This window comes from Haloarcula onubensis (genome assembly GCF_031624605.1).
In the GTDB taxonomy this organism is placed as follows: domain Archaea; phylum Halobacteriota; class Halobacteria; order Halobacteriales; family Haloarculaceae; genus Haloarcula; species Haloarcula onubensis.
In genome coordinates, this window is record NZ_JAMQOS010000003.1 from 1 (window position 1) to 222304 (window position 222304).

General features: G+C 68.6%; 222 protein-coding genes, 4 tRNA genes, 2 rRNA genes and 1 pseudogene (1 of these 229 cut by a window edge). 100 read left to right on the forward strand and 129 right to left on the reverse strand.

Annotation, left to right across the window (positions count from 1 at the left end; genetic code table 11):
• From NDI86_RS09420 to NDI86_RS09435, 4 genes are all read right to left on the reverse strand, one after another.
• Positions 1-385 (reverse strand): 23S ribosomal RNA (locus NDI86_RS09420); the annotation flags it as partial.
• 203 nt (positions 386-588) lie between these two features.
• Positions 589-660 (reverse strand) — tRNA-Ala (locus NDI86_RS09425).
• A gap of 105 nt (positions 661-765) precedes the next feature.
• Positions 766-2236, reverse strand: a 16S ribosomal RNA gene (locus NDI86_RS09430).
• Positions 2237-2962: 726 nt separating this feature from the next.
• Entirely contained in the window at positions 2963-3271 is a 309-nt protein-coding gene (locus NDI86_RS09435; RefSeq protein WP_220588064.1) for a non-histone chromosomal MC1 family protein, read from the reverse strand.
• 229 nt (positions 3272-3500) lie between these two features.
• Here NDI86_RS09435 and NDI86_RS09440 point away from each other — a divergent pair, with 229 nt between their 5' ends.
• Positions 3501-3698 carry a hypothetical protein gene (locus NDI86_RS09440; protein WP_004516407.1) on the forward strand — a complete coding sequence of 66 codons (198 nt, stop codon included), beginning with the start codon at positions 3501-3503 and terminating at the stop codon, positions 3696-3698.
• 51 nt (positions 3699-3749) lie between these two features.
• The gene (locus NDI86_RS09445) at positions 3750-4802 is read left to right on the forward strand and encodes a quinone-dependent dihydroorotate dehydrogenase (RefSeq protein WP_310900175.1); all 1053 of its coding nucleotides are present in this window, start codon (positions 3750-3752) and stop codon (positions 4800-4802) included.
• Here NDI86_RS09445 and NDI86_RS09450 read toward each other — a convergent pair whose 3' ends face one another.
• Positions 4803-5006, reverse strand: coding sequence for a hypothetical protein (locus NDI86_RS09450; RefSeq protein WP_310900176.1), 204 nt, complete (start codon positions 5004-5006; stop codon positions 4803-4805).
• Between the two features lie 144 nt (positions 5007-5150).
• On the opposite strand from NDI86_RS09450, the gene NDI86_RS09455 reads away from it, so the two are divergent.
• The gene (locus NDI86_RS09455) at positions 5151-5627 is read left to right on the forward strand and encodes an RDD family protein (protein ID WP_310900177.1); all 477 of its coding nucleotides are present in this window, start codon (positions 5151-5153) and stop codon (positions 5625-5627) included.
• An 18-nt stretch (positions 5628-5645) separates the two neighbouring features.
• On the opposite strand, the gene pheT is transcribed toward NDI86_RS09455, so the two are convergent.
• Together pheT and pheS are read right to left on the reverse strand one after the other, a co-directional pair.
• Complete coding sequence (gene pheT / locus NDI86_RS09460; protein ID WP_310900178.1) at positions 5646-7397, reverse strand: phenylalanine--tRNA ligase subunit beta; 1752 nt, start codon at positions 7395-7397, stop codon at positions 5646-5648.
• Positions 7397-8908 carry a phenylalanine--tRNA ligase subunit alpha gene (pheS, locus tag NDI86_RS09465; RefSeq protein ID WP_310900179.1) on the reverse strand — a complete coding sequence of 504 codons (1512 nt, stop codon included), beginning with the start codon at positions 8906-8908 and terminating at the stop codon, positions 7397-7399. The genes pheT and pheS overlap by 1 nt, the downstream gene beginning before the upstream one ends.
• 329 nt (positions 8909-9237) lie before the next feature.
• On the opposite strand from pheS, the gene NDI86_RS09470 reads away from it, so the two are divergent.
• Positions 9238-10101, forward strand: coding sequence for a sugar phosphate isomerase/epimerase family protein (locus NDI86_RS09470; RefSeq protein ID WP_310900180.1), 864 nt, complete (start codon positions 9238-9240; stop codon positions 10099-10101).
• Between the two features lie 25 nt (positions 10102-10126).
• Here the strand turns inward: NDI86_RS09470 and NDI86_RS09475 are convergent, their stop codons facing one another.
• The 3 genes and pseudogenes from NDI86_RS09475 to NDI86_RS09485 all read right to left on the reverse strand — a co-directional run bounded on the left by NDI86_RS09475 (position 10127) and on the right by NDI86_RS09485 (position 14033).
• The gene (locus NDI86_RS09475; protein WP_310900181.1) at positions 10127-11746 is read right to left on the reverse strand and encodes a tryptophan--tRNA ligase; all 1620 of its coding nucleotides are present in this window, start codon (positions 11744-11746) and stop codon (positions 10127-10129) included.
• Positions 11747-12203: 457 nt separating this feature from the next.
• The gene (endA, locus tag NDI86_RS09480) at positions 12204-13250 is read right to left on the reverse strand and encodes a tRNA-intron lyase (protein ID WP_310900182.1); all 1047 of its coding nucleotides are present in this window, start codon (positions 13248-13250) and stop codon (positions 12204-12206) included.
• Positions 13251-13310: 60 nt separating this feature from the next.
• Positions 13311-14033: pseudogene (locus NDI86_RS09485) on the reverse strand (PDDEXK family nuclease).
• 96 nt (positions 14034-14129) lie between these two features.
• Between NDI86_RS09485 and NDI86_RS09490 the strand changes: the two are divergent.
• Positions 14130-14780 carry an HAD family hydrolase gene (locus NDI86_RS09490; protein WP_310900183.1) on the forward strand — a complete coding sequence of 217 codons (651 nt, stop codon included), beginning with the start codon at positions 14130-14132 and terminating at the stop codon, positions 14778-14780.
• Positions 14781-14815: 35 nt separating this feature from the next.
• On the opposite strand, the gene NDI86_RS09495 is transcribed toward NDI86_RS09490, so the two are convergent.
• On the reverse strand, positions 14816-15073 hold the full coding sequence (locus NDI86_RS09495; RefSeq protein ID WP_310900184.1) for a DUF8028 family protein: 258 nt from the start codon (positions 15071-15073) through the stop codon (positions 14816-14818).
• A gap of 227 nt (positions 15074-15300) precedes the next feature.
• Positions 15301-17670, reverse strand: a complete 2370-nt coding sequence (locus NDI86_RS09500; RefSeq protein WP_310900661.1) for a DEAD/DEAH box helicase — start codon at positions 17668-17670, stop codon at positions 15301-15303.
• Positions 17671-17827: 157 nt separating this feature from the next.
• Between NDI86_RS09500 and NDI86_RS09505 the strand changes: the two genes are divergently transcribed.
• From NDI86_RS09505 to NDI86_RS09535, 7 genes are all read left to right on the forward strand, one after another.
• Entirely contained in the window at positions 17828-17980 is a 153-nt protein-coding gene (locus tag NDI86_RS09505) for an FmdB family zinc ribbon protein (protein ID WP_310900185.1), read from the forward strand.
• Positions 17981-18151: 171 nt separating this feature from the next.
• Complete coding sequence (locus NDI86_RS09510; protein ID WP_310900186.1) at positions 18152-19252, forward strand: M48 family metalloprotease; 1101 nt, start codon at positions 18152-18154, stop codon at positions 19250-19252.
• Between the two features lie 70 nt (positions 19253-19322).
• Complete coding sequence (gene lipA / locus NDI86_RS09515; RefSeq protein WP_310900187.1) at positions 19323-20255, forward strand: lipoyl synthase; 933 nt, start codon at positions 19323-19325, stop codon at positions 20253-20255.
• Positions 20256-20463: 208 nt separating this feature from the next.
• Positions 20464-21582: a pyruvate dehydrogenase (acetyl-transferring) E1 component subunit alpha gene (gene pdhA, locus NDI86_RS09520; RefSeq protein ID WP_310900188.1), complete on the forward strand. Its 1119-nt coding sequence runs from the start codon at positions 20464-20466 to the stop codon at positions 21580-21582.
• A complete protein-coding gene (locus NDI86_RS09525) occupies positions 21579-22571 on the forward strand; it encodes an alpha-ketoacid dehydrogenase subunit beta (protein WP_310900189.1) in 993 nt (330 codons plus the stop codon). Before pdhA ends, NDI86_RS09525 begins: the two co-directional genes overlap by 4 nt.
• Positions 22572-22573: 2 nt before the next feature.
• A complete protein-coding gene (locus NDI86_RS09530) occupies positions 22574-24196 on the forward strand; it encodes a 2-oxo acid dehydrogenase subunit E2 (RefSeq protein ID WP_310900190.1) in 1623 nt (540 codons plus the stop codon).
• A gap of 227 nt (positions 24197-24423) precedes the next feature.
• Positions 24424-25038, forward strand: a complete 615-nt coding sequence (locus NDI86_RS09535; protein WP_310900191.1) for a hypothetical protein — start codon at positions 24424-24426, stop codon at positions 25036-25038.
• Positions 25039-25055: 17 nt separating this feature from the next.
• On the opposite strand, the gene NDI86_RS09540 is transcribed toward NDI86_RS09535, so the two are convergent.
• The 4 genes from NDI86_RS09540 to NDI86_RS09555 all read right to left on the reverse strand — a co-directional run bounded on the left by NDI86_RS09540 (position 25056) and on the right by NDI86_RS09555 (position 29782).
• Entirely contained in the window at positions 25056-26306 is a 1251-nt protein-coding gene (locus NDI86_RS09540; RefSeq protein ID WP_310900192.1) for an MFS transporter, read from the reverse strand.
• A 39-nt stretch (positions 26307-26345) separates the two neighbouring features.
• Positions 26346-27758 carry an FAD-binding oxidoreductase gene (locus NDI86_RS09545; protein WP_310900193.1) on the reverse strand — a complete coding sequence of 471 codons (1413 nt, stop codon included), beginning with the start codon at positions 27756-27758 and terminating at the stop codon, positions 26346-26348.
• Positions 27759-27760: 2 nt separating this feature from the next.
• Positions 27761-29176: an FAD-binding oxidoreductase gene (locus tag NDI86_RS09550; RefSeq protein ID WP_310900194.1), complete on the reverse strand. Its 1416-nt coding sequence runs from the start codon at positions 29174-29176 to the stop codon at positions 27761-27763.
• A 276-nt stretch (positions 29177-29452) separates the two neighbouring features.
• Positions 29453-29782, reverse strand: coding sequence for a carboxymuconolactone decarboxylase family protein (locus tag NDI86_RS09555; protein WP_310900195.1), 330 nt, complete (start codon positions 29780-29782; stop codon positions 29453-29455).
• A 91-nt stretch (positions 29783-29873) separates the two neighbouring features.
• Between NDI86_RS09555 and NDI86_RS09560 the strand changes: the two genes are divergently transcribed.
• The 5 genes from NDI86_RS09560 to NDI86_RS09580 all read left to right on the forward strand — a co-directional run bounded on the left by NDI86_RS09560 (position 29874) and on the right by NDI86_RS09580 (position 36370).
• Positions 29874-30851: a replication factor C small subunit gene (locus NDI86_RS09560; RefSeq protein ID WP_310900196.1), complete on the forward strand. Its 978-nt coding sequence runs from the start codon at positions 29874-29876 to the stop codon at positions 30849-30851.
• A 91-nt stretch (positions 30852-30942) separates the two neighbouring features.
• A complete protein-coding gene (locus NDI86_RS09565) occupies positions 30943-31569 on the forward strand; it encodes an archaellin/type IV pilin N-terminal domain-containing protein (RefSeq protein WP_310900197.1) in 627 nt (208 codons plus the stop codon).
• Positions 31570-31631: 62 nt separating this feature from the next.
• Positions 31632-34418: an alanine--tRNA ligase gene (gene alaS / locus NDI86_RS09570; RefSeq protein ID WP_310900198.1), complete on the forward strand. Its 2787-nt coding sequence runs from the start codon at positions 31632-31634 to the stop codon at positions 34416-34418.
• 383 nt (positions 34419-34801) lie between these two features.
• Positions 34802-35572: an alpha/beta fold hydrolase gene (locus tag NDI86_RS09575; protein WP_310900199.1), complete on the forward strand. Its 771-nt coding sequence runs from the start codon at positions 34802-34804 to the stop codon at positions 35570-35572.
• 84 nt (positions 35573-35656) lie between these two features.
• A complete protein-coding gene (locus NDI86_RS09580; RefSeq protein WP_310900200.1) occupies positions 35657-36370 on the forward strand; it encodes a type 1 glutamine amidotransferase in 714 nt (237 codons plus the stop codon).
• 46 nt (positions 36371-36416) lie between these two features.
• On the opposite strand, the gene NDI86_RS09585 is transcribed toward NDI86_RS09580, so the two are convergent.
• The 3 genes from NDI86_RS09585 to NDI86_RS09595 form a co-directional block, all read right to left on the reverse strand.
• Positions 36417-36917 (reverse strand): HPP family protein, encoded by a 501-nt coding sequence (locus tag NDI86_RS09585; protein WP_310900201.1) that lies wholly within the window; start codon positions 36915-36917, stop codon positions 36417-36419.
• A 115-nt stretch (positions 36918-37032) separates the two neighbouring features.
• Positions 37033-37197: a DUF6757 family protein gene (locus NDI86_RS09590; protein WP_310900202.1), complete on the reverse strand. Its 165-nt coding sequence runs from the start codon at positions 37195-37197 to the stop codon at positions 37033-37035.
• A 54-nt stretch (positions 37198-37251) separates the two neighbouring features.
• Entirely contained in the window at positions 37252-38055 is an 804-nt protein-coding gene (locus NDI86_RS09595; RefSeq protein ID WP_310900203.1) for a PHP domain-containing protein, read from the reverse strand.
• 132 nt (positions 38056-38187) lie between these two features.
• Between NDI86_RS09595 and NDI86_RS09600 the strand changes: the two genes are divergently transcribed.
• The gene (locus NDI86_RS09600; RefSeq protein WP_310900204.1) at positions 38188-38475 is read left to right on the forward strand and encodes a DUF5789 family protein; all 288 of its coding nucleotides are present in this window, start codon (positions 38188-38190) and stop codon (positions 38473-38475) included.
• 54 nt (positions 38476-38529) lie between these two features.
• On the opposite strand, the gene NDI86_RS09605 is transcribed toward NDI86_RS09600, so the two are convergent.
• The 6 genes from NDI86_RS09605 to NDI86_RS09630 all read right to left on the reverse strand — a co-directional run bounded on the left by NDI86_RS09605 (position 38530) and on the right by NDI86_RS09630 (position 41964).
• On the reverse strand, positions 38530-38766 hold the full coding sequence (locus NDI86_RS09605) for a ribbon-helix-helix domain-containing protein (RefSeq protein ID WP_310900205.1): 237 nt from the start codon (positions 38764-38766) through the stop codon (positions 38530-38532).
• 51 nt (positions 38767-38817) lie between these two features.
• Positions 38818-39225 (reverse strand): DUF8057 family protein, encoded by a 408-nt coding sequence (locus tag NDI86_RS09610; protein WP_310900206.1) that lies wholly within the window; start codon positions 39223-39225, stop codon positions 38818-38820.
• Entirely contained in the window at positions 39222-39908 is a 687-nt protein-coding gene (locus tag NDI86_RS09615; RefSeq protein ID WP_310900207.1) for an RAD55 family ATPase, read from the reverse strand. Before NDI86_RS09615 ends, NDI86_RS09610 begins: the two co-directional genes overlap by 4 nt.
• Positions 39909-39995: 87 nt before the next feature.
• Positions 39996-40700 carry an Nmad3 family putative nucleotide modification protein gene (locus tag NDI86_RS09620; RefSeq protein ID WP_310900208.1) on the reverse strand — a complete coding sequence of 235 codons (705 nt, stop codon included), beginning with the start codon at positions 40698-40700 and terminating at the stop codon, positions 39996-39998.
• Between the two features lie 30 nt (positions 40701-40730).
• Complete coding sequence (locus NDI86_RS09625) at positions 40731-40979, reverse strand: DUF7577 domain-containing protein (RefSeq protein WP_310900209.1); 249 nt, start codon at positions 40977-40979, stop codon at positions 40731-40733.
• 82 nt (positions 40980-41061) lie between these two features.
• On the reverse strand, positions 41062-41964 hold the full coding sequence (locus tag NDI86_RS09630) for an acyltransferase (RefSeq protein WP_310900210.1): 903 nt from the start codon (positions 41962-41964) through the stop codon (positions 41062-41064).
• Between the two features lie 143 nt (positions 41965-42107).
• Between NDI86_RS09630 and NDI86_RS09635 the strand changes: the two genes are divergently transcribed.
• Both NDI86_RS09635 and NDI86_RS09640 read left to right on the forward strand, forming a co-directional pair.
• Positions 42108-43118 carry a CPBP family intramembrane glutamic endopeptidase gene (locus NDI86_RS09635; protein ID WP_310900211.1) on the forward strand — a complete coding sequence of 337 codons (1011 nt, stop codon included), beginning with the start codon at positions 42108-42110 and terminating at the stop codon, positions 43116-43118.
• Positions 43119-43189: 71 nt separating this feature from the next.
• Positions 43190-44242, forward strand: coding sequence for an aldo/keto reductase (locus tag NDI86_RS09640; protein ID WP_310900212.1), 1053 nt, complete (start codon positions 43190-43192; stop codon positions 44240-44242).
• 329 nt (positions 44243-44571) lie between these two features.
• On the opposite strand, the gene radA is transcribed toward NDI86_RS09640, so the two are convergent.
• Complete coding sequence (gene radA, locus NDI86_RS09645) at positions 44572-45621, reverse strand: DNA repair and recombination protein RadA (RefSeq protein ID WP_310900213.1); 1050 nt, start codon at positions 45619-45621, stop codon at positions 44572-44574.
• 566 nt (positions 45622-46187) lie between these two features.
• On the opposite strand from radA, the gene NDI86_RS09650 reads away from it, so the two are divergent.
• On the forward strand, positions 46188-48920 hold the full coding sequence (locus NDI86_RS09650; RefSeq protein WP_310900214.1) for an integrin alpha: 2733 nt from the start codon (positions 46188-46190) through the stop codon (positions 48918-48920).
• Positions 48921-48990: 70 nt separating this feature from the next.
• On the opposite strand, the gene NDI86_RS09655 is transcribed toward NDI86_RS09650, so the two are convergent.
• From NDI86_RS09655 to htpX, 3 genes are all read right to left on the reverse strand, one after another.
• Positions 48991-49407 (reverse strand): hypothetical protein, encoded by a 417-nt coding sequence (locus NDI86_RS09655; RefSeq protein ID WP_310900215.1) that lies wholly within the window; start codon positions 49405-49407, stop codon positions 48991-48993.
• A gap of 2 nt (positions 49408-49409) precedes the next feature.
• On the reverse strand, positions 49410-50027 hold the full coding sequence (pspAB, locus tag NDI86_RS09660) for a PspA-associated protein PspAB (protein WP_310900216.1): 618 nt from the start codon (positions 50025-50027) through the stop codon (positions 49410-49412).
• A gap of 462 nt (positions 50028-50489) precedes the next feature.
• Positions 50490-51365 carry a zinc metalloprotease HtpX gene (gene htpX, locus NDI86_RS09665; protein ID WP_310900217.1) on the reverse strand — a complete coding sequence of 292 codons (876 nt, stop codon included), beginning with the start codon at positions 51363-51365 and terminating at the stop codon, positions 50490-50492.
• Between the two features lie 102 nt (positions 51366-51467).
• On the opposite strand from htpX, the gene NDI86_RS09670 reads away from it, so the two are divergent.
• A complete protein-coding gene (locus tag NDI86_RS09670; protein ID WP_310900218.1) occupies positions 51468-52361 on the forward strand; it encodes an NAD-dependent epimerase/dehydratase family protein in 894 nt (297 codons plus the stop codon).
• A 63-nt stretch (positions 52362-52424) separates the two neighbouring features.
• Here NDI86_RS09670 and NDI86_RS09675 read toward each other — a convergent pair whose 3' ends face one another.
• On the reverse strand, positions 52425-52637 hold the full coding sequence (locus NDI86_RS09675; protein ID WP_310900219.1) for a hypothetical protein: 213 nt from the start codon (positions 52635-52637) through the stop codon (positions 52425-52427).
• Positions 52638-52765: 128 nt separating this feature from the next.
• Here NDI86_RS09675 and NDI86_RS09680 point away from each other — a divergent pair, with 128 nt between their 5' ends.
• The 3 genes from NDI86_RS09680 (at position 52766) to NDI86_RS09690 (ending at position 55297) form a co-directional block, all read left to right on the forward strand.
• A complete protein-coding gene (locus tag NDI86_RS09680) occupies positions 52766-53893 on the forward strand; it encodes a 60S ribosomal export protein NMD3 (protein WP_310900220.1) in 1128 nt (375 codons plus the stop codon).
• Positions 53886-54968: a class I SAM-dependent methyltransferase gene (locus tag NDI86_RS09685; RefSeq protein WP_310900221.1), complete on the forward strand. Its 1083-nt coding sequence runs from the start codon at positions 53886-53888 to the stop codon at positions 54966-54968. Before NDI86_RS09680 ends, NDI86_RS09685 begins: the two co-directional genes overlap by 8 nt.
• A 77-nt stretch (positions 54969-55045) precedes the next feature.
• Complete coding sequence (locus NDI86_RS09690) at positions 55046-55297, forward strand: hypothetical protein (protein WP_310900222.1); 252 nt, start codon at positions 55046-55048, stop codon at positions 55295-55297.
• On the opposite strand, the gene NDI86_RS09695 is transcribed toward NDI86_RS09690, so the two are convergent.
• Entirely contained in the window at positions 55294-56445 is a 1152-nt protein-coding gene (locus tag NDI86_RS09695) for a tubulin/FtsZ family protein (protein WP_310900223.1), read from the reverse strand. The genes NDI86_RS09690 and NDI86_RS09695 overlap by 4 nt on opposite strands.
• Positions 56446-56648: 203 nt before the next feature.
• The gene (locus NDI86_RS09700) at positions 56649-58367 is read right to left on the reverse strand and encodes a helicase C-terminal domain-containing protein (protein WP_310900224.1); all 1719 of its coding nucleotides are present in this window, start codon (positions 58365-58367) and stop codon (positions 56649-56651) included.
• A gap of 176 nt (positions 58368-58543) precedes the next feature.
• Here NDI86_RS09700 and NDI86_RS09705 point away from each other — a divergent pair, with 176 nt between their 5' ends.
• From NDI86_RS09705 to NDI86_RS09715, 3 genes are all read left to right on the forward strand, one after another.
• A complete protein-coding gene (locus NDI86_RS09705; protein ID WP_166967680.1) occupies positions 58544-58738 on the forward strand; it encodes a cold-shock protein in 195 nt (64 codons plus the stop codon).
• Positions 58739-59071: 333 nt separating this feature from the next.
• Positions 59072-59374 (forward strand): amphi-Trp domain-containing protein, encoded by a 303-nt coding sequence (locus NDI86_RS09710; protein ID WP_310900225.1) that lies wholly within the window; start codon positions 59072-59074, stop codon positions 59372-59374.
• Entirely contained in the window at positions 59374-59781 is a 408-nt protein-coding gene (locus NDI86_RS09715; RefSeq protein WP_310900226.1) for a hypothetical protein, read from the forward strand. The genes NDI86_RS09710 and NDI86_RS09715 overlap by 1 nt, the downstream gene beginning before the upstream one ends.
• 1 nt (position 59782) lies before the next feature.
• Here NDI86_RS09715 and NDI86_RS09720 read toward each other — a convergent pair whose 3' ends face one another.
• From NDI86_RS09720 to NDI86_RS09730, 3 genes are read right to left on the reverse strand one after another with little or no spacing between them, the layout of a single operon-like run.
• Positions 59783-60088 (reverse strand): DUF7521 family protein, encoded by a 306-nt coding sequence (locus NDI86_RS09720; protein WP_310900227.1) that lies wholly within the window; start codon positions 60086-60088, stop codon positions 59783-59785.
• The gene (locus tag NDI86_RS09725) at positions 60085-60414 is read right to left on the reverse strand and encodes a hypothetical protein (protein WP_310900228.1); all 330 of its coding nucleotides are present in this window, start codon (positions 60412-60414) and stop codon (positions 60085-60087) included. Before NDI86_RS09725 ends, NDI86_RS09720 begins: the two co-directional genes overlap by 4 nt.
• Position 60415: 1 nt before the next feature.
• Positions 60416-60760, reverse strand: a complete 345-nt coding sequence (locus NDI86_RS09730; RefSeq protein ID WP_310900229.1) for an ArsR/SmtB family transcription factor — start codon at positions 60758-60760, stop codon at positions 60416-60418.
• 100 nt (positions 60761-60860) lie between these two features.
• On the opposite strand from NDI86_RS09730, the gene NDI86_RS09735 reads away from it, so the two are divergent.
• Entirely contained in the window at positions 60861-61844 is a 984-nt protein-coding gene (locus tag NDI86_RS09735) for a CPBP family intramembrane glutamic endopeptidase (protein ID WP_310900230.1), read from the forward strand.
• Here NDI86_RS09735 and NDI86_RS09740 read toward each other — a convergent pair whose 3' ends face one another.
• Positions 61845-62051: a DUF7561 family protein gene (locus NDI86_RS09740; protein ID WP_310900231.1), complete on the reverse strand. Its 207-nt coding sequence runs from the start codon at positions 62049-62051 to the stop codon at positions 61845-61847.
• 64 nt (positions 62052-62115) lie between these two features.
• On the opposite strand from NDI86_RS09740, the gene NDI86_RS09745 reads away from it, so the two are divergent.
• Positions 62116-62973 (forward strand): YkgJ family cysteine cluster protein, encoded by an 858-nt coding sequence (locus tag NDI86_RS09745; protein WP_310900232.1) that lies wholly within the window; start codon positions 62116-62118, stop codon positions 62971-62973.
• 76 nt (positions 62974-63049) lie between these two features.
• Positions 63050-63781, forward strand: a complete 732-nt coding sequence (locus NDI86_RS09750) for a DUF7530 family protein (protein ID WP_310900233.1) — start codon at positions 63050-63052, stop codon at positions 63779-63781.
• Here NDI86_RS09750 and NDI86_RS09755 read toward each other — a convergent pair.
• Complete coding sequence (locus tag NDI86_RS09755) at positions 63768-63941, reverse strand: DUF5786 family protein (RefSeq protein WP_310900234.1); 174 nt, start codon at positions 63939-63941, stop codon at positions 63768-63770. The genes NDI86_RS09750 and NDI86_RS09755 overlap by 14 nt on opposite strands.
• A gap of 281 nt (positions 63942-64222) precedes the next feature.
• On the opposite strand from NDI86_RS09755, the gene NDI86_RS09760 reads away from it, so the two are divergent.
• The 4 genes from NDI86_RS09760 (at position 64223) to NDI86_RS09775 (ending at position 66950) form a co-directional block, all read left to right on the forward strand.
• Positions 64223-64561: a hypothetical protein gene (locus NDI86_RS09760; protein ID WP_310900235.1), complete on the forward strand. Its 339-nt coding sequence runs from the start codon at positions 64223-64225 to the stop codon at positions 64559-64561.
• A 120-nt stretch (positions 64562-64681) separates the two neighbouring features.
• A complete protein-coding gene (locus NDI86_RS09765; RefSeq protein ID WP_310900236.1) occupies positions 64682-65656 on the forward strand; it encodes a DUF5784 family protein in 975 nt (324 codons plus the stop codon).
• A 134-nt stretch (positions 65657-65790) separates the two neighbouring features.
• Positions 65791-66459: an AIM24 family protein gene (locus NDI86_RS09770; protein WP_310900237.1), complete on the forward strand. Its 669-nt coding sequence runs from the start codon at positions 65791-65793 to the stop codon at positions 66457-66459.
• Positions 66460-66503: 44 nt separating this feature from the next.
• Positions 66504-66950: an acyl-CoA thioesterase gene (locus NDI86_RS09775; RefSeq protein ID WP_310900238.1), complete on the forward strand. Its 447-nt coding sequence runs from the start codon at positions 66504-66506 to the stop codon at positions 66948-66950.
• Positions 66951-66964: 14 nt separating this feature from the next.
• Here NDI86_RS09775 and NDI86_RS09780 read toward each other — a convergent pair whose 3' ends face one another.
• The 3 genes from NDI86_RS09780 to NDI86_RS09790 form a co-directional block, all read right to left on the reverse strand.
• Entirely contained in the window at positions 66965-67426 is a 462-nt protein-coding gene (locus tag NDI86_RS09780) for a hypothetical protein (protein ID WP_310900239.1), read from the reverse strand.
• 239 nt (positions 67427-67665) lie between these two features.
• Positions 67666-67737, reverse strand: a tRNA-Thr gene (locus tag NDI86_RS09785).
• 76 nt (positions 67738-67813) lie between these two features.
• Positions 67814-68434, reverse strand: coding sequence for a DUF7114 family protein (locus NDI86_RS09790; RefSeq protein ID WP_310900240.1), 621 nt, complete (start codon positions 68432-68434; stop codon positions 67814-67816).
• A gap of 60 nt (positions 68435-68494) precedes the next feature.
• Here NDI86_RS09790 and NDI86_RS09795 point away from each other — a divergent pair, with 60 nt between their 5' ends.
• The 4 genes from NDI86_RS09795 (at position 68495) to NDI86_RS09810 (ending at position 73422) form a co-directional block, all read left to right on the forward strand.
• Positions 68495-69172 (forward strand): enoyl-CoA hydratase/isomerase family protein, encoded by a 678-nt coding sequence (locus NDI86_RS09795; RefSeq protein WP_310900241.1) that lies wholly within the window; start codon positions 68495-68497, stop codon positions 69170-69172.
• Positions 69173-69215: 43 nt separating this feature from the next.
• Positions 69216-69929 (forward strand): DUF3105 domain-containing protein, encoded by a 714-nt coding sequence (locus NDI86_RS09800; RefSeq protein ID WP_310900242.1) that lies wholly within the window; start codon positions 69216-69218, stop codon positions 69927-69929.
• Positions 69930-70345: 416 nt separating this feature from the next.
• Positions 70346-72316, forward strand: a complete 1971-nt coding sequence (locus NDI86_RS09805) for a DUF460 domain-containing protein (RefSeq protein ID WP_310900243.1) — start codon at positions 70346-70348, stop codon at positions 72314-72316.
• A 98-nt stretch (positions 72317-72414) separates the two neighbouring features.
• Positions 72415-73422 (forward strand): AAA family ATPase, encoded by a 1008-nt coding sequence (locus NDI86_RS09810; RefSeq protein ID WP_310900244.1) that lies wholly within the window; start codon positions 72415-72417, stop codon positions 73420-73422.
• Between the two features lie 180 nt (positions 73423-73602).
• Here NDI86_RS09810 and NDI86_RS09815 read toward each other — a convergent pair whose 3' ends face one another.
• Positions 73603-74064, reverse strand: coding sequence for a hypothetical protein (locus tag NDI86_RS09815; protein WP_310900245.1), 462 nt, complete (start codon positions 74062-74064; stop codon positions 73603-73605).
• A 151-nt stretch (positions 74065-74215) separates the two neighbouring features.
• Between NDI86_RS09815 and NDI86_RS09820 the strand changes: the two genes are divergently transcribed.
• The 8 genes from NDI86_RS09820 to NDI86_RS09855 all read left to right on the forward strand — a co-directional run bounded on the left by NDI86_RS09820 (position 74216) and on the right by NDI86_RS09855 (position 80848).
• Positions 74216-74524 (forward strand): 30S ribosomal protein S24e, encoded by a 309-nt coding sequence (locus tag NDI86_RS09820; protein WP_310900246.1) that lies wholly within the window; start codon positions 74216-74218, stop codon positions 74522-74524.
• Positions 74525-74656, forward strand: coding sequence for a 30S ribosomal protein S27ae (locus NDI86_RS09825; RefSeq protein ID WP_310900247.1), 132 nt, complete (start codon positions 74525-74527; stop codon positions 74654-74656).
• A gap of 6 nt (positions 74657-74662) precedes the next feature.
• Positions 74663-76420 carry a bifunctional N(6)-L-threonylcarbamoyladenine synthase/serine/threonine protein kinase gene (locus NDI86_RS09830; RefSeq protein ID WP_310900248.1) on the forward strand — a complete coding sequence of 586 codons (1758 nt, stop codon included), beginning with the start codon at positions 74663-74665 and terminating at the stop codon, positions 76418-76420.
• A gap of 65 nt (positions 76421-76485) precedes the next feature.
• Entirely contained in the window at positions 76486-76902 is a 417-nt protein-coding gene (locus NDI86_RS09835) for an EamA family transporter (RefSeq protein WP_310900249.1), read from the forward strand.
• Positions 76903-77181: 279 nt separating this feature from the next.
• Positions 77182-77457, forward strand: a complete 276-nt coding sequence (locus NDI86_RS09840; protein WP_310900250.1) for a DUF5808 domain-containing protein — start codon at positions 77182-77184, stop codon at positions 77455-77457.
• A gap of 67 nt (positions 77458-77524) precedes the next feature.
• Entirely contained in the window at positions 77525-78175 is a 651-nt protein-coding gene (locus tag NDI86_RS09845; RefSeq protein ID WP_310900251.1) for a non-canonical purine NTP pyrophosphatase, read from the forward strand.
• 109 nt (positions 78176-78284) lie between these two features.
• Positions 78285-79055: an SDR family NAD(P)-dependent oxidoreductase gene (locus NDI86_RS09850; protein ID WP_310900252.1), complete on the forward strand. Its 771-nt coding sequence runs from the start codon at positions 78285-78287 to the stop codon at positions 79053-79055.
• 92 nt (positions 79056-79147) lie between these two features.
• Positions 79148-80848 (forward strand): methyl-accepting chemotaxis protein, encoded by a 1701-nt coding sequence (locus NDI86_RS09855; protein WP_310900253.1) that lies wholly within the window; start codon positions 79148-79150, stop codon positions 80846-80848.
• On the opposite strand, the gene NDI86_RS09860 is transcribed toward NDI86_RS09855, so the two are convergent.
• The 3 genes from NDI86_RS09860 to NDI86_RS09870 form a co-directional block, all read right to left on the reverse strand.
• Positions 80845-81315: a DUF7384 family protein gene (locus tag NDI86_RS09860; RefSeq protein WP_310900254.1), complete on the reverse strand. Its 471-nt coding sequence runs from the start codon at positions 81313-81315 to the stop codon at positions 80845-80847. The genes NDI86_RS09855 and NDI86_RS09860 overlap by 4 nt on opposite strands.
• A 356-nt stretch (positions 81316-81671) precedes the next feature.
• Entirely contained in the window at positions 81672-82331 is a 660-nt protein-coding gene (locus NDI86_RS09865; RefSeq protein ID WP_310900255.1) for a potassium channel family protein, read from the reverse strand.
• Between the two features lie 173 nt (positions 82332-82504).
• Positions 82505-83704 (reverse strand): DUF7282 domain-containing protein, encoded by a 1200-nt coding sequence (locus NDI86_RS09870; RefSeq protein WP_310900256.1) that lies wholly within the window; start codon positions 83702-83704, stop codon positions 82505-82507.
• Positions 83705-83872: 168 nt separating this feature from the next.
• Between NDI86_RS09870 and rnz the strand changes: the two genes are divergently transcribed.
• Together rnz and NDI86_RS09880 are read left to right on the forward strand one after the other, a co-directional pair.
• The gene (gene rnz / locus NDI86_RS09875) at positions 83873-84790 is read left to right on the forward strand and encodes a ribonuclease Z (protein WP_310900257.1); all 918 of its coding nucleotides are present in this window, start codon (positions 83873-83875) and stop codon (positions 84788-84790) included.
• A gap of 314 nt (positions 84791-85104) precedes the next feature.
• Entirely contained in the window at positions 85105-86181 is a 1077-nt protein-coding gene (locus NDI86_RS09880) for a Gfo/Idh/MocA family protein (RefSeq protein ID WP_310900258.1), read from the forward strand.
• Positions 86182-86202: 21 nt separating this feature from the next.
• On the opposite strand, the gene NDI86_RS09885 is transcribed toward NDI86_RS09880, so the two are convergent.
• The gene (locus NDI86_RS09885) at positions 86203-86598 is read right to left on the reverse strand and encodes a DUF2178 domain-containing protein (protein WP_310900259.1); all 396 of its coding nucleotides are present in this window, start codon (positions 86596-86598) and stop codon (positions 86203-86205) included.
• A gap of 198 nt (positions 86599-86796) precedes the next feature.
• Here NDI86_RS09885 and NDI86_RS09890 point away from each other — a divergent pair, with 198 nt between their 5' ends.
• Positions 86797-87966: a tubulin/FtsZ family protein gene (locus tag NDI86_RS09890; RefSeq protein ID WP_310900260.1), complete on the forward strand. Its 1170-nt coding sequence runs from the start codon at positions 86797-86799 to the stop codon at positions 87964-87966.
• Positions 87967-88054: 88 nt separating this feature from the next.
• Entirely contained in the window at positions 88055-88234 is a 180-nt protein-coding gene (locus NDI86_RS09895) for a PhzF family phenazine biosynthesis protein (RefSeq protein ID WP_310900261.1), read from the forward strand.
• 214 nt (positions 88235-88448) lie between these two features.
• Here NDI86_RS09895 and NDI86_RS09900 read toward each other — a convergent pair whose 3' ends face one another.
• Positions 88449-89423: an aldo/keto reductase gene (locus tag NDI86_RS09900; RefSeq protein WP_310900262.1), complete on the reverse strand. Its 975-nt coding sequence runs from the start codon at positions 89421-89423 to the stop codon at positions 88449-88451.
• A 75-nt stretch (positions 89424-89498) separates the two neighbouring features.
• On the opposite strand from NDI86_RS09900, the gene NDI86_RS09905 reads away from it, so the two are divergent.
• Both NDI86_RS09905 and NDI86_RS09910 read left to right on the forward strand, forming a co-directional pair.
• Entirely contained in the window at positions 89499-89873 is a 375-nt protein-coding gene (locus tag NDI86_RS09905; RefSeq protein ID WP_310900263.1) for a VOC family protein, read from the forward strand.
• A 39-nt stretch (positions 89874-89912) separates the two neighbouring features.
• A complete protein-coding gene (locus NDI86_RS09910) occupies positions 89913-90152 on the forward strand; it encodes a hypothetical protein (RefSeq protein ID WP_310900264.1) in 240 nt (79 codons plus the stop codon).
• Positions 90153-90246: 94 nt separating this feature from the next.
• Here the strand turns inward: NDI86_RS09910 and NDI86_RS09915 are convergent.
• From NDI86_RS09915 to ilvA, 4 genes are all read right to left on the reverse strand, one after another.
• Positions 90247-90328 (reverse strand) — tRNA-Ser (locus NDI86_RS09915).
• A 26-nt stretch (positions 90329-90354) separates the two neighbouring features.
• Positions 90355-90558, reverse strand: coding sequence for a DUF7981 family protein (locus NDI86_RS09920; protein ID WP_310900265.1), 204 nt, complete (start codon positions 90556-90558; stop codon positions 90355-90357).
• Positions 90558-90704 carry a Rid family hydrolase gene (locus tag NDI86_RS09925; RefSeq protein ID WP_310900266.1) on the reverse strand — a complete coding sequence of 49 codons (147 nt, stop codon included), beginning with the start codon at positions 90702-90704 and terminating at the stop codon, positions 90558-90560. The genes NDI86_RS09920 and NDI86_RS09925 overlap by 1 nt, the downstream gene beginning before the upstream one ends.
• Before the next feature lie 54 nt (positions 90705-90758).
• Complete coding sequence (gene ilvA, locus NDI86_RS09930; RefSeq protein WP_310900267.1) at positions 90759-91970, reverse strand: threonine ammonia-lyase; 1212 nt, start codon at positions 91968-91970, stop codon at positions 90759-90761.
• A gap of 256 nt (positions 91971-92226) precedes the next feature.
• Here ilvA and NDI86_RS09935 point away from each other — a divergent pair, with 256 nt between their 5' ends.
• From NDI86_RS09935 to NDI86_RS09945, 3 genes are all read left to right on the forward strand, one after another.
• A complete protein-coding gene (locus NDI86_RS09935; RefSeq protein ID WP_310900268.1) occupies positions 92227-93858 on the forward strand; it encodes a potassium channel family protein in 1632 nt (543 codons plus the stop codon).
• A 295-nt stretch (positions 93859-94153) separates the two neighbouring features.
• A complete protein-coding gene (locus tag NDI86_RS09940) occupies positions 94154-94324 on the forward strand; it encodes a hypothetical protein (protein WP_310900269.1) in 171 nt (56 codons plus the stop codon).
• 182 nt (positions 94325-94506) lie between these two features.
• Positions 94507-96213: a glycoside hydrolase family 13 protein gene (locus NDI86_RS09945; protein WP_310900270.1), complete on the forward strand. Its 1707-nt coding sequence runs from the start codon at positions 94507-94509 to the stop codon at positions 96211-96213.
• A gap of 229 nt (positions 96214-96442) precedes the next feature.
• Here the strand turns inward: NDI86_RS09945 and citZ are convergent, their stop codons facing one another.
• Positions 96443-97588, reverse strand: coding sequence for a citrate synthase (gene citZ / locus NDI86_RS09950; RefSeq protein ID WP_310900271.1), 1146 nt, complete (start codon positions 97586-97588; stop codon positions 96443-96445).
• Positions 97589-97819: 231 nt separating this feature from the next.
• On the opposite strand from citZ, the gene NDI86_RS09955 reads away from it, so the two are divergent.
• Positions 97820-99052, forward strand: coding sequence for a potassium channel family protein (locus NDI86_RS09955; RefSeq protein ID WP_310900272.1), 1233 nt, complete (start codon positions 97820-97822; stop codon positions 99050-99052).
• Here the strand turns inward: NDI86_RS09955 and NDI86_RS09960 are convergent.
• Positions 99027-99284 carry a DUF7536 family protein gene (locus tag NDI86_RS09960; protein ID WP_417936258.1) on the reverse strand — a complete coding sequence of 86 codons (258 nt, stop codon included), beginning with the start codon at positions 99282-99284 and terminating at the stop codon, positions 99027-99029. The two genes, NDI86_RS09955 and NDI86_RS09960, sit on opposite strands and share 26 nt — an antisense overlap.
• A gap of 178 nt (positions 99285-99462) precedes the next feature.
• Between NDI86_RS09960 and NDI86_RS09965 the strand changes: the two genes are divergently transcribed.
• Positions 99463-100350 carry a hypothetical protein gene (locus NDI86_RS09965; protein ID WP_310900273.1) on the forward strand — a complete coding sequence of 296 codons (888 nt, stop codon included), beginning with the start codon at positions 99463-99465 and terminating at the stop codon, positions 100348-100350.
• A 40-nt stretch (positions 100351-100390) separates the two neighbouring features.
• The gene (locus NDI86_RS09970; protein WP_310900274.1) at positions 100391-101347 is read left to right on the forward strand and encodes a succinylglutamate desuccinylase/aspartoacylase family protein; all 957 of its coding nucleotides are present in this window, start codon (positions 100391-100393) and stop codon (positions 101345-101347) included.
• Here NDI86_RS09970 and NDI86_RS09975 read toward each other — a convergent pair.
• From NDI86_RS09975 to NDI86_RS09985, 3 genes are all read right to left on the reverse strand, one after another.
• Positions 101344-101547, reverse strand: a complete 204-nt coding sequence (locus tag NDI86_RS09975; RefSeq protein WP_310900275.1) for a hypothetical protein — start codon at positions 101545-101547, stop codon at positions 101344-101346. The genes NDI86_RS09970 and NDI86_RS09975 overlap by 4 nt on opposite strands.
• Positions 101548-101604: 57 nt before the next feature.
• Positions 101605-101820 carry a DUF7511 domain-containing protein gene (locus tag NDI86_RS09980; RefSeq protein ID WP_310900276.1) on the reverse strand — a complete coding sequence of 72 codons (216 nt, stop codon included), beginning with the start codon at positions 101818-101820 and terminating at the stop codon, positions 101605-101607.
• Positions 101821-102166: 346 nt separating this feature from the next.
• A complete protein-coding gene (locus NDI86_RS09985; protein WP_310900277.1) occupies positions 102167-103432 on the reverse strand; it encodes a TiaS agmantine-binding domain-containing protein in 1266 nt (421 codons plus the stop codon).
• Positions 103433-103651: 219 nt separating this feature from the next.
• On the opposite strand from NDI86_RS09985, the gene NDI86_RS09990 reads away from it, so the two are divergent.
• On the forward strand, positions 103652-104623 hold the full coding sequence (locus NDI86_RS09990) for a transcriptional regulator (protein ID WP_310900278.1): 972 nt from the start codon (positions 103652-103654) through the stop codon (positions 104621-104623).
• Positions 104624-104935: 312 nt separating this feature from the next.
• Here NDI86_RS09990 and NDI86_RS09995 read toward each other — a convergent pair whose 3' ends face one another.
• The 3 genes from NDI86_RS09995 to pyrE all read right to left on the reverse strand — a co-directional run bounded on the left by NDI86_RS09995 (position 104936) and on the right by pyrE (position 107317).
• Entirely contained in the window at positions 104936-105184 is a 249-nt protein-coding gene (locus NDI86_RS09995) for a glutathione S-transferase N-terminal domain-containing protein (protein WP_310900279.1), read from the reverse strand.
• 59 nt (positions 105185-105243) lie between these two features.
• Positions 105244-106674, reverse strand: a complete 1431-nt coding sequence (locus tag NDI86_RS10000) for an NCS2 family permease (protein ID WP_310900280.1) — start codon at positions 106672-106674, stop codon at positions 105244-105246.
• Positions 106675-106777: 103 nt separating this feature from the next.
• The gene (gene pyrE / locus NDI86_RS10005; protein ID WP_310900281.1) at positions 106778-107317 is read right to left on the reverse strand and encodes an orotate phosphoribosyltransferase; all 540 of its coding nucleotides are present in this window, start codon (positions 107315-107317) and stop codon (positions 106778-106780) included.
• 116 nt (positions 107318-107433) lie between these two features.
• On the opposite strand from pyrE, the gene glmM reads away from it, so the two are divergent.
• The gene (gene glmM / locus NDI86_RS10010; RefSeq protein ID WP_310900282.1) at positions 107434-108792 is read left to right on the forward strand and encodes a phosphoglucosamine mutase; all 1359 of its coding nucleotides are present in this window, start codon (positions 107434-107436) and stop codon (positions 108790-108792) included.
• 10 nt (positions 108793-108802) lie between these two features.
• Here glmM and NDI86_RS10015 read toward each other — a convergent pair whose 3' ends face one another.
• Genes NDI86_RS10015 through NDI86_RS10025 form a run of 3 tightly spaced genes read right to left on the reverse strand, consistent with a single transcriptional unit; the run spans position 108803 to position 111331 of the window.
• The gene (locus tag NDI86_RS10015; RefSeq protein WP_310900283.1) at positions 108803-109915 is read right to left on the reverse strand and encodes a DUF7118 family protein; all 1113 of its coding nucleotides are present in this window, start codon (positions 109913-109915) and stop codon (positions 108803-108805) included.
• Entirely contained in the window at positions 109915-110277 is a 363-nt protein-coding gene (gene hisI / locus NDI86_RS10020; protein ID WP_310900284.1) for a phosphoribosyl-AMP cyclohydrolase, read from the reverse strand. The genes NDI86_RS10015 and hisI overlap by 1 nt, the downstream gene beginning before the upstream one ends.
• A 52-nt stretch (positions 110278-110329) precedes the next feature.
• Positions 110330-111331 (reverse strand): A24 family peptidase, encoded by a 1002-nt coding sequence (locus NDI86_RS10025; protein ID WP_310900663.1) that lies wholly within the window; start codon positions 111329-111331, stop codon positions 110330-110332.
• A 305-nt stretch (positions 111332-111636) separates the two neighbouring features.
• Here NDI86_RS10025 and NDI86_RS10030 point away from each other — a divergent pair, with 305 nt between their 5' ends.
• A complete protein-coding gene (locus tag NDI86_RS10030; RefSeq protein ID WP_310900285.1) occupies positions 111637-112386 on the forward strand; it encodes a hypothetical protein in 750 nt (249 codons plus the stop codon).
• An 84-nt stretch (positions 112387-112470) separates the two neighbouring features.
• Here the strand turns inward: NDI86_RS10030 and fer are convergent, their stop codons facing one another.
• The 4 genes from fer to NDI86_RS10050 all read right to left on the reverse strand — a co-directional run bounded on the left by fer (position 112471) and on the right by NDI86_RS10050 (position 116069).
• Positions 112471-112860 carry a ferredoxin Fer gene (gene fer / locus NDI86_RS10035; protein WP_310900286.1) on the reverse strand — a complete coding sequence of 130 codons (390 nt, stop codon included), beginning with the start codon at positions 112858-112860 and terminating at the stop codon, positions 112471-112473.
• A gap of 81 nt (positions 112861-112941) precedes the next feature.
• Positions 112942-114147, reverse strand: a complete 1206-nt coding sequence (locus NDI86_RS10040) for an inorganic phosphate transporter (protein WP_310900287.1) — start codon at positions 114145-114147, stop codon at positions 112942-112944.
• 53 nt (positions 114148-114200) lie between these two features.
• Positions 114201-115358 carry an inorganic phosphate transporter gene (locus tag NDI86_RS10045; protein WP_310900288.1) on the reverse strand — a complete coding sequence of 386 codons (1158 nt, stop codon included), beginning with the start codon at positions 115356-115358 and terminating at the stop codon, positions 114201-114203.
• Positions 115359-115430: 72 nt separating this feature from the next.
• Positions 115431-116069: a hypothetical protein gene (locus NDI86_RS10050; protein WP_310900289.1), complete on the reverse strand. Its 639-nt coding sequence runs from the start codon at positions 116067-116069 to the stop codon at positions 115431-115433.
• Positions 116070-116174: 105 nt separating this feature from the next.
• On the opposite strand from NDI86_RS10050, the gene hisA reads away from it, so the two are divergent.
• Complete coding sequence (gene hisA, locus NDI86_RS10055; RefSeq protein WP_310900290.1) at positions 116175-116906, forward strand: 1-(5-phosphoribosyl)-5-[(5-phosphoribosylamino)methylideneamino]imidazole-4-carboxamide isomerase; 732 nt, start codon at positions 116175-116177, stop codon at positions 116904-116906.
• Between the two features lie 95 nt (positions 116907-117001).
• Here hisA and NDI86_RS10060 read toward each other — a convergent pair whose 3' ends face one another.
• Both NDI86_RS10060 and NDI86_RS10065 read right to left on the reverse strand, forming a co-directional pair.
• The gene (locus NDI86_RS10060; protein ID WP_310900291.1) at positions 117002-120142 is read right to left on the reverse strand and encodes a glycoside hydrolase family 97 N-terminal domain-containing protein; all 3141 of its coding nucleotides are present in this window, start codon (positions 120140-120142) and stop codon (positions 117002-117004) included.
• Between the two features lie 166 nt (positions 120143-120308).
• Positions 120309-121373, reverse strand: coding sequence for a TrmB family transcriptional regulator (locus tag NDI86_RS10065; RefSeq protein WP_310900292.1), 1065 nt, complete (start codon positions 121371-121373; stop codon positions 120309-120311).
• A gap of 63 nt (positions 121374-121436) precedes the next feature.
• On the opposite strand from NDI86_RS10065, the gene NDI86_RS10070 reads away from it, so the two are divergent.
• Positions 121437-122645: an MFS transporter gene (locus NDI86_RS10070; protein ID WP_310900293.1), complete on the forward strand. Its 1209-nt coding sequence runs from the start codon at positions 121437-121439 to the stop codon at positions 122643-122645.
• Between the two features lie 288 nt (positions 122646-122933).
• Here the strand turns inward: NDI86_RS10070 and NDI86_RS10075 are convergent, their stop codons facing one another.
• The gene (locus tag NDI86_RS10075) at positions 122934-123362 is read right to left on the reverse strand and encodes a GIY-YIG nuclease family protein (RefSeq protein WP_310900294.1); all 429 of its coding nucleotides are present in this window, start codon (positions 123360-123362) and stop codon (positions 122934-122936) included.
• Between the two features lie 7 nt (positions 123363-123369).
• Entirely contained in the window at positions 123370-123660 is a 291-nt protein-coding gene (locus NDI86_RS10080; protein WP_310900295.1) for a hypothetical protein, read from the reverse strand.
• A gap of 88 nt (positions 123661-123748) precedes the next feature.
• On the opposite strand from NDI86_RS10080, the gene NDI86_RS10085 reads away from it, so the two are divergent.
• Positions 123749-124378, forward strand: coding sequence for a rhomboid family intramembrane serine protease (locus NDI86_RS10085; protein WP_310900296.1), 630 nt, complete (start codon positions 123749-123751; stop codon positions 124376-124378).
• A gap of 102 nt (positions 124379-124480) precedes the next feature.
• On the opposite strand, the gene NDI86_RS10090 is transcribed toward NDI86_RS10085, so the two are convergent.
• Positions 124481-125215 carry a ribonuclease H-like domain-containing protein gene (locus NDI86_RS10090; protein ID WP_310900297.1) on the reverse strand — a complete coding sequence of 245 codons (735 nt, stop codon included), beginning with the start codon at positions 125213-125215 and terminating at the stop codon, positions 124481-124483.
• A gap of 222 nt (positions 125216-125437) precedes the next feature.
• Here NDI86_RS10090 and NDI86_RS10095 point away from each other — a divergent pair, with 222 nt between their 5' ends.
• Positions 125438-125815, forward strand: a complete 378-nt coding sequence (locus NDI86_RS10095) for a universal stress protein (RefSeq protein ID WP_310900298.1) — start codon at positions 125438-125440, stop codon at positions 125813-125815.
• Between the two features lie 7 nt (positions 125816-125822).
• Here the strand turns inward: NDI86_RS10095 and NDI86_RS10100 are convergent, their stop codons facing one another.
• A complete protein-coding gene (locus tag NDI86_RS10100) occupies positions 125823-126551 on the reverse strand; it encodes a MinD/ParA family ATP-binding protein (RefSeq protein WP_310900299.1) in 729 nt (242 codons plus the stop codon).
• Positions 126552-126676: 125 nt separating this feature from the next.
• On the opposite strand from NDI86_RS10100, the gene NDI86_RS10105 reads away from it, so the two are divergent.
• Positions 126677-128671, forward strand: coding sequence for a DUF6517 family protein (locus NDI86_RS10105; protein ID WP_310900300.1), 1995 nt, complete (start codon positions 126677-126679; stop codon positions 128669-128671).
• A 75-nt stretch (positions 128672-128746) separates the two neighbouring features.
• Here the strand turns inward: NDI86_RS10105 and NDI86_RS10110 are convergent, their stop codons facing one another.
• Together NDI86_RS10110 and NDI86_RS10115 are read right to left on the reverse strand one after the other, a co-directional pair.
• On the reverse strand, positions 128747-129163 hold the full coding sequence (locus NDI86_RS10110) for an HIT family protein (protein WP_310900301.1): 417 nt from the start codon (positions 129161-129163) through the stop codon (positions 128747-128749).
• Between the two features lie 47 nt (positions 129164-129210).
• A complete protein-coding gene (locus NDI86_RS10115; RefSeq protein WP_310900664.1) occupies positions 129211-129849 on the reverse strand; it encodes a uracil-DNA glycosylase in 639 nt (212 codons plus the stop codon).
• A 125-nt stretch (positions 129850-129974) separates the two neighbouring features.
• On the opposite strand from NDI86_RS10115, the gene NDI86_RS10120 reads away from it, so the two are divergent.
• Both NDI86_RS10120 and NDI86_RS10125 read left to right on the forward strand, forming a co-directional pair.
• Positions 129975-130262, forward strand: a complete 288-nt coding sequence (locus NDI86_RS10120) for a GYD domain-containing protein (protein ID WP_310900302.1) — start codon at positions 129975-129977, stop codon at positions 130260-130262.
• A 72-nt stretch (positions 130263-130334) separates the two neighbouring features.
• Positions 130335-130955, forward strand: a complete 621-nt coding sequence (locus NDI86_RS10125; protein ID WP_310900303.1) for a hypothetical protein — start codon at positions 130335-130337, stop codon at positions 130953-130955.
• Between the two features lie 11 nt (positions 130956-130966).
• Here NDI86_RS10125 and NDI86_RS10130 read toward each other — a convergent pair whose 3' ends face one another.
• From NDI86_RS10130 to NDI86_RS10150, 5 genes are all read right to left on the reverse strand, one after another.
• Entirely contained in the window at positions 130967-132298 is a 1332-nt protein-coding gene (locus NDI86_RS10130; RefSeq protein WP_310900304.1) for a glutamate-5-semialdehyde dehydrogenase, read from the reverse strand.
• A complete protein-coding gene (gene proB / locus NDI86_RS10135) occupies positions 132291-133124 on the reverse strand; it encodes a glutamate 5-kinase (protein WP_310900305.1) in 834 nt (277 codons plus the stop codon). The genes NDI86_RS10130 and proB overlap by 8 nt, the downstream gene beginning before the upstream one ends.
• Positions 133117-133890: a pyrroline-5-carboxylate reductase gene (proC, locus tag NDI86_RS10140; RefSeq protein WP_310900306.1), complete on the reverse strand. Its 774-nt coding sequence runs from the start codon at positions 133888-133890 to the stop codon at positions 133117-133119. Before proC ends, proB begins: the two co-directional genes overlap by 8 nt.
• 149 nt (positions 133891-134039) lie before the next feature.
• Positions 134040-134408, reverse strand: coding sequence for a DUF7344 domain-containing protein (locus NDI86_RS10145; protein ID WP_310900307.1), 369 nt, complete (start codon positions 134406-134408; stop codon positions 134040-134042).
• A 76-nt stretch (positions 134409-134484) separates the two neighbouring features.
• A complete protein-coding gene (locus NDI86_RS10150) occupies positions 134485-137538 on the reverse strand; it encodes a PAS domain-containing protein (RefSeq protein WP_310900308.1) in 3054 nt (1017 codons plus the stop codon).
• 163 nt (positions 137539-137701) lie between these two features.
• Here NDI86_RS10150 and ileS point away from each other — a divergent pair, with 163 nt between their 5' ends.
• Positions 137702-140905 carry an isoleucine--tRNA ligase gene (gene ileS, locus NDI86_RS10155; protein WP_310900309.1) on the forward strand — a complete coding sequence of 1068 codons (3204 nt, stop codon included), beginning with the start codon at positions 137702-137704 and terminating at the stop codon, positions 140903-140905.
• 125 nt (positions 140906-141030) lie between these two features.
• Here ileS and NDI86_RS10160 read toward each other — a convergent pair whose 3' ends face one another.
• The 4 genes from NDI86_RS10160 to hemL all read right to left on the reverse strand — a co-directional run bounded on the left by NDI86_RS10160 (position 141031) and on the right by hemL (position 144736).
• Positions 141031-141249, reverse strand: coding sequence for a hypothetical protein (locus NDI86_RS10160; RefSeq protein ID WP_310900310.1), 219 nt, complete (start codon positions 141247-141249; stop codon positions 141031-141033).
• A 125-nt stretch (positions 141250-141374) separates the two neighbouring features.
• On the reverse strand, positions 141375-142229 hold the full coding sequence (gene prs, locus NDI86_RS10165; protein ID WP_310900311.1) for a ribose-phosphate diphosphokinase: 855 nt from the start codon (positions 142227-142229) through the stop codon (positions 141375-141377).
• A 327-nt stretch (positions 142230-142556) separates the two neighbouring features.
• Positions 142557-143402, reverse strand: a complete 846-nt coding sequence (locus tag NDI86_RS10170; protein ID WP_310900312.1) for an HVO_0234 family beta-propeller protein — start codon at positions 143400-143402, stop codon at positions 142557-142559.
• On the reverse strand, positions 143399-144736 hold the full coding sequence (gene hemL, locus NDI86_RS10175; protein ID WP_310900313.1) for a glutamate-1-semialdehyde 2,1-aminomutase: 1338 nt from the start codon (positions 144734-144736) through the stop codon (positions 143399-143401). Before hemL ends, NDI86_RS10170 begins: the two co-directional genes overlap by 4 nt.
• Before the next feature lie 299 nt (positions 144737-145035).
• Between hemL and nasA (NDI86_RS10180) the strand changes: the two genes are divergently transcribed.
• Positions 145036-147105, forward strand: a complete 2070-nt coding sequence (gene nasA, locus NDI86_RS10180) for an assimilatory nitrate reductase NasA (protein WP_310900314.1) — start codon at positions 145036-145038, stop codon at positions 147103-147105.
• 48 nt (positions 147106-147153) lie between these two features.
• Here the strand turns inward: nasA (NDI86_RS10180) and nasA (NDI86_RS10185) are convergent, their stop codons facing one another.
• Positions 147154-149262: an assimilatory nitrate reductase NasA gene (gene nasA, locus NDI86_RS10185; protein ID WP_310900315.1), complete on the reverse strand. Its 2109-nt coding sequence runs from the start codon at positions 149260-149262 to the stop codon at positions 147154-147156.
• Positions 149263-149822: 560 nt separating this feature from the next.
• On the opposite strand from nasA (NDI86_RS10185), the gene NDI86_RS10190 reads away from it, so the two are divergent.
• Together NDI86_RS10190 and NDI86_RS10195 are read left to right on the forward strand one after the other, a co-directional pair.
• Positions 149823-151145, forward strand: a complete 1323-nt coding sequence (locus tag NDI86_RS10190) for an MFS transporter (protein WP_310900316.1) — start codon at positions 149823-149825, stop codon at positions 151143-151145.
• Between the two features lie 323 nt (positions 151146-151468).
• A complete protein-coding gene (locus NDI86_RS10195) occupies positions 151469-153235 on the forward strand; it encodes a nitrite/sulfite reductase (RefSeq protein WP_310900317.1) in 1767 nt (588 codons plus the stop codon).
• 262 nt (positions 153236-153497) lie between these two features.
• Here the strand turns inward: NDI86_RS10195 and NDI86_RS10200 are convergent, their stop codons facing one another.
• The 5 genes from NDI86_RS10200 to hemB form a co-directional block, all read right to left on the reverse strand.
• Positions 153498-154139: a chemotaxis protein CheC gene (locus NDI86_RS10200; protein ID WP_310900318.1), complete on the reverse strand. Its 642-nt coding sequence runs from the start codon at positions 154137-154139 to the stop codon at positions 153498-153500.
• A gap of 238 nt (positions 154140-154377) precedes the next feature.
• Positions 154378-154836 (reverse strand): HTH-type transcriptional regulator Lrp, encoded by a 459-nt coding sequence (gene lrp, locus NDI86_RS10205; RefSeq protein ID WP_310900319.1) that lies wholly within the window; start codon positions 154834-154836, stop codon positions 154378-154380.
• Positions 154837-154846: 10 nt separating this feature from the next.
• Positions 154847-155203 carry a P-II family nitrogen regulator gene (locus tag NDI86_RS10210; RefSeq protein WP_310900320.1) on the reverse strand — a complete coding sequence of 119 codons (357 nt, stop codon included), beginning with the start codon at positions 155201-155203 and terminating at the stop codon, positions 154847-154849.
• Complete coding sequence (locus NDI86_RS10215) at positions 155196-156530, reverse strand: ammonium transporter (protein ID WP_310900321.1); 1335 nt, start codon at positions 156528-156530, stop codon at positions 155196-155198. The genes NDI86_RS10210 and NDI86_RS10215 overlap by 8 nt, the downstream gene beginning before the upstream one ends.
• Positions 156531-156984: 454 nt before the next feature.
• Positions 156985-157965, reverse strand: a complete 981-nt coding sequence (gene hemB / locus NDI86_RS10220; protein WP_310900665.1) for a porphobilinogen synthase — start codon at positions 157963-157965, stop codon at positions 156985-156987.
• 84 nt (positions 157966-158049) lie between these two features.
• Here hemB and NDI86_RS10225 point away from each other — a divergent pair, with 84 nt between their 5' ends.
• On the forward strand, positions 158050-158685 hold the full coding sequence (locus NDI86_RS10225) for a DedA family protein (RefSeq protein ID WP_310900322.1): 636 nt from the start codon (positions 158050-158052) through the stop codon (positions 158683-158685).
• On the opposite strand, the gene NDI86_RS10230 is transcribed toward NDI86_RS10225, so the two are convergent.
• Both NDI86_RS10230 and NDI86_RS10235 read right to left on the reverse strand, forming a co-directional pair.
• Positions 158682-159599 carry a hypothetical protein gene (locus NDI86_RS10230; protein WP_310900323.1) on the reverse strand — a complete coding sequence of 306 codons (918 nt, stop codon included), beginning with the start codon at positions 159597-159599 and terminating at the stop codon, positions 158682-158684. The two genes, NDI86_RS10225 and NDI86_RS10230, sit on opposite strands and share 4 nt — an antisense overlap.
• 65 nt (positions 159600-159664) lie before the next feature.
• A complete protein-coding gene (locus NDI86_RS10235; RefSeq protein ID WP_310900324.1) occupies positions 159665-160606 on the reverse strand; it encodes a hypothetical protein in 942 nt (313 codons plus the stop codon).
• 247 nt (positions 160607-160853) lie between these two features.
• Here NDI86_RS10235 and NDI86_RS10240 point away from each other — a divergent pair, with 247 nt between their 5' ends.
• The 3 genes from NDI86_RS10240 to NDI86_RS10250 all read left to right on the forward strand — a co-directional run bounded on the left by NDI86_RS10240 (position 160854) and on the right by NDI86_RS10250 (position 162765).
• Positions 160854-161474, forward strand: a complete 621-nt coding sequence (locus tag NDI86_RS10240; protein ID WP_310900325.1) for a conditioned medium-induced protein 4 — start codon at positions 160854-160856, stop codon at positions 161472-161474.
• Positions 161475-161535: 61 nt separating this feature from the next.
• Complete coding sequence (locus NDI86_RS10245; protein WP_310900326.1) at positions 161536-162195, forward strand: CRISPR-associated protein Cas4; 660 nt, start codon at positions 161536-161538, stop codon at positions 162193-162195.
• 111 nt (positions 162196-162306) lie between these two features.
• On the forward strand, positions 162307-162765 hold the full coding sequence (locus tag NDI86_RS10250; RefSeq protein WP_310900327.1) for a HalOD1 output domain-containing protein: 459 nt from the start codon (positions 162307-162309) through the stop codon (positions 162763-162765).
• A 4-nt stretch (positions 162766-162769) separates the two neighbouring features.
• Here NDI86_RS10250 and NDI86_RS10255 read toward each other — a convergent pair whose 3' ends face one another.
• The 3 genes from NDI86_RS10255 to NDI86_RS10265 are packed head-to-tail and all read right to left on the reverse strand — an operon-like array spanning position 162770 to position 164183.
• Positions 162770-163399, reverse strand: a complete 630-nt coding sequence (locus NDI86_RS10255) for an L-threonylcarbamoyladenylate synthase (RefSeq protein WP_417936260.1) — start codon at positions 163397-163399, stop codon at positions 162770-162772.
• Positions 163396-163911, reverse strand: a complete 516-nt coding sequence (locus NDI86_RS10260) for a redoxin domain-containing protein (protein WP_310900328.1) — start codon at positions 163909-163911, stop codon at positions 163396-163398. The genes NDI86_RS10255 and NDI86_RS10260 overlap by 4 nt, the downstream gene beginning before the upstream one ends.
• Positions 163911-164183, reverse strand: a complete 273-nt coding sequence (locus NDI86_RS10265; protein WP_310900329.1) for a glutaredoxin family protein — start codon at positions 164181-164183, stop codon at positions 163911-163913. The genes NDI86_RS10260 and NDI86_RS10265 overlap by 1 nt, the downstream gene beginning before the upstream one ends.
• 91 nt (positions 164184-164274) lie before the next feature.
• Here NDI86_RS10265 and NDI86_RS10270 point away from each other — a divergent pair, with 91 nt between their 5' ends.
• Positions 164275-165651: a hemolysin family protein gene (locus NDI86_RS10270; RefSeq protein WP_310900330.1), complete on the forward strand. Its 1377-nt coding sequence runs from the start codon at positions 164275-164277 to the stop codon at positions 165649-165651.
• 241 nt (positions 165652-165892) lie between these two features.
• Here NDI86_RS10270 and NDI86_RS10275 read toward each other — a convergent pair whose 3' ends face one another.
• A complete protein-coding gene (locus tag NDI86_RS10275) occupies positions 165893-166297 on the reverse strand; it encodes a universal stress protein (RefSeq protein ID WP_310900331.1) in 405 nt (134 codons plus the stop codon).
• A 260-nt stretch (positions 166298-166557) separates the two neighbouring features.
• Positions 166558-167757: an inorganic phosphate transporter gene (locus NDI86_RS10280; RefSeq protein ID WP_310900332.1), complete on the reverse strand. Its 1200-nt coding sequence runs from the start codon at positions 167755-167757 to the stop codon at positions 166558-166560.
• 161 nt (positions 167758-167918) lie between these two features.
• Here NDI86_RS10280 and NDI86_RS10285 point away from each other — a divergent pair, with 161 nt between their 5' ends.
• The 3 genes from NDI86_RS10285 to NDI86_RS10295 are packed head-to-tail and all read left to right on the forward strand — an operon-like array spanning position 167919 to position 169352.
• Positions 167919-168371 (forward strand): hypothetical protein, encoded by a 453-nt coding sequence (locus NDI86_RS10285; RefSeq protein ID WP_310900333.1) that lies wholly within the window; start codon positions 167919-167921, stop codon positions 168369-168371.
• Positions 168368-169114, forward strand: a complete 747-nt coding sequence (locus NDI86_RS10290; protein WP_310900334.1) for a helix-turn-helix domain-containing protein — start codon at positions 168368-168370, stop codon at positions 169112-169114. The genes NDI86_RS10285 and NDI86_RS10290 overlap by 4 nt, the downstream gene beginning before the upstream one ends.
• Before the next feature lie 40 nt (positions 169115-169154).
• Positions 169155-169352, forward strand: coding sequence for a hypothetical protein (locus NDI86_RS10295; RefSeq protein WP_310900335.1), 198 nt, complete (start codon positions 169155-169157; stop codon positions 169350-169352).
• A 6-nt stretch (positions 169353-169358) separates the two neighbouring features.
• Here the strand turns inward: NDI86_RS10295 and NDI86_RS10300 are convergent, their stop codons facing one another.
• Positions 169359-170069 carry a DUF5828 family protein gene (locus NDI86_RS10300; protein ID WP_310900336.1) on the reverse strand — a complete coding sequence of 237 codons (711 nt, stop codon included), beginning with the start codon at positions 170067-170069 and terminating at the stop codon, positions 169359-169361.
• Between the two features lie 165 nt (positions 170070-170234).
• Between NDI86_RS10300 and NDI86_RS10305 the strand changes: the two genes are divergently transcribed.
• From NDI86_RS10305 to upp, 5 genes are all read left to right on the forward strand, one after another.
• On the forward strand, positions 170235-170927 hold the full coding sequence (locus tag NDI86_RS10305) for a DJ-1/PfpI family protein (protein WP_310900337.1): 693 nt from the start codon (positions 170235-170237) through the stop codon (positions 170925-170927).
• A gap of 134 nt (positions 170928-171061) precedes the next feature.
• Entirely contained in the window at positions 171062-172054 is a 993-nt protein-coding gene (locus NDI86_RS10310) for a TAXI family TRAP transporter solute-binding subunit (RefSeq protein WP_310900338.1), read from the forward strand.
• 13 nt (positions 172055-172067) lie between these two features.
• Positions 172068-172550: a DUF1850 domain-containing protein gene (locus NDI86_RS10315; protein WP_310900339.1), complete on the forward strand. Its 483-nt coding sequence runs from the start codon at positions 172068-172070 to the stop codon at positions 172548-172550.
• On the forward strand, positions 172547-175258 hold the full coding sequence (locus NDI86_RS10320; RefSeq protein ID WP_310900340.1) for a TRAP transporter permease: 2712 nt from the start codon (positions 172547-172549) through the stop codon (positions 175256-175258). Before NDI86_RS10315 ends, NDI86_RS10320 begins: the two co-directional genes overlap by 4 nt.
• Positions 175259-175303: 45 nt before the next feature.
• On the forward strand, positions 175304-175981 hold the full coding sequence (gene upp, locus NDI86_RS10325; RefSeq protein ID WP_310900341.1) for a uracil phosphoribosyltransferase: 678 nt from the start codon (positions 175304-175306) through the stop codon (positions 175979-175981).
• Between the two features lie 233 nt (positions 175982-176214).
• On the opposite strand, the gene NDI86_RS10330 is transcribed toward upp, so the two are convergent.
• On the reverse strand, positions 176215-176820 hold the full coding sequence (locus tag NDI86_RS10330) for an IMPACT family protein (RefSeq protein WP_310900342.1): 606 nt from the start codon (positions 176818-176820) through the stop codon (positions 176215-176217).
• A gap of 98 nt (positions 176821-176918) precedes the next feature.
• On the opposite strand from NDI86_RS10330, the gene NDI86_RS10335 reads away from it, so the two are divergent.
• Positions 176919-178736, forward strand: a complete 1818-nt coding sequence (locus NDI86_RS10335) for a methyl-accepting chemotaxis protein (protein ID WP_310900343.1) — start codon at positions 176919-176921, stop codon at positions 178734-178736.
• A 47-nt stretch (positions 178737-178783) separates the two neighbouring features.
• Here the strand turns inward: NDI86_RS10335 and NDI86_RS10340 are convergent, their stop codons facing one another.
• From NDI86_RS10340 to hisB, 3 genes are all read right to left on the reverse strand, one after another.
• Positions 178784-179119: a 2Fe-2S iron-sulfur cluster-binding protein gene (locus NDI86_RS10340; RefSeq protein ID WP_310900344.1), complete on the reverse strand. Its 336-nt coding sequence runs from the start codon at positions 179117-179119 to the stop codon at positions 178784-178786.
• On the reverse strand, positions 179119-179622 hold the full coding sequence (locus NDI86_RS10345) for an ACT domain-containing protein (RefSeq protein ID WP_310900345.1): 504 nt from the start codon (positions 179620-179622) through the stop codon (positions 179119-179121). The genes NDI86_RS10340 and NDI86_RS10345 overlap by 1 nt, the downstream gene beginning before the upstream one ends.
• 191 nt (positions 179623-179813) lie before the next feature.
• Positions 179814-180401 carry an imidazoleglycerol-phosphate dehydratase HisB gene (gene hisB, locus NDI86_RS10350; RefSeq protein WP_310900346.1) on the reverse strand — a complete coding sequence of 196 codons (588 nt, stop codon included), beginning with the start codon at positions 180399-180401 and terminating at the stop codon, positions 179814-179816.
• A 163-nt stretch (positions 180402-180564) separates the two neighbouring features.
• Here hisB and NDI86_RS10355 point away from each other — a divergent pair, with 163 nt between their 5' ends.
• Positions 180565-181671: a peptide chain release factor 1 gene (locus NDI86_RS10355; RefSeq protein WP_310900347.1), complete on the forward strand. Its 1107-nt coding sequence runs from the start codon at positions 180565-180567 to the stop codon at positions 181669-181671.
• Between the two features lie 94 nt (positions 181672-181765).
• Here the strand turns inward: NDI86_RS10355 and leuS are convergent, their stop codons facing one another.
• The 3 genes from leuS to NDI86_RS10370 form a co-directional block, all read right to left on the reverse strand.
• Complete coding sequence (gene leuS, locus NDI86_RS10360) at positions 181766-184441, reverse strand: leucine--tRNA ligase (RefSeq protein ID WP_310900348.1); 2676 nt, start codon at positions 184439-184441, stop codon at positions 181766-181768.
• Positions 184442-184508: 67 nt separating this feature from the next.
• On the reverse strand, positions 184509-185351 hold the full coding sequence (arsM, locus tag NDI86_RS10365) for an arsenite methyltransferase (RefSeq protein WP_310900349.1): 843 nt from the start codon (positions 185349-185351) through the stop codon (positions 184509-184511).
• The gene (locus NDI86_RS10370; RefSeq protein WP_310900350.1) at positions 185344-185688 is read right to left on the reverse strand and encodes an ArsR/SmtB family transcription factor; all 345 of its coding nucleotides are present in this window, start codon (positions 185686-185688) and stop codon (positions 185344-185346) included. Before NDI86_RS10370 ends, arsM begins: the two co-directional genes overlap by 8 nt.
• Before the next feature lie 120 nt (positions 185689-185808).
• Here NDI86_RS10370 and NDI86_RS10375 point away from each other — a divergent pair, with 120 nt between their 5' ends.
• Together NDI86_RS10375 and NDI86_RS10380 are read left to right on the forward strand one after the other, a co-directional pair.
• Positions 185809-186465 carry a lactate utilization protein gene (locus NDI86_RS10375; RefSeq protein WP_310900351.1) on the forward strand — a complete coding sequence of 219 codons (657 nt, stop codon included), beginning with the start codon at positions 185809-185811 and terminating at the stop codon, positions 186463-186465.
• A 351-nt stretch (positions 186466-186816) separates the two neighbouring features.
• A complete protein-coding gene (locus tag NDI86_RS10380; protein WP_310900352.1) occupies positions 186817-188001 on the forward strand; it encodes an inorganic phosphate transporter in 1185 nt (394 codons plus the stop codon).
• Here the strand turns inward: NDI86_RS10380 and NDI86_RS10385 are convergent.
• From NDI86_RS10385 to NDI86_RS10395, 3 genes are all read right to left on the reverse strand, one after another.
• On the reverse strand, positions 187998-188438 hold the full coding sequence (locus NDI86_RS10385) for a universal stress protein (RefSeq protein ID WP_310900353.1): 441 nt from the start codon (positions 188436-188438) through the stop codon (positions 187998-188000). The genes NDI86_RS10380 and NDI86_RS10385 overlap by 4 nt on opposite strands.
• 83 nt (positions 188439-188521) lie before the next feature.
• A tRNA-Gln gene (locus NDI86_RS10390) sits at positions 188522-188594 on the reverse strand.
• 105 nt (positions 188595-188699) lie between these two features.
• Positions 188700-189275: a homing endonuclease associated repeat-containing protein gene (locus NDI86_RS10395; protein WP_310900354.1), complete on the reverse strand. Its 576-nt coding sequence runs from the start codon at positions 189273-189275 to the stop codon at positions 188700-188702.
• 66 nt (positions 189276-189341) lie between these two features.
• Between NDI86_RS10395 and NDI86_RS10400 the strand changes: the two genes are divergently transcribed.
• Positions 189342-189950: an IMP cyclohydrolase gene (locus tag NDI86_RS10400; protein ID WP_310900355.1), complete on the forward strand. Its 609-nt coding sequence runs from the start codon at positions 189342-189344 to the stop codon at positions 189948-189950.
• Between the two features lie 74 nt (positions 189951-190024).
• Positions 190025-190720 carry a metallophosphoesterase family protein gene (locus tag NDI86_RS10405; protein ID WP_310900356.1) on the forward strand — a complete coding sequence of 232 codons (696 nt, stop codon included), beginning with the start codon at positions 190025-190027 and terminating at the stop codon, positions 190718-190720.
• Positions 190721-190743: 23 nt separating this feature from the next.
• Here the strand turns inward: NDI86_RS10405 and NDI86_RS10410 are convergent, their stop codons facing one another.
• A complete protein-coding gene (locus NDI86_RS10410; protein ID WP_310900357.1) occupies positions 190744-191142 on the reverse strand; it encodes a DCC1-like thiol-disulfide oxidoreductase family protein in 399 nt (132 codons plus the stop codon).
• Between the two features lie 179 nt (positions 191143-191321).
• A complete protein-coding gene (locus tag NDI86_RS10415) occupies positions 191322-192497 on the reverse strand; it encodes an aspartate kinase (RefSeq protein WP_310900358.1) in 1176 nt (391 codons plus the stop codon).
• 141 nt (positions 192498-192638) lie between these two features.
• On the opposite strand from NDI86_RS10415, the gene NDI86_RS10420 reads away from it, so the two are divergent.
• Complete coding sequence (locus NDI86_RS10420; protein ID WP_310900359.1) at positions 192639-193037, forward strand: hypothetical protein; 399 nt, start codon at positions 192639-192641, stop codon at positions 193035-193037.
• 210 nt (positions 193038-193247) lie between these two features.
• Here NDI86_RS10420 and NDI86_RS10425 read toward each other — a convergent pair whose 3' ends face one another.
• From NDI86_RS10425 to NDI86_RS10455, 7 genes are all read right to left on the reverse strand, one after another.
• Complete coding sequence (locus tag NDI86_RS10425) at positions 193248-194210, reverse strand: YndJ family protein (RefSeq protein ID WP_310900360.1); 963 nt, start codon at positions 194208-194210, stop codon at positions 193248-193250.
• Positions 194207-194878 carry a DUF4166 domain-containing protein gene (locus NDI86_RS10430; RefSeq protein WP_310900361.1) on the reverse strand — a complete coding sequence of 224 codons (672 nt, stop codon included), beginning with the start codon at positions 194876-194878 and terminating at the stop codon, positions 194207-194209. Before NDI86_RS10430 ends, NDI86_RS10425 begins: the two co-directional genes overlap by 4 nt.
• A 132-nt stretch (positions 194879-195010) precedes the next feature.
• Entirely contained in the window at positions 195011-195250 is a 240-nt protein-coding gene (locus NDI86_RS10435) for a hypothetical protein (RefSeq protein WP_310900362.1), read from the reverse strand.
• A gap of 81 nt (positions 195251-195331) precedes the next feature.
• Positions 195332-196714 (reverse strand): threonine synthase, encoded by a 1383-nt coding sequence (thrC, locus tag NDI86_RS10440; protein WP_310900363.1) that lies wholly within the window; start codon positions 196712-196714, stop codon positions 195332-195334.
• A 492-nt stretch (positions 196715-197206) separates the two neighbouring features.
• On the reverse strand, positions 197207-198190 hold the full coding sequence (locus NDI86_RS10445) for a CapA family protein (protein ID WP_310900364.1): 984 nt from the start codon (positions 198188-198190) through the stop codon (positions 197207-197209).
• Positions 198191-198262: 72 nt separating this feature from the next.
• Positions 198263-198664: a helix-turn-helix domain-containing protein gene (locus NDI86_RS10450; protein ID WP_310900365.1), complete on the reverse strand. Its 402-nt coding sequence runs from the start codon at positions 198662-198664 to the stop codon at positions 198263-198265.
• Positions 198665-198714: 50 nt separating this feature from the next.
• Positions 198715-198951 (reverse strand): DUF8001 family protein, encoded by a 237-nt coding sequence (locus tag NDI86_RS10455; RefSeq protein ID WP_310900366.1) that lies wholly within the window; start codon positions 198949-198951, stop codon positions 198715-198717.
• 285 nt (positions 198952-199236) lie between these two features.
• Between NDI86_RS10455 and NDI86_RS10460 the strand changes: the two genes are divergently transcribed.
• Positions 199237-199965, forward strand: coding sequence for an SDR family oxidoreductase (locus NDI86_RS10460; protein WP_310900367.1), 729 nt, complete (start codon positions 199237-199239; stop codon positions 199963-199965).
• Between the two features lie 29 nt (positions 199966-199994).
• Here NDI86_RS10460 and NDI86_RS10465 read toward each other — a convergent pair whose 3' ends face one another.
• The 13 genes from NDI86_RS10465 to NDI86_RS10525 form a co-directional block, all read right to left on the reverse strand.
• Complete coding sequence (locus NDI86_RS10465) at positions 199995-201140, reverse strand: outer membrane protein assembly factor BamB family protein (RefSeq protein ID WP_310900368.1); 1146 nt, start codon at positions 201138-201140, stop codon at positions 199995-199997.
• A gap of 215 nt (positions 201141-201355) precedes the next feature.
• Positions 201356-202246, reverse strand: a complete 891-nt coding sequence (gene argF / locus NDI86_RS10470; RefSeq protein WP_310900369.1) for an ornithine carbamoyltransferase — start codon at positions 202244-202246, stop codon at positions 201356-201358.
• 2 nt (positions 202247-202248) lie between these two features.
• A complete protein-coding gene (locus NDI86_RS10475; RefSeq protein WP_310900370.1) occupies positions 202249-203304 on the reverse strand; it encodes a [LysW]-lysine hydrolase in 1056 nt (351 codons plus the stop codon).
• Complete coding sequence (locus tag NDI86_RS10480) at positions 203301-204428, reverse strand: aspartate aminotransferase family protein (RefSeq protein ID WP_310900371.1); 1128 nt, start codon at positions 204426-204428, stop codon at positions 203301-203303. The genes NDI86_RS10475 and NDI86_RS10480 overlap by 4 nt, the downstream gene beginning before the upstream one ends.
• Positions 204429-204465: 37 nt before the next feature.
• Positions 204466-205302, reverse strand: a complete 837-nt coding sequence (locus tag NDI86_RS10485) for an acetylglutamate/acetylaminoadipate kinase (protein ID WP_310900372.1) — start codon at positions 205300-205302, stop codon at positions 204466-204468.
• Positions 205303-205314: 12 nt separating this feature from the next.
• Positions 205315-206352 carry an N-acetyl-gamma-glutamyl-phosphate reductase gene (gene argC, locus NDI86_RS10490; RefSeq protein ID WP_310900373.1) on the reverse strand — a complete coding sequence of 346 codons (1038 nt, stop codon included), beginning with the start codon at positions 206350-206352 and terminating at the stop codon, positions 205315-205317.
• Positions 206349-207245, reverse strand: coding sequence for a lysine biosynthesis protein LysX (gene lysX, locus NDI86_RS10495; protein ID WP_310900374.1), 897 nt, complete (start codon positions 207243-207245; stop codon positions 206349-206351). The genes argC and lysX overlap by 4 nt, the downstream gene beginning before the upstream one ends.
• Positions 207246-207296: 51 nt before the next feature.
• Positions 207297-207461 (reverse strand): lysine biosynthesis protein LysW, encoded by a 165-nt coding sequence (lysW, locus tag NDI86_RS10500; protein WP_310900375.1) that lies wholly within the window; start codon positions 207459-207461, stop codon positions 207297-207299.
• Positions 207462-207623: 162 nt separating this feature from the next.
• Positions 207624-209117: an argininosuccinate lyase gene (argH, locus tag NDI86_RS10505; protein WP_310900376.1), complete on the reverse strand. Its 1494-nt coding sequence runs from the start codon at positions 209115-209117 to the stop codon at positions 207624-207626.
• 4 nt (positions 209118-209121) lie between these two features.
• Positions 209122-210330, reverse strand: coding sequence for an argininosuccinate synthase (locus NDI86_RS10510; protein WP_310900377.1), 1209 nt, complete (start codon positions 210328-210330; stop codon positions 209122-209124).
• 279 nt (positions 210331-210609) lie between these two features.
• On the reverse strand, positions 210610-211341 hold the full coding sequence (locus NDI86_RS10515; RefSeq protein WP_310900378.1) for a DUF7345 domain-containing protein: 732 nt from the start codon (positions 211339-211341) through the stop codon (positions 210610-210612).
• A 3-nt stretch (positions 211342-211344) separates the two neighbouring features.
• Complete coding sequence (locus tag NDI86_RS10520; RefSeq protein ID WP_310900379.1) at positions 211345-212115, reverse strand: DUF7096 domain-containing protein; 771 nt, start codon at positions 212113-212115, stop codon at positions 211345-211347.
• 123 nt (positions 212116-212238) lie between these two features.
• Complete coding sequence (locus NDI86_RS10525; protein WP_310900380.1) at positions 212239-213315, reverse strand: helix-turn-helix transcriptional regulator; 1077 nt, start codon at positions 213313-213315, stop codon at positions 212239-212241.
• 89 nt (positions 213316-213404) lie between these two features.
• Between NDI86_RS10525 and NDI86_RS10530 the strand changes: the two genes are divergently transcribed.
• The 6 genes from NDI86_RS10530 (at position 213405) to NDI86_RS10555 (ending at position 221309) form a co-directional block, all read left to right on the forward strand.
• Positions 213405-213593 carry a DUF7554 family protein gene (locus tag NDI86_RS10530; protein ID WP_310900381.1) on the forward strand — a complete coding sequence of 63 codons (189 nt, stop codon included), beginning with the start codon at positions 213405-213407 and terminating at the stop codon, positions 213591-213593.
• 38 nt (positions 213594-213631) lie between these two features.
• Positions 213632-214141 (forward strand): 2'-5' RNA ligase family protein, encoded by a 510-nt coding sequence (locus NDI86_RS10535; RefSeq protein WP_310900382.1) that lies wholly within the window; start codon positions 213632-213634, stop codon positions 214139-214141.
• A gap of 174 nt (positions 214142-214315) precedes the next feature.
• Positions 214316-214738 (forward strand): PPC domain-containing DNA-binding protein, encoded by a 423-nt coding sequence (locus NDI86_RS10540; protein WP_310900383.1) that lies wholly within the window; start codon positions 214316-214318, stop codon positions 214736-214738.
• Positions 214739-219910 carry a DNA polymerase II large subunit gene (polC, locus tag NDI86_RS10545; RefSeq protein WP_310900384.1) on the forward strand — a complete coding sequence of 1724 codons (5172 nt, stop codon included), beginning with the start codon at positions 214739-214741 and terminating at the stop codon, positions 219908-219910.
• A 56-nt stretch (positions 219911-219966) separates the two neighbouring features.
• Positions 219967-220998, forward strand: coding sequence for a hypothetical protein (locus NDI86_RS10550; RefSeq protein WP_310900385.1), 1032 nt, complete (start codon positions 219967-219969; stop codon positions 220996-220998).
• A 101-nt stretch (positions 220999-221099) separates the two neighbouring features.
• The gene (locus NDI86_RS10555; protein ID WP_310900386.1) at positions 221100-221309 is read left to right on the forward strand and encodes a hypothetical protein; all 210 of its coding nucleotides are present in this window, start codon (positions 221100-221102) and stop codon (positions 221307-221309) included.
• Positions 221310-221332: 23 nt separating this feature from the next.
• Here NDI86_RS10555 and serA read toward each other — a convergent pair whose 3' ends face one another.
• Positions 221333-222304: the 3' portion of a phosphoglycerate dehydrogenase gene (gene serA / locus NDI86_RS10560; protein ID WP_310900387.1), read on the reverse strand. It continues 615 nt past the right edge of the window; the window shows 972 of its 1587 coding nt (coding positions 616-1587); its start codon lies beyond the right edge, outside the window — the gene reads right to left on this strand; the stop codon is at positions 221333-221335.

A 222304-nucleotide genomic window follows, 5' to 3' on the forward strand; every position in this document is an offset into this window, starting at 1 on the left:
CTCTGGAACAGATGCACAGCGTACTGACCTCACGTACGGGGTTGTCACCCTGTATCACGCCCTGTTCCAAGGGACTTCTGTGAGATGGTCCGCTGCTGAGAATCTGCCCGAACACCACATTGGTCGTGGGACCTTCGGTTTGGGCTGTATCGCGTTCACTCGCGGTTACTGACGACATCACGTTGCGTTTTCTTTTCCACCCGATACTGAGATGTTTCAGTTCTCGGGGTTACTCATTGCGCGAAGCAATTGCTGTGGGGATTCCCATTCGGAGATCCTGAGTTCTTAGCCTCCGTGCGGCTCCCTCAGGCTTTTCGCAGCTTGGCACGTCCTTCTTCAGCTCTCGAGCCGAGCAATCCACCAGCTGGCATAGTAGCCAACGTCGTTGTGACTCGCTAAACTGAACGAGTCCAGTGGACGCCTGGATCGCACGTACACACGGTTTCATACTCGCCCCCAAGGTGGTAGATGGTGGGCGAATCGACCCTTCCCACCCTCGGTTTGACCCGGGATGGTGCATCTGTCGTCGTACCAGATTCGAACGCCGTCCCACACTTAAGGGGCACGGTTCGGGGCTGGCACGTCGTATGGACCCACTGGGATTTGAACCCAGGGCTTCCTCCTTGCAAAGGAGGTGCTCTGCCGCTGAGCTATGGGCCCGGCAGATCCGCAGGTGTGAGCCCTGATAGTTCATAGGTGCCCGGTCGGTGAGTAGTTCTCGAACACCCATAGGTGGGTTGGGGCAGAGCCCCAATCCCGATCAGTAGGAGGTGATCCAGCCACAGATTCCTCTACGGCTACCTTGTTACGACTTAAGCCCCCTTGCGGAGCCCAGATTCGACCATCGCATGATGGCCTCATCCGGACCCCACTCGGGTGCTTTGACGGGCGGTGTGTGCAAGGAGCAGGGACGTATTCACCGCGCGCTTCTGACACGCGATTACTACCGAATCCAGCTTCATGCGGGCGAGTTTCAGCCCGCAATCCGAACTACGACCGCGTTTAGAGATTAGCTTCGCCTCTCGGCGTGGCATCCCTCTGTCACGGCCATTGTAGCCCGCGTGTTGCCCGGTCCATTCGGGGCATACTGACCTACCGTTGCCCGTTCCTTCCTCCATTTTAGCAATGGCAGTCCTCCTAGTGTACCCAACTACCTCAAGGGTATTGCTGGCAACTAGAAGTGCGGGTCTCGCTCGTTGCCTGACTTAACAGGACGCCTCACGGTACGAGCTGACGGCGGCCATGCACCTCCTCTCAGCAGCTCGAGTAAGCTCGTCAAGCTGACTGTCGTTACTGCTGTCGGGACCGGTGAGATGTCCGGCGTTGAGTCCAATTAAACCGCAGGCTCCTCCGGTTGTGGTGCTCCCCCGCCAATTCCTTTAAGTTTCATCCTTGCGGACGTACTTCCCAGGCGGCTCGCTTCTCGGCTTCCCTATGGCGCAGCGCAGGCTCGTAGCCTACGGCACACCTAGCGAGCATCGTTTACAGCTAGGACTACCCGGGTATCTAATCCGGTTCGAGACCCTAGCTTTCGTCCCTCACTGTCGGGTCCATCCTCCTGAGGTGGTTTCCCCATTGGTGGTCCGTCCAGGATTACGGGATTTCACTCCTACCCCGGACGTACCCCTCAGGTCTTCTGGCCCCAAGCCGAACAGTTTCCACCGGACGCCCACGCGTTGAGCGCGTGGATTTCCCAATGGACTTGCCCGGCCAGCTACGGACGCTTTAGGCCCAATAATATCGGTCATCACTCGTGCTGCCGGTATTACCGCGGCGGCTGGCACCGGTCTTGCCCAGCACTTGTTCCTGTACCTCCCTACGGTACAGAAAAGCGAGGACTATATGCCCTCGCACTCGGAGTCCCCTTATCGCACTGTCGTGCAGTGTAAAGGTTTCGCGCCTGCTGCGCCCCGTAGGGCCCGGTATCTTGTCTCAGATACCGTCTCCAGGCTCTTGCTCTCACAACCTGTACCGATTATTGGCATGGTGGGCCGTTACCCCACCATCTACCTAATCGGCCGCAGCCACATCCTATGGCGCCGGGGCGTTTCTCACTCTCGGCACTCCAGCGTGAGAGTGGTATCAGGGATTAGCCTCAGTTTCCCGAGGTTGTCCCTGTCCATAGGGTAGTTTGGCCACGTGTTACTGAGCTATATGCCGCGGGTCTAAACCCGCGCGACTAGCATGGCTAAATCGGACTCCAATAGCAATGACCTCCGGCAGGATCAACCGGAATGTTCCCCGACGAAGTCGGGGGGTTAGGCGGGTCACACTCGGATGAGTGTGGTCGCTATCGAAGGGTGTTCGAGGACACTCGCCGACCGAGTGTCACCGAACTATCAGGGCTCACATCAGATCCCATCTTGACGGCGGACCGCAGGGGTGGAATCCTCATTTCTCCGGACCTGCATGTTATCCCGAAGCCATCTTAAAGGCTTCGAGTTCCGTTGGCGAGTTGCCTCGCCGCAGTGTGTTGGTCGGGTTTCGTTGGCCCCGACCGGGCCTCGTTCGCGTTCAATCCGAGTGCCCTGTTACACTTAAGGGCATCGGAGTTCGTTCGCGTCGAACCGCACGACGCGAGCGACCTTCGCGTTCCATCCGAACACCCTGTTACACTTAAGGGCGTCGGTTGGGATGAGGCCCGACCGGGGGAGCGTCGCCCCGACCTCGTTCGCATTAGACTCGATGGGAGTGGCATACTTAACCCCGTCGGACCACGGACGCTTCGGCAGGCGATTACACGGGGCAGTGACTCTCATACGATAGACAGAGACACGGTATGTGACACAGGTATCTGGAGTGGTTGGGGGCCAACCGGTTCACGATTCCCGTGTGCGCGCGCTCACGCGCGGAACCGAAAATCGAGCGGGCAGTAGATGGTCCGGCAGGTGAGCGAGCGAAAACCCGGCGAGCAGGCTCACGTCCGGAACGGACTGGCCCCAAAAAGTTCGTGCCGAGGGAACTAGATGTCGTCGAGGTGTTCGACACCCTCTTTCGAGACGTTCCCCTTCGTGATGTCGCCCGGCATCCAGTCCGGCTTGTCGTCGGGCGCTGTTTCGACCCAGGCCCACGCCTCGTAGATGTGGACTTTGTGGGTGCCTTTCTCCCGGAGCCGTATCTCCTGTCGGTCGGCCTCGTCCTCGCTGTCGGCCGGGTCGAGCCGCCGGGCGGCCTTCAACGCAGCCTGCCGGGGTGTTCCGCCTGAGAAGACGCTCGATTCGTCACCATCCTCACGGAGCGCAAAGTTGCGCTTGTCGCTGTCGCGTGCCATGGTTTTCTCCGCTCCATGTCAATGCAAAACATGGCACAACATAAATATACCCCCCGATTTAGGGGGTCTGACGGCGTATCTTTATATACCCCGAGTGGAGACAGGCTGTATTCAGCAGAAATCCGGCGGGAAGCGATGCCCCGACATCGCGTGCGCACTCGGCCCACCGGAATCGCCGCACGGTAGACTTAAGTGCATCCTACGGCGATGCACGGAATAGGATAGCGCGATGGTGCGAAAGAAGAAGCTTAGCCCGAGTGGCGCCAAAGATGAGGACGGCGAGTACCACAACGTACATATCAACATCCACGAAGACGAGCTCGCCGTCGCCGGCATGGAGATCGGCGACGAGGTGTTCGTTCGGGTGCGTGACAACAAGATCATTATTCAAAAAGCCGACCCCGAAGAGGTCGAACACGATTTCTGACGTGCTGTCGCATGCTCCCGGCGGCCGCCGGGGGAGGATTCGAAGCCCCGCATGAGACTCTACGATATCGCAAGACCGGTGCTGTTCTCGCTCCCGGCCGAGACGGCCCACGGGAGCGTCCACACACTTCTGGAGACGGTACAGGGGACGCCGATAGCGGCCGCGATGGCCCGCCGATACACCGTCTCCGACGACCGCCTCGCCACCGAGGCGTTCGGTCAGGACTTTTCCAACCCCGTCGGCGTCGCCGCGGGCTTTGACAAGAACGGGACGGTACCGAACGCCTTAGCCGCGCTGGGCTTTGGCTTCGCCGAGGTCGGCGGCGTCACGGCCGAGCCCCAGGCCGGCAACGCCCGCCCCAGGATGTTCCGCCTGCGCGAGGACGGCGGCCTCGTCAACCGGATGGGGCTGAACAACGAGGGCGGGGCCGCCGTCGGCGAGCGACTATCGAGTACGGACGCCCCGTTCCCGCTGGGCGTCAACATCGCCAAGAGCGAACACGTCGGCACCGACGCGGCGCCGGCCGACTACCGCGAGACCTACGAACAGGTCGCCGCGGGCGGTGACTTCTTCGTCGTCAACGTCTCCTGTCCCAACTCACAGGGGTTCGAGGAACTCCAGAACCGGGCGGCGATGACGGCCATCTTCGAGGAACTGCAGGCCGCCGGCGCCGCCCCGCTCTTAGTCAAGCTCTCGCCGGACCTCCCCGACCCCGCCGTCGAGGACGCGCTGGAACTCGTGACCGAACTCGACCTCGACGGTGTCGTCGCCACCAATACGACGACGGAGCGTCCCGAGGGGCTGCGCTCGCCAAACGCCAGCGAGACGGGCGGGCTCTCGGGCAGGCCAATCGAGGGCAGGGCGACGGAGATGGTCCGGTTCGTGGCCGAGCGCGTCGACGTCCCCGTCGTCGGCGTCGGCGGCGTCGCCTCGGCCGAGAGCGCCTACCGGAAGATACGGGCCGGCGCCTCGCTCGTCCAACTCTACACCGGCCTGGTCTACGAGGGCCCCTCGCTCGCCCGCGACATCAACGCTGGGCTGTGTGACCTGCTGGAGCGGGACGGCTTCGACAGTATCGACGAGGCCGTCGGCGCGGACCTGTAGCTACCGACACTCTTCTATCGGAATCGCGGCCCGGATGTCCGCCGAGAGCCACGCCGTCGGGCTGGGGCCCGTGATAGTGAGCACCGAGGGCGCGTCGGGGTAGTCGACGACCCAGTCCAGGTCGAACCACGGATACGTCTCACAGGCCGGGTTGCCGTAGCGGTCCGGGTTGCCACAGTCGGAGTGTCTATCGCTGACTGCCATTGTCCCTCTGTGTGCTAGTACGTGTCACAGGCGGAAGAACACCACGTAACGGGCCGGTAAGTCGGTTACTGCGACGTTACGCCGACCGGTTTCGATGTCACACGCGCAGCGAACGTTGAAGGAAGCGCTCCGAGAACGGGTGGTATGGCCGACGCGCCCCGAACCCTCTACATCGCCGCCTGGGACGACCGCTTTCTCGCGTGGCTCGTCGACGTCGTCCTCGTCGGTGCGATAGTCGCCAGCATCGCCACGGCCACCGGCCTGCGCTCGGCGGTTTTCGACCCCATCACGTACGCGCCGCCGACCGTCGGCGGCAACGGACTCGCGCTGTTCGTCTACTGGACCGCACTGGAGGGGTATCAGGGCCAGTCTGCGGGCAAACTCGTCGTTGACGTCGCCGTCACGGACGAACGCGGCGACCCCATCGGCTACGGGACCGCCGCCGTCGAGAGCTTCGGCAAGGCGTTCCTGCTGCCACTCGACGTCATCATCGGCGTCTTGGCCTACGAGGAAGAGGGACTGCGGCTGTTCAACAAGCTCTCCTCGACCATCGTCGTCGAGACGGCCGACACGGAGACACAGCCCGAGGGCGTCGAGTACGTCTATCCGAGCGAGAAGTGACGGAAGGGCGTACCGAGCTTACTCTAGCGCGTCCAGTCGGAACTCGAAGGCCGCCACCGGCAGTTCCAGGTCGTGCTCGACGAGTACCTTCGGATGGACTTCGCCGACGACGCCGACCGTCTCGCCGTCCAGCACGATATCGGCCGCGCGCCCGCCGATGAACGTCGGGTGGTCCGTGGCCGGCGTCTCCAGGTCCGTCCCGAACGCCTCGGCGATGGCCTGCAGGCGGGCCTTCGCGTCCTCGTAGGAGGCGTCGGTGCGGGCGAGCACGCCGGCGACGGTGCGGTGTTCGCTGACGCCGGTGTTCTGGGACGCGTCCAGTCCGGCCGCGAGGCCGATTTCCGCGAGGTCCTGCGGGTAGCGCCGGTGGGTGTTGTTCTCTAAGACCATCATGAGCGAGGGGAGCGCCCACGTCCGGAGGATAGTGTAGTCCTCGCTGTAGGGCTCCTGGATGGTGACCGGGTCCGCGAGGCCGACGGGGGAATCGTCGGTGTCCGACGCACCTGGCTCGGGGAGCGCCATCCGCTCGAAGTTCTCTTCCTCGTTGGTCATGTGGAAGTTCAGCAGGTCCTCGAAGCCCAGGCCGACGAGCGTGTCGCGGGCGGCGTCCTCGAGTACCGACCGCTCGTGGCGGCCGCCGACGGTCGAGACGTCGGGGTAGGTCGGTTCTAAGCTGTTGAACCCGAGCGCCCGGCCGATGTCGTCGACGATGTCCAGCGGGTGGATGACGTCGACCCGGTAGGGCGGTATCTCGACCTCGAAGGCGGCGCCGTCGTCGGTGACGACGCGGTCGGCGTTCAGGCCGGCGCGCTCGGCGTAGTCGATTATCTGCTCAGGCGCTAAGTCGACGCCGAGCAGCGACTCGATGCGGTCCTGCGTGACGGTCTTCGTTCGGGTTTCGAAGTCGGGCCGGGAGAGCGTGCGGCCGGCGTACTCGCCGGGCGCGTCGTCGGCGTACTCCACGTCGACCCGTTCGACGGTGCCGCCCCGCGCTTCGAGCGCGTAACAGACAATCGAACACATGTGGTCGATGGTCCACTGGTCGGTGCCGGTCATCTCGATGAACAGGTCGCGGGAGTCCTCGGAGACCTCCGTCCGGCGGCCGTTGATGACCGGCGGGAACGAGAACAGCCCGATGGCGTCGTAGATGGCGGGCACCTTCTCGAAGTCGGCCACGAGGTCGCCGTACTTCCGTCCGGTGTCATGGTGCTCGATGACCTCGCCGGGCGTCATCTCGGCGTCGCTGTCCAGCGGGACGAAGGTGGCTTCGTCCGGGTCGACGCTCGTGTAGGTGATCGACTTGCCCGTCCCCTCGGTGGCGGCCTCCCCTTTCAGCATCGTCAGGTCGTGGACCCCGATAGCGCCCTTCGCGCGCTTGCGGCCCATCGTCGCGTGGAGCTTCTCCTGGACCTGAATCAGCGACTCCAGGGCGCCCTCGCTCATGTCCAGCCCGCGGACGACGGCGCCGGTGACGTACGGACGCTCCGGGGGCTGGTCCTCCACCTCGATGGTCCACTCGGCGCTGTTCGTGTTGGGGACGTAGACGCCCCGGTCGTCGCCGTAGTGGTAGCGCAGCGAGCGGGCCACACCCTCGACTGAGAGGCGGTCGAGCCGGTCGGGCGCGAACTCGAGTTGGAACTCGTCGTCCTCGGTCCAGCCCTCGAACTCCAGGCCGAGGTCGAACAGGTCGGACTTGAGTTCGTCGTCGTCCTTCTCGTCGTGACCGGTCAGATAACGAAGCTCCTCGGGGTCGACGTCGACGACTGGCATCAGTGAAGCACCTCCGTGGTCCGCAGCAGTTCGAGGTCACACAGCGTCCCGTGGACGTCGCGGATGTCCTCGAAGCCGTACATCAGCATGAGCAGCCGCTCCAGCGAGAGCCCCCACGCCATCACGTCACAGTCGACGCCCAGCGGCGAGAGCACCTCCTCGCGGAAGATACCGGAGTTGCCGACCTCGACGACCTCGCCGGTCTCCGGGTGGGTGCCAAAGAGCTCGAAGCTGGGCTCCGTGTAGGGGTTGTAGTGGGGCTTGAACTCCAGGTCGGTGATGCCGAACTGCTCGTAGAACTCCGTGAAGGTGCCCATCAGGTCGCGCACGGAGAGGTCCTCGGCCATGACCCACCCCTCTATCTGGAAGAACTCCAGCAAGTGCGTCGGGTCGAGCGTGTCGTTACGATACACCTTCTCGACGCTGAAGAAGCGTTTCGGTGGCTCCAACTCGCCGATTTCGTGGCCCGAGAGGTATCGCATCGACAGCGACGTGGTGTGGCCCCGCAGGTCCAGGCCGCGGGCCACGTCCTCTTCCCACGGCGAGTGGTACCCCTCGCCGTCGGGGCCGACACCCTCCTTGTGCGCCGAGCGGACCCGTTCGACGAGGTCCTCTGGAAGTTCGTCGATTTCGTCCGGCCGCGACAGCGCGAACTGGTCCCAGTGGGTGCGCGCGGGGTGGTCCTGGGGCATGAACAGGCAGTCGTTTATCCAGAACTGCGCGTCGACGTGGGGACCTTCCATCTCCTGGAACCCCATGCCCACGAGGGTATCTTTGACCCGGTTGGCGGTCTGGCGGAGGATGTGTTCCTTGCCGTGGGGCACGTCCTCGGCGTCGGCCGCGACGTTGTACTCGGTGAACTCGACGTCCGCCCACTCGCCGCTCGTGAGCATCTCGGGGGTGAGCTGGTCGACGGTCTCGGCGGCCTCGACACCGCCCATCAGCGCGGTGACGCCGTCGTCGGTGAGCCGGACCGAGCGGACGGTCTCCTCACTGACCTCGACGAGCCCGCGCCGCTCCAGTTGCGAGAGCGCGTCGGCGTCTGCCTCCCCGAGGCGGTCGTCGGCGACGGCTTCGAGCGCGTACATCTCCGGGTCGGAGCCGGTGTCGGCGTCGGGGTCGGCGGTTATCTCGCCGCTGTCTATCTCGCCGTAGCCTTTGCGGGCGTAGTTCGACAGCGCGATGTCGACGGCCGCACCCTCTAGCCCGGACGCCCCGATGACCTGCCCCATCGGGACGGGGGCCTCGTCGGCGCCGGCCTCGACGGCGGCCTCGGAGAGGTCCTGCTCGGGCAGGCTCTCGAAGACGTACTGCGTGCCCTCGTCGGTCAGCGTGTAGTGTTCGAGCGTCTCCTCGGCGACGGTCAGCAGGCCGTCGTCTTCGAGTTCGAAGGCGGCCCGGGTCGCGGTTTCGGGTTTCAGCCCGGCCTCGTCGGCCACCTCGTCGATACGTCTGTCCTCGGTCGCGTCGGCGGCCTGCAGGACGGCCACCTGTGCGGCTGGTCGTTTCATGTGGATGTCTCGGTCGTTGTGGGGAGTACCGCGGGTCGCTCAGTTAACGGTTCTCACTTCCCTGCGGGCGGTTTCGTCGGCCCGGGCGTCTCCGCCGTGGCCGACTCCACCGCCCTCAGGGGGCGAAAAAGAACCCGAATCCCGGAGCGGGTGCTGGCTGGCGCGCGACGCCGGCAGGGTGGGACTCGGCTGCCATGTGCGAACAGTTGTGACACCGTGACAAAAGCGTTCTGGACCGGTACGGCGGTCGTCGTGACACTGGTCGGACCCATCCGGACCCGTACGCGGGCCGGGACTATACCAGGCGGGCCCGCGTAGGGTCGGCACCGATGACCACCGACGGCCCCGAACTCCTGGCGTCTTACTGGCTGCACGCGGGCGACACAGCCCCGGCGGTCGGCCGCGAGTGGAGCGCCTGGGACTTCGAGACGCGCGTGCAGAGACTGGCCGAGGTCGGTTTCACGGGTATCGGCCTCACGCACACGGAGCTCCGGCACCGCCTGACAGAACACGGCGAGACGCTCGCAGACCTCCGCTCCGTGCTGGACCGCCACGGCCTGACCCACGTGGAACTGGAGATTCTAAACGCCTGGCTCCTCCCGCGAGCGGACGAGCGGCGCGAGCGCGAACGAGAGACCCGCGAGTTCCTGCTTTCGGCCGCCGAGACGCTGGACGCGGCCCACCTCAAGGTGGGGAACTTCGACGGCCACCGCGTCCCACTCGCGGACGCCGCCGCCCGGTTCCGGACCCTCTGTGAGCGGGCCGCGGCCGTCGACACCGCGGTGGGGTTCGAGCCCAGCCCGGTCGACCCGAACGTCGACTCGCTGGACGACGCGCTGGCGGTCGTCGAAGGGGCCGCAAACGGCGGCCTCCTACTCGACAGCTGGCACCTGGCGAAGCTGGGGGTCCCCACCGAGCGGCTACGGGACCTCGACGCCAGCGATATCGTCGCGGCGGAACTCGCGGACGGCCGCTACGACACGGACGTCGAGACGGCCACCGAGATGGTCGACCACCGGGAGCTCCCCGGCGACGGGGAGTTCGACCTCGACGGGTTCGTCTCGGCGCTCCGGCGGGCCGGCTACGCGGGCCCGTGGGGCCACGAAATCCTCTCGGCGGAGTACCGGCAACGTCCGATGGAACAGGCCTACCGGCAGGCGTACGAGACGGCGATGGCGGTGCTGCGGCGATAGCTCCTCGCGCGCCGGACAAGTCCGCTCACTCGCGCTTCCGGTGGGAGTCGAAGTCGATGTCCAGCTCGTCGAGCTTCTCCTCCCACTCGGCGCGTTTCTCCTGGTGGTCTTCGAGGAACGCTTCCATCAGCTCCGCGGCCTGTTCCTTGCAGCCGCCACAGAGTCGCTCGCCGCCGACACACTCCTCGTACACTTCTTCGGCGAACTCGTCGTCGTCGCCCGAGAGGAGGTAGGCGTAGAGTTCGTACACCGGACACTCGTCGGCCTTCCCACCCTTCTCGCGCTGTTCCTCGGCGGTGGCGCGGCCGCCGGTGGTGGCGGATTTCACCTTGTCGTAGCCCTCGGCGGGGTCGTCGAGCAGTGAGATGTGCGAGGCCGGAATCGAGGAGGACATCTTCCCGCCGGTCAGCCCGGTCATGAACCGATGGTAGATAGAGGAGGGCGGCAGGAAGCCGTAGCCGCCGGTGTCCAGTTCGACCTCGCGGGCGAGTTCGTCGGCCTCGGCGTGGTCCAGGTCGAACGCGTCGACGTGCTCGTCGTAGACGCGCTTCTCGCCGGAAACGGCCTCGATGAGCGCCTCGAACGCTTCCTCGGTCGCGTTGCGGTCGAAGATGCGGGTCCGCGGGCGGATGGGCTCTTTCCCGGCGTTGTCGAGCTTCTCGACGACCGACTCGCGGGCGTCGGCGGGTGCTGGTTCCCGTTCGCGCAGGTAGTCGGCGGCCTCGACACACCGGGGCAGCTCGGGCTCGTCGGCGTAGTCCTCGCGGGCGTCGTAGGCCTGGCGCAGGAGCGTGCGTTCGACGGCGTCGGCCTCGAAACTGGCGAACGCTTCGCGGACGCCGAAGTAGCGCATCCGTGCCGCCAGATCCCGCGCCAGGCGAATGTGGGGGTCCTGGTCCGGCCCCACGGGGATGACGGTGGGCTTGGGCTCGTCGAGTTGCGGATAGAGGATGTCGGCCATCTGCGTGACGACCGACTGCATGTGCGAGACGTCGGTCTCGCCGTCGAAGTCGTAGATAGCCTGTAGCTCCGAGAAGTTCGTCTCGGCGCCGAGTTCGAACGCCAGGTCCTGTAGCTCGCGGTTGTCGGACTGGCGATACAGTTCGCCCGCCTCGGGGTCGAAGCCCAGCGCGAGCAGCGACAGGATGTAGCTGCGGGCGTGCTCGTCGATTTCGCTCCAGGAGAGCTCGCGGGCGGCGTGAGCTTCGAGGTCCGCGATGAGCGCGTAGGCGTCGGCGCCCCGCTCCTGGTGCCAGATTATCTCGTCGAACACCATCTTGTGGCCGATGTGGGGGTCGCCGGTGGGCATAAAGCCCGAGAGGGCGGCGAAGGGGTCGCCGTTGCGCATGGCCTCCGCGACCGGGCCGTAGTCCCGGTGGCCGAAGATGACGCCCCGGCGCATCAGGTAGTGGGGGTTCGGGACCTCGGGCAGCACGTCGTCGAAGCGCTCGATGCCGAACTGCTCGAACAGCTTCCGGTAGTCCGCGACCGTGGAGGAGCCCCACGGGTCAAGCACCGCCTCGTCCGCGCCGGCCGCGTCCGCGCCGCCGTCCGTGCGAACCGCTGGCTCCCGCCACGTGTCTCCCGACTGGCGGCGGTCCTCGTCGGGCGATACGTCGTCGTGGTGGGAATCGCGGTCGGTCATGGTATCACACACGGACGTGCCGTGTTAGTACACCCTTGGCTCCGGTCGGCGCAAAAAGGGTTCGCTTCTAGCGTTCTCTGGTGAGTCCGTTTCGACAGCGAGTGCTCACAGCCGGAAAGCCCCGCTAGCAACTGTAACCACGAACGAGACAGCTGACTCAAACAGCCAGAAAGCCCCGACCGGCTACACTCGGGGGCCTCGCTGCGCGCTTCGCTCGCTTCGCTCACTCCAGTGCTTGCGTCGTCCGCCTTCGTGTAGCTGGTCGCCCCTTTCAGTCCCGCCCCGTGGAACAGCCGGCCGGGCGGGACTGAAAGGGGCCGGAGGCTCGTGGAGCGAAACGACGCAAGCACCGCAGCGTAGCGAGGAGCGCAGCGAGTTGCAGCCCACGAGCCTCTGGGGGCTTTCTGGCTCTCAAGAGAGTCGTCGTGGAGAGCAGGTTCGCAAATTTCGACCGTTACTAGGGCGTCAGCCGCTCCACTTGCACCCACTCGATGCCGTCGTCCACGAGCGCGAACACCATCGTCTTGCGGACGCCGTGGGCCAGTCGCACGTCGAGTGCGAGGTCCCGCGGTTCGAAGGCGTGGTCGGCGGGCAACACCCGGACGAGCAGTTCGGAGTGACCCAGGTCGTCGACGCTCTCGACGTCGGCGTAGGTCCGGAAGTCCGCGCCGAACTTGAAGCCGGTCTTGGGGACCACGCCCGCGTCCCGAAGCGCGGCGTACACCCGCAAGCGGCGGTCGAAGCGGTCGCCCTCCACGTCGCGGCCGCGCTCGGCGATAGCGTCGGCACCGCCGTCAGCGCTTCGCGCTGACGAGGGTCGCTTCGCGTCGCTCGGCTCACCGCCGTCGACCGACAGCACGCCCTCGCGAGCCAGATACGCCGCCTCGACGAGCGAGAGCTGGACGGCGTCCTCGTCCAGCCGCTGGCCGTAGAAGGCCCGCCGGTAGAGCGGGGCGGGCGGGTCCCAGCACAGCACCCGTTCGGCCAGCAGTTCGCCCCGAACGCCGGGCACGTCGGCCGCGCTGGTCCCCTCGACGGTCCGCGTGTTCGTGTCCAGATACGTCAGTTCGCTCTCCTCGTCGACGACGGCGAGGGCACAGTCGCCAAGCGCCGCCGCGGGCACGTCGTCGCGCTCGCCGACGACCCGGACGCGGTAGGCCACCGCGTCGTCCCACGGCCCCTGCCCGCGCGGGTAGACCACGAAGTCCACGCCACCGGGCTCGTCGACCCACCCCTCGCGGGCGGGCGTGAGGTAGAAGCCGCGGTCCCGAAGGTCCTTGTAGACGAGGAAGTCGACGGCCGAGACGGCGCCGGAGGCCAGCAGTTCCCGGGTGTCCATCCCGTCGACGGCGTCGATGTCGCCGCGATAACAGAGGTGGGCCGCTTCGACCGGCGCGAGGTCGAGGTCGCCGTCGCGGACGCGCCCGTAGCCCCGCGAGTCGTAGAACCGCTCGCGGGCGCGCGAATCGGCCCGGACGACGTCGCCGTCGAGCGTGAGTTGCATACCCGTCCGTGGACCACGGAGGCTCAAATCCCCTGCGGGTCGAGTCCGAGCGGCGCCGAGCTATCGGGCCTCCTCGCACCCGCTATCGAGACACCGCCGCCCGCCGCTCGTCTCGAAGGTCGGGAGACCACAGGCACAGCTATCCACGACGACCCCCGACGGAATCGCGTAGCCGGTGTCGCAGTCGGGGTAGTGCTCACAGCCGGCGATGAGGCCGCCCCGCCGGAGGATGCGGAGGTCCCCGTCGCAGTGCTTGCAGGTCCACTCGCGGTCGAAGGCGGCCTGCACGCGCTCGTCGAGTGCCTCGCAGTCCCGGTCGATACATCACTCGATGGCCGCGCCGCGTTCGACCCGCATCGTCGGCAGGCCGCAGTCGCCACAGCGACCGCCGGTGACGACGGCGGTGGTCGGCAGCCCGTAGCTGCCACCGCAGCCGGTACAGGCCACGTCCCCGCCCGCGCGGACCAGCGTCCCCGGACAGTCCGGACAGTCGCCGACGGGGACGCCGGCCTCAGAGGCCGGGAACCGTGCGCTGCCGTGTTCCTCGTGGGCGACGACGCGGAGGAACTGCTCGCCGTCGCGGGCGGTGACGGTGCCGTCCGCGACCGCGACGCTCTCGGCCCTGGTGAGCCACGCGACGGGCTGGTAGCCCGCTGCGTCGTGGACCAGCACGGTGTTGTCGGGCTTGACCACCACCAGCACGTCGCCGCGCTGTTCGCGTTCGCGGGACCCCTCGAAGACAGTCGTACACTCGCCGGCCATCACACGCGTTCCGTCGTGCATGGGCGGCGGTGGTTCCGTCCCGGTACGTAAACCCTCGGCTCCGCAGCACCAGTGAGAACACAACAGGCAAACCGTTCGGGCGAGTGAGCGAACGTAATGAGCGACGCACCGACGGCCATCTGTTTCGACATGGACGGCGTCCTCGTCCAGTCCGAGGACCACTGGGTCACTGTTCAGCGCGAGCACATCCTGCCGACCGTCGCGCCCGACGACGACATCCCGCTGTCGGCCATCACCGGCCGGGACTACACCGAGGTGTACCCGGACTTAGACGGCGAGTACGACCTCGTCGTCACGCGCGAGGAGTACGAGCGCCTCTTCGAGGAGGCGGGCAGGGAGATATACGGCGAACACGCCACGATGCTATCGGGCGTGGACGACCTGCTTTCGGACCTCCGCGAGGCCGGGGTCGCGCTGGCACTGACCACGTCGGCGCCGTGGGACTGGATAGACGTCATCGAGGACCGCTTCGGCCTGCTGCATCACTTCGACGCCGCCGTCAGCGCCCACGACGTCGACGGGCCGGGCAAGCCCGAACCGCACATCTACGAGCGCGGCGCGAGCGAGTTGGGCGTCGAGCCGACCGACTGCTGGGCCGTGGAGGACTCTCACGCCGGCGCGAGCGCGGCCGTTGCCGCCGGGATGACGACCGTCGGCTTCCACGGCGACGGCGCGGCGACGGACCTGCCCATGGTCCACCACGAAGCGAGCGACGCCGCGGAGCTACGCGACGTGTTGCTGGGGTAAGGGGGAGTCACAGACCGCGTGAGGTCCGAGGGGAGTCAGACGCTCGCGCGGTCCGCGCGGTATCCGCGGCCCACGATGAGACCGAGGACGTTGGCGAAGAACACACCGACTAGCAGGAGGAGGCGGCTCCGTTCGTCCAGGCCGCTCAGTAGAAGCGCGAGCGAGGCGAGGGGTGCCAGGACCGCGGTCCAGAACCCGACGAACTGGACCGGGCGAACGGCCAGCGTTCGGAAGTCGACACTGTCACCGGGGAGTGCATCAGTCGGCGACCGAAACGGCGAGGCGCTGGACATTGGATTCCTCCTCACGACGGCGTATGCCCCGTCCCCCCATATAAACGGCAGACGGTTGTGGTTAATTCACACGTCGCCGGTTCGTTCGCGTGATTTTAGATGGTTTCACCGACCACGTTACGTGTCATTTAGACAGCCTCAGACACCGTTATAAATTTTATTCCGCCAGCTACGGCCGTAATCTGCCGTCGTCCGAGACGGTCGAGAGCCGGCGATAAACCCCTCGTTTAGTCGATGGTGACCGTTCGCGAGGAACGGACCGGGTCGAGTGGCCGGTCGGGAAACGTCACTTCGACGGTGAAGGTCAGTTCGTCGGCGTCGGCGCCGAAGACGGCGACGGGAAGGGTCGTCTGGCCGAGGTAGGCGGGCTTGGCCGTCATCTCCCGGCCGTTGACCGTCACGCGCAGTCCCGCGCGGGCGCCGCCGCCGTTGTTCGCGACGGTCACCTCCCGCATGTCGTGGTCGCCGGCGGCGACGGCCTCGGGGAAGTCGCCCCAGTCGACGACGACGACGGGGAGGTCGCGGGCGTTAGCCACCACCTGCTCGGCGACGCCCTCGCTGAGCCCGGCCGAGGCGACCCCGGAGACGCCCGCCCGGACGACGTCGCCCGGGCTGGACAGCCCCGCGGCGGCGAGTTTGCCGGCCCGGCCCGAGCCCACGCCGTCGATGGCGGTCAGTCCCACGGCGTCGTCGCTGACGCCGTGTTCGACGCGGGCCTCGACCCGGCAGGCCAGGTTGGCGTAGCGGCCGGGCGCGAGGTTGTCGAGGAACTCCCGCAGCGCCGCCAGCAGGCGCAAGGCGTTCTGGCGGATGACCCAGGCGTCGCTCTTGAGTTCGGTCGGCGTGGTGCCGGTCATCCCCGACCGCAGTATCGCGAGGACCTTCCGCTGGCCGGCGTCCAGGTCGTCGGAGACGGCGCTGCCCAGCACGGCGTCGACGGCGTCCTGTTCGTCCGACCGGGCGCTGACGCTGTCGAACTCCGTCGCGCCCGCGACCGTCGCGAGCAGGGCGTCGGCGCCGATTCGGTCCGCGTCGCCCTCGCTGGCGGCGGCCCCGCAGCGCTCGGCGAGGTCGGCGAAGCGCCGGGCGGTGTCGAGTCGCAGGTAGAACTTCGAGGCCAGCTGTCCGAGCCGGGTCGCCTCGACCCGCAGGCCGTCGCGCTCGACGAAGCCGTCGGCGACGAGCCGGGAGAGTTCGTTCGAGACCCGCTCGCGGAGGGCGCTACCGGCGTCGTAGGCGTCGGGCGCGGACTTCGCGCGGGCGTAGTAGAACGTCGTCTCCAGCCAGGACATCACGTCGTCGATGTCCCGGATGGTCCCCAGCGCGATTTCGGCGTTGAGGTGGGCGTCCAGTTCCCCGGCCAGCCGGGACTCTATCTCCTTGCCGTCCCGGAGCAGTCGCCGGTACTTGTCGGCCTCGGACCGGTCACAGACGACCCAGGCGTAGCCCAGGTCGTCGTAGCCCGGCCGGCCCGCCCGGCCGAGCATCTGGAGGACGTCGAGGGGACTCATGTCCACCTCGCCCTCCAGCGGGTCGTGCAGTTTCGTATCGCGGATGACGACACAGCGGGCCGGGAGGTTCACGCCCCACGCCAGCGTCGAGGTCGAAAAGAGGAGCTGAATCTTCCCCTCCTTGAACCACTGCTCGACGCGGTTCTTGTCCTCGCGGGCGAGGCCGGCGTGGTGAAAGCCCACGCCGTCCAGCACCGACTGCCGAAGCGTGTCGTTTGAGAGGTCGGCGGCGTCGTTGTGGAAGTCGTAGTCGCCGCGCGCGCCCATCGGGATGTCCCGCTCGGTGAGTTCGTCGCGGGCTTTCTTGGCGGCCTGGACAGTGTCCTGCCGGGAGGAGACGAAGACGAGCGACTGGCCCTCGTCGCGGATGTGTGGCTCGGCTAAATCGAGCGCCCGATACAGTCGGCGGTACTTGTCGGCGAAGGCGTTCTCGCCGTGGCTGTAGGTCTTCACGTCGGCGTTCAGCGGGACGGGGCGGTACTCCTCGCCGAAGGCGAAGGTCGTCTCTTCTGGAGCGTCCAGCCAGTCGGCCACGTCGTCGACGTTGGGCATCGTCGCCGACAGCGCGACGACGCGGGGGTCACAGAGCCGCCGGAGTCTGGAGACCGTCACCTCAAGCACCGCGCCCCGCCTATCGGAGTCCAGCAGGTGGACCTCGTCGATGACACAGCAGTCCACGTCCGTGATGAAGGAGTAGCGAGCCGTCTCGTGTTTCCGCGTCGCCGAGTCGGCTTTCTCGGGGGTCATCACGAGGATGTCGGCGCGTTCGGCCCGCCGCGGCGAGAGGTCCCGTTCGCCGGTGACGACGTACACCGAGTAGCCCAGCGCCTCGAAGCGCTCCCACTCGCTTTCCTTCTCGTTGGTGAGCGCCCGCAGCGGCGCGAGAAAGAGCGCGGTCCCGCCCTCGCGGAGCGTCTCGCAGATGGCCAGTTCCGCCAGGGCGGTCTTGCCGCTGGCCGTGGGCGCGCTGACGACGACGTTGTCCTCGCGCTTGAGCAGGGCGGGCAGCGCCGCCGACTGCATCTCGTTGAACCGCTCGAAGGGGAAGGCGTCGGCGAACTCGGGCAGCACCTCGTCGACCGCCACCGTCGGCTCGCTGTCGGCTCGGCTTGGCACGTGGGAGTGGCGGCACCGCGACGCCAAAGGCGTTTCTATGGCGGAGTGGAAGTGGTCGACCGCCGCCGCCGACGCAGCGCCGGGCCAGCGTTTAAATGACTGTGAATTTACATATGTACTGCGCCCAATGTCGAACCAGGATAGCGCCGCCGAAACCGGAGACCCGAACTACGAATGTGACGAGTGTGGTAACGCGTTCCACACGTCCGAGTCGCCGGACTCGCCGCTGTTCGAGTGCCCGGAGTGCAAGTCCGACAACGCGTCGCCGCTGAACCGGTGACCGGACGATAGCAACAGTCGTCGGGGTGGCGCGGGCGGGCGGCAGCCGGTGGGAGGGCGACAGCACGCCGCCGGGACGCGGCAGCGAAGCGCTGGGACGGGCCCGCACCCGTCGGGAGCCTCGTCACCGCGCCCCGGGGAGTTTTGACCGGGCCGGACGAGAGAGCTACGCGTGAACCCCGTCGCCGCCCTCGCGACCCTCGCCATCGCCGCGCTGACCGGGCTCGTCGTCCATCTGCGGGCCCGCCGGTACGGGGCCGACGAGCGGGGCGACCCGGAGACGGCGGGGAACCTCCGTCGGCTCCAGCGGGTCGGGGTCGTCGCCGGCTGGCTCGTCGGCACCGCCGTCGGGCTCGGCTTCGACACGCCGACGACCGGAACCGCGCTCGTCGCCGGGGTGGCTCCGTGGCTCGGCGCGGCCGCGGCGGGCGCAGTCGGGACGGGGCTGGCCCTGGCCGTTCCGGCAGTGCTCGCGGCCCTCGCGGCCCGCCTGGGCGCCCTGCCGCTCCAGCGGACCGTCGAGCGGCTGACGCCGACCTACGGCGAGGTGCTGCGGTTCGAACTGGAGCGGGCGACAGCGAGTGTTGTCGGCCTGTCGCTCGCGGCGCTGGTCGTCGCTGTGGTGCCCGACGGCTGGCCCCGTATCGGCGCGGCCGTCGCACTCGGCGCCGGGGCGACGCTCGGGACGCCGGCGTGGCTGGTGCTCACACACCGGGCACGTCGCCCGACCGGCGCCGAGACGGCGGCCGTCGCCGCGGCGCTGCCCGACAGCGTGTCGCTGCTCGTCGTCGAGGGGGGCCCGGCCGGACTGAGCGCCGTCGCCGCCGGGGTGGCGCCGGGGCCCCGGTACGTCTTCGTCGACGCGACGCTCTTTGCCCTACTGGGCGACGCGGAGGTCCGGGCGGTCGTCGCCCACGAGGTCGGCCACCACCGCCACGGCCACGTCGCGGCCCGCTACGCCCTGCTCGTCGGGGCCGTCGTCCCGCTGCTCGCCGTCGCCGAGTTCGCGCCGTCGCTGCTCGTCCCGGTGCTTCCCGTCGTCGCGGTGTACGGGCTGGGCGCGCTCGTCGCGGTGCGCCGGATGGAACTGACGGCGGACGACCACGCGCTGGCCAACGGCGGCGCGGCGCTGGCCGACTCGCTGGAGACGCTGTTGGGACTGGGCTACCTGCGGGCCGCGGCCGGCGGTCCCGCGCGACTGCTCGCGGTCCACCCGCCGCTGATAGACCGCATCGAGCGGGCCCGGAGTACGGACGGACAGACGGGGCAGTGACCCGACGACGGCGCGGCCGTCGGCGCGTCGAACCCAACGGCTTTTGCCGCGACGGCCCTACCTCGAAGCAATGAGTCGTTCGCGCAAACCCGACTGGCTGAAGATGCGGCCCCCAGCGGGCGAGCGGTTCACGGAGATCAAGCGGAGCCTCCGCGAGCGGGACCTCCACACCGTCTGTGAGGAGGCCAACTGCCCGAACATGGGCGAGTGCTGGTCAGGTGGCGCGAACGCGCCACCGGACGAGGAGGCGGCGGACGCCGCCGACAGCGGCCCCGGGACGGCCACCTTCATGCTCATGGGCGACCGCTGCTCGCGGGGCTGTAACTTCTGTGACGTCGAGACCGGCGGGATGGAACCGCTCGACCCCGACGAACCCGCGAACGTCGCCGACGCCGTCACCGACATCGGCCTGGACTACGTCGTCCTGACCAGCGTCGACCGCGACGACCTCCCCGACCAGGGCGCGGGCCACTTCGCCGAGACCATCCGCGAGATAAAGCGGCGCGACTCGGACATCCTCGTGGAGTGTCTGATTCCGGATTTCCGGGGCGAACCCGACCTCGTCCGCAGAATCATCGACGCCGAGCCGGACGTGCTGGCCCACAACATCGAGACCGTTTCCCGCCTCCAGTGGCCGGTGCGTGACCGCCGGGCGGGCTACGAGCAGTCGCTGTCGGTGCTCCGGCAGGCCGACCGGGAGAGCGACGTCTTCACCAAGACCAGCCTGATGCTCGGCGTCGGCGAGTACGCCCACGAGGTGTACCAGACGCTCTCGGACCTCCGTCAGGTCGGCACCGACATCGTCACCTTCGGGCAGTATCTCCGGCCCTCCCGGTCGCACCTGGAAGTCAGCGAGTACGTCCACCCGGACGTCTTCGACACCTGGCGGCGGGTCGCCGAGGAGGAGTTCGACTTCGCGTACTGCGCTTCCGGCCCGATGGTCCGGTCCTCGTACCGGGCGGGCGAGCTGTTCGTCGAGAGCGAGGTCGCAAAGCGACCTTGAACCGGAACGGGGAGTGCGAGGCGCGGAGCCTCGATAGCGAGCGGCGAAGCCGCGAGCAGAAGCGACCCGTGAAAGGTAGTGTGCTTCGTGATGGAGAGACGGTCGATAACGCCCGCCGGCGGGCGGGGTCGGACGAATGATTCCCTCAAAGGCACTGGCTGCACTGACCGCGAAAACCCTAAGCGTGGTGCGTGCCAACGTCTAGCGCATGTATCGCGCAGGGAGCGTCCTCCAGCGGGACCCCGGCGACCGGGTACAGATACTCGACGAGGACGGGCAGGTCGTCGACGGGGCGACCGTCCCCGACCTCTCGGACGACGAACTCGTCGAGATGTACCGCTATCTCAAGCTGGGCCGACACTTCGACCAGCGAGCGGTGAGCCTGCAACGCCAGGGCCGGATGGGAACCTACCCACCGATGGCCGGCCAGGAGGCCTCCCAGGTGGGCAGCGCCATGGCCCTCTCGGAGGGCGACTGGACGTTCCCGAGCTACCGCGAACACCTCGCACTCGCAGTGCGGGGCTGGTCGCTGTCGGACGACCTGCTGTACTGGATGGGCAACGAGTGGGGCAACGCGCCGCCCGAGGACGTGCAGGTGTTCTCGATGGCGGTCCCCATCGCCACCCAGATACCCCACGCGACCGGCGCTGCCTGGGCCGCGAAACTCCGCGGGGACGACGCCGTCGTCCTCGCGTACTTCGGCGACGGCGCGACCAGCGAGGGGGACTTCCACGAGGGGCTGAACTTCGCCGGCGTCTTCGACGTCCCCGCCGTCTTCTTCTGTAACAACAACCAGTGGGCCATCTCCTTGCCCCGCGAGCGCCAGACCGCCAGCGCGACGCTGGCCGAGAAGGCCGCGGCCTACGGCTTCGACGGCGTCCAGGTCGACGGGATGGACCCGCTGGCGGTGTACCAGGTCACGAGCGAGGCCGTCGCGAAGGCCCGCGACCCGCCAGAGGGTGCCCTCCGACCGACGCTCGTCGAGGCGGTCCAGTACCGATTCGGCGCGCACACGACCGCCGACGACCCCTCCGTCTATCGCGACGACGACGAGGTCGAACGCTGGAAGCGAAAGGACCCCATCCCCCGACTGGAGACGTTCCTGCGCGAGCGCGGGTTGCTCTCCGACGAGCGCGTCGCGGCCATCGAGGAGACCGTGGCCGACGAGGTGGCCGACGCCATCGAGACGGCCGAGTCGACCGAGCGCCCCTCGCCCGAGGAGATGTTCGCCCACGTCTACGCGGACCTGCCGAAACGACTCGAACAGCAACTGGACTACCTGCGCGAGTTGCGAGCGCGCCACGGCGACGAGGAGCTGTTCCAATGAGCAGCGCGGACGGCCAGTCGCTCACGCTGGTCCAGGCGGTCCGTGACGGCCTCTATGGCGAGATGGAACGGGACGAGGACGTGCTCGTCATGGGCGAGGACGTGGGCCGCAACGGCGGCGTCTTCCGGGCGACGCAGGGACTGTACGAGGAGTTCGGCGCCGACCGCGTCGTCGACACGCCGCTCGCGGAGTCGGGCATCGTCGGCTGTGCCATCGGCATGGCGGCCTACGGCCTGCGGCCGGTCCCCGAACTCCAGTTTGCCGGGTTCATGTACCCCGGTTTCGACCAGATTGTGAGCCACGCCGCCCGCCTGCGGACCCGAAGCCGTGGCCGGTACACGTGTCCCATCACTGTCCGGGCGCCCTACGGCGGCGGCATCCGCGCGCCCGAACACCACTCCGAGTCGAAGGAAGCCTTCTACACTAACGAGCCCGGCCTGCAGGTCGTCGTCCCGTCGACGCCGGCCGACGCCAAGGGGCTGCTCGCCGCCGCGATACGTGACCCCGACCCCGTCGTCTTCCTCGAACCGAAGCTCATCTACCGGGCGTTCCGGGCGGCGGTGCCCGAGGAGCCGTACACGGTCGAGTTAGGCACCGCCGAGGTCCGCCGCGAGGGGACGGACGTGTCGGTGTTCACCTGGGGCGCGATGGTGCGGCCGACCATGGAGGCCGCCGAGGAGTTGGCCGAGGAGGGAGTCGACGTCGAGGTCGTGGACCTCCGGACGCTCAAACCGATGGACACGGACACAGTCGTCGCCTCCTTCGAGAAGACCGGCCGTGCCGCCGTGGTCCACGAGGCGCCACTGACCGGCGGGCTGGCCGGCGAGATTATCGCTACCATCCAGGAGGAGGCGCTGCTGTATCAGGAGGCCCCAATCCAGCGCATCACGGGCTTCGACGTCCCCTTCCCGCTGTACGCGCTGGAGGACTACTACCTCCCCGAGACGGCCCGCATCAAAGACGGTATCACCGACGCCGTAGAGTTCTAGCCATGTTCGAGTTCGAGTTGCCCGACCTGGGCGAAGGCGTCGCGGAGGGCGAGGTGCTGGCCTGGCACGTCGCGGTCGGCGACGAAGTGGTCGAGGACCAGGTGCTCGCCGAGGTCGAGACCGACAAGGCCGCCGTCGACGTGCCGTCGCCGGTCGACGGCGTCGTCCGGGAGGTACACGCCGATGTCGGCGACGTCGTCGCCACTGGCGAGGCGCTGGTCACCATCGAGGAGGGCGCAGAGAGCGAAGCGGCGGCCGAGAGCGGGGGCGAGTCGGCCGCCGAGGCGCCGGAGTCGGGCGACGGCGCCACCGAGCGGGTCTTCGCCCCGCCGAGCGTCCGCCGGTTTGCCCGCGAGCAGGGCGTCGACATCACCGCCGTCGAGGGGTCGGGTCCCAGCGGACGCATCACGGAGGCCGACGTCGAAGCGGCCGCCGATGGCGCGACTGCCGACGCGGACGATGGCCCCACGTCTGTCGTCTCGCGGGTCGGCGGCGGCACGGACGACAGCGACGACGGGCCGACCAGCGTCGTCTCGAGAGTGACCGAAGACGGGGACGGCGAGAGCGACGACGGCCCCACGTCGGTCGTCTCGAAGGTGAGCGAGGCCGACGGCGAGGAGTCGGCAGCCGAGTCCGCCGTCGGGCGGGCGTCGACCGAGCCGATGGCCGAGCCCCGGGACCACACGCTGGCGACGCCCGCCACCCGTCGGCTGGCCCGCGAACTCGGCGTCGACATCGACGCGGTGCCGACCGACGAGACCCGCGACGGCGAACCGTACGTCGACGCCGCGGCGGTGCGGGCAGTCGCGGAGCGCGAAGGGGGCGCCGTCGAGGTCACCGACGAGGCGGTCCGCGAGGTCGCCGAGGGCGTCGTCGCGGACCTCCGAGCGACCGCCGAGGAAGTCGGGACGCCGGTCGAGGCGACCGACGCGGACCGCCGGGAGCCCTATCGTGGCGTCCGCCGGACCATCGGCGAGCAGATGGCCCGCTCCCGCCGGGAGGTGCCCCACGCGACCCACCACGACAGGGTAGCAGTGCCGGGCCTCGTCGAGGCCCGCGAGCGCCTGCAACCGCTCGCCGAGGACCGGGGCGTCCACCTCACCTACACGCCACTGGTGCTCAAGTGCGTCGCCGCCGCGCTCGACGACCACCCGATTCTGGCGACCCAATTGGACACCGAGGCCGAGGAAATCGTCTACCGCAGCGACCGGGCGATTGGCGTGGCGACGGCGACCGACCACGGACTCGTGGTGCCGGTCGTCGGGGACGTCGACGAGAAGGGGCTGCTGGAACTGGCCGCGGACGTCGAGTACCTCGTTTCGCGCGCGCGCAGTCGCGACATCGCCCGAGAAGAGATGCAGGGCGGCGTCTTCACCGTCACGAACTTCGGCGCCATCGGCGGCGAGTACGCCGACCCCGTCATCAACGTCCCCGAGACGGCCATCCTCGGCGTCGGCGCGCTGAAAGAACGTCCCGTGGCCGAAGACGGTGAAGTCCGCGCGGAACCGACGCTGACGCTGTCGCTGGCCATCGACCACCGGGTAATCGACGGAGCGGACGCGGCCCGGTTCGTCGACACCCTCAAGTCCTATCTGGCTGACCCGCGGCGACTGTTACTGGGGTAAGCGCACCAGTTCGTCGCGGAGTTGTGCCACCGGCGCCGTGGCCGCGCGCAGTCGCTCAGAGCCACCGACCGAGCGCCGGAAACGGCCGCTTGCGTGCGCGGACGTGCCACCTGCCGGCGGGTCCGGCCCTGTTGCTCGGCAGCGGTGGCAGGGTAGTTTTCGGGGTACTCCGGACCGCCGACGGCTGGGGGTGTATAACGAAATAGCGGCGGGGCGGAGCCGCTCCCATGGCAACAGAGGAGCCACAGCGGCGACTGGGTGAAATCGAGAACGGCGTCAGCGTCGAGGACCACCTCGCGTTCATCGAGTGGGTGGCCAAGAACCCCGACGACGCGATGCTCTCCTTCCGGGCGACCGGCGAGACGGAGGCGGCGGTCAACCGGACCACGGCGACAATCGGCGAGTACGGCCTCGGCGGCGAGGAGATGGGCGAGAGCCGCGAGCACACCCTGGAGTTCGGCCTCCCCGTCGAACTGGAGGAGGCGATGGCCTACGTCGAGCCGACGGACCGCTACGAGGCCATCGAAGGCGCGCTCGCGGGGCTGACGGCCTGTATCAACGGAACGATTCAGTACAACGCGCTCCGGGAGGGCATCCCGGTCGAGTCGATTACGACGCGGGTGCGCGTGCCGACGGACCTGCGGATGCTGTTCGGCGTCCACGACACCGACCGGGCCGACGAGATGTTCGGCGAGCCCGAAATCGAGGTCGAAGTCACCGGCAGTGACCTCAGCGACGAGGACGTGACGAAAATCGAGGGCTATCCGAAGCGCTCGCCGGTGTACACCCTCGTGACGCTGGCCCACGAGAACAACCCCGACGTGACGGTCACGTCGGAGTAAACGAGGCGGCCGGTTTTTTATCGCGCGCTTTCCGACGCGTCGACGGCGGGCGGTCGCCGCCGCGGGGACCGGCGGACGACGACCGCCGTCGCGAGCGCGACTGCGACGGAGAGCACGCCCGCTGCGAGGAGCACCGGCGCGTAGCCCAGACCGGCGGTCACGGCGAGCCCGGCGAACGTTATCGGCCCGGCGAAGCGACCGAGGAATGTGGTGCTGTTGCGCAGGCTGAAGGTCCCGGCACGGTACTGGGCCGTCGTCCGCTCGCTCAGCGCGGCGTCGATGCTGGGCAGGAGCAGCCCGATGCCGGCGCCGGCGAAGACGACCCCGAGGAGGACGGCCCCCAGCCAGTCGGCGACGCCGATACACAGGAAGCCGACGCCGTAGCAGGCGAAGCCGAGCCCGACCAGCTGGACCGAGGTGAACCGGCGGGCGAGCCGACCGGTCGCCGTGGCGGCGACCATCGAGACGGCCTCCGCCGAGAGGATGACCGCGCCGACAAGCACCGGCGCCAGGAGCGGTTCCAGCAGGAACGGGAGCGTCGTGAACACCACGCCGAAGGCGAGAAACTCCGTCAGGAAGGTCGCGCCAAAGAGCGCGAGGATGGCGGGGGTCGCGATGCGCGAGAGCGCCGGCCGGAGCGAGACGCCGCCGCCGCCCTCGGCCCGCGCGGTCGGTTCCTCCAGCAACAGCCAGACGGCGACGGCCAGGGGCAGCGCCGCGAAGTAGGTGAGGAAGGGCGCGTTCCACGAGAGGGTCACGAGGTAGCCGCCCAGCACGGGAAAGAGCGCGGCCGTCGCGGAGAGGACGGCGACGTTGACCCCGAGAACGGCGGTGCGCTGGGCGTCCTCGAAGGTGTCGCCGATGATGGTGACGGTCGTGATGAAGATGGCCGCGGCGCCGGTGCCCTGGAGCACCCGCAGCGCCATCACGACCTCGAACGACGGGGCAAAGGCCATCGCGCCGCCGAGCAGCCCGAACGCGGTGAGGCCACCGACGAGCACGCGCTTGCGGCCCAGGCGGTCCGCCAGCAGCCCGACGAACGGCGACAGCAGGATGCCGACGGCGAAGTAGCCACTGACCAGCAGGCTCGCCTGGGCCGCCGTCACGCCGAAGGTGTCACGGAAGACCGGCAGCGCGGGGCTGACGAGCGGGACGCCAAGGGGCGCCAGCGCGGTCGAAAGCAGGACGAACTGGACGGTCCGCGAGCGCCACGGGACGCCGTCGTCGGCCGGGGTAGTCCGCGACCCGGCCGCCGCGTCCTCAGCCATGTGACCCCGCCAGCAGGCGACCGGCCGTGCGTTCGTCCATCACTCCGCCCCTCCCGGCGCGACGTTCTGGTTCAGCCGGAACAGGTTCTCGGGGTCGTATCTCGTCTTCACGTCGACCAGCCGCTCGTAGTTCCCGCCGAACAGCAGGTGGGCGGGGTCGTCGGCGAAGCCCGGGAAGTTGCCGTAGCGTCCGCCCGAGACAGGCAGTTCCTCGGCGGCGGCAAAGCCCTCGCGGACCCACGCGACGTTCTCGTCGTCCGCGTCCGGGTCTATCCAGTTGGCCTCGAAGTTGAGCATAAAGGGCTCCTCGCGGTGCCAGAACGCGGTGGCCTCGGGCGCCACGTCTGCGACGGCGCCGCCGAGCCACCAGCAGTCGACCGTCGACAGGTCGGAGGGCGCCCGTTCGTTGTATCGCACCAGCAGGTCGACGACCTCGTCCGTCAGTTCGTCGAGGTACAGCGACTTCCAGTAGTATCTGAGCCCGTCGGGGTAGTCCTCGTCCAGCAGCGCCTGTAGCTCCTCGAACCGGGTCCGGCCGCTGAAGTCGGCGATGGGCTCGCCGTCGGTCAGCGGGCCCACCACGTCGTCGACGGCGTCCGGGTCACCACGGACACAGCCGAAGAAGACGAGCGACGGCTCGCCCCACGACGCCTCGGGGAACGGCTCCTCGTCGGGGACGTGTGCGAGGAACGGGAGGACGGCCGCGGTTCGGGGCGCCGACGCGGTCCACTCGCGGAACGCCGCCAGCCGGTCGCTGGCCTCGTCGGCGTGGTACCAGACGAACAGCCGGGACACCTCCGGGCCGACCTCGTGGAGGTCGTACTCCAGCGAGGTGACGACGCCGAAGTTCCCGCCGCCGCCCCGGACCGCCCAGAAGAGGTCCGCGTGCCGGTCCTCGCTCGCGGTACGGACCTCGCCGTCGGCGGTGACGACGTCAACCGACCGGAGGTTGTCCGCTGCCAGGCCGTACTCCCGGGAGAGGTGACCGTAGCCGCCGTTGAGCGTGAGCCCGGCGGCGCCCGTCTCCGAGACGACGCCCAGTGCGGTCGCGAGGCCGAACAGTTGCGTCTCGTGGTCGATGTCGCCCAGCAGCGCGCCGCCGCCGGCCCGGACCGTCCGGGCCTCGGGGTCGGCGTGGACGCCGTCCATCGGCGAGAGGTCTATCATGACGCCGCCGTCGCTGACGGCGTTGCCCGAGACGTTGTGGCCGCCGCCGTGGACGGATAGCTCGCTGTCCGTCTCACGCGCGAACTCGACGGCCGCGACGACGTCAGCCGTCCCCGCACACTGGACGACGAGGGCCGGAGCGCGGTCTATCATCGCGTTCCAGATGGTCCGGGCCTCGTCGTAGCCGTCGTCGTCGGGTTCGAGGACGACGCCGCGGACGCGCTGTCGCAGCGCGTCGATGCGCTCGTGTGGCAGTCCCGCGTCTGGGTGGGTATCGAGTGACATGGTTACTGTGGGGCGGGCTCGACGTTGTGGTTCAGCCGGAAGACGTTCTCGGGGTCCCAGTCGGTCTTGACCTCGACGAGCCGGTCGTAGTTCTCGCGGTAGGCCGCGCGGGCGTCGCCCACGTCCTCCGGGACGAAGTTCGAGTAGACGCCGCCGGTCGCGTGGGGCGTCATGGCCTCGTGGAGCTCTCGGGCCCAGGCGATGCAGTCGTCGTCCCGGTCCGGGTCCGTCCACCGCGTGTGGAGGTTCATCACGAACTCGGCGTCGCGATGCGGGTAGGCGGTGGCGTCGACGGGCACTTCGTTGATGGCCCCGCCGAGTTGTGCGACGCCGATTTCGGTCGCCTCGGTGGGGATTTTCGCGCCGTACTCGACGAAGGTGTCTATCATGCCGTCGGTCAGCGCCTCGAAGTTGTGGGACTTCCAGTAGTTGCGCGCGCCGGGTTCGGCGAGGCCGTCGAAGGCCTGCTGCCAGCCCGCGTAGGGATGGGGGCCGACCGCGTCGGCGACCGGGTCGCCGATGGCCCGCACCGGCGCGAGGACGCCTTCGCCCGTATCGACGTCGCCGGCGTAGAAGGGCGCGAGGATGAGCACCTTCCGACCGTGCCACGACTCGGGGATGACCGGCAGCGGCGGCGCGTGCCGGATGATGAACCAGACCGTCGCCTCGTCCGGGAGGTCGGCGACGACCTCCCGGTACTCGGCGAGGACGTCGACGGTGTCCTCGAAGGGGTGGACGATGGGACCCGAGAGCACCTCGGGGCCGACCTCGTGGAGCGCGAACTCGAACGACGTGACGACGCCGAAGTTCCCGCCGCCACCCCTGAGTGCCCAGAAGAGGTCCGGATGCTCGGTCTCGCTGGCGTGGACCAACTCGCCCGTCGCGGTGACCACGTCGGCCGAGACGAGGTTGTCGACGGTCGTGCCGTACCGCCGGGAGAGCCACCCCCACCCGCCGCCCAGCGTCAGCCCGGCGACGCCGGTCGTGGAGTTGTACCCGACGGGCGTGGCGAGCCCGAACGCCTGGGCCTCGTGGTCGAGGTCGGCCAGGACGGCGCCGGGTTCGACGCGGGCCCGCTTCGTCTCGGGGTCGACGCGCACGCCGTCCATCGGCGAGAGGTCTATCATGAGGCCGTCGTCGACCACCGCGCGGCCGGCGATGTTGTGGCCGCCGCCCTTCACCGAGATGCGCAGGTCGTGGTCGGTACCGAAGCGGACGGCCTGGATGACGTCCGCGGGGCCGGAACACCGTGCAATCAGCGCGGGAGCGCGGTCTATCATCGCGTTCCAGATGGTCCGGGCCTCGTCGTAACCGTCGTCGCCCGGTTCGAGGAGGGTCCCCCGGAGCCCCGACCGGAAGTCGTCTATCGCCTGTGCCGGGACCGTTCGGTCCCCGGTCGGTGTGCCTGACTCACTCATACAGTCACTGTCGCGTCGCGCGAGCAAAGCTATAGAGAGCCATCCGGCCGCTAGGGCGGCGCTGCCGGCGACACACGTGCGTTACCGACCGAGAAGTGAGCCGCTGGTGGCAGCAGGGGGGCACGCATCCGGCCGGTAGCGGACGCAAACCGGTCGGTGGCACGCATCCGGCCGGTAGCGGACGCAAACCGGTCGGTGGCACGCAGCCGGCCGGTAGCGGACGCAAACCGGTCGGTGGCACGCAACCGGCCGGTAGCGGGTTCTCCGACCGCTGGCTCACTCCGTCAGGTCGGAAATCCAGCTCCGGGCGGCCATCGCCTGCGGGAACCCCAGCGTCGGAATCGACAGCACCGCGACGTGTTGCAGTTGCTCGGCCCCGAGCCCTTCGTCCAGGCCGCGCCGGACGTGCGAGTGGACCGCGCCCTCGGACTCGGCGCCGATGGCGAGTGCGAGTTTGACCAGCCGCCGGGTCTCGTCGTCGAGCGGCCCCGCCTGCGAACAGGCCCGCCCGAGGTCGTTGTAGGCCGCCCACACGTCGGGTTCGGTCTCGGCGAAGGTGGCGGCGGTCGCCGGCAGTTCCTCGGTGTCCTCGATGTCGTCGGACATGTGCGGGAGTTCGTGGGCCACGGTAACATAGTTTAGCCGGGGCCGCCGAACGAACGGTTCGTTTATGCCGGGCCCACGCTACCCCTGACACATGAGTGAGGCCGACACGGAGTCGCGGGCGGGACGCGAGGAAGTGTGGATAGAGAAGTACCGTCCCGAGACGCTGGCCGACGTGATGGGACACGAGGACATCGTCGGGCGCCTACAGAGCTACGTCTCCCGGAACGACCTGAGCCACATGCTGTTCTCCGGGCCGGCCGGTACGGGCAAGACCACCTGTGCGACCGCCATCGCCCGGGAGCTGTACGGCGAGGACTGGCGGGAGAACTTCCTCGAACTGAACGCGTCCGACGAGCGCGGTATCGACGTGGTCCGGGACCGTATCAAGAACTTCGCGCGGACCAGTTTCGGCGGCTACGAGTACCGCATCATATTCCTCGACGAGGCAGACGCCCTCACCAGCGACGCGCAATCTGCACTCCGCCGGACGATGGAGCAGTTCTCGAACAACGTCCGCTTTATCCTCTCGTGTAACTACTCCAGTCAGATAATCGACCCCATCCAGTCCCGGTGTGCGGTCTTTCGCTTCTCGCCGCTCAGCGACGACGCCGTCGAGGCCGAGATTCGCCACATCGCCGCCGAGGAGGACATCGAACTCACCGACGACGGGCTGGACGCGCTGGTGTACGCCGCGGCGGGCGACATGCGCAAGGCCATCAACGGGCTACAGGCGGCGTCGGTCAGCGGCGACGTGGTCGACGAGTCCGCCGTCTACGCCATCACCTCCACGGCCCGGCCCGAGGAGATTCACGGGATGGTCCAGTCGGCACTGGACGGGGACTTCACCGCGGCGCGGGCGACGCTCGACCGCCTGCTCACGGAGGAGGGTATCGCCGGCGGCGACGTCATCGACCAGTTGCACCGCTCCATCTGGGAGTTCGAGGTCGACGACCGGGCGGCGGTCCGCATCCTCGAACGGGTGGGCGAGACCGATTATCGAATCACGCAAGGGGCCAACGAACGGGTCCAGTTGGAGGCGATGCTCGCCTCGCTGGCGAACCCCGAATAGGCCGCAGTAGCCCCGAACCCCTCGTTTTCACCGGCGATAATTGCTCACGCAGCTTTATACGGGTGTAGTCACCACACTATCAGTAACTGAAATGTACAGCTTGAATCGCCAAGCAGCCGACGACCGGGGACAGGTGGGCATCGGGACGCTCATCGTGTTCATCGCGATGGTGCTGGTCGCCGCCATCGCCGCCGGCGTGCTCATCAACACGGCGGGGTTCCTGCAGAGCTCCTCGCAGGCGACCGGTGAGGGCGCGAGCGACGCGACGTCGAACCGGCTCCAGGTGGTCAGTGTGACGGGCGTCCACCTCGGCAACGACGGCGTCGGCGTCGTCGACCTCGTCGTGAAACGCGGACCGGGCGCGAGCAACGTCGACCTCGCGACGACGACCATCGAGTGGGTCGGACCGACCGGCTCGTTCTACCAGCTCGCGGAGGACGGCGCGGACGGGAGCCCCGACGGTCGCTTCGTCGTCGACCCCATCCAGGACAACGACGACTCCGACCCCGTCCTGAACGACCAGGAGGACAGACTGAAGATCAGGCTCGACCTCGGTTCGGACGACGGCGGTGACCTGTCCGACGGCACCCCCTTCGGAAACGAACTCGGCGAGGGCGAGAGCGCGACAGTCCGCATCACGACGGCCTCCGGCGCGTCCACGGAGACGCGCATCGTCGTCCCGCCGACGATATCGGGCACGTCGGCGGTCCAGCTGTAACGGGGGTCACCTGCTGACCCCTTCGGAACTGTTTTACCCGCTGCTGGGCCAACAGTACGCCAATGAGCGATCTCGACGAGGCCTACCAACTCGACTACTTCGACGCGGCGGGATTTCACCGCCAGGAGTGTGACGAGTGTGGTGATATGTTCTGGTCGCGGGCCGAGCGCGACACCTGCGGCGAACCCCCGTGTGCGGAGTACGAGTTCATCGACGACCCCGGATTCGACGAGGAGTACGCCCTCGGGGAGATGCGCGAGGTGTTCCTCTCTTTCTTCGAGGACCGTGACCACACGCGCATCGACCCGTACCCGGTCGCGGCCAACCGCTGGCGCGACGACGTCCTCCTGACGCAGGCGTCCATCTACGACTTCCAGCCGCTGGTCACGTCGGGGACCACGCCGCCGCCCGCGAACCCCCTCTGTATCTCCCAGCCCTGCATCCGGATGCAGGACATCGACAACGTGGGCAAGACGGGGCGGCACACGATGGCCTTCGAGATGATGGCCCACCACGCGTTCAACGCGAAAGAAGACATCGAGGACCCCGAGGAGTACGCCTACCAGGGCGAGGTGTACTGGAAAGACGAGACGGTACAGTACTGTGTCGAACTGTTCGAGGAACTGGGCGCCGACGTCGACGAACTCACGCTCATCGAGGACCCGTGGGTCGGCGGGGGCAACGCCGGGCCCGCCTTCGAGGTCATCTACAAGGGCGCCGAGCTGGCGACGCTCGTGTTCATGTCCCTGGAGCAAGACCCCGACGGCGAGTACGAGATGAAAGACGGGAACCGCTACTCGGAGATGGACACCTACATCGTCGACACCGGCTACGGGCTGGAGCGGTGGACCTGGGTCTCCCAGGGCACGCCGACGGTGTACGAGGCGGTCTACCCCGACATGATAGCGTTCCTCAAGGACAACGCCGGCATCGAACTCACCGACGAGGAGGCGGCCATCGTCCACAACGCAGCGAAGCTGGCGGGTCGGATGGACATCGACGAGGCCGAGGACATCGAGACGGAGCGGGGCACCATCGCCGAACAGGTCGGGGTGGACGAGGACGAACTGCGCGAACTCGTCGCGCCGCTGGAGGAGATTTACGCCATCGCGGACCACTCGCGGACCCTCGCCTACATGCTCGGGGACGGTATCGTCCCGTCGAACGTCGGCACGGGCTATCTCGCGCGGATGGTCCTGCGGCGCACGAAGCGCCTCGTGGATAGCGTCGGCGTGGACGCCCCGCTGGACGAACTCGTCGACATGCAGGCCGACCGGCTGGGCTACGAGAACCGCGACACCATCCGGGACATCGTCCGCACCGAGGTCGAGAAGTACCGCGAGACCCTCGACAGGGGCGGTCGCCGGGTGCGCCAGCTAGCAGAGGACTACGCCGAGAAAGGCGAGCCCATCCCGACCGCGGAACTGGTCGAGCTGTACGACTCCCACGGCATCCAGCCGGACATGGTCGAGGAGATAGCCGACGAGCGCGGGGTGAGCGTGGACGTGCCCGACGACTTCTACGCCGTCGTCGCGGACCGCCACGGCGGGGAGACGGGCGCCGAGGGCGAGGACGACGGCGTGCCCTACGCCGACCGGCTGGCCGAACTGCCCGACACCGACCGGCTCTACTACGAGGACCAGCAGCGCATGGAGTTCGAAGCCGTCGTGCTGGAGGTGTTCGACCGCGACGACGACCGCTTCGACGTCGTCCTCGACCAGACGATGTTCTACCCCGAGGGCGGTGGCCAGCCGCCGGACTACGGCCACCTGGCGACCGACGACGTCACCGTCGAGGTCTCCGACGTGCAACGGCACGACGGCGTCGTCCTCCACACCACCGAGGCGGACCCCGGCAAGGGCGAGTTCGTCCGCGGGCAGGTCGACGCCACCCGGCGCAAGCGGCTGATGCAACACCACACGGCGACCCACATCGTCGTCCACGCCGCCCGGCAGGTGCTTGGCGAACACGTCCGCCAGGCCGGCGCACAGAAGGGCGTCGACTCCTCGCGCATCGACGTGCGCCACTACGACTCGGTCTCCCGCGAGCAGGTCAAGGAGATAGAGTCGCTCGCAAACGACCTCGTCCAGGACAACGTCCCGGTCACCCAGCAGTGGCCCGACCGCAACGAGGCCGAGGCGAAACACGGCTTCGACCTCTATCAGGGCGGTATCCCCGCCGGCGAGCAGATTCGCCTCATCCAGGTCGCCGACGACATCCAGGCCTGTGGCGGTACCCACGTCGCCCGCACCGGCGACATCGGCATCATCAAGCTCCTGAACACGGAGCGGGTCCAGGACGGCGTCATCCGCCTGACCTTCGCCGCGGGCGACGCCGCCATCGAGGCCACCCACCGCACCGAGGACGCGCTCTACGAGGCCGCCGACACCCTCGACGTCGCGCCCGAGGACGTGCCCGAGACCGCCGCGCGGTTCTTCGACGAGTGGAAGGCCCGCGGCAAGGAGATAGAGGAACTGAAAGAGCAACTCGCCGAGGCCCGCGCGTCCGGCGGCGCCGACGTCGAGGAGGTCGACGTGGCCGGGACGACCGCCGTCGTCCAGCGCATCGACGCCGACATGGACGAACTGCGCGCACAGGCCAACGCCGTCGTCGAACAGGGCCAGATAGCCGTGCTTGGCTCCGGGGCCGCCGGCGCGCAGTTCGTCGTCGCCGTGCCCGAGGGCGTCGACGTCGACGCCGGGGAGGTCGTCGGCGAACTCGCCGGCCGCGTCGGCGGCGGCGGTGGCGGTCCGGCCGACTTCGCCCAGGGCGGCGGGCCGGATTCGGAGAAGCTAGACGACGCGCTCGACGAGGCCGACGAGATTCTCCAGTCGGTGGCCAACGTCTAGAAACGTCGGGCCGTGTGGTTTTGAGAGGAGATGGCAGAAGCAGCGAACAGCCAGAAAGCCCCCCGCCCGTAGCCGGTTGCCCAGCCGGCAGGGAGACTGAAAGGGGCGGCTGCGTGGCGGGCGACGCAAGCACCCACTGGAGCGCAGCGAGCTCGTTCGAAAAGCTTCGATTTTCGTGATGACGAAAGACGCGACGCGTCTTTCGAACCACCCCCGAGTGTAGCCAGGGCGAGAGCGAAGCTCTCGCGGGCAATCGGAAGCTTCGCTTCCGATGACAGCCGGGGCTTTCGGGCTGGTTGCGATACACCGGTCGCTGGCACCGACCGAGGCGGCTAGCCTCGAATCGAAACACCCACCCAGCCACCAGCAGTAACAGTGACTAGATGCCGACAACGAGCAACCGAGGGGCCACGCTGCACTACGAGACGACGGGCGAGGGGCCCACCGTGGTCTTCGTCAGCGACGTGGGCTACGGCGCGTGGCTGTGGGGCTGGCACCACGACGCCGTGGCGGGGCCCTACGAGGCGCTGGTGTGGGACCTGCGGGGGACCGGCGAGTCGGACGCGCCGGCAGGCCCCTATTCGGTCGGGACCCTCGCCGCCGACCTGGAGGCCGTCCTGGCCGACCACGGCGTCGGTAGCGCCCACCTCGTCGGCGCGGGGCTGGGCGGGATGGTCGCATTGCGGTACGCCCACGAGTACAGTCGGGCGCGGACGCTGACGCTGTACAACACGGCGGCCTCGGGCGAGGCCGTCGACGCCGATGCGCTCGACGCACTCGCGCTCGACAACGGGCCCGAGGCGTCCCTGTCGGGCGCGTTCTCCTCGCAATTCCGGGAGCGAGCCACCGACCTCGTCTCCCGCATCACCGAGTGGCGCGAGCGCGAGGACGCCACCGGCGGCGCGTTCGCGGCACAGGCTGGCGCTATGACCGACTTCGAAGCGCCGCCGCTGTACGAGGTGACCGTCCCCACAGAGGTCTACTACGGCCTCTCAGACCCCGCGGTGCCGACCGACGCGGCCGAAGCGCTGGCGCGGGACCTGCCCCGGGGGACGGGCGAGGCCGTCGAGGGTCGCCACTGTTCGTTCGTCGAGCACGCCACCGCGGTGACGGACCGACTGGTGGCGTTCCTGGACGAGCACGCGGACGACTGAACTGCGACCGCCGGCGTCGCCGACGGTGGCAGATATGCCCGTCGAAACGTGGCCTTTTAGTGCTCGAACTGCTGGATACACCCAATGAGTCTGCGTATCGCCCTGCTGAACGCGGCCCACGACGGCGAGGACAACCGCCGGAACTTCCGGCGGGAACTCGACGCCGACCTCGTGGAGTACGACGTCACCGACCGGGTTCTGCCCGACGACTTCGCGTTCGACGGCTGTCTCGTCACCGGCTCGCGGGCCTCCGTCTACTGGGACGAGCCCTGGATTGCCGACCTGGAAGCGTGGGTCGGCGACGCCGTCGACGAGGGGCTGCCCTTCCTCGGCGTCTGTTTCGGTCACCAGTTGCTCGCGCACGCGCTGGGCGGGACGGTCGCGCCGATGGACGACTACGAAATCGGCTACCGGACCGTCGAACACGACGGGGCGAACCCGCTACTCGACGGGGTCGAGGAGTCCTTTACTGTCTTCACCACCCACTCGGACCACGTCGCCGAACTGCCGCCGGGCGCGACGCAGTTCGCCCGGAACGACTACGGCGTCCACGGCTTCCGGAAGGGAGACGTCTTCGCGGTGCAGTTCCACCCCGAGTACGACCCCGAGACCGCCGAGGACGTGGCCTCGGGCAAGGACCTGCCCGACGAGCGCATCGAGCGCGTCCTCGACGGTATCACCGAGGCGAACTACCGGGCGGCCTGTGAGGCCAAACAGCTGTTCGACAACTTCACCGACTACGTCCGCACGCAACGCGTCGCCGCCGGCGGGACCGAACAGGTCGCGAGCGACGACTAGCCGAGGCGGCCCTACGCTCTAGACGCCCCTGGGCCGGCGAATCGCGTCAGTTCGGGACAGTCGGCAGTACACCGAGGCGGTCGAGGAGCGTCTGTTCCGCGACCAGCACCGCCACCGCCAGGAGGATAATCGCGCCCTGGAGCGGCGTCGAGAGGATGCCCAGGCCGACGATGAGCGTCGTCGCACAGGCCGGCGCGTGGCCGGTGTCGGTGACGGTCATCCCCGCCGTGGTGAGCGCCACGGCGACGACGCCGCTGACGGCCAGTCGCAGACCGGCGGGCGTGGCCGCGCCCATCGACGCCGTGATGCCGACCTGGCCGGCGACGGCGTGATAGGCGACGAGGCCGGCGAGGACGCCGATAGCGTGCCCGCCGAGCACCCGGCGGGCCGCCGACGCCCGGGCCGAGGGCTGCGCGGCGAAGAGGTAGGCCGTCGGGCCGAGGCTCGGGAAGAGGAAGGGGAGGCCGCTGAGCCAGACCATCGCGCCAAGCGCCGCCAGCAGGGCGCCGGCGTGGCTCGCCCGCCGGGACCAGGAACCATCGGACACTGTGGCCGAAGGTCCCCCTCGTCGGACAAAGGTGTACCGTTCGACGGCGGGCAGTTCGAGGGGCCGAGAACGGACGGGTGGGCCGGTATCTCGGAGAGAAGTGGACGAACGGACGCTACTCTCGCCGGTCGATGTCGAGTTCTTCCTCGAGGTCGTCGAGCCAGTCGGCGTCTTCGAGTTCGGCCATCTGCTCGCGGAAGTGCGTCTTGCAGACGCCGACCTTGACCCCGTCGCTGTCGACGGCGATATCCGCGTCACGGTCGCAGTAGTGACACTGCATACCCGACGGTTTGGCCCGTGGGGCATTGAACCCTCGGATTCCGTCTGCCGGCCGTCAGACGGAGTGTCGTCCCGCGGGTCCGTCTCGGGCGATAGCGTCGCGGACCCGCTCCCAGGCGTCCCCGTCGAGGCCCGCGACGCCGAGTCGGTCGCCGTGGGCGTCGCTGCCGCCCGTGGGCACCAGGTCGTCCCGCTCGATGGCGTCGTCGAGCCGGGCGGTGTCGACGGCGCGGCCGTAGGGGTACCACCGCTCGACGGCGTCTACGTCCCCACAGCGGGCCAGCGCGGCCTCGGTGTCCCGGTACCGAAAGGGGTGAGCCAGCCCGACCAGCCCGCAGGCGTCGGCGAGCAGTTCGCGGCCCCGGTCGAAGGCGGGGACCTCCCGGGGGACGTAACAGGGACAGTCGGCGCCGATGAGGTCGTCGAACGCGCCCTGGAAGCTGTAGTCGGTCACGTCGGCGACGGCCCGGGCGATGTGGGGCCGGCCCAGGCCCGCGCGCGGTTCGACCGGCAGCGAGACGCCCAGGCGGTCCTCGACGCAGTCGATGATGGCCCGGCCCCGCTCGCGGCGATTGCGCTGGATGCGGTCACACTCCGCGACGAGCGCGTCGGTGGGCTCGACGCCGTAGCCGAGCAGGTCCAGGCGCTGCTCGCCGGCGTCGACGCGCAGTTCGATGCCGTGGACCACCGTCACGCCGTCGAGCGTCGTCACCGGGCCGTCCAGAGCGGGCTGGAGCCGGTCGTGGTCGGTGACCGCGACGACGTCGACCCCGGCGTCGCCGGCCGCCGCCGGGAGGGCCTCGAGGGTGAGCGAGCCGTCCGAGCGCGTCGTGTGTACGTGGAGGTCCGCGACGACCATACCGGACCCTCGACGCCGACCGCCAAGCCAGTTGCTCCCCGGGTCGTGTCACCACTACCCAATTAATGCAATTAAGGAATATTATCATTATAAACCATGAAGTTTATAACCGATGGGCCGCTCCCCTGTGGTATGACGATGTGGACAGACGCGGAGGAGGCGTTCAAGGCACAGCAGTACCCCATGACAACCGAGGAACTCATCGAGGCCGAGGGCGACCTCACCCTGGAGTTGCCAAACGGCACCGAGACGCTGGGCGACGCGCTGGCTCGCTCGGCGCCGGAGACGTTCCAGACGGCCGAAGACGCCCGGTTGACGGCCTACGCCTGCGTCTCGGGCAAGGCCATCGGCCGGAAGGGCTACTCGGACCGGGACCCGGTCTGCATGGGCGAGGACGGCCCCGAAGAAGTCTCGTTCTAGCGACCCGCGGCCCCAGCTACACCTTTTTCGTGCGCGACGACCGACCAGCGACGCCTAGAAGCCGTAGTCGTCGTCCATCTGGGCGGGGTCCTGCTGCTCGGCCGCGGTCTGACCGAACATGTCGTCGTCGACCGGCGACTCCGTCTCTTCGGTGGTGACGTTGTACGCCGAGATACCGCGTTTCAGCAGGTCTTCGACGGCCTGGTCGCGGTTGAGGAACTCCCCCTGGTCGACGAGGCGCTGGATGTCGGAGTCGACCTGGTCGGGCAGCGACAGTTTGATTCGGCTCATATGGGCCGGCTTATCTTGTCGAGTATATAATACTGTTGCCGACGGCGGGCGCTATCTATCGAGAAAGTCCGGCCGGTCGACCGCCTCGGTGCTGTCGACGTCCTGGCGGTCGAGCAGTTCACCGGAGTCGAGCGCGTCGGGGAGGCTGTCGCGGCCGTCGGGGACGTCGCCCGGGTCGACCGTCCGCACCTCGCCCTCGACCAGTTCGGCCCAGACGGCGTCGGCGTCGTCGCTGTCGGGGTCCGTGGCGGCCTTGGCCTCGTTGCGGCCCTCCTCGTAGGCGAGTTCGACCATGCTGCGGTGGTACGCCGAATCCATCTCGCCGTAGATTGCCTCCAGTTCCTCACGGTTGGACTCGCCGAGCCGTTCGGCGACGCCGATGGCGTAGGCCCGCGTCGTCGCCTCGTCCTTGTCCATGGCGTCCCACCCGGTGTCGAACTCCCGCTCGTAGCGGCTCATGAGTCGATTTTCTCGTCGGCGTGGACCTGCAGGCCGTGGTCGCTGAAGGATATCTTCCGGATGTCACAGTCGATGGCGGTGCCGCGCATCTTGATGACCTGGACGCCCCGCGTCATACTCCCGCCCTCCAGGAAGTTGTGGAAGAAGATGACGCCGTGAGCGAGGTAGTGTTCGTCGCTGTAGGAGGAGGGGTCGGTCATCTCCGAGATCAGGAGCGTCGTCGTGTCGGTCTGTTTCAGCGCCGAGAGAAAGCCCGTTATCTCGCTGTCGACGTCGTTCATGAAGTGCTGGAGCAGCATCGTCGAGTCGATGACTACCCGCTGGATATCGTTCTGTTCGATGTAGGAGACCAGCCGGTTTGTCAGGCCACCCTCGGTCCCGAACTGGGTGATGGTCCGTTTGCCGCTCTCGGTGACGAGGTTGAGAAACTGGACGGCGTCGGACTGCATCGCCCGGTCGAAGCCAAAGTCGTAGCCCGCCATGTCCTGCATCAGTTCCGTCTTGGTCTCGTGCATCGTCACGTAGAGACAGGTCTCGCCCTCCTTGGCGCCCTGTGTCATGAACTGCGAGCAGAAGGTGGTCTTCCCGCTGCCCGGCGGACCGCTGACGACGTACAGCCGGTCGGGGAGCAACCCGCCCTGGACGAGTTCGTCGAATCCGTTGACCCCCGTAGAGATTCGCATAGTCCCAGCATCCACGTGTCTGGACATATGTGTTGGTGTCACGTTTTCACGGGTGATAACACTCCCGGCCCGAATACCACGACTGAGTCACCGGACGGCGGCGCCCGGGTCGTCGTCCACGAGGGCGAGGAGCGTCTCCGTCCCGTCGGCGTCGAAGCGCATCGGCCGGCGCCACCACGGCCCCTTCCCCGAGTCCGAGGACCGCTCCGTCACGAGCCAGTTGGCGTCGGTGCCGCCGGTGGGCGCCGACAGCGGGACCACGGTGTCGTACAGCCGCGACTCGTCGGGGGCGCCCAGCAGCAGGACGCGGGCGTCGAAGTCGGCCCGCTTGACGTGGGCGTTCGAGCCGAAAACGGCCCGTTCGTCGGCCGACAGCGCGCGATACTCGTCGCCGGTGACGGGGTCGCGGGCCAGCCTGAAGTGGCCGATAACGTGGGCGCCCCACCGCGGCGGCGCCCAGCTCGGGTCCCCGGTCGTCGAGAGGGTCGCGTAGAAAAACAGGTAGTCGCCGGCAGCGAGTTCGGAGAGCGGCCCGGCCTTGACGCCGTGTTCGTCGCCGTAGGTGTAGCGCTGCCCGCCGACCTCGGGGAACTCGGGGTCGAAGTGCACGGGGCGGTCGGCGACGCCGCTGACGTCCGTCTGCAGGTCGAGGTCGGCGTAGGTCGGCACCGGCTCGGCGGTGGGTTTGGCCTCGGGAATCGGGACGTACTCGAAGGAACCGTCGGGAAAGAGCGGCCCGCGAAAGCCGGGCTCGTTGGTGTTCGCGCCGACGTTGATGGCGATAGCCCGCATAGTCGAGCGTCGCCGCTGTCGAGTAAAGGGCTACCGGAGACTCTCCGCACAGGCGCCACAGTAGCGAATCATGCGCTGGGACTCGTTGACGGCGCCACAGTGCCGGCAGGCGACGGTGTCTCCCGACTCGGTGACGACGCGTCGGCCGCCGTCGGGCCGCGCCGCGCTCCCCCTGGCCGGCTCCGTCGACGCCGTCTGTCCGCTGAAATGCCGGTAGAGCAGTACCTGTAACAGCCCGAACCCGAGGACGTACGCCGCGAGCCACACCCAGGGTTGCATACGCACTGCTGGGCGAGAATACTACTTTGGTGTTCCCCCGCCGTTCTCAGGAGTGATATTCGGATGGGCGGCGAGCCGGCGCTCAGCGGTCCGGCGGCGAGAGGTCGCGCTGGAACTCGTCGAAGACGGTGATGTCGTCGGGGACGGCGACGTCGAGCTGGCGCTCGGCGCGGCGGTCGGTGTTCGCATCCGCCAGTGGCTCGGCGACGGACTCCCAGCCGTCCTTGACAGCGATGGACTTGGCGGGCGTCCCGGCCGCGATGTGGTGAGCGGGGATGTCCGCCCCGGCGATGGATTTCGCCGCGAGGATGGCGTTCTCGCCGACCCGGACCCCGGCGCGGACCATCGAGTCGTAGGTCAGGCGCACGTCGTCCTCGACGATGGTGTGGTAGTTGTCGACGTGTGTCTGGTCGACCACGTCGTGGTCGTGGCTGTAGATGTGGGTATCGTCGGAGATAGAGACGCGGTCCCCGATGGTGAGCTTCCCGCGGTCGTCTAAGTGGACGTCGTCGTGGACGACGACGTTGTCGCCGATTTCGATGTTGTGACCGTAGGTAAAGGAGATGTTCTTGAAGAACCGGCAGCCCTCGCCACACGACTCGAAGAGGTGGTCGGCGAGCATCCGCCGGAATCGCAGCGCGAACTCGACGTTGTCGGCCATCGGCGTCGCGTCGAACTGCCGCCAGAGCCACTGGAGGTGTTTCGAGCGTTTGAACCGCTCCTCGTCTTTCTCGGCGTAGTACTCGCTCTCCAGGGTGGTGTTGCAGGGGTCGTACCCCTGGAGTCGGACGCGTTCGGCGGGCGAGACGTCCTCGCCGTCCTGCCAGCGCTCGTAGGCGTCCCGGTCGCCGTGGAGGTCGATGAGCACGTCGGTGACCACGTCACAGGTGTCCTCCTCGCCCGAGAGTCGCTCGTCGACCTCGTCGATAAAGGCCCGGAGTCCCTCCTCGGCGAGCGGCGGCAGCGACACGTGGCGCTTCGTCATGTCATGAACCTGGCCCCGAAGGGGGATAGTGGTTTCCGTTACGTCCCCATCAGCCGGTGACGTGGATGTCACCACCCCCGGCGGCGGGTCAGCTGTCGGCCCCGAGCAGGTGATATAAACCGCCGCCGACCCTCCCCACCGTCATGGCCAGGTCGGACTTCATCATGGAGGTGCGCGGCTACCTCGTCAACCCCGCCGAGAAGCGGCTCCGGGCGCCGTGGCGGATCGGTCTCTGGATTCTCCTCGCCGGCTTCGGGTCGGTCGTGCTCACACTGCTTTTCACCGTCGTCCCCGCGCCGACCGGCGAGACGGGGCTGGCGGCGGCGGTGTACGCACTGGCCGAACTCGGCTGGGGCTTTCTCGCGATGGGCGTGGCCGGGCTCGGCTTTGGCTATCTGCTGGACCGGCGGACGATGGCCGACTTCGGGCTGGGACTGGACGCCCAGTGGTGGCGTGACGCCGGCTTCGGCGTCGCGCTCGGGCTCGGGCTCCCGACGGTCGTGCTGGCGGTGGAACTCGCCGTCGGCTGGACCGCCGTCACCGCCGTCCTCCCCGCGACCACGGGCGGGACCTTCGGCCTCGGCTCGACGGGCGCCGTCGTCGGTCTCGCGCTCCTGATCCCGTTCTTCGTCGTGCAGGCCACCGTCGAAGAGATTCTCGTCCGTGGCTACCTCCTGACGAACCTCGCGGAGGGCGCGGCCGGCGCCGTCGGCAAGACGGTCTCGACCGTCGCCGCCACCGTCCTGACCGGCGCGCTCTTTGGCGTCCTCCACTGGACCAACCCCAGCGCCACGCTGCTGTCGGTGACGAACATCACGCTGTATGGCTTCTTACTCGGGGCCTGCTACGTGCTCACCGACCGCCTCGGCGTCGCCTGTGGCTTCCACGTCGCCTGGAACTACACCCTCTCGCTGTGGGACTTCCCCGTCAGCGGGCTCGACACGGGCATCGCCCTCGTCGGAACCGAGTCCACGGGACCCGAACTGATAACCGGTGGCGCCTTCGGCCCCGAGGGTGGACTCATCGCCCTCCCGCTGCTAGCGCTTGGCGCCGGCGCGCTCTACTGGTGGGTCCGCCGGGAGTACGGCCGCGTCGAGATTCTGGACAGTATCGCGGTGCCGGACCTCCGGATTGCCACGCGTGGCGGGGAGTAACGGCAGTCGGACCGGCCGTTTTCGACGGGCGAACCACGACCGATAAGTGTGGACCGCCCTAACACGCCCCCATGAAGTACGATACGCTCGGGAACACGGGAATCGAGGTCTCCGAAGTCGGCTTCGGTGCCTGGGTCGTCGGGACGGACTGGTGGGGCGACCGCACGCGCGAGCAGGCAATCGACATGGTCCAGCACGCGGTCGACCGCGACGTCACCTTCTTCGACACCGGCGACGTCTACGGCCACGGCGACAGCGAGGAACTCGTCGGCGAGGCCCTGGCCGAAGTGCGCGAGGAAGTGACCGTCTCCACGAAGGTCGGCTACGACTTCTACAACAACCCGCAGGCGGGCCACGGCGAACTGCCGAAGAAGGTCACGCCCGAGTGGGTTCGCACGGCACTGGACCGCTCGCTCGACAGGTTGGGGATGGACCACGTCGAGCTGTTGATGCTCCACAACGCCAACGTCGACGAGGTCACCCCCGACGTGCTGGAGACGCTGGACGAGCTCCGGGAGGAGGGCAAAGTGGAGGCCATCGGCTGGGCGCTCGGTCCCTCCATCGGCTGGCTGGCCGACGGCGACGCCGCCGTCGAGAACGAGTTCGACGTGGTCCAGACTGTCTTCAACCTCTTCGAGCAGACACCGGGCCAGCACTTCATCGACACCATCCGCGAGCGCGACGCCGACACCTCCGTCGTCGCCCGCGTCCCCCACTCCTCGGGCCTGCTGAACGAGCAGGTCACGCCCGAGACGGAGTTCGAGGCCGACGACCACCGCGCCCACCGGCCGACCGAGTGGTACGAGACCGGCTTCGAGAAGCTGGAGACCCTCCGCTTCCTGGAACGCGACGGCGAGCGAACCATGGGCCAGGCCGCCATCCAGTGGCTGCTCGCCCACGACGAGGTGGCGTCGGTCACCCCGACGTTCCGCACGACCGACGACATCGAGGAGTGGGCCGGCGCGCCCGACACGCCAGCGCTCTCGGACACGGAGTACGACCGCGTCCAGTCGCTGTACCACGACGACTTCGGTATCGAGCGCGACGACGGGATGGACGCGCTGCGCTCGTCGGTCGGCGGTGACGACCTGGACGAGACCGGGATGCAATCCGCGGGCGATTAACCGCGAGTCCGGGCCGCACCTCCAGTCGAGGACGTGGCCCCGCCGTTCGTCGCCGTATCCAATCGCCGTCGTGTGATTTTTGCCCGCAACCCCCTCGTTTCGACAGGAGATGTATCGCCGTCTTGCGGTTCGTCCCCGTGTGAAACACTTTCACTCCGGTGCGTCAGACGCCCGAAAGACGCCCGAGGGCGCCGGGTTCCACGTGAAACGAGGGGGTTCGGGTCGTGGGGACACGACACAGGCGGGGCCGTCGACGGCACTGTGCGGTCGCTCGGCATCGGACCGCCACTCAAAAGGGAAACCGACCGCGAGCGCCACGTCCGGGCGCGTTACTCGTTCATCAGGCCGCCTTCCTCGACGCGCATGACGCCCTCGCCGTCGGGGAGGTTCGGCGCGTCGACGAGCTTGACGATGCGCTTGTTCCCCTTGGACTTGCGGAGGTAGATGCGGAACGTGGAGGTGTGGCCGAGGATGTTCCCGCCGATGGGCTGGGTCGGGTCGCCGAAGAAGGAGTCGGGGTTAGAGGCGACTTGGTTCGTCACGAGGACGGCGGTGTTGTTGAGGTCGCCAACGCGCATCAGGTCGTGGAGGTGCTTGTTGAGCTTCTGCTGGCGCTCGGCGAGTTCGCCCCGGCCGACGTACTCGGCGCGGAAGTGCGCGGTCAGGGAGTCCACCGCGAGCAGGCGAACCGGGAACTCCTCGTCCTGGCTCTCGCTGGCTATCTCCTGGGCCTTCTCGGCGAGCAGAATCTGGTGGTTGGAGTTGAACGCCTTCGCGACGTGGATCTTATCGAGCACGGACTCGACCAGCGCGTCGACCAGCGCCTCGTCGGTCGCGTCGGCTGGCTCGTCCTCAGCGACGATGCCGTGCAGTTCCATCGTGTCTTCCAGCACCTCGTCGGGGTGGCCCTTGACCATCTGCTCGATACGCTCGGGGCGGAAGGTGTCCTCGGAGTCGATGAAGATGGCGCTCCCTTCGAGGCCGCCGTGTTCGGCGGGCAGCTGGACGTTGACGGCCAGCTGGTGGGTCACCTGGGACTTCCCGGCGCCGAACTCGCCGTACACCTCGGTGATAGACTGGGTCTCGACGCCGCCGCCCAGGAGTTCGTCGACCTCGTCGACGCCCCAGGAGAGCTTGCCGATCTGTTCCCGGCGCTCCAGTACCGTGGCGCCCGTCTCGAACCCGCCGATGTCGGCGGCGTCGCGGGCGGCGTTGATGATGTCGGCCGCGGACGACTCGCCGATGTCGGCGGTGTTCGAAAGCTCGCCCGGGGAGGCGACGGCGATTCCCTGGTAGGAGTCGAACCCGTTCTCTTTGAGCTTCTCTGCTGTTGCTGGCCCCACACCCGGCAGGTCTTCGAGGTCCTCGCTTGCGGACATGGACGTGGCTTGCGCCCGACGGGATATAAACCCCCGTTAACAGCGTAGTGAAAGTGAAACTGACAGCGGGCGGCGGGACGAGTCGGCAGGGTATCGGGAGGTTTAGAAGCGAAGGGGCGACGGTGGCGGTCCGCGGGTTCCGACGACGAATTCGGACCGGGGGGCCGCGCCAATGGCGATAGGAGTCCGGCCGGACCAGTGGTCGGTAAGCGTTGCCAAAGCGGTCGCGTTCCCGGAAATCGCGTCTTACCGACGACAGAACACCGCACAGAGTGTCCCAGATTGTGCGGATTAACTGCTTACAGGCCGCCCGCGGCGAGGGCTACCGCGCGGTAGGTTCGTAGTGTGGCGTCGTAGGGTAGCGTTGCGCTCGAACACCGTAGAATACGGGTATTACCCGGTATTACTTCTGGATAACAATGTCCGCCGTCGCTATCTGAACGCGTATGAGGACAAAGGCTCGGCTACTGAGCCACACAAAGACGTATCGATGGCACGTAATCGCAGTCGTGCTCGCACTGACAGCGAGCGCAGTCGGCGCCGGGATTGTAAGCGGTACCACAAGTGTGGACACGGAGACGACAGCATCGTGGGAACAAGACAGGGCAGGGTTCTCCGGGACGGCCGGCCTCGGGGACGCGGACGCGACGTACACCGGCGTGGCAGCCAACGACACGGCCGGCTACGCCGTCGCCGACGCGGGCGACGTGAACGGTGACGGCGTCGATGACATCATCATCGGCGCGCCGATGGAGAACGCCAGCGGCGAGAGCGCCGGCGCGGCGTACATCGTCTTCGGGCCGGCGGACGCGGAGACGGTCAGTCTCTCGGACGCCGACGTCGTGCTCCGTGGCGAGCACGACGGCGACGCCGCCGGCTACGCCGTCTCGACGGCCGGGGACGTGAACGGCGACGGCATCGACGACGTCATCGTCGGCGCGCCGGGCTACGACGGGCCGGCCGGGACGGACACCGGCGCGGCCTACGTGGTGTACGGCAACGAGTCGCTGCCGAGTGAGACGAGTCTCGCAGCGGCCGACAGCACGCTGCTCGGCAGCGATGCAGGTGACGAAGCCGGGTATTCGGTCGCGGACGTGAACGATTCGACGGCGGGCAACAGCGTGCTCGTGGGCGCGCCGTTCCGCGACCAGGACGGCGACGAGACCGGCGCCGCCTACCGCCTCGACGGCGAGACGCTCGCCGACACGGCCGACCTCGAATCGGACGCCGACGCCAGGTTCGTCGGGGAGGCCGACGGTGACCGGGCCGGCTGGGCCGTCTCGACGGCCGGCGACGTCGACGCCGATGGCGTCGAGGATATCATCGTCGGCGCGCCCGGGCGCAACGCGAACACGAGGCCCGACGCCGGCGCGGCCTACGTCGTCAGCAGCGACGCGGAGGGGCACGTCTCGCTGGCGGACGCGACGAGCACGTTCACCGGCGTCGCGGCGGGCGACCGGGCCGGCAGCGCCGTCTCCGACGCCGGTGACTTCAACACCGACACCGTCGCCGACATCGTCATCGGTGCGCCGCACAACGACTCCGCCGGCGAGGACGCGGGCGCCGCGTACGTCGTCTACGGTTCGAGCGACCTCGACGAGGAGCGGAGCCTCGCCGACGCCGACGTGCGGCTCCACGGTGAAGCCGCCGGGGACCGCGCCGGAACGTCGGTCTCGGCGGCTGGCTCGGGCGACGTGACCTGTGACGACAACGACGACATCCTCGTCGGTGCCCCCCACAACGACACCGGGGGCGAGGACGCCGGTGCCACCTACCTCGTCGCCGGTGGCAAGAAACAGCCACACAAGCTTGGGCTCGCCGACGCGCAGGCGAAGTTCGTCGGTGAGCACGCGGGCGACAAGGCCGGACGCGCCGTCTCGGAGGCGGGCGACCTCGACCACGACGGCGTGAAGGACATCCTCATCGGCGCGCCGTTCGCGGGTGAGCACGACTCGGGAGCAGCGTATCTCCTCTTCAGTGACTGCAAAGACAAGAAGGAGAAGCCCCCGGAGAAACCGACCCAAAAAGAGACTGAGACGCCAAAGACGGTAGAGGCGCAGGAGACGCCCGAAGAGACTCCGACGGCTACCCAGACCCAAACGGAAACTGAGACCCAGACGGGAACGGAAACGCAGACCCAAACCGAGACTGAAACTGAGACCCAGACGGAAACGGAAACGCAGACCCAAACCGAGACTGAGACCGAGACGGTAACGGAAACTGAAACCGAGACTGAAACGGAAACTGAGACAGAGACCGAGACTGAAACGGAAACGCAGACCCAGACGGAAACGGAAACGCAGACCCAGACGGAAACGGAAACGCAGACCCAGACGGAAACGGAAACGCAGACCCAGACGGAAACGGAAACGCAGACCCAAACCGAGACTGAAACTGAGACCCAGACGGAAACCGAAACGCAGACCCAAACCGAGACTGAAACTGAGACCCAGACGGAAACCGAAACGCAGACCCAAACCGAGACCGAGACGGAAACGGAAACTGAGACAGAGACCGAGACTGAAACGGAAACCGAGACTGAAACGGAAACGGAAACTGAGACAGAGACCGAGACTGAAACGGAAACCGAGACTGAAACGGAAACGGAAACTGAGACAGAGACCGAGACTGAAACGGAAACGCAGACCCAAACGGAAACCGAGACGGTAACGGAAACTGAGACCGAGACTGAAACGGAAACTGAGACTGAGACTGAGACTGAGACTGAAACTGAGACTCGGACGGAAACGGAAACGCAGACCCAAACGGAAACCGAGACGGTAACGGAAACTGAGACCGAGACGGTAACGGAAACTCAGGACCGACGGCCAGCGATAAGCTTCGTCCTGCTCTGTTCGACAGACCCGGACGCGCCGACGGATGTCGGCGGAATGGGCTCCGGAGACTGCCCCGTGGGCGAGCCGTTCGTCCGCTGGGAGTGGATCGGCAGCACGTTCGCCGTTGCAGACGGAGAAAGCCCCGAAGGGACGATGATGATGGCGACGGAATTCAAGGAGCCGGGCGAACCGGTCGCGGCCGAGTGGGAGTCGAGCATCTACAACGTGTCGAGTGCTGTCGTCGGCGCCGGTAGCGAGACCTGTACCTTCACCTACACCCCACCGGCCACGGCCGGCTCTGTCGAGACGTGTGACACCACCGCGGGGAACGCGAATCTCGCCCAGCCGAGCGGCGGCAGTATCGGCGGCTTGTCGGGAGCACTACCGTCTCCGCTCGCGCCGCTCGCCTTGCTGACGGCCCTGTCGGGAGCGCTCATCCTGCAGCCCCGGATACGGGGGTAACCACGCCGGGACACCCGTCCCACCGGCGGCCCCGGTGCGCCGGGAGAATTCGAACTGCCGGCGCGGCGACTCAGCCGACCACGAGGGAGACGACGACACAGCCAAAGCCGGCGAATATGAGCCCGTTGACGACCAGCGGTGACAGGGGTAGCAGGCCGACGTTGCCGAGTGTCCCGACGACGGCGAGGCCGACGCCGGCGGTCATGAGCGGGCCGGCCGTCCGGAGCGACCAGTAGACGCCTCTGGGAACCGAGGCGAGTCGCGCGCCCAGTGACCGGTTCCCGTCGGGATTCTCGGCCGGTTCGAACGACGCGAGCGCCCCGCGGGAGACGGTCATGACCTCGCCCGTGTTCGCGCGCCGGCCGTCGCCGTCGGAGACGCACAATAGTGTCACGCTGTCGGCGTCGGTGCCGACGACGCGGTAGACGGTGTCGTCGTCGTCCGGGTCGGCCGAGCGCAGGTGGTCGTAGACGGCGGGGTCGGACATACTCACTCCCAGGGGTGGTCGCCCGCACGGTCGGGCCACAGCGGATACCAGAAGGCCTTGTCGGCCTCGATACTGAGTTCGCCGTCGAGCTTGCTCTCCAGTTTGAACTCCGCCGCCTGGTCGCGCTCGTGGTCGTCGTCCGGGTCGGGCGCGAACGGGTAGTACGCCCCGCGGCGGAAGGAGTACACCCAGTAGACCGGGTCGCCCGTGCGCTCGTCTTCGAAGGCAAAGAGGGCCGCCAGCAAGCGCGAGCCGTAGCGGCGCTCGATGAGCGTGTCGGCGGCGAAGTGAATCGACGTGACGAGGTCGTCGAAGTCCTCGTCGTGGAGGACGACCCAGCGGTAGCCGTGGCTGTCGCCGGTGAACTCGGCCTCCGTGCCGGTCTCTTCCTCCCCCGCGTCGAGGATGGCCTCGACTTCGTCGGTGGCCGCCTGGAAGTCCGTGCTGTCGACGTCGCCGAAACACAGCGCCGCGTCGCCGGTCGGCACGTACCCCAGTTCCGCCTCCATGGTGACGTAGGCCGTCGACATCCCGAAGAGGTCGTCGGGGTCCGCGTCCCGGGTCGCGTCGGCCTCCGCGCGCATCCCGAGGACGCTCTTGAGTCCGGAAAGCAGTCCCATACCCGATGGTGGGTTGCCGGGGATAAGGCGGTTTTCGTCCTAGGAACGGTGAGTGCTGCGAGGGCGACGTGCGAGAACGGGACGGCCGACGACAGCCAGAAAGCCCCCGACTGCTCGATGGCTGCGACTCGTTGCGGTCCTCGCTCACTTCGCTCGCTGTGGTCCTTACGTCGTCTCGCTCATCGAGCAGTCGGCCCCTTTCAGTCCCATCCGGGCGGCTGGTCAACAGTTACGGGTGGACTGAAAGGGGCGGCCGGCTACGCGACGGTGGACGACGCAAGCACCGCAGGGAGCAGGGCGACTGAGGAGCGCAGCGAGGTCGTTCGGAAGACCTCCGGTCTTCCGTGATGACGAGAGAGCTTCGCTCTCTCGAACCACCCCGAGCGTAGCCGGCCGGGGCTTTCTGGCTGTTGACGATAGTGTCGACGCTGTTAGCGGGGTGAAATCGAGAAGCGCTCCGAACTACAGTTCCCGCTCCAGATTGCGCAATCTCTCGATACGTTTCTCCGTAGAGGGGTGCGTCGAGAACAGCCGCCCGATGAATCCGGAGCGGATGGGGATGATGAAGAACGCGTTCATCTCGGACTGGCCCCGAAGGTCCTCGCTTGGCACCCGTTCCATCCCGCTGTCGATTTTCATCAGCGCGGTCGCCAGGGCGGCGGGCCGGCCGGTAATCGAGGCGCCGCCGCGGTCGGCGGCGAACTCGCGGTAGCGGCTCAGTGCGCGGATGAGCAGGAAGGAGATGACCCACACCACCAGCGAGAGCAGGATGGCGACGAAGACCGGAACCTGTTGCTGCCCGCCGCGGTCCCGGCCACCGGTAAAGAGCCAGCCCCAGCGGACCACGAGGAAGGCGATGGTCGAGAGGAACGAGGCGATAGTCATCACCATCACGTCACGGTTCTTGATGTGGGCGAGTTCGTGGGCCAGCACGCCCTCCAGTTCCTCCTCGTCGAGCAGGTTCATGATGCCGGTCGTCACGGCGACGGCGGCGTTACCCTGCGAGCGTCCGGTGGCGAAGGCGTTGGGCGTGCGCGAATCGGCGACGGCGACCTTCGGCTTGGGGAGGTCGGCCTGCTGGGCCAGTCGCTCGACGCTACGGTGGAGTTCGGGGTACTCGTCGGGCTCTACCTCGCGGGCGCCCATCGAGTACAGCGCGAGCTTGTCGCTGAAGAAGAACTGCGCGCCCATGAACAGCCCCATCACGACGACGATGGGGAGCAAGCGGTCGCCGAAGTACAGCGTGAGGACGCCCAGAAAGACGATGTAGAGCCCGAAGAGGAGGAACATCGTCAGGGCCATCCGGCCACGGAGACCCCAGTCGGTTTGCCACTGCATACGGGTAGCTACGGGGTCGAGCGGCTAAAACCCCGCTATCGTGTCCCCACACCGCACGCCCGTTTCCGCAGGCATATGTGGCGAGGGCGAGTAGGTCGGGCCATGACCGAGACAGTCGTCGTCACCGGCGGGCTGGGCCGTTCCGGGCGCTGGATATGCGACCGACTCGCCGAGGAGTACCACGTGGTCTGTGTCGACCTCGACCACCCCGGCTGGGAGATAGTCGCGCGCGAGCGCATCGACTTCCGGGCGGCGGACGTGACCGACGGCGGCGAGGTCCGGGACCTCGTGAGCGAGTTCGACCCCGCCGCCGTGGTCCACTGGGCGGCGCTGCCGTCCCCCGAGCGCCACGCCGGGAGCCGCGTCTTCGAGACTAACGTCGAGGCGACCTACACCGTGCTGGACGCCGCCGGTCGCGCCGGGGCCGATATCGTCTGGGCGTCCTCCGAGAGCGCCTACGGGCTCGCCTTCGCCGAGGAGACGCCGCTGCCGGCGTACCTCCCGATGGACGAGGCCCACCCGATGGCGCCAGAGGACCCCTACGGCGTCTCGAAGGTGGCCGGCGAGGAAGTCGCGAAGATGGTCGCCCGCCGGGACGGCGTACAGGTGGCCTCCATCCGGCCGTCGTGGATTCAGTACCCCGGCGAGTACAGTTGCCGGGACGTGGCCGCGGGCGACCTCGCCGGAGGTGCGGGCAACTGCTGGTCCTACGTCGACGCCCGCGACGTGGCCGGTATCGTCGCGGCGGCGCTGGACGCCGGGTTCGAGGGCCACGAGGCGTTCCACGCGGCGGCAGCGGACAACTACCTCGGCCGACCGACCGCCGACGTCGTCGCGGAGTTCTGGGGCGAGGTACCCGACCGCTGCGAACTCGACGGCGAGCAGTCGGCGCTCTCGACGGCGAAAGCCGACGGGCTGCTGGACTGGACACCCGAGCACTCGTGGCGCGAGGCCGCCGACGCGGACGTGGACGGACCGAGTCTGCTGGCCGAATGAGACAGGAGCCGTCCCCGTCCCAGTGACGGCGAGTGGCTGATGTTCGGCGGAGGTGAGTACGGACTACACGGTTCGGAGCCGACGCTGGACGAGGAGAGCAACCAGCGCGCCGACGGCAGTCAGACTACCGACGACCTGTCCGAGCGAGCCAAGCGCCGTGTCGAACCCCTGCGTCGCGTTCGTTATCGCACCGAGCAACAGGACACAGAGGCCGAGCTGGAACACGATAACGAGCAGGAGGTCGGTGACGGTAGGATTGTCTACTGTGGAGGGCATCGAGATGACCGTCGGAGACGAGCGGCAAAGCCCCTCCGGCCGCCAGTCCGGGTGGCGGCTCTACGGCATCGAGGTCACGCGAGCGACGGAACGCAATACGTAACCCGCTGAGTCCAGTAGACGACCCAATGAGCCGGTCAGGAGCCTTCTGTCCGAAGTGTGGCGACGAGTTCGAGCCACCCGAGGACCGCCCCGCGCTCCCGGGCGCACAGCGGGACTCCGAGCGAGTCCTCTGTGACGCCTGTTACTTCGAGGAGTTCGACCTCGTGGACGCCCCCGAGACCATCGAGGTGCGCGTCTGCAGCCAATGTGGGGCGGTCCACCGGGGGAACCGCTGGGTCGACGTGGGGGCGGAGGACTACACCGACATCGCCGTCGAGCAGGTCAGCGAGGCGCTGGGCGTCCACGTCGACGCCGAGGCCGTCGAGTGGTCGGTCGCGCCCGAGCAACTCGACCGCAACAACATCCGCATGCACACGGAGTTTTCGGGCGTGGTCCGGGGGACGCCGGTCCACGAGCAGGTGTCCGTCCCGGTGCGCATCTCCCGACAGACCTGCAAGCGCTGCGGGAAGATAGCCGGCGGCTCCTTCGCCAGCGTCGTCCAGGTCCGGGCCGACGGCCGGGACCCGACCGACGAGGAGGTCGACCGGGCGAAGACCATCGCCCAGGAGTACATCGCCGAGCGGGAGGCGACGGGCGACCGCAACGCCTTCATCACCGAGACGAATGTCATCGACGACGGGCTGAACATGAAGATATCGACGAACCAGATGGGCCACGGCATCGCCAAGCGCATCACGGCCCAGCTTGGCGGGAGCTATTCGGACTCGAAGCGCCTCATCACCGAGGACGAGGACGGTCAGAAGCTCTACCGGATGACCTACGCCGTCCGCCTCCCGCGCTACCGGCAGGGCGAGATAATCGACCCGGAGGACGGCGACGGCCCCGTGCTGGTACGGTCGGTCCAGGGCAACCTCAAGGGCGTCCGACTCGCCACCGGCGAGCACTACGAGGCCCGCTTCGAGGAGGGCGAGGCCCCCGACGCCCGCCGGCTGGGCTTCCGCGAGGACGGCGTCCCGACGACGCTGGTCGCCGTCGAGGACGACAACGCCGTCCAGGTGTTAGACCCGGAGACCTTCGAGAGCGTGACCGTGCCGCGGCCCGACTACCTCGACACCGACGCCGACGAGGTCCCGGTCGTCAAGAGCCGGGCGGGGCTGTACGTCCTGCCGGCCGAGAGCGACGACGATGAGTGAGGGGCCAGCCGACGGGGATGCTCCGGAGTCCCCCGGCGAGCGACAGCTGGCCGTCGTCGTCGGTAAACCCCGCGCGGAGTCGGTCATCGACGCGCTGGAGGCGGAGGGGGTCTACGACGACGGCCGGCACGTCCAGTCGTGGGACGGCGACGGCGTGGCGGTCCCCGTGACCGCGCCGCCGGAGACCGTCGAGGTGCGCGAGGTCGTCCAGCAGGTCGGCGAGCGCCGACTGCGCTCGCTCGCGGACCACCTCAGACAGCGCGGGTGGAGCGAGGAGGAACTCGACGCCGCCCCCTCCTCGTGGGCGGTCGTCGGGAGCGTCGTCCTCGTGGCGATGGGCGACGCGCCCCGGCCCGGCGAGGTCGGCGAGGCGCTGCTGGCGCTACACGGCGAGGCCGACACCGTGCTGGCCCGCAACGGCATCGGCGGCGCCCACCGCGAGCCAGATGTCACCGTTATCGCGGGCGAGGGCGACACGGAGACGGTCCACACCGAACACGGCACCGAGTACGGACTCGACCTCGCCGAGGTGATGTTCTCGCCGGGGAACAAGGCCGAGCGGGCGCGGATGGGAGATATCGTCGAGGCCGGCGAACGCGTCCTCGATATGTTCGCCGGCATCGGCTACTTCACGCTGCCGATGGCACGGGCCGGCGCCGATGTCGTCGCCGTCGAGCGCAACCCGACCGCCTTCCGCTACCTGGTCGAGAACACGATGCGCAACGGCGTCGCCGACCGGGTCGAGAGCTACCGGGCCGACTGTCGGGACGTGCTCGCGACGGGGCTCGACGCCTTCGGCGACGCGGCTACCGTCGACCGCGCCGTGCTGGGCTACTACGACGCGACCGACCCCGAGGCGGGGTATCTCGACCACGCGCTGGCGGCGCTCGCGCCCGGCGGCACACTCCACGTCCACGAGACGACGCCGGAGCAGTTGGTCTTCGAGCGACCCGTCGAGCGACTCGAAGCGGCCGCCGCCGACGCGGGCCGGCCGGTCGAGGTACTGGACACCAGACGCGTCAAGAGCCACAGCGAGGGCGTCGTCCACGTGGTCGTGGACGCGCGGGTCGACTGAACGAGGCCTCCCGACGCGTCGGGCCCTGTCACAGCTGGTACGCAACTGATAATAACGGGAAACTATCATAGTGAACTATGCCCGCGACGACCGGCGGCTCACACGCCTTCGCGTCCTTCGCGACGCTCGTTCTCGGCACGTTGCTCTCGAAGTACATCTGGGACCTCATGCCCCCGCTGGGCGAGGCGTCGCTGTACGTCATCGCGGCGATTCGGTCGCTGACGGGCGCGCCGCTCCCCGTCAGTGAGGAGTTCGCGGGGACAGTGGTCGTGATGGTCGCTATCTCGTTCGTGTGGGGCGTCGTCTACCACCTCGGCCGCCACGACTAGAACAGCGGCTCCAGGTCCCCCTCGCCGCTCCACAGGAGGTCCGAGAGCCTGTCGTCGGCCGTCTCGCTGACCTCGCGCATCGAGCGCTGGGTCTCGATGGCGACGGCCTGGAGTTCCTTGACCCGCGGAACGTCGCTCACGCCCGAGAGCAACACCGCCGCCGCCACCTCGTCGGCGTCGGGCACCGGGAAGTCCCCGCCCCGGACCTCCATCGTCCCCGTGGCGTCTTCGAGCCACGTGCGGGCCTTCTCGATGCCGCCCCGCGAGAGCATCTCGGGCGGCCCGGCGACGACCACCAGCGCGCGCTCGGCGCTGGTAATCTCGCAGGGCAGCGTGAGCCGCCCCAGCGTCGCCTGGCGGACCGTCGCCATGATGCGCTGGGTCGCCTCGCTGGTGTCCGGGCGGCCCTTGCCGCCGAACAGCCCGCGCTTGCGTTCGAGGGGGGAACTGGCGTAGCCGAAGGTCGAGACGCCGCCCGACGCCAGCGTGTTGATTATCTCGCTGGCGTCGACGACCTGCTCGGGGACCGCCGAGCCGTCGGTCTCGCCGGCGGCGAAGAGGACGCCAAAGCGGCGGGCCAGGTCCTCGTTGGCGCGGGCGAAACCCGACGAGAGGCTGTCGTACCCTTTCGCCATCGTGTCGTTGTCGTAGACCACGAGGTTGTCCACCTCGCGGACGAACGTCTGGAACGAGCGGGCGGCGTTGAGCGTGTAGATGCCGCCCTCGTCTTTTCCCGGGAGCAACCCGAGGCCGTACACCGGCTCCTCGTAGCGCCGGCGCAGTTCCTTCGCGAGATACGGCGCGACGCCGGAGCCGGTGCCGCCGCCGAGCCCGGCGACCAGCAGGAACGCGTCGATTTCGTGACTGGGCATCCCGGCGACGGCGTCCATGACGACCTCGCTGTCGTCGGCCGCGATTTCGGCGCCGAGTTCGTTGTCGGCGCCGACGCCGTGGCCCTTGACGCGGTCGGTCCCGATGAGCAGGCGCTTCTCGACGGGGACCCGTCGCAGGCCCAGCAGGTCGGCCTTGGCGGTGTTGACCGCGAGCGCGTCGACGACGATGTCGCTGTCAGTCCGGTCGGCGTACTCCAGAAAGGCGTCGGCCACCTTGCCACCCGCCTGTCCGACCCCGATAAGTGCGAGACGCATGTGGTGACAGTGCGGGAGTATCGGCTTAAGGGTATGGCTCGCATCTGGGACGAGAATGGCGAGCCGACAGACGTGGTGGCCGGTCGTAACGCCTAATTGAATGTCGGCGAAACGGGCCGCATGGACAGGCAGCAGATACTCGCCGTCATCCTCGTGTTGCTGATGGTCGGCTCCTCGTTCATCTACGGCGCGTCGTTCCTTCTCTAGTCCCACACGTCCGAGAGGGGGTGGCTGCCGCTCGACCGGGAGCGGTCGTGACGCCGTTTCGCGCCCGCCGAGACGCCGGCGAGCGCCCGGTCGGGCGCGAACCCGGGCAGGTCTGGCTCGGCGAGGCGGTCGACCTGCGCGGCGAACCAGTCGGGCATATCGGTGCGAGCGCGCTCGAAGAGGTCCACGAGCGACGAGTCCGCGAGGTAGGTCGCCCCGTGGTCGTCGGGCGCCCGCACCACGCGCCCGCAGGCCTGGATGACGGTCCGCAGCGCCGTCCGGTAGTACCAGCCCCACTGGCCGTCCTCCAGCCGGCGGGCCACGCGTGAGTCGCGGGTGTTCGGGTAGGGCGCCTTGCACAGCACCTGCCAGCGACAGAGGTCCCCCTCCAGGTCCAGCGCCTCCTCCATCTTCACCGAGAGAAAGAGGTCGGGGTTGTCGCTGCGTTTCCAGGCCGACAGCGCGCCGTCACGGTCCTCGGTGTCGTGGCTCCGAACCCGCGGGCCGACGCCGAACTCCGTGAGCAGGTCGTCGAGTTGCTCCTGAATCGCATACGAGTGACAGTGGACCAGCCCCTTCTCGTCGGGGTGGCGCGCCATCGCGCGAACGATGGCACGCGCCACTTTGGGGAGGGTGTCGTCGCGGTGTTCGTAGGTCATCTTCCCCTGCGTGACGTCGTACAGCGGCCGGTTCTCGACGGGGAAGGTGTGACCGACCTCCACCAGCGCCACGTCCGCGGGGTCCAGCCCGACGTTCCGGCAGAAGGCGTCCTTGTTCAGGATGGTGGCCGACAGGAGCGCGAAGCGGTTCCCGCGGTCCCAGACGGTGTGTTTGAGGTACTTCTCGGGGTTCATCGGCTTGACCGTCACCGGCGCGCCCTCGCCGCCGTTCTGGTCGACGACCCACGTGGTCGCGCTCTCGGGGTCCCGGTAGTCCTCCTGGAACCACGAGAGGTCCCCGCGAAGCTGGTTCAGCGAGTCCCGTTCGGCCACCTCGTCGGGGGTCAGTTCGGCGTTGCCCCGAAGTTCCTTCACGCGCCGTTCGGTGACGTGTTCGATGCGTTCGGCGAACCGGACGGCCTCGTCCAGCCCGTCTAAGTCGGGCACGTCGAGGTCGCCCCAGAACGGAATGGTCGCGGGCGACAGTTCGATGGTGGCGTACATCTCGGCCCACTCGCCCAGCCCGTGGGCCTCGTCGACGACGACCACGTCGCGTTTCCCGAACACGTCGCTGCCGGCGGTCTGCATGAAGTACGCCAGCGTCATCGCGGCGATGCGGCGGTTCGAGGCGATGGCCCTATCCGAGAAGTACGGACACCGGTGTTTGACCTGGCAGTCGAACTCCCGCTCTCGCACGCAGGGGGCCTGGTCGACCGGCGTGTCCGTCTCGCCGGGGAGGATGCAGTCGTAGTTGTTCTTCCCGCGGATGACACAGAGGTCCGAGAGCAGGGCGTCCTCGGCCACGTCGTCTAGCTGTGAGACCTGCGGCGTCGTGTAGTAGGCATCACAGACCTGTTCCGGGGCGGCCTCGCCGGCGGTGCGGGCGCAACCGGCGATGGCTCTCGCGAGCAGGGATTTGCCGCTGCCCGTCGGGGCCCGGACCAGCACCACGTCCTTGCCGCGTTCGAAGGCCGCGCGGATGTCGGCGAGCGCCTGCTCCTGGTTGCCCCGATAGCTCGGGGCCGGGAACTCGTCGTGAATCCGCGCCGGGTACACGGGCGAACCGAACGCCCCGGTCGGGGTAAACCTTTCCTGTCGGGCGGTGGAGACGGGGAGCGGTCGACGGCGACGTGGGCCGGCGTCAGCGGCGTGTCGAGTGTTCACACCCACTCGGTCGTGGTACTGGTACCCTCGGAACTCTTATACATATACCCCCTGTACGCTTGTTTGCAATGGCAAACGGCAAGGTTGATTTCTTCAACGACACTGGCGGCTACGGTTTCATCTCGACTGAGGACGCGGACGAGGACGTTTTCTTCCACATGGAGGACGTCGGCGGCCCGGACCTCGAAGAAGGCGAGGAGATAGAGTTCGACATCGAACAGGCCGACAAGGGCCCCCGCGCGACGAACGTCGTCCGCAACTAAGGCAGATTTCCGGTCGCCAGCGGGCGACCACGTCTACCACTTTGTTTCCGTACCACCACTCCGGAGCGGTCGCGCCGTCCGGACCGCCCGGCGACTCGCGGCGTAGTATATAAAAATCGGGGCCGGACTGCCGGCCCTGCGACCGGCGGCGCTGTTATACGGACGGCGGGAGTCGACTGTAGAGCGCCGGCGTCGGTCCCGCGTCCGGCCCGCCACCGACAGCGGTTCCGTCCCCGCGTCCGGCCCTCCATGGCCACCCAGGCGGTCCCCCCACCGCCGTCCCCCCGTTCGAACACAGTGTTAATTAGTTGACAGCTCGTAGCCGGCGGTACGATGGCAGACACGACCAGTCACGAGACGGAGCTGACCAGAGCGGAGACAGCCGAGTTCCTGCGTGCAATCGCCGACGAACTGGACGCCGAGAGAGAGCGCATCCGGGTCGCTATCGGGAACAAGCGCGTCCAGCTCTCGCCGCCCGAACGCATCGCCACGGAGGCGACGGTGACGGAGCGGTCGCGCCGGCTCCGGAAGGACGTCGAGGAACTGGAACTCCGGTTCAAGTGGACGCCGACGAAGGCGACGGCGGAGGCGGCGGCCGACGGGGGCACCGCGGGGAACGACGGCCGGTCAGAGTGATGGCGGAGCCGCCGGTCGGCCCGGTCCTGCAGGCGGGGGTCGCGACGGAGTCCGTCGTCAGCGGTGTCCTCGTCTTCATCGTGAGCCTGCTGGTCGGGACGGTGGCGATAACGCTCGGCGCGCAGGTGCTCGTCGACCGGGACACGGGCTTCGGGCGGGCGGCGGTCACGGCCCTCCTGGGCGCGCTCGTCTACGCGCTGGTGGGCGTCTTTCTGGGCTGGATTCCGCTGCTGGGCCCGATACTGATGTTCGTCGCCTGGGTCGGCGTCATCAACTGGCAGTACCCCGGCGGCTGGGGGACGGCGCTTGGCATCGCCTTCGTGGCCTGGCTCGCCGCCGTCCTCATCCTCTATGGCCTCGCGTTGCTGGGCATCGCGACCGACGCGTTCGGCATTCCCGGGGTGTGACTCACCCGCGGAGGAGCGCGTACAGCACGGCACAGAGCCCCGCGACGGTCACGAGGCCGCGGGCGAGCAACACCACGCCCGCGTCGGCGCCGGCGAGAGACGCCACCGCCACGGCGAGGAAGACGCCGCCGGTCAGCAGCCCGATACCGACGGCGAGCGCCCGCATCTTCGGCGCGTCGTTGCGCCGGAACCCACGGTAGGCCAGCGCCGCGACGAACAGGCCGACGGCGGCCGTCAGCGCCCGCGAGGCCCACGCGACGGTCGCCGGGGCGAACAGGTCACCGAGCGCGAGCGAGGCCGCCGTCACCGCGACCCACCTCCGTAGACCGCCCGGAGGATGGTCCCGAGGCCCAGCAGTTCACAGCCGCTCACCAGCAGCGAGCGGCCGACGACGCCCACCTCGGTGACCGTCGGCAGCACGACCCGGAGCAGTTCCGGAATCGCCGTCAGCATGACGAGGCCGACGGCGAGCACCAGCATGCCGCGCCGGCCCGGGCCGCGACGGTACCCCCGGACGAGCACCGCGGCGACGGCCACCGAGAGCGCGACGGCGAGCGCGGAGAGCGCGAGGACGGCGACGGCGAGCGACGGCGCCGCCCCGGTCGCGCGCAGTTGCAACAGCGCCCCCGACATCTCAGGACAACCCCTCGAACAGGTCGGTAAAGCGGTCGGCCGGATCGGCGCCGTCGCGGGTGACCGTCACCTCGTAGCGCCCGTCGGCGAAGGTGACGGTCACGTCCTCGACGGTGGCGACGTAGCGCTTGTAGTGGTGGCCGTCGGGGTCGAGCGCTTGCTCCTCGGCCACGAGGTCGGCCGTCTGCAGTCGGTCCAGGCGGCGGTAGGCCGTGGCGTCGGACATCCCGCAGGCGGTACAGAGTTCGGAGACGGACATCGGTTCGGTGGTGAGTTCGGCGAGGATGGCCCGCGCGTACTCGTCGTCGAGCAACGCGAGGAGTTCGTCGTCGCCGCCCTCGTCCATACGCTCATCACCGACGCCGGGGGAATAAAAAGCCCCCACCGGCTTCCGGGGCGGAAGCCGTACGACGGCGGCTACAACAGTGGCGACCGTCGGTCGGAGCATGTCCCCGAACTCGACAGCGAACCGGACCGTCCCGACGCTTCGGCGGGCCTGGCAGTGGCTCGTCTGGCCGGTGTGGAACCGCGACCAGCGCCGACTCCGCGCGCCGCTGCGTGCGGTGGCGCCTCTGGTGTGTTCGTTCCTGGCGCTGGCGCTCCTCCAGCCGGCCATCAGGGCACAGTTCGACCATCCCGTCGTCGAAGCCGTCGAGGCGCTCGCGCTCGCGGCCGTGCTGGTCGGGACCGTCCTCGGCAGCGCGCGGTTGCTCGACCGGCGACCCGTCGCCGACTACGGCCTGTCGCTCGACCGGCAGTGGTGGCGGTCGTTCGCCGTCGGTGGCGCAGTAGCGACGGCGCTCCACGCCGGCGCCCTGGCCGTCGCGGTGGCGGCCGGGTGGGCGACCATCACTGGGGTGGCCGGCGGCGCCGGCGCGCTCCCGTTCCCGGCGGCGATGGCCGTGGTGTTCGCCTACGTCGCCGTCGCCGCGTCGTGGGAGGAGTTTATCTTCCGGGGCGCGATGCTGTCGAACCTCGCCGAAGGCGCCGACGGCTACGTCCCGCGGTGGGCGGCCGCCGCCGTCGCCGTCTGTTGTAGTTCGGCCGTCTTCGCCGCGCTCCACGCCGGGAAGATAACCGACCCCGCCCAGTACGGCTACTACCTGCTGGCCGGCCTCGTCCTCGGCGGCGTGTACGCCCTGACCGGCGACCTCGCCCTGCCGATGGGGTTTCACGTCTGGTACAACTACGCGATGAGCGCGGTGTTCGGCCTCGGCGTCTCACAGCGGACGCCGGAACTGCTCGTCGTCGACCTCGTGGGCCCGACGCGCTGGGTCGGCGAGACCGGACTGCTCCACGTCGGTTTCGCCGCCGTCGGCGGGGTCGCGTTGCTCGCGTACGTCCGCTGGCGGGACGGCCCGCTCCGCGTGGCCGACGACGTGACCCGGTGGACCGGTGGCGGGGCCAAGAGCGAAGACACCGGTACCTGACTACGCCAGGTCCCTGACGTCCGCCGCCCGCACCTCGCGGTCGTCGGGCAGGCGGTCGATGCAGTCGTAACAGAGCAGGTGTTCGGTGCCGTCGGCAAGTTCGAGGATGATGCCCTCCGTGGGGCGACTCTCCTGTGTCCAGATGTTGGCGATGCCGCCGCCGATGGACACCGAGTCGTCACAGCCGTCACAGGTGTCCGAGGCCATACCCCGGCTAGCGGCCTCGCGCCTAAGGCCCTTCCTTTTGGTGTCGGCCCGCCTACACGAACGTATGGAGGTCGACTGCGAGGGGTGTGCGGGCTGTTGTATCGACTGGCGACCGCTCACCGGCCGCGACATCGACCACGAGCGACGGGGGCCGTTCGAGCCGCTCGACGACGCGTACAACCTCGTCCCTCTCGCCCGCGAGGAGGTCCGGGCGTTCGTCGACGCGGGCTACGGCGACGCCCTGCGCCCGCGGCTGTGGCGGGCCGACGACGACCGCAGCGTCACGCTCGACGGGGTAGACGTGGCGGCTATCGACGGCCGACCCGTCTTCTTCGTCGGCCTCCGGAAACCGCCCAAACCCGTCGCCCCGTTCGACCGGCCGACGACGTGGCTCCGTAGCTGTGTCTTTCTGGACCCGACGACGCTGCAGTGTCGTGTCCACGACGACGACCTGTACCCCGACGCCTGCGCGACGTATCCCGGCGAGAACCTGCTGCTCGAAACCGAGTCCGAGTGCGAGCGCGTCGAGTCGGTCCACGGCGGCCGGCGGCTGCTCGACGACGAGCCCCCGGACGTGACGCCGCGCTTTGGCCCCGGTGCGGTCGGCGAGCGCGTCTTCGCCCATCCCGAGCCCGACCGGGTGGAGAGCAGGGTCGGGCGCTTTCGCGACGGCGACCCGACCCCCGAGGACCGCGCGGAGTTCGTCGCCGTCGCCGCCGCGTCGAGTCCGGGGACGCTCGCGGTCAACGGCGAGCGCTACGAGCAGGCCCTCGAAGCGGTGCTGCGGGCCGATTCGTGGGCCGGCCGCGCCATCGACCGCTGGGAGCGGGCCGCCGTCGCGGACGGAAAGCGCGCTAGGGACGCTCCCGACCCCGGTGTCGTGGAGGACGCCGACGGCGCACCCTCGACGCCAGGGTGGTGACCGGGCGGACAGCGCATTTTAACAGCCTGCGGGCCTCCGTGTGGGACATGCACGTACAGCCGGGCGGGGACAAGCGGTGAGCAGCGAGACCCCCCATCCCGACTACGGCGAGACGTGGGTGTACGAGAGCATCGTCGGCGCCCTGCCGGGCATCCGCCTGCCCACGTGGGCGGCACTCGCCATCCAGCTGGTCGTCTTCGAGGTCGCCGTCGTCGGCCTGTCGTGGTACTACGACACCTGGAACGTCGCCATCGCGGCGACGGCGGTCATCTTCGTCGCCACCGTCGGCAGCGTCGAGATGCTGCGAATCAGCACGCTCGTCCGGCGTATCGACGTCCCGCCGACCTACCGGGCGCTGCTCTTTTCCTCGAACATGGAGGTGGTGCTCGCGGTGCTTGCCTACATCGCCCTGCTCGTACACATCTTCGTGTTCAACCCCCAGCGAGCCAGCGAGCCGCTGCTGACGACGCTCTTTGGCCCGGAGCCGCCGGTGCTCGTGGTGTATCTCATGTTGCTCATCCTCTGGGACATCTGCTACCGCATCGGCACCGGCTGGTGGGCCTCCGTGACTGGCCTCTGGCGGTCGCTACGCTTTCGCTTCGAGCCCGACACCGCCCGGGTGTTCCAGCGAGCGGACATCGAGACGTGGGGCTTTGGCGTCCTCCAACTCGTGCTGGTTCCGTTCGTCCTCGACCAGCGGGTGCTGCTCGCGGCGCTGCTCGCCCACGTGGCCGCCGTCACGGTCGTCACTGGGGCCTCTGTGGCGCTGTTACAGGTCAGGTCCAGAAGCCGCCTCAGTCGGAGTTGATCTGCTTGAACTGGTCCAGCAGCTCCTCGGTAGACTCGCCGCTGTCGTAGCTCACCTTACCGTGATACGCCGTCCGGTCGTCGTCCTCCGACAGCTCCACTTCGCTGTTCTTGCGCTCACGGCGTTCGTGTTCGTCGTTGTCGTACGCTCCCATAGACATAGGTTACCACACTATAGTTTGTGTGGTAGTGACTATCAATGTAACGGTGGCCCCCCACCTTTTTCGTCGTCGCCTTGCCTCGGCCGCCAAAGGCGGCCTGTGGGAAGGCTCCTCGAAAAACGTGGGCGAAAAAGCCGGAAGGCGCGCATTGGCGCGCCTTCCGGTGTCTGTCGGAGCGAGCGCTGACGGCGAACCGCGCCTCTCGCGGTCGCTTTCGACCGCCACCGCTCGCAGAGACAGGACGAATACTAATTTGCACGGCGACACTGTGCAGCAGTAGCATGGAGCAGATTGCGGTTACCGTTCACGGGGAAAACGCCGGGAGACTACCCAGCGCCATCAACGGTGTGCCACGGAACAAGCGCGTCGACTACGATGGGGACGGATTCGCAGTCATCGTCACCGAGCAGTACCATTTCAAAACGAATTCGAGCCTCCAGACGACCACCATCTTCGAACTCGTCGACGAGACCACCTGTGAGGTCACCATCGTCTCCGGAGGCGGCGGAGCGGGGCTCCTGCAGCACGACTGGGGCACCGAGTCGGGCGACTCGAACAAACTCGTAGCGAAGTTGGAGGCGTTCTGTCGGGAGCACGGACTCGATATCGAGCACGGCTGAGCGCTGGTGGCGCACGCCCTGTAACCCGCCACGGTCAGTCGGTTCGCAGATACGGACGGGAGACGCAGTTGTAGCCCCCACAGCGGAACGCACAAGACCGTTGACCGTCTGTATGCCACTGTGGCAGGCCCGATTCGCTTTCGACATTCGACCGAGCGCTGGAACGAGGACCGCGTCCGGCGCGATTTGCTCTCCCCGCTCGACGACTCTTTCGGCGCGACGCTGAACGGCCCGTGGTTCGCTCCGCCCGAGGGGTGGGCGGCCCGCCGGCTGGAGATGGACAACGGCGACCTCGCGCTCTTTATCTGGAACGGCCAGGAGGCCTACTGGGCCGGCAACACCGAGACGCCCGAGACCCTCTGGCGGACGGACAAGAAATCCTTCGAGCGCAGCCCCGACCCCATCGCCGAGTGGGGCCAGCGCGAACTGCTCGCCCAGCTAGAGGTCGAGGACCCCTGGCTCACCGAGTACGAGACGTTAGCGCACTTTTTCCTGCCCGTCTTCCTCTCGAAGGACGGCCGCGATTCGACCCGGACCTTCTTCCGTGACCACGCCGGCGGCTTCCCCGACGCCGACCGCGAGGACGGGCTGGCGTTCTACGACGACTTCCTGGCGACCGGCGTCCTCGACGACTACCGCTACACGATGGCGAGCAAGCTGGGCACCAGCCAGGGCTTTGACCTCTCGCGGATGCAGGCGACGATGGGGGAGTTCAACACCGCGAAACTGCTCGTCGATTCGGGCAACGATATCGTCCCCGAGGTCGAACTGGCCTCGGGCCACTCCGTCGACTTCCGCGTCGAGGACACCCTCGTCGAGGTGACCCGCCCCCGTCCCCCCAGCCGGCGGCAGGTCGACACCGCCATCGGCGCGCTGAAGGCCTCCGGCGACGCCAAGACCCGCGACCAACTGGCGGCCCACCCCGGCGCCGTCCTCGTCGTCGACTGCACCTCCTTTCGCGACGACGAGTGGCAGCGGGTGCGCGGCGAGCGACCCAGCGTCGGCTACGAGCCGCTGGTCGTCTTCCGCTACCGACCGGACGGCCGCCTCGAGGGGTACTCGCGTGGCTCCGTGCCGTTCCCGCTGCCGTTCTGAGCGGCTGGCGATCACAGCCGACCGCCGATTTGTTCCGTTGCACTGACATTTAATACACACATCAGTAGGGCAAAATTTTCATACTACGGTGACGAACCCGGGGGTAGCGGCTGACCACTCAGCCGAGATACACAATGGACGTCGACCAATTTGTCAACGAAAACCGACCCGAAGAGGGTGGCGACACCTTCCAGTTAGAGAACAGCAAGCTGCTCGACATCGCCGTCGACGGCTCGGTCATGACCAAGGCCGGCTCGATGATAGCCTACGAGGGGGACCTCTCCTTTACCGGGAAGTCCAACGCCGAGGGCGGGCTCACCGGGTTCATCAAGTCGAAGGCGACGAGCGAGGGGACACCGGTGATGAAAGTCGAGGGGACCGGACACGTCTACGTGGCCGACGAGGCCAAGGAGATACAGATTATGGACTTAGACGCCGGCGAGTCCATCTCGGTCAACGGCAACGACGTGCTCGCCTTCGAGTCGAGCGTCGACTACAGCATCTCGACCATCGGTAGCGTCTCGGGGGCCTCCGCGGGCGGCCTGGTGAACGTCTTCCTCGAAGGCCCGGGGAGCATCGCCATCACGACCCACGGGAACCCGCTGGTGCTGACGCCGCCGGTCAAGACCGACCCGCAGGCGACGGTGGCCTGGAGCGCGAACAACTCCCCGTCCAGCAGCGTCAACCGCAGCATCTCGGATATGATCGGTCAGTCCTCCGGCGAGCAGTATCAACTGGAGTTCTCGAACCCCGACGGGTTCGTCATCGTCCAGCCGTTCGAGGAAACCAACCCGCAGCAGTAGCCCCGAACCGCCCGTTTTTACCTCCGCGCACTGTAGCCCGCCCCATGCCCAAGGTCGCCGACACGCACATCGTCAACCGCGAGCGCGTCCAGCCCACCCACGCCAACAACTACGACAGCGCCCACGGGGGACTCGTCATGAAGTGGATGGACGAAATCGGCGCGATGTCGGCCATGCGGGCCGCCGAGCAGTCCTGTGTCACCGCCCAGATGTCCCGCATCGACTTCGAGCGCCCCGTCCCCATCGGCGACAACGCCCTCGTGGAGTCCTATGCCTACGCCACCGGCCACACCAGCGTCCGCGTCCGAATCGAAGTCAGCGCGGAGAACCCCCACACCGGCGAGACGGAGTTGACGACGAGCGCCTACGCCACCTTCGTCGCCGTCGAGGACGGGAAACCGACGCCGGTGCCGGACCTCCGTGTCGAGGGCGAGAAGTGCAAAGAGTTGCGGGAGAAGGCGCTGGCCGAGGAGCCGGACAGAGATAGCTAGGTCAGGACTCGGGTTCACGCACCTAATCGGTCTCGTATAGCGGAGCCACCGACGCCGCCGACGGCTCCCAGTACCGCGCCGACGACGAACCCGCTGCCCGCGAGCAACGGCGCCAGGTCGGTCACGACCGTGGAAAAGGTCGGCGTGTTCGAGGCGTGCGCCGGCGTCATCCCGAGCAGAACGATGCCGAGTCCGACCGACGACAGGAGGCCGACGACCAGGACGCCGAGCGCGGCCGCGAGCGCGGCAAGTAGCGCGCTAGCCGCTAGCTCGACCGGCTGCAGTACCCCCGTAATCCCACCGCCGAGGACGGGACAGGCCAGCAGTGGCAGCGCGAACAGCCAGACCGGGAGCGACGTGCCGACGAGCGCGGCCGCTCCGAGGCCCACCAGCGGGAGCGCTACCGCGACGAGTAGCGTCGAGACGACGGTCGTCGCCGCGCCGACAGCGACGCACAAGAGCGCCCGGAACGCCATACGACCACGGTACGCGACTGGCACGTAAATAGCGAGGGCCCCACTGGAGAACGAAACGCGCCGCTCGCAGTTTGTGTCCGGCGAGGCCGGAATTTGAACCAGAGCCAGACGTTCCTGCTCGTCTCGCTACGCTCGACTGCGCGGGCTGCGACTGGCAGGGATTCAAATTCCGCTATCGGTTTCCCCGACCACGGCTGTCGCTCGGCGACGGAGCGCCTCGCAGAAGTGTGGTCGGGAAAAGCCTAGGCCGGAATTTGAATCCGGGGTCTCGTCCTTACCAAGGACGCGCTTTACCGCTAAGCTACCCAGGCACGCACTCGTGTCTATCCCGCAGTTGTCTTTAGGCGTTTCGATTCGCGCCGACGGCGGAGCCGTCAGCGGGTATCGTCAGGGGTCGGCCGCGGCCTGATTCGTATGGCCGGAGAGCCGGTCGGCCACCTCGCCGTTGAGCAGGGTCGCGTTCTCGGGGAGGCCGCCGGCGGCCAGGTCGGCGCCGACGGCCTTCAACTCCGGCGTCGGCGTGTGGCCGGCGGCGGTGACGCCGGCGACGACGGCGAGTTCGCAGACGTCGGCCTCCAGATTGCCGTCGAAGTCGGCGTCGCCGGTCGTTCGGAGTTCGGTCTGGTCCTTGCCGAACTCGCGGACGACGTCGACGGCGGCGTCGGCGGCCTCGGTGTGAGCGAGCAGATAGAACCCGCGGGAGACGAGGATGTCGGCGATGAGGATGTCGAGGTCGGCGGCGTCGCGGTCGCCGGTGGTCCAGGGGTCGTCGTGGGCGAGCCGGCGAGTCAGCGCGAGCCCCTCGTAGATGAGCTGGACGCCGGCGGCGCGGTCGTCGTCGCTGTCGACCGTGTGGCCACGGGTCGCCGTCGCGGCGACGAGCGTCAGGACGCCCGGGGCGAGCGAGGCGTCGTCGAGCCGGGCGGTGATACGGTCACGGAGTCGTTCGGGCTCGACGTCGTCGACACCCGCCAGTGCGGCTCGGCGGACCGCCGCCACTTCCTCCATTGGCGCGACCTAGCGGTGGCAAGGGCAAAGACCTTTGGAAACACCACCGTCAGCGGGGGCATGGTCCGGAAGACGGTCGACGGCGACGTGTGCGTGATGACGCTCGCGCGGCCGGCGCGACGCAACGCGCTCGACAGCGCGGCCCTGCGCGAACTGGAGCGTGCCGTCGCGGAGGCGAGCGAGCCGGTGCTGTATCTCCGCGGCGAGGGGTCGGCGTTCTGTGCCGGCGCGGACTTAGAGGAGGTGCGTGCGCTCGACGCCGACGCGGCGAGCGAGTTCGCCGCGCTGGGCCAGCGGGTCGCGAACGCGCTCGAAACGTACGACGGGGCAGTCGTCGCGGGTGTCGACGGGGCGGCCAGGGGCGGGGGCGTCGAACTGGCGCTGGCCTGCGATATCCGAGTGGCGACTCCCGAGGCGACGTTCGCCGAGACGGGCGTGAAACTGGGCCTCTTTGGCGCGTGGGGTGGGACGACCCGACTCCCCCGCGTCGTCGGCGAGGGCGAGGCGCTGGACCTCGCGCTGTCCGGGCGGACCGTCGACGCCGAGGCGGCCCTGCGGATGGGGCTTGTCTCGCGGGTCACCGACGACCCCCGCGCCGTGGCCGACGAGCTGGCCGCCGTCGACGGGGCGGCGCTGCGGGCGATAAAGCGGCGGCTGCGGGACGACACGGACCAACAGACCGGCGACGAGCGCGAGCGCGAGGCGTTCGCGGCGCTCGTGACCGCGCTGGAGTCGTAGGCAGCAGTACGTTCAAAGCCCCCCGCGACATACGGTAGGGTCAATGGTAGAGTGCGACTACTGTGGGGGGTCGTTCGACGGCGAGGAGGCCTATCTCGACCACCTCGCCGACAGCCACGAGGATGACCTCGGCGTTATCGACCGGCGGCGGGTCGACAGCCGCGGGGCAGACGAGGACGAGGGGCTCTCGCTCGCCGTGGTGGCGGGGGCCGTCGGTATCGTCATCGCGCTGGGCGCTGTCGTCTACGTCACGCAACTGAGCGGGGGCGGCGGGAGCGCCGACGGCATCGAGGGCGCCGCGCTGGACGAGTCGGGCGACAGCGAGGCCCTCGCCGCGGTCGAACAGTTCCCCAGCGAGGGCAACCAGCACGTCTCGACGGGTCAGGACATCGACTACACGCGGTCGCCGCCGCTGTCCGGGCCCCACTACAGCGCGGCCGCCGAGGGCGGCTTCTACGAGGAGCCCCAGCCACCGGGTAACGTCGTCCACTCGCTGGAACACGGCGCTGTCGTCATCTACTACGACGAGAGTGCGATGAGCGAGTCCGCTCGAACCAGCCTGCAGGCGTTCGCCGATACCCACACCGGGACCTGGCGCAGCGTCGTCGTCATGCCGAACCCCAACGAGAGCGCCGAGTCCGACTTCGTCCTGACGGCGTGGCGCCACCGCATGTACATGGACAGCTACGACGCCCAGACCGTCTTCGAGTTCCTCTCTGAGTTCCTCGGCCGCGGTCCCGAGAACCCGGTTCGGTAAACTCGGTCTTTGTCTCTGTGAACGGCTCTTGAGTTGGGGTGTTTGCTACCGCCCACAGCCAGAAAGTCCCGCTAGCAGTGAGTGACGACAACACTGCCAACAGCCAGAAAGCCCCGCTAGCAGTGAGTGACGACAACACTGCCAACAGCCAGAAAGTCCCGCCCGTAACCGGTTGACCAGCCGTCATGGGCGGGACTGAAAGGGGCGGGCCGTTCGACGAGCGAGGCGAAGCAAGCACCTACTGGAGCGCAGCGAGTCGCAGCCGTCGAACGGCCCGGGGCTTTCTGGCTGTTGGCGGGGCCGTCGTTGGCCACTCCGACCGTGGCCGTCTCGCTCTCGGCACCGACCACTCTCACACCGACCACGACTGCTAGCCCGGAACGACATTTATTATCACGCACCCCCTAGCCGCCCCCGTGAACCGTACGGCAGCGCTCGACGCCGTTATCTTCGGGGTTGACATCCAGAGCGGTGACGTCCGCGGGGACGCCCCCTCCTACGCGCTCGTGGTCTTCGACGGCGACGAGCTAGAGCGGGACGTGGTCTCACGACGGAAACTCAGGCGGCGCATCGAAAGCGAGGCGCCCGCCATCGTGGCGACGGACAACATGTACGAACTGGCCGCCGACAAGGACCAGTTGGTCCACTTCCTGGGGTCGCTCCCCGACGAGACCAGACTGGTGCAGGTGACCGGCGACGAGCGCCCGGAACCGCTCTCGCGGGTCGCCAAGCGCCACGGCGTCCCCTACGGCAAGAAGCCGATGAAGGAAGCGGAGGCCGCCGCGCGACTCGCCGCCGCCAACGTCGGCCAGGAGGTGTCGGCCTTCACCGACACGACGGAGGTCAAGGTCTCGCGGGGTCGCTCGACCGGCAAGGGGGGCTGGTCCGAGGACCGCTACACGCGGCGCATCCACGGCGCGGTCAAGAACGAGGCCCGCGAGGTCGAGTCGGAACTCGACGCCGCGGGCTTGGCGTACGAGCGCGACGTGACCGAGAAGTACGGCGGCTTTGCCAACGCCGTCTTCCGCGTCGAGGCGCGGCCACAGGACATCCCCGTCTCGACCCATCGCTCGGGCGACACGCGGGTCGAAATCGAGCGCGTCCGGAGAGACGGCATCGAGTTCCGGCCGCTGGCGAAACGCCGGGACCACGTCGTCGTCGGCGTCGACCCCGGGACGACGACGGCCGTCGCCATCGTCGGCCTCGACGGCGAGGTGCTGGACGTCTACTCCTCGCGGACCAGCGACCGGGCCGACGTCATCGAGTGGATAATCGAGCGAGGCCGGCCGGTCGTCGTCGCCGCCGACGTGGAGCCGATGCCCGAGACCGTCGAGAAGTTCCGCCGCTCGTTCGACGCGGCGGGCTGGGAACCGGAGCGTGACCTGCCCGTCGACGAGAAGAAACACCGGACCCGCCACGAGGGGTACGACAACGACCACGAGCGCGACGCGATGGCCGCCGCCCTCTATGCCTTCGACCACCACGAGAGCCAGTTCGAGCGGGTCGCCGAGAAGGTCCCGCCGCGCCACGAGGTCGGCCCCGTCGTCGCCCGCGTCGTCGCCGGCGAGGAGTCCGTCGAGTCCGTGTTGCGCGACATCGAGGGCGAGGACGAACCGGCCGAGGCCACCGAGCGCCACGAGCCCCGCGAGCTCACCGCCGAGGAGAAGGAAATCAAGCGCCTGCAGGCCCGCATCGACCGACTGGAGGACCACGTCGACGAGCTCAAGGGGACCATCCAGCGCAAGGACGACCAGCTCCAGGAGAAGGACAAACAGCTGGAGAAGGCCCGACAGGAGGGCCGGCGCGAGGTCCGCAAGGACCGCGAGGTCACCCGGCTGCAGCGACGCAACGAGGCGCTGGAACGCAAGGTAGAGGAGGAAAAGGAGCGACGCGAGCAACTGGGCGAGAAGTTAGAGCGGCTCAAAGAGCTCTGGAAGCTCGACCACTCGAACTTCGCCGACGTCTCCGAGCACGAGGAGGGGCTGGTCGCGGTGAAGGTGGTCGAGCAGTTCACCCGCGACGCCATCGAAACGGCCGACGAGCAGTACGGCCTCGTCGCGGGCGACATCGTCATGTTCCGTGACGCCTCCGGCGCCGGGAAATCGACCGCCGAGCGGCTGGCCGACGTCGAGCCGCGGCTCGTCCTCCGGAACCAGAACCTCTCCGAGGCCGCCGACGAGGTGCTGTTCGACCGCGAGATTCCCGTCGCCCCCGCCGAGACGGTCCCCGTCCAGGAGGTCGACGAACTCGCCGTCGCCCGCGAGCAGGCCGTCGAGGACGCCATCGCGGACTGGCACGACCGGGCCGAACAGCGCCGCCAGGAGCAGAAGGCGGAGATGGTCGACCAGATTATCAGCGAGCACCGGGCGGACAGGCCCGTCGAATAGCGGCGGACTGACCGGGTCGCGTCGAGTGGCCGTCTTCCAGTCGGAACCGCCCAAAGCGGGGGATACTTGACGACCCCTCGCGTACGCCCAGCCGACAGATGGACGCGCCGCTGTGGACCGAGACGCACGCGCCGGCACTCGAAGACATCCCCCAGCCGGAGGCCCGCGAGCACCTGCAGGGGGCCATCGAGGAGCCGATGAACCTGCTGGTCCACGGGCCAAAGGGGGCGGGCAAGACCGCCGCCGTCCGGGCCTACGCCCGGGAAGTCCACGAGAACCCGGACGCCGACTTCACCGAACTCAACGTCGCCGACGTCTTCGACATGACCAAGAAGGAGGTGTCGTCGGACCCTCGGTTTGCCTCCTTCATCGACAGCAAGCGCCGCCGGGAGTCCTCGAAGGCCGACCTCATCAACCACGTCCTGAAAGAGTCCGCCAGCTACTCGCCGATGTCGGGCACCTACAAGACAATCCTGCTGGACAACGCCGAGGGGATGCGCGAGGACTTCCAGCAGGCGCTGCGCCGGGTGATGGAGCAGTACTACGAGGCGACGCAGTTCGTCATCGCCACGCGCCAGCCCTCCGCCCTGATTCCGCCGATTCGCTCGCGGTGTTTCCCGGTCGTGATGCGCGCGCCGACCCACGCCGAGACCGTCGGCGTGCTGGAAGCCGTCGTCGCCGCCGAGGGCGTCGACCACGACGACGACGGCCTGGAGTACGTCGCCGGCTACGCGGAGGGGGACATCCGAACGGCGGTGCTGGCCGCCCAGACCACTTACGAAGAGACCGGCGAACTCACGATGGAGACGGCCTACGAGACCCTGACCGGCCTCGAAGCCGACGACGCCGTCGAGTCGATGGTCGATGCCGCCGAGAAAGGACGGTTCACCGACGCCCGCTCGACGCTCGACGACCTGCTCGTCGACGAGGGCTACGGCGCCGACGACGTCATCGAGGAACTGCTTTCCGTGGCCCGCTCGCGCTACTCCGGGCGGCGGCTGGCGCGGGTCCACGAACTCGCCGGCGAGACGGATATGGCGCTGACAGAGGCGGCCAACGAGCGGATTCACCTCGCTCGATTGCTGGCTGATATCGGGCAACTGTGAGTCGCTGTTGGGTGAACGGGTTTTACCTGAACAGTTATATAGCGCCGATAGTGACGGACGACACGTGACGAACAGCCGGAAAGCCCCCGAGTGTAGCGGGCCGGGGATTTCCGGCTGTTCGTAACGCTATCGCTAACGGGACTTTCTGGCCCTCAGCGGCAAGCACAACGAGAGACGGCGTTATCCAAGCGACGCGTTCGTCTCGCGCACGTCCCGGATATCTGCCACGAGGTCGGCGACGACGTGGACGTACAGCGTCGCGGCAGCGAGCGCCGCGAGCGCCGGCGTGAAGAGCCAGAGACCGACGACCAGCGGCCCGCCGATGAGCGTGTGACTCAGCAGGCGGTCGAGCTTGCCGAGTTCGTACTCGTGGAAGATGGACTCCTGGTCGAGAACGACCACCCGCGGGTTCCGCAGGCAGTAGCGAATCGCCCGCGGGTCGCCGGTGTTGTACCAGGCGACCAGGAAGTGGTCGAAGTCGATGCCGACGCCGATGGCAGCGGCGAAGGCGACCCAGCCCAGTCCGGTCAGCAGGTCAAGCCCGGCGTAGAGGCCGGCGACGAGCCCGACGGCGACCGAGAGCAGGAAGTGGTCTCGTGAGTAGATGGGAATCCCTCGGCGTCCAGTTGGCGCAGGCGACACTTATACTGTCGGCTGTGACGGGCAGCAGGCGTTCAGTGCCACCGGACAGCGCGACCTGTTCGACACGCGCGCTGCCACGACCCGTGACACCGCGAGTGGCGGCTTCGAAATCCTTTTAGGCGCTACGACGGGAATCTATGGACAACGAACCATGGATATCGACATCATCGAGGAAGACGAAAATCCCATGTTGCACCGAACGGACGTCCGCTTCGAGGTCGTCCACGACGAGGCGACGCCCTCGCGGCTCTCCGTGCGCGACTCGCTGGCCGCGACGCTGAACAAGGACGCCGAGGAGGTCGTCATCCACAAGCTCGACACGAAGTTCGGGATGCGAAAGACCGTCGGCTACGCGAAGGTCTACGACAACCCGGAGTACGCCCGCGACGTCGAACAGGACCACATGCTCGAGCGCAACAAGATAGTCGCCGACGGCGAGGAAGGAGCGGAGGAAGCATAGATGGCCCGCAACGAGTACTACGACGACGGCGAACTGACCAAGGACACGTGCCCGCGCTGCGGTGACACGGTGCTTGCCGACCACGACGACCGGCAACACTGTGGCAAGTGCGGCTACACCGAGTGGAAGTAAGGCGCGATGCGGATTCTCGGTATCGAGGGAACCGCCTGGGCAGCCAGTGCTGCGGTCTTCGAGACCGATACGCTGTCGGTCTCGAAGGCTCGTCAGGACGCCAGTGCTGACGGCGTCTTCGAGACCGACGACCTGGCCGACCCCAGCGACGACCACGTCTTCATCGAGACCGACGCCTACCAGCCCGACAGCGGCGGCATCCACCCGCGCGAGGCCGCCGAGCACATGGGCGAGCAGATACCCCAGGTCGTCGAGACGGCCATCGCACACGCAGAGGAGCGGGCGGCGGCCGACGGAACCGCCGCCCCAATCGACGCCGTCGCATTCTCGCGCGGTCCCGGCCTCGGCCCCTGCCTGCGCATCGTCGCCACCGCGGCCAGAGCCGTCGCCCAGCGGTTCGACGTGCCGCTCGTGGGCGTCAACCACATGGTCGCCCACCTGGAGGTCGGCCGGCACCGCTCGGGCTTTGACTCGCCGGTCTGTCTGAACGCCTCCGGCGCGAACGCCCACGTGCTGGGCTACCGGAACGGTCGCTACCGGGTGCTGGGCGAGACGATGGACACCGGCGCGGGCAACGCCATCGACAAGTTCACCCGCCACGTCGGCTGGCAACACCCCGGCGGACCGAAGGTCGAACGCCACGCTCGCGACGGGGAGTACCACCCACTGCCCTACGTCGTCAAGGGAATGGACTTCTCCTTCTCGGGCATCATGAGCGCCGCGAAGCAAGCCGTCGACGAGGACGTGCCGGTCGATGACGTCTGTCGCGGCCTGGAGGAGACCATCTTCGGCATGCTCACCGAGGTCTCCGAACGGGCGCTCTCGCTCACCGGCGCCGACGAGCTGGTCCTGGGCGGCGGCGTCGGGCAGAACGAGCGCCTCCAGCGGATGCTCGGCGAGATGTGCGAGCAGCGCGGCGCGGACTTTCACGCGCCGGAGAACCGCTTCCTGCGGGACAACGCCGGCATGATAGCGATGCTGGGCGCGAAGATGTACGCCGCCGGCGACACGCTCGCCATAGCGGACTCCGCTATCGACTCGAACTTCCGGCCGGACGAGGTCGAAGTGCGCTGGCGAGGGCCAGCGGAATCCGTCGACCGCCGCGGTCGAGTCGAAACCGAGGTCCAGGGCGCGGAAGCCACGGTCACCATCGAGGCCGACCGCGTCGTCAAGGCACGCAGTCCCCGGAGCTACCGCCACCCGACGCTGGACGAGCGGTTGCGGACCGAACGCACGAGACAGGAGGTCCGCCTGACGAGCGAGGCGCGTCGCCACGGCGTCCCGACGCCGCTGGTGCGGGACGTGGACCCCGAGGAAGCACGCATCGTCTTCCAGCGCGTCGGGAGCGCGGACCTGCGGGAGTCGCTGACCGCAGAGAGCGTCGGGGCCGTCGGCGAACACCTCGCACGCATCCACGACGCCGGCTTCGTCCACGGCGACCCGACGACGCGGAACGTCAGAGTCGGGCGGCGCGTGGCGCCGCCGGACGAGCGAGCGGGGAGCGCGAGGGCCGACGGACCGCGGACCGGAGCGAGCCGCGAACAGCGTGTCTTCCTCATCGACTTCGGCCTGGGCTACTACACGGGGGAACCGGAGGACCACGCGATGGACCTCCACGTGCTGGCCCAGTCGCTCGCGGGTACGGCCGACGACCCCGAGGCACTCTTTTCGGCGGCCTGTGACGCCTATCGGGCCGAGAGCGGCCACGCCGACGACGTCTTCGCCAGCCTGGCAGACATCGAGGGGCGGGGCCGGTATCAGTAACCCGGGACAGCCGTCGAGTAACGCATCCGGAACGCACACCTGTCTCGCGCGCGTCTGCCCACGCGATGCGCTATCTCGTCTGGGCCCTCATCGCGCTGCTCGGTTACACGCTCGTCCCGCCGCTGGTGAAACTCGCGACCGTCGAGATTCCCAGCGACGTGGTCGTGTTCATCTCGAACGGGATTCTCGTCGTCGCCGCGGTGAGCATCATCCTCGTGTCGGACGTGTCGGTCACGCCGTATCTCACCCACGAGCGGTCGATCTACGCCTACGGCGCGGGCATCGCGCTGACGGTGGGCATCATCTCGTACTACCGGGCGCTGGCGGCCGGCCCGGTCAGCGTCGTCGTCCCCATCTTCGGGATGTTCATCGCGACCAGCTCCGTGCTCGGTATCGCCCTCCTCGACGAACCGCTCACGGGGCGGAAAGTCGCCGGCATCGGGCTGGCCGTCGCCGCCATCTATCTGACGTCCGTGGAGTGAGAGCGGTGGTCGGGAGCGAGGGGCGTGGCCACGCCACGCGCGAGCGACCCGGGGGAGGGCAGGGCTGGCGCCGAAGCGAGGCAAAGCGAAGTGAGCAGTAGCATCCGGCAGCCGAAGGCCGCAGGTTCACGCGAATCGCCGTTCAGCGGCGATTCGCGCTTTTTTCGCCCACGTTTTCAAGGAGGGTTCCCACAGCGCGCTCGGAGAGCGCGCGAGGAAACCCGACGCAGAAAAAGGTGGGGGCAAAGGGATTTAATCCAGCCGCGAGTATGAGGAGGCATGGTAGACAAACCCCAGTCAGGGGAACTGTTCGGCGTCCCGTACAACTTCGAGCGGCCCAGTCTGAAGCGGCTGGTCTCCTCGTACTGGCAGCCCGGCGACGGGATGCTGGTCGAGAAGCCCTTCGGCATCGGCTACACGCTGAACCTGGCGAACTGGCGCGCGTGGGTCGTGCTGGCCGTCGCCGGCGCGATGCTGTATCAGGAGCGCCGGGGCGGGAGCGACGAGTTCGAGAGCGAGGCCGAAGACGAACCGGTCGAAGTCGTCGTCGACTGACTGGCTGCTGCGCACACAGCCGCGCGGTTTCGACGCCCCTTTTGTGGCTGCCCGCTCGTGTAGCGGTATGCTCAACTTCGTGACGACCAACCCCGGGAAGGTCCGGGAGGCGACGGCGTACCTGGACGACGAGGTCGTCCAGTTCGACTTCGACTACCCAGAGGTGCAGGCCGACGACCTCGGGACGGTGGCGGCCCACGGCGCCCGCGCGGCCTACCGGGCGGCCGACGGACCGGTCATCGTCGACGACGCGGGCCTGTTCATCGACGCCTTCGACGGGTTCCCGGGACCTTACTCCTCCTACGTCGAGGACAGGGTCGGCATCGAGCGCGTCTGGCGGCTGACCGAACCCGAGGACGACCACGGCGCGGCGTTCAAGACCGTCATCGCCTACTGCGACGGGGAGGAGTTCGCGGCCACGCCCGAACCGATAGACCGCGAGGAGCGCCGGGGCCAGGACCTCGCGGCGGACGACCGGGGCGGCGCGACGACGGACGAGCAAGTGGCGGGGGGCGAGGACGCCCTGCCGGTCAAACTGTTCGAGGGACGAGTCCCCGGCGACATCGTCGCGCCGCGGGGCGACGGGGGCTTTGGCTACGACCCTATCTTCGAGCACGGCGGGACGACGTTCGCGGAGATGAGTACCGACGAGAAAAACGCTGTCTCCCACCGCGGGCGGGCGCTGGCGAAGTTCGCGGAGTGGCATGCCGGGCGATGAGCGGGGCGCTCCCCGACTACGGCCGCGTCAGTCGGCGGTTGCGACGGCGGCGTGACGTCGTGCTGTTACAGTGCCCGCGACGCGTCCGGCGTGACGGGGTGGCGGGGCAGTGAGCGAACCCGGCACCGCCCTCGTCACCGGGGCGTCTGCGGGTATCGGCGCGGCGCTTTCCCGGGAGTTCGCGGCCCACGGCCACGACGTGGCGCTGGTGGCCCGGCGCGAGGAGCGACTCCGAGCGCTCGCCGACGACCTCGAAGCCCACGGGGTGACGGCCACACCCATCGTGATGGACTTAGACGACGCGGCGGCGGCGATGGACCTCCACGAGGAGATCACCGACCGGGAGCTCGATATCGACATCCTCGTCAACAACGTCGGCGTCGGCACCTACGGCCCCTTCGGCGACAGCGACCTCGACGAAGAGCGGACGCAGTTGCGGCTCAACGTCGTCCTCCCGGTAGAGCTCACGCGCCTCTTCCTCGACGGGTTCGACGGCGACGGGAAGGTGCTGACCGTCGGCTCGATGGCCGGGATGGCGCCGGGGCCGGGCCTGTCGACGTACTACGCGAGCAAGGCCTACGTCAACAGCTTCACCGAAGCCATCGCCGAGGAGCTACGGGGCGAGGTCGACGTGACCCTGGTCTGTCCCGGCCCGGTCGACACGGAGTTCGCCGACCGGGCGGGGATGGGCGCGTCGTCGGTGGGGTCGGTCAGTTCGAACTCGCCGGAGAACGTCGCCCAGGCGGCCTACGCGGGGCTGATGGCCGGCGAGACGGTGGTCGTCCCGAGCCGGGCGATGCGCGTCGTCGACCTGCTGTGCCGGGTCGCGCCCCGCCCGGTCGTCCGCCGGGTGACCCGGTGGGTCAACAGCGGGCGGTGACCGCGAGTGGCCGGAGTCGGCAGTTTGGCATGTATTGTCAGGTACTGGGAACGGCGATAGCGGTTGAAGTAAGAACGGCCGTGATATCGGGTATGGCACGACCAGTCGTCGAACAGTACAAAGAGCTGATACGGCAGTCGCTGGACCTGGTGGGAGTGTCCGGCTCCATCGAGCGGAAGGTACTCGCGGCCGTCGGCATCCAGTTCGGGGTGTCGGTGGCGCTGGCCGTCGTCGCCGTCGTGTTCGACGGGGTCGTCCAGTTCGCGCTGACGGGCCTGTTGCTGGCCGGCGCGACGGTCGCCTTCGCGAACACGGTGTTCATCACGCGCGAGGACCTCGTTCGGCCGGTCGTCGACATGGCGGCGCGGGCCGACCGCATCGCGGCCGGCGAAATAGACGTCGAGGTCCCGGACAGCGAGCGCGAGGACGAGGTCGCGAGCCTGCTCGACTCCTTCGGGGCGATGCAGGCGTCCCTGGCGACGGTCGCCCGGCAGGCCGACGCGCTGGCCGAACAGGAGTTCGACGACCCGGTGCTGGACGAGGACGTGCCCGGGACGTTCGGCGAGTCGCTCTCCCGGATGGCGACCAACATGGACGCCTACACGACGGAACTCCAGGAGATGACCGAGGACCTGGAAGCGCGGTCGGCGGCGCTCTCGGAGCTGGTGACCGCCTTCGGCGACGCCGCCGAGCGGGCGAAGGCCGGCGACCTCACGGCGACTATCGACGCGGAGTTCGAGGACGTGGACGACCAGTTCCAGCGGGTCGTGACCGACTACAACGACCTCCTCCGGACGCTCGCGGACACCGTGGGCGAGGTGACCGAGTTCGCAGACGAGGTGGCCGAGTCCGGCGACCGCGTCACCGAGAGCGTCGCCGAAATCGACCGGGCGAGCGACGAGATAGCGCGCTCGGTCCAGGACATCTCGGCGGACGCGAGCCGGCAGGCCGACCGTCACGACGCCGTTGCGGGCGATATGAACACGCTGTCGGCCACCGTCGAGGAGATAGCGGCGACGGCGACCGACGCCGCCGAGACCGCCGAGCGAGCGGCCGAGCGGGGCCGCGACGGGCGGGCCGAGGCCGCCGCGGCCATCGACGAACTGGAGCTGATGACCGCCCGAATCGACGAAATCGCCGACGCGGTCGAGGGACTGGTCGACGAGATAGCCGAGATAGACGAGGTGGTCGAGGTCATCACCGAGGTGGCCGAGCAGACGAACATGCTCGCGCTGAACGCCTCCATCGAGGCGGCCCGCGCCGACGCAGAGGGCGACGGCTTCGCCGTCGTCGCCGACGAGGTCAAGAGCCTCGCCGAGGAGACCCGCGACGCGGCCGCGGACGTCTCCGAGCGTATCGACGCAGTCCAGGAGCGCGCCGGCGAGACGGTCGCGGACGTGGAGGCGACCAGCGGGCGCGTGGCCGACAGCACCGACAGCATCGAGGCGACGCTGCGGGACTTCGAGGACATCGTCGACGTGCTGGGCGAGGTCAACGACGCCATCCAGGAGATATCCGACGCGACGGACGAGCAAGCCGAGACGACCCAGGAGGTCGTCGCGGCCGTCGACGAGGTGGCGACAGTCAGCGAACAGACCAAACGGGAGGCCGAGTCAGTCGCCGCCGCCACCCAACAGCAGACCGCGACCATCTCCGAAGTGACCGGCGAGGTCCGCTCGGTCGCCGAGCGCACCGACGACCTGCACGACCTGCTCCGGCAGTTCGACGTGACCGAGACGCGGACCACCGCCGCCGGCGGTACCACGGAAGTGTTCGCGAGCGGCGACGACTAGGCTCGCGGGTCCCGGTCCGGGCCGGGATACTCGCCGCCCTCGACCAGGTCGTACAGCGACTGGGCGTCGAACAGCGCGGCGAAGGCGTCGGGCGCCCGGACGCTCACGTCCATGTACTCGGTGAGTGCCAGCCCCGTCTTCGCGCTCCGCAGCGTCTCGTCGTAGCTGAGGACGTGCGCGGCCCCGCCCCGGTAGGCCGAGGCCAGCGCCGGGTGGTCGCCCTCGGGGTGCTCGACCGGGTCGCGCTCTCGCTCGATTCGCTCGCGCCAGTCGGCCGCGAGGGCGTCGTCGGAGAGGTCGGCGATGACGGCCGCTGCGTCGTCGAGCAGGGCGTCGCTGGCGACGAGCGTGACCCAGGAGTGGCGCCGGACGTGGTCCAGCGCGTCCCGGGCCGCTCCGCCGACGAGCAGGTCGGCCGCGAGCACGTCGGCGTCAGCGACGACGCGAGCGGGCGAGGCCTCAGTCATCGTCGCGCTCCTCGCGTCGCTCGGCGAGTGTCTCTCGAACGGTCTCGACGCTGGTCTCGTGGTCGCTGGCGCGCTCGAACAGGTCGGCCCAGTCCATGCGTGACCTACGGCCGGGCGACGGAAAGCCGTGCTGTCTGCCGTCTGTCTGACGGGAGTTTATGTCGAATCGTCCCCTCCCAGCCAGTACGGGCGCGAACTGGCAGCTACGTTCGCTACGTCTGTAGCACGTCCCATCCTCCTGTCACGCGCCCGGATACCTTGCACCCCCTTTTGGGCACCCTCGCCACAGTAGCGGCTGGTACCGACGACGTGAGCAGCCAGCGCGCCGCGGCTGACGGCGGCGGATTCGAACGGCCTCAGGCCTCGGCCCGGAGCGCCGACCGCACCTCGTCGATGCCGTCGTGGCTCGTCATCACGGCCAGGCTGTCGCCGGATTCGATGGTGGTCTGTGGCAGGGGAATGGTCATCGGCTCGTGGGCCCGGCCGTGGGCGTAGATGTGGGCGTCGCCGGGCAGTTCCACCTCGACGACCCGCTTGCCGATGACCGACGAGCCCTCGGGCACGTCGATGGAGGCGATAGAGAGCTGTTCGGTCAGGTCCGCGAGGACGTTGAAGTCCCCGCCCAGGAGGGCGGTCTTGGCGCCGGCGGCGCCCAGGCGCTCGGGGTAGATGATGTCGTCGACGTCGGCGGCGTACTTGTCGTATATCTCCTCGCGGTAGTCCTCGTCGATGCGGAGGACGGTGCGACAGCCGTGTTCCTTGGCTATCATGCAGGCGGTGAAGTTGATGTTCAGGTCGCCGGTGAGGGCGCCGATGGCGTCCGCCTCGCCGATACCCGCCGCCTGTAGCGTCGACTCCTCGCTCCCGTCGCCGACGACGACCTCGAAGCCGGCGTCGGTCGCCCGGTCGACTTTCTCCTGGTCCCGCTCGACGATGACGACTTCGTGACCCTCGCTCCCGAGAATGTGTGCGGTCCGGGTCCCGACGCGACCGTAGCCGACGATGACGAACTTCATACGACTCGGTACGACAGCCACCACTAAAAATGTGAACGTGTGTCAGGGCATCCGCGCGGGTGACGCGGCGTCGCGGCGTACCCGACAGCGCACGGTCTCCCGGGCGGGTCGAGAAAAGAAAAATCGATATGTCAGGCGGTCACCGAAGCGCGCGGAGTCTCCTCGGCGCGTAGTTACGGTGTCGTCGTGGGCGACGCCGTCCCTTCAGCGGTGCCAGGTCCGGTGGCAGTGCCGGTCGCCTCGCCGGTCGGCGTCCCGGTCTCCTCTCCAGTCATCGTTCCGGTCTCCTCACCGGTGGCAGTGCCGGTCTCCTCGCCGGTCGGCGTCTCGGTCTCTTCGCCGGTCAGCGCGCCGGCACCGTCTTCGGTCGCCGTGCCGGTCTCGTTACCGGTCGTCGCTCCGGTCTCGTTGCCGGCGCCGTCCTCGACAGTCACGGTCGCGTTGTCCGTGACCGGCACGTCGTTGACGAGGACGGGCGGGTCGAGCAGGGAGACGGTCTCGACGAAGTCGAACGTCTCGTTGTCGGTGCCCATCGTCTCGTTGTCGGTGCCCATCGTCTCACTGTCGGACGTGGGCGACTCGGTCGGCGTCGCGCCGTCGGCCGTCGGGGTTTCGCCGCCCGCGGTCGGCGTCTCCGTCGACGTCATGCCGTCGGTCATCGAGGTCTCGTTGTCCGCCGAGGTCTCGTTGGCCGCCATGTCCACGGAGCTCTCCTCGTGGAGCATCGCGGTGAGGTCCTGAGTGCCCTCTAGCTGCGGTTGGGTGTCGTTGGCCGTCTCGTTCGGGTCGGTCGTCTGGTCGCCGTCCGCGGTGTAGTTCGCCCCGGGGACGTCGAACAGCGTGACGGTCACGTTGTCGTACGTTCCGGCGGGGAGGTAGTCGGAGACGCCGATGACGCTATCGACGGTCGCACCGGTGGCGAGGCTGTCGTCGTGGATGACGACGTAACCGGGCTCGGTCAGCGTCACGTCAGAGACGGTGACGGTCGTCCCGTTGCTCTCCTGGTCCTCGAAGGTCAGGGACGGACCCTCGCCGGTCTCGGTGCCGGTGGTCTCGTTGTCCGCCGGCACGCCGACGCCGCCCTCGGTGGGCGTGTCTTCCTCGGGCGTCATCGGTTCGCCCTCGGTCGGCGTCTCTTCTCCGGTCGGGGTCGCCGTTCCGTCCGTCGGCGTCATCGGTTCGCCCTCGGTCGGCGTCTCTTCTCCGGTCGGGGTCGCCGTTCCGTCAGCCGGCGTCATCGGTTCGCCCTCGGTCGGCGTCTCTGTCGGTGTCTCCTGCTGTGCTACCGGGCCGGGTACGGCGCCGGCCTGTGCTGTGAGAGCCGCTGTCACGACCGCGACAGCGACCGCGACGAGTATCGTACTCCGTTTCATGTTGTAACGCAAGCGAGGGGACAGAAGGTGGATTGATAAACTAAGTTGACAGTTCAGCGGGGAAGTGGCAACCATACACAGGGTAACCACCGTACAACGTAGAGGCGAGCGCGCGCGTTCCGGCCGGCTTTCGACACGCGTTTAGGCGGGACGCCGAGAACTGACAGTATGCGAGTGACGTTTCTCGGGACGAGCGGGGCCATCCCGACGACCCAGCGCAACACGAGCAGTATCTTCTGTAACCGGGACGGCGACTACCTGCTGTTCGACTGCGGCGAGGGCACCCAGCGCCAGATGATGCGCTTTGGCACCGGCTTCGCCGTCGACCACCTGTTCGTGACCCACCTCCACGGCGACCACGTGCTCGGGATTCCGGGCCTGCTACAGACGTTCGACTTCAACGACCGCGAGCGCCCCGTGGCGATTCACACCCCGGCCGGCACGCGGGGAAACGTCAAACAGCTCATCGAGGCCAACGGTACGACACCCTCCTATCCGGTCCGCATCAACGAGGTTTCGGCCGGCGACACCGTGCTCTCTCGCCCCGAGTACGAGGTGCGTGCCATCGCGACCGACCACCGCTGTGCCTCCGTGGGGTACGTTCTCGCCGAGGACGACCGCAAGGGCGAGTTCGACCGCGAGAAAGCCGAAGAGGAGTTGGGCATCCCGCCGGGGCCCAAATACTCGAAACTCCACCGCGGCGAGGCCATCGAACACGACGGCCGGACCGTCCAGCCCGAGGAGGTCGTCGGGCCGCCACGCCCCGGCCGAACGCTCGTCTACACCGGCGACACCCTACCGACGAGCAGCGTCGTCGCGGCGAGCGAGGACGCGGACCTGCTGGTCCACGACGCCACCTTCGCCGAGGACCGCAGCGACCGCGCGGCGGCGACGGCCCACTCCACGGCCCGGGAGGCCGCCGAGGTGGCCCGCGACGCCGGCGTCCGGACGCTGGCGCTGACCCACATCTCGACGCGCTACGCCGGTCAGGCCGACCGCCTCGGCGCCGAAGCGCGCGAGGTCTTCGACGGCGAGGTCGTCGTCGCCGAGGACGGGATGGAGCGACACGTGCAGTTTCCGGGGTAGCGAGGCGATAAGCGAAGCGAATCGCCTCGAAACGGCGCGGGGAGCGCAGCGACCCGCGGAGCATAGCGAGGTTCTGAACGGAGTGAAGAACCTCGAACGGCGAGCGGTGACTGCGAGGAACCGCGAGCAGTAGCGGGGCGTCGAACGTAGTGAGAAGCCGCGACGAAACGGCGACCGGAGAGCCGTGAAGTGAGCGAAGCGCCGAGCGACGAGATGCCGCTCGCGAGGGGGAGGAGACGGAGCAGTACAGGAACTATTATGCATGACAGCGGGCCAATAGTGCGAGCTTTATGGCTCCACACGCATCTGTAAGCATGACTTACCGGATGGTACAGGTCGGGCTCGGTGGCCAGGGGGAGACCTGGCTCACCGAGGCGATTCCACCGAACGTCGAGGCGAGTCGAGTCGAAGTCGTCGCTGCGGTCGACACCGACCCCGAGAGACACGAACTGGCACAGGAGGAACTCGGGCTGGCAGCCGAGCGCTGTTACACGGACCTCGACACCGCGCTGCACGAGCGAACGGCCGACTTCTGTTCGGTCGTCACGCCGCCGGCGGCCCACGAACCGGTCGTCGACACCGCGCTGAACCACGGGCTCGATATCCTCTCTGAGAAGCCCATCGCCGACACCCTGGAGGGGTCGGTCCGCATCGCGCGAGCGGTCGAGGCGGCCGGCGCGAAGATGGGGCTGACGATGACCCACCGGTTCGACCAGGACAAGACGACCTTTCGGCGGGCCGTCGACGGAGCGACGCCCGTGGACTACCTCACGGCCCGCTTCACCGGGAACGTCCGCGAGCGGGGCCACTACTCGACGTACGTCCACGAGATGGAGAACATGCTCCTGCTGGACGGCGCCATCCACCACCTGGACATGCTCGCCGCGATGGTCGACGCTCCCTGCGAGCGGGTGTACGCGGAGACGTGGGTGCCCGAGGGCGCGGACTACCAAGGCGACTGTACCGGGCTGGTGACCCTTACATTCGCCGACGGTACCCGCGCCCACTACGAGGGGAGTTACGCCAACGCGACGACGCTCAACGGCTGGGGCCACGAGCAGTTCCGCGCGGAGTGTGCCGACGAGACCGTCGTGCTGGACAACCGCGATGTCGAGCGATTCGACCGCGACCCCGAGCGGGCCGGCGAGAGCGCGGGGCGCAAGGACGGCACGTCCGTCCCGAACGTCGAGCGGGAGACGTGGACCAACGCCTGGCTCATCGAGCAGTTCTGCGAGTGGCTCGACGGCGGCGAGCCGATGCCGACGAACGTGGAGTCGACACTGGAGTCGATGGCTATCGTCTTTGCCGCCATCGAGAGCAGCGAGACCGGCGAGGCGGTCGAGGTACCCCGGCTACTGGACGAGGCCCGCGCCGTCGCGAAAGTGCAGTAACGGGCGGACTCGCCGTCGTCGTTAGCGGCGCTGTCTGGCGACGACGAGCGCGAGGCCCCAGATGGCGAACAGGCCGGTGACAAAGTAGGCCAGGTGGGCGAGCCAGGCCGGCCACGCGACGACGTCGAGGGCCCACAACGCCGTCATCGTCGGGAAGAAGGCGGCCGAAGCCATCCCGACGACGGCGATGGTGTTCGCGCCGGCCTCGTGGAAGATGGTGGTGTCGCGTTCGTCGAACAGTACGGTTGGCGAGCGGTGCTGGAGGGCCGTCGCGGAGAGCGCGCCGAACGCGAAGGCAGCGACGCCGACAAGCGGGTAGCCGGCGGCGACGAGGGCCGCAAAGAGGAGGCTGCTCCCCATCCAGAGGCCGAAGTACGTGCGCCGGTACGTCGTGAGGGTGGTGGCGGTAGTCGTCATGGGAACCACGTAAAGCGGCCGTCTGTAAAGCTCGCTTTACACGTAAAACGTGCTTTACACAGGGGCATAAAACTACCGACAGGACCTTCCGACCGTCGTCAGCGGTCGTCACAGTGACGGCGGGTAAACGAGGGTTACCGGCCGCGAGCGCCGGTAACCGAATCATAGTAAAGAAACGGACCGACGGAGCCACGGCGTATGCACGTTGCCGTTATCGGGTTCGGGAACGCCGGGGGAAAGATAGTCGACGCCATCCTGGAGTTCGAGGCCGACACCGGCCGCTCGCTGTGCAAGGACGTTCTGGCGGTCAACTCCGCCGAGATCGACCTCGCGAAACCGGACCGAATCCCCGAGGACCGGCGACTGCTCATCGGCCAGACCCACGAGCGAGTGAAAGGGCGCGGCGTCGGTGCCGACCCCGAACTCGGCGCCGAAGTGGCCCGTCGGGACCTCGGCGAAATCGACCGCGCGCTCGACTCCGTGCCGGTGTACGAAGTCGACGCCTTCCTCGTCGTCGCCGGCCTGGGCGGGGGCACCGGCAGCGGCGGCGCGCCCGTCGTCAGCCGACACCTCCGCGAGATGTACGCCGAACCGGTGTACGGCCTCGGGGTCCTGCCGAGCACGGACGAGGGCGGACGCGCCTCGCTGAACGCCGCCCGCTCGCTGCAGTCTTTCACCGACGCCACTGACAGCCTCATGCTGTTCGACAACGACGCCTGGCGACAGGCCGGGGAGTCGCTGTCGAGCGGCTACGACCACACCAACACCGAACTCGCTCGCCGGGTGACGACGCTGCTGGGCGCCGGCGCGCTGGACGACTCGACGGTCTCGGAGACCGCGATGGACGCCAGCGACATCAACCGGACGCTGTCGACCGACGGGGTCAGTACCATCGCCTACGCGAGTGCCGAACTGGACCGGGGGACGAAATCGGGGCTGCTCGACCAGTTCCGCACCAACGGCCACGAAAGCGACACCGACTACGCCCAGAAGGTCCACGGCCTCGTGCGGCGGGCCGTCAAGGCGCGGCTCACCTGTCCCGCCGACGTCGAGTCGGCCGAACGCTCCCTGGTCGTCGTCTCCGGCCCACCCGAGGAGCTCTCGCGCAAGGGGCTCCAGCACGCCCGCCAGTGGCTCGAAGAACAGACCGACAGCGTGGAAGTGCTGGCCGGTGACGACCCCAGAGAGGACGCTGACCGGCTCTCCGTGGCCGTACTCCTCTCGAACGTCACCGACATCCCCCGCGTCGACGACCTGCAGGAGCGGGCCGTCGACGCCCAGGAGAAAATCGAGGCCGAAGCCAGCGCCCGCGACGACGAGGTCGCGGAGCTGGTTACCGACGAGAACAACCAGCTCGACCCGCTCTGAGACAGCCGGTTGGGAGTCGTACCCACCCCAGCGCTCTTTCGGACCGACCGTCAACCGAAGGCCACGGCCCCGCCTCTACTTCGTCGACGTGTTCGCCCGCGAGCGCTACACCGGCAACCAGTTGACCGTCGTCACGGGCGCCGGCGACCTGGCCGGCGAGGAGATGCAGGCCATCGCGGCCGAGATGTCCTACTCCGAGACGACCTTCGTCACCGGGCCGCCCGACGGCGGCGGGGTCGTCCCCGTGGTCCGCGGTGAGTTGCTGTAGCGTATCGCGAGGAACCGACGGCAGGAGATTCCTCGCTGCCGCTTCGCGGTTCCGCTGTCACCGCGTCGCTTCGAGGGGTCGGTCGCTACTGCTCGCGTGTCGCTTCGCTCCGCTCGCTGTTCGAGGGCTCCCTGTGGTCGCCCTCGCTACTGCTCTCCGGTTCCCGATGGTCACCGCGTCGCTTTCGAGGAAGCTCGCGATGCTCGCTTCCTCGCTACTCGTGGCCGTACACGGGAACCGGCTCGTAGGGCTCCTCCAGATACGCCACGTCCGAGGCCGAGAGGTCGATATCCAGCGCCTCGACGGCGGCCTCCAGGTGTTCGATGCTGGACGTGCCGACGATTGGCGCGGTGACGTTGTCGTTCTGGAACTGCCAGGCCAGCGCTATCTGGGCCATCGTCACGCCGTGGTCGGCCGCGAGTTCCTGGACGCGCTCGTTGATCTCCGGGCTCCCCGGCCCCTCGGCGTAGGGGACTTCGGCGTTCTCGGTCTCGTGGACGCCCCGCGTCGTCGATGTGAACTCCTCGTGGGGGCGGGTCAGGTAGCCCGCACCCAGCGGGCTCCACGGAATCGTGGCGACGTTCTCCCGATTACAGAGCGGGTACATCTCGCGTTCCTCCTCCCGGTAGGCCAGGTGATACAGGTCCTGCATCGTCTCGAAACGCGCCAGTCCCTCGCGGTCGCTCACGTGCAGCGCGCGCTGGAACTGGTGGGCCCACATCGAGGAGGCGCCGATGTGACGGACCTGCCCGCGGGCGACGGCGTCGTCCAGCGCCCGCAGCGTCGTCTCGATGGGCGTCTCGTCGTCCCAGCGGTGAATCTGGTAGAGGTCGACGGTGTCCATCCCCAACCTGTCGAGCGAGTTCGACAGTTCCTGCTCGATGGTCTTTCGGGAGAGCCCGCTGGCGTTGCGGTGGTCGCTCGCGCCGGGAAAGCGGACCTTGGTGGCGACGACCTGTTCGTCGCGGTCGTAGTCGGCCAGCACGTCGCCCAGAATCCGCTCGCTCTCGCCCGCGGAGTAGACGTTCGCCGTGTCGAAGAAATTCACCCCGAGGTCGATTGCCCGCTCGATGAGTTCGCGGCTCTCGGCCTCGTCCAGCATCCACTCGCGACCGCTCCCGAAGCTCATACAGCCCAGACATATCTTGCTGACTTCGATACCGGTCGACCCGAGCGTAGTGTACTCCATAGCTACCACAGCCGTTGTAAACACAAAGGCGTTCGGACCGGTACTGTCTTTCCGCGGCCGCTCCCAACGGCCGCTATGGACCTGGCACACGTCGCCATCTGCGTCTCGGACCTGGAGCGCGCGCTCGAGTTCTACGGCGAACTCGGCTTCGAGGAGACACATCGGTTCACGCTCGACGGCGTCGAGAACGTCTACGTAGGCAAGCCCGGAAGCGACGGCGACCTCCAGTTGCGCTACGACCCGGCCCGGACCACGCCCGTCGCACCCTCGCGGGCCGACACCGACCACGTCGCGTTCACCGTCGAGGACGTCGAGGCGACGTTCGAGAACGCACTGGCGGCCGGCGCCGCACCAGTCTTAGAGCCGACGGAAATCGAGTCAGCGGACGCCTACGCCGCGTTCGTCGAGGACCCCGAGGGGTACACCCTCGAGTTCTACCGCGGCCTGTAGCGCCCGAGGAGCTACCTCGCTGGCGACCGTAGCAGCGGCATGGTCACGGCCGGCGAGCTCTACGTCCTCACGGCGACCGTGATGACGCTGGTCGCGCTCGCGGCGGCGCTTCCGGTCCTCCGCGATATCGTGCGCGATGGCCGCGAGCGACTGCGAAAGAGACCGGCGCCACCAGTGGAGGACGGCGACGCCGGCGAGGCAGTCGACGGCGTCCGGTGTCGCCACTGCGGAACGGTGAACGAGGACGGCTACTGTGAGGAGTGTTCTCGGCAATTGTAGCTGGACTAAATCCCAGTCGTTGCGGTACAGTAGCATACGGCGAGCGCAGCGAGCCGGAGGCTCGCGAGGAAGGGCGACGAAGTAAAAAGTGGTACGCCAGGACTGGGATTTGAACCCAGAATCCCGAAAGGGAACACGCTTTCCAGGCGTGCGCCTTACCGTTCGGCCATCCTGGCTCAACGGAGAGTCCGGGGGCGGTCGGTTAAGGACTTTCGTTTCCGGGCAGGCGGTTCCGGGCCGCGTAGGTCAGTACCGCGGCACCGGCCAGCACGACCAGCGCGACGCCGAACTTCGCGCCGAGTGCGACCCGCTGGCCGCTGAGAAGTTCGTACCCCTGCAGGAGGACGAGGAAGGCCAGGCCGCCGACCACGCCCCACAGCAGGCTGGACTTGGTTCGGGGGTCCATCAGCGGAGGGCGGTGGCATCGATTTCGACGGCGACGCTCTTCGGGAGCGCATCGACGCCGACGGCCGAGCGGGCCGGTGGGTCGCCGAAGACGTCGGTCGTCGCGTCGAAGTCGTCGATGTCGTCGCGGAAGACGGTGTCTTGCATGCCCGAGACCGGGCGTGCGAACCGTATAAAGGCGCCGTCGAGCCGGCAGCGCCGTCAGACCAGCACTTCGACCGGAAACCCGTGCTCGCGCAGTGCGGCGAGCAGGTCGTCGACGTGGTCGGGGCCGCGCGTCTCGAGGTCCAGTTCCACCTCGGCGTCGTTCATCGCCACGTCCCGGTTCGTCCGGTCGTGCTCGATGGCGTAGATGTTGACCTGCTGGTCGGAGAGCACCCCGACCAGTTCCTCCAGGGCGCCGGGACGGTCCTTCAGGACGGTCCTGATACGGAGATAGCGACCCGTCTCGACCAGCCCGCGGACGATGACGTTCGTCAGCGTGTTGAGGTCGATGTTGCCCCCACAGAGCGCCGGGACGACGACCTCGCCGTCGTCGTAGTCGAACTTCTCCTCGATGACGGCGGCCAGCGCGACGGCGCCGGCGCCCTCCGCGAGCGTCTTCGACCGCTCCAGGAGCGTGGTGAGCGCCACCGCAATCTCCGAGTCGGAGACGGTCACCACGCCGTCGACACGCTCGCGGATGACCTCGAACGTTCGCTCGCCGACGGTTCGGGTGGCGATGCCGTCGGCGATGGTCTCGACGCTGTCTCGCTCGATGCGGTGGCCCGTGCGCAGGGACTCGGCCACGCTAGAGGCCCCCTCGGCCTGGACGCCGACGACGCGAATCGAGGGGTCCAGTCCCTTCAGCGCGGTGGCGATGCCGCTGATGAGGCCGCCGCCGCCGATGGGCACCACGACGGTGTCGACCTCGGGGAGTTCGTCGTAGATTTCGAGCCCGATGGTCCCCTGGCCGGCCATCACGTAGTCGTCGTCGAAGGCGTGGACGTAGGTGCGCCCCTCCTCGCGCTCTATCTCGTGGGCGCGGTCGGCGGCCTCGTCGTAGTCCTCGCCGTAGAGTACGACGTCGCCCCCGTAGCTCCGGGTGGCTTTCACCTTCGAGATGGGGGCGTGTTCGGGCATCACGATGGTCGAGTCGACGCCGATGCGCGTGGCCGCCAGCGCGACGCCCTGGGCGTGGTTGCCCGCGCTGGCCGTGACGACGCCTTTCGCCCGCTGCTCGGGGGAGAGCGTCGCGATGCGGTTGGTCGCGCCCCGCAGTTTGAACGAGCCGGTCCGCTGGAACAGTTCGAGCTTCAGGTGGACCTCGGCGCCGGTCATCGCGGAGAACGTGTGGGAGTACTCGAGCGGTGTGTGGCGAGTCGTCTCGGCGACCCGGTCGCGCGCCGCCCGCACGTCTTCGACGGATAGCATAGCACCGGCTACTGGCCGTGGCGTGTTATACTGTCGGGCCGGCGAAAACGGATAGGGAGAGCGTGTGACTGCGTTCGAAACGAGTAGGCCAGGGTACTTAAACCCAGCCGAAGCGGAGTGGAAGTGTAACCGCACGACGAAGTGGCCGCCGCCACAGCTGTCACTGGAGTGTCACGCCACAGATAGTATATAAACCGGCCGCGGCGTAGACGCCCGTCAGAACTGTTTTAGGTCGCCTCGGCAACGTACTGAGTAGATGGACACGTGGCAGCGACGGACGGTCCTGTACCTCGTCGGCCTGGCCGGTGTTATCCTGGGCTACGCGCTGGCCTACGACTACGGGATGTCGGCCTTCGAGAACGACCCCCGGCGGTTCCTGGACGCGCTGGCCTTCGTCGTCGAGACGTTCACCACGACCGGCTACGGCTCCGACGCGCCCTGGACGAGCACGGAGATGCGCCTGCTGACCATCCTGATGCAGATAACCGGCGTCACCGCTATCTTCCTGGCGCTGCCCGTCCTCCTCTTTCCGCTGTTCGAGGAGGCGATGAAGACGAAGGCGCCGACGACCGTCGAGCGCGAACTCGAGGACCACGTCGTCATCTGCCAGTTCACCCCCCGCGGGGAGACCCTCGTCACCGAACTGGAGTCGTGGGACGTCGGCTACGTCGTCGTCGAACCCGACGGCGACCGCGCCAACGCGCTCTACGAGGAGGGGTATCACGTCATCCACGCCGACCCCCAGTCCGTCGAGGGCCTGGAAAAGGCCCGCCTCGGCGACGCGCGCGCCCTCGTCGCGGACGCCTCCGACCAGATCAACACCAGTATCGTCCTCACCGCCCGCGAGGTCGACGAACACGTCCGGACGGTGAGCGTCGTCGAGGAGCCAGACCGCGCGAAGTACCACGACCTGGCGGGCGCGGACGCCGTCCTCTCGCCGCGCCGAATCCTCGGCGAGAGCCTCGCCAGCAAGGTCACGACGGGCGTCTCGACGACGCTGGGCGACTCCATCGAGGTCGGCGAGGACTTCGATATCGCCGAACTGCCCATCCACCGCGGGAGCGACCTCGTCGGCACGACGCTGGCCGAGAGCGGCATCCGCGAGGAGACCGGGGTCAACATCATCGGGGCGTGGTTCCGCGGCCAGTTCGTCAGCCCGCCCTCGCCCGACGCCGAACTCGACGGGTCGACGGTGTTGCTGGCCTCGGGGACCGCCCGACAACTCGAACGCCTGAAGTCCCGAACCCTCTCCAGCGTCCGGGGCTTTCGCCGCGGCGAGACGGTCATCGTCGGCTACGGTGAGGTCGGCCAGACCATCGCGGAGGGGCTGGGGGACGCCGGCGTCCCCTATACCGTGCTCGATATGGTCGACAAGGACGGCGTCGACGTCGCGGGCGACGCCACCGAGCCCGACGACCTGCGGGCCGCCGGCATCGGGGACGCCCGCACCGTCATCCTCGCGCTCTCCGAGGACACCGACACGGAGTTCGCCACCCTCGTGATTCGGGACCTCAACCCCGACGTGGAGATTATCGCCCGCGCCGAGGAGAGCGAGAACGTCACGAAGATGTACCGCGCCGGCGCCGACTACGTCCTCTCGCTGGCGACGGTGAGCGGCCGGATGCTCGCCTCCACCATCCTGCAAGACGAGGACGTCATCTCGATGGACCAGCAGGTCGAGATCATCCGCACCGAGGCCGGTGAACTCGCCGGGACGACGCTCGGCGACGCCGAGGTGCGCTCGCGGACCGGTTGTACCGTGGTCGCCGTCGAGCGCAACGGGTCCGTCCTGACCGACCTCGGCCCCGACGTCCGCATCCGGTACGCGGACAGCCTCGTCATCGCCGGGACGGATGCGGGCGTCAATCGGTTCCAGCGGCTGTTCTAGTACCTTATTGCCGGGAGGGTCCTCCGCAGCGAGCCGCAGGCTCGCGAGGAAACCCTCCCGGCAAAAATCTACGCTAAAAAGGCCGGAATCTCGACCCGCTCGCGGCTTCGCCGCTCGCTTACGAGGTCGCAAGGCGACCTCGCTGGCCTCGATTCCGGGGAAACGGCGCGGAGCGCCGTATGCTTCACTCCGACAGCCTGCCCGTCCCCGTGTTCGCGCGATAGCCCGCGCTCACGGCCTGACGATTGCCACGCTGGGCAGACACGGTGGAACGGGACCGACGCCGTACGGCGGCGTGTGGGAACCACTGGGGCTCGCCGACAGCTGGCGGGCGTACCGGTTCGAGTGGACGACGCCGGAGCTCTCGACTGACACCCTCTATCTCGCCGTGGGCCACGCCGTCGTCCAGGAGGCCGACGCCGCCCACTACGTCGACGATATCAGCGTGGCGTTCACGGACCGATAGCGGCGGCGCGCACTCAGCGTCCGACGCCGGGTACCGGAGTCGGCGGCTGTGCCGCCAGGTACGCGAGCGGAACGGGCGTCTGCGAAGCCGTGGCCGCCCGCTCGGACAGCGCTCGCAACTAGCACGCTGGAGCTACCGCTGCCACCAGAATACTTCTGAGGTGCTACGCAAGTAGTACTATCATGAATGCCAACGGGACACCGGACCGTCAGTGGTGGAAGGAAGCGGTCGTCTACCAGATTTACCCGCGCAGTTTCAACGACAGCGACGGCGACGGCGTGGGCGACTTGCCGGGAATCACGCAGAAGGTCGGGTACCTCGACGACCTCGGCGTCGACGTCGTCTGGCTCTGTCCGGTGTACGGGTCCCCGAACGCCGACAACGGCTACGACATCAGCGACTACCGCTCGATAGCGGACGAGTTCGGGACGATGGCCGACTGGGAGGCCCTGCGCTCGGAACTGCACGCACACGACATGCGACTGCTCATGGACCTCGTGGTCAACCACACCTCCGACGAACACGAGTGGTTTCAGCGGTCGCGGCGACGCGAGGCGGGGTACGAGGACTACTACTACTGGCGCGACGGCGGCGTCGACGCGAACGGCGACCCGGTCCCGCCGAACAACTGGGAGTCGTTCATGGGCGGGTCGGCGTGGACCTACGACGACGCCCGCGAGCAGTGGTATCTCCACCTCTTCGACGAGAAACAGCCCGACCTGAACTGGCGGAACCCGGACGTACGTGACGAAATCGCATCACTCGTCGAGTGGTGGCTGGAGAAGGGCATCGATGGGTTTCGCATCGACGCCATCAACTACATCTCGAAGCCGGAGGGCCTCCCCGACGGGACCGCCGACCGCGAACCGAAGGGCATCGAAGTGTTCAGCCACGGCCCGCGGATTCACGACTACCTCCGCGAACTGTACGAGCGCACCTTCGCGAACTACGACGTGATGACCGTCGCCGAGATGGCCGACACGACCGTCGAGATGGCCGAGAACTACCTCGGCGAGGACGGCGACGGCCTGAACATGATATTCCACTTCGAGCACATGGGCGTCGACATCAGCCCCCGGGGGCGGTTCGACCCGAGCGAGTGGGGCGAGTGGAGCCTCCCGGAGTTCAAGCGCATCATGAGCCGGTGGCAGACGGACCTCGACGCGGAGGGGTGGAACGCGACGTACCTCGGCAACCACGACCAGCCGCGAATCGTCTCGCGCTTCGGCGACGACGAGGCCTACCGAACGGAGAGCGCGAAGCTGCTCGCCACCTTCCTGCTGACGACGCGGGGCACGCCGTTCGTCTATCAGGGCGAGGAAATCGGGATGACGAACGACGACTTCCCGGAGCTGTCGGCGCTCGACGACCCGATGACCGTCGGTGCCATCGAGGACCTCTTCGAGGCCGGGCGGGCCGATTCCTACGCGGAACTGCGCGAGTTCGTGAACTACGTCAGCCGCGACCACGCGCGGACGCCGATGCAGTGGGCCGACGCGGCGAGCGCCGGTTTCACGACCGGCGAGCCGTGGTTCGCGCCCAACGAGAACTACCCGGATATCAACGTCGCGGCGGCCCGCGCCGACGAGGAGTCCGTCTGGCACTACTACCGGCGACTCATCGACCTGCGACACGAGGAGGACGTGCTCGTCTACGGCGAGTACGACCTCCTGCTCCCCGAGGACGAGCAACTGTACGTCTACCGTCGCGCGCTCGGCGACGAGACGGTGCTCGTCGTTCTCAACTGGTCGAACCGACCCGCCACGGTCGACGCCGGGGTCGTCGACGGTACCCCTCTGGCGATACTGCAGAGCAACTACGACGACTCACCGGCGGACCCGGCGGGACAGCAGTTCCGACCGTACGAAGCGGTCGTCTATCGGCTGTAACCTATCGCTCCTCGATGGGCACGAACGTCGTCTCGTCGGTGTCCGGGCCGACGTAGCGGGCGCGGGGGCGGATGAGGCGGTCGCCCTCCACCTTTTTCATCGTCGCCCTTCCTCGCGCGCCTCCGGCTCGCCGTGGAGAGGGCTCCTCGAAAAACGTGGGCGAAAAAGACAGGCCGCTCACTCCGTTCGCGGCCGTGAAACCGCGCCTTCGGCGCGGTACAGACGCTTACTACCGCTCCTCGATGGGCACGAACGTCGTCTCGTCGGTGTCCGGGCCGACGTAGCGGGCGCGGGGGCGGATGAGCCGGTTGTCCTCGATGTACTCGATGACGTGAGCGACCCAGCCGCCGACGCGGGACATGGCGAATATCGGGGTGTAGATGTCGATGGGGATGCCCATCTGGTAGTACGTCGAGGCCGAGTAGAAGTCGACGTTGGGGGCCAGCCCCTTCTCCTCCATGAGGTAGTCCTCGATGGTGGTGGACATCTCGTACCACTTCAGGGAGCCGGCGGCGTCGCCGAGTTCCTTCGAGCGCTCGCCGAGAATCTTCGCGCGGGGGTCCTTGACGTTGTAGACGCGGTGGCCGAAGCCGGAGACGCGACGCCCCTCGTCCAGCGCCGTCTTGACCCAGTCCAGGGGGTTCATCTCGGCGTCGTCGACCTCTTTGAGCATCTCCATGACGTCCTGGTTGGCGCCGCCGTGGAGCGGGCCCTTCAGGGTGCCGATGGCGGCGGTGACGGCGCTGTGGAGGTCCGACAGGGTGGAGGCGGTGACCATCGCCGAGAACGTCGAGGCGTTGATGCCGTGGTCGGCGTGGAGGACGAGCGCCTGGTCGAAGACGTCGGCCAGCACGTCGTCGGGCACCTCGTCGTTGAGCATGTAGAGGAAGTTCTCGGCGTGGCCAAGGTCCTCTCGGGGGGCGACAGGGTCCGACCCGTTGCGGATGCGGGTGAAGGCGGCGATGATAGTGGGAATCTTCGCGGTGATGCGGCGGCCGCGCGCGAGGTTGACCTCCTCGTCGGTCGGGTCGGCGTCCTGGACGGCGGGGTCGTACCCCGAGAGCATCGACACCGCGGTTCGGAGGGCGGCCATCGGGTTCTCGTCGGCCTCGGCCAGTTCTCGGACCGTCGCGAGCACGGCGTCGTCGACCTCCCGCTCTGTCGCCATCTCCGACGCGAACGCGTCGAGTTCGTCGCTGTCGGGCAGATGGCCGTACCAGAGCAGGTACAGCACCTCCTCGTAGCTGGCGCCGTTCGCGAGGTCCTCGATGGTGTACCCCCGATAGACGAGTTTACCCGCGTCACCGTCGATCACGCTGAGACCGGATTCGGTGACGAGGACTCCCTCCAGCCCTTTCTTGAGGTCGTCGGACATACCCAAACCGTATCCGACCGGCCGGGAAAAGCATTTTCTTTCCGGGCGTCACTGTCACATAGTCGGCGGCGCGAAACTGGACGTTCAGTCAGCTCTGTCGCGGACGGGTTCGCGTTCTCGCACTCATGGTGGCAGGAATAGCTGTTCTGTCGGCGTCCCGCGGGTGGAGTTGTCGTGGGAGCGAATACCACAGAGCGAACGCTTTTCAACGGTGGTGTCAAATCGAGGGATATGGAGCCCACGGGGACGGTCGAGTACGAACCGGTGAGCGTCAAAGCGGTGCTCTCGGAGATGAAAGACACCGCCGAGTTGCTCATCGACCTCTCGTACTCGGCCGTCCTGCTGGGCAGCGACGACGTGGCGGGGGAGGTGCTGGAACTGGAGGCGAAGATGGACGTGCTCCAACTTCGCGCGCGGATGAGCCTGCTGATGGCCTGTCGGTCGACCGACGACGCGGAGGCGCTGGCGCCGGTGCTGGGGATGGTCGGCGCCGCCGAGAAGATAAGCGACGCCGCCGGCGACATCGCCAAAGTCGTCCTGGAGGACATCGGGCTGCCCGACACGATGCGGGCGGCGCTGCCCGAGGCCGTCGAGACGCTGGTCCGGGCGACCGTCACCGCCGATTCGCCGCTGGCCGGGCAGAGCCTGGGCGCGCTGAACCTGGAGACGGAGACCGGCGTGCGCGCGCTGGCCATCCGCCGACAGGGGAACTGGCTGCTCAACCCGACGCGGGAGACGCAGCTACAGGCCGAGGACGTGGTCCTGCTGCGTGGCCCAGAAGACGGCGTCAGCGACGTGTATCAGGACGCCACCGGCGAGCCCTACGTCCCCCCGGAACCGCCGGAGGGCGACACGGGGGACCTCGAACGCGCCGTCGACTCCATCGTCCTGATGAAGGACATGGGCGAACTCGCCGTCGACCTGGCCTACGGCGCGGTGCTGTTCGACAGCGAGGCCGTCGCCGAGGAGGTCGTCGAACTCGAAGCCGAGGTCGACGCGCTCCAGTCGCGCTTCGAGGCGTGGACGCTCCGGGCGGCCGCCGACATGGACGACCCGGTCTCCCTGCGCGGGCTCGTCCATCTGGCCCGCTCGACGGAGGTCATCTCCGACGCGGCCCTGGAGATAAGCGAGGGCGTCCTGCGCGGGCTCTCGACCCATCCGGTCGTCGCCGAGGCGGTGCGGGAGTCCGACGAGATAATCGTCCGGGCGACGGTGGCCGCCGACGGCGACCTGGCCGGCCGGACCATCGGCGACGCCGCCGTCAAGACCGAGACGGGGATGCGCATCATCGCAATCCGCCGGTCCGCCGGCGAGAGCGACCGCACCGGACGAGCGGGCGGCGAGTGGGTCGTCTCGCCGGGTCCCGAGACGCCGCTTATGGCCGGCGACGTGTTGCTCGCGAAGGGGACCCGCACCGGCGCCGACCGCCTCGGCGCGCTCACGGGGACGAGCGGGCGAGCCTGACCGCCGAGACGGCGGTGAAAACGGCCGTCAGCAGGCCGCCCAGCGAGACGAGCAGGACGAACGCGAGCGCCCCGTAGAGGTAGGTCGGCCGGGTCGTCCCGGGGAGGACGAACAGCGCGACCAGCCCCGCCGTCACGAGAGCGGCGAGGCTGAAGCCGTACTTCGCGTTCCGCGGGACGTTCAGCGCGGCGACCATGGCCGCGGCGCCACTCTCCGGGTCGGACTCTGACACACCCCCCGGTAGGGACCGGGGTGAAAAGACCGCATCGGTCTCCCGTCGCGAACGGGGGACGACCCTCGGCGGGCCGACGGCCAGAACAGGGAGGTTACGGCGCGACCGGCCGGCCGGGCCACGGGGAAGCCGACGTATTACTTTCCACACACTCGGTCGCGTTCGCCACACGAACCGAATGGCCGGAACTCAGAACGACGAACGCCGGCGCTCCGTGCGACGGGTCGCACTCACGTTGCTCGTCGTCGGTGTGGCCGTCACGGCGACAGCGACGGCGACTGCCACGACCACCGGCGGTCCCGCGAGCGAGCCGTACAGTTTCGAGCGCCCGGTCGACGCGCTGCAACCGGACGACGAGGGCGGCCCACCAGCGGGCGCCGGGCCGCCGGACGATGCCGGCCCGCCGGACGACGCTGGGCCGCCGGATGGCGCTGGACCACCGGCTGACGCCGGCCCGCCGGGCGGTGGCGCTGAGGGCGACCCGGCCGAGGAGTCGGACGACGGTGCTGACGACGACGGGAGCAGTGACCCGACGGCGGCCGAGGAGGGGACCGGTGATGGCGAGGAGAGCGGCGAGAGCGAGGCGGACACCGGCGGCGGGACTGCCACCCCGGCCGATGACGGCGGCACGGGTGGTGAGACAGACGGCTCGACCGGTGGAGGGACGGATACCGGCGACGGGAACGACACCGTCGAGACCGACGACAGCGGCCAGTCGACGGACACCGACCGCACGGGCGGCGACGGCGACCCGAGCGCCGACGACGGAGGTGGGCGCGACACCGAAACCCGCGACCGGGCTGTCGACACCGCCGTCGAGACGACCGGCGCCCCGGAACGCCAGCCGACCGCCACGGACGCCGACCCCACGGCGACCGACGCGGAGGGCGAGCGTGCGGCCACGGCGCGCGCCAGCACCGAGACCGACACGGCCCGGCGCACCTCCGGTACCCCCGTCGTGACCGACCCCGGGTCCGGTCGGCCCGGCGGCGGCGGGTTGGTCGTCGCCGGCGTCTTCGTCCTGCTGGGCGCAGCAGAGCTGGTGGTGATGCGCCTGCAACAGTAAATCCGAACCAGTAAAGTCGGACAGGCCGAATGGGCGGGTAATGGTAACTCTCGGTACGGCGAGTGCCGCTCCCGGTGAGATAGACACCGGGCGTCTGGCGGTCGGCGAGACCCGCGACGGCAGCCCCGTCGGACTGCCGGTCGCGGTCATCAACGGGTCACGGAGCGGCAAGACCCTCTACATGCAGGCCGCGAGCGACGGCGACGAACTGAACGGCGTCGGGGTCGTCCAGCGCGTCGTCCCGCAACTCGACCCGAGCGAGCTTTCCGGCACGATTCTCGTCTGTGGCATCGTCAACTACCACGCCTTCCAGGTGGCCGAACACCGCAACCCCATCGACGACACGAAGATGAACCGGGCCTACCCCGGCGACGCCTCGGGGACCTCCAGCGAGCGCATCGCCGCGGCGACGTACGACGCCGCCGTGAGCGCCGACCTCGTCGTCGACCTCCACCAGGGGTCGACCTCGAAGATGATAGAGGAGGTCCGGGTGCGGTGTGGCTCCCGCCACCGCCTCCACGAGGAGTGTCTCGAACTCGCGAAGGTGTTCGACTGCGGCTACATCTTAGACCAGAAGGGGCCCGACGGCCAGTTGGCCCGTGCCGCGCCCGACGAGGGGGTCCCGACCATCGACCCCGAACTCGGCGGCTGTGTCGGCTGGGACGAGGGCTCGATACGGGCGGGCGTCGACGGCGTCTTCAACGTGCTTCGCTACTACGACTTCCTCGAAGGACAGGCCGCGCCGGCGCCCCAGGCCCGCGCCACCGGCTTCGAGCAGTACGGCTCACCGGTGGGCGGCCTCGTGGACTTCCACCCGGACCTGGGCGACCGGGTGAGCCGTGGCGAGACGCTGTTCGAGGTGACCGACGTCTTCGGCGAGACGAAACGCGAGATTACCGCCGACTCCTCGGGTGTCTTCTGGCGGTCGCGGCGGCTCCCGCAGGTCGCCACCGGCGAGTACGTCTGCTCGGTCGGGACGAACATCGACACGTACTAGCGCCACAACACCAGCGACACGGGCGTGTCGGCGTCGACAGAGACCCACTGTGAGTCGACCTCGGACGGGTCGACGTCGGCGGCGTAGCAGATGTACCGCTCCGTCCCGTCCGAGCGGCTTCGCACGACCGCTGGAAGGACTCCTTCGTCGGGGTCCGGCGAGGGCGTCCCGCCGGACGCTTCCTGGTGCTCAGTGCCCATAGGCCCGCTGTAGCTGAGAGACGGTATTGTTACCGGTGGGTTATCCCGCAGAAGGCGTCACCGAACGTCGTCGAGGTCGACGAGCAGCCCTTCGGGGACCGCCAGCCAGTGGGTCGACATCTCTACGTCCGGCCTGTCGTCGGGGTACAACAGCGCACGCTGTCCGCCGTCGGCAGTGGGTTCCAGTTCGCTGGTCAGCAGTGCCTCGCTGAACTCGTCCTGTGGAAGTGGTGGTCGCGTCTCGATATCCGATGGCGACGACTCGCTGCCCATACGCTCTCTACCCGCCTGAAACGTATTGTTATAGATTCCATACCTCGTTGGCACGTCGCTATGGGCGCCCTATCGACACCGGCCGGGCGGTATCGCTCGGATTACCGCGCCGGAGGTGCGGTCCGGTTACACCCCGGTTACCGCGCCGGATGCGTCGGCCCGTCGAACCCGCCCCGAACCAGCGGCTCCCCGACCACGTTTTTGCCGGGAGGGTTCCCGCAGCGCGCTCGGAGAGGGCGCGAGGAAATCCGAGCGGCAAAAACGTGGGTGAAAAAGGCCGGACGCTCACTTCGTTCGCGTCCGGGGAAACGGCGGCCGATGGCCGCCGTATGCCCCCACCGTCCTCCTACCGTTCGGAATGCGTCGGCCCGTCGAACCCGCCCCGAACCAGCGGTTTCGCGATGTGCCGGCGCGCCACCGGCGGGACCTCGTACCAGCCCGGTTCGAGGTCCCGGTCGACGGGCCGTTCGACCTTGCCGTCCGCGCTGGTCCCGCAGTCCCGACAGCGATAGCCCTGCCCCCGGCCGGCCGAGGACATCGTTCGCCCGCAGTCGGGACACACCGGCGTCGCCGGTTCGGTCCGCACCAGCGACCGGACCGCGAACTTCTCCAACTTCAGGGTCCCGTCGGTCACCTCGCCACAGACGGTGACCGCGTCGCCGGCCCGCAGCGCCCGCACGCGGTCGCGGAACCGCTTTGTCGGCTCGAACGCGGCACACTGGAGGCGAGTGCCGTCGTCGGCGACGGGGACGAACACGTGGCCGCCCTGGCGGGTCTCGGGCGACGCGGCGACGGTCCCGCTGACGCGGTAGGCGCTGTCGTCGCTCACGGCACCCACGGCGCCGTCCTGCAGATGGACGTCGGTCCCCTGGTTCGTGACGAAGGTCGCGCGCCGGTCGACGGGCTCGCTCTCGACGGCGTCGGCGACGGCGCGGCAGGCGTCGGAGTCGTCGCCGCGAATCCCGTAGAGGATGGGACAGGGCGTCCTGGGGACACAGACGGGGTAGCCCGACGCGCGGTCGACGGTGTCCCACACCGCGGGATAGTGCGAATCGGCCGCCGCGCGGACGCTCTCGGCGTCGACCTCGCGCTCGCTGCCCCAGCGGTCGGGCTCGCGGTAGGCGATGTGTTCGTACGTCCAGTCGTCGAGGGCGGCCCACGCGCCGACGGCCGAGAGCGCGCCGACCACCCCCCGACCGTTGCCCCGCTGGACCCGCGCGAAGCCCGCGGTGTCCGCGACGAGCGTCGCCGCCGTCCGGTCCTGAATCGTCCGAATCGCGTCGAGCGTGAACTCGGCGACCGGCGGCGGTACCTCGTCGGGGTCGCAGTCGGCCACGACGGCGCCGGGGTTCGTCTTCGGGTCGTCGGTCTGTGCCAGGTCGAGCGTCGCCCGGACCAGCGCCGTCGCCCGGTCGGCGTCGAGGTCGGTGTGGACGGCGAGCGCGGCGTTCCCGCGGGTCTTGTGCTCGACGGCGGGGTTGAGCCGGACGAGGAGCAGTCGCTCGACGCGGCCGCCGGCGTCGCGTATCCGCTCGGCCAGTTCGGCGGCGGCGTAGGTCGTACACATCCCAGTCTCCCGGGAGTCGGTATCGTCCAGTCCGACGACGGTCACTACGAGCGTGTATCGGGTTCTCCGGCATAGCGGTTTCGTCGCGAGTCGCGGGCGGTGACCGGCCGAAAGGGCGTGTTGAACGGCGGCCGGGACGCGCCCGGACGTGGCCACACCGCCGTTTCTATCGCTGATAGCGGCCGTCAGGCGGCCACTAATCATCTCACAGGGGCGGCACAACGCATATATGCCGAGAACAGCTTACCCCCCAGTAGAGAGCAGATGTCACGGTCCGCACTGGTAGGCAACGTAACCGCCATGCTCGAGGACGCCGGATTCCTCGTGAGCGACCGGTGTGCGATTCGACCGAAGAGCTTCGACATCGCGGCCCGCCGCGGCGAGGACGTCTTGCTCGTGAAGATTCTCGGCAACATCGACGCCTTCGACGCCCGGACCGGCGCGGAGATGCGCCGGCTGGGGACGTACCTGAACGCGACGCCCATCGTCGTCGGCCTCCGGACGAGGGACGAGGAACTGAAGCCGGGCGTGGTCTACTTCCGCAACGGCGTCCCCGTCCTCTCGCCCGACACGGCGATGGACCTGTTCGTCGAGGAGGTGCCGCCGCTCATCTACGCCGCGCCTGGCGGGCTGTACGTCAACATCGACTCGGAAGTGCTGGCAGACGTCCGCGAGGAGAAAGAGTGGTCGCTGGGCAAACTCGCCAAGGAACTGGGCGTCTCCCGCCGGACGGTCTCGAAGTACGAGGACGGGATGGACGCCTCCGTCGAGGTCGCGGCCGAACTGGAGGAACTGTTCGACGCCCCGCTGACCTCGCCGGTCAGCGTCCTCGACGGCGCCGAGGAGATTCGCGACGAGGAGCCGACGCCCGAAGACCCCGACGTGGCGCCCGAGGACGAGCCCATCGCCACCGTCTTCACCCGCATCGGCTTCGAGGTCCACCCGACCAACCGGGCGCCGTTCAAGACGGTCAACGAGAACGCAAAGCGCCGCGAGCAGGTGCTGACCGGCCACTCCGCGTTCACCGAGGCCGCCGAGAAGCGCGCCCGCATCATGTCCTCGGTCGGCGAGGTGACCAAGACGCGGTCGGTGTACGTCGTCGACGAACTCACCCGGGAGTCCGTCGACGGGACGGCGCTCATCGAGAAAGCGGAGATGGAGGAGATTCGGGACGCCGACGACCTCCGGGACCTCATCATGGAACGGGGCGAGGAGCCCCAGGAAGACGCGGCCTGAGGTCGCCAGCACTCGCCGCGTCCAACGTGTACCACGCTCGCGCCGGTACGGAGTTCGACCTCGTCCGGGCCGGTATCGCACCACAGCGCGCCGACGGGCTCGTGAACGCGGCCGGCACGAGCCTGCGGATGGGCGGCGGCGTAGAACGGGTTACGACGCGCCGGAGCCGTACGTCTCTTCCAGATACTCGACGATATCAGTCCCACCTTTTTCAGCGTCGGGTCCCCGCGAAGCGGGGACCACTCCTCGAAAAACGTGGGCGAAAAAGGCCGGTCACTCACTCCGTTCGTGACCGGTACACGAGAGGGGACCTTACGACCCGTACGTCTCTTCGAGATACTCGACGATGTCGTCGGACTCGGGCATCCCCTCGACGCCGTGGTCTTCGTCCACGAGCACCGGGACGCCGGTCTGGCCCGACACTGCCTCGACCTCGGTTCGCTCGCTGTGTGAGCGGGGGACCATGTGGGACTCGTACTCCAGGCCCAGTTCGTCGAGTTTCGTGATTACCTTCGCGCAGTACGGACACCCCTCCAGTTCGTAGAGTTCGAGAGTCGCCATTACGCAACTATCTACGGGGCGGACCGGAAAAAGCGCGTCGGTGGAGTACAGGGCGAGCGTCAGAGGGCGCCGGCGAGGAGGCCGCTGGTACGGACGAAGAAGTAGAAGACGAACGCGGCTGCCAGCACCCACTGGCCGGCGTGGATGTCGCCGCGCTCTCTCTGTGCGAGTTTCACCACTGGGTACGCGATGATGCCCGCGGCGATGCCGTAGGAGATGGAGTAGGTAAAGGGCATGATGAAGATGGTCAGCCCCGCCGGGATGGCGTGGCTCAGGTCGTCCCAGTCGATGTCGACGATGTTACGCAACATCAGGACGGCGACGACCACCAGCGCGATGTGGGAGGCGTGCAGCGGGACGGCGGCCGCCAGCGGGACGAGTGCGAGCGAGGCCAGGAACAGTAGTGCGACCACGAGCGCGGTCAGGCCCGTCCGGCCGCCCTCCTCGACGCCGGTCGAGGACTCGATGTACGTCGTCACCGTCGAGGTGCCGATGATGCCGCCGACGGTGGTGCCGATGGCGTCGGCCAGCAGCGGGCGGTCCATCTGGGGGAGGTTGCCGTCCTCGTCGAGAAAGCCCGCTATCTGGGAGACGCCGGTCAGCGTCCCGGCCGTATCGAAGAAGTCGACGAAGAAGAACGTGAACACGATAAGCGAGAAACCCAGCGCGTCGACGTTCGAGAGCCCCTCGATGAACGCGCCGACGAGCGGCGTGATGTCGTAGCCGGCCGCCGAGTAGACGACGTCGGTCTGCCCGGTCAGGCTGGCGGGCGTGTACAGCGAGACGCCCTCCGCGACCTGTGGGTTCCGGGCCGTGTATCCCAGCGCGCTGGCCCCGTAGGAGAGTACCGTCGTGATGACGATACCGAGGAGGATAGAGCCCGGCACGTCGGCTGCATACAGCGCGAACGTGACGAACAGTCCGAGAACGGAGATGATGGCGATGGGGTCGGTCGCGAAGACGGGGTTGAACTGCAGGAAGGTCGCGGGGTCGGAGGCGACGACGTGCATCGCCTCCAGCCCGATGATAGCGAGGAAGAGGCCGATACCGCCCCCGACGGCGAACTTCACCGGTTCGGGGAACAGTTTGATGAGATACTCACGCGCGCCGACGACGGTCAGCAGGACGAACAGCACCCCCTGGACGACGACGGCGGCCAGCGCCGTCTGCCACGGGACGCCCAGTCCCAGGACGACGGTAAAGGCGAAGAAGGCGTTCAGTCCGAGTCCCGGGGCCTGTGCGAACGGTCGGTTCGCGTACAGGGCCATGACCAGCGTGGCGACGGCGGCCGAGATGATAGTCACCACGGCCAGCATCTGGATCGTCTGGCCCGTCGTCCGGCCGTTCACACTGATAGCGGCACTGAGGATGGCGGGGTTGACGACGACGATGTAGCTCATCGTCAGGAACGTCGTCACACCCGCGAGAATCTCGGTCGATACGTCGGTGTCGTGGTCCGCGAGGTCGAAGACCTGCTCCAGCGTACCCATTACGGTGGCGTTGCCAGCGGGCGGGTTAAGCGTGACGAGTTTGGACAGAAATGATGTAGAACGAGTTACGAATCACAGTTAATACACGTGAGGCGGCCCGAATTTAAACGTCCACGTCGTCGGGCGCGTCCGCCAGCAGGTCCGAGGCGGTGACGAGCGATTCGAGTTCCAGGTCGTGTTCGGCGAGGTTCTCGGCCCCCCCTTCCTCGCGGTCGACGACGACGAGCACGCGCTCGACGACCGCGCCGGCCTCCCGCAGGGCCTCTGCGGCGTCGATGGCGCTCTGGCCGGTCGTGGCGATGTCCTCGATGACGACGACTTCCTCGCCTTCCGTCAGGTCGCCCTCGACGAGGTTCGCGGTGCCGTACTCCTTCTGTTGCTTTCGGGCGATGACGTAGGGCAGCCCCGTCTCGACGCTGGTGACCGCGACCAGCGGCACCCCGCCCAGCGCGACGCCGGCCAGTTTGTCGTCGCCGACCCGGTCGGCGAAGGCCCCGGCGATGAGTTCCAGACACCGGGGGTTCGTCTCGAAGACGTACTTGTCGACGTAGTAGTTCGAGGTGCCCCCGTGGGAGAGCTCGAACTCCCCGTACTTGACCGCGTCAGCGTCACGCAGCGCCGCGATGAGGTCCTGGTTGGCCATACCTGCTGTGAACGGCGAGGTGGCTAATGGCTGTTGGAATCGGTGCGTGTCGGGGCGCCGACACCGGCTGTGGGTGTCGACATCCATAAGCCGGTCGGCTACGCAGGTCTGCTCGAATGCACGTGTTCGGGTCGAGCGGCGTCCGTGGCGTCGCCGGCGAGGAACTGACGCCACAGGACGCCATGCGGGTCGCACAGGCGGCGGGGAGCGTGTGGGCCACCGACACCGAGCGGGTCGCCGTCGCCCGGGACACCCGGACCACCGGGCGGACCTACGAGAACGCCGTGACGAGCGGGTTCACCGGGCACGGGTTCGACGTCGACAGGCTGGGGGTCGTGCCGACGCCGGGGCTACAGGCGTACTGCGAGGCCGAGGGCGTCCCGGGGCTGATGGTGACGGCGAGTCACAATCCGCCGGCGTACAACGGTATCAAACTCATCGGCGCCGACGGCGTCGAACTGAGCCGCGAGACCTTAGACGAGGTCGAGCGCGCCCTCGACGCGGCGCCGAGCCACGCCACCTGGGACCGGATGGGGACCGACCGGCGCGTCGAACGCGCCCGGCGCGACTACAGGGCCGGCATCCGCGAGACGGTCGACCGCGAGCGCATCGCCGGCGCCGACCTCACCGTCGTCGTCGACCCCGGCCACGGCGCCGGGGCGCTCGTGAGCCCCGACCTCTTCCGGGAACTGGGCTGTACGGTCCACACCGTCAACGGCCAACCCGACGGTCACTTCCCCGGTCGGAACCCCGAGCCCGTGGCCGCGACGCTGGGTGACCTGCGGAGCTACGTCGGGGCGACCGACGCGGACCTCGGTATCGCCCACGACGGCGACGGGGACCGGGCGATGTTCGTCGACGAGCGCGGCGAGCACATAGACGGCAGCGCGATGTTCGCGGCGCTGGCCGCCGCCGAACTCGGTGCGGGCGACGGCGTCGTCAGCGCGGTCAACGCCTCCCAGCGACTCGTCGACGTGGTCGAAGCGGCGGGGGCGACCCTCTCGCTGACCCCCATCGGCTCGACGTACATCGTCAGCCGCATCAAAGAACGGCAGGCCGAGGGGACCCACGTCGCCATCGCCGGCGAGGGCAACGGCGGCGTCCTCTTCCCGGACTACCGCATCGCCCGCGACGGCGCCTACACCGCCGCGCGCTTCTGCGAACTGGTGGCCGACCAGCCGGCCAGCGAACTGGTCGCGCCCTACGACGACTACTACAACGTCCGCCGGAACCTCCACGTCGACGACGAGGCCGCCCGTGAGGCGATGCTGTCCGGCATCGAGACGTACGCCACCGACGCCGCAGCCGACCTCGACACGACCGACGGCTGGCGGCTGGACTACGGCGACGGCTGGGTGCTGGCCCGGCCGTCCGGCACCGAACCGGTCGTCCGCGTCTACGCCGAGGCCCGGACCCCCGAGCGGGCGGAGGAACTCGCCGGCCAGATGGTCGGCGCCGCGGAACGCGGAGAGTAGCAGACGCGTTCTACAGCGCCTCGTGTTCCGCCAGCGCGTCCTCGATGTCGGCTCGCTCCTCGCGAGCAGCCGATAGCTCTTCCTCGACCGCACCGCTGGCGAGGCGCTCGCGCTCGCTCTCAGTCAGTTCCGCACGCGCCAGCGCGCTCTCCCGCAGTCGGTCGTAGTCCTCGCGACGGGCCAGCGCCCGCACGTCCCGCAGCGCCGTGACGACGGCCTCGCCGGCAAAGCCCGAGAGCACCGACCGGTACTCGCGGGCGAGCCACGGGAGGTGGTCGGCCGGGGGCGGGGGCCACCCCACGGTCAGGGGCCCGGCGTCGAGGGTCCGGAGGTAGGTCCGCCGGGTGCCCACGGCGCGTTTGAGCGCCGCCGTATCCGCGACGTAGTGGTCGAGCTTCGAGGCGGAGTAGTCGGCGTATTCGAGCAGTTTCGGAATCGGCTCCTCGCCGGCGTCGTGGCTGCCCACGTAGTCGAGCAGGTCGTCGGGCGGCGACTGGAACTCCACGAGCGGGAACGCGTCGGCCCGGGCGACGGCCGACAGCACCTCGCGGGCCGGGGCCGACGAGCGGAACTCGTCGAAGGCCTCGCTGACGGCCTCGTCGTAGCGCTCGATGGGGTCACGGAGACGCGCGACCGGCGCGTCGAGGTCGGCCTCGCCCAGCCGCCGGAGCCGTTCGAGGTCGTCGATGCGCTCGGTCAGGTCGCCCAGTCGCTTGCGGGCGTCGCGTCGGGCCGTCCGGTACCGCTCGCGGGCATCTTCCCAGTCGTCGAGTCGGTCGGCCACCTCCCCGACGGGCTGGAGCTTCCGGCGGGCGGTCTCGAAGTCCGACTCGCTGAGCCGGCGCTGCTGGAGGTAGTCGTCGACGGCCTCGAACGTCTCCCTCTCGGGGAGGTCGTCCTCTAGGTCCTCGGTCAGCTCCGCGACCCGGCCCTCGAACTCGGTGTAGGCCTCGAAGTTCCCGCTGCCGGTGGCGGTGTCCTCGTAGCGGTCGAGCAGGTCGTGGAGCTCCCGGTACAGCTCCCGGCAGCGACGGAGGTCGGCCTCGCCGATAGCGTCGACCCGCTCGCGGGCCTGTCGGCGCTGCGTGGCGGCCTCGTGGAGCCGCTGGGCAGCGTCGACCATCAGTAGACGTCGTCGGGGTCGAACACCTGTTGGCCGACCTCCTCGCCGTCGACGGTCCGGTAGAAACAGGACTCGTAGCCGGTGTGGCAGGCGCCGCCGGACTGCTCGACCAGATAGAGGAGCGCGTCGCCGTCGCAGTCGACGCGCACCTCCTCGATGCGCTGTGTGTGGCCGCTCGTCCCGCCCTTCTTCCAGAGTTCGTCGCGGCTCCGGGAGTAGTAGTGCGCGTAGCCCGTCTCGCGGGTCCGTTCGAGGGCGTCCTCGGTGACGTACGCGAGCATCAGCACCTCGCCCGAGTCGGCGTCCTGGGCGACCGCCGGGAGATACTCGTTGTCGTCGAAGGCGAGCGAAACGTCGGTCATGGTCTGACGTCGCCTGTGGCTAGTATAGGTCTTTTGCACGGCCGCGTGCCGTTCAGGCGAAGCCGAGCGCCGCGAGTAGCGCGTACAGCACGTCGCCGTAGGTCAGCGCCGCGACGAGCCCGACGAACATCGGGACGAGGAAGGGGATGCCCGGCGACACCCACACCTCGTCGGCGCGGACGAGCAGTTCCAGTCCCGCCCGCAGCGTCTCGGGGTCGGTGCCGTAAGCCGACCCCTCGATGTCGTCGAGGAACGCCTCGGCGCCCCAGGGGTCGGGGCCGGCGGCGGTGCCGAACTGGTCGGCGGTGCCCTCGGCGGGGACACCGCCGTCGGGCGCCGGCGTCCCGCCGTCCGTGGCGATGGCGCCGTCGCCCGGCGGGTTCGGCTCCTCGGGCAGCGAGTCGGGGTCGCGGTGGGCCCGCGGGTCGGCCCGGAGTTGCGCGAGCGTGGCGCCGCGCCACCGGAGGTACATCCGGAGCGCGTCGAGGTCGAGTCCCGCGCGGGTGAACCCGTCGGGCGTCTCCAGCAGGCGGCCGTACGCCGCCGGAACCCGGTCGACGACCACCGGCTTGCCGACGAACATCGCCCACGAGCGGCGGCCGCGAGCGAGGTTCCCGGCCGCGACGGCGAGCGGGTAGACCGCGCCCGCGAGCACCGTGTTCGAGAGGATGGTCAGCGAGAAGACGCCGACGAGCGACGGCTCCAGGGGCAGCGCCGTCCCCGGGAGGTAGTAGGTCGGATAGACGGGAAAGAGGACGGCGACGAGCATGAACGCCTTTGCGTCGGCGCCGCCGAACCCGCCGATGAGCCAGAAGCCGTAGGCGAGCGGGGCGACGAAGCCCAGACTGATGGCGACCTGGAGGAAGAACAGCCGTCCGGTCGCCGGCCCGGTGACGACGGCGTAGGTGTCCCAGCACAGGAGGAGGACGGCCAGCACGGCCAGCGGCGCCCACGTCCGGTTCGGGACGCGACGGGTCTCGATGTCGCGGTAGGCCGCCCAGCCGAAGACGGGGACGGCGAGCAGTCGCAACAGGTCCGGTATCGACCCCAGCACGACTCCCCATCCCACGCCGACGGTCCTAATGGTTCCGGTAGGTCAGGCGGTGAAACCGGACACGGCGAGCGGGCCCTGTCGCGAGACGGCGAGCGGGCCCTGTCGCGAGACGGCGAGAGGGCGATTCGGCACGAGACGGCCCGAATCCTGCATCGTCATATATAGATGCTGCCGGTAGATTGATTAGCATAGCTTGATGTTGAAAGCTGTATGAGCGGTAAATCGGCGCGAATTAAACGGGGCATCGGTGGGACCGACGGTGGAAGCGACGAGTGGACGGCTGGCACGTCGGGGGGAATGTGACCATGGCGCTCGACGACCCGACGCCGACCCAGCGGTACATCCTCGACCTGCTCGACTCGGAGCCGGGGCTGTCGAACGCCGACATCGCCGAGGAGACGGGGACACACACCGCCCTCGTCCGTGACCTCCGTCACGCAAAGCAGGCGGCCACGGCGGAAGACGACGACGAGTCGAGCCCGGGGAAGCTCTCGTCGCGGAAGCGGGTCCTCGACGACCTCTCCGGGACGCAGGCGGCGGCGCTCCAGCGGGCAGCGGCGGACCCGGACATCTCGAACGCCGAACTGGCCGACGCGGTGGGGACACACACCGCCCTGATACGCGACCTCCGTAGCGACGTCCAGGCGGCGGTGCTCGCCCAGACGCTTCGGAACCCGGACGCGACGAACGCCGACATCGCCGACGAACTGGGGACCCACACCGCCCTCGTCAGAGACGCCCGGAGCGGGCTCGAAGCGGAGATTCTCGAGCGGTCGGTGCGAAACCCGGAGCTGTCGAACGCGGAGCTTGCCGAGGAGCTGGGGGTCCACATCGCCACCGTCAGGGACGCCCGAGCGACCTACGAGGACGGCATCGAGGCGGTCGACCTCACGCCGAGCGACGCCGAGCCGGCCGCGGGCGACACTGCGACGGCCGAAACCGCCGCCGCCGAACCCGCGACGGCCGACGGCGGGTCGGGGCTGGACGGCGGGGCCATCGTCGCGCTCGTCGTCGGCGTGTTGCTGCTGGTCGCGGTCCTCGTACTGCTGGTGTAGCGGGTCCGGCGACTCGTCGGCGTGAGAAGGTGGGAACGCGCGTTCCCGGAGAACCGTGCGTTCGTCGAACGCACCTGTCGGTGTTTATATGACGCGGTTCTGCAGGTAGTCGAGGTGCTTGGCGTTGTAGACGATCTTGACCTCGTCGGCGTCCGGGCTGCCGATACAGGTCAGTCGGACGTTCTTCTCTTCGACTTCCTCGTCGCTGAGAATCTGCTGCATGTCCATGTCGATTTCGCCTTCGAGGACGATGGCGGCGCAGTTCGCGCAGGCGCCGGCACGGCAGGAGAAGGGCCAGTCGTAGCCCTGGGCCTCCGCCGCTTCGAGGATGTACTCGCCCTCGTTGACCTCCAGTTCGCCGTGGTCCTCGTCGTCGAGACCGAGGTCCGCGGCCTCACTGAAGACGTCGTCGTCGTACATGTCCCAGCCGTTGTCGTCCACTACTTCGTAGTTAAGGTACTCTACCGTGGGCATCACTGCGGCGTTCGAACCCCGTACTGTTAGACTTTGCCCTTCGAACAGCCGGAGTGTACGATAGTGACAGACTGAGCGGCGTCAAAACACCGGAAGAAACCGAAAGACGAGGTACGCGGCGACCGTCGCGATAGAGGGGACCACGTTCTGGAGGAAGATGACCCGGGCGGTCGTCGCCGGTTCGAACAGGTCCGAGGCCCGGGGGATGTCCTCGCTGGACTCCTCGCCGATGGGGTCTGGCTCGCTCGGCTCCGGCGTCCCCTTGCTCCCGCCGACCGTCGGCGCGTCGTCGGCGTCGGCGGCCAGCGCGCCGACGGAGACGTCCGGCGCGTCGTGGCCGGTGACGGTGTCGGAGAGGCGCGTCATCCGGGTCGCCCGGCCCCAGCCCAGCCCGACGATGCTCATCGTGGCGATGATGACGAAACTGGCCGGGATGCCAAGCGCCGAGAGGAAGGTGACGATGGTCGAGGCGACCGTCGCGACGACGATAGCAGCCACGAGAGGCAGGTCGGTGAGGTCGTTGCCGACGGTGTCCATCGTCCGCCGGGCGATGGTGAACGCGCCCAGCCCGATGGCGGCCCCGCCCAGCAGGATGGCCGGATAGAGGTCCAGCGAGCCGTTGCCCACGAGGGGCGCGACGGCGTTGGCGACGTTGCTTGCCCCCGCCGAGAACGCCATGTAACAGCCGATACCGATGACGACGGCGGTGCCGACGAACTCGCGGGGGGTCGTGCGCTCGCCCAGTCGCGGGCGCGGAACCGCGCCCGAGCGGTCGAAATCCAGCAGGTCCCCCTCGCTCTGTGAGACGGCGAACCACCGGACGAGCGTCGGGTAGAAGTACCGCCCGATGACGCCGCTGACCCAGAACGCGACGATGGGCGAGACCAGCCACCAGACGACGATTTCGAGCATCAGGTCGGCGTTGAGCGTCTTCCGGGCGAGTCCCAGGCCGGCGATGGCGCCCACCGCCGTCATCGACGTGGAGGCGGGGACGCCGACGACGTTCGAGAGGAACAGCGCGGTCCCGATGAAAAAGAGGACGGCGATGCTGATGAGCGGCGAGAACGGCGTCGCGACGAGGTCACTGCCCAGGCTCTGGACGACCGCCGGTCCGACCAGCAGTCCGCCGGCCAGCGCGAACACCGTCATCAGCGCCGCCGCCGACAGCTTCGAGAGGGTGTTCGACCCCACGGCCGGCCCGAACGCGACCCCCGTCGAGGACCCACCGATGTTGAACCCGACGAAAACCGCGACGACAAGCCCCAGCGCGAAGAGGACCTCGACCATACGATGAGGAGACGGGCCGGGGAGTAAAGGCTACTGTCTGGTCCCGTGTCGGGTCACAGTGCGTACTGGAAGACCAGGTAGGAGGCGACCGCCGAGATGCTCGGCGTGAGAATCCACAGCATCACGACCCGCCCCGTCGCCGCGGGGTTGAACAGGTCGGCGGCGGTCGTCGCCGACTCGGGGTCCTCCTCGCCGATGGCCGGTACGTCCGCGGGCTCGCCGCCGTCCGGGTCGGCCGGTTCGTGGTCGGCCGCGAGGGCGTTGACCGAGACGCCGCCCTCGTCGCTCGTGGCGGCCGCCCCGCTGACCGCGGCCTCGGCCGCGTCGGCGAGCGTCGTCGTCCGGGTCGCCCGGCCCCACCCCAGCCCGACGACACACATCGTCGCGGAGACGGCCAGACTCGCCGGGATACCGGCGGCCGAGAGCAGGCTGATGATGGTCGCGCTCACCGTCTCGACGATGAGCGCCGCCAGGATTGGGAGTTCGGTGAGGTCGTTGCCGACGGTGTCGAGGGTGCGCCGGGCGATGGTGAAGGCGCCCAGGCCGATGGCGCCGCCGGCGAGCAGGACACCCGGATACAGTTCGAGCGAACCACTTCCGACGAGTGGCGCGACGGCGTTGGCGACGTTGCTTGCCCCTGCCGAGAACGCCATGTAACAGCCGATGGCGACCACGAGGACCTGTCCGACCCGCTCGCGCCGACTCGTCTCCGGCCCGTCCGTCTCGAAGACGATGCGGGCCGCCAGATGCGGGTAGAGGTAGCGGCCGACGACCGCCGACAGCCAGAACGCGACGATGGGCGCGACCAGCCACCAGGAGACGATACGCCCCATCACCTCCCAGTCGATGGTCCCGCTGGCGACGCCCAGCCCGGCGATGGCCCCGACCGCGGTCATCGACGTCGAGGCGGGGACGCCAAAGAGGTTCGACACGAGGAGCGCGAGTCCGACGAAGAACAGAATCGTCACGCTGGCCAGCAGCGTGAACTGGCCGCTCGGGACGATTTGCCCGCCCATCGTCTCGATGACCTCCGTCCCGACGGTGGCCCCGCCCAGCAGCGCGAAAGTCGTCATCAGCGCCGCCGCCGCGAGCTTCCCGATGGTGTTCGACCCGACGGCCGGCCCGAACGCGACCCCCGTCGAGGACCCCCCGATGTTGAACCCGACGAACACCGCGACGGCTAGCCCGAAAATAAAGAGAACTTCGACCATACAGTGTGCAGGCCGGGGAGCCGGTAAAGGGTGCCGACACTGGCCGAGCGTGTGAGTGCGTGGCAAGCCCGGCTACTGGCCGTCGGCGTCGTCGCTGTCGGACCCGTCGCCCTCGGCGCCGGCGAGTCGCTCGCGCTTCTGTGCGGCCGTCTCCTCGACGTCGGTGGCGGCCGCCTTCGCGTCTTCGACCGCGTCCTCGACGGTCTCTGCGGTCGCTCTGGCCTCGGTCGCGCGGTCTCTCGCCTCGGTCGCCGTCTCGGCGGCCCCGTCGGTGTCGGTCTCGGCCGCTGCACCCTCGACCTCGTCGGCGGCGTCGTCCACCGTCTCGGCCGCGTCCCCGACGGCCTCGGCGGACTGTTCCAGCTCCTCGGCGGTCTGCTCCAGCCGCTCGGCCGCCGCCTCCAGCTCGGCGGCCTCGGTCGCTACGTCCTCGTTGGCCCGTTCGAGGACGTTCGCCAGCACGAGAAACTGGAGCAGCCCGACGATGACGAAGGCCGTGACGGCGACGCTCGCCGCGGTCGAAAGCACTGCGGTCGCGCCGGCCCCCAGCGGGAGCAGTCCCAGCGCGAAGACGCCCCACGCCAGCGCCAGCCCGGCGGCGACGACGGTGACCGCCTGTGCGAACAGCCGATACTGGCGCTCGTAGCGGCCGAACATCACGGCTTCGAGCCGGCGAGCCAGCGGTGTGAGCAGCGGGATTCCCTCTGCCATGGTTGGGGGATGCTTGTCGGGCCGGATAAGGGTGTGGGCTGACAGCAGCGTCGTGGGGCGTGAGGGACCGACACGCTTTCGACGGGGCGTGCCCGACTGCCGGCCATGTTCCCCGAGTTCGAGGTCGTGCCGGCGGTCGACATGCAGGACGGGCAGGTGGTCCAGCTGGTCGGTGGCGAGCGTGGCACCGAGAAGACGTACGGCGACCCGGTCGCGGCGGCCCAGCGGTGGGTCGACGCCGGCGCCCGCACCCTCCACCTGGTCGACCTCGACGGCGCCTTCGAGGGCGAGCGCGTAAACGGCGACGCCATCGACGCGGTGCTCGAGGCGGTCGGCGACGGCGTCGACGTCCAACTGGGCGGGGGTATCCGGACCGCCGAGGACGCCATCTCGCTGCTGGACCGCGGCGTCGACCGCGTCATCCTGGGGACGGCGGCCGTCGAGAACCCCGACATCGTCGCGGAGATAAGCCGAACCCATCCCGAGAGCGTCCTCGTCAGCCTCGACGCGAAAGACGGCGAGGTCGTCGTCTCGGGGTGGACCGAGGGGACGGGACTGGACCCCGCCGAGGCCGCGGGGCGCTACGCCGACCTCGGCGCGGCCGGCGTCCTCTTTACCGACGTGGACGTGGAGGGGCAACTGGAGGGCGTCCGGACCGAGCCGGTCGAACGGCTGGTCGAGGCCGTCGACGTCCCGATTGTCGCCAGCGGCGGCGTCGCCACCGTCGCGGACGTACAGGCGCTCGAATCGGCGGGCGCGGCGGCCGTCGTCGTCGGCAGCGCGCTGTACGAGGGGGAGTTCACGCTCGAAGCCGCACAGCGGGCCGTCGACGGATAGCTAGTCGAGCGCGCCGACGGTCGCGCCGGCAGGGCCGCGCTCGAAGCCGCCGAGCGTCGGCTAACTGACCGCGCCGGACCCGTCGCTGACGACGGTCACCGGTGACTGACCGACACCGTCTCGCTCGCGAGCACCGTCCCGTCGCCGCGGCGAACGGTCACGTCGTACTCGCCGGGCGTCTCGACGCCGCCTTCGAATCTGACGGGGGCGTCGGTCGCGCCGGCCGGGAGTCGGACGGTACGGGACTCGACGACTTCGCCGTCGACGAGGAGTTCGAGCGTCGCACCGCCGACGGTGTCGGTGTCGTTACGTCCCGTGACGGCGGCGAGCGGGGCCCCGACGGCCTGCTCGGCGTCGATACTCGCGTCGAAGGCCCCGGTCGGGCGCTCGTACTCGGGGAGGTCCTGCAACTCCCCGGCGTTTGCGGGCCGAATCCGGACGGCGGTCCCGCCGGTCCGGGCCATGGACGCCACGAGCGCCGTCTCGTGGTCGACGAGCGCCCGCGAGATGTGGACCTCGTCGGCCGTGTCGGCGGCGCTCGCACCGACGCCGTCGGTGTATATCTCCGCGACGAGGGACGGTCCCCCCGCGTCGGCGTCGTCGGGGCCGAGGAAGTCGAGGGGCACGTCGAGCACCCGTCGACACTCGTCTGTCATCGCGCCGAGGAACCACTCCTCGCCGGCCCGGCGGGCCACGACGCTGTAGTCACCGATTTCGGCGTCGACGACCCGGGTGTCGTCCCAGCCGCCGGCGGGCACCGCCTCCAGGAAGTCGAACGCTGGCAGCGTCTCGAAGTTCTCCGCTTCGGGCGTGTACCCCTCGTACTCGGCCGGGACGGGCGACGGCTCGCCGACCTCGGTGACCGCGACGGCGTCGAGGTTGAACCCGCCCACGTCGCCCCGGAACTGCGAGCCCTCGTCGTCGTACTGCAGTTCGAGCGCGACGGTGTTGTCGCCCGCCGAGAGGGAGACGGTCGTCGTGAACACCTCCCACTGGTCCCAGTAGCCGGTGTAGTCGGGCGCGATAGTCGTCGTCTCGCCGTCGACCCGAAGGGTCGCCTGCGGGCCGCCGTTGTGGCGCACCCGGGGGGTGTTCGCGTCGCCGTCGCTGGCGTAGCGCAGGTGGAGGTCGTACTCGCCTGCCGAGGGCACGTCTCTGACGGTAAAGGACACCGACGCGCCGGGCTCAGCCCGGTTCGGGTCCATCGGCACGTAGTGAGCGCCAAAGGCGTTGCGCCACGTATCGGCCGTGACCAGCCCGTCGAGGGCGCCCGACTGGGCCTGCAGGAGTTGGCCGACCTCGAACTCGGGGCTGACGTAGGCCTCGATGCGGTCGGCGAGCATCTGCATCCCGGCGTTGTACGTCGGGTACATCGCCAGCTGCTTGGCCCGGGTCGTCCGGACGCGGCCGCTGGCCGTCCCGTCCAGGCGGATGTCGAACAGCCCCGGCTGGTAGCTTATCGGCCCGGCGAGCATCCGGGTAAAGGGCAGCGTGACGTGGTGGCCCTCGCCCACGTCCGAGCCCAGTCGGCCGAACCCGTCGTACTCCTGGGCCTTGAGCACCTCGCTGGCGGCCAGGTGCGGGTAGGTCCGGCGCTTGCCGGTGGGCTTGTCCGACTCGTGGCGTTCGAGCAACTGGCGGCTGGCACCGCCCCGTCGGGCGACCAGTTCCTGGTGGTTGACCGCCAGCTGACAGTGGTGGTTGTGGGTGGGTTCGGCGTTGTCTTCGAACCCCAGGCCGGGGTCGGAGACGTAGCCGGTCTTGACCGAGCGGATGGCTTCGGCCTCGTAGTCGCCGAAGATGTCGTCTGCCAGCTGTGCCTCGTAGTTGACTACGTTCCCGGCCGTCTCGTTGTGCATCGTCATCTCGACGGCCGGGGACAGCGACTGTCCAAAGGCCGTCACGCCGGCGAGGTCGAAGTCGGGCGTCGACCCGTCGACGGAGAAGTCGAGCGCGTCGCCGGCCGGGCCGGGGAAGTCCTCCCAGCCCTCGTTCCAGCCCTCGGCGAGCACGCTGTCGACGCCGTTGTCGCTCGCGAACTGGAGATACCGCTTCATCCGTTCGGTGCGCGCGCCGTGGATGTATTTCCCGGGGTCGATGTCGTCGGCCGCCAGGTCCGCGTCGCTCCGGTACTGCCAGTTGGCCGCCCCGGCTATCATCATCCACCAGATACCGACGTACTTCTTCGGCGTTATCCAGTCCGTGTCCGGGCCCTCGGCGCTCGCCGGGAGCGCCGACTCGTCGACGTCGTCGTTGAGCAGCGGGACGAGCGAGGACTCGAGCAGGTCGCCCGGCGAGTCGCCCACCTGTACCGTCCGCCACGGCGTGACGTGGGGCGCCCGTGCCGACACCTTCGTCCCGTCGGGAAGGGGGGCCAGTTCGGCCGAGAGCGTCGTCGCCCCGTCGCCGTCGGGGGCGAGCGAGAGCGTCGCGTAGTCGGTCAGAGCCGCCTCGTGGACGCTGAGATAGAGCTCGCCGGCGTCGATGGTCAGTGGCGTGTGGACGCCCCGGCGAGTCCCCGCACCGCCCGGGAGCTGTGACCGCCTCCCCGACGGGAGCTCGCTCAGCGGCGTCTCGCGGTACTCGTCTTCGAAGCGACCGGGTTCGCCCTCGGGCTGGGAGAAGCGGTTCTCTATCCACCAGCAGTCGTAGTCCTCGGCGAAGTCGAAGGCGGTGTTCTCGCCGGTGAGGACGAACTGGCCGTCCTCGTGACCGAAGTCCGTCGAGAAGACGGTCCGGAACCCGAAGCCGTCGTCGAACACCCGGAGTTCGAGCGTCGCCGCCCGGCCAGGGTCGGCGGTCTCCGCGAGGCCGAGGCGGAGCGAGCGATACGTCGCGTTGACGCGGTCATACTGGTCCACGACCGGTTCCCACGACTCTGTCCCGGAGCCACGCTCGGCGCCGGTGACTCGGACCTCGGGCGCGGCCTCGTGGCTGGCCCCGAAGGCGGGCTGGTTTCTGAAGTCGAAGCCGATTCCCGAGGGTTCGACGTAGGTGGTCTCCGCGACCGCGACGCTGTACGTCGGGACCCCGTCGGTCACGTCGACGGTGACCGCGATGCGTCCGTCGGGCGACCTGACGCGCTGTCGCGGCGAATCGTTCCCCGTGGTCACCGCTGCCGCCGTCGCCGGCGATACCTCCCGCGAGAAGGCCGCAGCAGTGAGAAGTGTCTTCGTGCCACCGTCGGGCCGGCAGTGGTCCGACCGTGAACCGCACGACCGATTGTCGTCTGTCACTACCCCAGGGCGAGGGCCGAGGGGGCCTTACTACTTCCTACATAACCTGACGACTCAGCGTGGCGGCGGCTCGGGCGGTGTGAGAGGAGTCACCAGTGCGGGAGACGCGACGGGACAGCGGACCGGACGGGGTTCTCGCGGCGGTCCCGGACGGCCGCCGCCGGCGTTAGCCGCCGTATAACGTGACAGCGCGTGCCCCGTACCCCTCGTAGAACGGCCCGATACCGCCGCCGGCGTTGCCCGCGGCGACGCGGCCGTCGGGCGTCTCGAAGACGAGGCTGTTCTCCATCGGGAAGTCGTTGGTGGGGTCGCCGACGAGGTTCTGGCGCACCGCGACGACGGGCACCCGTTCGTAGCGCCGGTCGTCGCCGCCGTCGAGGTCTTCGAGCGTCACGTCGGCGAGCAGGTCCCGGCCCTCGGCCCGGTGGAGCGCGGCGTTGGTCGCGGCGGTCCGGAGGTGGTCGTACGTCGCCGGCAGTTCGTCGGGGTCGGTGACGTGGCGGACCTCGCCCATCGGCCAGAAGTTGGCGACGGCGTTGCCGAAGAAGCCGCTGGCGACCTCGTGCTGGGCAAAGGAGAGGGCGTACTCGCTGCCGTGACGGCCGGCGAGGATACCGTGGGCGCCGAGGACGCCGGTCCGCTCGTCGACGACGACGGTGACCGGAGGCGCGGCGTCCCAGACCCGGACCACGTCCGCACAGGCCGCCCAGTCCGGGGCCACGTCGGAGGACAGCGGCGCGACGGCGAGCAGATAGACGAACACGCCCCGTTCGCGGGCGGCGGCGAGGTCGGCTTCGAGGTTGGCGAGTTCCGGTTCCGGGAGCACGAGAAACGCCTCTCGCTCCGCGTCGCCCAGGTAGTGCCGAATTCGCTTGCGGACCGTCGCACGGGAGTGGACGACCTCGACCGCGGTGCCGTCGTCGTCCGGCGCGGTGTACAGCGACTCGACGCCCGCCTGGAGGTCGTCCAGTCGCGCGGTGAAGGCGCCCAGCGCCTCGTCGGGCGGGCGCGCTCGGATGACGGTCGGACTGGCCGTCTCGTCGATGGTGACCAGCCCCCGGTCGGCCAGTTCCCCGGCGAGTTCGTAGACGTACCCCTGGGAGACGTCGGCCGCCCGCGACACCTCCCCCGTCGTCGCCGCGCCGGCCCGAAGCACGGCCAGATAGGCGTCGATTTCCTTCGCCGAGAGCCCGAACGCGCGCAGGTGGTCTCGCACCGTGTCCGCAGACATGGCCGAATATTATGATACAATATACAAAATATTTTTCCCATTGGCGGGCGCAGGGACAGGTAGATGAGCGAATCGTCCGCCATGCAGGCGCCGGAGGAGGAAGTCGGCGAGGACGTGGTGAGCGACCGCTCGGGCCGTCGCTGGTGGACGGTCGCTATCTTCGCGTACATCATGCTGGAGGGCGCCGGACTGCAGATGCGCGGGGCGGTCATCCCCGCGCTCCGGCGGACCTTCGAGGTGCCAGAGTGGCAACTTGGACTGGTCGCGCCAGCGGGCACCGTCGGCTACGTGCTCGCGGTGATGGTGGTCGGCGCCGTCGCCGGCCGCCTCGACACGAGACGGCTCCTGCTGGTCGGCATCGTCGGCACCGGCGTCGGCATCCTGGTGATGGGCGTCGCGCCCTCCTTCGCCCTCTTCCTGGCGGCGCTGCTCGGTCGGGGGCTCTTTACCGGCGTCGGCCGGGGGACCGACCGACCGCTGCTCTCGCATCTCTACCCCGCCCAGCGGGGCCGCATCTTCGGCTTCTACGACATGATGTGGGCCGTCGGCGCGACGGCCGGCCCGCTGCTGGTCGCCGCCGCCGTCGCCGCGGGGGACTGGCGACTTGCCTACTACGCGCTCGCGCTCGCGTTCGTCCCGGTGGTCGCGCTCGCCCTCTGGCTGCCGACGCCGGACGTCGACGGCGGCGACGACCCGCTGGACTGGGCCGAACTCCGCCGCATCACGAGCCAGCCGGCGGTCCTGACGATGGCCGTCGCGCTCTTCTGTTCGACCGGGTTAGAGGGCGGACTCTTTACCTGGGTGACGACGTACGCCCAGGGGCGACTGCCCGGGTCGCTCGCGACGGCGTCGCTGTCGGTCATGCTGGCGGCCTACATCCCGGGTCGGTTCGTCTCCGGGTGGCTCTCCGAGCGGGTCGGCTACGTCCGCCTTGCCGTCGGGCTGACCGGGCTGACCATCCCCGCGTTCGCCTACACGTTCTTCGTCGCGGAGGGGTACGGGCTGCTCGTCGGCCTCTTCACCATCGGCCTGGCGCTCTCGGGGATGTACCCGACGCTGCTGGCCTACGCCACCGAGGCGGTGCCCGAACACAGCGCGCCGGTCAACGCGAGCGCCGCCGTCACCAGCGCCGCCGGTATCGCCATCGTCCCCGCCGCGATGGGCTTTGTCATCAGTGACACCGGCGTCGCGGGCGCGATGCGACTGCTCGCCGTGCCACTGGCCCTGCTCGCGCTCGTCTTGCTGTTCGCGCTGTATCGGACCGTGCGATAGACGGCCGTGGTCTGCTGACCGATAGATGCTTCAGGCTACTACCTGAACCGGGCGAGCGTTGCCACAATGCCCTCCATCGACAGCGATAGAACTCGCAGAGACGTGTACGTAGTCGTCGCCTTCTTCTGCATCATTTCGGTTATCGCGCTGCCAGTGGGCGTGTTTCTGGCGTATCGGGCCTGAAAGATTCACCGGGACCTGCCCGACGAGAGCGCCTGATGGGCCCCTCGGTCGCATACTAGCCCCCGCGTCGTCCGGGTCTTTCCGGCCGTCTGTATCTCTAGCTGCTCAGCCACCGCTCTCGGCAGCCCCGTCGTGGGCCCGCTCGACGGCCGTCACCAGTGTCGCCCGCTCCGCACACCCGACGAGATGCGAGGCACAGCCACAGTCCGAACAGCCGAAGTCGGGGACTGCCCCACCAACGGCGTCGACCAGTCGCCGCGCCACGGCACACTCGATATCGGCTGTGGTCGTCACGACGCGCTCGACGCTCGTCGCCGGGTCGCCCAGCAGGTAGTCGACGTGCCAGTGGCGGGCGTCGTTCTCGCCGCGGGCGACGGCGCGGTGGCGGTCGACGCGGGCGAATCCGCCCGGCCCGAGTGCGCTCCCGGTGTAGGCGTACCAGTCGGCCGGGAAGTCGAGCGGACCGAGCGCGCCCACCTCGACGGCGCCGTCGCTGGCTCGGGAGAGAACAAGCGTGTAGGTGCCGCCGGCCATCCGCCGGTCAGCCCGTAATCGTGGGGTCGGCGGCGTGGTCGCCGGGACCGCCGATGCGGAACTCCCGGGAGTCCGTGCAGTCCTCGGTACCGGCGGCGAGGTCCCCGACGAGCCAGTTGAACGCGCGGGTGAACTCGGCGGCGGGGGCGTCCTCGAAGCGGGCCAGGACGTCGTCCGCGGTCAGGGCCTCGTCGTACTGCCGGGCGAAGGCGGCGACGTTCTCGGCGGCGGTCTGTGCGGTGTCGGCGTCGGTGTGCTCGCCGAAGGCGACGGCGAGCGAGTCGGTGATGTCGGACATACACGGGGACAGCGGCCGGAGCAAGTATGCGTTTATGATGGCGGCGAACTGGCCGGGCTTTCTTGTACGCTGGCCGCCACGTTCAGGTATGCGCGCCCTCCGACGGAGCCCGACGGCCGTGACCCTGGCGCTCGTTCTCGCGGTCTTTGCCTGCCAGCGGGCCGCCGGCGCGGTGGGCCTCCGGGGCCTGTTCGCGCTGTCGAACCCCCTGCTTTCCCGACCGTGGACGCTGGTGACGAGCGTCTACGCCCACGCGAGCGTCTCGCACCTGGTCGCCAACGCCGTCGCGCTCGCGCTGGGCGGCGTGCTGGTCGAGCGGCTGACGACGCCGGCGCGCTTTCACGCCTTCTTCGCCGGCGTCGGCGTCCTCGCCGGGGTGACGCAGGTGGCGCTGGTCGGCCTCGTCGGGCCGCTGGTCCCGTGGCTGCCCGCACAGGTCGCCGTGCTGGGTGCCAGCGGCGCCATCCTCGGCCTCTATGGCTACCTGCTCGGGGCGAACCGGCTCACCGAGCGCATCGTCGGCGGCGTCGAACTCGCCCCGCGGTCCCAGCTCGCCGCCGGCGTCCTGGTGGCGGCGCTCGTCACGCTGCTGACGGCCAACCCCGGCGCGGCGCTGGTCGCGCACTTCACGGGCCTGCTCGTGGGCTTTCTCGCCGGACGCACACACCTGCTGGCGCCCGGCGAGGGCGCTCGGGAGCGACAGTCAGCGGTGGAGTGAGCCACATCGGCCCCGTCGCGCGCGTGCTTCACGCAGGGGCTACGCTCCGCGTCACTGCGTTCTCGGGTGCGCTTCGAGGCCGTGAGCCTGCGAGCGACCGCGCTACACGAACACCTGCTCGTCCAGCCGCGTCGTCACCTCGTCGGCCAGGGTCTGCAGGTTGACGGTGTCCTCGCGGTTGTAGGAGACGAGCGTCTCCAGGGAGCCGTCCTGGCCGCGCTCGTGTTCGCGCCAGAGGCGGACCGCGTCCCGGCCGGAGATGTCGGGGCGGTCCCGCTCGATGCCGATGTCCTGCTCGACCTGTTTGAGCCCGCCAGAGAGGCCGATTTTCTTGCAGGTGTACATCAGGTCGAGGTGGGGCCGCTGGAGGTCGATATCGAAGTTCGCTTCGAGGAAGGGCACGTCGAAGCGCTTGCCGTTGAACGTCACCAGCAGGTCGGCGTCGGAGAAGGCCGCCCGGAGGTTGCCGGCGGTGAGGTCGTCGCCGGCGACCAGTGTTTCGGTCTCGCCGGCCTGGTGCAAGGAGACGGTCGTCACCTGGTTGCGGCGCTCGTCCAGCCCGGTGGTCTCGATGTCGAAGAAACACGCCTGCTCGGGGAAGGTCTCGTAGAGGCGCCACCCCTCGCTGCTGGGGAAACAGCGGTCGAAGTAGGCCACGTCCGCGGCGTCGAGATACGCGCGGCCCTCCCGGATGAACTGGTCGATGCGGTCGCCCCGCTTGCCGCCGACGACGCCCGGTTCGAACTCGTCCCAGTGGGTGACCCCCTGCTCCCAGATAGAGCGCTCTGTCTGCTCGCCGACGCCGTCGACCGCGATGAAACTGTTCTCGACGCGCACGCTATCCGGTAGTAGGGGCGGTGTATGTAAACCTAGCGAGGAAGCGACCGCAGGGAGCGTCCTCGAAGGCGACGCGGGGAGAGCGAGGCCGTAGCGAAGCGAGGGCCTCGGACGCGAGCGGCGAAGCGAGACTGCGGACAGTGAGTCCTAGAGCAGCGAGGAGCGTGACCCAGTAGCGACGGCGAGCAAAACGCCGAAGCCGCCGGAGCACCCAGAGAGCCCATGACCGACTATCTCGTCGCCACCGCGTCGGTCCACGTGACCGCGGCGGCGGCCGACTACCTGCAGGGGCGACTCGACCCGAGCGAGGACAGCGTCGTCGTGGTCGGGGTCAGAGAGCCCGACAGCCACGAGCGCGACGCCGCCGACGCGGCCAACGTCGCCCGGTCGCGGCTGGCGGCGGCGATGCCCGAGACCGAACTCCGTGAGGGCGACCCCGCGACCGAACTGCTGGCGGCTATCGACGCCCACGACCCCGACGTACTACTCGTCTGCGCCAACGCCGGGACCGAGGGGGCGTCGGGCGTCGGGTCGACGGCGACGGCGCTACTGGAGCGGGCCGACCGGCCCGTGGTCGTGGTGCCGCTGCCGGACCTCTAGTCGGTGGTTACGAGAGGCGGTCGAGCAGCCCCGGCTCATCGAACTCGAGTGCCAGGTCGGTACCCAGCAGGCCCTCGGTGGCGGCCGCGACGGCGGGCGCGAGCGGCGACTCGGGGTCGAGCGCGCTCGGCCCGACCGGGTGGGCCGCGGGGAGTTCGTAGTCGGCGTCCTCGACGGGTATCGCGTCGGCGGCGTCGGTCCGGGTGGCGACCACGGCGTCGGCGGGGGCGTCGAGGTCCCGCAGTCGGCCGCGCTGTCGGGGCAGCAGGTCGGCGCCGCGGGGGGTCGCGGGCGCGACGAGCGCGCGCCGGTCCGCGGTCGTGAGCGCGGCGACGGCCGGGTTGGCGGCCACGGGCGGCACGTCCAGCAGGACGTGGTCGAACCGGGAAGCGGCGTCGGCGACGGCGGTTTCGAGCCGTCGAGCGGCGTCGGGTGCCTGCGCGCGGGCGAGGCGTTCGAACGGCGCGTGGGCCGGACAGAACACGACACGGCCCGCCACGTCGTAGTCGGCGTCGTACAGCGCCGCCTCGAGGGCGCTCTCGCCGACGGCGACGGCGGTCACGTCGTCCGGTATCCGCCCGCCGACGTACGTCGCCAGTCCCTGCGTCCCGAAGGCGGCGTCTAGCACCGCGACCGAGCGGCCGGCCCGGGCAAGCGTCGCCGCCATCTCCACGGTCGTTCGTGTCGTCCCGGCGCCGCCGGCGGCGCCGACCAGCGCGAGCGTCGGTGTAGCCATACAGTACGTGGAACTCGGGATGAAATAAAAAGGTCAGTGCCAGCGACGGGGATAATCATTTATCTTACCAATAAGAATTCTTATGCTTAGTTCGGTTGTACAGTACTACCCAGTAAGGAGCCATCATGACAGCAGGTAGCGGTGAAAACAAGTGGAATCGACGACAGTTTCTCGCGATGACGGGCGTCGCTGCGGGTGCTGGGATGCTCGCGGGATGTGGCGGGCTGACGAACCAGGAGTTCATCGCCGACACCGTGGTACTGCCACAGGCGGCACAGGACGAACTGGATTTCACGGCGCTCGTCGAGAAGACCGACCGCCGCGAGTACTCGCGGTCGGTCGGCGGACAGGACGTCAACGCGGCCGTCGAGAGCTCCATCTCCGTGTACGGACAGACGGACGTCGAACTCTCCTTCGTCGGCGGCGAGGGACCACTCCTCTTCCGGTTCGTCGGCGGCGAGGGGGACGACGCCTTCGGCGAGGTGACCGAGAAGCGCGCCGCGCCGGCGACGGCGTTCGGCGTCGTCGGCGGGCCGCTCCCACTCCTCGAGAGGGACAGCCCCGTCGACCCGGCCGGCGTCGTGCTGTTCGCGCCGACGGAGAGCGACGGCCCGGTCAGTGCCGACCAGGTGCTGGCGGTCGCCCACCATTCGGCCTTCGAGGGCGAGGAGTCGTTCATCGTCGGCGAACACGGCGCCCTGTTCCCGGGCGAGGAGTGGTTCCCCGGTGAGGAGTGGGTCCCGTCGACGAATTGGTTCCCCGGCGACGAGTGGGTGATGCCCGGCGACGACGGCGGTGCGGACGTGGCGTTCTTCGACGGCGACGCGGACGGCGACGGGCTCGGCGACGGAGTCGAGGAGAGCGAGCCCTTCAGCGCCGGCGACGAGGTCGAAGCCGAGTACGTCGCCGCGCCAGCCAGCGTGTTCTTCGACACTGGCGTCTCGGTCACCGACCCCGAACGGATGGCCGCGGCCGTCGGCGTCGACGAACTGGGCGTGACGAACCCCGACAACATGGTCCCCGGCTTCGTCGTGTTCTCCGACCGCGAGCGAGGCGTCCCCATGGCGTACTTCGGGGGAGACGAACTGTTCCCGGACTCGTCGTTCTTCCCGGACAGCGTCTTCTCCGAGGGGCAGGTGCTGTCGGCACCGCTCGGAGAGCTGTTCCCGGACGGGCACTTCTTCCCGGACGGGTACTTCTTCCCGGACTCGACGTTCTCGGAAGACACGACGGTGCTGTTCTTCCCCGAAGAGTCGTTCGACGAGGTGCCGGAGCCGTTCAGCGTCGCCGAGGCGGGCGACGAACTCGCACCCGAGGAGACGCTGCTGTTCTTCGGTGCCGACCAGGAGACCGCGTGGCCGGATTCGGTGTTCTGGCCGGATTCGGTCTTCTATCCGGACTCGGTGTTCTACCCGGACTCGGTGTTCTACCCGGACTCGACGTTCGTCACGACGGAGCCGACCACGAATCCAGTCGCCGCCGGGGCCCTTCCGGAGGCGTTTCCGGATAGCTTCTTCTTCCCGGACGAATCGTTCACGCCGACGGAGCTGCTGCAGTTCCCCGGCGAGTTCGCCTTCCCCGACAGCAGTTTCGACAGCGAAGGGGCGACCGTCGCCCTCTCGACGGGGTCGCTGGAGAACCTCAACGCCGGCACGCTCGGTGGCGGCGCGCTCAGCGTCGGCGTCCTCAGCACGCCCGCCGCGAAGGTAGCCGGCCAGTCGCTGAACCCGCTGGCCCGACTGGGGCTGGCCGAGTTGCTGACCAGCGACCAGTCCGAGGGCTTTCTCAGCTCCGCCGGCGTCGGCGACGGCGAGAGCGTCGACTGGGAACGGGGCCCGGAAGCGCTCTCGACGGTCGAGGGGACGATGCTCGACCAGGACGTCACCGTCGAGACCCACGCAGGCGTGGTCAGCGGCGGCGAGACGCCCAACGCCACCTACCTCCACATGGCCCGCGTCGAGAACGACAGCAGCGTCGTCATCGCGGTCGGCATCCAGAGCTTCGACGTCGAGGACACGTCGAAGCCGTTCGTGGGCGCGGACGGGTACCTGACCGAGAGCGAACTCGAGGACGTCCGGTCGACGGTCGTCGACGTGGACGGTCGACTGGTCGTGCGGTAGTCGTACGGATTGGTGTCGCTGTTTCCCGGTTATCGCCGTCCCGAGGCGGCCAGGAAGAGGCTACGACAATCCGTATCAGTCCCTGATTGTCGCCGCGATATCGTCGAGTTCGTCGTCGCTCAGGTCGGGTCGGTCACTGACCAGCGCGTGGATGGGACGGCCGCCGTCGTCGGCAAAGCGCGGGACGATGTGGGCGTGGACGTGGGGGACCTCCTGACCGGCTTCCTCGCCGTTGTTGAACGCCACCGTGCTGGCGGGCGCGTCGACGGCCGCTTCGACCTCGGGCGTCAGTTCGTGCATGGCGGCAAACACCGCGCTCCCCAGGTCCGCGGGCAGGTCGTTCAGCGACTCGTGGTGGTCCTTTGGGATGACGAGCGTGTGGCCCGGCGCGAGCGGGTTCGCGTCCAGGAACGCCAGCACGTCGTCGTCCTCGTAGACGGTTCGGCTCGGGATGTCACCGGCGACGATTTGACAGAAGATGCAGTCGTCCATACGCGGCGGTGTGTCCGGCGCGGCCATGAAAGTTTCTCCGGCGGCAGTCAGCCCCCGGTGGCCCGGTCGACGGCCACCACTATCGCCGCGGCGTATTCCTCGTAGCGGTACCCCAGCCGCGAGAGCCACACCTCCTGGTAGCTCGGATGGAGCACGGGGACCACCGGCACCCCGAGCGCGTCGCTTTCGCGAGGGTCCAGCACGCAGTCCAGAACGCCATAGAGCGCCTCGCCGTCGAGGGCCAGCACCGTCTCGGTGGCGTGCGTGCCGGTCGGCAGCACGGCATCGGGCGCCACCGTCTCGACTTCCCCGACCAGATACGGCCGACAGTTGTCCAGTTCCGCCGCGGTGGGGTCGCGGTTCCCCGGCGGGTGACAGTTCACGGCGTTCGTGAAGTAACAGCCGTCGTGGCCGAAGCCGGCGTCGGCGAGCAGCGTCCGAATCTTCCGACCCGACGCCCGGGCGGTGTAGGCCATCCCGGTCAGGTTCCCGCCCCGCCACTGGTCGGCGTCGGGGTCGCCGGCGGCCGGGGCTTCGCCGACCACGACGACGCTGGCGTCCAGCGGCCCGACGCCCCAGGAGATGCGCTCTCGGGCGCCGGCCAGTTCGGGACAGCGCCGGCAGTCGTCGGCGAGGGCGTGGCGGCCCTCGGGGTCGGGAAACGCGGGCGGCTCCCCATCCGACAGACCCGCCGGTGAGGCCGGGCGGGGTATGAACGTTTCCGACGGGCCGGATGCCCGGCCGGAACGGTCCGCGACGGCGATACGGACCTGGTAAGAACGCCTAAAAATGTCTGTCCGCTAACAGCAGTATGACGACACACGTGCTGCTCGCCGACGTGAACGAACAGCGATTCCACACCTTCCAGGAACTGGCGTCGATATGGGGGGACATCCGGAACGATATCGAAGACGCCGGTGGCGAGGTACACGACAGCAACGTCCTCATCGGGGACTACGACTTGCAGGTCGTCTTCGACGCCGACGACGAGGAGACGGTGCTGGAGGTATCGATGGCCGTACAGCGCCACGGATTGAACACCAAGACGATGCGCGCCGTTCCGATGGCGCAAATCGGCGAATACGCCACCGACCCGTGAGCGAGTGCGACGTGTGGCCGGGTCTCTGCTACCCCTCGGAAGAGTTAAGCGATAATCCAGCCTCGGGAAAGCATGGATTTTTCCCGACGCGAACTGCTGGGGCTGGTGGCGGTCAGTGCGCTGGCCGGCTGTTCGAGCGGTGACGACGGCGACAGCGGCGACGGACCCACCGAGACGACTGGCACGCCGCCGGCGACGGCGGACGGCAGCGCCGGGACGAGTCTCGCCGGGTCCTGCGCGAGCAACTTCGGCGACACGCTACAGCCCTACGACGTGGGCGACCGCGGGATGGTGGCGGCCTTCGGCTACCCGATGGGCGGCGAGGTGACGAGCGAACAGGACGAGGACGACAGCCACGTGACGGGCTTTGGCTACGGCCGGGGGGATGTCTCGCCGCTGCACACGATGACCGTCTCCGAGACGGGGCCGACGGGCGAACCGGCCGACGCGACCGAAGCGTACTCCTTCGACGACCGGTTCGAGAGCGGGACGGTCACGACCTACGACGGCCGGGAACGCCCCGTGGCGATACGCCGCGCAGACGAGTCGGTGACCTACATCGTCCACGTCGAGCGGTCTGACGGCGTCTACGTGTTCTCTGTGCAGACGTCGGCCGGTGAGGGCGAGCCGTGTCCGGACGTCTACGAGTCGGTCACCAGGCGCGTCACGGGGTCGTTCGAGCCGGTGGCCTGAGGGCTGTCGCTCTACTCGTCGTGCAGGTGCCCCGGATTCCACTCGCCGTCGAACTCCCGGTGGGTAAAGGGCAGGGCGTCCTCGCCGGCGTAGCTGGCGACGAGCTGGCCGTCGCCCTCCAGATAGTACTTGTAGGTCGTCAGCCCCTCCAGGCCGACGGGGCCGCGGGCGTGAATCTTGCCCGTGGAGATGCCGACCTCGGCGCCCAGCCCGTAGCGGTAGCCGTCGGCGAAGCGCGTCGAGGCGTTGTGGAAGACGCTGGCGGCGTCGATACCGGTCATGAACGTCTCGGCGGTGTCGGCGTCCTCGGTGACGATTGACTCGGTGTGTTTCGAGCCGTTCTCGTTGACGTGGGAAACGGCGTCGTAGACGTCGTCGACCACCTTGATGGCGAGTTCGAGGTCGCCGTATTCGGCCCGCCAGTCGCCGTCGGTGACGGGGTCGACGTCGACGATTTCGCGGGTCTCGGCGTCGCCCCGCAGCGTGACGCCCTCCTCGCGGTAGCGGGAAACGACGCCTGGCAGGAACTCGTCGGCGACCGACTCGTTCACGAGCAGCGTCTCGACGGCGTTACAGACCGCGGGGTACTGGACCTTCGCGTCCAGCGCGATGTCCTCGGCCATCGCCAGGTCCGCGGCCTCGTCGACGTAGACGTGACAGACGCCCTCAGTGTGGCCCAGCACGGGAATCTGGGTGTTCGCCTCGATGTAGGAGACAAAGTCCGAGGAGCCACGCGGCATCACGAGGTCGACCATGTCGTCCATCTCGAGCAGTCGGTCGACCTCCTCGTGGGCCTCGATGAGGGTGGCCCAGCCGTCCGGGAGGTCGGCGGTGGCCTCCATGATGGTCTCGTAGAGCACCCGATTCGATTCGCTGGCCTCGCTGCCGCCCTTGAGGATGACGGCGTTGCCGGATTTGAGCGCCAGCGCGGCGATTTGCACCAGCGCGTCGGGACGGGACTCGAAGATGGTCCCGACGACGCCGATAGGGACCGAGAGCTTGTACAGTTCGAGGTCCTCGTCGAGTTCCCGGGCCGCGAGCGTCTCCCCCAGCGGGTCGTCCTGCTGTGCGACGGACTCGACCATCCCGGCGATGGACTCTAGCTTGCCCTCGTCGAGTTTGAGACGGTCGACGAGCGCCTGCGTGTACTCGCCCTCGGCGAGCATCCGTTCGGCCTCCGTGACGTCTTCCTCGTTGGCCGCGAGAATGGCCTCGCTGTTCTCGCGGATGGCGTCGGCGATGTCGGCCAGCGCCCCGTTGCGCGTCTCTGCGTCGACGTTCGCGAGCCGCAGTGCCGCGCGGTTGGCCTGTGCCACCTGTTCGTGTGTGTCTGTCTCAGTCATCTACCGCTCCGTTGATAGGCAGGAATATTGTGCCCACCGATTCCGCGTCGGCGACCTTGCGGAGCACGTCCGGTTCGGCCGACCCCGCGATGACCGCCGGAATGCCGTGTTCGGCCACGTCGCGGGCGCCCCGCACTTTCGTCTGGATGCCGCCGAACCCGCCCGTCGAACTCTCCGTGACGACGTCCTCGACCTCGCTGTAGTTGCGGCCGACGACCTCGATTCGCTCGGCGTCGGCGTCTTCCTTCGGGTTGCCGGTGTAGACGCCGTCGACGTCGGTCAGCGTCACGAGCAGGTCGACCTCGACGCCGATGGCGATGGAGGCCGAAATCATGTCGTTGTCGCCTATCTGTAGCTCCTCGGTAGCGACGGCGTCGTTCTCGTTGATGATGGGGACGATACCCCACGAGAGCAGCCGTTCGACGGTGTTGCGGAAGTTGGTGAACCGCTCGGGGTTGTCCAGGTCGTGCTCGGTGATGAGAATCTGGGCGACCTTCCGGTCGTAGCGTTCGAAGCTCTCCGTGTAGCGACGCATCAGGTGGCTCTGGCCGACCGTCGAGAGCGCCTGGGACTCCTCGATGGTGTCGGTGTCGTGGCCGACGCGGCCGATACCGGCCCCCACGGCGCCCGAGGAGACCAGCAGCACCTCCTTGCCCCGCGAGAGCAGGTCCTCGATGTCGTCGACCAGCTTGTCGAGCTTGGCGTCGTCTAAGTTCGAGTCGGCGTCTGTCAGGGAGTTCGTCCCGGCCTTGACGATGACCCGGTCGGCCCCGGCGGCCAGCCGTCGGGTGGCCGCGAGCGCCTCGCCGTCGACGACCTCACTCATCGTCGAAGTCGGCCGCCAGCTCCTTCGACCGGCGTTCGGCGGCGGCGACGGCATCTTTCATCGCCCCGTCGGCGCCGCTGTCCCACAGCACTTCCATGCCCTCGATGGTCGTCCCGTTTGGCGAGCAGACGGCGTCGATGAGTTCGTCGGCCGAGCGGTCGTCCTGCAACACCGTCTCGGCGGCGCCCTTGAACGTCTGGGCCGAGAGCACCTGCGCTTCCTCGTGGTCCAGCCCGCCGGCGACGCCGGCCTCGGTCATGGCCTTGATGAAGTAGAAGACGAAGGCCGGCCCGGAGCCGTTGACCGCGGTGGCGATGTCCATCTGGGACTCCTCGATTTCGGCGAACTCGCCGACGTCGTCGAGCAGCCCGCGCACCGTCTCGGAGAGGTCGCCGGTCGCCGCGGCGGCCATGAGCCGCGTCTCGGCGGCGAGATTCGGCATGATTCGCACGACGCTGGCGTCGGTCCGGGCCTCGACGAAGTCGGTCGGGACGCCGGCGGCGATGGTGACGAGCGTCTGGTCGGCCGAGAGGTCGAGTTCGGAGAGGACGGCCTCGACGATGTCCGGCTTGACCGCGACGAAGACCACGTCGGCCTCGCCCGCGAGCGAGATGTCGTCGGTCGTCTCGTCGGCGTAGTCGGCGACCGCGGCGAGCGCGTCCGGGTCAAGGTCGCACGCGACGATAGTGTGCCCGCCGGCTTTCGAGAGACCGGTGACCAGCGCACTGCCCATGTTCCCGCAACCGATGACGCTCGTGTGTACCATTGTTACAGACGCAACACACGAGAGAGTGAAAGTAACTGCGTTTTCCTCCGGGCGGTCGGTCGCGCGCGACCGGCGTGGCTAACGGCGTTCCGGCGAGCCGCGAAAACAGCGGCGGTTCCGTCGGCGTCGGTTCCGTCGGCGGAACTGCGTCAGCGACCGTTCCAGGCTTCGAGCGCTTCGACGACGGGCATCTCCAGCCACTCCTCGCCCTCCAGGGGCAGGTCGCCGCTCGCGACCACCCGGCGCCGTGGGTCGTACCGTATCAACCCGGCGGCCGCCAGCGGCGGGATGTCCGCGTGGTGGAGCCGAATCTTGTTGCGGTCGCGCTCGGTGGCTGTCACGGCCGCCCGCGGTTTGTCCCCCTCGGCCGCGGCCAGTTCCCTGGCGAGCCAGCCGACCGGGACGGCCTCCTCGGCGCCGCTGACGCGCGCCAGCACGAGGCGTCGGCGGTAGCTGCCGAGGAGGTCGAACGCGTCCCCCAGGTCGCGGTCGGTCGTCGCATTCTGTGATATCGTCATCACCAGAGACGAGGCCACTCGACGGTATGAATTGTCTACCGGAAGAATGCGGTATCTGACCTGTCAGGGTCGGCGGTCACACCGACCCGGCCTCGGTGCCGTCGAAGTACTGCTCGAACACCTTCGCCGAGGCGACCCGGAGGTGCTGGTGGAGCGTCGACGTGGCGATGTCCAGCGCGTCGGCCAGTTCCTCGCCGGTCGTCCGCCGCCGGGGCCAGTCGAAGTAGCCCGACAGGTAGGCGGCTTCGAGGACGGTCCGCTGGCGCGTGGTCAGCGCGGTGTCGGTCGTCCCGGCGGCCCGGGCCGCCGGAGCGGTGCGCTCGACTTCGCGCTTCGCGAGCAGTTCGACCTCGATACCGCGCTGTTCGAGTCGGTCGAGATAGCCCCGGACGTCGGTGTCGAGCGTGACGTCGACGACGAACCGGCTGTCCCCGTGTTCGATGGTCCCGTCGCGGATGCGACCGCCGGCGTCCAGCAGGCCGCTGACGGGCGTGTCGTGGTCGACGCGCAGTTCGAACAGCGGCGTGTCCCCGGTGTCGACGCGGCGGAGGCCGGTGAGGCCGGTCACGCCGTCGGCGGCCCGCTCTAGTTCGTCCAGCGGCGCGTCGCCCACGTCGACGTACAGCAGGTACCGCCCCGCCTCCACGGGGACGACGCCGTCGAGGCGCCAGCGGCCGCCGACCCGGTCGTTCAGCGCCGCGACCGGTTCGACCTCGGCCGACAGCGCGAGTTCGAGTTCGAGGAAGCCGGTCGCGTACAGCAGGCGCTTCGTCTGGAGGGACTCGATGGCCGTCCCGAGCAGTCGGCCGAGTTCGGCGAAGACGGCGCGCTCCCGGCCGGTAAAGGCGTCCGCGTCGGTCGACCCGACCGTCAGGACGCCGTAGACGACGCCGTCGGACTCGATGGGGATGGCCGCCAGCGTCCGGACGCCCCGGTCGGCGGCCAGGTCCCGCAGCGCCGGATGGGAGGCGTCGTCGCGGACCTCCGAGAGGACGGTCACCGTATCCGCCGTGGCGGTCCGGTCGATAGCCGTTTCGAGGCGGGTCGCGCCCGCGGCACGCAGCGTCGCCAGCGCGTCGTCCGGGAGGCCGGCGGCGTGTTCCACCTCCGTCGGTTCGCCGGTGAACCGGGTGGTCAGCGCGACGGGGTAGCTCTCCGAGGCCACCAGTCCCTCACAGACCGCCCGCTCGACGGTCTCGCGGTCGGTCGCACCGACGACGGTCCGGTGGACCCCGCGAATGAGCGCGTTGATGTCGTTCAGGCGGGCGAGTTCGTCGCGCTGGGCCGCCAGTTGCACCTCGTCGGCCTTGCGTTCGGTGATGTCGCGCAGCGCGGAGAGGTGGAGGCCGGGAGTGACGTTCGCCGTCGCCACGAAGTCGGTGACGCGGGTCTCGCCGTCCGGTCGGACGAGCGGGAACTCGCCCTGGAGCGTCCCCGTTTCGAGGAAGGCGTCCCAGGCGGCCGCCACGTCGTAGTCCGGCGGGGCGAACTCGGCGACGTTCCGGCCGACCAGTTCGTCCTCGTCGAGCCCGTACAGGTCACAGGCGGCCCGGTTGACGTCGACGTACGTCCCGTCGTCGTCGGCCAGTAGCAGGGCGTCCAGCGTCCCCTCGAAGACGGCGCGGAACTGCCGTTCGCTCTTCCGGAGGCGCTGTTCGTAGCGTTTGCGCTCGGTTATCTCCTCGAAGCCGACGACGACGCGCTCGATGTCACCGTCGGCGTCGAGCAGCGGCGCGGCGCTGACGGAGAGCCATATCTGGGTGCCGTCACGACGCCGGATGGTCATCTCGGTGCCGAAGGTCGGCTCGCCGGTGCGCAACACGACGTTTAACGGGAACGCCTCGTCGGGGAACGGCTCGCCGTCCGGGCCGTACGACTCCCACTCCGGTTCGACCAGTACCTCACCGACCAGCTCACTGGGTTCGACGCCCAGAATCTCTCCGGCCCGCTGGTTGACGCGGACGAACCGCCCGTCCGGCGTGTGGACGGCGATGCCCATGGGACTGACCCGCAGGAGCTGTTCGGTCAGGTCCCGCTCGCGTTGTAAGTCCGCCTCGCGCTGTTTGCGCTCGGTTATCTCCTCGAAGGAGACGACGACGTGTTCGATGTCGCCCGCCTCGTTCAGCACGGGCGCGGCACCGACCGAAATCCAGAACCGGGCGCCGTCCCGACGGCGGACGGACATCTCGGTGCCGAAGGTCGGTTCGCCGGTGCGCAGGACGACGTTGAGCGGGAACGCCTCGTCTGGGAACGGCTCGCCGTCGGGGCCGCGGGCGTCCCATATCGGTTCGTCCAGCACCGTATCGAGGAGTTCCTCGCGGTCGATACCGATGATTTCCTCGGCGCGCTCGTTGACGCGGACGAACCGACCGTCGGGCGTGTGGACGGCGATGCCCATGGGACTCACCCGCAGGAGCTGTTCGGTCAGGTCCCGCTCGCGCTGCAGTTGTGCTTCGCGGGCCTTGCGCGCCGAGATATCCCGGAAGTAGACCGAGGCCCCCGTCGGCGAGGGGAACACGCGTATCTCGACCCAGCGGTCGAGGGAGTCGGAGTAGTTCTCGAACGTCGACGGCTCCTGTGTCGCCAACGCGCGGCGGAACTCGTGTTCGATGTCCGTGCCGACGGTCTTCGGGAACTGCTCCCAGACGACTTCCCCCAGTAACTCCGCGCTGGACCGGTCAAGCAGTCGTTCGGCCGTCTCGTTGACGTAGGTGTAGCGCCACTCGGTGTCGAAGGCGACGACCGCGTCCTCGACGCGCGAGAGGACGTGGTAGACGTCGAGTTGCTCGTCGACGGTCCGGCGACAGCGGTAGACGGTCGCCGCCCCGGGAGCCTCGACAGCGTCGACGGTTACCGAGATGTCCCGGACCTCGCCGTCGTCGGTCGGCACGGCGAGCGTCCGGGTTATCGGCGTCGTGCCACGGGGCGGCGGGTCCGGAGCGGCCGGCCCGAGCAGCGCGTCGACGGTCCTGCCGCTGACCGCCGTCGCTTTCCGCCCCAGTACGTCGGCGACGGCGGGGTCGCTCCAGACGACGGTTCCCTCGCCGTCGCCCAGCAACACGCATTCGCCGGGAGCCGGTCCGTGTGTCCGTGAGTCGGTGTCGGAGTGCATCGTGGCTCGGTACGGCACGGCACGACCACCCCTGGCGCCCGACCCGTGCCGAGAGATATGGATGCAGTTCAGTACACCAGCAACGATTAGCCTTCTGATATAAGTGACGAGCTGATACGTATCCGGAGACGAACTCCGCCTAACCGATTCCCCTTTAATGCCGGCGGCGAATAAGCCCGGTATGGAACGGTTCGCCGCGGTCGACGACCAGTACGACCCCGAGCGCGTGGAGTCGGGCGTCTTCGAGTACTGGGACGACGTCGACGCCTACGAGCAGACGGTCGAGCATCGGGCCGACGGGGAGGACTTCTTCTTCGTCGACGGGCCGCCCTACACCTCCGGGGCCGCCCACATGGGGACGACGTGGAACAAGACGCTGAAAGACTGCTACATCCGTTACCTCCGCATGCAGGGGTACGACGTGACCGACCGGCCGGGCTACGACATGCACGGCCTGCCCATCGAGACCAAAGTCGAGGAACGGCTCGACTTCGAGAACAAGAAAGACATCGAGCGCTTCGGCGAGGAGAACTTCATCGAGGAGTGCAAGGCCTTCGCCAACGAACAGTTGGAGGGACTGCAAAGCGACTTCCAGGACTTCGGCGTCTGGATGGACTGGGACAACCCGTACAAGACGCTCTCGCCCGAATACATGGAGGCCGCCTGGTGGGGCTTCCAGCAGGCCCACGAGCGCGGCCTGGTCGAGCAGGGCAAACGCTCCATCAACCAGTGTCCCCGGTGTGAGACCGCCATCGCCAACAACGAGGTCGAGTACCACGACGTCGGCAAGCCCTCTATCTACGTCAAGTTCTCCCTGAGCGACCGCGAGGGGTCGCTCGTCATCTGGACCACGACGCCCTGGACCATCGTCGCAAACACCTTCGTCGCCGTCGACGGTGACCTCGACTACGTGGGCGTCGACGCGACGAGAGACGGCGAGACCGAACGGCTCTACGTCGCCGAGGCCTGCGTCGAGCGCGTGCTGAAGGCCGGGCGCTACGACGACTACGAGGTCGTCGAGGAACTGACAGGCGAGGAGATGGTCGGCTGGGCGTACGACCACCCGCTGGCCGACGAAGTGCCAGACCACGCCCAGGGCGAGGGGTCCGGCCAGGTGTACACCGCCGACTACGTCGAGGCCGACCGCACGGGACTGGTCCACTCCGCGCCGGGCCACGGTGAGGAGGACTTCGCCCGCGGGCAGGAACTCGACCTCGAAATCTTCTGTCCGGTCGGCAGCGACGGCACCTACACCGACGCCGCCGGCGAGTACGCGGGCCAGTTCGTCCGCGAGGCCAACGACGAGGTCATCGCGGACCTCGACGCGAACGGCGCCCTGCTGTCGAGCGAACAGGGCCACACCGTGCGCGAGGGGCAGTGCTGGCGCTGTGACACGGACATCGTCCGCATCGTCACCGACCAGTGGTTCATCACGGTCACCGACATCAAGGACGAACTGCTGGAAAACATCGAAGGCTCGGAGTGGTACCCCCAGTGGGCCCGCGACAACCGCTTCCGTGACTTCGTCGAGGAGGCTCCCGACTGGAACGTCTCCCGGCAGCGCTACTGGGGCATCCCTATCCCCATCTGGCTGCCGGAAGACTGGGACGGCGAGATGGACGACGCCGTCGTCGTCGGCGACCGCGAGGAACTCGCAGAGCGGGTCGACCAGGACATCGACCCCGAGGACGTGGACCTCCACAAGGGCACCGTCGACGAACTGACGATTACGGAGAACGGCACCACCTACAGCCGCGTCGGCGACGTCTTCGACGTCTGGCTCGACTCCTCCGTGGCGACGTGGGGGACCGTCGACTACCCCTCGGAGACGGACGAGTTCGAGGAACTGTGGCCCGCCGACCTCATCATGGAGGCCCACGACCAGACCCGTGGCTGGTTCTGGTCGCAACTGGGGATGTCCACGGCCGCCACCGGCGAGATACCCTACAAACGGGTGCTGATGCACGGCTACGCCAACATGCCCGACGGCCGCGGGATGTCCAAGTCCAAGGGTATCCTCGTCGACCCCCACGAGGTCATCGAGAAGCACGGCCGCGACCCGATGCGCCTGTTCTTGCTCTCCCAGACCGCACAGGGCGTCGACATGAACTTCTCCTGGGACGAGACCGGCGAGATGCAACGGCGGCTCAACATCCTCTGGAACGTCGCCCGGTTCCCGCTGCCGTACATGCGCGCGGACGATTTCAGCCCCGAGGAGACGACCGTCGAGTCGATGGCCGACTCGCTGGAACTGGCCGACGAGTGGGTCCTCTCGCGACTCCAGACCGTGAAGGCGGCGATGACCGAGCACATGGACGCCTACGAGAACGACAAGGCCGCCGGGGAACTGCTGGATTTCGTCGTCGAGGACGTCTCTCGCTTCTACATCCAGGTCGTCCGCGAGCGGATGTGGGACGAAGAAGACAGCGACTCCAAGCAGGCCGCCTACGCCACCCTCTATCGGGTGCTGGAGGAGGTCGCCGCGCTCTTTGCCCCCTTCACGCCGTTCGTCGCCGAGGAGATCTATAGCTCGCTGACCGGGTCGGCTGGCCACCCGACGGTCCACATGTGTGACTGGCCCGAAGCCGACGACGCGTTCCACGACCCCGGGCTCGAAGACGAAATCGAGGTCGTCCGGGAGGTCGAGGAAGCGGGGTCGAACGCCCGCCAGCAGGCCGAGCGCAAACTGCGCTGGCCCGTCACGCGCGTCGTGGTCGACACGGACAGCGACGCCGTGGCCGACGCGGTGCGCTCCCAGTCCGAAATCGTCGCCGACCGGCTCAACGCCCGCGCCGTCGAGGTCGTCGGCGCGGACGACCAGTGGGGCGAACTCCACTACTCCGCCGCGGCCGACATGAGCGAACTCGGCCCCGCCTTCGGCGACGACGCCGGCCGCGTGATGAACGCCATGAACGAGGCCGAAATTGGGGAGCCCTCGCTCGACGCACTCGAAGCCGAGGTGTCCGACGCGCTCGGCGAGGCCGTCGACCTGACCGACGAGATGGTCGAGTTCCGCCGCGAGACGCCCGACGGCGTCACCGGCACCGAGTTCTCGGCACTCGACGGCGGCGGCGTCGTCTACGTGGACACCGCGCTCACCGAGGACATCGAGAGCGAGGGCTACGCACGGGAAGTCATCCGCCGAATCCAGGAGATGCGCAAGGACCTCGAACTGGACATCGAAGCCCGAATCGTCGTGGACCTCGCTATCGAGGACAACCGCGTCGACTCCCTGGTTCGGGAACACGAGGCGCTCATCACGGAGGAAGTCCGGGCGGACGAACTCGACGGCGTCGACGACGGCCACCGCAAGACGTGGGACGTCGAAGGCGTCGAGATGGAGATCGCGATAGCGTCGGTAGCTGCGGCCGAGGCGTCGGACTGAGACACACCGGCCGGTCGCGACCACGGGGAACGGCAGGCCGTCACGAGCTATCCGCGAACACGAGGCGTCACGGAACAGGCAGACCCGGCGGCCGGGACGTGGTGACGGCTGAACGGTCGCTGCGGTTACTCCTGGGGTTCGCGTCCGACCGGGCCGCCGGGTTCGAGATGTTCGGTGAGCCACCCGAGGTCGGTGCCGTCCGCCGTGGGGCCGCCCTCCACGGCCTCGATGAGTTCGTCGGAGGCCATCACCGTCGTGTAGAGGTCACAGACCAGTCGCTTCAGTACGTCCGGGTCGTCCGGCAGGTCCTCCGGGTGGAGTTGCGCCGGGAGTTCGTCGCTCATGTGCCCAGGGAGGGATGGACAGGGGAAAAAGTTGGCGTCGGCCAGGGTGAGCGTCGTCGCTCGTGGTCACCGGCCGCGAGCGACTCGCCGGAGGGACGAACCGTCGGCGACAGAGCGACCGACGCTTATAGCTCCTCGGCCACGACCGGCGCGGCGCTGACCGCGGTGGCCGCTCGCTCCAGCGTGTCGGTGCCGTAGACGGCTTCGACACCCGCGGTCGAGAGCTTCGTCAGCGCGTTGCTCGCCAGCATCGGGTGGACGCAGGTGACGAAGATGCGGCCCGCGTCGCGTTCGTTCAACACCGCGATAGCTTCGCTCATCGTCGAGCCGGTGGCGATGATGTCGTCGGTCAGGACCACGTCTCGGCCGGTCACCGCGGCGTCGCTGGGCGTTACCGTCACCGCGCCGCTGTCGTAGTCGCGGTCCTTCACGAAGTGGTCGGTCTCGCCGGTCCCGTAGGCGTCTCTGACCGTCTCGGCGAGTTCGATAGCGCCCTCGTCGGGCGAGAGAAAGAGGGGGTCGACGAGGGCGTCGGGGAGCGGTTCGGCGAGCACCGGTGCGGCGTCGACGGCCGTCGCCGGGACGGTGAAGAAGTCACAGACTGCGGGCTCGTGTGGCGTGACGGTAACCACGCGGTCGGTGCCCGTCGAGATGGCCCGCGCCATCGCCCGCGAGGAGACGGGCTCGCCGGGCCGGAACGCCTCGTCCTGACGGGCGTAGCCCATGTACGGCAGGACGGTGACGACCTCGCTGGCGCCGGCCTCGCGAACCGCGTCCTGCAACTGGAGCAACTGGACGTGGGCGTCGCTGTCGACGGTCGAGGCGACGACGACGGCCCGTTCGCCCGCGACGGCCTCGGGCACGCGGACGACGTGCTCCCCGTCGGCGAACTGTTCGTACTCGACCCGAGCGAGCGACTCGTCGGCCGCCTCGGACAGCGCGGCCGCGAAGGCCTGTGTCTCCGCGCCGGGGATAATCATGTGCGAGGGGTCATCGGCAGGGCTAAACCCCTTTTCGATTCGTGGGCTAGTAACTACATGCGGCGTCACTGAGGACGTCTCGAGCAGTGCGGACAGCCAGAAAGCCCCGACGCGCTCGGGTCGCGCGACTCGCGTGGCTCCTCGTCACGCAGTTCGTACCCGTGGTGCTTGCGTCGTCCTCAGAAATCGAAGATTTCTGCTGGGCTGTACAAGAGCTTCGCTCTTGCGAACGTCGGGTTTCCCCGAGAGCGTCGCCCCGTTCAGTCCCGCCCGCCAGCTGTGTCACCGGCAGAAACTCCTCGGCTGTGCCACCAGCCGAAACCAGCCTCAGGCAACCGCCACGCCGACGACCTCGGGCACCCCGAGCGACCGGGCGCGCCAGCCGCCGCGGCCGTCGGCCGTCGCGTCGTCGGCGGTGTCGACGAGGAAGGTCCCGTCCTCGGTGATGGCGTAGGTGTCCGCGCCGTAGGCCACGTCGACGACCCGCTCACGGACCGGGAGGTCACAGGGCTGCCAGTTCGGCTCGGGGCCGGCGCCGCCGTGGTCGGCCAGTTCGTAGAGCCCGTCGGCATCTGCTGTATGAACTCGGCGGCCGTCGCTGGCGACGACGTAGTGGGCACCCGAACGGACGGGCAGCCAGTTCTCCCTGGCACCGACGGTGCCTTCCTGGGCGTCGCGCCTGTAGAGGCCGTCCGCCGTCGCGGCGTAGGGGCCCGCCACGTCGGCGGCGTCGTGCAGCCCCAGATACGCACAGCCCGGCAGGCCGTAGACGCCGTCGGCGGCCGCCACCAGGTCGTCGGAAAGCGCCCGCACGTCGTCGACAGCCCCCATCTCCCACCACTCGCCGTCGTCGTACCGGGCGACCCGTCCCTCGCCGGCGGCCACCAGCCCGTCGGCGTCGTAGCCAACGGCCGTCGCGGGGCCGAAGCCGGTGGCGGCGAAGCCGTCGTCGGTCGAGACCAGCACCGACTCCGCCGTGGCGACCGCTATCTCGCCGTTCGCGCCGGCGACGGCGCGGGCCGAACACCGGTGGACGAGGCTGAACCGGCCTATCTGTCCGCCGGCGGTCTCGACGCGGGTGACGCCCAGACCGGACGCGACGTAGGCGTGGGTCTCGGGACGGGTCTGGCCGTACATCCGCTTTTCCGACAGCGAGATGTCGTCGTCGCTCATAGCGCCGCCTTGTAGGCCTCCAGGGTCTCCTCGATGTCCTCGTCTGTGTGGGCGTCACAGACGAACTGGGACTCGAACTGGTTGGCGGTGAGGAAGACGCCCCGCTCTTTCATCGCGGGCCAGAACAGCCGCTCCCAGCGCTCGGTCTCGGCGCGCTTGACGTCGTGGCCGTTCTTCGGGCAGTGGTCGTAGCGCGGGCAGTCCGTCCGCTGGGTACAGCCGGCCTCGCAGTGACCCTCGAAAGAATCGGGTGCCTCGCGGGTGAAGATGACTTTGAACATCGAGTCGGTCCCGACGACAGTGTACTCGGGGGCCCGGTCTTCGAGGATATCCTGCAGCCCCGACCGGAGCCGCTCGGCCAGCCCGTTGACGTGGCTGTACACGTCGTTCTCGGCGGCATACCGCAGCGTCTCCAGGCCGGCCGCCATCGTCACCGGGTGGCCGGAGAACGTGCCGGACTGGAAGACGCTGCCGGCGGGGGTGAACTGCTCGATTAGCTCGCTCTTGCCGCCGATGGCGCCGACCGGGAAGCCGCCGCCGACGATTTTGCCGAACGTGGTGATGTCGGGGTCGATATCGAACTTCCCCTGGGCACACTGGAGGCCGCCGACGCGAAAGCCCGTGATGACCTCGTCGAAGACGAGCAGGGAGCCGTGGTCGTCACACAGCTGTTCGAGTGTCTCGTGGAACCCCTCGACGGGGTGGACGATGCCGTAGTTCCCCAGAATCGGCTCCGTGAGGACGGCGGCGATGTCGTCGCCGTGTTCGGCGAACACGTCGTGGGCGGCCTCGCGGTCGTTGAACGGAATCGTCAGGGTGTGTTCGGCGAAGCTCTCGGGGATACCCGGACTGGAGGGACTGGTGTGGTCGCCTTCCCCTTCGACGAGCGTGGACTCCTGGGCGCCGTGGTAGCCGCTCTGCATCACGACGATTTTGTCGCGGCCGGTGTACCCGCGGGCCAGCCGCACCGCCGAGACTGTCGCCTCGGTGCCGGAGTTGACGAAGCGGGTCATCTCGACGCTGGGGACGTGCCGGGCGACGAACTCCGCGAGTTCGACCTCGACCTCGGTCGGGGCGCCGTACATCGGCCCCTCGGCGGCGCGCTGCTGGACGGCGGACTGGACCGACTCGGGCATGTCGTGGCCCAGCAACAGCGGCCCGTAGCCCATCACGTAGTCGATGTAACGGTTGCCGTCGGCGTCGACGACGTGGCCGCCGTCGCCCTTCTGGACGAAGAACGGATAGGGACGGACGGCCCGCACCGAGGAGTTGACGCCGCCGGGCATCACGGACAGGGCCCGGTCGTAGAGTTCGCGTGACTGCTCGTGGTTCATAGCCTGGTTTCGGCGGCGGGACGAAAGAAAGTTACTGACGGGCGGCGACGGCGGCGTACTGACGTTTCGGGCCGACCCGGGCGGGGAACTGGAAATGTTAAACCAGCCGGCGTCTGCCGGCACAGTGCGAGACCAGAAGTTTACGAACCGGGTACAGAACGCGATATAGCGAGAGTTCCATCAAGAGTCAGGGTTTTGTAGTGCCCATCCAATCGGTTAGATAGACATATGCTAGTCGAACGTCGCAACCAAACGTTCGGTCGCGTCCGCCCCGGCGCCGCGCTGGCGCGTGGTAGACAGTGAGCGACTGGGTTCCCACGACGTGCATGCGCTGTGCCGTCGGCTGTGGGCACATGCAACGGGGCGCGGACATCGGATACGGTGTCGACATGGTTCGCGGGGACGCGGCCCACCCGGTCAACCAGGGGCTCGCCTGCGCCCGCGGGATTCAGGAGAGCCGCGACCCCGACGGCAGCTGGCTCACGCGCCCGCTGGTCCGGGAGGACGGCGAGTTGCGGACGACGACGTGGGACGTGGCGCTGGCGCGGGCCACGCAGGGGCTGCGCGAGACCCACGCGAACGACCCCGACAGCGTCGCCGTGCTGGGGAGCGGCCAGCAGACCAACGAGGCGGCCTACGCGCTCGGGAAGGTCGCCCGCGGGGGCTTTGGCACCCGCAACTACGACGCCAACACGACGCTGTGTATGGCGTCGGCGGTGACGGCGTACTACCAGGCCTTCGGCAGCGACGCGCCGCCCTGTACCTACGACGATATCGACGACGCCGAGAGTCACGTAGTCTGGGGGGCCAACCCAGCGGTCGCCCACCCCGTTATGTTCCGCTGGATAGGCGCTGCGGCCGAGGAGACCGAACTCATCACCGTCGACCCCGTGCGGTCGGAGACCGCCGAGAACAGCGACCATCACGTCGCCCCCGACCCCGGCAAGGACCTCGCGCTGGCCCGGGCCGTCCTGGCGCGCCTGGTCGAGACCGACCGCATCGACGGTGACTTCGTCGAGACGGCGACCGACGGCTTCGAGGACCTGCTGGGGACGCTGCCCAGCGCCGAACGCGCGGCCGCCGACGCCGGCGTCGGGGCCGACGAGGTGGAACTGCTGGCCGCGGCGCTGGACCGGCGCGCGCTGCTGTACTGGGGGATGGGCATCAACCAGCACGTCCAGGGGACCGAGACGGCGCGGGCGCTCGTCGACCTGACGCTCGCGACCGGGAATCTGCGGCCCGGCGGCGGCCCGTTCTCGTTGACGGGACAGGCAAACTCCATGGGGACGCGCATCTGCTCCTCGAAGGGGTCCTGGCCCGGCCAGCGGGCCTTCGGCGACCCGGACCACCGCCGACTGGTGGCCGAGACGTGGGGCGTGCCGGTCGACCGACTGCCCGACGACGCCGGTCCGGGGCCGGTCGAGATGCTGGCAAACGGCCCCGACGCCGTCTGGACCGTCGCCACCAACCCCGTCGCCGGGATGCCCGACGCCGACAACGCCCGCGAGCGGCTCGACGACGCCTTCCTCGTCGCCCAGGACGCCTTTCACACCGAGACGACCGAACTCGCCGACGTGGTCCTGCCCGCGGCGACCTGGGGCGAGAGCGAGGGGACGACGACGAACATGGAGCGGACCATCTCGCGGGTCCGGGCGGCCACGGAGATACCGAGCGGCGTCCGCGCCGACATCGACATCGTCGCGACAATCGGCTCGCGGCTGTTCCCCGGCCTGTTCGAGACGACGTCGCCCGAGCCAAGCGACGTCTTCGACGAGTTCGCCTGCCTCACCGAGGGGACCATCGCGGACTGTTCGGGAATTAGCTACGACCGACTGGAGGAGGGCCACGCCGTCCGCTGGCCGGCGCCCGAGGAAGACAGCGCCGGCGGCTACCGGTACTACGAGCGCGGCGAGTCGGCCGACGAGTCGTGGTCGTTCCCGACGGCGACGGGCAACGCCCAGTTCTCGACGGGCCGACAGCACAGCCTCCCGGAGCCGACCGACGACGAGTACCCCCTCGTGCTGACCACCGCCCGCGAGGCCGACGGCTACAACACCGGCGTCCGGTCGCGGGGCGGCGTCGCCGGGGACCTCGTGGCCCGCGTCAACCCCGAGACGGTCGCGGCCCACGCCGACCTCGTGGTCGAGGACCGCCTCGCCGTCGCCTCGCGGCGCGGGTCGGCGACGGTCCGCGTCGACGAGGACGCGGGCGTCCCGCGCGGGATGGTCTGGCTCCCAATCCACCATCCGGCGACGAACCGGCTGACGCTCTCGGAGTGTGACCCCCAGTCCGACGAACCGCACTTCAAACAGTGTGCGGTGCGCCTCGCCGCGCCCGAGGCGGCGCTGCCGCCGGCGACGGCGGACTGACTGGCGGGCGTCCCGGAGGGCGAGACGGCCGCCGCGGCCGAGCGGTCGTCAGTCGTCGTCGAGCGTCCCGGGCCGCGCGATGCCGGCGCGGGTCACGGTGGTGGACGTGTCGGGCGACGCCAGTCTGACCGCACACTGCTTGTAGTTCGGTTCGTTGGAGTCGGGGTCGATGGCGGGGAGCGTCAACTCGTTGACCGCGGGGTGGTGGACGTCCATCCAGAGCGCGCCGGTCGGGACGCCGGCATCGGGCGTGAGGTTGACCGCGACGCGCGCCCGGCGCGACTCGACGACGGTCCGCCCGCGGTCCAGCAGTTCGATGTACTGGCCGGCAGTCTCGGGGTTGATGCGGGCTATCGGGACGTCGGTCGTCTCGTCGCGGGTCCGCACCCCGGTGTTGTACGCCTCCGGTCGCCGGCCGGTCGTCAACACGAGCGGATACGTGGCGTCGGTGGGTTCGGGCAGCCCGCGGTAGGTCGCCGTCGAGAACTGCGCCCGGCCGGTCTCGGTCGGGAACGACCACGACTCGCCGTCGGCGTCGCAGTAGCGATAGCCGCCCTCCGTCTCCTCGTCGGGCGCCGGCCAGCGGACGGCCAGTTCCCGGTCGAGTCGGTCGTAGCTGATGCCCGTGAGGTCCGTCGGCGTCCCCGCCGTCAGCCCCCGGAGTTCGTCGAAGACCGCCTCCGGCTCCAGGGGCGGTGCGTCGAACAGGTCGTCGTCGATGCGGTGGCCGACGGCGGCGATGATGTCGAGGTCCTGGCGGACGGTGTCGACCACGTCGCTGACCGCCGTCACGCGGGAGACGCGCCGTTCCATGTTCATCACGGTCCCCTCCGATTCGCCCCAGGTCGCCGCGGGCAGGACCACGTCGGCGTGCTCGACGGTCTCCGAGCGGAAGGCGTCCTGGGCGACGAGGAAGACGTCGTCGAGGGCCCGCTTGACGTTCGTGGCGTCGGGCATCCCGGCGACGGGGTTGGTCGCGACGGTCCAGACGGCGTCGATGTGGCCGCGGTTTATCTCGTCGACGATGCCGACGGGCCCCGGACCTGCGTCGTCGGGAAGGCGGTTCAGCGGGACGCCCCAGGCCTCCGCGACGGCGCTGCGGTGGTCCTGGTCGGTAAAGTCGCGGTGGCCGGGCCAGGTCCCCTTCGAGGCACAGACCCGGGCGCCCATCGAGTTGGCCTGCCCGGTCAGCGAGAACGGGCCGGTCCCCGGTCCCAGGTTCCCCGTCGCCAGACACAGGTTGATGAGCATCCGGGCGGCGCCGGTGCCGTGGGTGCTCTGGTTGACGCCCATCCCCCAGTACAGCAGCGTCCGGTCCTCGAAGGTCGTCGCCAGCGCCTCGACCGTCTCGGCGGAGACGCCGGCGGTGCTGGCGGCGTCGGCGGCGGCCGGCAGCGATTCGACCAGCGCGTCGTAGCCGTCGGTGTGGGCGTCGATAAAGTCGCGGTCGACGCGGTCGGTCGCCACCAGCCGCGCGAGTACCGCACGTGCGAGCTGGAGGTCGGTCCCGGGTTCCAGTTGGACGTGGTGGTCGGCGTCGGCGGCCGTCTCGCTCTCGACGGGGTCGACGACGACGAGGCGGCTGTCGTCGTCCGCGGCGCTGTCGAGAATCCAGCGGTACAGCACCGGGTGGGCCGCCGCGGGGTTGGCGCCCCAGACGACGTGACTCTGTGCGACCGGGATGTCGTCGTAGGTGCAGGGCGGCGCATCGCTGCCGAAGGCGTCGTAGTACGCCGTGACGGCCGACGCCATACACAGCGTCGTGTTGGCGTCGAAGTACGTCGTCCCGATGCCGCCGCGGGCGAGTTTCCCCAGCGCGTAGGCCGCCTCGTTGGTCTGCTGGCCGCTCCCCAGCACGGCGATGTTGTCCGGGTCCTGGGCTATCGTCCCGATGAACTCCGCGGCGACGACGCCCAGCGCGGTCTCCCAGGTCGCCGGTCGGAGCGTGTCGCCCCGACGGACCAGCGGTTCCGTGAGCCACTCGCCGCTGGGGTTCTCCGTCTCGCGGATGCCGCGCTCGCAGGCGAGCCCCTCCGAGGTCGGGTGGTCGTAGTTCCCCCGGACCTTGTCCACGCCGTACCCCTCGTCGACGCCGCGCTGGTGTTGCCCGCAGCCGACCGCACACCGCATGCAGGTCGTCGCTTTCCAGTGGGCCATCTACCGCACCACCGCCCGGAGAACCGCCGTCCGGTGACCCGCCACGGCCCCTGGTAGACGAGTGGGGCCCGGCCGCGTGGTGTGGCGAACCGAGCTGTCGCATGTTTGTTCAGTAATTGACCCCATATACTAGATGATTTCGTTCGATTCCCCGGATAACATTTTCGATGGGCGAAAATACGCCACAAATCACAACAGCCAAGTTCCCTTTTTCAGTAGTGCTGTCGGTGGCCGTTTCAATCCGTAGGGGGTGTTTGCAGGTGCTAGAGGAACTAGTACTGTCGGCGGGCCGATTGACGATTCGAGCGTTGACTGACCGACTTTTTGATGTTGAGAAAAAACGGCGTCAGCGGTGGCGCGGCGAAGGCGGGATTGTCCGGTCGTCCGAACACCTGCGGGAAATTCGGCTTTTGTAAACGGCCAGGGTTATTATTTCCCCCTCCATTGTGATATTCGGAGATAATGTGTTCAAACGTAATTCGAATTGGGAATAAAGTTCGTGAAGTACAACCAGACTGTTCCAGAGTCGGGCGTGTGTCCGCCGACGCGGAGGTGTCACGATGGGACTGATTCGGATGACGAAGTACCGGACGCTGCTGCTCGCGACTATCGGGTTCAACTTCTCCTTTCTGATATGGTTCTCCTTCGCACCCTTCACCGGGCCGATGGCCGAGGAGTTCGGGCTGACGACCGCCGAAATCGGCATCCTGGCCAGTTCCGCCATCTGGATGGCGCCCTTCGGCCGGATGCTGACCGGGTGGCTCTCGGATAAGTACGGCGCGCCGACGATATTCGCCATCGTGCTCGCCTACGTGGGGGTGTTCTCCATGGCGAGCGCGTTCGCACAGGACTACACGGTGTTCTTCGTGACGCGGCTCATCGTCGCGACTGCGGGTATCACGTTCGTCATCGGCATCCAGCACGTCGCCGAGTGGTTCGAGGAGGAGAACCTCGGGCTGGCCGAGGGCATCTACGCCGGGGTCGGCAACGCCGGGGCGGCCGGCGGCGCGCTCATCCTGCCGCGGGTCTTCGGCACCGGCTGGAGCGGCCCGCTGTTCTCGACGAACTGGCGCGCCGCCTTCTTCTACACCGGCGTCGTCTCCATCTTCCTCGCCGTCGCCTACTACACGCTCGGCGAGGCCGCAAAGAGCGAGGCGAAGCGCCAGGCGACCGCTGACAACGCGAGTTTCACGGACTGGCTCCACACGGCGACCCGCTACGGGACCGTCGTCCTCGCCGTCGCCTACATCATGTCTTTCGGCCTCGAACTGTCGATGAACGGCTGGCTCGCGACCTACTACCGCGAGGCGTTCAACCAGGACAACCTCGTGCTCGCGAGCACGTTCGCCGCGACCTTCTCCGTCGCGGCCGGACTGCTCCGGCCCATCGGGGGCTACGTCAGCGACCTGCTCGCGCGCAAGGAGCAGAACATCCTCCCCGTCTTCCACGGGCGCTACCGCGAACAGTGGACGTTCGTCTCACTGTGTTTCATCGTCGTCACGATGTTCGGGATGACGCTCGCGGGCCTCTCGGGGGTCCTGCTGAACGCCGTCGCCGTCGGCTTCCTCGTCGGGACCGCGTGTGCGTTCGCCGAGGGCGCTATCTTCGCGCAGGTGCCGGCGATGTTCCCCAACAGTTCCGGCGCCGTCGCCGGCGTCGTCGGCGGTGTCGGCACCGTCGGCGGTATCGTCTACCCGCTCGTCTACTCCGCGCCGTGGCTGTCGAGTCTCCACATCGGCTACTCCGTCGTCGCCGCGTCGATGATTCCGTTCGTACTGCTGGCCGCGTGGGTGTTCCAGCCCGAAATCGCGTCGGTCGCCAACACCAGCGGCTTCGTCGGCGGGTCGGGCAGCGACGCACCGGCTTCGACGAGCGACGACTGACAGGCTCGTCGTCGCCCGGCCGAGTGCTCTCGCGTTCGTGTACGGACAGCGCGTCGTCGGCCACGCAGCCGACCGAGCGCGACCGGGGTTGACGAACGGCAGTCCCGGTGGGCGTTATTTGGAAGATGGACAATACCGGCTCGACCCGGTCCGTCCGCGACGGCGGATTTGGCGATTGTCGGCAGCTCCGAGAAAATACACGCATTTGTTAACGATTACCCTTAACACGCCATAGAACAGGTATAGGACACGAGAGATGTACGAGATACAAGCTACGAAGCGGGATATAATTAAACGAATCTCAATCGCAGGAGGTGTCCACGATGGGGAATAAGAAAGAGGACATCAAGTCGGGACTGTACGGCGACGAGGTCCGCGAGAAGCTAGAGGAGTTCGCAGAGAAGGGGTGGGAGGCCATCCCCGAAGCGGAACACGACGAGTGGTTCTCCCGGTTCAAGTTCTGGGGTGTCTTCCACCACCGCGGCGGCCAGGAGTCCTATTTCATGATGCGACTGACCAACTGCGGCGGCGTCTTAGAGCCCGGCCAGTTGCGCGCCATCGGCGAGGTGGCGCGCGACTACGCCAAGGGACCCGTGGAGAACCCCGAGTTCGGCAACGGCTGGGTCGACTTCACCACCCGACAGTCGATTCAGATGCACTGGCTCAAGCTGGAGGACGTCCCGGAGATATGGGAGAAACTGGAGGCCGTCGGCGTCTCCTCGCGCTCCGCGGGCGGGGACACCATGCGCAACATCTCCGGCTGTCCGGTCGCCGGCAAGGCCGAGGAGTACATCGAGTCCCGGCCCATCTTAGACGAGATTCAGGCGACCATCCGCGGGGACGACGACCTCAGCAACATGCCCCGGAAGTTCAACATCTCCGTCTCGGGCTGCAAGCAGGGGTGTGCCCAGGACGCCATCAACGACATCGGGCTGGAACCGGCCCGCAAGTTCATCGGCGGGGAGGAGGTCGAAGGGTTCAACGTCCGCGTCGGTGGCGGCCTGGGCGGCCGCGAACCGCGCAACGCCCGCCCGCTGGACCTCTTCATCCGGCCGGAACACGCCGTCGAGACGGTCCGTGCGTTCGTGGAGTACTACCACGAGAACGGCAACCGGACCAACCGCGCGAAGAACCGCGCGCGCTTCTTCGTCGACGAACTGGGCACCGACCAGATTCGCGAGGAGTTAGACGAGCGCCTGGACTTCGAGTTCGAGACCGCCGGGACGGACTTCCGCGGCGAGTACACGTACAACGCCGGCAAGAGCACGGAGTTCGGTGCCCACGACCACGTCGGCGTCTACGACCAGAAAGACGACAGGAACTACGTCGGCCTCTCGGTGCCGGTCGGCCGACTCCCCGCCGAGGACGCGATTAAACTGGCGGACCTGGCCGACGCCTACGGCTCCGGCGAGGTGCGCCTGACCCGCCGACAGAACCCGCTCATCATGGACGTGCCCGACGGCAACCTGGCGAACCTGCTGAACGAGCCGTTCCTGGGTAAGTACTCGCCGGAACCGAACCCGTTCACGCAGGGCGCGATGGCCTGTACCGGGACGGAGTTTTGCTCGCTGGCGCTCACCGAGACGAAAGCCCGGATGGCCCGCATGCTGCGCTGGCTGGGCGACAACGTCGAGCTACCGAGCGACGTCGACCGCATCAAGCTGCACTACTCGGGCTGTACCGCCGACTGCGGCCAGGCCATGACCGGCGACATCGGCTTACAGGGGATGCGCGCCCGCAAGGACGGCGAGATGGTCGAGGCCCTCGACGTCGGCGTCGGCGGCGGCATGGGCGAGGAGGCCGAGTTCACCGAGTGGGTCCGCCAGCGCGTTCCCGCCGACGAGGTGCCCGGGATGATTCGCAACATCGTCGAGGCCTACGCGGCGCTGCGCTCGGCGGGACAGACCTTCAGCGACTGGGTCGCCGCCACCGGCCACGAGACCCTCGTCGAACTCGCCGAACCCGAGGAGGTCACGGGGTACGAGGACCCCTGTCTCACCGACGCCAAGCAGTCGTGGTACCCCTTCGACGACGGCGAGAGCCCAGCGCCGACCGACCCCAACGGCGAACCGCTCTCGGCGGACGACTGACCATGGCCGACCCCGAACACCCCGACACGGAATCGGCGGCCGACCAGGCGGTGGCTTACGACGCCGCGCCCGAACTCATCGAGTAGACGGGCCCGAGGCTCGTCAGCGCGGCCATCGGTCCGACAGCGGAACCGCGACAGTGACCCCGCTCGTGTCCAGCCCCGCTGTCGGGTCGTTGTCTCGCGTTCGAGCGCCACGGCTAGCGAATATCGAGCGGGGCCGACGAGACGAGCGCGTGGCTCACAGCGCCGAGAGCCTGGCCCTACACCAAGTCGTCGGCCTGCGTGTCGGCGGCCACGTCCGTATCGAGGTCGATACCCTGGATGAGAGCCACGAGGTCTTCGAGTTCGGGGAAGGTGTAGACGGTCATCCCGAAGTCGCCGTCCTCGACGGTAATCTGGGAGTCGATGACGAAGACGAGTTCCGAGTCGGGCCAGCCGCCCATCTTCTCGATGATGCCGCCGGCCGGGCCCAGCACGAAGTTGGGCGTCCCCATGTCGATGGTCGTATCGAGGACGTTGGCCCAGCCGTCGATAAAGGCGGAGGTCATGATGTTGCCTATCTCCCCCATCGCGGAGCGCTCCATGTCCGAGAAGCCCTCGCCCTCGCTCGGGTCGCCCATCCCGCCCATCATCGCACTCGCCAGGCGCTTGCTGTCGGCCGGGTCGAGCATGAACAGGACGTAGCCGTAGGGCGGTTCGGTCAGTTCGACGTAGATGCCGACCTGCCGGTCGTCGCCGATGTGTGTCGCGACGTCCGCGACGTCGAGAAAGTTTATCTGTGAGGTGTGTACCGAGGCGGGAAGCCCCGTGAGCTGGCCGAGGTGGTCCGCGACGGTTCCCGACCCCTCCTTCGCCATCTGGTTGAAGAGGTCGAGCTTTCGCACGTCGACTTGCAGGCCCATACCCCATCGAGCGAGGCGACCGGCTTAACGGCACCGTCGCCACTATCAGTGCTTGAAAACGGAGAACACGGCCGACGCGGCAGGACAGCCGCGTCGTGCCTCGCCCGCCACGGCAGCACAGCCGCGTCGTGCCTCGCCCGCCACGGCAGCACAGCCGTGGCAGTGTCTCGCCTGCCGGGGCAGCACAGCCGTGGCAGTGTCTCGCCTGCCGGGGCAGTGCAACCGCGGCAGCGTGTGGTTACTCGTCGGTCTCTTCGACCGTGAACTGCTCGTGCTCGCGGACCGTGTTCAGCACGACGGAGGTGGCGGCAGTGCGGATATCGGGGTCGGTCAGTAGCTCCTTGATGTGTGCGTTCATCTCCTCCGTGTCGCGGAACTTCCCGACGGCGACGATGTCGTGGCTACCGGTCACCTCGTACACCGCGACCATGTTGTCGAGGTCGCGGAGCCGCGCCGTCACCGTCTCGAGTCCGCTGCCATCGACCGACAGCTGGAAGACGGCGGTCACGTCGTACCCCAGTGCCCCGTAGTCGACGCGAGCGGTGTACTCCTCGATGACGCCGGCGTCGACCAGCTGGTCCATCCGCCGCGACACCGTCGTCGCGGCGACGCCGGTCTCGGCGGCGACGTCGCGGGCGCTCGCCCGACCGTCGCGCAGTAGGGCGTTTACCACCTGTCTGTCGATATCGTCGACCATCGCCCGCCGCTCAGACGGCCTCGGGTCCGGTCTTGCCCGTCCGGACCTGGTAGGCGTCCTCGACCGGGATGACGAATATCTTGCCGTCGCCCTTCTCGCCCGTGTGGGCGCCCTCGGCGATAGCTTCGACCACGTCGTCGGCGGGGATGTCCGCGACGACGGTCTCGACTTTGACCTTCTGGTGGAGGTCGACGACGTACTCCTCGCCGCGCCACTGGCCCTTCTTCGCGGGCTGGGAGCCCCGGCCGGAGACGTTCGTCACTGTCAGCGAGGGCGCGCCGACCTCCGCGAGCGCCTGTTTCACGTCGCCGAGCTTGTCGGGACGGACCATCGCAACGACCATCTTGATGTCGGTGTCGTCAGTCATCTTTGGAACCTCCGTCAGTACGTACCTCTTCGTTCATGATACCACCGTCGGCGACGACGCTGTCGCCGGAGCCGAACTCGGGGTAGGTCTCGACGCCGTGTTCGCTGACGTCGAGGCCTTCCTGTTCGTGTTCGGGCGTGACGCGGGCCTGGCCGACGGCCTTGAGCACGGCCCAGACCGCACCGGTCGCGACAATCGTCCAGCCGGCGATGGCGACCACGCCGATGAGCTGTGCGATAAAGGCGTTCGCGACAGAGCCGACCGTGCCGGGCGTGGCGACGAACGGGAACATGAGGGTCCCGAGCACGCCGGCGCTCCCGTGGACGGGGAAGACGGCACAGACGTCGTCTATCTTCAGGCGCTTCTCGACGAAGCCAAAGACGATGGGCAGCTGGGCGCCGGCGAGGCCGCCGACGAGGAACGCGCCCCACCAGGTGGTGGTGTCCGGAATCGCGGTGATGCCGACCAGCCCGGCCAGCAGCCCGTTCGCGACGTAGAGCGTGTCGACCTTGCCGGTCTTGGCCCAGGCGACGGCGGCGGCGCCGATAGCACCGCAGGCCATGGCGATGGTCGTCGTCATCGCGACGCGACCGACGTAGGAGAACGCGCCGAGCGTGAGTTCGCCGGACTCGCTGAGGGCAAACACCGACGCGGCGGTCCCGACGTTGAAGCCGTACCAGCCGAAGGCGAGGATGAGCGTCCCGAGCACGGCGAAGGTCAGCGAGTGGCCGGGGATGACGTTCGCGCTGCCGTCGTCGTTGTACCGGCCCATGCGCGGCCCGAGGACGTAGGCGGCGGTCAGCCCGGCGATGCCGCCCATGCCGTGGACGATCATGCCGCCGGCGAAGTCGTGGAACGCCTCGCCGCCGAAGCTGATGTACGCGCCGGCCCAGGTGATGCCCGTCACGAACGGGTAGATGACCGCGGCCAGCAGGAACGTGTACGTGATGTACGCGCGGAGTTTCGCGCGGCCGGCGACGGCCCCGGAGACGATGGTCGCCGCCGTCATCGCGAAGACGGCGCCGAACAGCCAGCTGACCCAGCTGTTGGGGTCAGAGGTCTGGAACGCCGGGACGAAGCCGCTCCCGCCGACCAGCGACGAGAACCCGGCACCGATGACGAAGAACACCGTCACCCCGACCGACCAGGTGAGCAGGTTCTTCGTAAGCTGGTTCGCGACGTTCTTCGAGCGCACCTGCCCCGCTTCCAGCATCGCGAAGCCGGCGTGCATGAAGAAGATCAGGAACGTTACGACTAGGACCCACAGGAGGTTTACCCCCGTGACTAACGTTTCGAGGTCGCTTGCTTGTAGTGGTTCGAGTACCATGATTTCTGTCTGATTATTGCGTTTGAACGTCCAACTTTATCGGCGCGAGCGCCAACTTCGTCAAGTCGTTCACGGAGAAATCTCTGGCAACAACACTACATAAGGATTTGGTTTACGAAATCGAAGGTTCGAGGGTTTGCAGTAGACGAACGTTCAGATTACCATAGGATATTATGGATATAAGGTTGTTCTCCGTCAAGAAACGGCGCGTCTGTCCGCTCGTATTTTGGACGTTCGTAAACCCCGATTTCGCGGTTTCGAGCCCGTTTTGGGCCCGAGCGCTTGCGCGCGCCGGCGAACTCGGCGGTCGGACCCGGTGTCGGTTCGCGAGCGGCGGCAGAACGGCCTTCTCCGCGGTCAGATACAACAATCGACGAGCGCACTACCGAACTTCGCCGCGAAGAGTTGCGGTTCGGAACCCGATCCCGGGGTGAAAATTTACGAACGGCAACCGTCAGAGCCGGTCGGCGATGTCCTCGGCGAAGTAGGTGAGGATGAGGTCGGCCCCCGCACGCTTGATAGAGAGCAGCGACTCGTGGGCGACCTCCTCGAGCTGGAGCCACCCCTTGTCGGCGGCGGCGTGGAGCATCGCGTACTCGCCCGAGACGTTGTAGGCCGCGACCGGGTGGTCGTAATCCTCGCGGACCTGGGCGACGACGTCCAGATACGGCAGGGCGGGTTTGACCATCAGCACGTCCGCACCCTGGGAGACGTCGAGTTCGACTTCTCGACGGGCCTCGCGAGCGTTGGCGGGGTCCATCTGGTAGTGTCGGCGGTCGCCGAAGGCGGGCGCGCCGTCCGCGGCGTCGCGGAAGGGGCCGTAGAAGGCCGACTCGAACTTCGCCGCGTAGCTCATAATCGGCACCTCGGTGTGCCCGTCGTCGTCCAGCGCCTCGCGGATGGCGCCGACCATCCCGTCTATCATCCCCGACGGGGCGACCATGTCCGCGCCCGCGCGTGCGTGACTGACCGATATCTTTCCGAGCAGGTCCAGCGTCTCGTCGTTGCGCACCGTCAGGTCCGGGTCCGCTCTGGCGCCCGCCTCCAGCAGGCCGCAGTGGCCGTGGCTGGTGTACTCACAGAGGCAGACGTCCGTGATGACGTAGGCGTCGGTGGCCTCGGTGATACGGCGGACCGCCTCCTGAACGACGCCGTCTTCGGCCCAGGCCCGCGACCCCTGCTCGTCTTTCGACTCGGGGATACCGAAGACCATGATAGCCTCGACGCCCGTCGAGAGCACTTCCTCGACGCGGGCGACGGCCTGGTCGACGGGCACGCGTTCGTGGCCCGGCATCGTCTCGATGGGGACTCGCTCGTCGGTCGTCGCGTCGACGAACACCGGGGCGATGAGGTCCGACGCCGATACCGCCGTCTCCCGCACCAGCGGCCGCACGCCGTCGGTCCGGAGCCGGCGTGGGCGACGTGTCATGTCCATGTGCGGGTGTGTGACCCTGAGGGCCATGAACCCACCGCTCGCCGAACGCAAGTAATATGTCGCTTTCGGGATATGTTTCGGGCGATGGCACCCGAGACCCCGGAGGCCCCGGCGCGCAGTCCGGTCAGAGCGGTCGCCGAGGACTACGGACTGGTGGTCGTCGCCGGCCTCTTTGCCGTGCTGGGTCTGGCCGGTATCGCGCTGTACGTCCTCGACCCGGGCGCCGCCGAGTCGCTCCTGCGGCGGTACGGGCTGGCGGCGCTCCTGTTCGCGTTCGTCCTCGAAGGCGCGATGTTGCTCTACTTCGCGCCCAGCGAGGCGCTCGTCCCGGCGGCGGTGACCGTCCTGGCCGGGCGGGCCGAGGGGTACCACGTCCCGACGGTCGCCGCCATCCTGCTGGTCGCCGTCGTCGGGGCCACCGCCGGCCAGACGGTGCTGTTCCTCCTGGCGAAGCGGGGCGGCCGAGAGTGGTTGCTGGCGCGTCCCTGGTTCCGCGTCGACGAGGGTCGCCTGGACCGCTTCGGTGACGCGTTCGACAGCTACGGCGTGCTGGCCGTCCCCGTGAGCAACACCCTCCTCTTTACCCGCGGGATGTTGACCGTACCCGCGGGGGTGGCAGGGATGACGACCCGCCGCTTCGTCGCGCTCTCGGCGCTCGGGACCCTCTCGTTCGAACTGTTGCTCGCCGGCGCGACGATGGGCGTCCTCGAACTGCTCTAGGCGTAGTACGCCTCGGCGTCGCGGGTCCCGGTGACGATTCCCGTACGCCCCTCCCTGGCGTAGGAGATGTCCTCGACCGTCGCGAAGGGGGCGTCGGCCCCGTCGGCGGGGTCGTCGTTCGCCTCGACGTAGGCTTCGAGCGCCGCCAGGTCCACGTCTTCGGGACGGTCGTAGAGATAGACCCACGTCTCCTCGACGGTGTCGCCGTCGACGGCGCTGCTCGTGCCCCGGGCGACCAGGTTCTCGAACCGGCCGCTACCCGTCGTGGCCGCGTCGGGGCCGCCCCGCGTCGTCCCGCTGACTATCGTGGCCGTCCCCAGTTCCTCGACGAGCGCCCGCATGTCCTCGTCGACCTCGGCGTACCGCTCTATGTCACCGGTCACCGCGTCGACCACCGTCTCGAGGCGCTCGCTGGGGGCGACGGACGCCGGAGCGTACCGCTCAGCCGACGAGACGAGCAGCGTGCCGTCGGTGACGGCGAACACCCTCCCCGTGTCGGCGTCGCGGTAGCGGACGTACCCCTTGTACTCGCCCGCCCGCTCGTAGTCCGCCTCGCGGAGGTCGGCGGCGGCCCCGTCCCGGTCGAACTCGGCGGTGACGACGTCGACGCCGTCGACGGCGACGACGGCCGTGGCGTCGTCCCAGTCCAGCCCGACGGGCGCCCACGTCCGCTCGAAGACGGTCGGCTCGCCCCCGAGAGACTCCCGCTGGGCCGCCAGCGCCGACAGGTCGTAGTAGTCGAACCAGTAGTGGCTCACGTTCCGGGCCGACGGCGCCGGTAGCCACCGCGTGTACACGTCGGTGTCGCCGCCGGACCCGGACAGCGTCGAACAACCGGCACTGGCGACCCCCGCGGCGACGGCGACACCGCTCCGTCGGAGCAGCGCCCGCCGGGTCAGTTCGCTACCGGACATAGACGGGAGGAAAGCTGCGAGCTAGTTGACGCTTGTGATGCGGCGAGGCGTCCGCGAAGACGTGTCTAGAGGTCGTCGGTGTTGATGGTTCCGGAGATGACGCCCGTGCGACCGTTCTGGTTGTACGAGATGTCGTCGACGTCGTCGAACTGCTCGTCGCTGCCGTCGTTCTCGTCGACCCAGTCCTCCAGATCACCGGTGTCCACGTCGTCGCTGCTCTCGTAGACGACGACGTACTTCACGTCGGTGGTCTCCCCGTTGATTTTGGCCTGCTGGCCCTGCGCGACCATGGCGTCGAAGGTGCCGTTCTCCGGGCTCGCGTCCTCCGGTTCCTCCATCGTGCGGCCGCTGACGAGCGTCCCGCCCCCGAGTTCGTCGACGAGCGTGCTCATGGCCTCGCTGTCGTCGGCGTAGCGGTCGGCGTTGCCGGTCTTCGCGTCGATAACCGCCTCGGCGGTGCCGGTCTCGCCGCTAGAGGACTCGCCGTCGGTGTCTCTCGCCGGGGTCAACACGGCGGCACCGTCGCCGATGGCGTACACCTGTGACTCGCTCTCGTCGAGCATGAGGGTGTAGCCCTCGTGGTCGCCGTCCTCGTCGAAGTCCTCGTCTTCCAGGTCCGAGATGACGTCGTCCCGGTTGAACTCCGCCTCGATGACTAACCCACCGAAGCCGAACATGCCACCGAAGCCCAGAATCGTCAGCCCCGACACGTCCTCCCAGTCGATATCCAGGGGGTCCCAGAAGTCCTCGTAGCTCGCGGGGTCGAAGCTCTCTTCGTCGATTTCGTCCTCGTTGGACTCGAAGTCGTCCAGGTTGAGGTAGGTGAAGTTGTAGTGGTCGCTGTCGCCGATATCGTCCGGGACCGGCAACCAGTCGGCGTACGACGCCCCGCCGCCGAGCGGGTTCGGGATACTCGAACAGCCGGCAGCACCCACCAGCGCCCCCGCGCCCGCCGTCGCTAGACTCCGTCGTAACAGCGTCCGTCTCGTGTACGTTCTGTCGAACATGAGTACAGCATTAGTGACAGGGTAGATTACCTTTGCCCTTCCATTAAGTACCAGATATGTGAGAAATGAAATATGAAGTAGCTGAGGGAGAAAAATTTCCGCAGTTGAGAGGCTCCAAATCCGTACTAGTGTTTTGCATGTTCGATAAGTATCTATTGCAATAATCTACCTGACATTTCCGCGGTGGGAAGCGCGGCGCCGGGGTACCGAACAGCTATATACGCCGGCGTGGTAATATACCGGTCGGATGGACGAGAAGACAGAACGGCTCAGGGACATCTTCATGGACGTCTCCGGCGACGCGTCGGTGACGGAGTCACAGGCGGCCGGCCGCGGGTCGCTGACCGACACCGACGAGGCGGCGGTCGACGGACGGCTCGGTGAGACCGTCGCGCGGATGCGCGAGCGCTACGACTTCCGGACGGCGCTGGACGATTCGGCCCTGGTGACGCTGGTCCGGGCGTTCTACGCCGGCCGCGACGACGCGGCCATCGCCGACGAACTCGGCGTCGAGGAGTCGGCCGTCGTCGAGGCCCGACTCGACCTGCACCTCCTGCGGGAGTCCGACGACGACGCCGCCTTCGACGTAGCCGCGTTCCGGAAACGCGTCGTCGGCGACGAGGCGACGGACGCCGACCTCGCCGCGGCGTTCGATATCGACGCCGGGACCGCGGCCCGCTACCGCCGGGTGGTCGAGGCCCGGGCCGCAACGCGGCGGGTGAGCCACCGCTTTACCAGCGAGTTCGAGGACGCGCTGGCCGACGCGGGACTGTCGACCCGAATGACGGCCGCCGTCCGTGAGACCGGACTGGACGAGGCCACCGAGGACATCGACTCGCTGGATTCGGACGCCGACGTGTCGATGTGAGCGCGGTCGGCGGCCCCTACCCGGCGAACGTTTTTCACCTAGCACGGCCCCACCCGGGCGCATGGCCGACCACACCTTCCGCGAGCTGGAAACCGCGGCCTACTGCCCGCGAAAGCTCTACTACCGCCGTCGGGACGGCCCGCCCGACGTCCCCGAGGAAATCGAGCGGATACGCCGACTCGCCCGCGAGTACGAGCGCCTGCTCGCCGACGACGCGGCGCTGCTTGCGGCGCCCGTCGAACCCGACCCCGGGACCGTCCGCGCGCGGTTGCGGGCGGCCCGCGACCGCCTCGACGACTGGGACGCCCTGGCGGCCCCCGCCGAGACTGACGTGTATCTGGCCGGCAAGGACGCCCGCGGTGTCGCCCACAAACTCGTCCGGACCGACGCCGGCACCGTCCCGTCGCTGGTGTTTGCCGGACGCCCGCCCGACGAGGGGGTCTGGGCACCCCAGTCCGTGCGACTGGTCGCGGCGGCGAAGGCGCTGTCCTGGGAGCGCGAACGGGCCGTCGAGCGGGCCTTCGCGGAGTACCCCGCCCACGGCGTCGTCCGCGGGGTCGACATCGGCCCGCGGCGGACGGGCCGGTACCGCCGGGCGCTGCGGGTCGCCGAGTCCGTCGACGCGCCGCCGGCCCGGACCGAAAACGACGCCAAGTGCCGGCCCTGTGACTACCGCGAGCAGTGTGGCGTCACCACGCGGTCGCTGCGGTCGCTGCTGTGAGACGGGGCGGCAAGCGAACGAGTGTCACAGCGACACTGTTAGTATCACGCTACTGGCGCGGCGATACTCGTGGTGGGAAGCCCTACGCCCGCTCGGGTCTTCCCTTCCGATATGAGACACGCCACGAACCGGACGGAGAACTGGACGCCCGACAGCGCGTCGCTCGCGGTCGACATCGTCACCGCCGTCGCCGACAGGGCCGGCGCCGACCCCCTCGACCTCCCGCCGCTGCACGACGCGGTCGACCTGGAGTGTCTGGCCGAGTACCTCGAATACGACCAGGACGGCCGCGACATCGTCTTCCCGTACGCGGGCTACAGCGTCACCCTGACCGCCGCGGGCGCGGTAGCGGTCGTCCCGCTTTCGGCCGCCACCTCGCCGGCGGCTATCGCGGCCGCGCTCGCGGACTCGACGGTCCCCGACCCGGCCCGCGGGTGGCAGTGGGAACCGTTCGGTGGCTACCACGCGACCCGGTACGACCGCGGGGACGGCGAGCGGACCCTCGTCTACGGCGACCGGGACGCCGGGGCCTGGATAGAGTCGGACGAGGCCGTCCCCGTCGAGGCCTGAGGCGCTACTCGCTGTCGAGCCACCGCTCGACGGCGTCGGCGCTGGCCCCGCGGCGGTGGACGGTGTCCGCTTCCGCGTCGACCACCGTCGAACCGGTCCCGCCGTCGGTCTCGCCGGCGTCGAGCACGACGGCGACCCGGTCTGTGATTTCGTCCAGTTCGGCGACGGTCGTGGCGCTGGGGTTCCCCGAGACGTTCGCGCTCGTCGCCGTCACCGGCCCGGCGTCCGCCAGCAGTTCGAGCGCGACGGGGTGGTCCGGGATGCGGATGCCGACCTTCGGCCGCCCGCCGGTCAGGGCGTCGGGCACCTGTTCCCGGCGCTCCACGACCAGCGTCACCGGTCCCGGAAGAAAGTCGCGCATGAACCGCTCCTCGCGCTCCGTGGGACGGGTGTACGCCAGCGCGGTCTCCACGTCCGGCACCGCCATCGACACCGGTTTGTCCCGCGAGCGGCCCTTCGCCTCGAACACGCGCTCGACGGCGTCGGGGTCGGCCGCGTCGGCGGCCAGCCCGTACACCGTCTCGGTCGGGTAGACGACCAGGTCGCCGTCACCGATAGCCGCGGCGGCCGCGGCGATGGCGTCGCTATCGACCGCCGCTCCGTCGGGGCCTCCCCCGTGCCTCTCGTCGCTCACAGCTGCGCTTCGACGGCGTCGTAGTCGGGGAATGCGGGCCACTCCTCGCCGACCCAGGCGTACTCGACGGTGCGCTCGTCGTCCAGCAGGAAGATGGCGGGGCGGGGCTCGGTGAGCCCGTCCATCCCGCTCGCGTCCATGTCGATGCCGTAGGCCTCGGCGACGCCGTTTTTCGGGTCCGAAAACAGCCGGGCCTGGCCCTCGATGTCGCGCTCGTGGAGCAGGTCCTTGTGGGCGTACGGCGTCGAGATGGAGACGCCGACGAGGGTCGCGTCCTCGTGCCACCCCCGGTCGCGGACCTCGTTCCAGAGGTACGTCGCCGGGAAGGCGCCGTCCATCGCGTGAAAGAGGAGGAGCACGGGGTCGTCGCTGTCGGCACACACCTCGGCGAGCGAGGCGTCCGCCCAGTACTCGTCGTTGACGAGCGGCCGGGTGAAGTCGGGGGCCGTCTCGCCTTCCTCGGGGTGGTCGGCCGGCCCCAGTTCGACCACGTCGAAGTCGAGTTCGGCCATCAGGCGGCCTCCCCGGTTTCGGCCGCCGCTTGTCCGTAGGTCCGCTCCAGATACGCGACGATGTTGGCGCTCTCGCTCATCGTCACGCCCGTCGCCTCGTCGACGATGGCCGGGACGGTGCGCTTGCCGGTGAGCCGTTTGACCACGTCGCGTTCCGAGTGCATCGGTTCGACGAACCGCGAGCGGTAGTCCAGTCCGAGGTCGTCCAGCGTGCGGACGACCCGCTCGCAGAACGGGCAGGCCTGCAGCCGGTACAGCGTGATGTCGCTCATACGGCCGCGAGTACGGGCGAGACGCCCCTAAGGGCTTCGGGCTCCGACCATGGCAAGGCTTAATCCCCGGCGATGACAACTCCGACCGTTGATGGCCCCACCCAACGCCGTCGCGTCGTCTACGGCGGTGCTCCAGACCTTCGAAGTCGTCGGCGTCGCCGTCCCCGAGAGCGCCGTCCTCGTCGGCGGCATCGCCACCATCGTCTTGCTCATCCTCCTCTCGGCGTTTTTCTCCTCCTCGGAGATAGCGATGTTCTCCCTGCCGGCCCACCGGACCGAAGCCTTAGTCGAGGACGGCGTCCCCGGCTCTCGAACGCTCAAGGAGCTGAAGGCCGACCCCCACCGCCTGCTCGTGACCATCCTCGTCGGCAACAACCTCGTCAACATCGCGATGTCCTCCATCGCGACGGGGCTGCTCGGCTTCTACCTCTCGCGGGGCCAGGCCGTCCTCGCGGCGACCTTCGGTATCACCGCCATCGTCCTGCTCTTTGGCGAGAGCGCCCCCAAGAGCTACGCCGTCGAGAACACCGAGTCGTGGGCGCTCACCATCGCCAAGCCGCTCAAGGCCGCCGAGAAGGTACTGCTCCCGCTCATTCTCCTCTTTGACTACCTGACCCGCATCGTCAACAAGATAACCGGCGGCCGGTCGGCCATCGAGACCTCCTACGTCACCCGCGAGGAGATTCAGGACATCATCGAGACCGGCGAGCGCGAGGGCGTCTTAGACGAGGAGGAACGCGAGATGCTCCAGCGCACGCTCCGGTTCAACGACACCATCGCCAAGGAGGTCATGACCCCCCGGCTCGACATGACCGCCGTCGCGAAGGACGCCTCGATTCGGGAGGCGCTGGAGACCGCCATCCAGAGCGGTCACGCCCGGCTCCCGGTGTACGAGAGCAGCCTCGACAACGTCATCGGCGTCGTCCACATCCGCGACCTCGTCCGGGACCTCGACTACGGCGAGAAGTTCGCCGACGACATCGTCTTAGAAGAGCTCATCGAACCGACCTTACACGTCCCCGAGTCGAAGAACGTCGACGACCTGTTGACCGAGATGCGGGCCGAACGGCTCCACATGGTCATCGTCATCGACGAGTTCGGGACGACGGAGGGGCTGGTGACGATGGAGGACCTCACCGAGGAGATCGTCGGCGAGATTCTGGAGGGCGAGGAAGAGGAGCCCATCGAGTACATCGGCGACGACACCGTCACCGTCAAAGGCGAGGTCAACATCGAGGAGGTCAACGAGGCCCTGGACCTCGAACTCCCGGAGGGCGAGGAGTTCGAGACCATCGCCGGCTTCATCTTCAATCGTGCGGGCCGCCTCGTCGAGGAGGGCGAGACCATCACCTACGAGGGTGTCGAAATCCGCATCGAGCAGGTCGAGAACACCCGCATCATGAAGGCCCGCATCGTCAAGCTCCCGACCGACGAGGACGCCGAGGCCGAAGAAGTCCAGCCAGAGTGAGACGGTCCGTTCTCGACCGTCAGTGGCCGCCAGACCCCCCTAACGACCGCTGTCGTCTGGACGTTCTACAGCCAGAGAGCCCCGCTCACTGATGGGTCTCATCAGTCTTGCTGAACAGAGAGGACGAGGTCAGCACACACGAGGCGACGACACCGCCTTCCTCGTTTGCCGCGTCTCACACAGCCAATCGGGAGTCACGAACTCGGGGCTTTCGCTGTCGAGTTGCTGACCCATCGGTGGCTCATTCGGCCCCGACGATGGTCACCGGGACTGGCGAGTTGAGCGCCACCGACTGGGTGACACTCCCGAAGAGGGCCTTTCCGGTGGGTGAGCGGTCCCGTCCAGACACCACGACTTTGTCCGCCCCGATATCGTTCACCATCTCCACAATCGATTCCGCGACTGGAACGTACAGCTCGGACTGCTCGACCGTGACGCCGGCGGCAGAGAGGACGTCCACCGCTTCCATGACGCCCGGGCTCTCCTCGTTGAAACTGTCACTGCCGTCGCTGCTTGGCCCGTCGGCGTAGGCGTGAGCGACCGTCACCGTGACCTCGTCCGTCTCACCGGGAAGCCCCAGGACGTACTGGGCCTGAGCGGCCGCCCGATCGGTATCGTCGTCTACCGGCAGAAGTATCTGGTACATCGCATAGCAACGGACACGTCGTGTCGATAAATACGTTCCCACCGGACGGCAGCCGGCAACGTCGGCCGACCATCGCCGGACAAAGACAGAGTTCGGGGGGTATGCGTGTGAGATACCGGTCACGCCAGAACCGATACTGCCCCTCCAATCGGGTCCTAACGGCCACTCAACCGCGACCGACTCGCGCCCTGTATGTGGCGGCCACCGCGTGCCAATTTCCGAAGGCCACAACAGCGCCCAGCAAACCGGGCGGACACAGCTCAGACGAGCGAATCGATGGCGAAGAACACGCCATAGGAGAGCGCGAAGGCGAGCACGAGCGACCCGAGCCACGCCAGCACCGTCTTGCCCATCTTGCTGCGGCTCACTTCGCCGCCGCCGGCCGCGGCCCCCGACCCGACGATGGCAGAGACGATAATCTCGTTGAACGAGACGGGGATGCCGAAGAAGACGGCCGACTGCGCGATGAGGAAACTCGGGATGAGCGCGGCGATGGAGCGTCGCGGGCCCAGCGAGGAGTAGTCCTGCGAGAGCGCCTTTATCATCCGGGGGGCGCCGGTCCACGAGCCCACGAGCAGCCCGAGGCCGCCAAAGAGCAGGATGCCGGTGAGCGGAATCACCGCGGCGGGGCCCGAGTCCAGCAAGGGGAGCAGCGGGCCAAGCGCCAGGCCGACCTGGCTGCCGCCCGCGGAGAACGCGACCAGCCCGCCCAGCACGAGCAGGAAGTGCCGCTGGCCCGCCGCGGGGTCGGCACGCATATCGTAGGCGAGTAGTCCTCCGCCGAGCAGGGCCGCCAGCAGGGTGACGCCGACTATCGTCGGGAGCGCGGGCGTCCCCGCCGCCGTCGCGACCGCCTCGGCGACGGAGGCCTGTGCGGACCCGGGCGCGAGCAGGACGAAGCGGACGTTCGCGAGCAGGGCCGCGACCAGCCCACCCAGCACCGGGACGAGGACGGGTTCGGCGACCGACTCGTGGCGCAGCAGGTACGCCGTCGCGTAGGCGATGCCGCCGCCGACGAAGGGGACCGCGACCCACAGCGAGACGATTTCGACGTACTTCGCGGTGGCGGGCTGGCCGCCTATCGCCAGCCCGACGCCGACGACGGCCCCGGTGACGGTGAAGGCCGTCGCGATGGGGTAGCCGGTGAAGATGCCGATAGCGACGAGGACGGCGGCGGTCACCAGGGCGACGATGGCCGCTATCGCGGAGAGGCCGCCGCCGTCGGGAAAGAGGACGAGGCCGCCGCCGACCGTCTCGGTGACGTTCGCGCCCTGCAACACCGCGCCGGCAAGGCCCAGCAGGCCGACGAAGAAGCCGGCCCGCATCACCGAGATGGCGTTGGCGCCGACCGCCGGGGCGAACGGTGTCGACCCCGACGAACCGGCTCCGATTGCCCACGCCATAAACAGACTCGCCGCTGCCGCCACGGTGAGCGTCACCAGCAGACTCGTCGCTACCATCTACAGCGGCGTTTGCCCTTGCCCCCAATGAGCCTACCGTTCGACACGTCGGGAATCTCCACCCGAAGTCGAGGGGTATGTGAGCGAGTGCCACGTGGTTCCGGGACCGAGCCCAACATGTTGGTCAAATCGCCAACTCGCTGTCGAGGCGCAACTCGAACATGCACGGAACGGACGATCCGACGGCCCTGACGAACCGAACCGCCGTCTCGCGCGTGGTGTACCTGGTGATGGCGGTGTCGACGCTGCTCGGCGTCGCCCACCACGTCGACCACGTCGTCAGGGGCAACCACGTCGGCTGGCCGATAACGAGTCAGGTCACCCCCTTCACGTACAGCCTCGTCGTCTACCCGCTCATCGCCGTCGGACTCGCTCTGACGCTGTCGGGGCGGGCTGGCAACCGCTACTGGGCGGGCTTTTTCGCGTGCAGCGCCGCGATGCTCGCGTACTTCCACGTCAGCCCGTGGGCCGTCGAGCCGCCGGGCGACGTGATACTGCCCTACGCCGACCCGGCGGTTGGCTACCTCGCCTTCGCGGTCCTGCTGGCGCTCGTCGCGTCGGTCTGTCTGGGCTCGCTGCTGGCGGCCGCGGCGTGGTACCGGGAGGCAGTATGACCGATGTCCGGGCCGGCGGCGGGCGGCCCGACGTTTATCCGTGGTGGGGACGAACGGACGGCAGCGATGGCCGCTCGACGAATCCGACGACAACGGGAGCGAGGGCCGTGATACGCGCGCGCTTCCGGCTAGCGCTCCGGGAGGGGATGTGGGTCACGACAGTCTCGACGCGGTTCCCGGACGCGACGCTACGACTGCTCACGGGCGTCCCGATGGGCGACCGGGCGCTGGAACTGGGCGAGGTCCGGGCCGACGACCCCGAGCCCGTCGCCGAGGCCATCAGGGATCACCCGGACATCTCCGAGTACGAGCCCCTGTGGGCCGGCGAGGGACGGGCCATCGCCCAGTACGAGGCCGTCGAGCAGGGACTCTACGAGTTCCTCTGGGCGTCCTCGCTCCCGCCGGAGTTCCCCATCGTCGTCGAGAACGGCGTCATGGAGTTCGACCTCACCGCGACCCGCAGCCAGTTCGAGGCCGTCGGGGACGCGCTCGACGCGAGCGACCAGGCGTACGAACTGCTGTCGGTCGTCCACGCGGCCGAGGGCGAGGCCTTGCTGACCGAACGCCAGCGCGAGTGCGTGACCACCGCGCTGCACATGGGCTACTTCGAGGTCCCGCGGGGGACCACGCTCGCCGCGGTGGCCGAGGCGCTGGATATCGACAAATCGACCGCCAGCGAGACCATCCGGCGGGGGACCGCCCGCGTGATGGCGCAGTTCCTGCTGGGCGGCGACCCGTCGTGACGGGCCGGCCGGGCGTGGGAACGACCGGCGGTGACGGGTCGTGAGCCGCCTGTGGCGGCGGTCGACCCACCGCGCGATACACCTCCTGCTGGCGGTGGCGGCGGGCGCGTTCGTCTACTCGCCGCTGCGGACCGAACCGGCGGCCGTCCTGGCGGTGCAGGCCGTCCTGTTTCCGCTGCTTGCGCTCTCGGGCGTACTGCTGTGGAAGGGCGCGGCGCTGCGGCGGCTGGGTCGTTGAGGGCGCTCAGTTCGTCTTGGGGTCGCGTTCCTCGCCCGGTTCGACGGCGTCGACGCCCTCGGCGGCCTCGACCGCTTCGGTCACTTTCTCGGTGTCGACGTGCCAGCGGTCCACGTCCTGGTCGTAGTCGGCCAGCCGATTCGAGACGCGCATCTTCAGGTCGTCGTCGTTGACGTTGACCTCGAAGACGTACTCGGGATGGTCGTTGTCGCCGACCCGCCGGAGGTTCGCGCTGACGAGCGGGTTGTCGAAGTAGTAGGGGGCAATCTGTGTCATCACGTTGCGGTAGACGGTGTCCTCGACCTTCCGCAGCGCCTTTCGGCCGGCCGAGTCGGCCGCGCGGGCGACGTAGTCGACGGACTCGCCCCACTTGTCGAAGGCCTCGTCCGGTTCGTCGAGGTTCTCGTAGGACTCCGTGAGTTTCTCGCCGGCCTTCTGGAGGTCCTCGTCCGGGTCCTTGCCGGCCTGTTCCCCTTTCCCCTCGTCGATGCTGGCCTGCTCGGCCGTCTTCTCGTTGACGTCCTCGTCGAGCCGTTCGTGGCTCTTGGGTCGCCAGTCGTCGAACTCCTCGAGGTCCTCGTCGTCGATGTCGGCCTCGACGTCCTCGTCGCCGAGGAGGTCCTGAAGCGCCTGGGTGATGCGCTCGCCGTGTTCGACGACGTCGACCCAGCCGCCGTGTGTCTTGAATCCTGAGACGCTCTCTTCGATATCTGCCATTGTAGAAGGTGCACGGACGGTTGCTGCCGTGTGCTCGGTAGTTGACACTGGGACTGGTTAAGCGTTTCCGCCCGCCGCAAGCCGTGTGGCGTGCACGTGGATGACACACGGGTCGGCCGCCCGCGTCTGTTCCCCTTATCAGTCTCGGCCACCTATCCGCCGGTGATGCCATCAGCACTGTTCGTCGTCAGCGAGGAAGGCTACTGGGGCGAGGAATGCATCGAGCCGCTCACGACACTCACGGACGCGGGCCTCGACATCGAGGTCGCGACGCCGAGCGGGGACCCGCCGGTACTGGACGAGCGCTCCGTCGACCCCGACGAGGTCGGCGAGGAGACGGCCGCCGAAGTGCGGTCGGTCCACGAGAACGACGAGCGCCTGAACGACCCGACGCCAGTGGCGGCCGTCGACGCGGCCGACTACGACGCCGTCGTCTTCCCCGGCGGCCACGGCACCGAGTGGGACATCAACCAGGACAGCGACGCCCGCCGACTGCTCCGTGACGCCGTCGAGGGCGAGTCCGGGAAGGCGCTGGTCGTCTGTCACGCCGTCGGGATTCTGGCGTTCACGCGGAGCAACGACGGCGGCTTCCTGGTCGAGGGCCGCTCGGTCACCGGCTTCCCGAACGAGTGGGAGGAGGGCATCGTCGACGAGCACGACCGGATGCCCGACGGCCGCAAACTCCCCTACTGGGTCCAGGCCGAGGTCATCGCCGCCGGCGGCGACTGGGACGCCGAACTCGATTCGGACACGAGCGTCACCGTCGACGGCGACCTCGTGACCGCGCGCGGCCCGCCCTCCTCGGCCGAGGCCGCCCGGACGCTGCTGGAGGAACTCGGCGTCGAACAGCCGGCCTGAGCGACCGACCGCGTTCGGCTCGCGGCCGCGTCGGTACCGCGGACCCGACCGGCCGCTCAGAAGGCGCGTGTTACTGCCGCACAAACGCCGGAAAGCTGCTCGTAACTTTGCGCCCGTTGGTCGGTTGTGAGTGTATGTCACGCAGAACGACGCGGCGGCGGTTACTTCGGCTTACCGGCCTCGCGGGCGTCGCCGCGCTGGCAGGTTGTGGCGGAAACGGTGGTTCAGACAGCGGCGGAAGCGGGACCCGGCTCTCCTGGCACGCCGGGGGGACCGGCGGGACCTACTTCCCGCTCTCGAACGAGTTCAAGACCATCGTCGAGGGACAGACCGACTACACGCTGAACGTCCAGTCCACCGGCGCGAGCGTCGAGAACGTGGGCAACCTCGCGAGCGGGGACGCCGACTTCGCGCTCATCCAGAACGACATCGCTTCCTTCGCGAAGAACGGCACCGGCATCGACGCCTTCGAGGGGAGCCCCGTCGAGAGCCTGATGGGCGTCGCGACGCTGTACCCCGAGACCATCACGGTCGTCACGCTAAGTAGCACCGACATTACGCAACTGTCCGACCTCTCGGGCGCGACCATCAACACGGGCGACCTGGGGTCGGGGACGCAGGTCAACGCCCTCCAGATACTGGACGCGGTGGGTATCAGCGACTTCACCGAGCAGAACGCCTCCTTCTCGCAGGCGGCCGACCAGCTTCGCAACGGCGACATCGACGCGGCCTTCGTCGTCGGCGGCTGGCCCGTCGGCGCCATCGAGGACCTCGCGAACACGAACGACGTCGTTCTGGTCCCCATCGAGGGCCAGAACCGCCAGGCCGTGAAGGACGCGGCGTCGTGGTTCGCCGACGACACCATCCCGGCGGGCACCTACACCGGCGTCGACCAGGCCATCGAGACGGTGGCCGTCCAGGCCATGATAGCCACGCGGGCGGGGATGGACGACGCGACGGTCCAGGAGGTGACCGCGGCCATCTTCGACAACACGGGCGAACTCACCATCAAGACCGACTTCATCACGAAAGACAGCGCCCAGGACGGGATGTCCATCGAACTCCACCCCGGCGCTGCGGCGTACTTCGGCGCCGGCGGCGGGACCGGCACCGGAACGGGGAACTGAACGCGGGCCCCGCATGGCCCGCCACCGCGCCGCCGCCGTCGCCGCCGTCGCACTGGTCGTACTCGCGGTCGCACCGGCAGTGCCGACCGGGCGCACCCTCGTCGTCGCGGACACCGAGACCGGCGAGACGTATCTCCGGACGCCCGTCGAGAACGGGACCACGGTCACGCTCGCGTACACCCACAGCGTCGAGAAGACGCCGGTCAGAGACGTCTACACCGTCGACGGGAACCGCCTCGTCGCCACCCGGATGGCCTTCGAGTCGTACGGCTGGGGGCTGCCGAGTCGCGCGAACGTCAGCCGCGAGGGCGGCCAGTTCGTCTACGACCCGCCGGGGGAGTACCGGCGCCTCACCGTCGCGCCCGGCGACGTGGCCGGCCATCGGCTCCGCGTGGGGAATCGAAGCTACGACCTCGTCGAACTGACCGACGAACGGTCGGTCGACGTCTACGTCGACCGCCGGTCGGCCGTCGCAGCCGCCGTTGACTCACTATGACCGACACAGACAGCGTCGACGACCCGCCGGAGGAATCGACCGACGAAGACGTCGAGGAGATGCTCCAGGAGATAGAGCGGCGGCGGTCGCTGCAGGGCGCGGCCGCGGTGGCCGTCGCCGCCATCGGCATCTCCTTCTCGCTGTTCCAGATGTGGCTCGCCGCGAAAGGGTTCGTCCTCTCGCTGACGCTGCCCGGTATCGGCCGCGTCCAGCTCGCGGCGCTCCAGTTGCTCCAGATAAACGCCGTCCACGTCGCGTTCGGCCTGGTACTCGCCTTCCTGCTGTACCCCACGTCGACCGGCGACGGCGTGGTGGCCCGTCGCCTCGCCGGGCTCGGGACCCGGACGCGCGACCGCTTCGGCCCGGACCACCCGGTGAGCCGCGGCGTCGACGCCCTCGGCGGCGGGCTGGCCTGGCTCGCGCTCGACCGCGACATGGACCGGGTGACGCCGTTCGACGCCGTCGCCACAGCTATCACCGTGCTCGCGGCGTCGTACTTCATCACCGACTTCCCGGAGATACAGCGGATGCGCGCGCTCGGCCTGGAGGCGGGCCGGACGCTCCCGGAGATGGTCCCGCTGCTCTCCCCCGTCTCGGGGCTGCTCGGCCCGCTCGCCGACGTGTCCTACGCGTTCCTCCTGGGCGTCCTCGGCGTGTTGCTCGTCCTCGAAGCGACGCGACGGGCCATCGGCCTACCGCTGATGCTCATCGTCGCGGCTTTCGTGGTCTACGCCCGCTACGGCTACCTCATCCCGGGCGGGACCGCCTACGTCGGCGTCCTCTCCATCCCGCGACTGGGGTGGAACTCCATCGTCCAGAACCTCTGGTACAACACCGAGAACGGCGTCTTCGGCATCCCGGTCACCGTCTCGGTGCAGTTCATCTACATCTTCATCCTCTTTGGCGCGTTCCTGGAGATGTCCGGGGCGGGCCAGTGGTTCATCGACCTCGCGTACGGGGCGACGGGGACCCGGAGAGGCGGCCCCGCGAAGGCGAGCATCCTCGCCAGCGGGTTCATGGGGACCATCTCGGGGTCGTCTATCGCCAACACCGTCACGACGGGCGCGTTCACCATCCCGCTGATGAAGCGGTCGGGCTATCGCCCGGAGTTCGCGGGCGGCGTCGAGGCGTCGGCCTCCTCCGGCGGGCAGATACTCCCGCCGGTGATGGGCGCCGCAGCCTTCCTCATCGTCCAGTACACGGCGACGCCCTTTGCGAACGTCATCATCGCCGCCTCGATTCCCGCCATCGTCTTCTTCTTCGGCGTCTGGGTGATGGTCCACTTCGAGGCGACCAAAGAGCGCATCGGTGGGCTCGACCCCTCGGAACTGGTGGACCTCCGCCAACACGTCCGGACCGGCTGGTTCTACCTGGTCCCCATCGCCCTGCTGTTGTACTACCTGCTCGTCGAACGGCTCTCGGTCGCCCGCTCGGCGTGGTTCACGCTCATCGCCATCGGCGCGCTCATCACGCTCGTGGCGGCCTACAGCGACGAGACGCGGGGGCGGTTGCTGGGGCTGCTCGCGGCGCTGTTCGCGGGCACGTTCCTCGCGCAGTACCTCGCCGGCGCGGGCATCCTCGGGGCGCTGCTGGGCGGGGGGCCGGGGGGCCAGTCGCCGCAAGCGGCGTTCGCTGCCACGGTCGGCTCGCTGGGCGGTATCGCCATCGCGGCCGGCGTGCTCACGCTCGCCACCCACCCCTACATCGACGCGCACGTCCTCGACTTCGACGACGCGGTCGACGAGGCGGCCCTGCGCACCGCGAGGGCCGTCGACAGCCCCTCCCTGACCGGCAACGGGCTCTACCGGCTGAGCACGTTCCTCGGGAAGTCGATGGAGAGTGGCGCTCGCACCGCCGTCCCGGTCGTCGTCGCCGTCGCGGCCGCGGGCATCATCCCCGGCGTCATCAGCGTCTCCGGGCTGGGGCCGAATCTCGTCGCGCTCATCCGCGCCGTGGCCGGCGGCTCGCTCGTCTTGCTCTTGCTCGTGACCGCCGTCGCCTCCATCATCCTCGGGATGGGGATGCCGACGACGGTGACCTACATCATCCTCGTCTCCCTGCTGGCGCCGGCGCTTATCGCCTTCGGCGTCCCGGAGCTTGCGGCCCACCTCTTTATCCTCTATTTCGGCGTCATCGCCGACATCACACCGCCGGTGGCGGTCGCGGCCTACGCCGCGGCGGGGGTGGCGAAATCGGACGCCTTCCAGACCGGCATCGAGGCGTTCTCGCTGTCGCTGAACAAGGCCATCGTCCCCTTCGCGTTCGTCCTCGCGCCGGGTATCGTCCTGTTGCGCCCGAAGGCGAACGCCGCCACGCTCCCGCCGGGCGAGCAGTACCGCGTCGTCCAGTTGGCCGACTTCGCCGACCCGGGCTTTGTCGTCTTCGACGTGGCGATTCCGGTCGTCGGGGTGTTCGTCGGCGTCGTGGCGCTCGCGGCCACCGTCATCGGCTACGTCTCGGCGCCGGTCGACCGGAGCCGGCGGGCCGCCTTCGCCGTGAGTTCGCTGCTGCTGATGGCGCCCGGTCTGGCCGTCTCGGGGACCTACGACGTCCTCGGACTCGTCGGCCTCGGCGGCGGCGAGATGACGCTGGTGCTCGACGTGGGGCTGCGGGCGCTCGGGCTGGCGCTCTTTGCCGCCCTGCTGGTCGAGAACCGGCGTCAGTCCGAGGGCGTCACCGACGCGGCCGGGAGCCCGGAACCCGCGTGACGGGTCCCCGTCAGCGTTTACTCTCCGCCCGCCGACTGCCACCCTATGGTACTCGAACAGCGCGGTGACGCCTGGCTGGTCACACACGCGCTCGCGAAAGACGAGCTCTCGCGGCTCCGCGAGCGGGACACCGAACAGGTCGCGTTCCGCAAGGGGTTGGTCAAACTCGGGCGAATCTGTGGCTACGAGATAATCGACGGGCGCATGGAGACCGAGTACGTCGAGATAGAGACGCCCCTGACCACGACGATGGGCGAGCGGGTAACCGGGCTGGACGACGTGGTCATCGTCAACGTCCTCCGGGCGGCGACACCGTTCGTCGAGGGGCTGTTGAAGGCGTTCCCGCGGGCCCGCCAGGGCGTCATCTCCGCGAGTCGCGACGAGTCCGCGGGGATGGACGACGACGGCGAGTTCCCCATCTCCGTCGACTACGTGAAACTCCCCGACATCGCGCCCGACGACACCGTCATCGTCGCCGACCCGATGCTGGCGACGGGGTCGACCATGTCGGCCGTGCTCTCGCATATCACCGAGCAGGGCGCCGACCCCGACGACCTCGTCGTCCTCTCGGCGGTGGCGGCCCCGCCCGGTATCGTCCGGGTCTCGGAGTCGTTCCCCGAGGTCGACCTGCTGACCGTCGCCATCGACGACGAACTCAACGAGGAGGGCTTCATCGTGCCGGGGCTGGGCGACGCCGGGGACCGGGCGTTCCGGACGAGTTGAGACGGCGGGCCGAACCGGCACGACCGACGGCGACAGCGAGCGCCCGGGCGACGGCGCGAGTCGAAACGGATTTTACGTGGGTCCGTCTATGACGGACACTTCGGCGACTCGTCCGCCCGCGAACCCCCTCTCTTCTGCTGGAAACCGCTATACTGCGGCGTTATTTCGTTCCATCTGAAATACGTGTTCGCCCGGAGCATGATACGTGCGGTTGGCGGTGTGGACGGCGACGGTCAGCGGTGGCCCTCGATGTCGGCCCGGCCGCTGGTCGCGCTGCGGACGCGGTCCCGCAACTCGCCGCCCTCGGCCGTCGGCACCCTGACCGCGAAGGTCACCTCGGCCTCGTAGTCGGCAGTAAAGTCCACGTCGGCGGACTCGAGCAGGCTCCGGACGCTGCCCGAGTCGTCGTATGCGACGGTTATCGAGAACCGCTCGTGGGGAACCGACTCGACGACCCCGGCGGCGTCGACGCCCTCCTTGACGGCCCGCGAGTACGACCGGGCCAGTCCGCCGACGCCGAGGTTCGTCCCGCCGTAGTAGCGAGTGACCACGGCGGCGACGTTCTCGATGTCCCGTTGCTGGAGGACGTTCAGCGCCGGCTTGCCCGCGCTCCCGCTGGGTTCGCCGTCGTCGCTGGCGTACTCCCGGTCGGGCGAGGCCCGCACCCGATAGGCGGGGACGTTGTGGGTCGCGTCGGCGTACTCGGCGCGTCTCTCCGCACAGAAGGCCTCGGCCGCGTCGACGGTCTCGACGGGCGCGACGTGGCCGATGAACTGCGACCCCTGCACCTCGAAACTCGCCGACGCGCGCTCGGCGACGGTCCGGTAACTCTCCGACACGCCCGCCCGTAGTGGCGGCGGCCGAATAGCCCTTGTCGTTCTCACGGCGGAGAATCGGGGGGTGCTAGTTTATATCACCCAACCGGAGATATCCCGCTATGAGACTCTTATCAGGTATCGCGAACAGTCTCACGGTGGGTGCTGGACAGAGTGAGAACGCGGCCGAGAGCGACGGACGCGGGGGCGACAACGTGAACGAAGCCGACGAGAACCGCGAGGCGCACCGGACCGATGCGGCGGTTCCGGTGCTACCCGGCCTGGGATTTCCGGCGCTGGTCACGGACGCCGAGGGGCGCGTGACGCAGTTGAACGACCACGCCCGTGACCTGTTCGGGACCGACGCGGCGGCGGCGGTCGGCGAGCGCCCCGAGTCGCTGCTCGACGACGGGAGCGAGGTCAGCGCCGTCGCGGAGACGGCCATCCAGCAGGGCGCCGAGGTCGTCGACCGCGAGGAGGTGTTCGTCGTCGGCGGCCGTGAGATACCCGTCAGCCGGACCGTGACGCCGGTGTTCGACGACGACGGCACGTGTCTCGGGAGCGTCGAGATAGACCGCGACATCGGCGACCGCATCGAGCGCCGCGAGCGGACCGAAGCCCTGGAGACCTACCAGCGGGAGGTGCTGGTCGACCTCCGGGCGAAGCTGTCGAAACTCGCCGCCGGCGACCTGACCATCGACCCGGCCATCGACCCGCCGGCGGCGGAGTTCGAGGAGTTGGAGACCGTCCACGCGGAGTTCACCGCGATGAACGCCGACCTGCGCGAGGTCGTCGGCAACTTCACGCACGTCGTCGAGACGCTCACCGCACAGGCCGAGGAGATAGCCGTCTCCAGCGACGGGCTCAGCGCGGCCAGCGAGGAGGTCACCGCCTCCATCCAGGAGATAGACGCCTCGGCCGACGAGATGGCCCGCGGGGCGGCGTCGCTGGCCGAGGACACCGCCACCACGGAGGCGACCGTCGACGACCTCTCGGCGTCCATCGAGGAGATAACCGCCTCCACCCAGGAGATGAGCGCCCGGTCGTCGGAGGCCGCCGAGCTGACCGACGAGGGGGTCGCGGACGTCCGCGACGCCCTCGGGGAGATTCGCGAGGCCACGACCGCCGCCGACGGCGTCGCCGCGGAGATGGACCACCTGGAGCAACACATGCAGGCGGTGGGCGACATCGTCGAGATGATAAGCGACATCGCCGACCAGACCAACATCCTCGCGCTGAACGCCAACATCGAGGCCGCCCGCGCGGAGACCGGCGGCGAGGGCTTCGCCGTCGTCGCCAACGAGGTCAAGAACCTCGCCGAGCAGTCACGGGAGTCGGCCGACGACATCGTCGACATCATCGACGAGGCCCAGGGGATGACCGAGCGGCTGGTCGAGAGCATCCAGGACGCCAACGGCCGCGTGGGCACCGGGGCCGACGCCGTCGACGGGAGCGCCGACACCATGGAGCGCATCCGCGACAACATCGACGGGACGAACCGCGGCATCGGCGAGATAGCCGACGCGGTCGAATCGCAGGCCCACGACGCCGAGCGGGTCAGCGGCGTCGCCGACGACACCGCCGCGGTGGCCGAGCAGGTCAGCGCCACCGTCGAGGAGATAGCCGCCGGTATCGACGAACAGACCCACTCGATGGACCAGGTCGCCCACCGCGCCCAGCACTTGAGCGAGGTGGGCGACGACCTCCACGAACTCGTCGACACGTTCCGGCTCAGGAGCGACGAGTCGGCCGACCTCGACGACGCCGAGGACATCGCCGACGCGCAGGTCGGCGAGACGCCGACTGCGTCGACCCGGGCGCTCACCCACCGCGGCCGAGAGTCCGCGTCGGGGCCCGAGCACACCGACGGCGCGAGCGGGGGCGAGCCGACCGAGGACGGCGCGAGCGGCCCGACCCGGCTCTCACCCGACGACTTCTGAGTGGCGGTATCGCCGCTCGTCGCGTTCGCCGAGAGACTGCGTCCGCCTCAGAGAGTGTCCGACTCGCGACGCCCCCACAGCCGCTTGTCCAGCAGTCGGACCCGCATCTCCTCCCGGACCCGGAGCTGACAGGACAGTCGCGGATAGCCAAAGCGGTCGGCCAGGTCGTCGTGCCAGTGGTCCGGTTCGGGCGGGTCGGCCAGTCGGACGCCGCAGGTCGCACAGAGCCCGTTACCGCCGCAGTTGAGACGGCGCGCGTAGCGGCCGTGCGGGGACAGGTCCGCATCGAGGAGGGCGTCGCGGAGGACACTTCCCGCTGGGGCCGTGAGTTCCCGCGTCTCGCCGTCGGGCGTCTCGACGGTGATGGTGACGGGGTGGGACATCAGGCCAGTTCGATGGTGCGGACGAAGGCCATCTCCCGGAGTTCGTTGATGAGGTCGCCCGGCAGCGCCTCGTCGGTGATGACGTAGAGCACGGGGTCGTCGGTGAACTCCGGGTCCTCGGAGAGCACCTGTCGGATGGAGATGTCCCGGTCGGCGATGGCCCCCGTCACCTGCGAGACGATGCCGGACTCGTCGGCCGCCCGCACGGAGACGGTGACCGCGGAGAGGTCGAGGACGGGAGCGAGGTCGAGCAGGCTCGGGACGGCGGAGATGTTGCGGAAGATGCGCCGCAGTTCGTCGTCGGCGAGGATGGCGTCGGTCGTGGCGTTGACGACCCGACGGTCGACGCCGACCTCGCGGGCGATGCCGGTGTTGGGAATCTCGATGCCGCCCGAGACCACCCGCCCCTCCTCGTTGACCGAGAACCCCCGTTCGAGCAGCAGTCGGATGACGGCCTGCTGGCCCGGGGAGTCCTCGAACTTCTCCATAATCTCGTCGAACATGGACACATCAACGGCAGGCTCGCTTAAGAGGCTCCCGTCTGCCGAGACCGGCGCGACGGCGGCTACTGGCGTCGCTCGGTGTCGGTGCCGCCGCGGCAATCGCGGGGTGTAGCGGTTCGGACAGTCCGGGGACGGAAGCGGGCACCGAGACGCCCGGACCGGTGCCGCCGGAGTGAATCGGGGCCGGACGGTCAGAGTTCGCCTTTGGTGCTGGCCACGTCGCCGCGGCGCTCGTCGAGACGCGTCGCGTCGTCCAGCGCCCGCGCGAGCCCCTTGAACAGCGCCTCTATCTCGTGGTGGGCGTTCTCGCCCTCGACGCCGCAGTGCAGGGTCAGCCCCGCGTTCGTCGCCAGCGAGCGGCCGAAGTGGGCCGCCATGTCGCTGGTCATCCCGCCGACCTCGGCCTGGGAGAACTCGCCGGAGAACGCGTAGTAGGGGCGCCCGGAGATGTCGACGACGACGCTGGCGACGGCCTCGTCCAGCGGGACCTTGCGGTCGGCGAAGCGGACGATGCCGCGCTTGTCCCCGAGCGCCTCGGTGAAGGCCTCACCCAGCGTGATAGCCACGTCCTCGACGGTGTGGTGGTCGTCGATTTCGAGGTCCCCGTCGCAGGTGACGGTGAGGTCGAACAGGCCGTGGGTCGAGAACGAGTCGAGCATGTGGTCGAAGAAGCCGATACCGGTGTCGACGGTCGAGTCGCCGTCGCCGTCGACGTCGAGGGTGACCTCGATGTCCGTCTCGGCCGTCTCGCGGGTGACGGCCGCCGTGCGGTCGGTCATACCGGGACTCTCGCGGGCCGCCTATTTGGGGGTTGTGTCCGCCAGCAGCCCACGTCCCGCGCGGACAGTGTTCCGGTGCCCCTCGACGGCTGGTCGGGGCGACCACGCGTGTGCAAGCACAAGCCCCTCTCACGCGACGCCGAAAGCCTTCGACCACTTCGAGATGTCGACATCAGAGACCCGCCGCGACCTGCTGGAGACGGTATCGAACGTCGAGGCCGACGAGCAGCGACTCCTCTCGGTCGCCGTCCCGCCCGAGCTATCGCTCGAAGCGGCCCGCGAGCGAATCGAGGAAGCCCACACCGACGCCGAGCAGCTCGAGCGCGACGAGACCACCGAGGGGACGCGGGCGGCGCTCGAGACGGTGCGGCGAGTCCTCAACGACTACGACGAGACGCCGGCGAACGGACTCGCGGTCTACGCGGGCGTCGTCGGCGGCGACGAGGTCGTCTACACCTTCGACGACCTCGCGGAACCCGTCCCGGAGTTCGCCTTCGAGCGCGACAGCGAGTTCGACACCGACCCGCTCGCCGTCTCGCCCGACACCGGGCGCTACGGCCTGCTGGTCGTCGAACACGGGAAAGCGGCCCTCGGGACGACCGCCGGCGAGGGGGCCGAGACAGTGGCGACACTGCAGAGCGACACCGCGGCGGACACCCCGACGAGCGGCGAACTCGGCGACCGCGAACAGGGACAGCGGGAGTTCTTCGAGGACGTGGCCCGGCGGGCCGGAGTCGCCTTCCTGGACGAGGACCCCGACGACGACGCGCGCGAGGACGCCACGCCGGGCGAGCCCGATATCGACCCCGTCGAGGGACTCTTTGTCGGTGGCTCCAGCGTCACCGCGACGGAGTTCCTCGAACAGGGGTATCTCGACCACCGGTTACAGCAGCGCGTGCTGGGCGACGCCGTCTCCGTGGGCGAGGCCTCCGCGGACGGGCTCGAACAGCTCGCGGCGAAGGTACAGGACCGCCTCGAAGCGGCCGAGCGGGCGGCAATCGAGGAGCACCTGGGGGACCTCTTTGCCGAACTCGACGCCGGCGAGGCGGCGGTCGTCGGCCGGGAGGACACCGAGGAAGCGCTCGAATACGAGGCCGTCGAGACCGTCCTCGCCACCGAGTCGGTACCGGCAGAGCGGCTCCGTCCGCTGGAGCAGCGGGCGGTCGAACAGGGCGGCGACCTGGTCGTCGTGCCCGCGGACGCCGACGGGTACGACCGCCTCGAAGACGAGGGCGGCGTCGGAGCGATTCTCCGCTACCCTATCGAGTAGCGAGCCCCCGGACAGGTCGGGCCGCTCGCAGCGGCGAACGTGGCGTGTGCCTCGAAGCGGCCCGGCGACCAGTGGGGCCAGTCCGTCGCGCCCGCTACGAGATGTGGATGGCGGGCTTGTTCGGCCTCGCTTTGTCCGCCAGGTCGTCGTCTTCGGTCGCCCGCCGAACGGTCACGTCGGCGCCGAACTCGTCCTCGAAGAGCCAGGCGGCCTGCTGTAACACTTCGAGTTCGCGGTCGCCGTCGACGATGGGTGCAAGTCCCGTGCTCCTGTCGGCGAGGTCGGCGGCGTACTCGGCGGCGGCGTCGCCCCGTCGCTGTATCGACTCGGTCCCCATAATCTCGCCGACGATTGCGTCGTCGGGGTCGGCCGCCTGCGCGAGACGGTAGGCCTCGTACTTCCAGTCGGCGGCGACGACGACCTCGATGGCCTCGGGGTCGGCGATGTCGACCACGTCGGTGATGTCGCGCACGTCGGCCAGCGTCGTCCGGACGAGCCCGCGCTCGATGCGGTGGTCGGCCACGTCCCGCAGCGACTCGGGCCAGTCGGCCTCGGCGACCAGGCCGTCTTCCTCCAGCAGGTGCCACAGCTCCTCGGCCAGGTAGGGCGCGATGGGCGCGAGCAGTGTCGTCAGGACTCGCAGCCCGCGGCTGTAGGCGAACAGGTAGGGCGGTTCGTACTCCGCGTACCGCCGGAGGAGACGGACGAACCGCTGGAGTTCACCCACGACGCGGTGGAATCGGAAGCGGTCGTACTCCTCGGTGACGGCGGCGATGGTGCGGTCGATTTCGCGTTCGAGGTAGGCGTCGTGGGGCTCGCTCTCGGTGCGGACGGCGCGGGCCGCCTGCGAGCGGCGCCGGCGCGACCGCTGGTCGGCGAACTCGCTGACCAGTTCGTAGCAGTCCTGCTGGAAGTCGTAGGCCGTCGAGACGTCCTTGACCGTCCACTCGAAGTCCTGGGCGGGGTGGGCCGCCGAGAGGACGAACAGGCGGGTCGTCTCGGCGCCGTACTCGTGGGGGGCAACGGCGTTGCCCGCCGATTTGGACATCTTCTTGCCGCTGTGCAGCACCGTCCCCTGGTTGATGAGTCGCTCGACGGGCTCGCGCCGGTCCAGCAGCCCCAGGTCGGCGAGCGCCCGCGTGAAGAAACGGAGATAGAGCAAGTGCAAGACGGCGTGTTCCTCGCCGCCGACGTAGACGTCGACCGGGAGCCACTCGTCGGCGGTCTCCTGCTCGAAGGGGGCATCCTCGAAGTGGGGACTCAGGAACCGCAGGAAGTACCACGAGGAGTCGACGAAGGTGTCCATCGTGTCCGTCTCCCGTTCCGCGTCGGCCCCGCAGTCGGGGCAGTCGACGTGTTTCCACTCCTCGGCGGCGTCCAGCGGGTTCCCGGTCGTCTGGACGTACTCGGGCAGTTCGACGGGGAGGTCCGCGTCGGGGACCGGAACCGGCCCACACTCGGGGCAGTGGACGATTGGAATCGGCGTCCCCCAGTAGCGCTGGCGGGGGATGAGCCAGTCCCGGAGCCGGTAGGTCGTCGCTTCCTCGACGGCCTCGTGGTCGAGCAGGCGGTCGCGGGCGGCGGTGCTCGCCAGCCCGTCGTACTCGCCGCTGTCGGTCAGCATGCCGTCCTCGGTGTAGGGGTCGTCGGGCAGGTTCGTCGGGCTGCCGTCGACGGGTTCGACGACCTGCTCGACGGGGAGGTCGTGCTCGTCGGCGAAGGCGTGGTCCCGGTCGTTGTGGCCGGGGACGCCCATCACCGCGCCGGTGCCCACGTCGTCTAAGACGTAGGCGGCGACGTAGACCGGTATCTCCTCGCCGGTGAAGGGGTGGGTCGCGGTCACGGCCGTCTCGACGCCGGAGAGACCGGCGTCGTCGGTGCTCGCGACCGCCTCCAGATAGGCCGCCACGTCCGCGTCGGTCTCGGCCAGGTCGGACACGAGGTCGTGGCCCGGCGCCAGCGCGAGGTAGGTCGCGCCGTAGACGGTGTCGAGTCGCGTCGTAAAGGCCGACACCGCGCCGTGCTCGCCCACGTCGAAGGCGACGCGGGCGCCCGCCTGTCGGCCGATCCAGTTTCGCTGGCTGTCCCTGACCCCCTCGGGCCACCCCTCCAACTCGTCCAGCCCGTCGTACAGTTCGTCGGCGTAGTCGGTGATGGTGAAGAACCACTGGTCGAGGTCGCGCCGCTCGACGGGCGTCCCGCACCGCCAGCAGACGCCGCCGGCCGCGTGGGCGTGGGCGCCCTCGTAGTCGTCGGTCTCGACCTGCGCGTCCGCGAGGACGGTCTCGCAGTCGGGACACCAGTTGACCGTCGCGGAGTCGTACTCCACGAGGTCGTTGTCCAGAAACCGGGTGAACAGCCACTGGTTCCACCGGTAGTACTCGGGGTCGCAGGTCGTTATCTCGCGGGCCCAGTCGTATCCAAAGCCCATCTCTTCGAGGTCGTCGCGCATCCGCTCGATGCAGGCGCGGGTCCACGACTCCGGGTCCGTGTCGCGCTCGTAGGCGGCGTTCTCGGCGGGGAGGCCGAAGGCGTCCCACCCCATCGGATGGAGCACGTCGTCGCCAGCCATCCGCCGGTAGCGGGCGTGTGCGTCCGTGATGGCGTAGTTGCGGATGTGCCCCATGTGCAGCGAGCCCGACGTGTACGGGAACATCCCCAGGACGTACGTCGGATTCGCTACGTCGTCGGGCGTCTCGTACACCCCTTCGCGCTCCCAGACGTGCTGCCAGTACTCCGCGACCCGTGCGTGGTCGTAGCGGCGCGACATTCGATAGTGGGAGTGGGTCGCCGTGACACATGAGTGTTCGGCCCGGGCCGGCGACCGCCCAGTCGACTCAGGCCGGTTTCCGGGCCTCGATGGTCGCGGAGACGAGGTAGTCGCTCGGGTCGTACTCGTCGGCCCACTCGCGGATGAACGCGTCGCTGTCGTCTTTCGGCGCAATGTCGATTGCCTCGAAGCCGGCCGCGGCGAGCGCGGTTTCGAGCGCGTCGACGGTCGCCGCGCCGGCGACACACGCCGACAGCGAGTCGGGGTCGCGGGTCACCTCGGGCGGGAACGGGGCGGTCTGGACCACGTCGGCGATAGCGAGGCGCCCGCCGGGGCGCAGCGCACGGAAGGCCTCGCGGAACACCTGCGGCTTGTCCGGCGAGAGGTTGACGACGCAGTTCGAGATGACCACGTCGACACTCGCGTCGGCGACGGGCAGGTGTTCGATTTCCCCCAGGCGGAACTCGACGTCGCTGGCGTCGTTCGCCCGCGCGTTCGCCCGCGCTTTCTCGACCATCTCGGGCGTCATGTCGACGCCGACGACCCGGCCGTCGGGGCCGACGGCGTCGGCCGCCAGAAAGCAGTCGAAGCCGGCGCCCGACCCGAGGTCAAGCACCGTCTCGCCGGGGTCGAGGGCGGCGATGGCCCCCGGGTTGCCACAGCCCAGGCCGAGGTTCGCGTCGCCGTCGACCGCGTCGAGCGCGTCGTCGTCGTAGCCCAACTGGCGGGCCGTCGCGTCGACATCGCGAGTCGCGTCGGTGGCCACGCTGTCACAGCAGCTCCCGTCGTCGCCGTCGCTCTCGGGGCCACAGCAGCCCCCGCTGTCGCCGGCGATACCTGCGTAGCGCTCGCGGACGATGCGTCGCTGGTCGTCGTCGGTGCCGTCGGCCGGAGTAGTGGTGTCAGTCATCGGTGTGCAGGGCCGCCATCGTTTCCAGCAGCGTCTCGGCGGCGGGCGTCAGGTCGTAGTAGCGCCAGCGGCCGTCCTTCTCGCGCGTGACGAGGCCGGCGTCGAACAGCGTCGAGAGCGCGTGGCTCACGGCGCTCTGGCTCAGGCCGACGGCGTCGGGGAGTTCGCAGGCACAGACCGCGCCCTCGGCGGCCGAGAGCAACAACAGCAGTTCGTACCGGGTGTCGTTCGCGGCGCCGGAGAGCAGTCCTACGTCTGTGGCGAGTCGGTCGTCGTCCACCCCGTGAGCCAGCGGGTCACAGCAGCCCCGGGCGTCGGGCGGTTCGTTCGTTCCCATCGGATAGACATATGAGCATATGTTCATATAACGGTTCGCGTTGTCGGCAGTTTCGTCCGGGTTACCTGGTGACGGCGGTGTCCGCGAGCGCTTTTCACCGACGACTTCGACCGTCCCGACATGGCCTCGAACAAGGACGGATACGCCGAGACGGTCGATTACGACGAGTCGCTCGACAGCCACCCCACGGACGACGAACTCGACGCCGCTGTCGAGAACCTCGAAGCGAGCGGCTTCGACGTGGTCGTCGTCGACGACGCCGACGCCGCGTTAGACGAACTCAAAGCCCGCATCCCGGCCGGCGCCGGCGTGATGGACGGCCACTCCACGACACTCGAAGAGGTCGGCTTCATGGACCACCTGCTGGAGGGCGACCACGAGTGGGAGAACCGCCACGCCGAGGTGTACGGTATCGACGACGACGCAAAGCGCCAGCGCGCCCGCCGCGAGGCACAGGCCAGCGACTACTTCGTCGGGGGGGTCAACGCCATCGCCGCCACCGGCGAACTCGTCGCCGCCGACGCCTCCGGCAGCCGAATCGGCGCCTACCCCTTCGCCGCCGCGAACCTGCTGCTGGTCGCCGGGACGAACAAAATCGTCGACGACCTCGACGCCGCGCTGGACCGACTGGAGGACGTCGCCTACCCGCTCGAAGACGCCCGCGCACAGGAGGCTTACGGCCAGGGGAGCATGATAGGCAAACAGCTCATCTACCGGCAGGAAGCCGAGGAGGGCCGGACGACGCTGGTACTCGTTCGGGAGTCGCTGGGGTACTAGACGCGGATTTCCGGTCGCCGTTTGTCGGGTCCTATCCGGACGGGTGACTGACCGCCTGGACGGCCGGAAAGCCCCGCTGTAGCCGGTTGGCCAATCAGGCTGGGTGGACGGGCCGGGCGCTGGGCGTTCGAGACGAAGCAAGCACCGGAACGAGCGAAGCGCACAGCGGGTCGCAGTAGCCCATCGCCCGGGGGCTTTCTGGCTATTCGCGGTGTTGTTACACAGAGTTTCGTACCCGGTACCGAGAGTCGAAACGACCACATCGACTGTAGCTAGGCGCGAACGCTTATCGGGCCGGCGCGTCAATCACAGGCAATGACAGCGCCAGCACGCCGGGGGGTCTGATACCCAGTGGCGGACGTTCTCTTCTGGGCGCTGGTCGCCGTCGCCACGCTGACCGGGCTGGTCACGGCCTGGACGCTGGGCGCGAACAGCAACTCGCCGCCCTTCGCCCCGGCCATCGGCGCCAACGCCATCTCGACGATGCGGGCCGCCTTCCTCATCGGCATCCTCGCCGCGCTGGGCGCGCTGACCCAGGGCGGGGCCATCTCCGAGACCGTCGGGGCGGGTCTCACCGAGGGCGTCGCGATTACGTCGCTTGCGGCCACGGCCGGGCTGCTCACGGCGACGCTGTTCATGGCCTTCGGCATCTACAGCGGCTATCCCGTCCCGGCGGCCTTCGCGACGACCGGCGCGATGGTGGGCGTCGGGCTCTCGCTGGGCGGGGACCCCGTCTTCGGCACGTACCAGCGCATCGTGACGTTCTGGGCGCTGGTGCCGCCGGTCTCGGGCGGGCTGGCCTACCTCACGGCGACCATCCTGCGCCGGGACGACATCCCCGAGACCGTCGGGGTGCCGCTGCTGGCGGCGGTCGTCGGCGCCATCGTGGCGAACGTCCAGTTGAGCGTCATCCCGTCCCCGCCGGGGGCGACCCAGAACTCGCTGGCCGGTTTCGCCGCCATGCTCGTCCCACTGCCGGGCGTGGTCGCCGTCGCGACGCTCGCCGTCGCCGCCCTCAGCTTCGTCTACATCCGCCGGAAGACACAGGCGTCGGTCGAGACGGGCATCAGAACCTTCCTCGTGGCGCTTGGCAGCGTCGTCGCCTTCTCCAGTGGCGGCAGCCAGGTCGGCCTGGCGACCGGCCCGCTCGAAAACCTCTATACGGCCGAACTGGGGCTGCCCAGCATCCTCCTGCTTGGCATCGGCGCCGTCGGCATCCTCGGGGGCGCCTGGATGGGCGCGCCCAGGCTGTTGCAGGCGACGGCGCGCGAGTACGCCCAACTCGGCGTCCGTCGCTCTATCGCCGCGCTGGTCCCGGGCTTCATCATCGCCCAGACCGCAATCGCGCTGGGTATCCCTATCTCCTTCAACAACATCATCATCTCCGGGGTCATCGGCGGCGGACTGGCCGGCGGGTCGGCGGGCGTCTCCCGCCGGAAAATCGGTGTCACCGTCGGCTTCTGGATAATCACGCTCGTCACGTCCGTGGTCGTCGGCTTCGCGCTCTACCGGGCACTGGCGCTGGTCCTGGCCTAGCTACCGCTTCGGACGACCGTCACCGTCACCGGCGCCTCGCCCACCACCGCAGTCGCCACGGTCCCCAGCAGCCGCCGGGCCAGTTCGCTCCGTGAGCCGCCGTGGCCCCCCATCACGACGTGGTCGATGTCGTGGCCGTCGACGTACGCGAGGATAGTGTCGGCCGGGTCGCCCGTCTCGACGGCCGTCTCGACGGTCCGCCCCGCCTCGGACGCCTGTTGTCGAGCCCGCTCTACGAGCCTATCGGCCCGCGCCACCGCCGCCTCCCGGCGGTCCTCGCCCGGCTCCAGGACGCCGCCCTCGCTCATCGCCGCGTCCAGCGGCGCGACGACGTTCAACACCGTGACCCGGCAGTCGAACGTCTCCAGGGCGTGTGCGAGGGCGTCGTCGGCCAGCGGCGAGCCGTCGAGCGGGACGAGGACGTGGTCGGGTGCCATGGGCGTACTGGGTGGGCGAGGGTCAAGTAAGGGGTGGCTGGGCGCCAGTGCCGTGGCTCCGTAGTTGGTTCGTCGAAAGAGAATAGTCCTAGCTGGATTCGAACCAGCGTCATCGGCCCCAGAAGCCGATAGGATTGGCCACTACCCTATAGGACTGACATGTTAGCGCCAGTCAGCGTTACAGCGCTGTATTACCGGATAGCAGTGTGCCGCATATCAGTGTTGCGGATTGTACAGTCGTATTGCAGACATGTGACACAGTTACACGTCAGGCGGCTCGAAGTGTTCTTTCCGGTGGCAGTTCGCACAGAGCACCTCGCATTTTGCCATCTCGTCGAGTATCTTGTCCCGGCCGTATCCGTACGATATCATCGTCGTAATCTGCTCCGCTTTCTCGTCCTCGTCGATGTGATGGAAGTCGAGACACGCCGGGTCGTCCTCCGAACATCGCGCACACCCGGCAGTCGCTTTGATATCGTTTGCCCACGCACGGATTTCGGCTCGCCGTTGCAGGCTTCGCTCCGTATTCCACGCCCGATTTTTGTAGTGCCAGCGCTGGTCCTGGCTCAACTCGTTCCACTCCAGACCCTCGGGAAGTTCGACGTCGTCGGGTTTCGGTTCGACGCGGCTCCCCGTCGACGGATTCGTCTCCAGTCCCGCTGCTTCCTTCGCTTCGTTCCAGCCGCCCATCACCCGCTGTATGGTGGCCGACGCAGGCCGCAGCCCCAGCGCCTCGTAGTCGGCCTTCGCGGGCGACTCGCCGAGTCGGTCGGCGGCCTCGCGGAGCGCCCGGACGCAGTCGCCCTCGCTCGCCACGGCGAGGTCTGGTCCCGCCACCGCATTTCAACGTTCGGGGCGGCCCCACATCGACACGGCTTTGCCACGTCCCGAGGACGAGCCTGTATGTACGTCGGACGTTTCGTCGTCGTCGGCCCCGCGGTCGGCGCCTACCGTGTCTCCTCGCGCTCGTTCCCGAACCGCCAGGCAGTACGGCGAGACGGCACCGTCACCGTCGAGCCGACGCCCGAGGCCCCCGAGACGGACAACCCCTACATCTCCTACAACGGGGTCCGGCTCACCGACCGGGGCGCGGTGGTCGGCAACGGCTCGCACGTCGACCCCATCGCGGAGAAGCTCGAACTGGGCTACCCCGCTCGCGACGCCATCGCCGAGCCGCTGCTCGCGCTCGACTTCGAGAAGGACGACTACGACACGCCCCGCATCGCGGGTATCGTCGGCGTCGACGCGGCGGACCCGACGACGCGAGCCGACGGGCCGGGCGCGGTCGTCGGCACCGTCCGTCGGGACGCGCTCATCGTCGAGGAGGTCACCGAGCCGACGCTCGTGGCCACCTACGAAGAAGACAGCCCGACGGCGTTCGACCTCGCAGCCGAGACGGCCGACGACGCGGCCCGCGAGGTGTACGACCACGAGTTCGAGCACGCCGTCTGTTCGGCCGGAGTCAGCGGCGAGGCGGGCGAGTTCGACTGCTCGGTGTACAACGGGGCGTAGGTCGCCGTGGCTGTCGCCAGTGCGAGCCCGGAGAGGGCGGACACTCAAGACCCCCGACGCGCAAGTAAGCACATATGAAGGTTGGCGTCATCTCGGATATCCACGGCAACCGGGTCGCCCTCCGGGAGGTACTCGCCGACATGCCCGAGGTCGACCACCTCGTCTGTGCGGGCGACGTCGTCGGCTACAACCCGTGGCACGCCGACTGCGTCGACGCGATGCGGGGCGAGCCGGCGGCCCTCCCCGACGGTCCCTGGCCGACCGTCTCCATCCCGACCGTGATGGGCAACCACGACCGCGCGGTGGCCGGCGAGACGCCATTCGCGTTCAACGGGATGGCACAGGCCGGCGTCGAACACGCCCGCGGCCAGCTCACGGACGAGCGACTGGACTGGCTGGCCGGGCTGTCCGACGAACTCCTGCTGTACGACGACCGCGTGAGAGTCGTCCACGGCCACCCCGAGGACCCCGACCACTACACCTATCCCGCCGAGTTCGGCCCGGAACTGCTCGACGGCGAGGAGCTGCTGCTTATGGGCCACACCCACCACCAGCACCACGAGGTGTACGACGAGGGTATCGTCTGCAACCCCGGGAGCGTCGGCCAGCCACGCGACGGTAACTACCGGGCGGCCTACGCCGTCGTCGACCTCGACGAGCGGTCGGTCGCGGAACACCGCGTCGGCTACGACACGACGGCGGTCATCGACGCCGTCGAAGCGGCCGGGCTCCCGCGGGAGATAGGGTTCCGGCTGACACAGGGCCGGTAGGCCGTCTACCGACCGTCGTCGTCTCAGCTATCTCCTGACTCCGACGTGTCTGTTCCCGTGGCAGGTGGCGACTCCGAGAGCAGTCGTCCCCAGACGTCACGGTTGTTCGCCCCCCGACGATACCCCCACTCGCGAACGTCGCTGTAACGGCCGAGCCGTCGGAGCCGCTCGACTATCGGGCGGGCGACGACGCCCAGGTCGGTCCGGAGCAGGGCCCGCTCTATCGACGCGCCACAGGAGTGGACGCCCCCATCGGTCACGAGGTGGGAACACGTCTCGTAGTCCTCGGGCAGTCGCTCCCGGAGGGCCGCGTCCAGTTCCGAGAAGCCGACGACGGTCAGGTCGGCGCGGGTCGCGAAGAACTCGGCCCACCACGTACAGAAGCCACAGTCGTCGTCGTAGACGAAGCGCGGGTCGCTCACGCACGGTCTAGCAGCTAGCGGTACAAAACCCCACGACCGGCCCTGAGCTATCCAGCCGGCCACGCGGCCACGATGTATCCCACCGGCGGACACGTCGCGTCTTCCGGGCCCGCTTCACGTCGTTCAGCAGGACGGGGTCCTGCGCGACTGGGGACACGAAGAAGTTGCGAGATGCGGTCTTAGAAGACGTCCTGCACGAGCTTCAGGGCCTGCTCGCGGTCCTCCCAGGGGACGAACACGGAGACCGACGTGGCCGAGGTGACGACGTCGTAAATCTGGACGTGGGCGTCGGCGAGCGGTTCGATGACGCGGTAGGGCAGGGCGTGTTCGCTGGGGTCGCCGCCGGTGACGCGGATGACGCCGATGCCGTCCTCGACGGTGACCGAAGAGAGGGTGTCGTCGTCGACGATGCGGTCGTGTAACAGTGCCTCGACCTCGTCGGCGTCGTCCTCGCCGACGTAGAAGGTCAGCGAGTCCATCCCGGAGGAGTTGGCGTCGATGTTGATACCGGCGTCGCCGATGGCGGAGGCGAGGTCGGCGAGGATGCCGGGGCTGTTGCGGATGGCGCGGCCGGCGACCGTGACACAGGCGACGGGGCCCTCGTGGAGGTCGATGAGGTTCTGGAACTGGCCCTCGATGGAGGTGCCGCCGGTCAGCAGGTCGCCGTGCTGGTAGTGGGCGACGCGCACGCCGAGGTTGGCGGTCTTATACGAGAGCGCGGAGGGGGCGACGACTTCGGCGCCGCGGAAGGATAGCGAGCGGAGTTCGTCGACGGAAATCTCGCCGACGTTGCGGGCGCCCTCGACGACGCGGGGGTCGCCGGTCATGACGCCCTCGACGTCGGTGACGATGACGACCTCGTCGGCGTCCATGTAGTTGCCCAGCATGACGGCGGTGGTGTCGGAGCCGCCCCGTCCCAGCGTGGTCACGTTGCCCTCGTGGTCCTGGGCGAGGAATCCGGTGATGACCGGGACGACGTCTTGCATCTGACCGGCCAGCGCGTGGGCCCGTTTCTTGGTCTCCTCGACGTCGACCTCGCCGTACTCGTCGGTGATGATGGGCCACTCCTCGCTGCCGGGTTCGAGGAAGACGGCCTCGATACCGCGGGCGGCGAGGGCGCCTTTCAGCATCCGAACGGAGATGCGTTCGCCCATCGAGACGATTTCGGCGCGGTCCTGGTCGGCGGCGTCGTACTCGATGCCCTCCAGCAGTTCGTCGGTCGTGTTGCCCATCGCCGAGGCGACGACGCCGACCTCGTGGCCCTGCTGGACCGCGGTCGCGATGGAGTCGGCGGCCCGGTTGATACGGTCGCCGGACCCCAGACTGGTGCCGCCGAACTTCGCGATTACGCGCATCCGACCACCCGTGGGTTGTGTCCGTGAGTCATGCACGCGGGTTTGCCGTCGCTCGGGATAACTGTGTCCATCTCCCTGCCCCCCTCGGTCGTGGGAGCCCCCGACACACCGTTTATTTGCGTGGGGCACACACTGTCTGGCATGGAGATACGTGACGCCGTCGAGGCCGACGCCGGGCGTCTCGCCGACCTCGCCGACAGCCCGCCGGACGTGATGCGCAACCTCGTCCACGACCGGACGGTTCGGGTGGCGGTCGAGGAGGAAGACGTCGTCGGCTTCGTCAGCTACGACGCCAAACAGGGGACGGTCCACGTGACACAGCTTGCCGGCTCGACGGCGGTCTGCGAGCGCCTGCTCGAGGAGCCGATAACCTTCGCCAGCGGGGAACACATGGCCGTCGAGTTGCTCGTCACGGCCGACCAGTCCGAGGTCGAGGCCGCCGTCGAGGCGGCGGGCTTTCGCGAGTCGGGCTCGGGCCCGCAGTTCGCCGGGGAGTCGACGGTCCGGTATCGGCTGGAGCCGGGTGCGGCAGAGCAGTAGCGAGGAATCGACCGCAGGGAGATTCATCGTAGCGGAACGGCGAACGGAGTGTGCCGTGAAGCAGTAGCGCGGCCGACCGTAGGGAGGCCGCGAAGTGGAACGGAGCGGAACCGTCGGTTCCGCGGGCAGTCGGGCGGCGTGTCGCCCGACGACGGCGACCACCGGGAGCCGTCGCGTGTCCAGACGAAGCGCCTTCGGGTCGCGTCCTCGCTACGGAACCGCCACGCGCCACCCGGCGAGCCCACACAGCGCGAAGCCGAAGGCGTTCAGCGACCCGTGCAGGGCGACCATCGTGGCGATGTCCAGCCCGAGGTCGACCCCGGAGAAGGTGGCGACGCCGTAGCCCAGCGCCAGCGCCATCGACACCGGGAGCGCCACGGCCGAGGCGCCAAGCAGGACGGCCTGCTCGCGGGGCCGAGTCGGGGCGATACGCAGCAGGACGTACCAGCCAAACAGCGCGACGGCGACGGTGAAGCCGCCGACCGCCACCACCTCGACCAGCGGGGAGAAGGAGATGCCCACCGCGATGATAGCTGGCCCGGCAAGGATGACGCCGACGAGCGAGCGCCACAGCCGGGAGTCGAGGTGGCCGCTGCGGCCTGTGAGGCCCGTGATGACCGGGAGCACGAAGCCGGCGTAGTGGAAGTGGACGCCGGTCAGCAGGATGATGGTCCGGCCGAACCAGAAGGTGATGTCGAGGTGGTACAGCAGGAGGGCGACGGCGCCGACGGAGACGTAGGCCAGTCCGGCGTCGATAGCCGTCTCGGGCAACGCGACACCGCCGCGGTCGAGCGTGCGAGAGAGTGCAGCCAGCCCGAGGAGGCCGGTGACGAGCAGCCACGGCGCGGCCAGCGCGGCGGCCGTCGGGGCCGGAACGTCGAGCGCGAGCGACGCCGTAACCAGCAGGGCGCCGACGGGCTGTAGCCAGACCGCCGCACGGAGACAGCCGCCGGCGAGGCCCGGAAAGGCCGCCCGGCCGGCCATGCCGACGCCGAGCGGGACCAGTACCAGGGGTGCCAGCGCGAGCGCCCGCGGGACGGTACCCAGTGTGCCCGCAAACAGCGCGGCGAGCCAGACGACGGTGCCGAGGAGGGCGCTCGCGTCGGGGACGGCGACGCCGCCAACGGCGGGAACGGCCTCCTCGGTGCCAGCGGTCCGCCGGGCGGCGCTCATGCCGGCGGGAGTTTCGGGAGCCCAGCCATCGGTTTGAGGGTCTCGACGTCGTAGTCCTCGCGGGCCTCGTCGGCCTGGGTGAACGTCCCGCGGTAGCTGAGGATGTGCCCCGCCAGCGGGTTCTCGACGGTGGCGAGGACGTGGTAGCGCTCGCCGGTCTCGTCGTAGCGGTCCCGAACCTCGACGCCGGCGGCCATCGCGTCGGGGAGGGCCACGTAGCGGCCCTTGCGGTGGAGCCACTGGCGACCGGCCTCGACCACGAGCGCGCCGTCCTCGACGCGGGGGTGCAGTTCCGTGGCGACGAGCCCGCCCCTGCCCAGGTAGTCCAGTAGCCGCTCGTTGCGCTCGTCCCACACGGTCACGCTATCGAATCGCCGCCGGGTGCCGTCGAAGTTGAAGATTCTGCGGGTGGTCATCGCCTCGTGCCCGTCGAGTTCGTACCCCACCGTCGTCACCGCGAAGCGCACGTCGTGGCCGGCTTCGGGAAACAGCATGTCCCGACTCGTCATCGCGTACAGCGCGGGCAACGTGTGAACGCCCCTGGAGATGTCCATCCGGCCGCGGCCGACGGTGACGCCGTCCTCCGGTCCGAGACTGTAGCGCTCCCGGACCTTCGGGTGGAGGTCGGCAGCGTCGTCGCCGAGTGCCCGCTCGTAGACGCCCGTCATCGGGCCCTCCGCGGCGTGGCGTCGGTCGTCGGCGCGGTTCGAACCGGACGGGACTGGGCCAGCATAACGTCTTGATTTCGGCCGGGCTGTGGATAAGAATTTCCTGAGAGCGGCTGTCACACCGCGGCGCGGTCACTCCCCTGGCGCGTCGTTGCCGAACAGCGTCAGGAGGCTCCCGAGCAGTCGGAGTCCGGCGACGGCCGCGACGACGCCGCCGCCGACGCCGGTGACGGAGAAGACGAGCGGGTTAGCAAAGGGCGAGACGCGGTAGCCGACAGCCGCGATAGCGACGACGGCGAGGCCGAGCAGGAACGTCGTCGCCATGAGCCAGCGGCGGAGCGAGCGCCGAGACACCGTCTGGGAAGCCGACATAGCTCGCCGTTCGGCGTGGCATCGTTTGGCCGTTGCGGTCGGCAGTCAGTCCCCCGCCGGAGACCCCAGTACGGTCTCGGATTACTCCTTCGAGCGGAGTTTCCGGAGGAGATACGCGATACCGAGCCCGCCGGCGAGAATCCCGAGCGGCGATTTGGCAGCGTTCGACACCGTCTGTCCAACTGTCCCGGTGGCCGACGACGAGCCGTCTTCGAGATGCGCCAGAATGGCGTCGGTGTCGTTGGACACCGGTTCGGGCTCGGCACCGGCCTCGGCGGCCGCGTCGGGGTCCTTGAGCAGGTGGCCCGTGGTCAGGCAGACGACCGATTCGTCCGCGTCGATGTCGCCGCGCTCGCGCAGTTTGTGCAGGCCCGCGATGGAAGCCGCGGAGGCCGGTTCGACGCCGACGCCCTCGCCGGCGAGTTCGCGCTGGGCCTCGGTAATCTCCTCGTCACTGACGGCGACGGCCGTGCCACCGGTCTCGCGGATACCCGGGAGGGCTTTGGGCGCGTTGACCGGGTTCCCGATACGGATTGCGGTCGCGCGGGTCTCGACCTCGTCCCAGCGGCGGGTCTCGTCGTACCCCTCCTCGATGGCCTCGACCATCGGCGCGGCCCCCTCGGCCTGTGCGCCGGTGAGTTTCGGCACCTGGTCCTCGGTGATGGCGCCCGCCGCGACGAGTTCGCGAAAGCACTTGTACAGCGCCGCGGTGTTGCCGGCGTTGCCGACGGGCAGGACGATGCGGTCGGGGTACTCGCCGTGGTCGGCGTAGTGTTCCTCCATGATTTCCAGGCCGATGGTCTTCTGGCCCTCCAGACGGAAGGGGTTCAGCGAGTTCAGCAGGTAGGCCTCGCCCCGCCCCGCGAGGTCCTGCACGCGGTCGAGACACTGGTCGAAGTTGCCGTCGACTTCGAGGATGCGGGCCTGGTGGAGCGCGGCCTGGGCTATCTTCCCGGCGGCGACCTTCCCCGCTGGCAACAGCACGAGCGTCTCAAGCCCGGCGCGGGCGCCGTAGGCCGCCAGCGCCGCCGACGTGTTCCCCGTCGAGGCACACGCGAGGCGGTCGACGCCGACCTCCTGGGCCACGCGGACGCCGACGGTCATCCCGCGGTCCTTGAACGAACCCGTGGGGTTCATGCCCTCGTGTTTCACGCGGAGGTTCTCGACCCCGGCCGACTCCTCGATGCGCGGGACCTCGTGCAGCGGGGTGTTGCCCTCTGGCAGGGTGACGCCCACGTCGAAGGGCAGAGCGGCGTGGTAGCGCCAGACGCCCGACCCCTCGCCCTCGAACGCCTCGAACTTGGGCAGGTCGGCGTAGCGCACCTCCAACAGTCCGTCGCAGTGGTCGCAGGTGTAGCGAATCTCCTCGAACGGAGCGAACGTCTCCCCGCACTCGATGCAGACCAGCCAGACGCCATCGGCGGCCGCCGAGGGCACGTCGTCGGTGAGTTCCAGGTCGGCCATTATCGGTGTGATGGCCCCACAGGGCAAAAGTCGGACGGTTACGGGCTAGGAGAGGCAGGTGCAATCGTGTAGGGAGACGCGAACTCGAATGCAGACAGCCAGAAAGCCCCGCCAGCAATCCAGGCTGGCGGCACCGTAAACAGCCAGAAAGCCCCCGCTTGCTCCGGTCGGGGGACTCGTTGCGGTCCTCGCCTTCGGCTGCGGTCCTTATGATCTGAAAATCGCCAGCGGCGATTTTCATCATCCAGCAAGAGCTTCGCTCTTGCGAGGACGTCGTCCGCCTTCCCGGAGCAAGCGGCCCCTTTCAGTCCCGCCCATGCGGTTGACCAACCGGCTACGGGTGGACTGAAAGGGGCGGCCGGCCGAACGAAGGCAGGCGATGCAAGCACTGGAACGAGCGAAGCGAGTGAAGGGCGCAGCGAGCCTCCCGAGTTCAGCCGGTCGGGGCTTTCTGGCTCTACGTAGTGTCTGGGGCGATATCCACAGAGAGTCCTAGCACCCCACAACCAGCGACGCCCCCTCGCGAGCAAACTCGGTCCCAAAATCCCGACTCCGCTGGCGCATCGCCTCGCGACACCACTTTGCCACCTCGCCGTCGGCCAGATGGACGGCACAGTTCCGGATTTCGACCGGGACCAGTCGCAGTTCCTGGGGCGTCCCGTCCTCGGAGACGGTCAACTCGAACAGGAACGAGCGGTCGTTGCGAAGCACGTCGTCGACGGCGTAGTCGTCGAGGAAGTCGCCACAGTCGTACATGAGCAGGCCCTCCTCGGCCACCTCGACGGCCTTGAACACGTGGGCGCTGTGGCCGTGGACGACGTCGACGCCCCGCTCCAGCAGCCAGTGGCCCACCTCGCGGTGGCTGTCGAACACCTCGGTCGTCATGTTGGGGCCCCAGTGGAGCGAGGCGACCAGCAGGTCCGGGTCGGTGGCGAGGGTGTCGTCGACGGCGCGTGCCAGTTTGCCTCGCTCGGTGGGGTCGTCGAGTTCGGTCCGGGCGACGCCGGGGCTGTCCGGACCGGCGGCGTACTCGGGCGTGTTGTCCGTCGCGGAGACGAACGCCACCGTGAGGTCGCCGACAGGCACCGTCACGGGCGCCCACGCCGCCCGTTCGTCCCGGCCCGCGCCGCTGTGGGCGATATCGACCGCCGAGAGCGCGCCGAGCGTGTCGCACAGCGCGGGTTCCTCGAAGTCGAGCAGGTGGTTGTTCGCCAGTGTAGCCCAGTCGACGCCGGCCGCCGTGAGCGCCGGCACCGCCCACTCGGGGTCCGCGCGGAAGTGGAAGGGGCGATGGGTGCGTCGCCAGGGCCGTCCGCGCGTCGACAGCGCACACTCCAGATTGATACAGAGCGCGTCGAGCGCGCGCAGGCGCGACAGCGCACCGTCCCAGACGGCGTCGGCGGCGCGAGTCCGCTGGCGCTCGGAGACGCTGCGCCCGAGCATCACGTCGCCCGTGAAACCGAGCGTGTATGGCATGTGGTATCGTACGACGCGCTTGCGAAAAGGAGCGTCGGTCCACACCCCATCGGTCGGTCCGACCGCCGCCGGTCAGGCCGACTCGCCGCCCGCCGTGTTACCTTCGAAGGCGTCGATGCTGTCGTGGACCGCGGCCGCCCAGCCGTCGAGGGCCTCGTGCATCAGTTCGCGGGCCTCCGAGAGCGGCGTGGCGGTGTACTGGTAGACGTGGCCGCCGCCGTCGAGCAGGCGGCGTTCGCGCCGGGCGAGGCCCTTCTCCCGCAGCGTCGACAGCGAGCGGTTGACGTTCGAGCGGTCCCGCTCTAACGCGGTCGCGAGCTCTTCGACGGTGCTGCCCGGCGCGTCGAGCAGCGTCCGGTAGGTCCGGACCTCGTGGCCCTGGACGCCGAAGACACACGCCAGCACCTCCGCGAAGTCGGGGTCGTCGGTGGCCATCGGGTCGCGAAACCGCTCCGGCGAGGGGTCGAGTCGCATGTGGGACGGCTAGACACGCCGGGCGCATAAACGGGGTCGTTACCCGAAGCTCACCCGGTTTCGGCGCCGTACCCCTGCCGTTCGAGACAGCGCCGCATCTCCTCGCGGGAGTCGTGCCTGTGCAAGCGGGTCGGCGTGTCGCAGTACCAGGTCCCGTCGTAGCGCAGCGTCACCTCGTGGGCCGACCCCAGGAACTCCGTGCGGACGACGACGCGCCGCCCGGCCTCGAGCGCGTCCAGTAACGCCTCGATGTCGGCCGCTCCGGCGTCGACGACGAGTGGCTCCATCGTCTGTCGGTACCGGAGCCAGGAACTTAGCCTGTCGGTCGTGTGGCGGACGTTCACAGACGGAGCAGAAAGGGTAGCGTTTCGGGTCGAGCGACGCCGAACTACTGTGAGAAGTGTTCTCACCGGTAGCGAGAAGGGTGTGGTTTCGAGTGGAAACAGGGGGTGTGGACAGGTGTTCGGGCGGTTCCGGGGGGACCGCTGACGAAAACAGGGAGCAGGGCACCGTTTCGGGTGGAACGTGGCACCGGCCGAACTTTGATACGCGTCTCGGTCGGGGATAGCACCATGACGAACGAGACTGTACTCGTCACGGGCGCGAGTTCGGGTATCGGCGCGGCGACGGTCCGGCGGGTCGCCGCCGACGGGGCCGACGTAGCGCTGCTGGCCCGGAGCGAAGCGAGGCTTCGGGAGCTGGCCGACGCGGTCGCGGCCGACCACGGCGTCGAGACCCACGTCGTTCCGGCGGACGTGCGCGAGTCGGCGGAAGTCGCGGCCGCCGTCGAGTCCACCGTCGAGGCGCTCGGACCGCTCACCGGCGTCGTCGTCAACGCCGGACTCGCCCGCGGGAGCGACGTCGAGGCGATGACCGACGAGGAGTTCCTGACGATGCAGCGGGTCAACACCGAGGGCGCGTTCTACACCGCCCGCGAGGCGCTGCCCGCGCTGCGGGAGACGGCCGGAAACGCCGTCTTCATCGGGAGCTTCGCCGGCAAGTACCCCCGCCCGTTCAACCCGGTGTACGCGGCGACGAAGTGGTGGGTCCGCGGGTTCGCGATGAGCCTCGCCGCACAGGTCGGCGGGGACGGTATCGGCGTCACCGTCGTCAACCCCACGGAGGTGCGCACCGAGTTCGGCAGCGAGGACGGCGAGGCGTTCGCGGAGCGGTTCGACCCCGGCGAGGTGACCGAACCGGAGGAAGTGGCCGACGCCGTCGCCTTCGCGCTCTCCCAGGAGCCCCCGACCACGGTCAACGAACTCGACGTCTACCGGCGGGACAAGTTCTCGCACTTCTAACTAGAGCGACGGCGCTCGGCGGGAACCGCCTACTGCTCGGCTAGGGCATACATCGTCTCGTCGACACAGACGTACACCGTACCGTCGACCACTGCCGCCCCCGAGTCCACGAGTTCACCTGTCTCGTAGGACCATCGTTCGGTACCGTCGACCGCGTCCAGCGCGTACAGGTTGTTGTCTCTACTGCCGACGTACACGGTACGGTCGACTACCGCCGCTGGCGCCGCGACACGGCCGTCTGTCTCGTAGGCCCACCGTTCGGAGCCATCGGCCGCGTCCACGGCGTACACGTTCTCGTCCCAACTCCCGATGTATATCGTGTCCTCCGCGACGACCGACGACGACGCCCCGGCCGTCTCGTAGGCCCAGCGTTCGGAGCCATCGGCCGCGTCCACGGCGTGCATCGTCTCGTACCCGCTCCCGACGTAGACGGTGCCATCAGCCACCGCCGGTGACGGCCGCACCTCGCCGTCCGTCTCGAAGACCCAGCGCTCGGTGCCATCGGCCGCGTCCACGGCGTACACGTTTCCGTCGTACCCGCCGGCGTAGACGGTCCCGTCGGCCACCGCTGGCGTCGAGGAGCCACCCCCAGTCTCGTAGGACCACTGTTCGGTGCCGTCGGCCGCGTCCAGCGCGGATATGTTGCGTCCACCCTGGATGTAAAGGGTCCCATCAGCCAGCGTGGGCGACGACATCGAGGCCGTTTCGATACGCCACTGTTCGGTACCGTCGGCCGCGTCCAGCGCGTACAGCGTGCTGACGACCCGGCCCCCAGTGAGAACCTCCCCCCAGACGTAGACGAGTCCATCGGCCACCGCCGGCATCGACGCCGCCTGGTCTCCCACTTCGTGGGTCCAGCGTTCGGTCCCATCGTCGGTGGCTACCGCGTGTACGTAGCCGTCGAACCCGCCGGCGTAGACGGTCCCACCGGCCACCACCGGGGATGACGACAGCCCCTCCGTGTCGTAGCTCCACCGTTCGGTAACCGCCCCCGTCGGACCGGTCGCGTCCGGGGCAAAGCCCGTGTTGGCCGCGTCGTACTGCAACTGTGGCCAGCTACCTGTCGCGGTGGTCGTGGTATCGTCACCGTTGGTCGCCGTACTAGACTCGGTCGCTCCGGTATCGTCCGCGCTCTCCTGACCGGAACACCCAGCTACCGCACCGAGTCCCGTCATACCAACCGTGACGACGTATTCTCTACGTGTCGACAGACGACTGTCCATACGTTATCGCCACGAGTGTCTGAAATAATATTGCCGAAACAGTCGGCAAACAGCTGTCAGTGGATACCGAGCAGCAGTATCGGCGGTCAGTTGATAACACGGATGCCGGAGTGGACGGGCTAGCCCTCACCAGCGGTGGCGAGTGGCTCCCGCAACTACTCCCGTCCTCAGGCTTGTGCCGCCAACCACGCCAGCAGCCCCTTCTGGGCGTGCAGGCGGTTCTCGGCCTGGTCCCACACCACCGCGTTCTCGGACTCGATGGCGTCGTCGGTGACCTCCTCGCCGCGGTGGGCGGGCAGGCAGTGCATCAGCGTGCGGTCGCCCAGCAGGTCGGTCGTGACCTGGAAGCCGTCGAACTCGGCGAGTTTCGCCTCGCGCTCGTCCTCCTCGCCCATGCTGACGAAGACGTCCGTATAGACCACGTCGGCGCCGGCGACGGCGGCCTCGGGGTCGTGGGTCGTCTCGGGGGCACGGCCGAGGTCGTCGGCGCGGGCCAGCACGTCGTCGTCGACCTCGTAGCCCTCGGGCGTAGCGACCGTGAGGTCGAGGCCGACCATCGCCGCGCCCAGCACGAACGACTGGCAGACGTTGTTGCCGTCGCCGACCCAGGCGACCGAGGCGTCGTCGAAGCCGTCGAACTTCTCTCGGACCGTCAGCAGGTCTGCCAGCGTCTGACAGGGGTGGGCGTCGTCGGTCAGGGCGTTGATGACGGGGACGTCGCTGTACTCGGCCAGCCCCTCTACGTCCTCGTGGTCGTAGACGCGGGCCATGACGAAGTCGACGTAGCGGGCCAGCGCGCGGGCGGTGTCCTTGACCGGTTCGCCGTGGCCCAGGTGGATGTCGTCGGGGCCCAGAAAGATGGCGTGGCCGCCCAGTTGCGTCATGCCCGTCTCGAACGAGACCCGAGTTCGGGTCGAGGGTTTCTCGAATATCATCCCGAGGGTCTGCTGGTCGAGCAGGTCGCTTTCGGCTTCGGGCTGGGCCTTGATTTCGGCGGCGCGGTCCAGCACGGCGGTCAGTTCGTCGGTCGTGAGGTCGTCGACGTCGAGTAGGTGCATGGTTACAGCAGGCGTTCGGTGACGTCCGTCAGGACGGCCACCGCGCGGTCGTACTCCGCGAGGTGGATGTGTTCGTTCGGCGCGTGGTCTAAATCAGAGTCGCCCGGCCCATAAGTTACCATCGGGCAGTTCCAGGCCCGCGCGTAGACGTTCATGTCGCTGGTCCCGGTCTTGCGCAGCAGCGTGGGGTCGCCGCCGTGGCTCCGGATGGCCGCGCGGAACGCCCGCGCGACGCTGGTGCGGGGGCTCTGCATCACGGGTTCGACCTTGTCGTCCCAGTTGACGGTGCCGTTGCCCAGGTGGCCGTCGGCCATCTCGCGTATCTCGTCGGTGCTGTACTCGGGCGGGACCCGCAACTGGACCTGCATCGTCGCCTCGACGGAGAGGCCGTCGTCGGAGATACCGCCGCGGAAATCGACGGGCTTGCAGGTGACCCGCTCGAAGACGGGGTGCCACTCGTCCTTGGCGAACTCGTCTTCGACGGCCGACCACCAGTCCATCGCGTCCTGGATGGCGTTGTTGTCCGGCCGGGAGGAGTGGCCCGACTCGCTCGTGGCGACGTAGGTGCCCCCGAGCAGGCCCCGGTAGCCCAGCGTGATGCCCTCCCAGCCGGAGGGCTCGCCGTTGACGACGGCGTCGGGTGCGCTGTCCCTGTCTTCGACGAGGAAGCGCCCGCCCGTCGAGTCGACCTCCTCGCGGACGACGCCGACGAAGGAAGCGCCGGTGCGGACGGCGGCGACTGCCATCGCACAGAGCGGCCCCTTCGCGTCGACGCTGCCCCGGCCCCACAGCACGTCGCCGTCGTCGGTCTCCTCGACCCGTACGGGAATATCGCCGGGGACGGTGTCGATGTGGGAGGTGAGCAGGACGCCGTCGTCGGCCGGCGCGCGGACGTTGCCCACGTCGTCTATCCACACCTCGCGGTCGTGGGCCTCGAAAAAGTCGGCGAGGCGTTCGGCCGCTTCGCGCTCGTCGTGAGAGACCGAGGGGATGCGGACGACGGCCTCAAGCAGGTCGCGGGCCTCGCCGTCGGCCTCGCTGGCGACGGCCTCGCTCATCCCACCACCTCGGCCATGGCCGCGACCACCTCGTCGGCGTGGCCCTCGTCGATGGTCAGGGGCGGGAGCAGGCGAACGACGGTCCGGCCGGCCGGCAGCGCCAGGACGCCGTGGTTCAGGGCGAGTTGCTTGAGCGCCTTGTTCGCACCCCGGCCGACCTCGACGCCTATCATCAGGCCCTCGCCGCGAACCTCCCGGACCTCGTCGCCGATGGCCGCCTCCAGTTCCGTCCGGAGGTACTCGCCCATCGCGGCGGCGTTTGCAGGTACGTCGTCCTCGACGACGGTCGAGACGGTCGCACCGGCGGCCGCGGAGATGACCGGCCCGCCGGAGAACGTCGAGGCGTGCGAGCCGTAGTCGTCGGCGATCCAGTCCCGACACAGCGTCGCGCCGATGGGCAGGCCGTTCCCGAGCCCCTTGGCCGACGTTATCATGTCCGGGGCGACATCGGCCCGCTGGGAGTTCCAGAGCGCGCCGGTCCGGCCCATGCCTGTCTGCACCTCGTCGAAGACGAGTGCCGCGCCGACGTCCTCGGTTATCTCGCGGGCCGCTTCGAGGTAGCCGTCCGAGGCGGGGTTGATGCCGCCCTCGCCCTGGACCGGTTCGACGATGAACGCCGCGGTGTCCTCGTCGACGGCCTCGGAGAGGGCCTCGGCGTCGTCGTAGGGGACAAAGTCCACGTCGCCGATGAGGGGCTCGTAGGGCTGCTTGTACTTGTTCTTCCACGTGGTCGCGAGCGAGCCCATGGTGCGGCCGTGAAAGCCCTGCATGGTGGCGACGATTTTCGAGTTGCCCGTCGCCGAGCGGGCGAACTTGAGCGCCGCCTCGTTGGCCTCGGTGCCCGAGTTACAGAGCCAGGTCTTCGTGATGGGGTCGGGCGCGGTGTCGGCGAGCAGTTCGTACAGCGCCGTCCGCTCGGCGTTGGGGTAGGAGGCCTGGACGTACGTTATCTGCTCCAGTTGCTCGGCGACGGCCGACTGCACCGCCTCGTGGCCGTGGCCCAGCGGGACACAGGCGTAGGAGGCGCCCATGTCCAGATACTCCGTCCCGCCGGTATCGTAGACGTAGGCCCCGTCGCCGCGTTCGATTTGAATCGGCTTTTCGTTGAAGACGAAGCCGCTCACAGCGACGCACCTCCGCCGGCGACACGTGTCATGGCACTCATTGTTCCTCCGTTACAGCCCCGGCCTTGATATGTGTCCCGTCACCGTCGAGCGCCGACAGAATCGGCTCGTCGGCGTTGGCGTCGGCGACGACGACCTCGGGGGCGCCACCCGTAAGGGCCTCCTCGGCGGCCATTATCTTCCGGCCCATGAACCCCTCGGCGGCGTCCTCCAGGGCAGCCCAATCGTCGCTCGACTCGACCGATTCGATGAGCGTTTCGGGGTCGTCGGGGTCCGCGTAGACGCCCTCTACGTCGGTCAGCAGGACGAGCGAGGCGCCGAGTTCGGCCGCGATGGCCGCGGCCGAGCGGTCGGCGTCCGTGTTGACGGGGATGATTTCGTCGTCGTCCGTTCCGGCCATGGGCGGTGCCGCGACGGGCGTGTAGCCGTCGGCGAGCAGCGACCGGAGCAGGTCGCCGTTGACCTGCTTGATGGTCCCGGAGTGGTCACCCCGGCGAATCTTCCGCTTGCCGTCCTCGACGACGCGGACCGCGGACTTGCGGGGGCCATAGAGTAGTTTGCCGTCGACGCCGTTGAGCCCGACGGCGTCGACGCCCTGGCTCTGGAGCCCGGCGACGAGTTGGGTGTTGAGGTGGCCGAAGGCCATCTCGAACACCTCCATCGTCGTCTCGTCGGTGAACCGGCCGACGACGCCGCTTGGCGTCTCGACGTACTCGGGCTCGACGCCGAGTCGTTCGAGCGTCTCGTCGACCTTCGTGGAGCCGCCGTGAACCACGACGACCTGTTCACCAGCTGCGACTAACGATGCGACGTCCGCGAGGGCGCCCGCGGGGTCGACCGCGCGGGCGCCGCCTACCTTGATTACAGTTGTCATGAAAATCGAAAGTCAGGGTGCGCCGACGGGGTGGAGCCCCTGGAACTCCAGGCCCGCCGTCTCCTCGATGCCGAGTGCGACGTTCGCCGCGTGGACGGCCTGTCCCGCGGAGCCTTTCATCATGTTGTCGATGGCCGAGAACACGACCAGGCGCTTGTTCGCGGGGTCGAGTTCGAAGCCGACCTCGGCGCGGTTCGTGCCCGCCACCGCTTTGGGCTCGGGGTAGCGGTAGACGCCGCCACCGCCGGCGACGAGTTCGACGAACGGTTCGTCCTCGTACTGGCCCCGATACGCGCCCCAGAGGTCGCCCTTCGAGACGGGACCGTCGGGGAAGACGTGGCAGGTCGCGCTGGCGCCCCGGACCATGTCCACCGCGTGGACGGTAAAGGAGACGTTCACGCCGAGGAACTGCTGAATCTCGGCCTCGTGACGGTGGCCCGTCGGGGCGTACGGGCGAACGACGCCCGAGCGCTCGGGATGGGACGACGCTTCGCCGCCGCCGGCGCCGCCCTCGCTCGAACCGACCTTCACGTCGACGACTATCTGCTCGTCGCCGGAGAGGACACCGTGTTCGAACAGCGGAAGGAGGCCGAGAATCGTCGCCGTGGCGTTACAGCCGCCCGACGCGATGAGCTTTGCGCCTTCGAGGTTCGCACGATTGAGTTCCGGCAGCGCGTACTCGCTGTCGTCGAGCAGTTCCGGTCGGGTGTGGCCGTCGTACCACTCGTCGTACTGCTCCTCGGAGTCGAGGCGGAAGTCCGCCGAGAGGTCGACGACCGTGTCGGCGGCGTCCTGAAACTGGTCTATCTGCTCCATCGAGACGCCGTGGGGCGTCGCGGCGAACAGCACGTCGACGCTTTCGAGGTCCGCCGGGTCGGAAAAGCGCAGGTCCGAGTGGCGCAGATTGGGGTGCGTGTTGCCGACCGTCTTGTTCTCCTTCGAGCGGCTGGTGGCCTGTGCGAGTTCGAACTCGGGGTGGCCGTCGATGAGGCGGAGCAGTTCGCCGCCGGTGAAGCCGCTGCCGCCGACGACAGATGCGGAGTACGTCATTGGGCGACCTCCGCGTCGCTCTCGCTTTCGACCTTCGATTCGAGCCAGTCGACGACCTCGCCCGGTACGTCCACGTCGCTGACCTCGTTGAGCGCCTTGAACTCGACGGTGTGGTTGACTTCGTGGACCGTGTAGTCCTCGAACTCGCCCGTCTCTTCGTCGGCCCCAGTTTCCATCAGGTCGATGCCGAGCAGGCCGCCGCCGACGGCGTCGGAGGCCTTCTCGACCAGTTCGAGCGCGCGGTCGTCCAGTTCGAAGGTGTCCGTCTCCGCGCCCTTGGCGGCGTTCGTGAGCCAGTGGTCCGACGAGCGGACCATCGCGGCGACCGGCTCGCCGTCGACGGCCAGCACGCGGATGTCCCGGCCGGGCTTGTCGACGAACTCCTGGACGTAGAATATCTTGTGTTCGTAGTGGCCCAGCGTCGCCTTGTGCTCTAAGATGGCCTCGGCGGCGTCGCGGGAGTCGATTTTCGCCATCAGTCGGCCCCACGAGCCGACGACGGGCTTCAGGACGCAGGGGTAGCCGAAGTCCTCGATGGACTCCAGCGCCGCGTCCTTGGTGAAGGCCACGTCGGTGTCCGGCGTCGGGACGCCCGCCTCGACTAACGCGAGGCTGTTTTTCACTTTGTCCGCACAGACCTCCGCCACGTCGGGCCCGTTGACGACGGGCACGTCGTAGGCCCGCGCGAACTTCGTCGCGTACACGCTGCGGGAGGTCGAGAGACAGCGGTCGACGACGAGGTCGAGGTCCTCGAAGGCGTCGGGAGCGTCGCTGATGTTGAACTGCTGTTTGCGAACGTCTATCTTCGTGATGTCGTGGTCGCGTTCGCGCAGTTCCGAGAGCAGGAGCTTCTCGTCCTTGCGGATACGCGAGTAGAGGAGTCCGATGTTCATGCTGTTGGCTCCGTATCGGTCACGGCGGCGCCTCGCGCCACCGCCACCACCTCACTCACCCCAGTCCTCTTCGAGCTCGGGGGCGCTGTCGAGCTCGACTGGGTCCGTGTCGATGACTTCGAGTTCAGCGCCACAGGTGGAACAGTCGACTATCTCTCCGACTTCGAGGTCGTCGTGCAGGGAGACCTCCGCCCCGCACTCGATGCAGTCTGCCATTGTACCTGTCTCTCGCGGACGTATCTACTTAAATCCATCGGACCTATCAGATAAAATTACACACCCACACGGCACTCTAACGGCGTGAGAAACCTATCATCCGCACGTGCCCGATTTCTGTATCAGATTTCTGGTATAAGTTCCCCACAGGGGGGTCGTCGTTCAGACATACGCCTCGACCTCCGTCTGTAGACGGCCGTCTGCGCCGGAGACGCGCGTCTCCGCGGCGTCGAGCCGTTCACTGTGGCTCGCCAACACGTCCTCGGCGGCGTCGAGTCCGTCGGCGACCGCGGCCGGGGCCGGACCGCCGCGGGAGTCCCGCATCGCGACGCTCTCGGCCGGGTCCAGCGCGCGTTCGACGGCCTCGCGGTCGACGTACTCGCCGAGGGGGTCGCCCATCACGTCCTCGGCGACGGCCGAGAGCACCTCGTAATCGGGGGCGTCCTGGTCGGCGTCGAGGTCGGCCGCCACTTCGGCCACCACCTCGTGGGCGGTGCGAAACGGCACGCCGGCCATCGCCAGCAGGTCCGCGACGCCCGTCGCGGTGGCGAAGCCCTCGGTCGCCGCCGCCTCCAGGGTCTCGGCGGGCCAGTCGGCGGTCGCCACCGCGCCGGCCGCGACTGCGACGCTCTCGGTGGCGCTGTCGATGGCGTCCCAGGCGTGGCGCCCGGCCCGCTGCAGGTCGCGGTTGTACGCGCGCGGTTGGCCCTTGAGGTTGGTCAGGAGTCCGTTCAGTCCGGCGGTCGCGTCGCCGGCCCGCCCGCGGACGAGTTCCAGCGTGTCGGGGTTTTTCTTCTGTGGCATGATGGAACTCGTCGAGGCGTAGTCGTCGTCGAGTGCCACGTGGCCCTTGCTGGCCATGACGACCACGTCCTCGGCCAGTTGCGACAGCGTCGTCGCCAGCGCGGCCACCGCGCTCGTCGTCTCGACGAGGAAATCCCGGGACGCCGAAGCGTCCATCGAGTTCTCGGCCACCGAATCGAACCCGAGCAGTTCCGCCGTACGCTCGCGGTCCACGTCGAACGGGGTCCCGGCGAAGGCCGCCGCCCCGAGCGGGTTCTGGTTGATGCGTTCGTAGGCATCGAGCAGCCGCGCCGTATCCCGTTGCAGGGCCTGCTCGTAGGACAGGACCCAGTGGGCGACCGTCGTCGGCTGGGCGGGCTGGAGATGCGTGTAGCCGGGCATCACCGTCTCGCTCTCCGCACGAGCGACATCCAGCAACTGCTCGCGGGCGCCCACGAGCCGTTCGACGAGTTCGAGCACGTCCGAACGCAGGCGGTAGCGGATGCAGGCGGCCACCTCGTCGTTGCGCGAGCGGGCGGTGTGCATCTTCCCGCCGTCGGGACCGACGTGGTCGATGACCGCGCTCTCGATGGCCTCGTGGACGTCCTCGCCCTCTGGCAGCGCCCCGTGGCCCGCGTCCTCGACGTCGTCGAGGGCGGCCAGAATCTCGCCGGCGGTGTCGGCGTCGACGATGTCCTGCTCTGCGAGCATCACCACGTGGGCGCGGTCGACGGCGAGGTCGGCGGCGAAGATGCGCTCGTCGTCGGCGAGCGAGGAGAGAAACGACCGGGCGGGGCCGCCGCTGAAGCGGTCGCGGCGGACGGCCGTCTGGTCCGTCTCGGGCTCGCCTGTCGGTGCCTCGTCCCCGCTCATCGCTTCAGTCCTCCTTTGCGTCTTCGAGGATGTCGTTCGCGAGGCGGGACTGGAAGCCGTGGTACTTCGCGACGCCGGTGGCGTCCTGCTGGGTGATGCCGCCGGTGATGGTCTCCTCGTCGAAGGAGGCCGCCGACTCGCTGTAGACGGCGTAGTCGGACTCCCGGGAGACCGGGCGGCAGTGGCCGCCCTCCATCTTCACCGTCACGGTGCCGGTGACGCGCTCGTTCGTGTCGTCGATAAACGCCTCCAGCGCGCTCACGAGCGGCGCGTCGACGAGTCCTTCGTAGGCCTTCTGGGACCACTGCTGGTCGACCTGGGCCTTGAACGCGCGCTCCTCCTGGGTGAGGACGAGCCCTTCCAGGGCCTCGTGGGCCGTCAGGAGCACCGTCGCGGCCGGGTGCTCGTAGTTCTCGCGCACCTTCAGGCCGAGCATCCGGTCTTCCATCATGTCCGTGCGGCCGACGCCGTGGGCGCCCGCCTGGTCGTTGAGTTGTTCGACGAGTTCGACCGAACCCAGTTCGTCGCCGTCGAGGGCGACCGGCTCGCCGTCCTCGAACGTGACCTCGACGAGTTCGGCCTCCTTGCCGGAGGGGTTCTCGGTCCACTTGTAGATGTCGTCGGCCGGAATCGTGCTGGGGTCTTCGAGTTCGGAGCCCTCGATGGAGCGGCTCCAGAGGTTCGTGTCGATGGAGTAGCGGCCGCCGTCGCCGCCCTCGACGGGCAGGCCCTTCTCCGCGGCGTACTCGTTCTCCCACTCGCGGGTCAGGCCGAGTTCGCGCACCGGGGCGATGACCTCCAGGTCCGAGTCGCGCCAGATGGCCTCGAAGCGCAGTTGGTCGTTGCCCTTGCCGGTACAGCCGTGAGCGATGCCGTCACAGCCCTCCTGCTCGGCCACGTCGAGGATTGCCTTCGCGATGACCGGGCGAGCCAGCGCCGTCCCGAGGGGGTACCCCTGGTAGTCGGCGTTGGCCTTGACGGCTTTGAGACAGAGGTCGGCGAACTCCTCTCTGGCGTCGACGACGTACTGCTCGACGCCCAGCGCCTCGGCCGTCTCCTCGGCCTCCTCGAACTCGTAGTCGGGCTGGCCGACGTCGACGGTGACGCCGACGACCTCGTCGTAGCCGTACTCCTCTTTCAGCAGCGATACGCAGACCGTCGTGTCGAGCCCGCCCGAGAAGGCGAGCGCGACGGTGCCGTTTCCGTCTGTCATGGATGTGTGCTCGTTGGGTTCCGTGGTGTGACTGTCGGTTTGGGTTGACACGCCGGACAGCCGACCGGCGGCGCTTGGGAACGAATCGAACCGTCGAGAGGAGAGGTAGTAGTGGGCCTAACGGAGGGCCCGCCGTCGTCGGCGCCGCGTCGAGAAGGAGGCGGACCCGCCACTGGCGGCGGCGAGCGCCCCAGTGTCGACAGTCCGCGTCATGTACCAGCGACTACTGCAGTTCGCGTACTAATAGCTTCCGAGTTACGGAGAGCGTGTGTCCCGTTCTCACCCGCGACGGCCGACCAGCAGCCCGGCCGCCGCCAGCGCGGCGATGGCCCCGACGGCCCCGACGCCGGGACCGCTCCCGCCCGTGGTCCCGACCGGGGTCGCCGTCGGGCTCGGCGCCGGGGTGCCCGTCGGCGCCGCCGTCGACCGCGCGGTGATGCCGAGGCCGTCCAGCTCCGCGCCGGCCGCGTAGACGAGCCGCCCGCGACTGCTGTTCGTCGGCCCGGGCGAGACGCTCGTGACCTGGTAGTTCTCGGGGAAGACGACGGCGAGCTGTCGGTCGAGCGACCCGCTGCTGGCAAAGGGCTCGTCGAAGGTGAGCAGCCCGTCGTCGGCCGCCGCCAGCCCCGCCCACGTGAGCGAGTAGGTCACGACGCCGGTCGCGTTCGTCCGGGAGAGCGACAGTGAGGCGTTGTCAACCGACATCTCGCGGTCGGTCCGCGCGGACGTGTTGTTTGCGAGGGACCGCCAGCGGGCCGTCTGGCGCGCCGCGTAGGCGTCCCGGACCGTCTCGTTGCTCCGGAGGTCGTCGAAGGCCGCCTGCTCGCTCTCGTCGTCGAGGTCGTACGTCGAGACGAGGGTCACCTCCGCGTCGCCGTCGGGGGCGAGGGTAACGGTCAGCGACGGCTCGGGCGGCGCGTCGGTCTGTGTCGCCCCCGCCGGTCCGACGGCCGCACCGACCAGCAGCGCGCCCAGAACGACACTCGTCAGCAGTGTGTGGCGGCCGGTCATCAACTAGCCTTGGACGGCCGGCGTGGTAGTTTCACTGGTTCCGGCGGAACTTTCGGCGGGGCCCTGCCCGTCGGGGGCCGTCTCGCCGGTGTCGCTGTCACCACCGTCCGGTCCCCCGCTGGTCCGGTTACCCGCCGCGTCGCCCCGGTCCGCGCCGCTGGTCGCGTTGTTCGCCGCGTCGGGGCGGGCCGGCTGTCCGACCCCCTCCCCGGCGATAGAGCGGGCGATTGCGGCCGTCTCCGGACCGGTGAGGTTCGCCGCGCGGTTCGAAAGCGTCCGGATGGCGGTGACGTCGACCCCGTTGGCCGCCAGCGTCTCGGCGGGCAGTTCGCTCGCCGTCTCGTTGGTCCGGTTGACCATGCGCTGGGCGGTCCGGCTCTCCGCGTGGAGCGCGGCGACGCGGGCGCGGTACTCGCCCTCGCTCAGCGTCCCGTTCTCGCGGGCCCGGTCGAGTGCCTGGCGGCGCTGTTCGAGCGTCGCAATCCGCTCGTCCGTCCGGTCGAGCTGGTCGGCCACGACGGCGGCTCTCGCGTCCGAGCTGTTGGCCCGGGCGACGCGGATGCCGTAGGCGCGCTCCTCGATGTCACCGTCGAGTTCGGCCTCGCCCACGGCGACGATGCCGGAGAGTTGCGCGCCGGGCGCGACGCCCGCATCGTGGGTCGCGTTCTCGGTCGCCTGTTCGGTACCGGTCTCCTGGGCCATGACGAATGGCACTGCCGCGAGCGCGCTCACCACGAGGCACAGCGCGACTACGGCGGAAGTCGTCCGTTGCATCTCACTCGGGCTTTACCCCCGCATCCGCATATAACTGCGACAGCCTCAAACCGGATTGTCGCCGATTAAGCCGGATTAAATCACCCGACTGCGGCCGTTTCGGGACGAGAGCCGACGGCGGCGTCAGCGAGTGTCGTCAGCGTCGTCGTCCGCGTCGCCCCCGTCGGTCAGGTCCGTGTCCGGGAACGTCACGACGTTCTCCCGACCGATGCGGAACGTCTCCACGTCGCCGTCCTCCCGGAGGCCGCCGACGACCTGGCTGGTCTTCGCGGCCGTCCAGTCCAGTTCGCTCGCGACCCGCTGTTGCTTGATGCGCCCGCCGTTCTCCCGGAGCAGTTTGCGCACCTGCTCCTCGTTGCTCAGTAGCTCCGCGGGCGGTGTCTCGGCGGCGGTGTCCGTACTCTCACTGTCGTCGCTCGGGGCGTCGTCGCCGTCCGATACGGTGGCCGCCTCGGCGTCGTCGCGCCCGCCGTCGTCGGCGCGGACGTACCGGTAGACGCCGTAGCCGCCGGCGAGCACCGCGAGGAGGGCGACGAGCGCCGGCAGCAGCGACGTCTGGACGGCGCTGTCCCCGAGGGGCGGGTACGCCTTGGCGACGACACGGGGTTCGTCGTCGGCGAACGACTGGCGCCCGCGCCAGGTGACCGACCGGTCGCTCGCCTCGTCGGGCGACGGCCGGACGGCCACGCGGCGGTGGCTCGCGGGCCAGCGCATCGTCAGCGACGTGTTCCGGTCGAGATAGAGCCCGGCGACTGCGTCGCCGGCCCGGATGTGGGTGTCGTTGACCGCCGCGAAGTTCGTCCACCGGAACTCGTAGGTGACGACGCCGTAGGACTGGCCGACGCTCTCCCGGGAGGTCTCGACGGAGACGTTGTCGATGGCCATCTCCCGGCCGGTCGCGTTCTCGCCGGCGCGGGCGGCCCGGTTCATGCGGTCGCGAAAGCGGTCGGCGTAGACCGATTCGTTCCCCCGGATGTCGGCTCGTAGCTCCTCGAACGCCCGCGTCTCGTCGTCGTCGGCTAATCGGACCCGGTAGTCGATGGCCCAGGCGGCGTCACCGGTCGCCGTCACGTCCGCGGTCATCACGACCACGTCGGCGTCGACGGACTGCTGGGAGAGGCCGCCAAAGGCGCCGGCGGCGGCCGTCGGCGTCAGCGCCGCCAGGACGACGACCGCCAGAACCGCGCTCACTCGTCGCATTCGTGGGCTCGTTTCCCGCCGCCCACTATATCACTTGTTGCCGCGGGCGGGCCACAAGGCGTTTTAGCGTCGCTCGGGTACCGCCGCCCATGGCACGCGCCGAACTCGACGTCGACACGCTGTTGAAGATACTGCTGGTGCTCCTCGTCGTCTGGGTCGCCCTGGAGGTCCTCGAAGGGGTGCTCGGGCTCTTCGCGTTCGTGCTCGGGCCGCTCCAGCCGCTGCTCGGACTGGCGCTCATCGTCCTCATCCTGCTGTATCTCACCGACCGACTCTGAACACGCCCGCTTTTATCGGCGGGGCGCCTGCTGGTGGTGTGTACAGCCTGAACGTCGCGCTGCCCTCGTCGGTCACGTCGCTGGCCGGTCGACTGGCACGCGACCTGCCTCGAGCACGGCCCCGACCGCGCGGCGAGCACACGCTCGTCGTCAAGCGACTCGGCGGGGGCGACCACGCGGCCTACGCTCGGCTGGAGGCGCGGGCGCGCGAGGCCGTCCGTGGGACCGCCCCCTTCGAGGTCCGCGTCACCGGCGTCGACTGGTTCGAGACGGCCGTGACGGGGCCGTCGCCAGTCGTCTATCTCGCCGTCGAGAGCCCGGCACTGCGGGCGCTCCACGAGCGCCTCTGTGAGGCGTTCGACGCCGTCGATGGGATGGAAGGCGACGGCTACGTCCCCCACGTCACGATAGCGCGGGGCGGCGACCCCGCGGCGGCCCGGCGGCTGGTCGAGCGGGATATCGAGCCCGTCGAGTGGGCCGCCGAGGAACTCGTCTTCTTCGACGCCGACCGCGGCCAGCCGGCGAGTCGCGTCTCGCTGCCGGCGTGAGCGCCCCGGGGTATGGCGAGCAGGCGACACTCCGGGGGCCCGAAGCGGCGTGCCGCACTACCGTGTCTCGCTCCGGGGCGACTCTCAGGTCACGGCGGGGCTGGTCCCGGCATCGGAGATAAACCTCGGGGCACGTAGCAACGTTTTTGCCGTCGCCCACCCTCGGAATCCTGTATGGATTATCGGTCCGTCGAGACGGCACAGGAGTACGTCTGCCGGCTGGACCACGGTGCGGACTGGCGCGGCGAAATCGAAAAGCTGGCCGACGAGGAAGGCGTCGACGCGGCCTTCTTCTACGGCCTGGGCGCGGTACAGGACGCCGAGGTGTGGTTCTACGACCAGGACCGACAGGAGTACGACTCGATGGTGTTCTCCGAGCCCCTGGAGGTCGCCGCCTGCGTCGGGAACGTCTCGTGGCTGGAGGGAGAGCGGTTCGCCCACACCCACGCCGTCCTCTCCCGTCCCGACGGGGAGGCCATCGCGGGCCACCTCAACAGCGCGACGGTCTGGGCGGGCGAGGTGTACGTGCGGGCGTTCGATACGCACCTCGAACGCGAACACGACGAACCGACCGACCTCGACCTCTGGGAGCTATAGATGCGCGAGGCCGACCAGCGTTACTTCGAGACGCTCGAATCCGAGCTGGAGACGGCCATGACCGTCGCCGAGCGCGCCCGCGAGCGCGGCGGCGACCCGAAACCCGAGGTGGAGATTCCGACCGCACGCGACATGGCCGACCGCGTCGAGAACATCCTCGGCATCGACGGCGTCGCCGAGCGGGTGCGCGAACTGGAGGGCGAGATGTCCCGCGAAGAGGCGGCGCTGGAACTCGTCGACGACTTCGTCGAGGGCACCGTCGGCGACTACGACACCCGCGAGGGGAAGGTAGAGGGCGCGGTCCGGACCGCCGTTGCCCTGCTGACCGAGGGCGTGGTCGCCGCGCCCATCGAGGGCATCGACCGCGTCGAGTTGCTCGAAAACGACGACGGGACGGAGTTCATCAACGTCTACTACGCCGGCCCGATTCGCTCGGCGGGCGGGACCGCACAGGCGCTGTCGGTGCTGGTGGCCGACTACGCCCGCGCGCTGCTTGGCATCGAGCAGTACAACGCCCGCGAGGAGGAGATCGGCCGCTACGCCGAGGAGATAGACCTCTACGACAAGGACACCGGCCTGCAGTACTCGCCCAAGGAGAAGGAGACGAAGTTCATCGCGAAGCACATGCCCATCATGCTGGACGGGGAGGCCACCGGCGACGAGGAGGTCTCGGGCTACCGCGATCTGGAGCGAGTCGACTCCAACTCCGCCCGCGGCGGGATGTGTCTCGTCCTCGCGGAGGGTATCGCGCTCAAGGCCCCGAAGATTCAGCGCTACACGCGAAATCTGGACGAGGTCGACTGGCCGTGGCTGCAGGACCTCATCGACGGGACCATCGGCGAGGACAGCGAGGCCGACCAGGGGGAGGCCTCGGGAGACGCGAGCGGCGACGCCGCGAGCGAGGACGACGCCGCGAGCGAGGACGACGGCGGCGACGAACCCGCCGGCCCGCCCCGCGTCGAACCCGCCAAGAAGTACCTCCGGGACCTCATCGCCGGCCGCCCGGTCTTCTCACACCCCTCGAAATCCGGCGGCTTCCGCCTGCGCTACGGCCGGGCCAGGAACCACGGCTTCGCGACGGCGGGCGTCCACCCGGCGACGATGCATCTCGTCGACGACTTCCTCGCGACGGGCACACAGATAAAGACCGAGCGGCCCGGGAAAGCGGCCGGCGTCGTCCCGGTCGACAGTATCGAAGGGCCGACGGTGCGGCTCGCGAACGGCGACGTCCGCCGCATCGACGACGTCACAGAGGCCCGCGAGGTCGGCAACGGCGTCGAGAAGATTCTGGACCTCGGGGAGTACCTCGTCAACTACGGCGAGTTCGTCGAGAACAACCACCCGCTGGCCCCGGCCTCCTACACCGTCGAGTGGTGGGAGCAGGACTTCGAGGCCGCCGGCGCGGACGTCCAGGCGATGCGGGACGACCCGAACGTCGACCTCGCGAACCCCAGCGCCGCCGAGGCGCTTGCCTGGGCCGCCGACTACGACGCGCCGTTGCACCCGAAATACACCTACCTCTGGCACGACGTGACCGTCGAGCAGTTCGGGGCGCTGGCCGACGCCGTCGAGTCGGCGGAGGTGGCGACGACCGATGGAGCGGTGCTGGACGAGGGCGACGCCGCGACTGCGGCCGCCGACGGCGACCTCGTCCTCGAGAACACCGACCCCGTCCGTCGGGCGCTGGAACGCCTGCTCGTCGAACACACGCAGGACGACGACCGACTGGTCGTCTCGGACTGGGTGCCGCTGGTCCGGACGCTCGGATTCTCGCGGTCGCTGGAGCGCGAGTGGACCCTCGACGATATCTCCGAGCACGCACTGACCTACGGCGAACAGGAGGCGGCCGACGCCATCGGCTACGTCGACGACGAACTCGGCGACGAGGCGGGCCGTAACGCCATCGAGGCAGTCAACGAGATATCCCCCTTCGCGGTCCGGGAGCGCGCCCCGACCCGCATCGGCAACCGGATGGGACGGCCCGAGAAGTCCGAACGCCGGGACCTCTCGCCCGCCGTCCACACGCTCTTTCCCATCGGGGAGGCCGGCGGCGCACAGCGCAGCGTCGCGGACGCGACGAAACACGCCGACTCGATGAGCGAGACGCCGGGCCGCGTCGAGGTCGAAGTGGCGAGACGGCGCTGTCCGGCGTGTGGCACCGAGGGCCACGAGGCCCGCTGTCCCGACTGCGAGACGCTGGCCGAGACCATCTACGTCTGCCCGGACTGCGAGATGGAGGTCGAACCCGACGAGTCCGGCCGCGCGGAGTGTGCCCGCTGTGAGACGCTGGCCTCCCCGACCCAGTACACGGAGCTCGATTTGCGGGAGATATACCGCGACGCGCTTTCCAACGCCGAGGAGCGCGAGACGGCCTTCGATACCCTGAAAGCCGTCAAGGGGCTCACCAGCGAGGCCAAGCTCCCCGAACCCATGGAGAAGGGCGTCCTCCGGGCGAAACACGACGTCTCGGCGTTCAAGGACGGCACCGTCCGCTACGACATGACCGACCTGCCGGTGACGGCGCTGCGCCCGGCGGAACTCGACGTCGACCCCGACCGCCTGCGCGCGCTGGGCTACGAGACCGACATCCACGGCGACCCGCTCACGCACCCGGACCAGCTGTTCGAGCTCAAGGTCCAGGACATCGTCCTCTCCGACGGCGCGGCCGAACACATGCTGCAGACGGCGGCGTTCGTCGACGACCTGCTGGCGCAGTACTACGGGCTCGACCGGTACTACGAGTTCGACGACCGCGACGACCTCGTGGGCGAACTCGTCTTCGGGATGGCGCCACACACCAGCGCGGCGACAGTCGGCAGAGTTATCGGCTTTACGAGCGCTGCCGTGGGCTACGCGCATCCGTACTTCCACGCCGCGAAACGGCGGAACTGCTTCCATCCGGAGACGAAGGTCTGGTACGAGGACGAGGAGACACAAAGTCGCTACGAACGCATCGACGACTTCGTCGAACGCTATCTGGACCCCGAAACGGCGGAGATAGACGACTTCGGTACCCAAGTACAGGAGCTCTCTGGCGACGTGTTCGTTCCATCGGTCGATGACGATGGGAACGTCGTCAGGCAGCCGGTCGAAGCCGTGTCTCGTCACGTCGCTCCGGACCACATGGTCCGCATCGAGACGCGCAGCGGTCGAGAACTGACCGTTACGCCCGACCACGAAATCCACGTCTTTGATGGAGGAGATATCAACTCGAAACGGGCGAGTGAACTCACCGAGTCAGATCAACTGATCAAACCAGCGAACGTCGATTCGCTTTCGCCGGCCGGAAGCAATCAGCAATTCGACCTATTGGCCGAGTTTATGAGGACCGACGTTGTGGATAACAGTTCGCTGATGGTGAAGGGGCTTGATAAAGAATTTCTCTACTCACTGTTCCGGGAGACACTCGAATCGGAGTGGGACGGACGTTTCTATCCGTTACAGAGCACGGCAGAGTACCTTGGTTTGAGCAAAAAAGGACTGAGCAACTATCTGTACCGTGAAAGTATCCCTGCGTCAGTACTGATAGACGTGCTTGGAACCGCCGAGGCGGTTGTCGAACGTGTCCCCGACGACGTTACGCTGGGAATGAAGCGCGATACGACGGAAATCGACCGCTGCGTCGAACTGAACCAGTCCGTAGCGACCCTACTCGGGTACTACGCCGCAGAGGGGTTCGCCCGCAAACAGGGAACCCCGAAAGGAACGATTCACCAGACGACGTTCTCCGGGGTCGAAAAAGAGGCAAGAGAGTTCTTCGTTGACACGTTGACTTCCGAGTTCGGTGTCGAACCGTACCACGAGAACGACTACAAAGTCACGGTTTCGGGCCGTCTCGTGCGAGCATTCTTCGACACTGTTCTCGATTGCGGAGTCCACGCAGACGAAAAACGTGTTCCGGCGTGTATTTTCGACGCGTCTGACGAACTGATTAGTGCGTTCCTTGGCGGGTACATCAGCGGCGACGGGACGGTCGATAAGAACGTACTCGAAATTGCAGCCACGACAGTCAGTCGCGAACTGAAAGAGGATCTCTTGGCGCTGTTTACCAGACTCGGAATCACGGCGAGAGTCGAACAGACAGAACCAGTGCCACTGTCGAAGAAGTTCCCCGAACATTACGACGAAGACGACGAGACGATGTCGGCTGTTTCCTACGTCCTTCGTATCACGTCGGTCGACGCAGTACGGTTCGGTAACGTCATAGACATACACTTACCGCGGAAACAGCAGCGGTTAGAGGGGCATATCGAACAGAAAACTGTACACGGCCGCCGAGTGTTTGACGGTGGGAACGGAGAATCTCTCGTCGACAGTGTAGCCGACATCGAGTACGTCGAATCCGACACTGAGTACACGTACTGCCTCACTGTCTCGGAAACGCACTCTTTAGTTGCGAACGATTTGTCACAAAAGCAATGTGACGGCGACGAAGACTGCGTGATGCTCCTGATGGACGGCCTGCTCAACTTCAGCAAGTCCTACCTCCCCGACAAACGCGGCGGTCGGATGGACGCCCCGCTCGTGATGTCCTCGCGCATCGACCCGAGCGAAATCGACGACGAGGCCCACAACATGGACATCATGGACCGCTACCCCCGCGAGTTCTACGAGGCGACCCGCGAACTCACGGACCCCGCGGAGATCGAGGACATCATGACGATAGCGGAGGAGACGCTGGGCACGGACCGCGAGTACACCGACTTCCGGCACACCCACGACACCACCAACATCGCCGCCGGGCCGGACCTCTCGGCGTACAAGACGCTCGGGTCGATGGAGGAGAAGATGGACGCCCAGTTACATCTCTCGCGGAAACTGCGGGCCGTCGTCGAGTCGGACGTGGCCGAGCGCATCATCGAGTACCACTTCCTGCCCGACCTCATCGGGAATCTTCGAGCGTTCTCCCGCCAGGAAGTCCGCTGTCTGGACTGTGGCGAGAAGTACCGGCGGATGCCCCTGACCGGCGACTGCCGGGAGTGTGGCGGCCGGGTGAACCTCACCGTCCACCAGGGCTCCGTGAACAAGTACATCGACACGGCCATCCGGGTGGCCGAGGAGTTCGGGGCCCGCGACTACACCAAACAGCGACTCCAGATTCTGGAGACGAAGATAGAGTCCGTGTTCCAGAACGACCACAACAAGCAGTCGGGCATCGCGGACTTCATGTGAGTGTCGGCCCCCGACGGCGAGGCGAGCTTTATATCTCAGGATAACGACGGTCGTGTATGTCGGGAGAGACGACACGGCGGCGGTACGTGGTCGCGCTGGGCACTGTCGGGACGGTCGGACTCGCGGGCTGTGCCGAGAGCGAGTCGGACGGGACCGAGACGGACGAGGCGGAGACCGACACGGCGGCCGGCGGAACGCCGACAGTGACCGACAGCGGGTCGGCGGGCGCGAGCGCCGCCGCGACGGCCGAGGCGACGCTGGGACAGTATCTGGAAGCGTATCTCAGTGGGGACGCGGAGACGACCGAGTCGCTGGCCCACCCCGAATCACCGCGGGGGGCGGAGCCCAACCCGGCGGAGTGGACTGTCACCGAGATAGCGGCCACAACCCTGTCGTCGGTGGCCGAGGACGCGTCCACCGAACCGACCGACGCCGACATCCAGGCCGCACGCGAGGCCATCGAGGCGGTGGTAGCGGACATCGGTGCCGAGGCGTACGCCGTTGTCGGCTTCACCATCCAGATACCGGAGTCCGACGCCGCGAGTGGCTCCGCGTTGCTGGTCCGTGACGACGGGGAGTGGTACTTCTACGAGTTCGACCTGCGGAACTATCTCGACGAGGCCAGCGAGTCCGAGACGGCGGCGGGGGACCGGGTGACAAACCGACTCCAGGTCGTCAGCGCCGTCGGGACCGACATCAGCGACGGAACGATAGGCAGTGTGGAACTCGTCGTGAAGCGGGCCCCGGGTGCGGACGACATAGACCTGTCGAGGACGCTGATTCAGTTCGTCCACTCCAGCGGGTCCACGGACCTGACGTTCGGCGCGGCCGAGTCGGCGTTCCGGTTCGGCGTCCAGTCGATTCAGGACGCCGGTGAGACGTCACTGCAGGGCGAGGCACCGACGCTTGACGACCCGGCCGACCGGGCGAAACTCGTCGTCGACACGAGCGCGGGCGCGGTCACCGACGGCGCCCTGACCGAGGGCGATACGGCGTCGTTGCAAATCATCACCCAGTCCGGCGGCACGACGGAGGCTCGCCTCGTCGTCCCCGAGACGCTGTCGGATGCCGACGCCGTCAGTCTCTGACCGCACCGGCCTTTCCAGTTCAAGCCGCTGACGACCGCAAGACGGGCGTACGACGACCGTCCGATGGGTGCTTTTGTCACTCGAATCTAATCTGATATCCGATGACAACCCATCCGGAGCACGTGGCGACGCCCCGGTCACCGACCCACCCCGACCCCCGACGCCGAGGGGCCGGAGCGACGACGGTTCAGGAGCTACAGGTGGCGATACTGGAGCAGCGAATCGCCACGCTCGAACAGCAACTCGAAGCCGAGCGCGAGCGCCGGCAGGCCGTCGTCGACCGCTACGAGCGGGTGCTGGCCGACCGATGAACTAGAACGGGTTCCTGGGGCCGTTATTCGCCGCCTAACGCGACGTAGGTCGTCTCGATGATGCGGTCGTCGTCGTCGAGACGCCCGATGAGGTCGGCGCTTGGCTTCTCGTCTAAGTTGTAGATGGACAGCGCCTCCCCGCCGACCACTTCGCGGCCGTTGAACATCCCCGCGATGTTGATGTTGTCGTCGCCCAGCGCCGTGCCGATGAAGCCGATGGTGCCGGGTTCGTCCTTGTTGCGGACGACGAGCATGTGGCCGTGGGGGACCGCCTCGATGCGGTGGCTGTCGATGCGGACGATGCGGGACTCCTCGCCGCCGAACTGGGTCCCACAGACCGAGACGGAGTCGGTGCCGTCGGAGACGGTGACGGTGATGAGGCTCTGGTAGTCCTCGGCCGTAGACGTTTTCGACTCGGTGACGTCGATGCCACGCTCCTCGGCTATCTGGGGGGCGTTGACGGCGTTGACCTGGATATCCGAGGGGGCGAAGACGCCCTCCAGGGCGCTCGCGGTGACGTACTCGACGTCCTCCCCGGCGATGTCGCCGGCGTAGGTCACTTCGACGGAGCTCATGTGGCCGTCGAACAGCTGGACGGCGATGCGACCGGCCGTCGAGGCCAGTTCGAGGTAGGGCTCGACCTGTTCGAAGGTCGCGCGGTCGAGCGAGGGGGCGTTCAGGGCGTTGGCGACGGGCTGGCCGTTGGCCGCGGCGATAATCTGGTCGGCCGTGGAGGTGGCGACGTTCTCCTGGGCGGCCTCCGTCGACGCCCCGAGGTGGGGCGTGACGATGATGTCGTCCACGTCGAGCAGCGGCGAGTCCTCGGGCAGGGGCTCCTCGCCGAAGACGTCCAGCGCGGCGCCGTTGAGGACGCCGTCCTCGACGGCCTCGGCCAGCGCGGGCTCGTCGATGATGCCGCCGCGGGCGCAGTTGACGACGTAGCCGCCTTCGAGCTGGGCCAGCTCCTCTTCACCGATCATGTTCTCCGTCTCGGG

Coding starts and splice junctions, on each gene's coding strand:
- NDI86_RS09900 (WP_310900262.1), bottom strand. CDS start 89,423: ATGGAGTACACTACGCTCGGGTCGACCGGTATCGAAGTCAGCAAGATA.
- NDI86_RS10075 (WP_310900294.1), bottom strand. CDS start 123,362: ATGGCCGGCGGCACCTACACGCTTGTTCTCTCCCGAGCCAGCGACGGC.
- NDI86_RS09690 (WP_310900222.1), top strand. CDS start 55,046: ATGCCCGCGACGACCGGCGGCTCACACGCCTTCGCGTCCTTCGCGACG.
- NDI86_RS09450 (WP_310900176.1), bottom strand. CDS start 5,006: ATGGCAGTCAGCGATAGACACTCCGACTGTGGCAACCCGGACCGCTAC.
- NDI86_RS09435 (WP_220588064.1), bottom strand. CDS start 3,271: ATGGCACGCGACAGCGACAAGCGCAACTTTGCGCTCCGTGAGGATGGT.
- NDI86_RS10335 (WP_310900343.1), top strand. CDS start 176,919: ATGAGACTCTTATCAGGTATCGCGAACAGTCTCACGGTGGGTGCTGGA.
- NDI86_RS09735 (WP_310900230.1), top strand. CDS start 60,861: ATGTCCCCGAACTCGACAGCGAACCGGACCGTCCCGACGCTTCGGCGG.
- NDI86_RS10450 (WP_310900365.1), bottom strand. CDS start 198,664: ATGCGACTCGACCCCTCGCCGGAGCGGTTTCGCGACCCGATGGCCACC.
- NDI86_RS10455 (WP_310900366.1), bottom strand. CDS start 198,951: ATGGAGCCACTCGTCGTCGACGCCGGAGCGGCCGACATCGAGGCGTTA.
- pspAB (WP_310900216.1), bottom strand. CDS start 50,027: ATGGGACTGCTTTCCGGACTCAAGAGCGTCCTCGGGATGCGCGCGGAG.
- NDI86_RS09990 (WP_310900278.1), top strand. CDS start 103,652: ATGTCACGGTCCGCACTGGTAGGCAACGTAACCGCCATGCTCGAGGAC.
- NDI86_RS10400 (WP_310900355.1), top strand. CDS start 189,342: ATGTACGTCGGACGTTTCGTCGTCGTCGGCCCCGCGGTCGGCGCCTAC.
- NDI86_RS09545 (WP_310900193.1), bottom strand. CDS start 27,758: ATGTCACTCGATACCCACCCAGACGCGGGACTGCCACACGAGCGCATC.
- NDI86_RS10285 (WP_310900333.1), top strand. CDS start 167,919: ATGCACGGAACGGACGATCCGACGGCCCTGACGAACCGAACCGCCGTC.
- NDI86_RS09605 (WP_310900205.1), bottom strand. CDS start 38,766: ATGAGCCGAATCAAACTGTCGCTGCCCGACCAGGTCGACTCCGACATC.
- NDI86_RS10385 (WP_310900353.1), bottom strand. CDS start 188,438: ATGGCACCCGACCACGTCCTCGTCCCGCTCGACGGCTCGCCGCTGGCC.
- NDI86_RS09600 (WP_310900204.1), top strand. CDS start 38,188: ATGACGATGTGGACAGACGCGGAGGAGGCGTTCAAGGCACAGCAGTAC.
- NDI86_RS09835 (WP_310900249.1), top strand. CDS start 76,486: ATGCGCTATCTCGTCTGGGCCCTCATCGCGCTGCTCGGTTACACGCTC.
- NDI86_RS10235 (WP_310900324.1), bottom strand. CDS start 160,606: ATGTTCGACAGAACGTACACGAGACGGACGCTGTTACGACGGAGTCTA.
- NDI86_RS09580 (WP_310900200.1), top strand. CDS start 35,657: ATGAGTCTGCGTATCGCCCTGCTGAACGCGGCCCACGACGGCGAGGAC.
- NDI86_RS09440 (WP_004516407.1), top strand. CDS start 3,501: ATGGTGCGAAAGAAGAAGCTTAGCCCGAGTGGCGCCAAAGATGAGGAC.
- NDI86_RS09810 (WP_310900244.1), top strand. CDS start 72,415: ATGGACGCGCCGCTGTGGACCGAGACGCACGCGCCGGCACTCGAAGAC.
- NDI86_RS09470 (WP_310900180.1), top strand. CDS start 9,238: ATGACCACCGACGGCCCCGAACTCCTGGCGTCTTACTGGCTGCACGCG.
- NDI86_RS10510 (WP_310900377.1), bottom strand. CDS start 210,330: ATGACAGACGGAAACGGCACCGTCGCGCTCGCCTTCTCGGGCGGGCTC.
- NDI86_RS09820 (WP_310900246.1), top strand. CDS start 74,216: ATGGATATCGACATCATCGAGGAAGACGAAAATCCCATGTTGCACCGA.
- NDI86_RS09905 (WP_310900263.1), top strand. CDS start 89,499: ATGGACCTGGCACACGTCGCCATCTGCGTCTCGGACCTGGAGCGCGCG.
- NDI86_RS09540 (WP_310900192.1), bottom strand. CDS start 26,306: ATGGCTGAGGACGCGGCGGCCGGGTCGCGGACTACCCCGGCCGACGAC.
- NDI86_RS09560 (WP_310900196.1), top strand. CDS start 29,874: ATGAGTGAGGCCGACACGGAGTCGCGGGCGGGACGCGAGGAAGTGTGG.
- NDI86_RS10240 (WP_310900325.1), top strand. CDS start 160,854: ATGGACGAGAAGACAGAACGGCTCAGGGACATCTTCATGGACGTCTCC.
- thrC (WP_310900363.1), bottom strand. CDS start 196,714: ATGGCCGACCTGGAACTCACCGACGACGTGCCCTCGGCGGCCGCCGAT.
- NDI86_RS10225 (WP_310900322.1), top strand. CDS start 158,050: ATGGCACCCGAGACCCCGGAGGCCCCGGCGCGCAGTCCGGTCAGAGCG.
- NDI86_RS10540 (WP_310900383.1), top strand. CDS start 214,316: ATGGATTATCGGTCCGTCGAGACGGCACAGGAGTACGTCTGCCGGCTG.
- NDI86_RS10530 (WP_310900381.1), top strand. CDS start 213,405: ATGGCACGCGCCGAACTCGACGTCGACACGCTGTTGAAGATACTGCTG.
- NDI86_RS09845 (WP_310900251.1), top strand. CDS start 77,525: ATGCTCAACTTCGTGACGACCAACCCCGGGAAGGTCCGGGAGGCGACG.
- argF (WP_310900369.1), bottom strand. CDS start 202,246: ATGCACCTACTCGACGTCGACGACCTCACGACCGACGAACTGACCGCC.
- NDI86_RS10250 (WP_310900327.1), top strand. CDS start 162,307: ATGAGACACGCCACGAACCGGACGGAGAACTGGACGCCCGACAGCGCG.
- NDI86_RS10320 (WP_310900340.1), top strand. CDS start 172,547: ATGACCGACACAGACAGCGTCGACGACCCGCCGGAGGAATCGACCGAC.
- NDI86_RS09730 (WP_310900229.1), bottom strand. CDS start 60,760: ATGGACGAGGGCGGCGACGACGAACTCCTCGCGTTGCTCGACGACGAG.
- glmM (WP_310900282.1), top strand. CDS start 107,434: ATGCACGTGTTCGGGTCGAGCGGCGTCCGTGGCGTCGCCGGCGAGGAA.
- pyrE (WP_310900281.1), bottom strand. CDS start 107,317: ATGGCCAACCAGGACCTCATCGCGGCGCTGCGTGACGCTGACGCGGTC.
- NDI86_RS09535 (WP_310900191.1), top strand. CDS start 24,424: ATGGCAACAGAGGAGCCACAGCGGCGACTGGGTGAAATCGAGAACGGC.
- NDI86_RS09475 (WP_310900181.1), bottom strand. CDS start 11,746: ATGACCGACCGCGATTCCCACCACGACGACGTATCGCCCGACGAGGAC.
- NDI86_RS09935 (WP_310900268.1), top strand. CDS start 92,227: ATGGACACGTGGCAGCGACGGACGGTCCTGTACCTCGTCGGCCTGGCC.
- NDI86_RS09825 (WP_310900247.1), top strand. CDS start 74,525: ATGGCCCGCAACGAGTACTACGACGACGGCGAACTGACCAAGGACACG.
- hisA (WP_310900290.1), top strand. CDS start 116,175: ATGTTCCCCGAGTTCGAGGTCGTGCCGGCGGTCGACATGCAGGACGGG.
- prs (WP_310900311.1), bottom strand. CDS start 142,229: ATGATTATCCCCGGCGCGGAGACACAGGCCTTCGCGGCCGCGCTGTCC.
- NDI86_RS10000 (WP_310900280.1), bottom strand. CDS start 106,674: ATGGGTACGCTGGAGCAGGTCTTCGACCTCGCGGACCACGACACCGAC.
- NDI86_RS09555 (WP_310900195.1), bottom strand. CDS start 29,782: ATGTCCGACGACATCGAGGACACCGAGGAACTGCCGGCGACCGCCGCC.
- polC (WP_310900384.1), top strand. CDS start 214,739: ATGCGCGAGGCCGACCAGCGTTACTTCGAGACGCTCGAATCCGAGCTG.
- lysW (WP_310900375.1), bottom strand. CDS start 207,461: ATGGCAGACTGCATCGAGTGCGGGGCGGAGGTCTCCCTGCACGACGAC.
- NDI86_RS09590 (WP_310900202.1), bottom strand. CDS start 37,197: ATGCAGTGTCACTACTGCGACCGTGACGCGGATATCGCCGTCGACAGC.
- argH (WP_310900376.1), bottom strand. CDS start 209,117: ATGAGCGGGGACGAGGCACCGACAGGCGAGCCCGAGACGGACCAGACG.
- NDI86_RS10405 (WP_310900356.1), top strand. CDS start 190,025: ATGAAGGTTGGCGTCATCTCGGATATCCACGGCAACCGGGTCGCCCTC.
- NDI86_RS09790 (WP_310900240.1), bottom strand. CDS start 68,434: ATGGAGGAAGTGGCGGCGGTCCGCCGAGCCGCACTGGCGGGTGTCGAC.
- NDI86_RS10550 (WP_310900385.1), top strand. CDS start 219,967: ATGTCGGGAGAGACGACACGGCGGCGGTACGTGGTCGCGCTGGGCACT.
- NDI86_RS09865 (WP_310900255.1), bottom strand. CDS start 82,331: ATGAAGTTCGTCATCGTCGGCTACGGTCGCGTCGGGACCCGGACCGCA.
- NDI86_RS09775 (WP_310900238.1), top strand. CDS start 66,504: ATGCCCAAGGTCGCCGACACGCACATCGTCAACCGCGAGCGCGTCCAG.
- NDI86_RS09855 (WP_310900253.1), top strand. CDS start 79,148: ATGGCACGACCAGTCGTCGAACAGTACAAAGAGCTGATACGGCAGTCG.
- NDI86_RS10370 (WP_310900350.1), bottom strand. CDS start 185,688: ATGGGAACGAACGAACCGCCCGACGCCCGGGGCTGCTGTGACCCGCTG.
- NDI86_RS10145 (WP_310900307.1), bottom strand. CDS start 134,408: ATGACGATATCACAGAATGCGACGACCGACCGCGACCTGGGGGACGCG.
- NDI86_RS10270 (WP_310900330.1), top strand. CDS start 164,275: ATGGCCCCACCCAACGCCGTCGCGTCGTCTACGGCGGTGCTCCAGACC.
- NDI86_RS09575 (WP_310900199.1), top strand. CDS start 34,802: ATGCCGACAACGAGCAACCGAGGGGCCACGCTGCACTACGAGACGACG.
- NDI86_RS10555 (WP_310900386.1), top strand. CDS start 221,100: ATGACAACCCATCCGGAGCACGTGGCGACGCCCCGGTCACCGACCCAC.
- NDI86_RS10110 (WP_310900301.1), bottom strand. CDS start 129,163: ATGGACGACTGCATCTTCTGTCAAATCGTCGCCGGTGACATCCCGAGC.
- NDI86_RS09655 (WP_310900215.1), bottom strand. CDS start 49,407: ATGTCCGACCCCGCCGTCTACGACCACCTGCGCTCGGCCGACCCGGAC.
- NDI86_RS10100 (WP_310900299.1), bottom strand. CDS start 126,551: ATGGCTACACCGACGCTCGCGCTGGTCGGCGCCGCCGGCGGCGCCGGG.
- NDI86_RS09770 (WP_310900237.1), top strand. CDS start 65,791: ATGGACGTCGACCAATTTGTCAACGAAAACCGACCCGAAGAGGGTGGC.
- NDI86_RS10215 (WP_310900321.1), bottom strand. CDS start 156,530: ATGGTACTCGAACCACTACAAGCAAGCGACCTCGAAACGTTAGTCACG.
- hemL (WP_310900313.1), bottom strand. CDS start 144,736: ATGAACCACGAGCAGTCACGCGAACTCTACGACCGGGCCCTGTCCGTG.
- citZ (WP_310900271.1), bottom strand. CDS start 97,588: ATGTCCGACGACCTCAAGAAAGGGCTGGAGGGAGTCCTCGTCACCGAA.
- NDI86_RS10315 (WP_310900339.1), top strand. CDS start 172,068: ATGGCCCGCCACCGCGCCGCCGCCGTCGCCGCCGTCGCACTGGTCGTA.
- radA (WP_310900213.1), bottom strand. CDS start 45,621: ATGTCCGCAAGCGAGGACCTCGAAGACCTGCCGGGTGTGGGGCCAGCA.
- NDI86_RS09760 (WP_310900235.1), top strand. CDS start 64,223: ATGGAGCAGATTGCGGTTACCGTTCACGGGGAAAACGCCGGGAGACTA.
- NDI86_RS10465 (WP_310900368.1), bottom strand. CDS start 201,140: ATGACGGGACTCGGTGCGGTAGCTGGGTGTTCCGGTCAGGAGAGCGCG.
- NDI86_RS09925 (WP_310900266.1), bottom strand. CDS start 90,704: ATGCAAGACACCGTCTTCCGCGACGACATCGACGACTTCGACGCGACG.
- NDI86_RS10515 (WP_310900378.1), bottom strand. CDS start 211,341: ATGACCGGCCGCCACACACTGCTGACGAGTGTCGTTCTGGGCGCGCTG.
- NDI86_RS09625 (WP_310900209.1), bottom strand. CDS start 40,979: ATGCAACCCTGGGTGTGGCTCGCGGCGTACGTCCTCGGGTTCGGGCTG.
- lrp (WP_310900319.1), bottom strand. CDS start 154,836: ATGGTCGACGATATCGACAGACAGGTGGTAAACGCCCTACTGCGCGAC.
- NDI86_RS10415 (WP_310900358.1), bottom strand. CDS start 192,497: ATGCGCGTAATCGCGAAGTTCGGCGGCACCAGTCTGGGGTCCGGCGAC.
- pdhA (WP_310900188.1), top strand. CDS start 20,464: ATGTATCGCGCAGGGAGCGTCCTCCAGCGGGACCCCGGCGACCGGGTA.
- NDI86_RS09565 (WP_310900197.1), top strand. CDS start 30,943: ATGTACAGCTTGAATCGCCAAGCAGCCGACGACCGGGGACAGGTGGGC.
- NDI86_RS09955 (WP_310900272.1), top strand. CDS start 97,820: ATGGAGCCCACGGGGACGGTCGAGTACGAACCGGTGAGCGTCAAAGCG.
- NDI86_RS09885 (WP_310900259.1), bottom strand. CDS start 86,598: ATGACGACTACCGCCACCACCCTCACGACGTACCGGCGCACGTACTTC.
- proC (WP_310900306.1), bottom strand. CDS start 133,890: ATGGTACACACGAGCGTCATCGGTTGCGGGAACATGGGCAGTGCGCTG.
- NDI86_RS09920 (WP_310900265.1), bottom strand. CDS start 90,558: ATGGACCCCCGAACCAAGTCCAGCCTGCTGTGGGGCGTGGTCGGCGGC.
- NDI86_RS10275 (WP_310900331.1), bottom strand. CDS start 166,297: ATGTACCAGATACTTCTGCCGGTAGACGACGATACCGATCGGGCGGCC.
- NDI86_RS09445 (WP_310900175.1), top strand. CDS start 3,750: ATGAGACTCTACGATATCGCAAGACCGGTGCTGTTCTCGCTCCCGGCC.
- hemB (WP_310900665.1), bottom strand. CDS start 157,965: ATGGACATGACACGTCGCCCACGCCGGCTCCGGACCGACGGCGTGCGG.
- NDI86_RS10435 (WP_310900362.1), bottom strand. CDS start 195,250: ATGTCGGCTTCCCAGACGGTGTCTCGGCGCTCGCTCCGCCGCTGGCTC.
- NDI86_RS10260 (WP_310900328.1), bottom strand. CDS start 163,911: ATGGCCGAACTCGACTTCGACGTGGTCGAACTGGGGCCGGCCGACCAC.
- NDI86_RS10040 (WP_310900287.1), bottom strand. CDS start 114,147: ATGGTCGAGGTCCTCTTCGCGCTGGGGCTTGTCGTCGCGGTTTTCGTC.
- NDI86_RS10430 (WP_310900361.1), bottom strand. CDS start 194,878: ATGACGGGCGTCTACGAGCGGGCACTCGGCGACGACGCTGCCGACCTC.
- NDI86_RS09495 (WP_310900184.1), bottom strand. CDS start 15,073: ATGTCCAGCGCCTCGCCGTTTCGGTCGCCGACTGATGCACTCCCCGGT.
- NDI86_RS10210 (WP_310900320.1), bottom strand. CDS start 155,203: ATGACTGACGACACCGACATCAAGATGGTCGTTGCGATGGTCCGTCCC.
- NDI86_RS09455 (WP_310900177.1), top strand. CDS start 5,151: ATGGCCGACGCGCCCCGAACCCTCTACATCGCCGCCTGGGACGACCGC.
- rnz (WP_310900257.1), top strand. CDS start 83,873: ATGCGAGTGACGTTTCTCGGGACGAGCGGGGCCATCCCGACGACCCAG.
- NDI86_RS09890 (WP_310900260.1), top strand. CDS start 86,797: ATGCACGTTGCCGTTATCGGGTTCGGGAACGCCGGGGGAAAGATAGTC.
- NDI86_RS10160 (WP_310900310.1), bottom strand. CDS start 141,249: ATGAGCGACGAACTCCCGGCGCAACTCCACCCGGAGGACCTGCCGGAC.
- NDI86_RS09755 (WP_310900234.1), bottom strand. CDS start 63,941: ATGTCTATGGGAGCGTACGACAACGACGAACACGAACGCCGTGAGCGC.
- NDI86_RS09910 (WP_310900264.1), top strand. CDS start 89,913: ATGGTCACGGCCGGCGAGCTCTACGTCCTCACGGCGACCGTGATGACG.
- NDI86_RS09695 (WP_310900223.1), bottom strand. CDS start 56,445: ATGCGTCTCGCACTTATCGGGGTCGGACAGGCGGGTGGCAAGGTGGCC.
- lipA (WP_310900187.1), top strand. CDS start 19,323: ATGAGTCGTTCGCGCAAACCCGACTGGCTGAAGATGCGGCCCCCAGCG.
- NDI86_RS10065 (WP_310900292.1), bottom strand. CDS start 121,373: ATGTCTGCGGACACGGTGCGAGACCACCTGCGCGCGTTCGGGCTCTCG.
- NDI86_RS10170 (WP_310900312.1), bottom strand. CDS start 143,402: ATGAGCGACGACGACATCTCGCTGTCGGAAAAGCGGATGTACGGCCAG.
- arsM (WP_310900349.1), bottom strand. CDS start 185,351: ATGACTGACACCACTACTCCGGCCGACGGCACCGACGACGACCAGCGA.
- ileS (WP_310900309.1), top strand. CDS start 137,702: ATGGAACGGTTCGCCGCGGTCGACGACCAGTACGACCCCGAGCGCGTG.
- NDI86_RS09715 (WP_310900226.1), top strand. CDS start 59,374: ATGGCGGAGCCGCCGGTCGGCCCGGTCCTGCAGGCGGGGGTCGCGACG.
- NDI86_RS10070 (WP_310900293.1), top strand. CDS start 121,437: ATGAGCGAATCGTCCGCCATGCAGGCGCCGGAGGAGGAAGTCGGCGAG.
- NDI86_RS10445 (WP_310900364.1), bottom strand. CDS start 198,190: ATGCCATACACGCTCGGTTTCACGGGCGACGTGATGCTCGGGCGCAGC.
- NDI86_RS10265 (WP_310900329.1), bottom strand. CDS start 164,183: ATGAGCGACATCACGCTGTACCGGCTGCAGGCCTGCCCGTTCTGCGAG.
- proB (WP_310900305.1), bottom strand. CDS start 133,124: ATGAGTGAGGTCGTCGACGGCGAGGCGCTCGCGGCCACCCGACGGCTG.
- alaS (WP_310900198.1), top strand. CDS start 31,632: ATGAGCGATCTCGACGAGGCCTACCAACTCGACTACTTCGACGCGGCG.
- NDI86_RS09595 (WP_310900203.1), bottom strand. CDS start 38,055: ATGGTCGTCGCGGACCTCCACGTACACACGACGCGCTCGGACGGCTCG.
- NDI86_RS10525 (WP_310900380.1), bottom strand. CDS start 213,315: ATGCGACGAGTGAGCGCGGTTCTGGCGGTCGTCGTCCTGGCGGCGCTG.
- NDI86_RS10080 (WP_310900295.1), bottom strand. CDS start 123,660: ATGTCCGACATCACCGACTCGCTCGCCGTCGCCTTCGGCGAGCACACC.
- NDI86_RS09870 (WP_310900256.1), bottom strand. CDS start 83,704: ATGAAACGGAGTACGATACTCGTCGCGGTCGCTGTCGCGGTCGTGACA.
- NDI86_RS09705 (WP_166967680.1), top strand. CDS start 58,544: ATGGCAAACGGCAAGGTTGATTTCTTCAACGACACTGGCGGCTACGGT.
- NDI86_RS09945 (WP_310900270.1), top strand. CDS start 94,507: ATGAATGCCAACGGGACACCGGACCGTCAGTGGTGGAAGGAAGCGGTC.
- NDI86_RS09670 (WP_310900218.1), top strand. CDS start 51,468: ATGACCGAGACAGTCGTCGTCACCGGCGGGCTGGGCCGTTCCGGGCGC.
- NDI86_RS09620 (WP_310900208.1), bottom strand. CDS start 40,700: ATGCGGGCTATCGCCATCAACGTCGGCGCGAACACCAACGAGCCCGGC.
- NDI86_RS09610 (WP_310900206.1), bottom strand. CDS start 39,225: ATGAGCCGCTACGAGCGGGAGTTCGACACCGGGTGGGACGCCATGGAC.
- NDI86_RS09635 (WP_310900211.1), top strand. CDS start 42,108: ATGGCCAGGTCGGACTTCATCATGGAGGTGCGCGGCTACCTCGTCAAC.
- NDI86_RS09615 (WP_310900207.1), bottom strand. CDS start 39,908: ATGCGAATCTCTACGGGGGTCAACGGATTCGACGAACTCGTCCAGGGC.
- NDI86_RS10300 (WP_310900336.1), bottom strand. CDS start 170,069: ATGGCAGATATCGAAGAGAGCGTCTCAGGATTCAAGACACACGGCGGC.
- NDI86_RS10230 (WP_310900323.1), bottom strand. CDS start 159,599: ATGTCCGGTAGCGAACTGACCCGGCGGGCGCTGCTCCGACGGAGCGGT.
- NDI86_RS09630 (WP_310900210.1), bottom strand. CDS start 41,964: ATGACGAAGCGCCACGTGTCGCTGCCGCCGCTCGCCGAGGAGGGACTC.
- NDI86_RS09970 (WP_310900274.1), top strand. CDS start 100,391: ATGGTAACTCTCGGTACGGCGAGTGCCGCTCCCGGTGAGATAGACACC.
- NDI86_RS09640 (WP_310900212.1), top strand. CDS start 43,190: ATGAAGTACGATACGCTCGGGAACACGGGAATCGAGGTCTCCGAAGTC.
- NDI86_RS10050 (WP_310900289.1), bottom strand. CDS start 116,069: ATGGCAGAGGGAATCCCGCTGCTCACACCGCTGGCTCGCCGGCTCGAA.
- NDI86_RS09995 (WP_310900279.1), bottom strand. CDS start 105,184: ATGGCGACTCTCGAACTCTACGAACTGGAGGGGTGTCCGTACTGCGCG.
- NDI86_RS09965 (WP_310900273.1), top strand. CDS start 99,463: ATGGCCGGAACTCAGAACGACGAACGCCGGCGCTCCGTGCGACGGGTC.
- pheT (WP_310900178.1), bottom strand. CDS start 7,397: ATGCCAGTCGTCGACGTCGACCCCGAGGAGCTTCGTTATCTGACCGGT.
- NDI86_RS09975 (WP_310900275.1), bottom strand. CDS start 101,547: ATGGGCACTGAGCACCAGGAAGCGTCCGGCGGGACGCCCTCGCCGGAC.
- NDI86_RS09795 (WP_310900241.1), top strand. CDS start 68,495: ATGGTCCGGAAGACGGTCGACGGCGACGTGTGCGTGATGACGCTCGCG.
- pheS (WP_310900179.1), bottom strand. CDS start 8,908: ATGAAACGACCAGCCGCACAGGTGGCCGTCCTGCAGGCCGCCGACGCG.
- NDI86_RS09710 (WP_310900225.1), top strand. CDS start 59,072: ATGGCAGACACGACCAGTCACGAGACGGAGCTGACCAGAGCGGAGACA.
- NDI86_RS09685 (WP_310900221.1), top strand. CDS start 53,886: ATGAGTGAGGGGCCAGCCGACGGGGATGCTCCGGAGTCCCCCGGCGAG.
- lysX (WP_310900374.1), bottom strand. CDS start 207,245: ATGAACATCGGACTCCTCTACTCGCGTATCCGCAAGGACGAGAAGCTC.
- NDI86_RS10485 (WP_310900372.1), bottom strand. CDS start 205,302: ATGACAACTGTAATCAAGGTAGGCGGCGCCCGCGCGGTCGACCCCGCG.
- ilvA (WP_310900267.1), bottom strand. CDS start 91,970: ATGCTATCCGTCGAAGACGTGCGGGCGGCGCGCGACCGGGTCGCCGAG.
- leuS (WP_310900348.1), bottom strand. CDS start 184,441: ATGTCGCGCCGCTACGACCACGCACGGGTCGCGGAGTACTGGCAGCAC.
- NDI86_RS10190 (WP_310900316.1), top strand. CDS start 149,823: ATGGGACTGATTCGGATGACGAAGTACCGGACGCTGCTGCTCGCGACT.
- NDI86_RS10130 (WP_310900304.1), bottom strand. CDS start 132,298: ATGACTGAGACAGACACACACGAACAGGTGGCACAGGCCAACCGCGCG.
- NDI86_RS10120 (WP_310900302.1), top strand. CDS start 129,975: ATGACGACACACGTGCTGCTCGCCGACGTGAACGAACAGCGATTCCAC.
- NDI86_RS10095 (WP_310900298.1), top strand. CDS start 125,438: ATGACCGACTATCTCGTCGCCACCGCGTCGGTCCACGTGACCGCGGCG.
- NDI86_RS10375 (WP_310900351.1), top strand. CDS start 185,809: ATGGCCTCGAACAAGGACGGATACGCCGAGACGGTCGATTACGACGAG.
- NDI86_RS09840 (WP_310900250.1), top strand. CDS start 77,182: ATGGTAGACAAACCCCAGTCAGGGGAACTGTTCGGCGTCCCGTACAAC.
- NDI86_RS10105 (WP_310900300.1), top strand. CDS start 126,677: ATGACAGCAGGTAGCGGTGAAAACAAGTGGAATCGACGACAGTTTCTC.
- NDI86_RS10340 (WP_310900344.1), bottom strand. CDS start 179,119: ATGTCCCACCCCGTCACCATCACCGTCGAGACGCCCGACGGCGAGACG.
- nasA (WP_310900315.1), bottom strand. CDS start 149,262: ATGGCCCACTGGAAAGCGACGACCTGCATGCGGTGTGCGGTCGGCTGC.
- NDI86_RS09980 (WP_310900276.1), bottom strand. CDS start 101,820: ATGGGCAGCGAGTCGTCGCCATCGGATATCGAGACGCGACCACCACTT.
- NDI86_RS10460 (WP_310900367.1), top strand. CDS start 199,237: ATGACGAACGAGACTGTACTCGTCACGGGCGCGAGTTCGGGTATCGGC.
- NDI86_RS09505 (WP_310900185.1), top strand. CDS start 17,828: ATGTCGAACCAGGATAGCGCCGCCGAAACCGGAGACCCGAACTACGAA.
- NDI86_RS10520 (WP_310900379.1), bottom strand. CDS start 212,115: ATGCAACGGACGACTTCCGCCGTAGTCGCGCTGTGCCTCGTGGTGAGC.
- NDI86_RS09490 (WP_310900183.1), top strand. CDS start 14,130: ATGAGCGACGCACCGACGGCCATCTGTTTCGACATGGACGGCGTCCTC.
- NDI86_RS10245 (WP_310900326.1), top strand. CDS start 161,536: ATGGCCGACCACACCTTCCGCGAGCTGGAAACCGCGGCCTACTGCCCG.
- NDI86_RS09530 (WP_310900190.1), top strand. CDS start 22,574: ATGTTCGAGTTCGAGTTGCCCGACCTGGGCGAAGGCGTCGCGGAGGGC.
- NDI86_RS09800 (WP_310900242.1), top strand. CDS start 69,216: ATGGTAGAGTGCGACTACTGTGGGGGGTCGTTCGACGGCGAGGAGGCC.
- endA (WP_310900182.1), bottom strand. CDS start 13,250: ATGCAACTCACGCTCGACGGCGACGTCGTCCGGGCCGATTCGCGCGCC.
- NDI86_RS10345 (WP_310900345.1), bottom strand. CDS start 179,622: ATGTTCGACGAGATTATGGAGAAGTTCGAGGACTCCCCGGGCCAGCAG.
- NDI86_RS09680 (WP_310900220.1), top strand. CDS start 52,766: ATGAGCCGGTCAGGAGCCTTCTGTCCGAAGTGTGGCGACGAGTTCGAG.
- NDI86_RS09745 (WP_310900232.1), top strand. CDS start 62,116: ATGGAGGTCGACTGCGAGGGGTGTGCGGGCTGTTGTATCGACTGGCGA.
- hisI (WP_310900284.1), bottom strand. CDS start 110,277: ATGACCGACGTTTCGCTCGCCTTCGACGACAACGAGTATCTCCCGGCG.
- htpX (WP_310900217.1), bottom strand. CDS start 51,365: ATGCAGTGGCAAACCGACTGGGGTCTCCGTGGCCGGATGGCCCTGACG.
- hisB (WP_310900346.1), bottom strand. CDS start 180,401: ATGACCGACCGCACGGCGGCCGTCACCCGCGAGACGGCCGAGACGGAC.
- NDI86_RS10425 (WP_310900360.1), bottom strand. CDS start 194,210: ATGAGCGCCGCCCGGCGGACCGCTGGCACCGAGGAGGCCGTTCCCGCC.
- NDI86_RS10420 (WP_310900359.1), top strand. CDS start 192,639: ATGGAGATACGTGACGCCGTCGAGGCCGACGCCGGGCGTCTCGCCGAC.
- upp (WP_310900341.1), top strand. CDS start 175,304: ATGGTACTCGAACAGCGCGGTGACGCCTGGCTGGTCACACACGCGCTC.
- NDI86_RS09740 (WP_310900231.1), bottom strand. CDS start 62,051: ATGGCCTCGGACACCTGTGACGGCTGTGACGACTCGGTGTCCATCGGC.
- NDI86_RS10475 (WP_310900370.1), bottom strand. CDS start 203,304: ATGAGCGAGGCCGTCGCCAGCGAGGCCGACGGCGAGGCCCGCGACCTG.
- NDI86_RS09880 (WP_310900258.1), top strand. CDS start 85,105: ATGACTTACCGGATGGTACAGGTCGGGCTCGGTGGCCAGGGGGAGACC.
- NDI86_RS10305 (WP_310900337.1), top strand. CDS start 170,235: ATGCCATCAGCACTGTTCGTCGTCAGCGAGGAAGGCTACTGGGGCGAG.
- NDI86_RS10310 (WP_310900338.1), top strand. CDS start 171,062: ATGTCACGCAGAACGACGCGGCGGCGGTTACTTCGGCTTACCGGCCTC.
- fer (WP_310900286.1), bottom strand. CDS start 112,860: ATGCCCACGGTAGAGTACCTTAACTACGAAGTAGTGGACGACAACGGC.
- NDI86_RS09675 (WP_310900219.1), bottom strand. CDS start 52,637: ATGCCCTCCACAGTAGACAATCCTACCGTCACCGACCTCCTGCTCGTT.
- NDI86_RS10045 (WP_310900288.1), bottom strand. CDS start 115,358: ATGGTCGAAGTTCTCTTTATTTTCGGGCTAGCCGTCGCGGTGTTCGTC.
- NDI86_RS10195 (WP_310900317.1), top strand. CDS start 151,469: ATGGGGAATAAGAAAGAGGACATCAAGTCGGGACTGTACGGCGACGAG.
- NDI86_RS10355 (WP_310900347.1), top strand. CDS start 180,565: ATGTCGACATCAGAGACCCGCCGCGACCTGCTGGAGACGGTATCGAAC.
- NDI86_RS09725 (WP_310900228.1), bottom strand. CDS start 60,414: ATGTCGGGGGCGCTGTTGCAACTGCGCGCGACCGGGGCGGCGCCGTCG.
- NDI86_RS10085 (WP_310900296.1), top strand. CDS start 123,749: ATGCGCGCCCTCCGACGGAGCCCGACGGCCGTGACCCTGGCGCTCGTT.
- NDI86_RS10125 (WP_310900303.1), top strand. CDS start 130,335: ATGGATTTTTCCCGACGCGAACTGCTGGGGCTGGTGGCGGTCAGTGCG.
- NDI86_RS10030 (WP_310900285.1), top strand. CDS start 111,637: ATGGCGCTCGACGACCCGACGCCGACCCAGCGGTACATCCTCGACCTG.
- NDI86_RS09860 (WP_310900254.1), bottom strand. CDS start 81,315: ATGACTGAGGCCTCGCCCGCTCGCGTCGTCGCTGACGCCGACGTGCTC.
- NDI86_RS10015 (WP_310900283.1), bottom strand. CDS start 109,915: ATGGTCGACGCTGCCCAGCGGCTCCACGAGGCCGCCACGCAGCGCCGA.
- NDI86_RS09830 (WP_310900248.1), top strand. CDS start 74,663: ATGCGGATTCTCGGTATCGAGGGAACCGCCTGGGCAGCCAGTGCTGCG.
- NDI86_RS10200 (WP_310900318.1), bottom strand. CDS start 154,139: ATGGGCCTGCAAGTCGACGTGCGAAAGCTCGACCTCTTCAACCAGATG.
- argC (WP_310900373.1), bottom strand. CDS start 206,352: ATGACGTACTCCGCATCTGTCGTCGGCGGCAGCGGCTTCACCGGCGGC.
- NDI86_RS09525 (WP_310900189.1), top strand. CDS start 21,579: ATGAGCAGCGCGGACGGCCAGTCGCTCACGCTGGTCCAGGCGGTCCGT.
- NDI86_RS09550 (WP_310900194.1), bottom strand. CDS start 29,176: ATGAGTGAGTCAGGCACACCGACCGGGGACCGAACGGTCCCGGCACAG.
- NDI86_RS10290 (WP_310900334.1), top strand. CDS start 168,368: ATGACCGATGTCCGGGCCGGCGGCGGGCGGCCCGACGTTTATCCGTGG.
- NDI86_RS09780 (WP_310900239.1), bottom strand. CDS start 67,426: ATGGCGTTCCGGGCGCTCTTGTGCGTCGCTGTCGGCGCGGCGACGACC.
- NDI86_RS10280 (WP_310900332.1), bottom strand. CDS start 167,757: ATGGTAGCGACGAGTCTGCTGGTGACGCTCACCGTGGCGGCAGCGGCG.